We start from the raw sequence: 227867 nt of genomic DNA on the forward strand, positions 1-227867 counted from the left end.
ACGTCACCATCGATCCGACCATCCCGGGCGCGCTCGGCAGCTTCGGCTTCGACGACGAGGGCTCCCCCGCGGTGAAGCGGGACGCCGTTCGCGAGGGTCGCTGGGTGGGCGTACTCGCCGGCCGGGACTCGGCCGCCGTCGCGGGCCTGGACTACGGCGGGAGCGTACGGTCCGACGGCTGGGCCCGGCTGCCGATGGTGCGGATGACGAACGTCGGACTCGAACCCGGCCCACACACCTTGGAAGAGATCATCGCGGCCACCGACCACGGGGTGCTGATGGACATCAACCGGTCCTGGTCGATCGACGACAAGCGGCTCAACTTCCAGTTCGGCTGCGAGGTCGGCTGGGAGGTGAAGCGGGGCCGGCGCGGCCGGATGCTGCGCAACCCGACCTACACCGGCATCGGCCCGCTCTTCTGGCGGTCGATGGACATGCTCTCCTCGGAGACCGTCGCCTGGGGTACGCCGAACTGCGGCAAGGGCCAGCCGGGCCAGACCGGGCACACCGGGCATCCGGCCGCGCCGGCCCGGTTCCGCAACGTCCGCGTGGGGGTACGGGCATGACCGAGTTGGAACTCGCCGGCCAGGTCGTCGAACTGGTCCGCCGCGCCGGTGGTCCGGACGCGCAGGCCGAGGCGGTGGTCACCCGCGCCGATCTGGCGTTGACCAGGTTTGCCAACTCCTTCATCCACCAGAACGTCGCCGAGTCGGGTGTCGGCGTCCGACTGCGGGTGCACGTCGACGGGCGTACCGCCGCGGGCAGCGGCAGCGAGGTGAGCCTGGAGGGGCTTCGCGCGCTGGTCGAGCGGACCCTGGCCGCCGCCCGGCTCTGTCCGCCCGACCCGGCCTGGCCCGGACTCACCCCACCCACTCCGACAGCAGCGAGCGGGCCGGTCGACGAGGCCACCGCGTACGCCGACCCGGACGCGCGGGCCGAGCGGGTCCGCGCCTTCGTCGAGGCGGCCGGCGGACTGGAGGCGGCCGGCTACTGCCGTACCACCCACCGGTCGTCGGGATTCGCGAACAGCGCGGGGCAGTCGGCGTACGGCCACGCGGTCGAGGCGGCCATGGACGGCATCGCCCGGGCCGGAGGCGCGGACGGGGTCGCTCGGCTCTGCGCCGACCGGCTCGCCGACATCGACGGCGCCGCGCTGGGCGCGCGGGCGGCGGCCAAGGCTCGCGCGGCCGTCGCTCCCGTCGAGTTGCCGCCGGGACGCTACGAGGTGGTGTTCGAGCCGGCGGCGGTGGCGGACCTGCTCCAGAACCTGTCCTGGTACGGCTTCAACGGCAAGCGGCACGCCGAGCGGCAGTCCTTCGCCGACCCGGGCACCGCGCAGTTCGACCCCGCCGTCACCGTGGTCGACGATCCGCTCGCCGCGGTCGACCTGCCGTTCGACGTCGAGGGCACGCCCCGCCGGCGGTTGGCGCTGGTCGAGGCCGGCACCACCGCCGCCGTCGTACACGACCGGCGGACGGCCGCGGACGCGGGGACGCAGTCCACTGGGCACGGGATCACGGGCGGCGCGAGCTTCGGACCGATCCCGCGTAACCTGCGGCTGCTCGGCAGCGACGGGACGGGCGGGGACACGGACGGCATCCCGGGGGATCCGGCCGCGGGCGCGGTCGCCGACCGGGACACCGCCGCCCTGGTCGCACAGGTCGCGCGCGGATTGCTGGTCAGCGACCTGTGGTACACCCGGGTGCTCGACCCGAAGAGCCTGGTGGTGACCGGGTTGACGCGGAACGGGGTCTGGCTGATCGAGGACGGGGAGGTCACCTCGCCGGTCCGTGACTTCCGGTTCACCGAGTCCTACCCCCGCGCCTTGGGGCCCGGTCGGGTGCTCGGCCTCGGCCGGCGTCCGGTCCGCCAACCGGACCGGCTGGACGGTGTCTGGTGGGAGGCCCCACCCCTGCGGCTGGCCGAGTGGAACTTCACCGGTGGCGCCTCCGGCTGACCCGACGGCGGCACTCGCCCGGGAGGTCCTGGTGCTGCTCGGCCACCCCGGCGTCACGACGGGACAGCGACCTACTTAACATCGTCACATCGATCATCGTTCCGGGGCTCCTGGGCCGGCCGGACACACGGGACGCCGTCTTGGACGGACGGCAAGCGAAGATCGGCGTAACGTGTGTCACTTAGCTGCGCCGGCGCGCCGGCGTGGTCGTTGGTGTGCGCATGACGTGGCAAGCGGGTGCGGTTTCAACGGTCCGCGTGCCGACCGGAGGAAGTTCCGCCCGCGCGGGTGCGGGCCCCGTCGAGGAGACGACTCGAATGACATCAACGGCAACGAGGCCGCGGGGAGCGCGGGCGCGCGCCGCCATCGCGGCGAAGACGTTGCGCACCGACCGCTGGTGGTTCGCCCCACTGATCACCGTCGTCGGGCTCACCGCCTGGGTCGCGTACGCGACGGTCCGGGTCTACTTGCACAACTGGTACTGGGTCGAGGACTTCCACTACCTGACCCCGTTCTACTCCCCGTGCATCACGGACCGGTGCGTCGAGGGCGCCGCGCACTTCGGACGGATCCTCCCCGACTGGTGGATCATCCCCGAGGCCGCGTTCACCCTGCCCTTCCTGCTGCTGTTCCGGCTGACCTGCTACTACTACCGCAAGGCGTACTACCGGTCGTTCTGGCTCTCGCCGCCGGCCTGCGCGGTCCCGGACGGGCACCAGACCTACAGCGGTGAGACCCGCTTCCCGCTGCTGGGGCAGAACCTGCACCGCTACTTCTTCTACGCCGCCGTGATCATCTCGCTGATCAACTCCTGGGACGCGGTCCTCGCCTTCCACTCGCCGAAGGGCTTCGGATTCGGGCTGGGCAACCTCATCCTGATCGGCAACGTGGTGATGCTCTGGGCGTACACCATCTCCTGCCACTCCTGCCGGCACATCATCGGCGGCCGGCTCAAGCACTTCTCCAAGCACCCGCTGCGCTACCGGGCCTGGACGTTCGTGTCCTGGCTCAACGTCAGGCACATGCAGCTCGCCTGGATCACGCTCGGCACCCTGGCGCTGACCGACTTCTACGTCATGGCGGTCGCGGCCGACTGGATCCCCGACCTGCGGTTCATCAACTAGAGGGCCTGGACATGACGACTACCACTCGCATCGAACGACACCACTACGACGTCGTCGTGATCGGCGCCGGCGGCGCCGGCCTGCGCGCGGCGATCGAGGCCCGGCTGGCCGGCAAGAAGACCGCGATCATCTCGAAGTCGCTCTTCGGCAAGGCGCACACGGTGATGGCCGAGGGCGGCGCCGCGGCCGCCATGGGCAACGTGAACCCACGCGACAGCTGGCAGGTGCACTTCCGCGACACCATGCGCGGCGGCAAGTTCCTGAACAATTTCCGGATGGCCGAGCTGCACGCGAAGGAGTCGCCGCAGCGGATCTGGGAGCTGGAGACGTACGGTGCGCTCTTCGACCGCACCAAGAACGGCAAGATCTCGCAGCGGAACTTCGGCGGCCACGAGTACCCGAGACTGGCGCATGTCGGCGACCGCACCGGCCTGGAGCTGATCCGCACCCTCCAGCAGAAGATCGTCTCGCTGCAGCAGGAGGACAAGCGCGAGTTCGGCTCGTACGACGCCCGGATCCGGGTCTTCGCCGAGACCACCATCACCGAGCTGCTGCTCGACGGCGACCGGGTGGCCGGGGCGTTCGGTTACTACCGGGAGTCCGGCGAGTTCATCCTCTTCGAGGCCCCCGCCGTGGTGCTGGCCACCGGTGGCGTCGGCCGGTCCTACAAGGTCACCTCGAACTCCTGGGAGTACACCGGGGACGGTCACGCGCTCGCGCTGCGTGCCGGGGCGAACCTGATCAACATGGAGTTCCTCCAGTTCCACCCGACCGGAATGGTCTGGCCGCCGTCGGTCAAGGGCATCCTGGTCACCGAGTCGGTCCGCGGCGACGGCGGCGTGCTGCGGAACTCCGACGGCAAGCGGTTCATGTTCGACTACGTGCCCGACGTCTTCCGCAAGCAGTACGCGGAGACCGAGGAGGAGGCGGACCGCTGGTACACCGACCCGGACAACAACCGCCGCCCGCCGGAGCTGCTCCCTCGTGACGAGGTGGCGCGGGCCATCAACAGCGAGGTCAAGGCCGGCCGGGGTACGCCGGCCGGCGGGGTCTACCTCGACATCGCGAGCCGCAAGTCGGCCGACGAGATCCGCCGCCGGCTGCCGTCGATGTACCACCAGTTCAAGGAGCTGGCCGACGTCGACATCACCAAGGAGCCGATGGAGGTCGGCCCGACCTGCCACTACGTGATGGGCGGCGTCGAGGTGGAGCCCGACAGCGGGGCGGCGGTCGGCCACGTACGCGGCCTCTTCGCCGCCGGCGAGGTCTCCGGCGGGATGCACGGCTCCAACCGGCTCGGCGGCAACTCGCTGTCCGACCTGCTCGTCTTCGGCAAGCGGGCGGGCGGTCACGCCGCCTCGTACGCCGACGGTCTGGTCGAGCGGCCGAAGGTGGCGGTACAGGCGGTCGAGGCCGCGGTGGAGACGGCGCTGGCGCCGTTGCAGCGGGACACGGGCGAGAGCCCGTACACCCTCCAGCAGGACCTCCAGGCGGTGATGGGGGACCTGGTCGGCATCATCCGGCGCGAGGGGGAGTTGGCCGACGCCCTGGTCCGCCTCGCCGAGCTGCGCGAGCGGGTGGCGAAGGTGAGCGCGGCCGGCGGGCGGCGCTACAACCCCGGCTGGCACCTGGCGCTCGACCTGCGCAACATGCTCGTGGTCTCGGAGTGCACCGCGAAGGCGGCGCTGGAGCGACAGGAGTCGCGCGGCGGGCACACCCGGGAGGACTACCCGTCGATGGACCCGAAGTGGCGGCGGCTCAACCTGGTCTGCTCGTTGGACGGGGACGCCGTCCGGCTGACCCACAAGCCGCTGCCGAAGATGCGGCCGGAGCTGATCGGGCTGTTCGACCGGGCCGAGCTGGCCAAGTACCTGACCGACGAGGAACTCGCCGAGTTCGACGCCCTCACCGAGGAGGCGAACAACTGATGGGAAGCAAGCGGCAGTTCCGCATCTGGCGGGGCGACGAGACCGGTGGCGACCTGAAGGACTACACGGTCGAGGTCAACGAGGGCGAGGTCGTCCTCGACATCATTCACCGGCTCCAGGCCACCGAGGCGCCGGACCTGGCGTGCCGGTGGAACTGCAAGGCCGGCAAGTGCGGCTCCTGCTCCATGGAGATCAACGGCAAGCCGCGGCTGGGCTGCATGACCCGGATGTCGACGTTCGAGGAGTCCGAGACCGTCACGGTCACCCCGCTGCGCACCTTCCCGGTGATCCGGGACCTGGTCACCGATGTCTCGTTCAACTACGAGAAGGCTCGGGAGACCCCCGCGTTCGCGCCGCCGGCGGACGTGGCGCCCGGCGACTACCGGATGCAGCAGGTCGACGTGGAGCGCTCGCAGGAGTTCCGCAAGTGCATCGAGTGCTTCCTCTGCCAGAACGTGTGCCATGTGATCCGCGATCACGAGGAGAACAAGCCGGCCTTCTCCGGGCCGCGCTTCTTCATCCGCGCCGCGGAACTGGACATGCATCCGCTCGACACCCGGACCGACCGCAAGGAGTACGCGCAGGCGGAGATGGGCCTGGGGTACTGCAACATCACCAAGTGCTGCACCGAGGTCTGCCCCGAGCACATCAAGATCACTGACAACGGGATCATCCCCATGAAGGAACGCGCGGTCGACCGCAGGTACGATCCCCTTGTGAGGCTTGGTAGCAAGATCTTCCGTCGGGGTGAGACGCCCCAGAACAGCGTGACCAGCGCGCGCGCGGCCGGCCCGGCGACGCCCAGCACCAGCGCGGGCTTTCACTCGCACGCCGGTGGCTCGCACGACTCGCGGGCCGAGGCCCAGGCGCAGAGCGGGGTGAACTGGCACCGCGAGGTGCCCCACCCGACCGCGCCGGCGGTGGACGAGCGGGGCAAGCTGCCGCTCACGGAGCTCACCTTCGATCGGGCAGCCGCGCCGTCGCCCTTCGGCGACGACGTGAGCTTCCCGCTCCCTCCGGAGCACCTCAACTTCGCCCACCCGGAGCAGGACAAGCACTGAGCACGTCGACGACAACGATGACGGGGGCCGCGGCACTTGCCGCCGGCCCCCGCTTCTATTCTGCCCAGATGTGCGCTTCGTCATCAGAACGGCCCGTTCGGGCCGGTCACGACGGTTACCGGAGGACCGGTCCCGCAGGCCCGGCCGGCGGGACGGCGACAGGTCAGCCGGCGGCGAGAATGGGACGTAGGGCGGCCACGATGGGAGCATCGGCGGGTAGCCAGGTCACCGAGTCCAGCTCGGCAGCGGAGAGCCAGCGCAGCCCCGAGTGCTCAAGTGGCTGGGGCTCGGCGTCACCGAGCAGGCGCGCGGCGTACACCTTGAGCACCGAGCGTCCGTGGGCCATCTTGACGTCGCGGCCGACTCGGTCGCCGATCTCCACGCGTACGGCCAGCTCCTCGACGCACTCCCGGGCCAGCGCCTCAGGCTCGGACTCCCCCGGCTCGACCTTGCCACCCGGGAACTCCCACATGCCGGCCACCTCCGGCGGTGCGGAACGGGCGCACGCGAGCACCCGCCCGTCCCGGATGATTGCCGCGCCCACGATCACCTTGAGGTCCCGCCGCGCGGCCTGCCCGCCGCCACTCGCCCGTTCGGTCTGCACGGCCGTCCAGCGTGCCAGATCAATCGGCGGTTTGGGTACCGGAACCGGCCGCTAAGTCAGGAAGACCCGGAAGTGTGGGCGTGGACACACGAACGGCAGGGCGAAAGACTAGAAGCCACCGACAAGACACGGGATGGCGACGATTTGGCCACAAGCCGGCAACGGCGCCTGGGAGGTGCGGTGATGCGTGCGCTGTTCAACGGCCGAGCGAAGCAGGACTACCTCTCCGACGCACTCACCCTGCTCCCCGGCTGGACCCGCGAGGGCGAGCAGATCCAGCGCACCCTCGTGATCGACGACAGCCAGCACGCCGCCCTCACGGAACGGGTGAAGGTGGTGGCGGACGCGCTGCACCTGCGGCCGGAGATCAGCCGCCGGGCGGACCACACCCAGATCCGGGTGGGGCACGGAAACGTCCCGCTCAGCGAGGGCGAGGTGCTGCTCGCCGCCCGGATCGAGGACGCCTACCGCACGGTCACCGAATCCTGACCGCCCGGCGTACGCTTCCCGCTCATGACGCAACGGGCGGTCGTCTTCGACATCGGCGGCGTCCTGGAGATCACCCCCTCGATCGGCACCATCGCCCGGTGGGAGCCCAAGTTCGGGCTGCGGCCGGGCGAGATGGCGGAGCGCGCCGGAGACATCTGGGCGGATGGCGCAGTCGGTGCGATCACGCTGGACCAGGTGCACCGACTCCTCGCCGACCGGCTGACCGCCGACGCGGCGCAGGTCGCCGCCTTCCTGAACGACGTCTGGGTGGAGTACCTCGGCACACCCAACACCGAACTGATCGACTACCTCCGGTCGCTGCGCTCCCGCTGCCGGACGGGCATCATCAGCAACAGCTTCGTCGGCGCACGGGAACGTGAGCAGGAGCGATACGGCTTCGCCGACCTCACCGACTGCCTCGTCTACTCGCACGAGGTGGGCATGTCTAAGCCGGATCCCCGTATCTACCTGCTCGCCTGCGAGCGGCTCGGCGTACCGCCGAAGCGGACGCTCTTCCTCGACGACGTACCGGCCGCGGTCGAGGGCGCCCGCGCGGTCGGCATCCACGGGGTCCGCTTCGAGTCGAACACGCAGGCGATCGCCGCGATCGAGGACTGGCTGGGGGCGTGAAAACCTCGTCGTCACCGGAAACCGGCAGTCTTCGGAGGTTGGCGCGCGCTTCCTAACGTGAGGCGCATGGCCAATGCGACGTACGACCGCAAGGAGCAGTTCCAGCAGATCCAGAGTGGGTTGCTCGACGGAGAGCAGATCATCGCCGTCTACGACGCCGTCGGCACCGGCACCGGATTCATCGGCCTCACCGACCGGCGGGTGATCATCCAGGACCGCTCGTTCATCGGCAAGCGGTACGCGATCACCAGCATCCCGTACTCGAAGATCACCAGCGTGAGCGTGGTCAGCAACAAGTCCTGGGGCGGCTCGTTCTTCTCGACGGGCGCGATCGCGATCCACGTCGGCACGCACACCTACGAGGTGGAATTCCGTGGCACGCAGAAGAGCCACCACGTTCACAATGTGATCCTGCACTACATCTCCTGATCGTGAACCACGCGGCGACAAGCGGCGAGTGAGGGGCGGCGACGTGGCGAACGGGGAGTCGGCGCGGTGAGGCACGCGGAGTTCGAAGACCCTCGCCTGGTGCAGGTGTACGACGCGGAATGCCCCTGGGGCCCCGACGACGACTTCTTCCTCGCCGTGGTCGACGAGACGCCCGCTGCCCGGGTGCTCGACCTCGGCTGCGGCACCGGACGGCTGACCATCGCGATGGCGGCGGCCGGTCACACGGTCACCGGCGTCGACCCGGCGCACGCCTCTCTCGCCGCAGCCCGGCGGAAACCCGGTGCCGACCGGGTCACCTGGGTCGAGGGCACGTCGGCCGAATTGCCGACCGACGCGTACGACGTGGCAGTGATGACCAGCCACGTGGCCCAGATCTTCGCCACCCGCGCCCAGTGGGCGGCCACCCTCGCCGATCTGCGCCGGGCGTTGGTGCCCGGTGGCCGGCTGGTCTTCGACTCAAGTGACCCGGCGGACCGGCGCTGGGAGCGGTGGAACCCGGTCGACTCGCGGCGCCGGATCGTCCTGCCGGACGGCCGGAAGGTCGAGGCGTGGACCGAGGTGACGGCGATCGCCGCAGGCGACGTCGGCTTCGAGCACCACTACGTCTTTCCCGACGGCGAGGAACTGCGCAGCTCGGCCACACTGCGCTTCCGCACCGAACGGGACCTGCGCGACTCGCTGCGGGTGGCTGGGTTCTACGTCGAGCACGTCTTCGGTGGCTGGGGGCGCGAGCCGGTCGGTGCGGGCGACGGCGAACTCGTGGTCATCGCCCGCCGCGCGGCGACGCCGGAATAACCGTCGACGGAACGGGAAGAAAAGCCGACCGCTCCGCCGGCCCGGCGCGGACACCGAAGAGCGCGGCAGGTTGTGCGCCGCGCCGGAGCTCAGGTTTCGGGAGAGATGACGATGACCGACCAGCCGGACAGCTACCAGCGGGCGCTCGACACGGCGGAACGGCTCCTGGGTGCCCCGCTCACCCTTCCGCTCGCTCCCGGTGAGCCGGAGGTCGGGCAGGACTTCCGCCGCCTCGCCACCCTGCAGACGTTCGGCGAGTCGTGGCCGCGCCCCGGACTGGACCTCCGGAGCCGGGCCCTCGTCTCCGTCGCCATCGCGGCCGCGCTCGGCACGCATGAGCCGCTGCGTGGGCAGTTGCGGATCGCGCTGCACTCCGGTGTCAGCAAGGAGGAGATCGTCGAGCTCTTCATTCACCTCGCCGCGTACGCCGGCGCGGCCCGTGCCTTCGACTGCTACCAGGTGGCGCTCGCGGTCTTCGGCGAGGGCTGACACACGCCGCGGCGGCACCTAAGATCCGCTGTCGGGGCGGTTCCACCGCGCCGAGCTGATCCGCGCGAGCGCACAGGGGTGTCAGATGCAGGTGACCGTACGGGCGGCGACGGCAGACGACGCGCTGGACCTGGGCGGCCTCCGGTGGCGGCGCCTGACCGAGGAGCGCGGCTACACCGGCACGGACCGTGACGCGTTCCTGCGGCTCTTCTCCACCTGGGTCGCCGATCACCTGTCGAGCCACCTGCCCTTCCTCGCCGAGGTCGACGGCGCGGTGGTCGGGATGGCGTGGCTGATGGTCGCCGACCGGGTGCCGACGCCCGCCGACCGCGCCCGGCGCAGCGGCGACGTCCAGTCGGTGTACGTGGTACCCGAGCTGCGCGACAGCGGGATCGGCGCCGAACTGCTGGAGGCCGTGCTCGCCGAGGCGGGCAAGCTCGACCTGGAGCACGTGACCGTGCACTCCAGCGAGCGCGCGGTGCGGTTCTACCAGCGGGTCGGCTTCCAGCACGACCAGCGCTGGCTCCGCTGGCAGCCGGCCTGACGACCGGTCAGTCCCGCAGAGCGCCGGCGACGTGGAGGAACCGTTCGCCGATCTCGACGACGTCTTCGGCGCTCCATTCGAGGCCGGGCCCGGCGACGGTGACCTCGGCTCTCGACACGCCCGGCACCTCGGTCTCCTGCCAGCCGCCGACGAACCACACCTTTTCCTTCTCGGCGAGCGCCAGCGCCGCGTCGTTGAGCGTCTTTGCCGGATGGGGTAGCCAGAGCCGGAACTGGTGCGTGTGCGGCGGGTCCGGATACACCCGCGCCCCCGGCAGCGTGGCGAGGGCCGCGGCGACCGTCCGGGCGTGTCGGACGTACTCGGGGACGCGCGGCAGCACCCTGTCGAGTCCGGCGAGGGCGCTGAGGGCAGCCGGCCACTGCTGGAACAGCTGACCGCCGTATCGGTGCCGCCAGACCCGCGCGTACGCGGCCAGTTCCGTGGTGCCGGCGAGCACCGCGCCGCTGATGCCGCCGAGCGTCTTGTAGAACGAGACGTAGGTGCTGTCGGCGAGGCCGGCGATCTCGCTGAGGGTGTGCGCCAGGTACGGGGTGGACTCCCAGATCCGTGCGCCGTCGAAGTGCACGCGCGCCCCGATCGCACGCGCCGCGGCGCACGCGGCCACGAGTTCGTCCCAGCTAGGGAGCACGAAACCCGCGTCGCGCAGCGGGAGTTCGAAGACGACGGTGCTCACCGGTTCGGCCAGCGCGCTTATCTCGTCAGCGGTGGGGTTGCGGGGCATGGTCGTCGGCCACGTGCTGCGCAGGCCACCCAGGTGGGCGAGGGCGTGCCGCTCGTGCACCTCCTGGTGCCCGAGCGGGTGCAGGGCGGCCGTGCGACGCCCGCTGCGGTCCGCGCCGTAGCGCAGTGCCACCTGCTGCGCCATCGTGCCCGTGGGGAAGAAGACGGCGGCCTCGGCGCCGAGGAGTTCCGCGACCCGCTCCTCCACCGTGGCGACCGGTCCGTCGCCGTAGAAGTCGGGCTGGCCGTCCAGGTCCCCGCCGGCGGCCAGCGCGGCGAGGTGGTCCCGCATGGTGGCCGGCCGGGCCCCGGAGAGGATTCGGTCGGAGGCCGCCTGAGCGGCCAGCCGGCGCTGCCTTGTGTCGTGCATTCGCAGATCGTCGCAGACGACCCACCCACCGGCGGCAGGTCACTCCCCCGACACCGGTGGTGGACGTGTGGACGCCGCTCCCTGTCGAGCTGCCCCGGATATGGGGCGTCCCATTTCCGGGGCGGCTCGACAGGATCTCAGCGCGGGTCGCGGGCGGCCGCCGACACGCGTCCGGCCCCGCGACCGGCCGCCGGCCTCACCGTGCGCCTGGCTCGGATCGCTGCTGCGGAGACCGGCCGGATTCAGACGTTGAAGCGGAACTCCACGACGTCGCCGTCCTGCATGACGTACTCCTTGCCCTCGATCCGGACCTTGCCGGCCGCCTTGGCGGCGGCCATGCTCCCGGCCGCGACCAGGTCGTCGTAGGAGACCACCTCGGCCTTGATGAAGCCGCGCTGGAAGTCGGAGTGGATCACACCGGCGGCCTCCGGCGCGGTCGCGCCGATCGGGACGGTCCAGGCCCGCGCCTCCTTGGGACCGGCCGTGAGGTACGTCTGGAGCCCGAGCGTGCGGAACCCGACCCGGACCAGCTGGTCCAGGCCCGGCTCGTTCTGCCCGATCGACTCGAGCAGCTCGCGGGCCTCGTCCTCCGGCAGGTCCACCAGCTCCGACTCGATCTTGGCGTCCATGAAGATCGCCTCCGCCGGGGCGACGAGCGCACGCAGCTCGTCGAGGAACTCGCCGTTGCCGAGCTCGGCCTCGTCGACGTTGAAGACGTAGAGGAACGGCTTCGTGGTGAGCAGGTGCAGCTCCCGCAGGTGTTCCAGCTCGATGCCCGCGTCCTTGGCGCCCGCGTACAGGGTGACGCCGGTGTCCAGCAGCTCGACGGCCTTCTTCGCGGCGGTCAGCGCGGCGGCGCGGTCCTTGCGGAGCTTGGCCTCCTTCTCCAGCCGCGGCACCGCCTTCTCCAGCGTCTGGATGTCGGCCAGGATCAGCTCGGTGTTGATCGTCTCGATGTCGTCGGCTGGGGACACCTTGCCGTCGACGTGCACCACGTTCGGGTCGGAGAAGGCGCGGACCACCTGGCAGATCGCCGAGGCGTCCCGGATGTTCGCGAGGAACGCGTTGCCTCGGCCCTGCCCCTTCGAGGCGCCGCGCACCAGGCCGGCGATGTCGACGAACGACACCGGCGCGGGCAGCACCTTCTGCGAGCTGAAGATCTCGGCGAGCTTGTGCAGCCGCTCGTCGGGCAACCCGACAACGCCGACGTTGGGCTCGATCGTGGCGAACGGGTAGTTCGCCGCGAGCACGTCGTTCTTGGTCAGCGCATTGAACAGGGTGCTCTTGCCGACGTTGGGCAGGCCGACGATGCCGATGGTGAGACTCACGACGAGCCAGCTTACGCCGACGACCTCCGCCCCCGGGAACGCGGTGCGGTGTTCGCGCGGCGGGTCGTCGGACCGGGTCGTCCTTGCCGGACGGGGACGCCGGAACTGCCACGCCCCGGTCGGTCAGGCCTCGAGCAGGCGCGGGGTGATGACGGTCTCCGATACGGTGCCGTTCGCGGCCCGGCTCACCTCGTACGCCGAGACGCCCTCCCGGTCCGCGACCGCCTCGACCAGCTTGTCGCGCCGGTAGACGAGACCGACGCCGTCGTCGGTGCAGTGCGAGACGGGCAGCGTGCCGTCGCCGACCAGCCGGTGGATCAGGGGGCGGCGCTGCTCCTCGCTGTCGTAGTGCACGCCGTTGCCGTACGGCAGCCAGCCGAGCCCGTCGGTGTACGCCCGCAGCTGCGGCCCGAAGCTGTCGGTGGCACCGCCCTTGTGCCAGCAGATCGAGCCGGCGGAGACCCCGCCCAGGACCACCCCGGCCTGCCAGCACTCGTGCAGGATCTCGTCGAGGCCGTGCACCCGCCAGACCGCGAGCAGGTTGGCCACGCTGCCGCCGCCGACCCAGATGACGTCCTGGGCGAGCAGGTGGGCGCGGATGTCGTCGACGTTCGGCATCGGGAAGAGCGCCAGGTGCGACATGCGGAACCGGGTGCCCGCGAAGGCACCGTAGAGCGCGGTGAACGTGGTGGGCTGGTCGCCGACCGCCTGCCCCAGGTAGCAGATGCGCGGTTCCGGTCCGGCCTGGGCCAGTTCCGCGGCGAGCTCGAAGATCGGCCCCGGCCGCAGGTCGTACGGCCCGCGGCGGCGGCTGAAGAAGCCCATGCTGGTGGCGAGGATGGTCGGTTCGCTGGCGGGCACGGTCGTCCTTCCGTCGAGTCCGCCACCCATCCTGCCCCAGCCCGCGCCACCGGCCGGGAGGCGGGTCGGGGTCCGCGCCGGGCTCAGCGCCCGCCGTCGGCGGCGCCGGCGAGCAGGGTACGGAGCAGGTCGGCGAGGCGCTCCTGGTCCTCCGGCGGCAGGGTGTCCAGCACCCGGCGCTGGACGGCCAGCCCGGCCTCGGCGGCCTCCTCGATCACCCGTCGGCCGTTCTCGGTGAGGGTGACCTGAAGGCCGCGCCGGTCGGTCGGGTCGGGTGAACGGCGGACCAACCCGGCCCGCTCCAGCCGGTCCAACCGGCCGGTCATGCCGCCGGAGGTGAGCATCAGCGACGCGGTGAGCGCCTTCGGTGCCAGGGTGTACGGCTCACCGGAGCGGCGCAGCGCGGCGAGCACGTCGAACTCGCCCCGGCCGATCCCCCAGCGGGCGTAGACGCGCTCCTGCTCGTCGCCGACCAGCCGGGCCAGCCGGTAGATCCGGCCGAACACGGCCATCGGCTCGGGACGCATGCCGGGGCGCTCCCGCCGCCACTGCTCGACGATGCCGTCCACGTCGTCCCGGGTCACCCGCTTCGCCACATCCGGATTCTGCCGCACTCCGCACTTCCGATCTCTCTTAGCTATAAGTATCTTAGCAGTAAGCTTCTTAGTCGTGAGGAGTTGCCATGGAGCGCCGCTGGGCCGACGTGCTGCTGACCGCTGCCGCCCCCACCGCCTGGGGCACGACCTACCTGGTGACCAGTGAACTACTGCCGCCCGGCCACCCGATCTGGTCCGGCGCGCTGCGGGCTCTCCCGGCCGGGCTGCTGCTGCTCGCGCTGACTCGACGCCTCCCCCATGGCCGCTGGTGGTGGCGCTCCGCCGCGCTCGGGGCGCTCAACATCGGCGCGTTCTTCCCGCTGCTGTTCCTCGCCGCGTACCGGCTGCCCGGCGGCACCGCCGCGGTACTCGGCGCCGTACAGCCGCTGATGGTCGCCGGACTGACCATGCTGGTGCTCCGCGAGCGCCCCCGCGCCCTGGCCGCCGCCGTCGTCGCGCCGCTGGGCGTGACCCTGGTGGTGCTGCGCCCCGACGCCGGCCTGGACCCGGTGGGCGTCACGGCCGGACTCGCCGGCGCCGCCGCGATGGCGGCCGGCCTGGTGCTGACCCGCCGCTGGGGACGCCCCGACGGGGTGGGCACGCTTACCGTCACCGGCTGGCAGCTCACCGCCGGCGGGCTGATGGTGGTGCCGCTCGCCCTCCTCGCGGAGGGCTGGCCGCCGGCGCCCGACCTGCCGGCCCTCGCCGGGTACGCGTGGCTCACGCTGGCCGGCACCGCGCTCGCGTACGCGGTGTGGTTCCGGGGAGCCGCCCGCTTGCCAGTCACCCAGGTGTCGCTGCTCGGCGCGCTCAGCCCGCTGACCGCCGCAGTGCTCGGCTGGGTGGTGCTCGACCAGTCGTTCACAGGCTTGCAGCTCGCCGGGTTCGCCCTCGCAGTCGGCGCCACCGCGCTGGGCCAGCGCCCGTCCCGGGACGACGGCCGGCTCCGGCCGGCCGCGCCGCGCCGTCTTCGCCTCAGCCGCGCCGGAGCTGGCGCGGCACGATCGCCCCGAACGGCCGGACCGACCCGGTGGACGCGAGCGGCTCCTCGCTCGGCAGGCCCTGGAACAATTCAGGTGGACGGTCATCCGGAGGCAGCTCGCGGAACGCGGCGAGCGGCAACGTGAACCGGTCCTCCGCCGCCGGCCCGGCCGCCTGGGACTCACGGAGCATCCAGCGCACCTCGTCGGCGGTCCAGCCCAGCCCGGAGCGGCCGGCGATGTTCCGGACGAGACGCAGGCCGGGCCGGGTGTCGTCGTCGTAGAAGCGCATGCACCAGTGGTGTGCCCACATGCCGAGCGCCCGGAGCCCGTCGGCGTCGAGCGAACGGACCAGCCGACCGCAGGCGGTGTCAGCGAAGGAGCGGGTGGGGTCGTCGGCACGGTCCCGCTCGATCGCACCCACGGCAGCCGGCGCCACGGCGCGCATCCGGCGGTAGAAGCCCTGGAGCACGGCCCGGTCCAGCGGAGGATGGTCGCTCCGCGTCGTTCCCGGACCCGCCACGCTCGCCATCGCCGTACCCCTTCTTGAGTTGGTGGCCGGACGGTACCTCCCACTACCGACACTTTCGACGGCGAGGGCGGAACCACCCAGACGGACCCGGACGTCGCACGGCCGGGGCTACCGGCGGCAACGCCCGGTCGAGCTTCAGTCGCTCGCACCCTTTCCCGCGTCCGCCCGGGCCTGCGGGGCGCGTAGCCGCCGGTGGCTCCAGTCGATCAGCGGCTGGAGCAGCGACATCAACTCCTGGCCGTCGGCGCTGGGGGCGTAGCGGATCTGGACCGGGGAGGACGGAATCACCGTCCGCTCGACCAGGCCGTCGGACTCGAGTTCCTTGAGTCGCTGGGCGAGGAGCCGGTCGGAGATGCCGGTCACGGCGGCCCGGTACTCCCCGAACCGGCGTGCGCCACGCATCCCGGCCAGCAGGATCGCCCCGGTCCACCGCCGGCCGACCAGCTCGAGGGAGTCCTGGAAGACCCGGCAACCGGCGTCGTCGATGTTCTGGTAGCGCCGCAGGGCGGCAACCTCCGCACTCATCACTTACCAAAGGTTAGTAACTAACCTAGGGTTTGCCCACCCTGTGGTCGGTCCCCACGCTTGGTTCCATGACCGACTACCGCCAAGCGATCACCTTCGGCCTGAGCCTCGACCCGTCAAGCGAGAAACTTCCCGAAACGCGACATCTGGCCCGCGCCGCCGCGGCGAGCGGCTTGGCGTACCTGGCCGTACAGGACCACGCCTACCAGCCTGGACACCTCGACACCTGGACACTGATCAGCCACCTCGCCGCCGAGACCGATCGGATCTCGTTCCTCACCGACGTGGCCGACCTGCAACTGCGCCCACCGACCATGCTCGCCAAGGCCGGCGCGTCGCTGAGCGTGCTCACCGGCGGCCGAGTCGTCCTCGGCATCGGCGGCGGCCCCAGCTCGGACGCCGTCGCGGCAATGGGCGGCCCCCGGCGCAGCGGCGCGGAGACGATCACGTACATCGCGGAAGGGCTGCAGATCATGCGCCGGGCGTTGGCCGGGGACGCCGTCCAGTACCTCGGCGAGCAGCACACGGTCGAGGGGTACCGGGCCGGACCGGTGCCACCCACGCCCGTGCCGCTCTGGCTCGGCGGTCAGCGGCCCCGCATGCTGAAGGTCGCCGGCCGGTACGCCGATGGCTGGATCTCGCCGCTCAACATCTACGTGCCGCCCGCCGAAGTGCCGGCCCGGCAGCAGATCATCGATGACGCCGCCCGCGCCGCCGGCCGCGCCCCGACCGAGATCCGCCGCATCTACAACGTCATCGGCGCGATCGGCCCGAACGGCGGCGGCACCGGCCTCGTCGGCGACGCCCAACTCTGGGTCGACACCCTGACCCGGTGGGCGGTCGACCTCGGCTTCGACACGTTCATCTTCTGGCCGACCACGTCGCCGCGCTCGCAACTGCGTGCGTTCGCCGACCGGGTGGTCCCGGCCGTCCGTGAGCAGGTACGCGAGATCAGGGAGCAGCGATGATTGCCCTTCCCGAGTCACTGAGCGGCAGGCTCGTCACACCCGGCGACCGCCGGTACGCGACGTTGCGCTCGACGTACACCACCCGGCACTCCCCGGCCGAGGTGCTGCTGCCGCAGACCGCACGGCAGGTGGTCGACGCCGTCCGGTACGCCCGGGAACGGGGACTGGCCGTCGCGGTACGCAGCGGCGGACACGGCCTCGCCGGCACCTCGTTCAACGACGGCGGCTTGGTGATCGACCTCTCCGCCCTGAACCGGGTCGACGTGCTCGACGAACGGTCCCGGCTGGTCCGGGTCGAGGCGGGCGCGCGCTGGGCGGTGGTGGCGAAGACACTGGCCCCGTACGGCCTGGCGATCAGCTCTGGCGACCACGGCAACGTGGGCGTGGGCGGGCTCGCCACCGGCGGCGGCGTCGGCTGGCTGGTCCGCCGGTTCGGGCTGACCATCGACCGGGTCAGGGCGGTGGAGGTGGTGCTCGCGGACGGGACGCTGATCCGCGCGGACGCCGAGCACGAGCCCGAACTGTTCTGGGTCGTTCGCGGCGCCGGGGCGGGCGTCGGGGTCGTGGTGGCGTTCGAGATCGAGGCCGAGGAGATCCGTAACGTCGGGCTGGCGCAGCTCGCCGTCGAGGCCACCCCGGACGGCGCCCCGGTACGGCAGTGGGCGGAGCACCTGGCGCAGGCTCCCCGGGAGTTGAGCAGTGCCGCCGTGCTCTTCCCGTACGGCCGTTCCATCGTCATGCAGATCACCGCGGTGGTGGCCGCCGAGAGCATGCGCCGGGCGCGCCCGCTCATCGAACCGCTGCTCGCCATCGGCCGACTGCTGGAGCAACGCACCGATCTCGTGCCCTACCCGGCCCTGGTGCCGACCAGTCACCTGCATGCGAACGTCGGACAACAGCCGAGCCTGACCACCAACAGCCTGCTCACCATGGACGACACCGCCGCCCGGGCGATCATGCGGGCGGCGGCCGGCCCGGAGCGGACGCTGGTGCAGTTGCGATCGGTGGGCGGCGCGGTCAACGATGTCGCCCCGACGGCGACGGCGTACCCACACCGGCACCAGGACACCCTGGCCGTCGGCTCGGTCTTCCCGCCGCTGGACGGACCCGCTCTGGACGCCGCCTGGCGTGGAGTCGCGGCGCGCTCCGACGGCGCGTACGTCAACTTCGAGAGCCGGCCGGACCGGGCGGCGTTCGACCGGATCTACCCCGGCGAGACCGGCCGGCGGGTGGCGGAACTGTGGCAGCGGTACGACCCGGACGCCGTGTTCCGCCCCGCACTGTTGGACGCTCGGCGGGACCGTACGGGCGACCGCAGGCGCTGACGACGGACCCGGGCGGCACGGTGGCTGATCGGGCGGTACGGCCACGTCCGATTCCCGCCAGCCGACGCCGCGCCGGTGGGGGCATCATCGGTGCGTGGAGTTGGACTTCGAGCGGTGCTACCGGGCGGTCGACAGCCGTGACCAGCGGTTCGACGGCTGGTTCTACACCGGCGTGACGTCGACCGGGATTTACTGCCGGCCGTCCTGCCCGGCCACCACGCCGAAGCGGCAGAACGTCCGGTTCTTCCCGTCCGCGGCGGCGGCGCAGGGTGCGGGACTGCGCGCCTGCCGCCGCTGCCGGCCCGACGCCGCGCCCGGCTCACCCCAGTGGGACGTCCGCGCCGACGTGGTCGGCCGGGCCATGCGGCTGATCGCGGACGGCGTGGTCGACCGGGAGGGTGTGCCGGGGCTGGCCACGCGGCTCGGTTACACCGAACGGCACCTGCACCGGATGCTGCACGCCGAGGTCGGGGCGGGGCCGCTCGCGCTGGCCCGGGCGCAGCGGGCGCAGACCGCCCGGATCCTGATCGAGACGACCGGGCTCGGCATGGCCGAGGTCGCGTTCGCGGCGGGGTTCGGCAGCGTACGGCAGTTCAACGACACCGTCCGGGAGGTCTACGGCGTAGCACCGACGGAGCTGCGCCGGTCCCGCGGCCAGCGGCGCGTCGCGGGCGGCGCGGGGACGATCGCGCTCCGGCTCGCGTACCGCCCGCCGCTGCACGCCACCGCGTTGCTGGACTTCCTCGCGCTGCGTGCGCTGCCGGGGGTCGAAGAGGTCCGGGACGGGACGTACCACCGGGGGCTGCGGTTGCCGCACGGCTCGGGCGAGGTGGCGCTGACGCCGGCGGACGGTTACGTGTCGGCGGTGCTACGCCTGACCGACATGCGTGACCTGTCCCCGGCGGTGGCCCGCTGCCGCCGCCTGCTCGACCTGGACGCGGACCCGGAGGCCGTGGACGGCACGCTCGGCGCGGACCCCGCGTTCGCCGCCGCCGTCGCGGCCGAGCCGGGCATCCGGCTGCCCCGCTCGGTGGACGGCTTCGAGATGGCGGTACGCGCGATCGTCGGTCAGCAGGTCTCGGTGTCCGCCGCCCGTACGACCCTGGCCCGCCTCCTGGCCCACGCCGCCGCCGAGGCCAACCCCGTTGATCATGAGGTTGACGGCCTTGTGGATCTCCGTAACGCCCGCCAACCTCATGATCACGGCGCGCTCGGCGACCTGGAGCGGGGGTTGCGGGGGTTTCCGGGCGCGGAGCAGATCGCGGGGTTGCCGGACTCGGCGTTCCGGATGCCGGCGGGGCGGCGGGAGACGATCCGGGGGCTGGCCCGGGCGGTGGCCGAGGGCGAGCTCGAACTCGCGCCCGGCGGGGACCGGGAGGAGACCGTCCGGCGGCTGATGGCGCTGCCCGGAGTCGGCCCCTGGACCGCCGGATACGTCGCGATGCGCGCGCTCGGCGACCCCGACGTCCTGCTCCCCACCGACCTGGCCGTTCGGCGCGGCGCGGCCGCGCGCGGCCTGCCCGACGACCCGAAGACCCTGGCCGCGTACGCGGACCGCTGGCGACCCTGGCGGTCCTACGCGGTGATCAGACTCTGGAGAACCGTATGAACACTGTAGACAGTGCCGTGCTGGCCACCCCGGCCGGCCCGCTGAGCATCCTGGCCGGCACCGACGGGGCGGTTCGGGCGGCCGGTTTCACCGACGCCCCCGAGGCCCTGCTGCCACTCGTCCACCCGGCGCTACGGGCACCGCTCCGGCACCGGACCGACCTCGGCCCGGTGACCACGGCCGTCCGTTCCTATCTCGACGGTGACCTGACCGCTATCGACGCGGTACCCGTCGAGCAGCGCACCGGCGGCGAGTTCCTGACGCACGCCTGGCAGGTGCTGCGTGACGTGAAGCCGGGCGAGCCGGTGACGTACACCGGATTCGCCGGGCTCGCCGGACGACCGCTGGCCGTACGGGCCGCCGCGGCGGCCTGCGCCCGCAACGCGGCCGCGCTGTTCGTGCCCTGCCACCGGGTGCTGCGTACCGACGGGACCCTCGGCGGCTACCGCTGGGGGCTCGACGTGAAGAAGTGGCTTCTCGGTCATGAGCGGCGGTTGACGGCAAGCTGACACCGGCGCGGAGCGCGGTTGACGCTACCGTCGGGTAGTGCCTGCGGAGAGCGACGGCGACCCGTCCGCCCGGGTCGCCGCGGGCCCCCACCCGGTGCACAACCTCTGGCGGCTGCGCCGCTACCTGCGCCCGTACGCGACCGAGTTCGCCTGGGTGCTGCCCGCGGCGTTGGCCGCAACCGGGGCGGGCATCGCCGTACCGCTCGTGGTGCAGCGGGTCGTGGACGGGCCGGTGGCCCGGCGGGACCCGGTCGGTCTGCTCCAGCTCGGCGCTCTCGCGCTGCTGCTGGGACTGGCCGAGGCGGCGCTCATCTTCATCCGCCGCTGGGTGCAGTCCTCCTCCGCCGTCGGCATGGAGGCGGCGCTGCGGGCCGACCTCTACGCCCACCTGCAACGGCTGCCGGCGAGCTTCCACGACCGGTGGCAGTCCGGCCAGTTGCTCTCCCGGATCACCAGCGACCTGTCGGTGATCCGGCGGTTCCTCTCCTTCGGCCTGCTGTTCCTCGTGCTCAACGTGTTGACCTACGCGGTCGTGGTGGTGCTGCTGATCCGCCTGCACCCGGCGTTGGGGCTGCTGGTGGCCGCCAGCGCGGTGCCGCTGTTCCTGATCACCCGCCGGTTCGCCCGGCAGTACCATGCCGCGTCCCGGCGCATGCAGGACCAGCAGGGCGACGTGGCCACCCTGGTCGAGGAGACCGCGCAGGGTCTGCGCACCATGCGGGCGTACGGGCGGGGTCCGCAACTGGCCGCCCGCTTCGGCGTCGCCGCCCGCACCCTGCACGACACCGGGGTCGGCAAGGGTCGGCTGCTGGCCCGCACCTCGGCCCTGCTCGACCTGGTGCCGAACCTGACCCTGGGCGTGGTGCTGGCCGCCGGGGCGGCCGCCGCCGCCCGAGGCGTACTGACGATCGGCGAGCTGGTCGCGTTCGTGAGCCTCCAGCTCATGCTCATCTGGCCGGTGCAGTCACTGGGCTGGATCATCGCGAACGGTCAGGAGGCGGCGACCGCCGCGGACCGGGTCCAGGAGGTGCTCGACACTCCCCCACGGATCGTCGACTCGCCCGGCGCCATCGCGCTGCCCCGCTCGGCCGTACGCGGTCGGCTGAGCTTCGAGCACGTGTCGTTCGCCTACCCGGGCGCGTCGGCGCCGCTGCTGCGGGACGTCGACCTGACCGTCGAGCCGGGCGAGACGCTCGCCCTGGTCGGTGCGACCGGCTGCGGCAAGAGCACACTGCTCTCGCTGGTGCCGCGGCTGCACGACGTGACCGGCGGCCGGATCACCCTGGACGGGCACGACCTGCGGGAGTTGCGGCTCGACTCGCTGCGCCGGCTCGTCGGGGTGGCGTTCGAGGAGCCCATCCTCTTCTCCATGTCGGTCCGGGAGAACCTCACCCTGGGCCGCCCCGACGCCGGTGAGGAGGAGATCCGGGCGGCGCTCGCGCTCGCCCAGGCCGACTTCGCGGACGACCTGCCGTGGGGGCTCGGCACCCGGATCGGGGAGCAGGGGTTCTCCCTCTCCGGCGGGCAGCGGCAGCGGCTGGCGCTGGCCCGCGCGGTGCTGGGCCACCCCGCACTGCTCGTCCTCGACGACCCGCTCTCGGCACTCGACGTACAGACCGAGGCGCTGGTGGAGGCGGCCTTGAAACGGGTGCTGCGCGACTGCACCGCGCTGCTCGTCGTACACCGGCCGTCGACCATCGCGCTGGCCGACCGGGTGGCGCTCATCGAGGACGGCCGCGTCACCGCGGTCGGCCGGCACTCGGAACTGCTCGCCACCGTCCCGGCATACCGCACCCTGCTCTCCGCCGAACCCCCGGACACCGCGCAGCCCGCCGGAACTGTGGCGGACGCCGGGAAACCGCCGACCGCGGACGCACCACCCGGGAGGAACGCGCCATTCTCCGGTGGTACGCCCGACGGGAGCGGGTTGGTGCGGTCGTGACGATCAAAGTGGCCGGCCGGGGTGGCCGGTGGCGGCTGCGGGCCCGCCGTCCGCCCGCGCCGGCGGCCCCGCCACCCGGTACGCGGGACTCCCCAGCGCCCGGCGCTGACGCGCCAACCGAGGCGGCGGGGGCGGCACCGGCCGGCAGCGATGACACCGAACTGTCCCGGTGGCGCGGGCAGGCCACTGATCCGGACGCCGACCGCAGCCGCGCCGAGGAGAACACGCCGGAGGCGCTCGCCCGGCTACGCGTACAAAGTCGTGTGCTCCTGGCGGACCTGCTACGCCCGCACCGGGGCCGCCTCGCCGCGGCGGTGGCGCTGCTGCTCGCCCAGAACGGCGCCGCGATGGCCGGGCCGTACCTCGTCATGCTCGGTATCGACCAGGGCATCGCGCCCCTGCGGGCGGGCGACCCCCGGCCGCTGGTCGCCGTGGCCGGCGCGTTCGGGGCGGCGGCGCTGACCGAGTACGCGGCCCGCCGCGGCTTCCTCACCCTCTCGGCGCGGATCGGCCAGGCCGTCCTGCTCGACCTCCGCCAACGGGTGTACGCGCACTTCCTGCGCCTGTCGGTGGCCTTCCACGAGCGGTACACGTCCGGCCGGATGGTCTCCCGGCTCACCAGCGACCTGGACTCGATCGCCGAGCTGGCCGACGGTGGCATCGACAGCCTCGTGCTCGCCGTGCTCTCCATCGTCTCCGTGGCCGCCATCCTGCTCTGGCTCGACCTTCCGCTGGCCGCCGTGACCCTGCTCGCCTTCCCGTTCCTGTTCTGGCTGTCCCGCTGGTTCGCGCGGGCCTCGGCCGGGGCGTACCGGCGGACCCGCGAGGCGGTGGCCCTCGTCATCGTCCACTTCATCGAGTCGATGCACGGCATCCGTGCCGTCCAGGCGTACCGGCGCGAGCCGCGCAACCAGCGCATCTTCGTCGCGCTCAGTGACGAGTACCGCCGGTCGAGCCTGCGCACCTTCCGGCTGATCGCCACGTACTCACCGGCCATCAAGGTGATCGGCAACGTGACCGTGGCCGCGGTGCTCTGCTACGGCGGCTGGCGGGTGCTCGGCGGGCGGACCGAGATCGGGGTGCTCGCCGCGTTCCTGCTCTACCTCCGGCGTTTCTTCGAGCCGATGCAGGAACTCAGCCAGTTCTACAACTCGTTGCAGTCCGCCACCGCGGCGTTGGAGAAGCTCGCCGGCGTGCTCGACGAGCGGCCGACCGTCGCCGAACCGGCCACGCCGGTCCCGCTGCCGCACGGCCCCGGCCACGGCGAGCTGAGGTTCCGTACGGTCTGCTTCGGCTACCGCACCGGCGCGGCCATCCTCACCGACCTGGAGCTGACCGTGCCGGCCGGGCAGACCGTCGCCCTGATCGGACCGACCGGCGCCGGCAAGTCGACGATCGCCAAGCTGGTCGCCCGGTTCTACGACCCGGTCACCGGCACGGTCAGCCTGGACGGCGTCGACCTCCGCGACGTGGCCGACGCCGACCTGCGCCGGGCCGTGGTCCTGGTGACCCAGGAGAACCACCTGTTCACCGGCACCGTCGAGGAGAACATCAGGTTCGGCCGCCCGGACGCCGACGACGACGCCGTGCGGACGGCCGCGCGCGCGGTCGGGGCGCACGACTTCATCGCCGCCCTGCCCGACGGGTACGCCACCCAGGTGCACCGGCGCGGCGGGCGGCTCTCCGCCGGGCAGCGGCAGCTGGTCGCGTTCGCCCGGGCCTTCCTGGCCGATCCGGCCGTACTGGTGCTCGACGAGGCGACCTCGTCACTGGACGTGCCGACGGAACGGCTCGTACAGCGGGCTCTCGGCACGATCCTGCGAGACCGGACGGCGCTGGTCATCGCGCACCGGCTCTCCACCGTGGAGATCGCCGACCGGGTGCTCGTGCTCGACGGCGGACGGATCGTCGAGGACGGCCCGCCCGATCAGCTCGCCGAGGCGGGCGGCCGGTACGCCGCCCTGCGCCGGCAGTGGCAGGACTCTCTCCGCTGACCGGGAGGGTTCACCAGCGGTCGACGTGCAGTACCTCGTCCAGCGGCTGCCGGATCGCCGGGCGGAAACCTTCACCGGTGTACCAGGCGGTCGGGACCAGCGCCGCCTGGCGTACCTCCTCGGGAAGGCCGAGCAGCTCGGCCACCTCCGCCTCGTACACCAGATGCAGGGTGGTCCAGGCGGTGCCGAGGCCGCGCGCCCGCGCCGCGAGCATGTAGCTCCACACCGCCGGCAGCAACGATCCCCACAGTCCGGCCTGGTTGCCGGCGGCGAACTCACCGCCGCCGGGCAACCGCAGGCACGGCACCAGCAGCACCGGCACCTGCCCCATGCGGTCGCCGAGCCAGGCCAGGCTCTCGGTCACCCGGCGCTGCACCGCCGCCCGGGCCGGGTCGTCCGCGAAGAGGCGGTCCGCCGAGGACTCCGAGTCGAGGTACGCCCGCACCGCCCGCTGGTAGAGCAGGCCGATCTCGGCCCGCAGCATCGGATCGGTGACCAGCACGAAGTGCCACCCCTGCCGGTTGGAGCCGCTGGGCGCCTGCAACGCGATCTCCAGGCACTCACGAACCAGCTCCATGGGCACCGGGCGGGTCAGGTCCAGCCGGCGACGGACCGTACGGGTGGTGGTGAGCAACTCGTCGGGGCTCAGCGGAAGCGTCGGCACGAATTGCATCGTGTCACGCGTCAACCGCGTGGTCCGGCCGTTGGCGGCTGCCTACGATCGCAGGATGACTGATACGGCGAGTAGGGCGCGCACCGGCGTCCCCGAGCGTCCGACCCTGGACGGCATCGAGGAGACGTGGGCGCGTCGCTGGCAGGAGGAGGGCACGTACGCGTTCGACCGGGCGAAGCAGCGGTCCGACGTGTACTCCATCGACACGCCACCGCCCACCGTATCGGGCGAGCTGCACATGGGGCACGTCTTCTCGTACACGCACACGGACACTGTTGCCCGGTTCCAGCGGATGCGCGGCAAGGCCGTGTTCTACCCGATGGGCTGGGACGACAACGGCCTGCCCACCGAGCGCCGGGTGCAGAACGTCTACGGCGTGTGGTGCGATCCCGAGCTGCCGTACGACCCGGCCTGGCGTCCGCCGGCCACCCCGGTGACCGACGAGGCCCGCAAGAACCCGACCCCGATATCCCGGCGTAACTTCATCGAGCTCTGCGAACGGCTCACCGTCGCCGACGAGCAAATCTTCGAGGCGCTGTGGCGGCGGCTCGGCCTGTCGGTGGACTGGTCGTACACGTACACCACGATCGGTCGGATTGCGCGGGCCACCAGCCAGCGGGCGTTCCTGCGCAACCTGGCGCGGGGCGAGGCGTACCAGGCGGAGGCGCCGACGCTCTGGGACGTCGGCTTCGCCACGGCGGTGGCACAGGCCGAGCTGGAGGACCGGGAGCGGCCGGGCGCGTTCCACCGGCTGCGGTTCACCGGCCCGGGCGGGCGCGAGGTGCTGATCGACACGACCCGGCCGGAGTTGCTGCCGGCCTGCGTGGCCCTGGTCTGCCACCCCGACGACGAGCGGTACGCCGACCTGGTGGGCGCGACCGTGCGCAGCCCGCTGTTCGGGGTGGAGGTGCCGGTGCACGCGCACCCGCTCGCCGACCCGGCCAAGGGCACCGGCATGGTGATGGTCTGCACGTTCGGCGACCTCAACGACGTGACCTGGTGGCGCGAGCTGCGACTCGACACCCGGGTCGTGATCGGGCGGGACGGCCGGCTGCTGCCGGAAACCCCGGCCGGCGTGCCGGCACAGCCGTACGCGGCGCTGGCCGGGCAGACCGTCAACGGCGCCCGCCGCGAGATCGTCGGGATGCTGGCCGACGCGGGTGACCTGATCGGCGAGCCACGTGCCATCACCCACCCGGTGAAGTTCTACGAGCGCGGCGACCGGCCGCTGGAGATCGTCTCCACCCGGCAGTGGTACCTGCGCAACGGCGGACGAGACGCGCAACTGCGCGAGGAACTGCTCGCCCGGGGCCGGGAGCTGCACTGGGTGCCGGAGCACATGCGGCACCGTTACGACCACTGGGTGGGCGGGCTGACCGGCGACTGGCTGGTCAGCCGGCAGCGCTTCTTCGGGGTGCCGGTGCCGGTGTGGTACCGGCTCGACGACGCTGGCGAGCCGGACCGGTCCCAGCCTCTCACGCCGGACGAGTCCGCGCTGCCTGTTGACCCTTCCAGTGACGCGCCGGCCGGATACGACGAGTCCCAGCGCGGCCGGCCCGGCGGTTTCGTCGGTGACCCGGACGTGCTGGACACCTGGGCCACCTCGTCCCTCAGCCCGCAGATCATCGGCGGCTGGGAGACCGACCCGGACCTGTTCGACCGGGTCTTCCCGATGGACCTGCGGCCGCAGGGGCACGACATCATCCGCACCTGGCTCTTCTCCACCATCGTCCGCTCACATCTGGAGCACGGTGTGCTCCCGTGGCGGGACGCGGAGCTGTCCGGCTGGATCCTCGACCCGGACCGGAAGAAGATGTCGAAGTCCAAGGGGAACGTGGTGACCCCGATGGCGCTGCTGGAACAGAGCGGCTCCGACGCGGTGCGGTACTGGGCGGCCAGCGGTAAGCCCGGCATGGACCTGGCGTTCGACCCGGCCCAGATCAAGATCGGCCGACGGCTGGCGACCAAGGTGCTCAACGCGTCGAAGTTCGCCCTCGGACTGGGTGCCGGCGACGCGCTGCGCGCCGCCGCCACCGAGCCGCTGGACCGCGCCATGCTCGCCGAACTCTCCGGAGTGGTCACGGCGGCGACGACCGCCCTCGAGGCGTACGACCACACCGCCGCGCTGCTGGCCACCGAGTCGTTCTTCTGGCGCTTCTGCGACGACTACATCGAACTGGTCAAGGAGCGCGCCTACGGCTCCGGGCCGGCGGCCGACTCGGCCCGGGCGGCACTGGCCACCGCCCTCTCGGTGCAGTTGCGGCTCTTCGCCCCGGTGTTGCCGTTCGTCACCGAGGAGGTCTGGTCGTGGTGGCGGTACGGCTCGGTGCACCGGGCGCCGTGGCCGACGATGTACGAGGTGGGCCGGGCGATCGAGGGTGAGGGGGATCCGGAGCTGCTGCGGATCGCCGGGGAGGCGCTCAGCCAGGTGCGCCGGGCCAAGTCCGAGCGGAAGCTCTCGATGCGGGCCGAGGTGCCGATCGCCGAGGCGCTCGGTCCGGCCGCTCTGCTGGAGAAACTCACCCTGGTCGCCGACGACCTACGGGCGGCCGGCCGCATCGCCAAGCTGGACCTCCTCCCCGACCGCACGACGGAGCTGGTGATCGCCTCCGCCTTCTGACGACCCCTCCCCGCACTTTGACGGAGAGAGTGGCCTTTCGCGCGCGGAAGGCCACTCTCTCCGTCAAAGAGGCGCCTTCCCCGAGGAGGGGGTGGGGGGTGGGGGTTACCAGGTGCGGAGGAAGCGGAGGCCCAGGAGGAAGGCGACTGCGGCCGGGCCGACCAGCAGGGTGATCGCCTGGAGCCGGTACGGCATCCGGTGCCGGGTCAACTCGGCCGCGTTGCCGAGCACGATCACCCCGGCCAGCATCAGGAACGCGCCCCACCAGCCGGCGTCGCCGAAGTCCACGAGGTGGACGCGGAGCAGCTGGAAGGTCGCGCCGAGCAGGGCCCCGGTCAGCGCGAGCAACGCCACGGCTCGGTGCAGACCCCGGGCCAGTGGATGCGCCGGTCGCCACACGTAGGTGCCGGCGACCGCCAGGCACGGCACCATGATCATTGCAGGCCAGCCGCGTCCCATGACGCCGAACATGAGCAGCGCGCCGGTGGCGAAGACCAGCGCGCCGGCACAGCAGACCACGTAACCGGCGAACGCCCGCCCGCCGCCCCGGGCCAGCAGCGGCCCGCCGCACGCCGCGATGAGCGCGCCGGGGATCAGCACGAAAACCGCCCACCAGTTGAAGCTCCCGCTGCTGCGGGCCAGCGTGGTGGTCGCCGCCGCAGCCAGCCCGGCGACCGCGAGGCTCACCAGCCAGTGCCGCCCGGTCTCCGTGCCCGGCCGCCCCGCCATGACCTGTCCCACTTCTGCGCTCACCGGTCAAGCCTCGCCGACCGGTCGGGCCTGGTCCATCCAGCCAGCCCTACCTTCGTCAGACCGGCAAGCAGGGGCCCCTGCCGTACGCGAAGCGCCGACAGGGGCCCCTACTTGCCGAGCCGTGGGTGTCAGCTGGTTTCGCCCGCCACGCTGAACGAGCGCAGCCGGTCGATCGCCAGGACGGTGAAGCCGACGCTCACCAGCGCGGTCATCACCGCCGCCACCGGCACCGAGACACTGGTCTCCAGCAGGCTGGTCGGCGCCAGCCGGTCGGCGAGGGCGATCACGTACTGCTGGATCGACAGCACCTTCGTGCCGCTCACGAAGTTGCCGAGCAGCCCCTCCCAGATCAGTACGTAGACCAGGCCGAGCAGCACCGGCCGCCGGGTGAGCAGGCTGAGCGCCAGGAACAGTGCCGAGTACGCCAACGCCCCGAGGCAGCCGGCCAGGGCGAGCGCCAGACCGAGGCGTACCGAATGGGCCAGCACGCCCGCGACGTAGAGCGGCACGGCGACGGTGACCGCGGTGACCCCGGTCGCCACCGCGAGCTTCGGCAGCACGATCTGCCAGCGCGGAAGGGGCTTCGTGAGGATGTGCACGACGGTCCCGTCGTCGATCTCCGCGCCGAGAACACCGGTGCCGACGATCAACGCGACCACCGGCAGCACCACGGCCAGCCCGAGGCCGACCAGCACCGGCGGTCCCCACTGGCCCGGGTCCACCCCGAGCGAGCGGGAGAGCACGGCGAGCAGCACCAGGACGACGGGGAGCGGGAAGAGCATCAGGAACCGGCGGCGGCCGAAGAGACCCCGAGCGGTGATCCAGGAAACTGTCGACATCTCAGGCCTCCACCAGGTAGGAGAACACGCTCTCCAGGGATTCGTCCTCGGGCACCAGCTGCCGGACCCGGATGCCCTTGGCCAGGGCGATCCGGGGCAGCGCCCGGGTGAAGGCGCCGTAGTCGCCGGCCCGCACGGTCAGGCCGGTGCGGCCCAGCTCGACCCCGGTGACGGAGGGCTCGGCCATCAGCGCGACGGCCAACGCCCGGTCGTCGGTGGAGTGCACCGCGAAGACGTGCGGCCGGTTGGTCATCAACCGGCGGATCGTGCGGAAGTCGCCGGAGGCGGCGAGGCGGCCGGCGACCATCACCTGGACGGTGCCGGAGACCTGCTCGACCTCTTCCAGGATGTGCGAGCTGAACAGGATGGTCCGGCCGTCGTCACCGAGGCGGTGCAGCAGCTCCATCATGTGCAGCCGCTGCCGCGGGTCCATCCCGTTGAACGGTTCGTCGAGCAGCAGCACCTGCGGGTCGTGGACCAGCGCCGCGGCCACCCGGGTCCGCTGCCGCATGCCCTTCGAGTACGTGCCGATCCGGCGGTCCTGCGCGTCCTCCATCTCGACCAGCGCGATGGCCCGGCGGGCCGCCTCCTCCGGATCCGGCAGCCGGTGCAGCTTCGCGCTGGCCAGCACGAACTCGTGCGCGGTGAGGAACGCGTGCACCGCCTCCCGCTCACTGACCAGACCGAGCCGGCGGTAGACAGCGGGGTTACGCCAGGTCGGCTCGTTGTCGAGGGTGACCGTGCCGCGTGACGGGGCCAGGAAGCCGGCCATCATGTGCAGCAGGGTGGTCTTGCCCGCGCCGTTCGGGCCGAGCAGCCCGGTGACGCCGGGGCCGAGGCGCATGGAGACGTCGTTGACGGCGACCACGTTGCCGTACCACCGGGAGACGCCGTCCAGGTTGAGGGTGGAGGCGGGGGTGGCCGGGGCGGCCGGCTCCGCGCTGATCGTGGTCATCGGGCGGCCACCTTCCGGTATCGCGCGAACAGCAGGGCGACGCAGGCGGCCACCAGCAGCACGGCAACGGCCACGTAGAGCGGCCCGAAGCCGCCGAGCTGATTTCCGGTCTGCCCGCCGGGTACCAGCAGGTCACCGAGGGTGTATTGGCCGACGGCATGGACCAGGGCGGTGGGCGAGCCGAGCATCGCCAGCTCGTTGACCGTGCGGGACGGCATGATCGACAGGATGCCGACGATCGGGGCGGTCATCAGGAACACGGCCACGACGCCGCCGGCCGCGAAGGCCCGCTTGCCCGTGAGCGAGGCGATGAGCAGCCCGACCGAGGCGAAGACCACCGCCCAGAGCGCGGCGTAGAGCAGACCGGGCAGCAGGTCGAGCAACTCGTCCCAGACACCGCTCATCCCGTCCTTGGTGGTGAACGCGGCGCCCAGGAACATCACCAGCTGCGGTGCTCCGAGCAGCAGCCAGAGCGCGCTGCCCAGCGCGGCCAGCTTGGCCAGGGCGTAGTCGCCGCGGGGCAGCGGGCGGGAGAAGTAGAGCGGCAGCACACCGCTGTGCAGATCGCGGGAGACCAGCTCGGGGGCGACCACCGCGACGAAGAAGATGACCAGCCAGCTCATGTTGTCGGCGAACTGGGCGTACGTCATCACCACCTCGCCGAGCTGGCTGCGCACCGCGGTGACGCCGGCGGCGACCAGGGTGACGATGCCGATCACCAGCCAAGGGAAGATCTTGGCCTTGGCGCTGCGGCCCAGCCCGAACGCGGTGCGCAGGCCGTGCAGGTAGAGCGCGCCGAAGACGTGCCGCCGGCCCAGCCGTGGACCGGTGTAGCGCTGGTAGCCGATGTCGTGGATGACGCCGGTCGGCTCAGACATGGCTGGGCTCCCTCGTGGCGAACAGCTCGGCCACCCGGTGCCGGCGCTGGTCGAGCCGGTGCAGCGGCAGGTCCAGCTCGGCGACCGCGCCGAGGATCAGGTCGTAGGTGGCGTCGTCGGCGAGCGGCACGAGCAGCAGCCGCCCGTCCCGGGTCACCGGCAGCTGGAGCGCGGTCAGCCGCGCGGCGAGATCTTCGGTGCCCTCGCTGACCTCCACGGCGAGCACGTCGGTGCTCGTCGTCATGGCCGAGATGTGGTCGGCCCGTAGCAACCGTCCGCCGTCGATGGCGACCAGCGTGTCGCAGATCCGTTCCACCTCGCCGAGCAGGTGCGAGCAGACCAGTACGGAGATGCCGAACTCGGTGCCGATCCGGTGCACCAGGGCCAGCATCGCGTCCCGTCCGGCCGGGTCGAGGCCGTTGGTCGGCTCGTCGAGCAGCAGCAGGTCGGGATCGTGCACCAGCGCCTGGGCGAGCTTTACCCGCTGCTTCATGCCGGTCGAGTAGCCGCCGACCGGGCGGTAGCGCTCCTCGTAGAGCCCGACGTGCCGCAGTGCCTCGGAGGCCCGCTCGCGGGCGACCGTACGCGGCAGACCGCTGATCCGCCCGAGATGAGTGACCAGTTCGGCGGCGGTGAGGTCGGGCGGGAGGGAGTCGTGTTCCGGCATGTATCCGACCCGCGCACGGACGGCTGCCGAATCGGTGGTCGGGTCCAGGCCGAGCACCCGGACCCGTCCGCTGGTCGGGGCCAGCAGGCCGAGCAGGATCTTGATCAGGGTCGACTTGCCCGCGCCGTTCGCGCCGACCAACCCGATGATCCCCGGCTCGACCGCGACGGTGAGGTCGGCCAGCGCCGTGACCGTACCCCCGTACCTCTTGGTCAGCGACTCGGTCGCGATCAGTGTCACGCCGTCCAGCGTAGGCAGGACCGGGTCGTCGTGGGGCCTGCCGCGCCCCGGGTCCGCCCCTGATCCTCGCGGGCGTGCCCCCTAAGGAGACCGGAGTTGCGGGAACCTTGAGCGTCGCGGAATCGTCCCATGCACGGTTCCGTCGCCTCCGCTGGCATCGATACGGATCCGGCCGGAACGAACGTGGGAGAGAGATGATCGACGACACGAGCGCGTCTCTGAAGGTCAGCGTCGTAGTGCCCGCGTACAACAGCGGCACTCACATCGAGCGACTCGTCGACTCGTTGGTCCGGCAGTCGATGCCGCCGACGCAGTTCGAGGCGATCTTCGTCGACGACGGATCGACCGACGACACGCCTGCCCGGCTGGACGCGCTGGCCGCCGCCCATCCGCACTTCCGGGTCCTGCACATCGACAACTCGGGATGGCCGTCGCGGCCCCGCAACGTCGGGGTCGCGCACGCTCGGGGCGAGTACGTGGTGTTCGTCGACGACGACGACTGGCTCGGCGACGAGGCCCTCGATCGGATGTACGGCATCGGCGCCACGCACGGCGCCGATGTGGTGATCGGACGGATGACGGGGCACGGTGGGCGGGGGGTGCCCCGCGAGCTGTTCCGCAAGAACCGGTTCGACGCGACCGTGGCGAACGCGCCATTGATCGACAGCCTGACCTGCCACAAGATGTTCCGTCGCGCGTTCCTCGACGAGCACGAGCTGCGCTTCCCCGAGGGGTGGCCACGGCGGCTTGAGGACCACCGCATGGTCGTCCGGGCGTACCTGCTGTCGAAGCGGACGTGCGTCCTGTCGGACTACACCTGCTACCACCACAGCCGCCGGGACGACGGTGGAAACGTGACGGCCGACCAGTTGGATCCCGGGGAGTACTACGCCGCCCTGCGGGAGGCCCTGGACATCGTCGACGCGCACGTGGAGCCCGGCCCGCTGCGGGACCGGCTGCACCGCCGCTGGCTGCGCCATCAGATGCTCGACCGCCTGCGCGGCCGACGGCTGCTGGAGGCGCCGCAGGCGTGGGTGGGACAGGTGGCCGCGGAGGTCCGGGACATCATCCGCGAGCGGTTCGGGCCGGGAGTGGCCGCGGGGCTGCCGCCGATGTACCGCGTCCTCGCCCACCTGGCCGAGCAGGACCGGTTGGCGGACGTGCGCCGGCTCGCCGAGTGGGAGCAGGCGCTTCGCGCCGCGGCCCTTGTCGAGCGCCACGCTCTCGCCGGTACGACCCTGACCCTCACCGTCGCAGCCTGGCTGGAGTCCGACGGGCGACCGGTCGCCGCCGGCCGCACCGGCGACCGGGACCTGCTCGTGCTGCCGGTGGAGAACGTCCCCGCCGAGCTGCGTGACGTGACGGAGGCCCTCGTTCAGGGCCGGGTGGACGTCGTGGCCCGCCGCCAGGGAACCGGCGACGAGGTCTTCCTGCCGGTGACGTCGACGGTCGAGCGGGTGGTCGGACCGGACGGGACCGCGCACGCCGTCCACCGGGCGACGGTGACTGTCGACTACCGCACGGTCAACGCCGGCCGCACGGCCGGCATGTGGCGGCTCAAGGCCCGGGTGACCAGCTTGGCCCGGACGCAGGACGTCCGTCTGCCGCTGCTGGTGCGGTGCGCCACCGACGGCGCCCCGCCGCGGGTCGTGGACGAGACCGCGTTCCTCACCCGGCTGCGCCAGGCCGTACGCCGCCGCGTACGGGCCGGACTCCGTGCGCTGCCCGCGCTGCGGGGCCGACGCGGTTGACCGGTGCTTCCTCGCGGCGCCGATCGACCGGTCGGCCGTCGAGGTTCCCTCGTGGAGTGGCACCCTCGACCGATCGCGGGTCTGCTGCGAAACTGTGTGCCGATCAGCGAGTGGGGGTGTGATGAGCAACGGGTGGGTGCTGCCCGACGAGGTGCTCCGCGACGCGCCGGCGTACACGCCGCGCCCGGGGGAGCTGGCCGACCTTGAGCTGCTGTTGACCGGGGCCTACGCCCCCCTCACCGGCTTCATGACGCGCGCCGACCTGGTCTCCGTAAGCCGGCGTGCCCGGCTCGCCGACGACACCCCGTGGCAGGTCCCGGTGACCCTCCAGGTGCCGGCGGCGCTCGCCCAGGGGCTCGATCCACGTGACCCGGCGCGCCGGGCACTGGTGCTCACCGACGGCGAGGGCGCCCCGGTGGCGGCGCTGGACGTGGCCGACACGTGGCCGGTCCGCGACGGGGTCGCCGGCGTCGGCGGCCCGCTGCGCCGCCTGGGCGACGGCGGTCACGGGCCGTTCCAGCGGCTGCGCCGCACCCCGGAGGAGGTACGCGCGCTGCTGCCTCCCGGCCGGGTGCTCGGGGTGATCGCCGACCGGCCACTGCACCGCCCGCAGCTCGCCCAGATCGCGCATGCCGCCCGCACCCTCGGCGCGCACCTGCTCGTCCTGATCCCGGTCGGCGAGGACGGGGTCGGCGGGCTGCCGCCCGAGTCGCTGGTGCGCGCCGTGTTCGCCGCCCGCGACCGGATGCCGCCGGCCACCCTCGTCGCCGTACCGCTCTCCCGCCGCCGCGACGAGATCAGCGACGCCCTGCTGCGGGCCCGGGTCTCGGCCGCGTACGGGGTGACCCACCTGCTCTCCACCGGCGACATGCTCTCCGGGGCCGGGCTGCGGGTGCTGGTGCCACGTGAACTGGCCTACGACAGCCGGGACGGGCAGTGGCGCTGGCGGGAGGACATCCCGCCACGCAACCGGCGGCTGGCGCTGGCCCAGGAGGAGATCGACGATCTGCTGGACCGGGGCTTCCCGCTGCCCGAGTGGCACACCCCGCCAGCGGTCGCCAGGGAGCTGGCGCGGGCCCGTCCGCCGCGCCGGTACCGCGGGCTGGTGGTCTTCCTGACCGGGCTCTCCGGCTCGGGCAAGTCGACCATCGCCCGGGGCCTCTCGGACGCGCTACGTGAGGGCGGTGAGCGGACGGTCACCCTGCTCGACGGTGATGTGGTGCGCCGGGAACTCTCGGCCGGGCTCGGGTTCAGCAAGGCCGACCGGGACCTGAACGTGCGCCGGATCGGCTGGGTCGCCGCCGAGATCGCCCGGCACCGGGGGGTCGCGATCTGCTGCCCGATCGCCCCGTACGCGGCGGCCCGGGCGACCGCCCGGGAGATGGCGCTGGCCGCTGGGGCGGGGTTCGTGCTGGTGCACGTCGCCACCCCGCTCGAGGTCTGCGAGCAGCGTGACCGCAAGGGTTTGTACGCGCGGGCGCGCGCCGGCCTGGTCACCGGCATGACCGGCGTCGACGACCCGTACGAGGAGCCGACCGACGCCGACCTGGTGCTGGACACCAGCGATCTGACCGTGGACGAGGCGGTCGAGGCGGTGCTGCACCACCTCACCGAGACCGGCTGGGTCGAACCCAAGCATCCGCCGCTCTGAACGCCGGGGATTCGTCGCGGTACGCACCGGACGCGCCGGCCCGGTCGGGGTGAGTGTCCGACCGCGCGGGCAGGTGCCCGACCCGGCTGAGCCGGCGCGGCCCTGATCGTGTGCGCACGGCCGACGGCGGGTCCCTCCGGTCACCGCCGGGCCCACCCCGCTCCTTTCACCGGCTCCGGCAACGCGCTAATGTTCATTCTTGTTGGAACACGTTTGACCACGTGAGAGTACGTGAGCGGCCGGGAGGTGCGGCGGATGCTGGCGCAGCAGCGGCAGGCGACGATTCTGGAGCGGGTCCGCGCGGCGGGCGGCGTACGCGTCAGCGAGCTGGCCGCCGAGTTCGGCGTCTCGGACATGACGATCCGACGTGACCTGGAGACTCTGCACGAGCGCGGCCTGCTGGCCAAGGTGCACGGCGGGGCCACGGTGGCCGGGTCGGGGTCGACCGACGAACCCGGCTTCCGGGCGAAGTCGGTCCGGCAGCCGGCCGAGAAGGCGGCCATCGCCGGCCGGGCGGCACAACTGGTCCGGCCGGGCGCGGCGATCGCGCTCTCCGCCGGCACCACCACCGCCGAGCTTGCCCGTCGCCTGGTGGACGTGCCCGGGCTGACGGTGGTGACCAACTCGCTCCCGGTGGCCGAGATCATGCACGCGGGTGGGCGGCCGGACCAGACGGTGGTGCTCACCGGCGGGGTGCGGACGCCGTCCGACGCCCTGGTCGGGCCGCTGGCCGTCGGGGCGATCCGATCGCTCCACCTGGACCTGCTCTTCCTCGGCGTCCACGGGATCAGCGAGCGGGCCGGGTTCACCACGCCCAACCTCATGGAGGCGGAGACCGACCGCGCCCTGGTCACGGCGGCCGACCGGCTGGTGGTGCTCGCCGACCACTCCAAGTGGGGCACCGTCGGCATCTCCTCGATCGTCGAACTGTCGGCCGCGCACGTGCTGATCAGCGACGACGGGCTGCCGAGCGAGGCACGACGGGTCCTCGGCGAACGCGTGGGCGAACTGGTGACGGTGTCGCCGACGGGCGCGCCGACGAATGGAGGGGCGGCGGAGTGAAGCGCACCGAGGTCCGGCTGGCCGACGGCCGGGAACTGATCTACTTCGACGAGCGGGACGACGCCGTCCGTGACCAGCCGGACCGGCGAGAGCTGCCGCCTCCGCCGCACGCGTCGCAGTTGCGCTACGACCCGCTGACCGACGAGTGGGTGGCGGTCGCCGTGCACCGGCAGACCCGCACCTTCCTGCCGCCGGCCGACGAGTGCCCCCTCGACCCGTCGGTGGGTGACCGGCTCACCGAGATCCCGGCGTCGGACTACGACGTGGTGGTCTTCGAGAACCGGTTCCCTTCCCTGAGCAGCCGGGTCGCCGAAGCGCCCGGGGAGATCACCCCGTTCACCCCGTTCCGGCCGGGGCTCGGTCGCTGCGAGGTCGTCTGCTTCACCTCCGACCACAACGCCTCGTTCGCGAGCCTCTCCCCCACCCGGGTCCGTACGGTGATCGACGCGCTCGCCGACCGCACCGTGGCACTGGGCGAGCTGCCCGGGGTGGAGCAGGTGTTCTGCTTCGAGAACCGGGGGGTGGAGATCGGCGTGACGCTGCACCACCCGCACGGCCAGATCTACGCGTACCCCTTCGTCACGCCGCGGACCCGGACGATGCTCGCCGCCGCGCGTCGGCACGCCGAGCGCACCGGCGGCGGCAACCTCTACGCCGACGTGCTCGCCGCCGAGCGGGCCGCCGGCGAGCGGGTGGTCCTGGCCAACGAGCACTGGACCGCGTACGTCCCGGCCGCTGCCCGCTGGCCGTTCGAGGTGCACGTGGCCCCGCACCGCCCGGTGCCGGACATCCCGGCGCTGGACGACGCCGAGCGGGACGCCTTCGGGCCGCTCTACCTGGACCTGCTGCGCCGCTTCGACGGGCTCTTCGACATGCCCATGCCGTACATCGCGGCGTGGCACCAGGCGCCGGTACGGATCGACCGGGAGCTGGGCCACCTGCACCTGCAGCTGTTCAGCATCCGGCGAGCCAAGGACAAGCTGAAGTACCTGGCCGGCTCGGAGTCGGGCATGGGTGCCTTCATCAACGACATCGCCCCCGAGCGGGCCGCGGAACTGCTCCGGGCCGCGTGAGGCGAGGTCCCGGGCCCGCCCGGACGGTCGGTCGGTCGGTCGGTCGAGAGCGAGTACGCCGACGGTGGTTACTCGCCCAGGGGTCGCCATTCAGGTGCAAGGATCGCCCAGATCTGCTTGTCGTAGCGCACGCCCTCGTACGGCCATGCCTCGCGGCGCACACCCTCCAGCGTCATGCCGAGCCGCTTGGCCACCGCCGAGCTGCGGTCGTTGTCGGCCCGGCAGTGCCATTCGGCCCGGTGCAGCCCCCGGGACGTGAACGCCCAGTCCAACAACGCACCGCACGCTCGGGTGACCAGGCCGCGACCCTCGGCGGACGGCTCCAGCCAGCACCCGACCTCACACGAACCGAAAGCGGTGTTGAAGTCGGTGAACATCACGCCGCCGACCAGCACGCCGTCCCGCCAGATGCCGTACAGGCGGGCGCCGTCGCCGGCCTGGCGTTCGGCATACCGCCTGAGGGTGGCCCGCGCCCCGTCCAGGTCGCCGGTGACGAACCCGGACCCGACCCACGGGCGGATGTGCTCACGCGCCCGGTCGAGGTGGTCGGCGAACTCTTCGGCGTGCCAGACCTCCAACGGGCCGAGACGGGCATCGTCGCGCAGCGGCAGCGAGAACATGAGGGGCCTCCCATTCACATAACAAGCGTTGTGGGAATGTACCGTGATGGCATGCCACGCTCCAAGGGAGATCACGAGGCCCGCCGGCGCGACGTCTCCGAAGCGGTCTGGCAGGTCCTGGCCGCACGCGGGTTCACCAGCCTGACCCTGCGCGCCGTCGCCGCCGAACTCGGCGCGACCACCGGCCTGCTCACGCACTACTTCCCCACCAAACGCGCCCTGATTGAGTACGCCCTTGACCTGCTCGAACAGCGCACCGTCTCCCGCCCTCGCCGCCATTCGGGCGAAGGGCTGGCGGCCTTCAGGGACGCGCTGCTGGACATCCTGCCGCTGACTCCCGTGGCCGCCGACAGCAACCGGATCTGGGTCTCCTCCTGGGACGCCGCGCTCTCCGACGCCGACCTGAGCACCGACTACGCCCGCAAGTACGCCGCAGGTCGCGACCGGCTGACCGAGCGGGTGGCCGCGGCCCAGGAACTCGGCGAACTGCCCAGCGGCAACCCGGCACATGTCGCGGCCGGCGCCCAGGCCTTCGTTCTCGGCCTGGTGGTCCAGGCCCTGTTCGACCCGGCGGCGTTCCCGCCACAGCGGCAGGTCGAACTCCTGGACGACTATCTGGCGAGGCTGACCGCCCCGCACTGACCCGAGGCCGCCGAGAAAAGAGGCGCCAACAGGGCGCGGGGGGCCCGGGACAGGGCCCCCCGCAGGGAAGGGACGGCTGGCTGTGCACGACAGCCGGGAAGGCTGGCTGATTGGCACTCATGCCGCGCGTTCACCGCGGCCAACCCTCCTGGACGCGACTTGCATCTTGTCCACCCTGGTCAACGAGGCGCGCCGAGTCGAGTGACGGAAAAAATAATCCGTCCGGTACGACGAAGCCCGCCGGCGCGATGCCGGCGGGCTTCCTCGTTGCTCGTGGAGATCAGGCAGCCAGCTTGCGGGCCAGGTTCTCGTCGAGCGCGTTCATGAACTCGTCGGTGGTCAGCCACGGGGCGTCGCGCGAGATGAGCAGCGCGAGGTCCTTGGTCATCTGGCCGCCCTCGACGGTCTCGACGATGACCTGCTCCAGGGTGTTGGCGAACTCGGTGACCGCCGGGGTGCCGTCCAGCTTGCCCCGGTGGGCCAGGCCCCGGGTCCAGGCGTAGATCGAGGCGATCGGGTTGGTCGAGGTCTTCTCGCCCTTCTGCCACTGCCGGTAGTGCCGGGTGACCGTGCCGTGCGCGGCCTCGGCCTCGACGGTGCGGCCGTCCGGGGAGAGCAGGACGGAGGTCATCAGACCCAGCGAGCCGAAGCCCTGCGCGACGGTGTCGGACTGCACGTCACCGTCGTAGTTCTTGCAGGCCCAGACGTAGCCGCCCTCCCACTTCAGCGCGGCGGCGACCATGTCGTCGATCAGCCGGTGCTCGTAGGTGAGGCCGGCGGCGTCGAACTCCGCCTTGAACTCGTTCTCGAACACCTCGGCGAAGATGTCCTTGAACCGACCGTCGTACGCCTTCAGGATGGTGTTCTTGGTCGACAGGTAGACCGGGTAGCCGCGGTCCAGGCCGTACCGGAACGAGGCCCGGGCGAAGTCCCGGATCGACTCGTCGAAGTTGTACATGCCCATGGCGATGCCGCCGCCGGAGAAGTTGGCGACCTCCATCTCCATCGGCGCGGAGCCGTCGGCCGGGGTGTAGGTGACGGTCACCTTGCCGGGGCCGGGCACCACGAAGTCGGTGGCCTTGTACTGGTCACCGTGCGCGTGCCGGCCGATGATGATCGGCTTGGTCCAGCCGGGAACCAGCCGCGGCACGTTGGACATGATGATCGGCTCACGGAAGACGACGCCACCGAGGATGTTGCGGATGGTGCCGTTCGGCGACCGCCACATCTTCTTGAGGCCGAACTCCTCCACCCGGGCCTCGTCCGGGGTGATCGTCGCGCACTTGACGCCGACGCCGTGCTCCTTGATGGCGTTGGCGGCGTCGACGGTGACCTGGTCGTCGGTCTCGTCGCGGTGCTGGATCGACAGGTCGTAGTAGTGCAGGTCGACGTCGAGGTAGGGCAGGATCAGCTGCTCACGGATCTGCTTCCAGATGATCCGCGTCATCTCGTCGCCGTCGAGCTCCACGACCGGGTTGTTTACCTTGATCTTCGCCATCGGCCGGCGCTCCTCTCGGGGGACACGTGCTCAAGCAGTACGAGCGTACTGGAAACTTGCCGGCAGTCCCCAGGCGGCCCGGGGTGGACCGCCGGAAAGCGGGCTGCGCCGCAACGCGACCCCCTGGCATCATCGGCCGATGCCACTGAGCCGCACGCTCGGGTCTATCACGGTCACCGCGCTCTCCGACGGCGAGGGGCCCTTCTTCCAGCCCCGCGGCGAGGCGTTTCCCGCCGCCACCGAGGCGCACTGGCGGGCGGCCGACCGGCTCGACCCGGGCGCCGCGACCGGCGACGGCCGGTGGTGGCTGCGGTTCCGCGCCTTCGCCGTGCGGGTCGGCGACGGCCCGGTCACCCTTGTCGACGCCGGCATCGGCCCGGCCGACTCACCCGCCGCGAGCTGGGCGCCGGTCCCGGGCCGGCTGCCCGAGGAGCTGGCCGCCGCCGGGATCGACCCGGCCGACGTGGGCACCGTGGTCCTCACCCACCTGCACACCGACCACGTCGGCTGGGCCGGCCCGCTCTTCCCGAACGCCGACCACGTGATCCAGCGCGCCGAGGTGGACGCGCTGGAGCTGTTCCATCCCGAGCTGCCGGCCCGGCTGCTGACGCCGTTGCGCGCCACCGGCCGGCTGCGGGTGGTCGACGGCGAGACATCCCTCACCCCGGGGGTACGACTGCTGCACACGCCCGGGCACACGCCGGGCCACCAGTCGGTGCTCATCGAGGCGGACGACGACCGCCTCCTGGTCACCGGCGACCTGCTGGTGCACGCCGTGCAACTGGTCGACCCGGACCTGGCCTACGCCCACGAGGAGAACCCGGACGCGGCCCGCCGCTCCCGCGCGGACCTGCTGGCAACCCTCTCCCCCGCCATCCTGGCCCCCCCCCACCTGACCGCCCCCTTCACCCCCCACCCCTTCCCCGCTTGATCGTGAGGTTGAACGGGGAAGGGGCGGCCGGCGGAAGCCGGCCGCCCCTTCGGCGGTGGTGCTCAGGTCACATGTTGGCGACGTCGGCCTGCTTGGAGCGGACGGCCTCGGCGGCCTCCTTGAGGCTGTTGAGCTCGTCGGCGTCGAGGTCGGTCTCGACGACCCGCTTCACGCCCTCGGCGCCGATCTGGGCCTCGACGCCCAGGTAGACACCCGAGATGCCGTACTCGCCGTCGACCCAGGCGCAGACCGGCATGACCTCGCCCGAGTCCTCGGCGACGGCCTTCGCCATCTTGGCGGCGGCGGCGGACGGGGCGTAGTACGCGGAACCGGTCTTCAGCAGCGCGACGACCTCGGCGCCACCGTTCCGCGTCTTGACCACGAGCTCCTCGATCTGCCCGTCGGGCATGACCTCGCGCAGCGGCTTGCCGTTGACGGTGCTCTTCGAGGGCACCGGCACCATGGTGTCGCCGTGCGAGCCGAGGGTGAGGGTCTTGACCGACTTCACCGGTACGTTCAGCGCCTCGGCCACGAAGTTGCTGAACCGGGCGGTGTCGAGCATGCCGGCCTGGCCGAGCACCCGGTTCTTCGGGAACTGGGTGGCGAGCTGGGCCAGGGCGGTCATCTCGTCGAGCGGGTTGGAGACGACGATGACGACGGCGTTCGGGGCGTACTTGGCGACGTTCTCGGAGACCTGACGGACGATCTTGGCGTTCGTCTCCAGCAGGTCCATCCGGCTCATGCCCGGCTTGCGGGGCAGACCCGCGGTGATGACGACGACGTCGGAGCCCTCGATGGCCTCGTAGCCCTCGCCGTTCGGGCCGGTGGTGACGCCGACGACCTTGGTCTCGAAGCCCTCGATCGGGCGCGACTGGTTGAGGTCCAGCGCGAGGCCCGCCGGCTTGCCCTCCACGATGTCGGTGATCACGACGGTGTCGAAGACGTCGTACTCGGCCAGGCGCTGTGCGGTGGTGGAGCCGTAGAAGCCGGCCCCGACGACAGTGACCTTCTTACCCATGGTCGTCCCACTCCCTGATACCAGTCGGTTTTCCGGACCGTATCAGTCATCCTGGCACCGATCCGGCCAGGGGCGGACGGTTATGACGCCGTTGGACTGGAGGGGGCCCCTATCCGGAATCCGTCGGCGGAGCGGGTCAGCCCTGCTCGGCGCGCTCGACCACGTTGGTGAGCAGCATGGCCCGCGTCATCGGCCCGACCCCGCCGGGCATCGGCACCAGAGCGCCGGCCACCTCCACCACTGCCGAATCCACGTCACCGGTGTAGCGGCCCTTGCCGTCCGGACCGACCACCCGGGTGATGCCCACGTCGACCACCACCGCGCCCGGCGTGACCATGTCGGCGGTGAGCAAGCCGGGAACGCCGGCCGCCACGATGACGATGTCGGCGGCCCGGGTGTGCGAGGCCAGGTCCAGCGTGCCGGTGTGGCACAGCGTCACCGTCGCGTTCTCGCTGCGGCGCGTGAGCAGCAGCCCGAGCGGGCGACCGACGGTGTTACCGCGACCGACCACCACGACCTTGGCGCCGCTGAGCGCGACGTCGTGCCGGCGGAGCAGCTCGACGATGCCGCGCGGGGTGCAGGGCAGCGGGCCCGGGTAGCCGAGCACCAGCCGGCCGAGGTTGACCGGGTGCAGGCCGTCGGCGTCCTTCGCCGGCTCGATCAGCTCCAGCACGCGCTGGGTGTCGAGGTGGCCGGGAAGCGGCAGCTGGACGATGTAGCCGTGGCAGGCCGGATCGGCGTTCAGTTCGGCGAGCACCTGCTCGACCTGAGCCTGGGTGGCGTCGGCCGGTAGCTCCCGCCGGATCGAGGCGATGCCCACCTCGGCGCAGTCGCGGTGCTTGCCGTTGACGTACGCCTGCGATCCGGGATCGGACCCGACGAGGACCGTCCCCAGCCCCGGGGTGATACCGCGTTCAGCCAGAGCCTTGACCCTCGTCCGCAGCTCATCCTTGATTTCCGCCGCGGTCGCCTTGCCGTCCAGAAGCGTCGCCGTCACGTGCAGATCGTCTCACGGCCGACGCCCTCCGGTTACGACGACCCAGCGACCGCCGCCACCGGCGGGCTGCCTCCGCTTAGCCCATTGGTAACCGTGCGTGACATGAATTGCGTCACTCTTCGTATTCTCTGTGTTCTGCGTCACGCTGCGTCGGGACGGTTAGGTGGCTTAGGCAACAATCTGGGCACCGAGTTCGCGATTCGCCCATTCGATCTGCAAACCGGACATCGCCCGTGCCCGGCCAGCCTCAAAAGCGCTCGTCAGAGCCAAATTGACCGAGGTGCGCATAGCAGCAGGGGCACCCCCGTGCGGATCCCGTCCGATCACCCCGTTACCAGGTTGTGATCAAGTCGTTGCCGAAGTCCCGTGGACGGCCTACCGTTGCCGCTCGTTGCGCAGCGTCACCCAGCGTCGGGCTCGACTGCGCAGTGTGAGGAGATGAGGAGGCTTCATGCGAGTTCGTAGGCTCGCTGCCTGGACCGCCCTCCCGCTCGCTGTGACGCTGGGCCTCGCGGCCTGCGGCAGCGGCGGCGACGGTGGCTCCGGCGGCAGTGGCTCCGACACGGTCAGCATTCAGATCGCCGAGCCGCAGCACCTGGTCCCGACCAACACCACCGAGACTGCCGGCAACCAGGTGATCTCCGGTCTGTTCAGCCCGCTCGTGGACTACGACGCGCAGAACAAGCCCGTCGAGGTCGCCGCCGAGTCGGTCACGTCGACCGACAACAAGGTCTGGACGATCAAGCTCAAGGACGGCTTCACCTTCCACAACGGCGAGAAGGTCAAGTCCGACAACTACATCAACGCCTGGAACTACGGCGCCTACGCGCCGAACGGCCAGGGCGGCAGCTACTTCTTCGAGAAGATCGCCGGCTACGAGGACCTCCAGGGCAAGCAGCCGAAGGCCAAGACCCTGTCCGGTCTGAAGAAGCTGGACGACCTGACCTTCCAGGTGACCCTGGGCGCGCCGTACATCGACTTCAAGACGATGCTCGGTTACAACGCGTTCTACCCGCTGCCGGACGCCGCGTTCTCCGCGCCCGGCGTGCTGAAGGCCGACTACGAGCAGGCGCCGATCGGCCAGGGCCCGTTCAAGATGAAGGGCACCTGGCAGCACGACAGCAAGATCGACATCGAGCGCTACGACGCGTACCCGCTCGACAAGCCGAAGTCGAAGAACATCGAGTTCCGGATCTACCAGCAGCTCACCGCCGCGTACGCGGACCTGCTGGCGGACAACCTGGACGTGCTCCCGACGATCCCGACGGAGAACCTGAGCACCGCGCAGACCGACCTCGGCGACCGGTACCAGACCAGCCCGATGTCGTCGTTCCAGTTCCTGGCGTTCCCGACGTTCGACAAGGACTTCGCGAACCCGGACGTGCGCAAGGCGATCTCGATGGCGATCGACCGGGACGAGATCACGAAGTCGATCTTCAAGAACTCGCAGGCGCCCGCCCGTTCGTTCGTCTCGCCGGTGCTCCCGGGCTACCGGGAGAACACCGCGGGTGCGGCCGGTGAGTTCAACCCGACCGAGGCCAAGAAGCTCTACCAGGCCGCCGGCGGCCCCGCGAAGATCGTCATCTCCTACAACGGCGACGGCGGTCACAAGGACTGGGTCGACGCCACGGCCAACCAGCTCAAGGCCAACCTGGGCGTCGAGGTCGTCGGCTCCGCCGAGCCGAAGTTCGCGGACCTGCTGAACAAGGTCGAGAAGAAGCAGCCGGTGGGCATGTTCCGGCTGGGTTGGGTCATGGACTACCCGTCCATGGAGGACTACCTCGGCCCGCTGTACACCACCAACGGCTCGTCGAACTACTACGGCTACAGCAACCCGGACTTCGACCGGCTGGTCAAGGAGGGCTCTGCGGCGGCCACCCAGGACGAGGCGATCAAGAAGTACCAGCAGGCCGAGGACATCCTGGCCAAGGACATGCCGGTGATCCCGCTCCGCTTCGGCGAGAACGTGTTCGGGCACTCGTCCAAGGTCAAGAACGTCGAGATGGACCTGTTCCAGCGCGTCAACCTGGTAAAGGTCGAGGCGGCCAGCTGAGCTGACCGCGGCGCGGGCCACCCGGGGAAGCCCGGGTGGCCCGGGCACATCCGAACCGGCCCGGTCGCTCGGCGTCCGGGCCGGTTCCGGCGCCGGTCCCGATCGGGGCCGAGGACCGGGTCGCAGTTGTTTCCGGTTCGACCAGAGATGTCGTCTCGCGACCCTTTCGCATTTTTCCGGAGAGACTGGAAAGTATGTTCCGCTACATCCTGCGGCGCCTCCTACAGATGGTCCTGGCCTTCCTCGGGACCACGCTGATCGTCTACGCGCTGATGTTCGCCGGCCAGGGCGACCCGATCCAGGCACTCGCCGGTGAACGACCGGTGACGGAAGCTCAGCGGGCATACCTGACGGAGAAGTACCACCTCGACGCGACCGGTATCGGCGGCTTCTTCTACCGCTACTTCGACTACGTCAGAAGTCTGCTCCAGGGCGACCTGGGCCAGTCGCTGACCGGCCGGCAGATCGGTGACATCCTCCAGCAGGCCTGGCCGGTCACCGTGAAGCTCGCTCTCATCGCGCTCGCGGTCGCCGTGATCTTCGGCGTCACCGCCGGCGTGATCGCCGGCATCCGCCGCGCCGGCATCTTCGACAACTCCACGCTGGTGCTGACACTGCTGGTGCTCGGCATCCCGACCATCGTGCTGGCCCCCCTCGCCCAGTACTTCCTGGGTGTCAAGTGGCAGCTCTTCCCGCCCACGGCCGGCGCGGAGCCCAACTTCTACGCGCTGCTGCTGCCCGGCATCGTGCTCGGCTCGCTCTCCCTGGCCACCGCGCTGCGGCTCACCCGCACGTCGGTGGCGGAGAACCTGCGAGCCGACTACGTCCGCACCGCACGGTCGAAGGGCCTGGTGAAGCGGCGCATCGTCAGCGTCCACGTGCTGCGCAACTCGCTCATCCCGGTGGTCACCTTCCTCGGTGTCGAGCTGGGCAACCTGATGAGCGGCGCGATCATCACCGAGGGCGTCTTCAACATCCCCGGTGTGGGCTTCAACCTCTTCCGCGGCATCCGCACGGAGGACGGCCCCCTGGTGGTGGGCATCGTCAGCGTGCTCGTCGTGGTCTACCTGGTCTCGAACCTGCTGGTGGACGTCCTGTACGCCGTACTCGACCCGAGGATCCGCTATGAGTGAGCGCAGCGAACGAGTCATCAGCGCAGTGTTCCGCGGCTCCGCGCGCCCTGGTGCGCAGCGAGGGGATGCGCCGACAGCGCGCAGCGGACGAATGATCAACGCAGCGTGCATGGGCGCTCCTGCCGGCACGGAGCGGAGCGAGGTACGGGCATGAGTGATTTCGAAACGGTGGCGGCCAGCGAGAACCAGGCCGCTCGGCGTGGACCCTCGGGCGAGCCCGGCACGCCGAACCAGGTCGGTCAGCAGAAGGTACGCAGTCTCGCCGGCGACGCCTGGCGTGACCTGCGCCGCAACCCGATCTTCTGGCTGTCGCTCCTGCTGGTCACGATCATCAGCCTGATGGCGATCGTTCCGGGTCTCTTCACCCCGAACGACCCGCAGGACTGCTTGTTGTCCCGGCAGAACGCCGGCCCGTCCGGTAGCGCGATCTTCGGATACGACTTCCAGGGCTGCGACACGTTCTCCCGGGCGGTCTACGGCTCGCGGGCCTCGCTGCTGGTGGGGGCGCTCTCCGCGCTGCTCACCGGCGTGATCGCCCTGGTCATCGGGTTGCTCTCCGGCTACTTCGGCCGCTGGGTCGACGCGGTGCTGTCCCGGCTGATCGACATCGTGCTCGGCATCCCGCTGCTGCTGGCCGCGATCGTGCTGCTCAAGCGGGTCGGCAGTGACAACTCGAACGCGCGGATCTTCGCCGTCGTCTTCGTGCTGGCCATCCTCGGCTGGACCACCGCGGCCCGCGTGGTCCGCTCCTCGGTGATCACCGCGAAGGAGCAGGACTACGTCGCCGCGGCCCGGATGCTCGGCGCCGGCCACGGTCGGATCATGTTGCGGCACATCCTGCCGAACTCGCTGGCGCCGGCCATCGTGGTGCTGACCATCGCGCTCGGCTCGTTCATCGCCGCCGAGGCCACGCTCTCGTTCCTGGGCATCGGCCTCAAGGCACCGACCATCTCGTGGGGCCAGGACATCGACACCGGCCGCATCCACATGCGGGAGTCGGCGACTCCGCTGCTCGTCCCGTCGACCTTCCTCGCGCTGACCGTGCTGGCCTTCATCATGCTCGGCGACGCGATCCGTGACGCCTTCGACCCGAAGCTGCGGTGAGGTCATGCGAGCGCGAGAAGTGAGCGAAGTGAGCCCCGCAGTCGCGAGCGGAAAGGCAGACCAGTCATGACCGACGCCGTCATCCAACCCACGCCCGCCTCCGCGACACCAGAGGGTGGCCACCTGCTCGAGGTCCGGGACCTGCACGTCGAGTTCCGCACCCACGAGGGCGTGGCCAAGGTGATCAACGGGGTGTCGTACCACCTCGACGCCGGGGAGACGCTCGCCGTGCTCGGCGAGTCCGGCTCCGGCAAGTCGGTGACCGCACAGGCGATCATGGGCATCCTGGACAGCCCGCCCGCGCACATCCGCTCCGGCCAGATCCTCTACCAGGGGCGTGACCTGCTCACCCAGTCGGAGGAGCAGCGTCGGCAGGTGCGCGGCAAGGAGATCGCCATGATCTTCCAGGACGCGCTCTCCGCGCTGAACCCGGTGTTCCCGGTCGGCTGGCAGATCGGCGAGACGCTGCGTACCCGCGAAGGGATGTCCCGGGCGGACGCCCGCCGCCGGGCCATCGAGCTGATGGACCTGGTGAAGATCCCGGCCGCCGAGCGGCGGATCGGCGACTACCCGCACCAGTTCTCCGGTGGTATGCGGCAGCGCGTCATGATCGCGATGGCGCTGGCGCTCAACCCGAAGGTGCTGATCGCCGACGAGCCGACGACCGCGCTGGACGTGACGGTGCAGGCCCAGATCATGGACCTCCTCGCCGACCTGCGCCAGGAACTCGGCATGGCGATGATCCTGATCACCCACGACCTCGGTGTGGTCGCCGGCGTGGCCGACCGGATCGCGGTCATGTATGCCGGCCGCATCGTCGAGCACGCCGACGTCCGCTCGCTCTACCGGGCGCCGGCGCACCCGTACACCAAGGGGCTGCTGGAGTCGATCCCGCGCCTGGACGTCAAGGGCCAGGAGCTCGCGACGATCAAGGGACTGCCGCCGAACCTGATGCGGATCCCGTCCGGCTGCCCGTTCCACCCGCGGTGCCCGTACGTGCAGCAGGTCTGCGTGGACGTGGTGCCGCACAGCCTGGTCCTCGGCGACGGCCGGACCAGCGAATGCCACTTCGCGCAGGAGGTGCTCGATGACAGCGCCCGCTAGCCCCACCAAGGTCCGCGGCGAGACCATCCTCTCCGTCGACAACGTGATGAAGCACTTCCCGATCACGCAGGGCGTGCTGTTCAAGAAGCACGTCGGCGCGGTCAAGGCCGTGGACGGGGTCAGTTTCGAGCTGCGCCGGGGCGAGACCCTCGGCATCGTGGGCGAGTCCGGCTGCGGCAAGTCCACGCTCGCCCGGATGCTGATGCGCCTGGAGACGCCGACCTCGGGCACGGCCACCCTGGAGGGGCAGGACCTGTTCAAGGCCTCCGGCAGCGAGCTGCGCCGGCTCCGGCGCAACATGCAGATGGTCATGCAGGACCCGTACACCTCGCTCAACCCGCGGATGACGGTCGGCGACATCATCGGCGAGCCGTTCGAGATCCACTCGGACGCGGCGCCGAAGGGCAGCCGTCGCAAGCGGGTCCAGGAGCTGCTGGACCTGGTCGGGCTCAACCCGGAGCACATCAACCGGTACCCACACCAGTTCTCCGGCGGTCAGCGGCAGCGCATCGGCATCGCCCGCGCGCTCGCCCTGCACCCGGAGATCATCGTCTGCGACGAGCCGGTGTCGGCGCTGGACGTCTCCATCCAGGCCCAGGTGATCAACCTGCTGGAGCAGCTCCAGGACGAGTTGGGACTCTCGTACATCTTCATCGCGCACGACCTGTCGGTGGTCCGGCACATCGCGGACCGGGTCGCCGTCATGTACCTCGGCAAGATCGTGGAGATCGGGACCGAGGACGAGATCTACGAGCGAGCCACCCACCCGTACACCCAGGCGCTGCTCTCCGCGGTTCCGGTGCCGGACCCGGAGGTGCGCCACGAGCGGAACATCATCCGCCTGACCGGTGACGTGCCCTCGCCGGCCGACCCGCCGTCGGGCTGCCGGTTCCGTACCCGGTGCTGGAAGGCGCAGGACATCTGCGCCCGGGAGGAGCCGCTCACGGTCTCGCGTGCCGCGGACCCGCACCCCTCGGCCTGCCACTTCGCCGAGCTGCGCCCGACGGTCGCCTGACCCGCGTACGTCAGCGCCCCGCGCTCCACGAGCCCTGCCACGGCAGGTCTGGAGCGCGGGGCGCTTCCGTCTTCGCTGAGGCGCGAACCCGCTCTTCCCCGCGTCGCCGCGGCTACGCGATCGCTGGGGAAACGCGGGCGGTCCGTCGACCGGCGTTGCGGTGACCGTCAGCCGCAGCCTCGGTGGGCCGACCCCGCCGCACTGCGTGCGGACGTCAACGGTCACCGCAACGACGACCGGGCCGGACTGCCAAGCAGCCGGCCCGGTCGGTCGGGGAATCAGTGGAAGAAGTGACGGGTGCCGGTCAGGTACATGGTCACGCCGGCCTCCTTGGCGGCGGCGATGACCTCCTCGTCGCGGATCGAGCCGCCCGGCTGAACGATGGCCCGTACGCCGGCCTCGATGAGGATCTTCGGGCCGTCGGCGAACGGGAAGAACGCGTCCGACGCGCAGACCGAACCACTGGCCCGGTCGGCACCGGCCCGCCGGACCGCGAGCTGCGCCGAGTCGACCCGGTTCACCTGGCCCATGCCGACACCGACGGTCGCACCGTCCTTCGCCAGCAGGATCGCGTTGCTCTTCACGGCCCGGACCGCCCGCCACGCGAAGACGAGATCGCGCAGCGTCTCCTCGTCGGCCGGGTCGCCGGCCGCGAGCTGCCAGGTGGCCGGGTCGTCGCCTGCCGCGTCGATACGGTCCGCCATCTGCACCAGCACGCCACCGCTGACCTGCCGCCACTCCGCCGCCGGCGGGTTCCAGGCCGGGGCGCGCAGCAGACGGATGTTCTTCTTCGCCTGGAGGATCTCGACCGCACCGGCGTCGAACTCCGGCGCCACCACCACCTCGGTGAAGATGTCGGCCACCTGCCGGGCCAGCTCGACCGAGACCGGCCGGTTCACCGCGATCACCCCGCCGTACGCGGAGACGGGGTCACAGGCGTGCGCCTTGCGGTGCGCCTCGGCCACGTCCACGCCGATCGCGATGCCGCACGGGTTGGCGTGCTTGATGATCGCGACCGCCGGCTGGTCGGTGAAGTCGTTCGCGGCCCGCCACGCGGCGTCCGCGTCGACGTAGTTGTTGTAGGACATCTCCTTGCCGTGCAGCTGCTCGGCCTGGGCCAGCCCCGCCGGTGCGTCCGGGTCCGTGTAGAGCGCCGCCGCCTGGTGCGGGTTCTCGCCGTAGCGCAGTGCCCGGTCCGCCCGCAGCGCCAGCCCGGCGAAGCCCGGCCACTCCGGCTCGCCGCTCAGCTGCACCGCGCACCAGTTCGCCACGGCCACGTCGTACTCGGCGATGTCGGCGAACGCCCGTGCGGCCAGGGCCCGGCGCTGCGTCAGGGTGAAGCCGCCGGCCTCGAGCGCGGCGAGCAGTACGGGGTACGCCGACGGGTCGGTCACCACCGCGACCGAGGCGTGGTTCTTCGCCGCGGCACGGACCATCGCCGGGCCGCCGATGTCGATCTGCTCCACGCACTCGTCGAGGCCGGCGCCGGAGGCGACGGTCGCCTGGAACGGGTAGAGGTTGCTCACCAGCAGGTCGAACGCGGCCACGCCCAGCTCGTCGAGCTGGTCGACGTGCGACTGCTTGCGCAGGTCGGCCAGGAGGCCGGCGTGCACCTTCGGGTGCAGCGTCTTGACCCGCCCGTCGAGGACCTCGGGGAACCCGGTGACGGTCTCCACCGCGGTGACCGGCACCCCGGCGCCCGCGATGGTGGCCGCGGTGCTTCCGGTCGACACGATCTCCACGCCGGCCGCGTGCAGCGCCTGGGCCAGCTCGACCAGGCCGGTCTTGTCGTAGACGCTGACCAGCGCGCGCCTGATCGGGCGGCGCTCGTCCTCAGTGGAGCTCACGGGATCGTGACCTTTCTTCCGATGATCGTCCAGCCGTTCCGGACGAGGCGGCCGACCTGCTCGACGAGCTGGTGCCGCTCGGCCGATTTGATGCGCTCGGTGAGCGTCTCCTCGTCGTCATCGTCGAGCACCGGCACGGCGACCTGCGCGACGATCGGGCCGGTGTCGGTTCCGGCGTCGACGAAGAAGAGCGTGGCACCGGTGATCTTCACGCCGTAGGCGAGGGCGTCGCGCGGGCCGTGGATGCCCGGGAACGCGGGCAGCAGGGTGTTGTGCGTGTTCAGGTAGCGGTCACCGAAGGCGGCGAGGAAGTGCGGCCCGACCAGCTTGAGAAACCCGGCGGAGATGACGAGGTCGGGGCGGTGCCCGGCGACCTGCGCGGTGAGCGCCCGGTCCCAGTCCTCCCGGGTGTCGTACGCCTTCAGCGGCACCACGAAGGTCGGCACCCCGGCCGCGGCGGCCCGGTCCAGCCCGCCGATACCGTCCCGGTCCGCGCCGACCGCGACCACAACCGCGCCGTACGCCGGATCGGTGGTCGCGTCGAGCAGCGCCTGGAGGTTGCTTCCGGAACCGGAGACGAGGACGACGATACGGGCGGCGGACACGGGCTCGGGCACGCGGCAACCTTATCGGGCAGGCCAGAGTGATCAGCGTCTGGGCGGCGTGCCGCCGACCGGGACGGCGCGGAGGCGGTACGCTGCCGCTCGCCCCGGGTCGGCGCGTCTCCAGCCGCGCACCGCGCGTGACCGATCCGCCGTGTCGACGACAGGAGGCCGCCCACCGCCGTGAGCATTCCCGGAGTCGGCGGACACCGGCCGTGCGACCGCTCGCCGACAGTCGGCCGTCCCCACGTCGAGTCGACCTGCAGGCAGGGCGACCCTGGCCGCACGCCCGGGCACCGATCAGCGCCCAGGTGAACCCGGATCATCGGCATCACGTGTTGCGGGTGGTGCGTGGCCGGGCTCTCGGCGCGATCATGAGTAGCGACACCGACACGAACCGACGTACACAGCCAAGGAGCCTCGTCGAATGCAGCCCGGTTACCCCGGTCAGGACCCCTACGGACAACAGCCCAACCAGGATCCGACCCAGCCGCACGACCCGTACGCCCCGCCGCCGCCCGCTCCCTACGGGCAGCAGCCCACCTCCGGGCAGCCCTACGGCCAGCCGCAGCCTCCGCAGCCCCCGTACGGTCAGCAGCCCACCTCGGGACAGCCGTACGGCCAGCAGCCCACCTCGGGACAGCCGTACGGCCAGCAGCCCACCTCGGGACAGCCGTACGGCCAGCAGCCCACCTCAGGGCAGCCGTACGGTCAGCCGCAGCCTCCGTACGGACAGCAGCCCACCTCGGGGCAGCCGTACGGCCAGCCCTACCAGGACCCGTACGGGCAGCAGCCGCAGCAGCCGTACGGCGCGGCGCCGACGTACCCGAACGCCGGCTACCCGCAGACCGGCGGGCAGAACAACACGCTCGGCCTGGTGGCGATGATCCTCGGCATCGCGTCGATCCCGCTGGCCTGCTGCCCTTACCTGGGCGTCCCGGTCGGCATCGCCGGCATCATCACCGGATACCTGGGCAGGCAGAAGGCCGAGCGGGGACAGGCCAGCAACGCCGGGCAGGCCAAGGCCGGTCTGATCTGCGGCATCGTCGGCGTGGTCCTGGGCATCCTGGTCATCATCCTCAGCGTCGTCGCGAACGTGAGCCTGCCGACGGAGCCCTGATCGTCGGTTGACCCAAGGGGGCGTTCCGCGGCTCGCGGAACGCCCCCTTGGCGTTCAAGCCGGAGCGCACACCGCCTGCGGTCCCGCGCGACGCTCCCGGTCAGCGGGCGGCGCTGCGGGTGAAGGTGCGCGTCGCGGCGGCACCGAGCAGCGCGCCGGCCGCGACCACCGCGGCGGTCACCGCCCCCACCTGCCAGGCGACCGGGCCCATCTCGGCGAGCCGGCCGCCGCCGAGCGGCCCGCCGGACAGGGCCGCGGCCATGCCGAGCAACACGCCGGCCACGAGGCCGCCGATCGCGGCCGAACCGAGCAGCTGCCGCCAGGCCGGTGGCGTGCGGGTATCTGCCGCGAGCCGCACCAACCGGCGGGCCAGCAACCAGCCGGCGGCCATCCCGGCCAGTACCGGCACCGCGAGCAGGGCGGCACCGAGCCCGTCCATCGGTCCGCGTGGCAGGCCGGCGAGCAGCGGTACGGCCGGCAGTGCGCCCACGGAGACCTCGCTGGTCCGTACGGCGGTGTCGGTGCCGACGGCGAACCCGGGACCGAGCAGGTAACTGGTCGACCAGACCATGGCGTTCGGGGCGTACGCCAGACTGATCAGGATGATCCCGGCCTGCCCGGCGACGCCGGTCCGGTACGCCCCGATCATGTCGGCCGCGTCGCCTCCACCGGTCGCCACGGCCAGCCCGGCCGCGCCCGCCCCCGCTGCGAGCAGCAGCAGCCCGGCGACCAGGCCCGCGCGGACCCCGTTGCGCAGCACCGCCGGCGCGCGCTCGGCGAAGAGCGCCGCGACTCCGGTGATCCGTACGGACCCGATCAGTGCGGCGAGTGCGCCGAGCAGGGCGAAGGTCGCCCCCGCGCGGACCGGCGAGGCGGCCGGGCCGCCCGTGCCGGCCAGCAACGCGGCGAGGACGCCGAGCGGCGCGTAGCCGGCGGCGACCGCACCGGCGGCGACGAGTGCCGCACGGGGCGAGCGTCCGCCGCGGGCGCCGATCGCCCGGCTGACGTGCACGCCGGCCCGCGCCAACCGCCAGATCACCAGCGCGGTGAGCGCCAGCGGGGCGAGCCCGATCGGCCCGGCATCGGTCCGTAGCGGCACGCCGTGCCCGAGCAGCCAGCCGGCCAGCCCGGCTCGCAGGGCACCGGTGAACGAACCGGTGTCCTCGGTGAGCTGACCCAGGCCGAGCACGAGCGTGACCGGCAGGTAAGAGGTGAGTGCGGCCCCGATCGCGGCCACCGCGGCGGCCACCGCCAGCGGGGCGCGAGCGCGGGACGACCCGTCGGAGCGCGCTGCCGCCACCCGCGTGCCGACGGCGGCGCGGCCGGCAGGCCGTTCGTCGGCGGCGACCGCACCGGAACGGCGGGTTTGCTCAGGGGTGTCGGAGGACATCGTGGTCTACTCTGGCACGTCACGCCCGCGACGGCAGTCCGATACCGCCCCGGCGCGGCCGCGAGTTCCCCGATCGCCACACCCGCCGGCGCCGCTCACGCCCGGAAGAGGCACGGCGGCGGGGCGCGGCCGGTTCATGGCGACGCGGGTGCGGATCGACGGCGTACGTCCGGAACGGCTGAGGGGGCCGACCGGTCCGGTCGACCCCCTCATCAGGCATGCCGCTCAGCTGGCGGACATGATCTCCCGCATCAGGCGGGCGGTCTCGGTCGGCGTCTTGCCAACCTTGACGCCGACCGCCTCCAGGGCCGCCTTCTTCGCGTCGGCGGTGCCGGCGGAGCCGGAGATGATCGCGCCGGCGTGGCCCATGGTCTTGCCGGGCGGCGCGGTGAAGCCGGCGATGTAACCGACCACCGGCTTGGTCACGTTGGCCTTGATGAACTCGGCGGCCCGCTCCTCGGCGTCGCCACCGATCTCACCGATCATCACGATCGCGTCGGTGTCCGGGTCGGCCTCGAACGCGGCGAGAGCGTCGATGTGGGTGGTGCCGATGATCGGGTCACCGCCGATGCCGACGCAGGTCGAGAAGCCGATGTCGCGCAGCTCGTACATCATCTGGTAGGTCAGCGTGCCGCTCTTGCTGACCAGGCCGATCCGTCCGGAGCCGGTGATGTCGGCCGGGATGATGCCGGCGTTGGACGCGCCCGGGGACGCGATGCCCGGGCAGTTCGGCCCGATGATCCGGGTCCGCTCGCCCTTGGCCACGTTGTACGCCCAGAACGCGGCGGTGTCGTGCACCGGCACGCCCTCGGTGATCACCACGGCGAGCTCGATCCCGGCGTCGATCGCCTCGATGACCGCACCCTTGGTGAACTGCGGCGGGACGAAGATCACCGTGACGTCCGCCCCGGTCTCCTTCATCGCGTCCGCGACGGAGGCGAAGACCGGCAGCGCGGTGCCGTCGAAGTCGACGGACTGACCCGCCTTGCGCGGGTTCACACCGCCGACGACGTTGGTGCCGGCGGCGAGCATCCGCCGCGTGTGCTTGGAACCCTCGGAGCCGGTCATCCCCTGCACGATGACCTTCGAGTCCTTGGTCAGCCAGATTGCCATGATCAGACCCCCGCAGCGGCCAGCTCGGCGGCCCGCTCGGCCGCGCCATCCATGGTGTCGACCCGCTCGATCAGCGGGTTGTTTGCGCCGTCGAGGATCGCCCGTCCGGCCTCGGCCTTGTTGCCGTCGAGCCGCACGACGAGCGGCTTGGTGACCTTCTCACCACGCTGCTCCAGCAGGGCGAGTGCCTGCACGATGCCGTTGGCGACCTCGTCGCAGGCGGTGATGCCGCCGAAGACGTTGACGAAGACGCTCCGCACCGACGGGTCGGTGAGGACGATCTCCAGTCCGTTGGCCATGACCGCGGCGCTCGCGCCACCGCCGATGTCGAGGAAGTTGGCCGGCTTGACGTTGCCGTGCCGCTCCCCGGCGTACGCGACCACGTCGAGGGTCGACATGACCAGACCCGCGCCGTTGCCGATGATGCCGACCTCGCCGTCGAGCTTGACGTAGTTGAGGTCCTTCTCCTTGGCGGCCTGCTCCAGCGGGTCCACCGCGGCCTGGTCGACCAGGCCCTCGTGGTCCGGGTGCCGGAACGCGGCGTTCTCGTCCAGGCTCACCTTCGCGTCGAGCAGCAGCAGCTTGCCGTCGCGGGTCTTGGCCAGCGGGTTCACCTCGACCAGGGTGGCGTCCTCGGCGACGAACGCCTGCCACAGCCCGACCGCGACCTCGACGACCTGGTCGGCGACCTCGGCCGGGAAGCCGGCGGCGGTGACGATCTCGCGCGCCTTCGCCTCGTCCACGCCCTTGACCGCGTCGATCGGGGCCTTGACGACCTTTTCCGGGGTCTCGGCGGCCACCTGCTCGATGTCCATGCCGCCGGCCACGCTGGCGATGCAGAGGAAGGTGCGGTTCGCCCGGTCGAGCAGGTAGGAGAAGTAGTACTCCTCGGCCACGTCCGCGGTCACGGTGATCATGACCTTGTGGACGGTGTGCCCCTTGATGTCCATGCCGAGGATGTCGGTGGCGCGGGCCACCGTCTCCTCCGCGCCCTCGGCCAGCTTCACGCCGCCGGCCTTACCCCGGCCGCCGACCTTCACCTGCGCCTTGACGACCACCCGGCCGCCGAGGCGCTCGGCGATCGCGCGGGCCTCCTCCGGGGTGGTGGCGACGCCGCCGGCGAGCACGGGCAATCCGTGCCGCTCGAACAGGTCCCGCCCCTGGTACTCGTACAGGTCCACGATTGCGCGTCCCGTCCCGTCTCCGCGGCGCGCCGTCGCGCCGCCACCAGCGTTCAGAAAACAGTTTGACGCCTGTCATCACTTGAAACAGGCCATTGGCCGCAGCCTAGCGAGGTGGGTACCGGCGGCAACCGAGCGGGTGCGCGGTGTGCGGTAATACACAACCGCGCAGTGAGGACGGTCTCCACCGCCGCGCATTCCACCGTCCGGGCGATGTTGCCGGAAGTGCGTAACCCCTCCGTCGGGGCGTCGTTGAGTCAGATGTCGGAGCGCTGATCAGCGCGATGACGGGAGACGGCCGATGCCCTGTCGGTCGAGGGGTGGCGGCGGGGCATCGTGCATAGAGGGGCCGGACGTGTGAGGGGTGCGTCCGGCCCCTCCCCCCGTGTCCGGAGCCTGCCGGCCCGCGTGCCCGAGGTTCCCGCCGTCGTTGTCAGCTGACGGGCTGAGCCACGTTCTGCCGCACCCAGTCCACGATCGAAGCCGTCGTGGCACCCGGCGTGAAGATCTTCGCGACACCCAGCCGCTCGAGCTCGGGAATGTCGCCGTCGGGGATGATCCCGCCACCGAAGACCACGATGTCCCCCGCCTCGCGCTCGGCGAGCAGTTCGAGCACCCGACGGAAGAGCGTCATGTGGGCGCCGGAGAGCACGGAGAGGCCTACCGCGTCGGCGTCCTCCTGGATGGCCGTCTCCACGATCTGCTCGGGAGTCTGGTGCAGGCCGGTGTAGATGACCTCCATACCCGCGTCCCGCAGCGCGCGGGCCACCACCTTCGCTCCTCGGTCGTGGCCGTCCAGGCCTGGCTTGGCGACGACGACCCGAATACGAGAGCTCATCAGCGCACACCTTTCACCGGCTCCACGGCCATTCACCTGAACGAACGGTAACCCGGGCGGCGGTGCCCGGGAAATCCGGGCCGGAATCCTCGGCCCACCCGGCCGGACGGTCGACTCCGGCCACGGGGCGCGGGCGCGGCACCGCCGGCCCGGACGGGGCGAGCCGGGGCGGTCGGGCCTGCCTGCGGCACGGGAACCGCCGCGGACCAGCCGACCGGGCGACACCGCCCACACCGGCGACCAGCATCGCGAAAGCCGGACAAGTGCCCGACGTCAAGCCGGACGACTCCGCCGTACCGGTCACGCTCCGCGACGAACGGGCAGTAAGTGGCACGCCGATCGGTGGCGCAAGGCGTTGCAATACGGGACGCAAACGGACAGATTGCGGCGCCAATTCGGCGCTTTGGCTTGTGACTCGTGTGGCGGTTGGCTAACGTGGCCACGGTTGTCATCGAGTCCATGGACGGGTGACGACGCAGCCAGCAGAGGTTCACCCAGATGTCACCGAACGTCCGACGGCTGCTTCGGAACCCCGACAACGGAGGGTGTGCGTGCGCCAGCGCCTGTCGTCTGAGCCCGATAGATATCGTGGTCGCCGCCGCGTACCCACTCCACCGCGGAGCCGCTACGCCGCAGTCGTCACCACCGCCTTCGTCGGTGCGGGCATCGTCGCACTCGGTGCAGGCGCCATGCCGGACGCCAAGAGCGTCAGCCCGGCGGCCCTCGACGAGATCCAAAAAGCCTCCGTCGCCAGCCAGGACGCGGCCGCCCGTGCCGACTCCGCCGACCGCGCCTCCCGGGACAGCGCCCGGGGCGAGGAGGCCTCCGAGGCCGACGTCTGGCTACTCCCCCTGCAGGGCTACGACCTGAAGTCGTCCTACGGGGAGCGTTGGGGCAAGCTGCACACCGGCGTCGACATGGTCGCCCCCGAGGGCACCCCGTACGTCGCGATCCACGACGGCACCGTCACCAAGGCCGGCTGGTTCGGCGGCTACGGCTACGCGGTGATCGTCCGGCACGCGGACGGCAGCGAGGCGATCTACGGTCACTCCTCCGCCCTGAGCGTGCAGGAGGGTCAGCAGGTCAAGGCCGGCGACCAGCTCGGGCTGATCGGCATGACGGGCCACGCCTACGGGTCGCACCTGCATCTCGAGCTCCATGTCAAGGGCGAGCCGATCGACCCGAAGCCGTTCCTCAAGGAACGCGGAGTGGACATCGAGCTACAAGTCGAGGCTTACTACAACGAGGTAGCCGCGTCCTGACGCTGCGTATCGACCGTTGACCGCCCGGATCACTCGATCCGGGCGGTTTTTCGTGCCGGGAAGTGACCTGGCCCACCGTTCCGAATGTGACAGGCGCCATGGACGGCCATGATCGTCTAGCCGTTCGGAACGGTCGGTGAGGGCGGATCCGGACAGCCTGCGGCACGGCGGCGACGTGGCGGCCCCGCCCCCTCGGCCTTCGCCGAGCCGGCGCTCACCATGATCGGTCGGGTCCCCAACCCTCGACGCGAAGGTCCACCCGTGCAGGAAGACAGCACCACGCAGAACGAGCAGCCCGCCGACGCGGAGGTCGTCCGGCACCGGCCGTCGCCCGGCCGGGTCCGGCTCCTCGTGGTCGGCGCGGCCGCCCTGGTCGGCATCGGCGTCGCCGGCGCCGCGATCGTCACGACCGGGGACGACCCCGACCCGGCCCCGGTGTCGCTCGACGCCCAGGCCCGCACCGAGGCCGCCGCCCGCGCCGACCGTTCCGCGCGGGAGTCGACCGCGCCGGTCACTCCTTCGGCCAGCCCGACGAGCGTCAGCCCCTCCCCACTGGTCAAGCCCGCCACCCCGAAGCCGAAGCCGAAGCCGAAGAGGACGGCGAAGCCGAAGCCGGCCTGGGTCATCCCGATGAAGGGCGCGACGATCACCTCGTGCTTCGGTGCCCGCTGGGGCACCCAGCACCAGGGCATCGACTTCGCCATGCCCGCCGGCACTCCCATCCACGCCGCCTTCGGCGGCAAGGTGGTCAAGGCGGGGGACGCCGGTGACGGGTACGGCAACTCGGTCTTCATCGACCACGGCAACGGTTACCTGACCCACTACGCGCACCAGAGCCGACTCGTCGTCAGCGTCGGTGCCAAGGTCGCCGCCGGCCAGGTCATCGGCTACGAGGGCGCGACCGGCGACGCCACCGGCCCCCACCTGCACTTCGAGGTGCACAAGGGTCAGATGTGGAACCAGATCGACCCGGCGCCGTTCCTCCGCGCCCACGGCATCGACGTGGCCTGCTGACGCGACGAAAGGCGAAGCCCGGTCCGGCGACGCGCCGGGCCGGGCTTCGCCTTCGATCAGCCGGCCTGGCCGGTCAGAGCTTGTCGATCGGGGCGTGCCGCAGCACCAGCCAGAGCGTCTGGTCGCCGAAGTCGATCTGCGCGCGGGCGGAGGGGCCCTGGCCCTCGACGACGAGCACCCGACCCAGTCCGTAGCGCTGGTGATTGACCCGGTCGCCCGCAGCCACCTTGGGCACCTGCCGCAGCTCGCTCGCCGTGCTCAACCGGCTGGCGTCCACGCCGAGCCGCCGCGCCAGCTCAGCCGCCTTCGGGGTACCACCGGTGAAGCCGCCACGCCCGCCGGGCGCACGGTCCGCGCGGCCGCCGACACCGCCTCCCCCGCCGGCCCACGAGGTGTACGACCCCTCGGTGCGCTCCCAGCGCACCAGCTCCGACGGTAGCTCCTCGAGGAAACGCGACGGCGGGTTGTAGGCCGGCTGCCCCCACGCCGAACGGGTCACCGCCCGGGACAGGTAGAGGCGCTGCCGGGCCCGGGTGATCCCCACGTACGCCAGCCGCCGTTCCTCCTCCAGCTCGCGGGTGTCACCGAGCGAGCGCAGATGCGGGAAGACGCCGTCCTCCAGGCCGGTCAGGAAGACCACCGGGAACTCCAGCCCCTTCGCGGTGTGCAGCGTCATCAGGGTGACGACACCCTGGTGCTCCGGGTCGTCCGTGGGCACCTGGTCCGCGTCGGCGACGAGCGCGACCTGCTCGAGGAAGCCCGCCAGCGTCGCCCGCTCCCCCTCCTCGCCGGTCGCCTCGATCCGCTCGGTGTACTCCCGGGCCACGCTCACCAGTTCCTGGAGGTTGTCGACCCGGCCGGCGTCCTGCGGGTCGACGCTCTCCTCCAGCTCGCTCAGGTAGCCCGAGCGGGTCAGCAGCGCCTCCAGCACCTCCTCCGGAGTGCCGGTCTCCGCCAGCTCACGGGCGCCGTCGAGCAGGGCGACGAAGTCGGCGATGCTGTTCGCGGCGCGGGTGGAGATGCCCGGCGCCTCCTTGGCCCGGCGCAGCGCCGCGCCGAAGGAGATCCGCTCCCGGCTGGAGAGCGCCTCCACGCACGCCTCGGCCCGGTCGCCGATCCCGCGACGCGGAGTGTTCAGGACCCGGCGCAGGCTGACCGTGTCGTCGTCGTTGACCACGGCGCGCAGGTAGGCCAGCGCGTCCCGGACCTCCTTGCGCTCGTAGAAGCGCACCCCGCCGACCACCTTGTACGGCAGGCCGACCCGGATGAACACCTCCTCGAAGACACGGGACTGGGCGTTGGTGCGGTAGAAGACCGCCACGTCCCCCGGGCGGGCCTCATCGTCGTCGACGAGCCGGTCGATCTCCCGGGCCACCCAGTCCGCCTCCGCGTGCTCGGTGTCCGCGACGTAACCGACGATCTGCTCACCGGGGCCGGCGTCGCTCCACAGCCGCTTGGGCTTACGGGAGGTGTTCCGGTCGATGACCGCGTTGGCGGCGTTCAGGATGGTCTGGGTGGAGCGGTAGTTCTGCTCCAGCAGGATCGTCCGGGCGTCGGGGTAGTCCCGCTCGAACTCCAGGATGTTGCGGATGGTCGCGCCCCGGAACGCGTAGATCGACTGGTCGGCGTCACCGACCACGCAGAGCTCGGCCGGCGGCAGCCCCTCGGTGCCCGAGACCAGCTCCTTGATCAGTACGTACTGGGCGTGGTTGGTGTCCTGGTACTCGTCGACCAGCACGTGCCGGAAGCGCCGGCGGTAGGTCTCCGCGACGTGCGGGTGCGACTGGAGCAGGTGCACCGTCGTCATGATCAGGTCGTCGAAGTCGAGCGCGTGGGCCTCGCGCAGCCGGCGCTGGTAGAGCGTGTACGCCTCGGCCAACGCCCGCTCGTTGGGGCCCTTCGCCCGGTTCGCGAACTCCTCCGGGTCGACCAGTTCGTTCTTCAGGTTGGAGACCTGGGCGGCCAGTCCGCGCGCCGGGTAGCGCTTCGGGTCGAGATCGAGCTCCCGGGCGACCAGCTGCATCAGCCGGCGGGAGTCGTCCGCGTCGTAGATCGAGAAGGTGGACTTGAGCCCGGCGTGCTCGTGCTCGGCACGCAGGATCCGTACACATGCGGAGTGGAAGGTCGACACCCACATGAGCCGGGCCCGCGGGCCGACCAGGGCGGCGACCCGATCCTTCATCTCGCCGGCGGCCTTGTTGGTGAAGGTGATCGCGATGATCTCCCCCGGGTGCACGTCCCGCGCCGCGAGCAGGTGGGCGATCCGGTGGGTGAGCACCCGGGTCTTGCCGGAGCCCGCGCCCGCCACGATCAGCAGGGGCGAGCCTGCATGGGTTACTGCGTCGCGCTGCGGTCCGTTCAGCCCGACGAGCAGTTCCTGGGGGTCGAGACGGTGGCCAGCGGGCCCGGACCGGTGCGGGCGGGCCGGCTCCGGCGCGGGCGGGGACGCGGGAATGTCGAAGAGAGGATGCATCGCACGGCGAGTCTATGCCGCCGGCCGGACACTCCCCGACCGCGCACGCCCGTCCCCTTCGGCACGGGTGGGCACCTTCCTGGCGCCTTCGGTGCTGATCGGGCCCTGTTCACCGCCGGCCCCGGCCTCGGCAACCCGGTTGGTGGGAATTCTTGCGCCCGCACCGCCGACGTGGGCATACTCGACGACGTGTTCGGTCAGCGCTACTACTTTTACTACGGCACCGGGAGTCCGGCAGCCGTAGGTCGCGCCTGATCGACAGACCTGCGAAAGCCCCGGGCTCCTGAGCCCGGGGCTTTCTCGTTCCCGGGTTCCGGCCACCGGGGCACGACGTCCGAGGGATACGGCGAAGATGACAGACGTGGTGCAGCAGAACGGCGGACCGGCCCGGAGCAACGATGGGGAGCCCGACGGACCGGCGGGCGTGACGCCGGCCTCCTCCGGTGACCCGGGCAGCGCGGGGCCGGGGCGGGTGATGGACGCCGGCACGAAGGAACCTGAGACGGCGGCCCGGATCCGGCAGATCCGCACCCGGATCGACCAGATCGACCAGGCGATCATCGATCTCTGGCAGGAACGGGCGAGCCTCTCCCAGGAGGTCGGTGCGATGCGGCGGGCCTCCGGGGGCACCCGGCTGGTGCTCGCTCGGGAGCGGGAGATCCTGGAGCACTTCCGAGCGGCGCTCGGCCCGGACGGCACCCAACTCGCGCTGCTGCTGCTACGCGCCGGCCGCGGCCCCCTCTGACCCCTCGGCTGGGCTGCGAGGCGGGCTATCGATCATGAAGTTGTTGCCTGCCGTATCGGCGTGTCCGGGTAATACCTTCATGATCAACGGGGCGTCTGGTGGGGAGAGACGGAACCGCCTGCCGGTGTCGTGGACACCGGCAGGCGGTTCAGAGGGGGTACGTCAGGCGGCCTCGTGGGTCGCCACGATCTCCCGCTTCTCGGCGAAGTGGCAGGCGCTCGGGTGGTCCGAGCCCGACCGGATCTGCAGCAGCGGCACCTCCTGGGCGCACACCTCCTGCGCCTTCCAGCACCGGGTACGGAACCGGCAGCCCGACGGCGGGTCGGCCGGCGAGGGCACGTCACCGGTCAGGCGGATGATCGCCTTGTGCTCGCGGACGGTCGGGTCCGGCACCGGCACCGCGGAGAGCAGCGCCTGGGTGTACGGATGGGTCGGCCGCTCGTAGATCTCGTCCTCGGTGCCGATCTCCACGACCTTGCCGAGGTACATGACCGCGACCCGGTCGCTGAGGTGCCGCACCACCGACAGGTCGTGCGCGATGAAGATGTACGCCAGACCGAACTCGGCCTGGAGCTTCTCCAGCAGGTTCATCACCTGCGCCTGGATCGACACGTCCAGCGCCGACACCGGCTCGTCACAGACGATGATCTCCGGACGCAGGGCGAGCGCGCGGGCGATGCCGATACGCTGCCGCTGACCGCCGGAGAACTGGTGCGGGTACCGGTTGATGTGCTCCGGGTTGAGGCCCACCAGGTCGAGCAGTTCCTTGACCTTGCCCCGCCGGCTCCCCTTCGGCGCCACCTCGGGGTGGATCTCGAACGGCTCGCCGATCAGGTCACCGACCGTCATCCGCGGGTTCAGCGAGGTGTACGGGTCCTGCATCACCAGCTGGATCTGCCGGCGCAGGCGACGCAGCGCTCCACCGGAGAGCTTGGAGATGTCCTGCCCCTTGTAGTGCACGCTGCCGGCGGTCGGCTTCTCCAGGTTCATCAACACCCGGGCGAGCGTCGACTTGCCACAGCCGGACTCACCCACCACGCCCAGGGTCTCGCCCTGACGCAGGTCGAAGGAGACGCCGTCGACCGCCTTGACGTGACCGACGGTCTTCCTGAACACCACGCCACGTGTGACCGGGTAGTGCTTGACCAGGTCACGGACCTCGAGAATGTTCTCAGTCACGGTTCACCAACTCCTCGGCGAAGTGGCAGGCGCTGGCACGGCCGGCGCCGATCTGCAGCAGCGGCGGCACCTTCTCCCGGCAGACCGGCTGCGCCATGGGGCAGCGCGGGTTGAACGGGCAGCCCGGCGGGATGTTCATCAGGTTCGGCGGCAGGCCCTTGATGGTGCGGAGCTCCTGCCCCTTCTCGTCCAACCGAGGGATCGAGTTCAGCAGCCCGAGGGTGTACGGGTGCGCCGGCTTCGCGTACAGGTCGTACACGTCGGCTTCCTCGACGATCCGGCCGGCGTACATGACCGCGATCCGGTCCGCGACGTCGGCGACCACGCCGAGGTCGTGGGTGATCAGGATCATGCCCATCTGCCGCTCGCGCTGAAGCTCGGCCAGCAGATCCATGATCTGGGCCTGCACTGTCACGTCGAGCGCGGTGGTCGGCTCGTCCGCGATCAGCACCTCCGGGTCGAGCGCGAGCGACATGGCGATCATCGCTCGCTGCCGCATACCACCCGAGAACTGGTGCGGGTAGTTGTTGAACCGCCCCTTGGCGTTCGGGATCTTGACCTGGTCGAGCATCTCGATCGCGCGCTTCTTGGCGTCCGCACGGCTCATGCCGCGTCGGACGCGGTACTGCTCGGCGATCTGGAACCCGACAGTGAAGACCGGGTTCAGCGCGGAGAGCGCGTCCTGGAAGATCATCGCGATCCCCTCGCCGCGGATGCGGCGACGCTCCTCGAAGGACATCGCGAGCATGTCCTTGCCGTGGTAGCGCACCTGCCCGCCGGTGACGTGACCGGGCGGGGTGTCGAGGATGCCCATGATGGTCTGTGCGGTGACGCTCTTGCCGGAGCCGGACTCGCCGAGCACGGCGAGGGTCTCCCCCGCGTCGACGTGGTACGTGACCCCGTTGATGACCTTGGCGACGCCGTCGCGGGTACGGAACTCAACCCGGAGGTCGTCGACTTCGAGCAGGCGGCCGGCCGGACGCCCGGAGGCACCTGCTGCGGACTGCTCGGACACGAGAATGTCGGACAACTGGATCTCCCCTAGCGGAGTTTCGGGTCGAGCGCCTCGCGGACCGCCTCGCCGAGCATCACGAAGCTCAGCACGGCGGCGACGAGGAACGCGGCGGGGAAGAAGAGCAGGTGCGGGGCGACCCGGATCAGGCTCTGCGCCTCGTTGATGATGATGCCCCACGAGACCACCGGCGACTTCAGCCCGACGCCCAGGAAGGAGAGCGTCGCCTCGGCGCCGATGAACGAGCCGACCATGATCGTGCCGTACACCAGGATCGGGGCCAGGGTGTTCGGCAGCAGGTGCTTGAGGATGATCCGGCCGGTGCCGGCACCCAGCGCCCGGGCCGCCACGATGTAGTCGGCCTCCTTCGTGGCCAGCACCGAGGAGCGCATGAGCCGCATCACGACCGGCCAGCTGAGCACGACCAGCGACGCGATGACGAGGCCCTTGACCTCCCACTCGCTGTTGTTCGTCCCGGTGCCGTTGAACGTGGTCAGGATGACGATCGCGCCGAGCACGAACGGCAGACCGAAGAACACGTCGGCGATCCGGGAGAGCAGCGCGTCCAACCAGCCACCGCGGAAGCCGGCGATCATACCCATCGCGCCGCCGATCAGCAGCGTACCCAGGACCGAGAGCAGGGCCACCACGATGGAGGCGTTGGCGCCGTAGATGGTCCGGGCGAAGACGTCCCGGCCCTGGATGTCGTAGCCGAACCAGGCGTGCCCGGACGGCTTCTCGAGGCTGCGGCTCAGCTCGCCGGCCGTCGGATCGGCCGAGGTGAAGAGCGACGGGAACGCGGCCATCACGATGAAGAGCAGGATGAAGGCCGCGGAGATCCAGAAGAGCGGCTTACGCCGCAGGTCCCGCCAGGCGTCGCCGAGCAGGCCGCGGGGCTTCTCCTGGCGTCCGTTCGCCGGCAGGCCGGCGTCGGTCGGACCGCCCGTCTCGGTGGGCTGGTGCGCCGGTGGCGCACCGACGATCGAAGCAGCAGTCGGGTCGCTCATGCCGGCACCTCGCTCCGCTCGGTGCAGCCCTGGGCCGCTCGGCACACCGCGTTGATGATTGGTTCGCTTCGCTCACTCATAGCGGATCCTCGGGTCCAGGGCGGCGTAGAGCAGGTCCACCAGCAGGTTCATCAAGAGATAGACGAGCACCAGGATCACCACGATGGAGACCACCGTCGCGCTCTCCTTGGTGGTGATCGACCGGTAGACGGTCCCGCCGATGCCCTTGATGTTGAAGATGCCCTCGGTGACGATGGCGCCGCCCATCAGCGCACCGAGGTCGGTGCCGAGCAGGGTGACCACCGGGATCAGCGAGTTGCGCAGCAGGTGCACGCCGACCACCCGGCGCATCGGCAGGCCCTTGGCGATCGCCGTGCGGACGTAGTCGGAGCGGCGGTTCTCCGAGATGCTGGTGCGGGCCACCCGGGCGATGTAAGCCATCGAGATACTTCCGAGCACGAAGCCCGGCATGATCAGCTCGGAGAGCCGCATCTCGTTCGAGACGGTGGGCTCGACGATGTGCCACTGCACACCGAGCAGCCACTGGAGCAGGAAGCCGATGACGAAGATCGGCAGCGCGATGAGGAAGAGCGTGGAGACCAGGACCAGGTTGTCCAGGAAGCCGTTACGCCGCAGGCCGCTCAGCACGCCCGCCGTCAGGCCGATGATCGCCTCGATCGCCAGGGCCACCAGGGCCAGCTTCAGCGTGTTGGGGTACGCCGAGGCGATGATGTCGTTGATCGATCGGCCGCTGAACGTCGTGCCGAAGTCCCCCTGGAAGAGGTTCTGCATGTAGTGGGCGTACTGCACGTACCAGGGCTGATCCAGGTGGAACTTCTCGGTCATCATCGCGACGAATCCGGGCGGGCAGGGCCGCTCACCGCACTTGCCGGCAAACGGGTCGCCGGGCACCATCACCCAGACGAGCACGTAGATCAGCAAGGTCGTTCCGATGAAGACCGGGACGAGTTGGAGCAGCCGTCTCAACAGATAACGGCCCATGGGGTGGTCCTCCAGACAGGGGGCGGGTCGGCGACCGACACGCTTGTTGATGTCGAGGGGTCTTGTGCTTCCCTCGTGGAACGGCCCCAGGTCGGGCTCACCTGGTGTGGTGAGCCCGACCTGGGTCAGACCGTACGGGTCAGAGCTCGACGGAGGTGATGTCGATCTCGCCGACGTTGGTCAGTTCGACCTTCTTGATCTTGTCCGAGTGGCCGGACTGCTGGCCCTGGAAGTAGACCGGGATCGACGGGACGTCCGCGTCAATGATCTTGACTGCCTCGGCGAACTTGGCGTGCGCCTCGTCGAGGTTGGCGGCGCCGCTCGCCTCCTTGGCCAGCGCGTCGACCTGCGGGTTGCTGTACAGGCCGTCGTTCGACGAACCACCCTTGACGTAGAGCGGGTTGACCCAGTTCTCCACGTCCGGGTAGTCCTGCTGCCAACCGGCACGGTACGGGCCGGTCATCTTGTGGGCGTTGATCTGCTCACGGAAGACCGCGAAGGTCGGGATGCCCTCGGCCCGGGCGTTGATGCCCAGCACGTTCTTCACGCTCTGCGCGACGGCCTCCATCCACTCCTTGTGGCTGGCGTCCGCGTTGTAGTAGAAGACCATGTCGCCCTGGTAGCCGCTGGACTCGGCGAAGAGCCGCTTGGCCTCGTCCGGGTTGTACTGGCAGGCGGTGCAGTTGCCGGCCACGGCGCCCGGGGTGAGCGGGTTGGCCCAGCTGTCGGCCGGAGTGCGGTTGCCGAAGAAGATCTTCTCGGTGATCTCCTGCCGGTTGACGGCCAGCGAGATGGCCTTACGCAGCTTCTGGTCCTTGAACTTGGGGTCGTACATCGGGAAGGCGATGATGCCCGTCGACGGCGTGGTCGACTGGATCGCCCGCTCGCCCAGGTCGTTCTTCCACTTGTCACCGGCGAGTGCGGAGACCGGGACCTGCTGCTGGAAGTCGAGGTTGCCAGCGAGGAGGTCGTTGTAGGCCGCCGTGTCCTCCTGGTAGAGCTTGACCTCGACGTCCTTGATCTTCATCTTGTCGCGCAGCGTGTAGTCGTCGAAGCGCGTCAGCTTGATCGAGACGTCGTCTTCCCACGACACGAACTTCACCGGGCCGTTGCCGACCGGCTTCTTGCCGAACTCGTCCGGCGTCTGGGTGAAGAACACGTCCGGCAGCGGCACGAAGGCGCTGTAGCCGAGCTTGGTCGGGAACACCGCGGTCGGCGCGCCGAGGGTGACCTCGAAGGTGTAGTCGTCGACGACCTTCAGGCCGGACATCTCCTTGGCCTTCGGCTCCGGCGCCTTCTGCGGTCCCTCGCCGTCCGGGTCCTCGGACTGCACGTCGGCGAAACCCTGGATGTCGGCGAAGAAGCTGGAGTTCTGCGCGCCGTTCGGCGAGTAGGCCGCCCAGTTCCAGGCCTTGGTGAAGTTCGCGGCCTTCACCTCGGTGCCGTCGTGGAACTTCAGGCCCTTCTTGATCTTGATCGTGTAGACCTTGGAGTCGGTCGTCTCGATCGACTCCGCGACCGCGTTCTGCGGCGCGCCACCGTTGTTCGGGTACTCGACCAGCCCGGTCCACAGGTAGTCGATGATCGCGCCACCACCGGTCTCGGTGGTGTTCGCCGGAACCAGGGGGACCTCCGGCTGGGTGCCGTCGATGACGATGGCGCCGTCTGCACTGTTGCCGGCGTCGCCGCCGTCGTCGCTGCTCGAGCACCCGGACGCGATGAGCGCGACTGCCGCGCCCAGCGCGACCGCGCTGCTCGTCCGCTTCGAGACTCTCATTCCGAGGGGCCTCCTCTTTCTAACCTGGTTCCGTCGTGGGTATCACGCACGTCTGGGGGGTGACGCCAACGGCGGCCCCGGTAGCGCAGACCGCCGAACACCACTGGGAAGTCGGGACACCCCTGGTGCACCGATCCGCCGGGCCACCCCACCCGCTCGGGATCGACACCGGGCACGCGTCGCCCCCACGGCACCGCGGTTGTCAGCGACGAGCGTGGGGGTCAGATCGTGCGGGGTGCCTCACACCGGGGGCGAGGTGCTGCCACTGTGACACCAACCGGCCTCTTCCGTGAAGGTGCCGTTATCAAGACGTTAGTTGGCCGCCACGTCGCCGATACTTGAGAAAAGATCATGAAACGTGCAGCTCATGCCGCTCTGAGCAGGTAAGACCTTGTCCCACCGACACGTCCCCCGCCCGCATGCTCTCGGGCCTTGTGAGCTTTCCCGCGTCCGCTCCGATACTCGCTGACGCCCATCGCGCGCTAGCGATTTTCGCCCATCCGGACGATGTCGACTTTGCCTGCGCGGGCACGATCTGCGGCTGGAAGGACGACGGTGTGGTGAGGCCACCACCTGCGCCATCTACCCCGACGCGCGCAACCGGTTCGCCTACCCCGAACTGACCGCCGAGGGGCTGGAGCCGTGGGTCGTCCGGAGGTCTGGTACACCGGCGGGCCTGCGCCGGACCACGCGGTCGACATCACCGAGCGGTTCGGCCGCAAGCGCGCGGCGATGCGCGCCCACCGCTCGCAGACCGGGCACTTCGATGTGGAGGGTTGGACCCGGGACCGGCTCGCCACCGCTGCGGACAACGCGGGCCTGCCTCCCGGTCGGCTGGTCGAGGCGTTCACCGTGCTCCGCACGGAGTAGAGATCCACGCCGCGACCGCCCCGATCACACCAGCCGGCGGTCGGCGGCCCACCGGGACAGCTCGTACCGGTTGGACATCTGCAGCTTGCGCAGCACGTTGGAGACGTGGGTCTCGACCGTCTTGATCGAGATGAACAGCTCCTTGGCGATCTCCTTGTACGCGTACCCCCGGGCGAGCAGCCGGAGCACCTCGCGCTCCCGATTGGTGAGCTGATCCAGCTCGGGATCGGCGACCGGGGCGTCCGGTCGGGCCGCGAAGGCGTCGAGCACGAACCCGGCCAGCCGAGGGCTGAACACGGCGTCCCCGTCGGCCACCCGGCGAATCGCCGCGGTCAGCTCGTCCGGGGAGATGGTCTTGGTGACGTAGCCGCGCGCCCCGGCCCGGATGAGCCCGATGACGTCCTCAGCGGCGTCCGAGACGCTCAGCGCCAGGAACTTGATCTGCGGGTGCGTACGCCGCATCGCCTCCAGCACCGCGCGCCCGCCACCGTCGGGCATGTGCACGTCGAGCAGGACCACGTCCGGCACGGTCGCGGCGATCCGGTTGACCGCCTCGGCCACCGTGCTCGCCTCGCCCACCACCTCGACGTGCGCACCGAGTTCGGCGCGTACGCCCGCGCGGAACATGGCGTGGTCGTCCACGAGGAACACCCGCAGCCGTTCGGCGCGGGCACCCGCTCCCTCGACCGCTTCCATCGGCTGGTCGGCCATCGTCATCTGTCCCTTTCCGGTGTGGACGAGTCCCGGGAGATCGGCAGGATCAACCGGATCTCGGTGCCCTCCCCCGGCGCGGACCGGATCTCGGCCCGACCGCCGTGACGCTTCATCCGCCCGACGATCGAACCACGTACCCCGTGCCGGTGGTCCTCCACCGTATCCGGGTCGAAGCCCTTCCCCCGGTCGCGGACGAAGACACTGACCTGTTCCGGCTCCACCTCGGCGTAGAGCGAGACGGTCTGCACCCCGGCGTGCCGGGCGGCGTTCACCAGCGCCTCCCGGGCGGCGGCGACCAGCGCGCCGACCCGCTCGTCGGTCTCCCGGTCGCCGACCACCACCGCCTCGACCGTGATCGCGAAGGTGTCCTCGACCTCGGCGGCGGCCTGCTCCAGCGCGGCCGCGAACCGCTCCGTCGGCGACCCCGTCGGCTTGTAGAGCCAGTTGCGCAGCGACCGCTCCTGCCCCCGAGCCAGCCGCTGCACGGTCTTGACGTCGCTGGCGTTGCGCTGGATCAGGGCCAGGGTGTGCAGCACCTGGTCGTGCACCATCGCGGCGAGTTCGGCCCGCTCCTGCTCGCGGATGCGCCCCTCACGCTCCGAGCGGAGCTGGTTGTACGTCCGCCACAGCACCGGCGCCGCGACCACACCCACCCCGGCGAGACCGACCAGCGCGAAGATGACGCCGTTGATCACCGCGTCCAGGTTCTGGGCCGGAGAGTAGACGGCCGCGACACCGATGATGCCGACCGCCACGAGCACCCCGCCGCCGATGAAGCGGAGCACGAACGCCCGCCGATCGCTCTCCTCGACCACGGCGCCGAGCCACGGCACCGGCAGGGACTCCCCCCACCGCCGGCGACGCTCGGGCTCCGACTGGTGCCAGATCACCCCCGCGCCCACCGCGATGATCGCCACCAGCCAGCCGGCGGTGCCCGCCGCGCCGATCGAGTCGAAGACCATCACCTGGACCAGCAGGACACCGAGCCCGATCGCCACGAACGGCAGCAGCTGGGCCACGTCGCGACGCGGCGGGACACCGGTGTCACCGGGCCGCAGCGGCACCACCGCCCAGAAGGCCGCGTAGAGCAGCAGGCCGAGCCCGCTCAGCCCGAGCAGGATCATGAAGGCCACCCGTACCCGCAGCACCGAGATGCCCAGATGTTCGGCGATCCCGGCCGCCACCCCCGCGGCCATCCGGTGCTCCGGGGCGCGGTAGAGGCGCGGCGGCGAGCTGACGCTGCTGATCGGAAGCTCCCTCGTCGAGGCGGTGGCGCCGGGTCCGCACGGGGTGCGACCGGCGCTGACGGCGGTACGAGTTCGATCGTCACACGCTGCGACGGGTACCGGCCACGGGGACGCCCCGGACATTCCAGCACCGGGATCTCAGGGTGCCATCAGGGTCGGCTCCTGAGGTCACTCGGGCGGGTGAAGCAGCAGGATCGAGAGCATGACCGAGGAAGCTGCCCAGCCGCCCCGAGCAGGGGCGGCACCACCGGGCGGAGCAACGCCGCCACCCTCCGCGTCCACCGGCTGGACCGGGTCCACCCCGTTCGACCCGGCGTCCGCGGCCGGCCCGTACCCGCCGGGAGCACAGGTACCCGGCCCGGCGGCGGCCACCGGAGCGCACATCGGCTCAGGCCCGGCCGGGTACGGTCCCGGGCCGGGACAGGGGGCGCCCTTCGGAGGTGGCGAGTCCACGCCGGGCTTCGGCCCGGGCGGCACCGGTCCGGCCTTCGGCTCGACCGGGGCCGGCGGCGCCGGGGGTACGCCGCCACCACCGCCCGGCGGCCCCGCCGGCGCGGCCGGTTTCACCACCCGGTACGGGCTGGTCCGCCCGCGCGAGGGGCGCTACCTGGCCGGCGTCTGCGCCGCCATCGGCCGCGCCACCAACACCGACCCGGTGCTCTGGCGAGTACTCCTCGCGGTGCTCGGCTTCTTCGGCGGGATCGGCATCCTGGTCTACATCACCGCGTGGCTGATCATTCCCGGGGAGGGCGACACCGCCTCACCCATCGAGTCGATGCTCGGTCGCGGCCGGTCCAGCATGTCGCCGGTCACCGTGATCGTGCTCGGCATCGTCGCGGCGGTCGGCTTCGGCTACATCGTCACCGATGCGTTCCGGGCGGTGCTGCTCGGCGCGGCCATCCTGATCGGCGGCGCGCTGCTGCTGAACCGGGAACGCCGCCGCACCCAACCGGTTCCGGCCGGTCCACCGCCCGCGGCACCGCCCGGCCCGGTGCCCCCGGTCAGTTACCCGGCACCGGCTCCGTACGCCGCGCCGCCCGCCGCCGACCCGACCACCATGCCGGGCGCACCCATGCCCGGGGTCGGTCCGGCAACCGGACCACAGCCGTTCTCCGGCGGGGAGCCGACGAGCCAGGAGGTGAGCGCTCCGCACGGGGGGAGCGGTCCCCACGCCCAGGCGCCGGCTGCCCCGGCGGCCTCCGGGCAGCCCGCCGACCGCACGGCCGAGCTGCCCACCTGGCCGCCGGCCGAGCCGCCCGCGCCCCATTGGCCGGCTCCGGCGACGAGAGGCGGCTGGCAGGCCACGCCGACGGGGGCCGGCTGGCGACCCACTGCGGCGGGCAGCAGTGGGTACCCACCCACCGCGCCGATGTCCACGAGCGGCTACCGTCCGCCGTTCGCCCCGCGCGGCCCGTACGCCACCCAGTCCCCGCCCGCCCCGCCGCCGAAGCCACCGAAGCCACCGAAGCGGCCGAAGGAGCGGTCCGCGCTCGGCCCGGTGACCTTCTCACTGATCTTCCTGGCCCTTGGCCTGGTCGCCGTCCTCGACCTGCTCGACGTCTTCGACGTGGGCGCGTCGGCGTACTTCGCCGCGGCGCTGGCCACCATCGGCCTCGGGCTGCTGGTGGGCACCTGGTTCGGTCGGGCCCGCTGGCTGATCGCGCTCGGGCTGGTGACCGCGTCCGCGCTCGCCGTGGCCACGGTGGCCGAGTCGTACGACCGGTTCCGGGGCGTCGACGGTGCCGTGACCTGGGCTCCGGCCAGCTACCAGGACCTCGCCACGCGCTACGAGAACAGCTTCGGCGACGCGGTGCTGGACCTGCGCTCGGTCGATTTCGCCGGACGCAACACGGAGATCACCGTCTCGGTCAACTTCGGCAAGGGCACGGTCGTGGTGCCGCCGAACGTCGACGTGACCGCGGTGGCCGACGTCAACGCCGGCGACGCGACAGTCTTCGGGCAGCACCAGCCCGGACCTGCCGGGGGGGCTCGGGAGTTCACCGACCTCGGCCCGGACGGTGCCGGTGGCGGCACGCTCCGTCTCTTCGTCCACGTCAATGCCGGAAGTTTGGTGGTGACCCGATGAAGGCGCACCGTACCGATCTCGTCTCGTTCGCCTTCGGGCTGCTCTTCCTGGCGCTCACCGCCTGGTGGCTCTCGGCCAAGATCCTCGGACTAGCCGTACCCCCGGCCGGCTGGTTCCTGGCCGGCGCGCTGATCCTGATCGGGGTGTTCGGTCTGGTGGGTGCCCTCCGCTCAGGGCGGCACGCCGACCGCGAGGCGGCCACGGACGACACCGCACCGGTCGGCGACGCGCCGGCGGCCCAGGGCACGGACCTTCCGGCCGACGGCATGCCGATCGCCGACGCGGGGCTGAACGCCGACCGCCCGGTCTCCGGAGTCGGCCACGCCGGCTGGTACCCGGACCAACCCACGTCCGGCGGGATCCTCCCCGGCTGGGAGCCGGACCCGCCGGCCGCCGGCCGGATCCACCCGGCCTGGCAGGTGGACCGCACGACGGAGGAGATCCGGGCGGACGGAATCGACGCCGGAGGCGGTGCGGACACGACAGCCACCCTCGATCGGGTGGACGCCACGACGACCAGGGTCGAGCGGACGGACGCCGGCGCCGGCCCCGACGGCGGCGACGAGCGGCCGACCGAGGCGGTCACCGGCGCGCCGGGCGGCGTGGTCGAGGACCGCCCCGAAGGCGGCTCGGGCGGCGTTGCCGGTTCCTCGTCCGCTCGTCCGGGTCAACGGGACGACCCGCTGGGTTGACCGGGCCCGGCGGTGGGTGCCCGGTCGGGCTCACGGCGGCGGTGCGATCGGCGCGCGTGGACGCCTATGCTGGCCGATGGAGTTCCGCCTCCGTGGGTCGATCCCGCCCCGCCGCGGCGGCCCGTCGCGCTTGCCGTGTCTACCCCGTCAGGAGCCCTTCCGACATGACCCAGTCCCCCGCCGTGCGTACCCCCGGCCGGCCCGGTCCGGTCCGCATCGGCGAGCGAGCCGCCCGTACCCTCGTCACCGAGCTCGCCCGGCTCAACGACTCGAAGGCCGCGCTGCTCGTCGGCGTGAACCCGCAGTCCGCGGTGCTGGCCGCGGCGATCGAGGCGTTGCTGCCCGGTGACCAGCTCACCGTGGTGCCCGCCGAGGGCGGATCGGCCACCGCGCTGCGCGAGCACATCACCGCCCAGGGCCGGTGGGTCGCCGACCGGGTCCGGGTGGTCGACTCCCTCGCCGAGGCCGACCCCGCCGAGGTGGTGATCGCGGGTGAGCCGCTCCTCGGCACGGCCGAGGAGACTCGCATGACGATCGAGATGCTCGGCAAGCAGCTCGGCGACGGGGCGGTGCTCAGCGTCGCGACTGCCGCCGGGCCGGGCCGGACCGCGGGTGCGGCGGCGGAGTTGCAGCGGCAGAGCGCGCTCCACGGTGTCGGCACCGACCTGGTGCTGCGCAACACGCCGCCGGTACGTCTGCACCGGCTCCGGTTCACCCCGGCGAGCCCGGCCACCGCGGCGCGGCTCGCTCCCGCCCACCGGCCGTCGAGCGTGCCGCTGAGCCGGTCCATGCACATCGACTCCAACGGGGTCGCTGCGGCCGGCATCAGCCTCGGTCTGGCCGCGCTGGCCCGGCTGACCAGGCCGAAGTCGAAGCTCTGGCTGCTGCCGGCCCTCGCCGCCGCACCTGTCGCCGCGTTCTTCCGCGACCCGGAGCGGGATGTGCCCGAGGACCCGTCGGCGGTGGTCGCCGCCGCGGACGGGCAGGTCCTGTCGGTGCAGCGCCTGCACGACGAGCGCTTCGGCGACGGGGAGTGGCTGCGGATCGCGGTGTTCCTGTCGGTGCTGGACGTGCACGTCAACCGTTCGCCGGTGGCCGGCAAGGTGGTCGACTACTTCGTGGCCGACGGTGGGTTCGTCAACGCCATGAAGCCGGACGCCGAGCACAACGTGGCCGCGTACACGGTGCTGGACACTGTGCACGGCACGGTGGTGGTCGCCCAGCGCACCGGCCTGATCGCCCGCCGGATCGTGCAGCGGGTGCCCATCGGCTCCCTGCTGGCCAAGGGCGAGCGCTTCGGGCTGATCCGGTTCGGCTCGCGTACCGACGTCTACCTGCCGGCCGCCGCGGCGGAGCCGCTCGTCGGCCCCGGCGACAAGGTGGTCGGCGGGGCGACGGTGATCGCCCGCTGGCGTTGAGGCCGCAAACGTGAGGAGGGGGCGCCGCGGGTCGCGGCGCCCCCTCCTGCTGTCCCGGGTCGGGCGGATCTTTCCGCTCGGTCAGGCGGCTCGCCGCTGGCGCAGCCAGAGCACCGGCCCGCTGACCAGGTAGCCCACGACGATCAGCGCGAAGGTGAGCCGGATGTCGACCAGCGCACCGACCACCGGGGCGAGCCACAGCCACGGCGGGAGCTTCACCAGCCGGGCGAGCTTGGCGTACGGGAAGCTCGACACCATCGCGAAGGCCAGCAGCGCGACCCCGGCCAGGAGCACCGGCCCGGGTACCGGCAGCCCGATGGCGACCGTCACCGCGAGCACGGCTGCGGCCATGGTGGTGGGCACGCCGCAGAAGAACCGGCCGTCCTTGGGCGAGACGTTGAACCGGGCGAGCCGGATCGCGGCGCAGGCCGCGACGAGCGCGCAGGCGACAGCCGCCGCCGCGGTCGAGACGGAGCCGGCGAGCGAGGCGTAGACGACCACCGGCGCGGCCATGCCGAAGGAGCACATGTCGGCCAACGAGTCCATCTGCGCGCCGAACGGACTGGCCACCCCGAGCTTGCGGGCCAGCGCGCCGTCCAGACCGTCGAACGCGACGCAGGCGATGAGGGCGAACGCGGCGATGCGTACCTGCCCCTGCATGGCCAGGAAGATGGCGAGCACGCCGAGTGTCAGGCTGCTCAGTGTGCACGCGTTGACCAGGGCGAACTTCACCCGGCGGGTGATCGTGCGTTCGCCGGGGAGCAGCGGGATCGACCGGGCCGCGGCGTCGTCGGGCTCGCTGACCGGCGGCAGGGCCGGGCTCACCGGCGGCAGCGCCGGGCTGACCGGCATGACGGCCTCGACCTCGGCCCGCCCGAACCGGTTCAGGCTGTAGCGGCGACGGCGGTCGACGTAGCGGGGCTCGACCAGGGCCGTGTCGGCGCCCCCGGTCAGTTCACCGTCGCGACGGCCCACCCGGACCAGCAGCACCTGCCGGGCGAATGCGCCGCCACGGCGGAGCGGGCCCGCCCAGCGACGCCCTGCGGGGCGCGGACTGTCAGTCGTACGACGCCGGCGCCATGGGGCTCTCGGCACGCTTCCTCCATCACCGGATCGGCTTCGCCGCCTCGAGGACGGACATCCGGCTGTCTCGTACCGAGCCTCTCGCGGCCCGGCAGCCGTTGTGCGGAGTACACCATTGCACAGGGAACGGCGCTTGGCGATAGCTGTCCGAGGGCTTTATATCTCCATATTCCGCTCAGACGGCTCTGTCATTCGCAACCAGGGCCTCATCGCCCGTTATCCATCATTCCCTACCTCGACTGTAGCCCAGCCGGCCCGAGGCGGCTCGGGCGGCGGGGCTCATCTTCTCCGTCGTCCGGTTGCCCAGGCAGCGACGTCGGTCAACGGCAGGCCGTCGAGCCGATCGGGTGTGAACCAGTCGGCGCTGGCGGTCGAGCCTCCGGCCGCCTCGGTGACCCGGGCCTCGGTGGGCGCGTCGACCACCACCCGGTAGATCACCCGCACCCCGTGCCAGTCCAGCGGACGCCCCTCGGGCCCGAGCGCGGCCGGATTGTGCAGGTTGTCCACGCCCATCAGCTCTGTCACCCGGCCGAGTTGGCCGGCCTCCTCGACCAGTTCACGCAGGAGCGCGGGCACGGGCTGTTCGCCGTGGTCGGTACCGCCCCCGGGCAGATGCCAGAGCCCGGCGCCGGGATACCCCTCGGCGATCATCGTGAGCAGCACCCGGCCGTGCGGGTCGGTGACCAGCCCGTACGCCGCGAAGCGCAGCCGGCGGTCGCCGAGCGGCGGGAACGACGACGGGTCGGCCCGCCCGGCGGGCAGCGGCTCGACCGGCAGGCCGAGCAGTTCGGCGGTGAACGGCATCAGCGGCACCGCCGCCGCCTCCTGCGGCGTGAACCAGCGGGTCGAATCGGTCGTCCCGGCCCGCCCGTCGTGCGGCGCGCCCCCGGTCACGGCCAGGTCGAAGACCAGCCGGTCGGTGTGCAGTGACACGTCGGCCTCGGGAAACGGGATCACGTCGGCGACCACCGCGCGCAGTCCGGCCACCTCGACGGTCAGCCCGGTCTGCGCGGTGACCTCGCGAAGCACGGCGTGCGCGGGGTGTTCGGCGTGCTCCACGACGCCTCCGGGCAGGTGCCAGACGCCCGGGAACTGGGCGCCGGCCGAGCCGCGTACGAGCAGCACCCGATCGTCGTCCCGGTAGAGCCCGTACGCGCCCACCTGCCGCCGCTGCTGCATGCCGTGGCCCCCGCCCCGCGTCCCGTTCGGTCGATCATGAAGTTATCGCCGTCCATCCCGGCGTGTCCCGACAATAACTTCATGATCACCGGGGTGCCCCTCAGGGGGAGAGGGAGGGGGTTGGGGGTGGGGTCAGGTCAGGTGGGCGGCCTGGACGGCTTCGGCGGTGACCTCGGTGAGACGCTCGGCGGGGAGGGCGCCCAGTTCGGCGGGAGCGAACCAGCGGGCCTCGCAGGTGGAACCGCCCACGTCGGTCACGGTGGGCGGCGCCGGCCGGTCGACGACCACCCGGTAGAAGGCACGTACGCCGTGCCAGTCGATCGGGTAGCCCTCCGGGCCGAGCGAGGCGGCGTCCCGATGACTGGCCACCCCGAGCAGCTCGACGAGTCGCCCGTCCTGCCCGGTCTCCTCCACCAGTTCGCGGATGAGCGCCGCGCCGGGCTGCTCGCCGTAGTCGGTGCCGCCGCCGGGCAGGTGCCAGCAACCGGCGCCGGGATAGCCGTCGGCGACACGGGTGAGCAGTACCCGGCCCTCCGGGTCGGTGCAGACCGCGTACGCGGCGAAGCGCTGCGCCCGGTGCAGCCCGTCCGGGCCGGGCACCGCGTAGAACGAGGGGAACTCCGGCGGCTCCTCCGGAACCACGTCGCCCGAGGAGGCGGGCAGGTCGAGAGCGCGCGCGGTGAACGAACGCAGCGGCAGCTCGGCAGCCTCCTCGCGGGTGAACCACCGGGCCAGGTCGGTCGGCCGGTCGACCCGGTCGACGAGCGTCCCGCCGCGCACCGACACCCGGTAGATGAGCCGGTCGGTGTGGATCGTGATCCCCCGCTCGGGCAGGGCCCGCATGTCCGCCAGCACGTCGTGCAGCCCGGTCACGGTTACCGACAACCCCGTCTCGGCCGCCGTCTCGCGGACGACCGTGTGGTTGGGGTCCTCGCCGTGGTCGACCGCCCCACCGGGCAGCGACCAGGTGCCGGGTGTGCCGGAGCGCTGTGATGCGCGGACCAGCAGAACCCGGTCGGCCGAATCAGCACAAACTGCGTATGCCGCGATCCTGCGGAGCGGCGTCAGCGCGGTGGTCACGGGGAAAAATTCTCCCCCGGGCGGGTTACCGGCATCGAAAAGAGTCAGATTGCTGACACAGGACTCGCGACTCAGGGGGCGGTCAGGGTAGGGATCCGGGCGCTCACCGAGGTCATCCGAACGTCGGGCGCGGAGGGTGGAGGCATGACGACCAACACCCCTCCGCAGACCCCGTACAAGCAACTCCGGCGACCCACCACCGACCGCATGGTGGCCGGTGTCGCGAGCGGCCTCGGCCGCTACCTCGACGTCGACCCCACGCTGATCCGGGTGACCTTCGCGGTCACCGGGCTGCTCACCGGCGGGCTGGCGCTGCTGGCGTACCCGATCATGTGGTTCCTGATGCCCGAGGAGCCGCCCGGCGCTCCCGCCTGGCCGCATCCCGGGGGTGCCGCGCCGCAGCGACCGCCGGCCGCCGCGCAGGCGGCCCCGCCGGGGTACGCCCCGACGCCGCCCTACCCGCCGGCCACGGTTCCGGTCCCGCCGAGCGGGCCCGTACCGCCGGCCGCAGCCTGAACCGGGATCACTCCCACTCGATGGTGCCCGGCGGCTTGCTGGTCACGTCCAGCACCACGCGGTTGACCTCGGCCACCTCGTTGGTGATCCGGGTGGAGATCTTCGCGATCACGTCGTAGGGCAGCCGGGACCAGTCCGCCGTCATCGCGTCCTCGCTGGAGACCGGGCGCAGCACCACGGGATGCCCGTAGCTGCGCCCGTCACCCTGCACCCCGACGCTGCGTACGTCGGCCAGGAGCACCACCGGGAACTGCCAGACGTCCCGGTCCAGGCCGGCGGCGGTCAGCTCCTGCCGGGCGATCAGGTCCGCCTTGCGGAGCAGGGCGAGCCGCTCCTCGTCGACCGCACCGATGATCCGGATGGCCAGACCCGGACCCGGGAACGGGTGACGCCAGACCATCGCCTCGGGCAGCCCCAACTGCAGGCCGAGCGCGCGGACCTCGTCCTTGAAGAGCGCCCGCAGCGGCTCGACCAGCGCGAACTTGAGGTCCTCCGGCAGCCCGCCGACGTTGTGGTGGCTCTTGATGTTGGCGGTGCCGGTGCCGCCGCCGGACTCGACGACGTCCGGGTAGAGGGTCCCCTGCACCAGGAACTCGACGCCGCCGTGCGCGGCGACCTCCCGCGCGGCGGCCTCGAAGACCCGGATGAACTCGCGACCAATGATCTTGCGCTTCTGCTCCGGGTCGGTCACTCCGGCGAGCGCACCCAGGAACCGTTCCCGCGCGTCGACCACCTTGAGCTTGATGCCGGTGGCCGCCACGTAGTCCTTCTCGACCTGCTCGGCCTCGCCGGCCCGGAGCAGACCATGGTCGACGAAGACGCAGGTCAGCTGGTCACCGACGGCCTTGTGCACGAGCGCGGCCGCGACCGCCGAGTCGACGCCGCCACTGAGGGCGCAGAGGACCTCCTTCTCGCCGACCTGCTCGCGGATCCGGGCCACCTGCTCGTCGATGATGTTCTCCGGCGTCCAGGTGGGCTCGATGCCGGCGATCTCGTAGAGGAACCGGGTGAGCATCTCCTGGCCGTGGGCGGTGTGCCCGACCTCCGGGTGGAACTGCACGCCGGCCCGCCGCCCGGCCAGGTCCTCGAACGCGGCGACCGGCGCCCCGGCGGACTCGGCGGTCACCGTGAAGCCGGCCGGCGCCTCGGTGACGCAGTCGCCGTGGCTCATCCAGACCGGCAGGTCGGCGGGGAGGTCCTTGAGCAGCACGCCGCCGTCCGGACGGGCCTGCAACGGGGTGCCGCCGTACTCGCGGTTGCCGGTGTGCGCCACCGTGCCGCCGAGCGCCCGGGCCATCGCCTGGAAGCCGTAGCAGATGCCGAAGACCGGCACCCCGGCGGTGAACATGCCGGCGTCGACCTGCGGGGCACCCGGCGCGTAGACGCTGGCCGGGCCGCCGGAGAGGATGATCGCGGCCGGGTTCTTCGCCAGCATCTCGGCGACCGGCATCGTGTGCGGGACGATCTCGGAGTAGACCTTCGCCTCACGTACCCGGCGCGCGATCAGCTGGGCGTACTGGGCTCCGAAGTCCACCACGAGGACGGGGCGAGGCGTGCTCATGTGGCCAAAGCCTACCCACTGTCACGGCCGCCCCTGGCCGCGCCCCGCGCTGTCCGCGCGGCGCGCCTGGTACCGCTGTCACGGGACTCACCCCTGCCCCACGGAACCACCCCATATCGACTCGGGTTCGGTGGATGCCGGGCTGTCCGGGCCGTGCGGACACCCCGGCTCCAGGGAACCCGAGTCGACCACGAAAAGCGTGTCCGCCCCCGCCGCTACGGTCGCAGCGCCGCGGGAGCGTGCGCCGGCACCGCCGGTCGCCGAGGTGCGACCGGCTCGACCCGCCGGTACGGCTCGCCGAGCGGTGGCCGGGGGTCCTCGTCGCCCTTGTTCGGCCAGAGGGACATGGCCCGCTCGGCCTGAGCGGTGATGGTCAGCGACGGGTTCGCCCCGAGATTCGCCGAGACGGCCGCCCCGTCCACCACGTGCAGCCCCGGATGACCGAAGATCCGGTGGTACGGGTCGATCACCCCGTCGGCCGGGGTGGCGCCGATCACCGCCCCACCGAGGATGTGCGCCGTCAGGGGGATGTCGAACGGCTCGGTCAGCGCGCCGCCCGGCGTACCGCCGATCTCCTCGGCGAGCAACCGGGCCGCCGCGTGGCCGGCCGGAATCCAGGTCGGGTTCGGGGTGCCGTGCCCGGGGCCGCTGACCAGCCGACCGCGCCGGAACCGGAGGGTGAGCGAGTTGTCGATCGACTGCATGACCAGGGCGATCACGGTCCGCTCGGACCAGCGCCGCACGGAGATCAACTGGGCGGCGGTGCCGGGCTGGCGCAGCAGCGTGCCGAACCAGCGCCGGACGCGGTGCGGCCCGCCCTCGACCAGCAGCGACTGCAGCAGTCCCATCGCGTTGGAGCCCCGCCCGTAGCGGACCGGCTCGATGTGGGTCTGCGCGTCGGGGTGGAACGAGCTGGTGATGGCCACGCCCTCGGTGAAGTCGAGCCCCGCGGCCCGGGCCTGCCGGCCGGGCACCGACGCCCCCAGGATCGCCTCGGAGTTGGTGCGGGTCAGCTCGCCGAGCCGGGCCGAGAGCGCGGGCAGCGCGCCGGTGCCCTTCATCTCGTGCAGCAGCCGTTGCGTACCGAGCGCCCCGGCGGCGAAGACGACCTGTTCGGCCCGGATCACCTGCCGCCGCCGGCGCAGCCAGGCACCGGTCCGGACGGTGTGCACCTCGTACCCGCCCTCCGGATGGGGGCGTACGGCGGTCACCGTGGTGAGCGGGTGTACCCGCGCGCCGCGCCGCTCGGCCAGCCACAGGTAGTTCTTGACAAGCGTGTTCTTCGCCCCGACCCGGCAGCCGGTCATGCAGGAGCCGCAGTGGGTGCAGCCGGTGCGCTCCGGGCCGACGCCACCGAAGTACGGGTCGGCGACCCGCTCGCCAGGACGCCCGATGTGCACTCCGACCGGGGTGGCGTGGAAGGTCCGCCCCACCCCCATCCGCTCGGCCACCGCCCGCATCGCCCGGTCCGCGCCGGTGTCCCTCGGGTACGCGGTGACGCCGAGCATCCGTTTCGCCTGGTCGTAGTGGCGGGCCAGCTCGTCGCGCCAGTCGGTGATGTCCCGCCACTGTGGATCGGTGTAGAACGCGGGCAGCGGCTCGTAGAGGGTGTTCGCGTAGACCAGGGAGCCGCCGCCCACGCCGGCGCCGGAGAGCACCAGCACCCCACCGCCGGCCCGCCGGTCGGCGGCCCGCAGCAGCGTGATCCGCTGAATGCCGTAGCAGCCGAGTCCCGGCGCCCACAGGAACCGTCGCGCCCGCCACGACGTACGGGGGAAGTCGTCGTCGGCGAAGCGCCGCCCGGCCTCCACGACGCCGACGGAGTATCCCTTCTCGGTCAGCCGCAGCGCGGTGACGCTGCCGCCGAAGCCCGACCCGATGACGAGCACGTCATACCGCATTCCGGCATCATTACCCGCCGGTAGCCGTGGCGCCAGAGCCGAGGACGCGCGACCATGCTCTGCACCCGCCACATCGGCGCCCCGGCCGCAACCCGCGGCACCCGTCGGAGCGTTGTTCCAGTACGGGTGGAAGGAGGCCCAGATGAGCCTCGGATCAGGTACGGGCCGTCGTGGTCGCCTGCTGATCGGACTGCTGCTCGCCGCAGTGGTGCTCGTGACGGTGGGCGGTGTGGTGATCAGCCGCCTGGTCGGCGGGCCGAGCCCGGAGCGCGCAGCCGCGCCGGCGCCGACCTCAGCCACGAACACGCCCGCCGCCACGCCCAGCTCGCCGCCACCCCCGCCGGGCGCAGACATCACCGGCCCGCTCAACCTCCTGCTGGTCGGTGTGGACACCCGGGTCAGCGTCCCCGGCTGGGAGCCGCACGCCGACGCGGTGCTGGTCCTGCACGTGCCGCGCGGACTGGGCCGGGCGTACCTCTTCTCCCTCCCCCGCGACCTGCTGGTCGACATCCCGGCGTTCCCCAAGGCCGGCTACCGCGGCGGGCGGACCAAGCTGACCCACGCGATGAGCTACGGCAGCCGGGCGCCCGGCCGCGCCAAGCAACCGAGCGCCGCGCAGGGGTACGAGCTGCTGCGCAGCACCGTGAGCGGCTACACCGGTTTGCGCATCGACGCCGGTGCGGTGGTCACCTTCGCCGGGTTCGACCGGCTGGTGGACAGCCTCGGCGGGGTGGACCTCTACATCGACCAGCGGGTCGCCTCCCGGCACCGGCAGCCCGACGGCCGGCACCGGGAGAGCGCGCCGGGCGGCTACACCGGCCCGCAGATGGTGTACGAGAAGGGAAACCGCCACCTCACCGGGTGGCAGGCGCTGGACTACGCCCGGCAGCGCTACATCTCCGGCGGCGACTACAGCCGGCAGCGCCACCAGCAGCAACTGATCCGGGCGCTCGTCGGCAAGATCCTCGACCAGGGGCTCGCCCGGGACCCGGACCGGGTGCAGCAGGTCGTCGACGCGCTCAGCGACACGCTGATCTACGTCGGCGGGCGCAAGCTGATCGACGTCGCGTACGCCCTGGGCGGTCTTCCCGCCGACCGGTTCGCGCTGGTCGGCCTACCCGGCAGGTCGGTCGGCTCGGGTGGCGGCTACCGGGGCGAACAGCTCACCTCGGTCGGCCGCCGCTTCCTCACCGAGCTGCGCGCCGGCCGCGCCGACGCCTACCTGGCCAAAAACCCCAGCCTCCGCATCAAACCCTGACCCCCCCGCCCCGCCGGACCCCCCCTCCCCGCCGGACCCCCCTCCCCGCCGGACCCCCCTCCCCGCCCCGCTGGACCCCGTTGATCAAGAGGTTTGCGGCGGATTTGATCTCTATCGCTGCCCCAAACCTCTTGATCACCGGCGCAGCGCGGCGCTGCGCTGCGCGGCGCGGCGCGGCGCGGCGCGGCGCGGCGCAGCGCGGGGCGGCGCAGCGCGGGGCGGCGCAGCGGGTGGGCGGTCAGAGGGGTTTGGGTTCGGCGGGCCGTTCGGTGCCGTAGAGCCAGGCGTCGAAGAGCTTGCCGAGCTTCTTGCCGGAGACGCGTTCGGCGAGCGCGATGAACTCGTCGGTGCTGCCGTTGCCGTTGCGCTTCTCCGCCGACCAGGTCCGCAGGATCTCGAAGAACGCGTCGTCGCCGACGGCCACCCGCAGCGCGTGCACGGTCATCCCGCCCCGCTGGTAGACCGAATTGCTGAACAGGTTCTCCACCCCCGGTTTGCCGGGCGGCGTACGCCAGACCTGCCCCGACGAACCGTGGTAGCCGGAGGCGAACGACTCCTCGACCTTCCGGCCGCCGCCGTGCTCGGTCCAGAGCCACTCGGCGTACGTGGCGAGCCCCTCGTTGAGCCAGATGTCCTGCCAACGGGTCAACGCCACGCTGTCGCCGTACCACTGGTGGGCCAGTTCGTGCGCGACGACCTCGGTGTTGACCCCCTGCCGGAAGAAGTCGGCGGAGTAGACCGGCCGGGACTGCGTCTCCAACGCGTACCGGATCCGCGGGTCGGAGATCACCACGCCGCCGTACGCCTCGAACGGGTACGGCCCGAACACGGTCTCCAGGTAATCGGCGACCTTGACGGTCTCCGCGATCGAGTCGTCCGCGGCCCCCTTCGGCAGGCCGGTCTGGAGGGCGCTGTAGACCGGCCGTCCCTTGTGCTTCCCGGTCGTCACCCGCAACTTGCCGATCACCACGAAGCTCAGGTAGCTGGCCATCGGGGCGCGCTCGGCCCACTTCCAGGTGGTCCAGCCGGCGCTGCTGTCCTTCCCGCCCGGCACCCCGTTGCTGACCGCCGTGAGCCCGTCCGGCACGGTGATCTCGAAGTCGTACGTGGCCTTGTCGGACGGGTGGTCGTTGACCGGGAACCAGGTGCTCGCCGACTCCGGCTGGCCGAGCGCGATCGCACCGTCCTCGGTGTGGATGAAGCCGCCACCACCGAGCAGTTCGTTCTCCAGCTGCTCCGGCTCGCCGTCGTACCGGACCTCCGCCACGAAACCGTTGCCCGCGATCAGGCCCTTCGCCGGGGTCACCGATAGCTCGTCGCCCTTACGGGAATACCTGGCCGCGGCGCCGTCCACAGTCACCGAACGCACGGTCAGTCCGGCCAGATCGAGGTTGAACGCGGACAGGTCACTGGTCGCCGATGCGTGCACGGTGGTGGTGCCGGTGAGCCGGTCCTTCGCCGGGTCGTACCGGACCTTGACCGTGTACCGCCCGACGTCGTAGCCGCCGTTGCCGTACGTCGGGAAGTACGGGTCGCCCGCGCCCGCCGCACCAGGCTTGAAGTTCCGTTCGGCCGGCTGCGACGGCGTGACCACCGACTCGGGCGCCTCCGGCGTCGAGCCGCACCCGGCCAGCAACGCCCCGGTCAGCAGCAGACCGACATGCACCCGCAGAGACCGCCGTGGCTGCCTCATCGCATCGTCCTTTCGATGTGCCGGCGAGCACTCCGCCCGACCGCCGGCGAGCCGACACCGCGAGGCCCGTACCGTCGGCGCTCTCGCCCGGTCCGCTCGCGGCAGCCTACCGAGGATCGATCACGTCGTCGTCATGCGGCCGGGCTCGGGCCCACCCCGCGCCGCACCGGCGACTCGGGTCCGAGTCGAAGCCCTCGGCTCGACCGGAGCTTCCGACCCACGCGTCCTAAGGCAGGGCGGGTGCGCTGCCGCCGGTCAGCCAGGCGTCCATGAGCGAGCGCAACTGCCGGCCGGAGATCCGCTCGGCGAGAGCGACCAGGTCGGCCGTCGTGCCGTTGCGGTCCCGTCGCTCGGTCGTCCACTGTCGCAGGATGCGGAAGAACGCGTCGTCGCCGACCGTGCGACGTAGTGCGTGCACGGCCAGCGCACCGCGCAGGTAGACCGCACTGCCGAACATCGCCTCCCGGCCGGGGTCCACCGAGGGCCGCGTCCAGTCGGTGGTCGCGTACCGGGCCTCGAACGCCCGCTGCACGCTCTGACCACCGTCGTGCTCCTCCCAGAGCCACTCGGCGTACGTGGCGAAGCCCTCGTTCAGCCAGATGTCGCTCCAACGGCTCAACGAGACGCTGTCGCCGAACCACTGGTGCGCCAGCTCGTGCGCCACCACATTCAGGTTCGGGCGGCCGTCGGCGAAGAAGCCGGGCCCGTACACCGGCCGGGACTGGGTCTCCAACGCGTACCCGATGCGGTCGTCGGCGACCGCGACTCCGCCGTACGCCTCGAACGGGTACGGCCCGAACCGGCCGGCCAGGAAGTCGACGATCTCGCCGGTGCGGGCCAGCGACGTGGCGGCCGGGCCGTTCGGCGGCTCACCCGACGGAACAGCGGTGACGATGGGCCGGCCCTCGTGCGTGCCGGTGGTGACCCGGTAGTCGCCGATCACCAGCGTGGTGAGGTAACTCGCCATCGGCGAGCGCTCGCTCCAGCGCCACGTGGTCCACCCGCCGTCGCTGCGCTTCGGGCCGGGAACCCCGTTGCTGAGCGCGGCGAGCCCGTCCGGAACGCTCACCGCGATGTCGTAGGTGGCCTTGTCGGACGGGTGGTCGTTGACCGGGAACCAGGTCGCCGCCGAGTCGGGCTGGCCGAGCGCGATCGCGCCGTCGTCGGTGTGCAGGAAACCCCCGGAGCCGAGCGGACCGTCGGTGACCGGGGCGGGCACCCCGGCGTACGCGACCTCGACGGTGAACCGGGCGCCGCGAGGCACCCCACGGGCCGGCTCGACCACCAGCTCGTTCCCCGTCCGCCGGTGCTTGGCGGTGGCACCGTCGACGGTCACCCGGTCGATGTCCAGTCCGGCGAGGTCCAGGTTGAACCGGGACAGCCCCTGGGTGGCGGTCGCGGTCAGCACCGCCCGCCCGGTGAGCCGGTCGGTCGCCGGGTCGTACCGCACGTCCAGGGCGTAGTGCGCCACGTCGTACCCGCCGTTGCCGTACCCGGGAACGTACGGGTCGCCGACGTCCGCGCTGCCCGGCCGGAACGCATCATCCTCATCGGACGGGGTGCAGCCGCTCGCCGCGAGCAGCACCGCCAGCGCGGCGGCGACCACGATCCGGGGACAGATACGTCGCACCGGCCGAGCCTAACGGCGCGGCCGGTGCGACACGACGTGTTCGCGCGGGTCAGCGGTCGAGGACCAGTCCGACCTTCTGGAACTCCTTGAGGTCGCGGTAGCCACACTTGGCCATCGCCCGGCGCAGCCCGCCGAAGAGGTTCAGCTGACCGTCGGGCTCGTCGGCCGGGCCGAAGAGGACCTGTTCCATCGAGCCGATCGGTTCGCTGGCCACCTCGAACGCGCCGCGCGGCAGCGACGGGTGGCTGGCGGCCGAGTGCCACCAGGCGCCACCGGCCGGCGCCTCCTCACAGCGGGAGAGCGGCTCGCCGAGCATCACCGCGTCCGCGCCGCAGCCGAGGGCCTTGGCGATGTCGCCCGAGGTCTGCATGTCCCCGTCGGCGATCAGGTGCACGTACCGGCCGCCGGTCTCGTCCAGGTAGTCGCGGCGGGCCGCCGCCGCGTCGGCGATCGCGGTGGCCATCGGCACCCGGATGCCGAGCACCGACTCGGTGGTCGACCAGTCGTCCCCACCGATGCCGACGATGACGCCGGCCGCGCCGGTACGCATCAGGTGCAGCGCGGTCTTGTAGTCGGTGCAGCCGCCCACGATCACCGGCAGGTCGAGGTCCGCGATGAACTCCTTGAGGTTCAGCGGCTCGTCGGTGGTCGAGACGTGCTCGGCGGAGACGATCGTGCCCTGGATGACCAGGATGTCCACGCCGGCGTCCAGGATCACCGGGGCCAGCGCCAGGGTGTGCTGCGGGGACACCCGCACCGCCACCGTGCCACCCCCGGCACGCAGCTCGCGTACGCGCTCCGCGATGAGGTCGGGACGGATCGGTTCGGCGTACACCTCCTGGAGCCGCTTGGTCGCCCGCGCGTCCTCGTCCAGCCCGGCCAGCTCCTCGAGCACCTTGGTCGGGTTCTCGTAGCGGGTCCAGAGCCCTTCGACGTTGAGCACACCGAGACCGCCGAGCGCGCCGAGGCGGACGGCGGAGCTCGGGCTCATCGTGGCATCGGAGGGGTGCCCGACGCAGGGGATGCCGAACTGGTAGGCGTCGAGCTGCCAGGCGGTGGAGACGTCGTCGACGTCCCGCGTCCGGCGGCTCGGGACGATGGCGATGTCGTCCAGGTGGTAACCGCGTTGCGCGGTCTTGCCCAACCCGATCTCGACCACGTCACGCATGGCTCACTCCAGTTGTTGTCGGGGGTGGTGGTGGGGGTCAGCGGGTGTGGTAGTTGGGCGCCTCGACGGTCATCTGGACATCGTGCGGGTGGCTCTCCTTGAGCCCGGCCGCGGTGATCCGGATCAGCTGGCCCCGCCGGTGCAGCTCGGGGATGGTCGCCGCCCCGCTGTAGAACATGCCCTGGCGCACGCCACCGACGAGCTGGTGGACCACCTGCGCGAGCGTGCCGCGGTAGGGGACCTGCCCCTCGATCCCCTCCGGGATCAGCTTCTCGTCGGAGCTGACGTCGCCCTGGAAGTAGCGGTCCTTGGAGTAGGACTTGTGCCCGCCACGGGTCTGCATCGCTCCGAGCGAGCCCATGCCGCGGTACGACTTGTACTGCTTGCCGTTGATGAAGATGAGCTCACCGGGGCTCTCCTCGCAGCCGGCCAGCAGGCTGCCGAGCATCACCGAGTCCGCGCCGGCGACCAACGCCTTGGCGATGTCCCCGGAGTACTGGATGCCGCCGTCGCCGATCACGGGCACGCCCAGCGGCCGGCACGCCCGGGCCGCTTCCATGATCGCGGTGATCTGCGGCACGCCCACCCCGGCCACCACCCGGGTGGTGCAGATCGAACCGGGGCCCACCCCCACCTTGACCGCGTCGGCGCCGGCCTCGGCGAGGGCCCTGGCTCCGGCGTACGTCGCCGAGTTGCCGCCGATGACCTGGACGTCGGTCTCCCGCTTGAGCCGGCTGATCATCTCGACGATGGCCCGGCTGTGGCCGTGGGCGACGTCGCAGACGATCACGTCGACCCCGGCGTCGATCAGGGTCCGGGCCCGCTTGTACGCCTCGTCACCGAAGCCGACCGCGGCGGCGACCCGGAGCCGGCCCGCCTCGTCCTTGGTGGCGTGCGGGTACTGCTCGCTCTTGGTGAAGTCCTTCACCGTGATCAGCCCGCGCAGCCGGCCGGAGCCGTCGACGATCGGGAGCTTCTCCACCTTGTGCTGGCGCAGCAGGGCCAGCGCCTCGTCCTTGCTCACCCCGACCGACGCGGTGATCAGCGGGGTCCGGGTCATGATCTCGCGGACCGGCGTGCCGGGGTCGGAGACGAAGCGCATGTCGCGGTTGGTCACGATGCCGACGAGCTGACCGTCGCCGTCGACGACCGGCACCCCGGAGATCCGGTAGCGGCCGCAGAGCGCGTCGACGTCACGCAGGGTGTCGTCCGGGCTGGCGGTGACCGGGTTGGTGATCATGCCGGACTCGGAGCGCTTCACCAGGTCCACCTGGAGCGCCTGGTCCTCGACCGAGAGGTTGCGGTGCAGCACACCGATGCCGCCCTGCCGGGCCATCGCGATCGCCATCCGCGCCTCGGTCACCGTGTCCATCGCGCTCGAGAGCAGCGGAAGGGCGATGTCGATCTCGCGGGTCAGCCGGGTGCGGGTGTCGACGTCGTTGGGTGCGATGTCGGATTCGGCGGGCTGGAGCAGCACGTCGTCGAAGGTGAGGCCGAGGGGTACCACCCGGGCGGAGCCTGCCGGCAGCTCCGGCAGGTGGCCGCCCAGCTCGCCGTAGTCGGCGCCGGCCGGAAGATCGGTGCTGGGCGAAGTTTCCACGATTGCTCCCCTGAGCTGGTCGAACGGGCTTCAGCGAGGTGGCGCGGCGGGCACCGGAGGAGCGCCGCACGCGGCGCGTCGCTCCATCGTACCCATGCGGCTGAGCTGGCCCTCGTCGCGCCGGGCCGGTCGGCGCGCGTCCGGGGGCGGGCGTCGCTGCGGCGTTGGGTCTACGGTGAGGGGGTGCACGACGAGCCCATCGACCCGTTCAACGGCGACCCGGCCGATCCGGCCTCCGGCCTGCACGATCCGGGCGACGACGCACCGCTGGACGCGCTGACCGACGTCGAGCGGCAGGACGTGCTGGAGGATCTCGCCGACCTGGAGATCTACCAGGCCCTGCTGGCCCCGGTCGGGGTTCGCGGCCTGGTGATCGAGTGTGAGGACTGCCGCGAGCCGCACTACTTCGACTGGGACCTGCTCCGGGGCAACCTGCGCCATCTGCTCAGCTCGGGCCGGCCCCGGGTGCACGAGCCGGCCTACGACCCCGACCCGGACCACTACGTCACCTGGGAGTACGCCCGGGGCTACGCCGACGGCGTGCACGACACGCTCACCGACGGCAACGACGACGCACCCGGACCCGAGGAGCCCGGCGGCGAGGAGCCCAGAAACGAGGAGACCGGCCGCGAGGAGCCCGGGCGGCGCTGAACAGGACAGGGCTGGCGCGGCCCACCGCCCCACCGGTTCCACCGGCCTCCGGGCCGGGCTCCCCGGAAACCCCGGCCCCCACGGCCCCCACCGCCTGTCTCTGGCGTGAACGGTGCGAGCGCGAGAGGCAGGCGGCAGCACCGGGGCGAGACATCCACTCGGGCACGCTTTGGAGCTGAATCGCCTGCGACATCACCGGCAGTGCTCCCAACACGATTACCGACGCGCGCGCCGCGATTCACTGGGCGACCACCGACGATGCCACCAGCAGTCCGCAGGCGGGAGCTGCCGGCTCAGCACCTCCGGCCACCGTCTGGCAGAGCATCCAGCGCGGCCGTCGGCGAGTCGTCTACGACATCAGCTCTAAAGCGTCCCCGCAGTGGTCGCCCTTGGCGTCTCGGACCTCGGGGCGCCCCCAAGCTTCGCCGGACCTCAGGACACCCGCAGGCTTCGCCGGACCTCAAGGCACCAGCAGGCTTCGCCGGACCTCAAGGCACCAGCCGGCCGCGAGGTTGCTCGACCGAGCCTCAGGCGACCAGCCCGGCGCGGAAGCCCGCGGCCACGGCGTGCGCCCGGTCCCGGGCGCCCAGCTTGCGGAAGAGCCGGCGCGCGTGCGTCTTGACGGTGTCCTCCGAGACGAACAGCTCCCGCCCGATCTCGGCGTTGCTCTTGCCCTCCGCCATTCCGAGCAGCACCTGGAGTTCGCGCTCGGTCAGCCCGACGGACGCGCGCGCGGCCCGGGCGTTCGGCGCCGGCCGCTTTCCGTCCGGCGGCGTGCCCTCGGGCTCACCACCGTTGCCCTCCGGCCCGTCGTCGCCGCGTTGCACCGGCACCACGGTCGGTGCGCCGTTCGGCCCCTCCACCGGCCCGGCCGACCAGCCGGGGCCCGGGTCAGCGCCGGGTCGGCCGGCGGGCGCGGAGCGGTTCTTCCCGCCGACCGCCGCAGTGTCCCGCACCGGGTCGGTGACCCGGTGGCGGGCGGCCCGGCCGGGCGCGGAGAGCAGCAGCAGCGCCTTGGCCACCGCGCTGGTGAGATCGTGGTCGGCGCCCTGGATCAGCCCGCGGGCACCGGCGCTGATGGTCGCGGCGGCGGCCTCGGACTCCTCGGCGCCGAACAGCAGCACGGCGGCCTGCGGGGCGCGGGCCAGCACCCGGCGGACGAAGCCGGCGCTGTCCGGGCGGGTGAGCGCCGTGTCGGCGAGTACCACGTCCGGTTGCCGTTCGGCGAGCCGGAGCATCACCTCAGGATCGGAGACGGCGGTACGAACGACCGCTGACAGCCCGAGGCGGGCCGCCGCGGAAGTGAGATGTTGCGCCGCAAGTGGTGTCCGGACGCAGACAAGAACCGTACGCACTGTGGGGTCTCCTCTCCGCCAACGAGCAGACCACGAGCGGGTCGGTCCGGGAGGAGGTTCCCGGCAATCCTCCGAACTTTTCCGACAGATGGGTCAAATGCGGCAAAGCGTCGAAGGTTTCGGATCACACGTGTGTGAATCGTGGGGCTCCCGGGTAACGGGAGACCCAGGCCGGGATCGGTGTGCCTGTGCGGCCCGCCGCCCGATGGCCCGGCCATGAGGATCTCGCGGTGCCGCGCGGGAGGAGGGGTGCTGATGTCGAACGTACGTAGACTGCCCGGACCCATCGTCGATCTCTGGGACTGGCAGCGGCTCGGCGCCTGCCGGGGGCGGGACAGCGCCCAGTTCTTCCACCCGGACGGTGAACGGGGCTCGTCCCGGTTGCGTCGGGAGTCCGGCGCGAAGGCGGTCTGCCGTACCTGCCCGGTGCGGGCCGAATGCGCCGCGCACGCCCTGTCCGTACGCGAGCCCTACGGCGTCTGGGGTGGCTTCAGCGAGTCCGAGCGGCTGCGGCTGCTCGCCGTCGGCTGGGAGGACTTGGCCGACCGCCGGTGCACCCGGGTCGACGTCGCCCGGCTGGAGGCCCGGCTGGGCCGACCGCACAAGTCGGCCGAGCACATCGCCGCCAACCCCACCCCCAGCGCTCCCGCCCCCACCCAACGCAAGGTCGCCTGACCCGCAACCCCCACCCCTCCCCCCGCCCCGCCGACCTATGACCAGCGAGGCTGGGGTGGGGTGGGGTCAGCGGACGGTGACGCGGATGGTGTGCCAGCCGGTGGCGCCGTCCGGGACGACGTCCTGCCTGCGGTCGGTCTGCGTCTCACCGGTGGCGTCCGTGGCCCGCACCTGGAGCCGGTGCGTCCCCGGCGTGGCCTCCCAGCGCCACGACCACTGCACCCAGGTGTCCACGGAGACCGTGGGGGCCAGCTCCGCCTCCTGCCACGGGTCGTCGTCGACGCGTACCTCGACCCGGCGGATCCCCCGGTGCTGCGCCCAGGCCACCCCGGCCACCATGACCGGGCCGGCGGTCAGCCGGTTGCGCGGCCGAGGCGTGTCGATCCGCGACTGGGTCTTGATCGGCCCCTGCGGCGACCAGCCCCGCGGCACCCAGTACGCGTCGAAGTCCGCGAAGCTGGTCAGCTCCAACTCGGTCACCCACTTGCAGGCCGACACGTAGCCGTACAGGCCCGGCACGACCATCCGGACCGGGAACCCATGCTCGACGGGCAGCGGCTCACCGTTCATCCCCACCGCCAGCAGCGCGTCCCGCCCGTCGCGCAGGGCCGCCGTCGGGGTGCCGCAGGTCCAGCCGTCGACCGAGCGCCCGACCACCTGGTCGGCGCCCTCCTCCGGCTCGACCTCGTCGAGCAGGTCCCGGATCGGTACGCCGAGCCAGCGGGCGTTGCCGATCAGATCCCCGCCGACCTCGTTCGAAACGCAGGCGAGCGTGACGTACCGCTCCACCATCGGCCGGGCGAGCAGATCCGCGAAGCTGAGCGTGATCGGGTTGCGTACCCGGCCGTGGATGCGCAACCGCCAGGACTCCGGGTCGACCTGGGGCACCACCAGCGCGGTGTCGATCCGGTAGAAGCCGAAGTTCGAGCTGACGTAGGGGTCGAGCTGGGGTAGCGACAGGTCTGCCCCGGCGGGCACCGCGGGGGCCGGGGCGGCCGGGGCGGGCAGGACCACCGCCTCGCGGGCCGCCGACACTCCGCGCCGGCCGGCCAGCCAGCGCCCGCCGAAGCCGGCCACGGCGGCGGTGCCGAGCAGCACCCCGGTCCCGGTCAGGAACCGACGCCGGGACTCGGGGTCGGTCCTCTCAAGGGGCGCCGGCGCGGGTACGGCCGACGGCTCGGCGGGAGGGGTGCGCGACGCGCCACCGGGACCGCCCGGGGATGTCGACGGGAGTTGACCGCTGGGCGGGCTCCACGGCCACGGATCGAGTTCCAGCGGGCCGGCGATGAAGGCCCAGAGCACCAGCGCGCCGAACCCGGCGCCGACCAGCGACGGCAGCGCGTCGGCGGCGTCCGCGCCGGCCCTGGTCACGGCGGCGGCCACACCGAGCGCCCCGAAGGCCGCGACGCCCGCGAGACCGACCGCGAGCCGGCGTACGGAGAGGACGCCGAGCAACCCGGCGATGGCGGCCAGCAGCACCGCCGTCCCGATCAGCAGGGCGATCTTGTCGTACGTGCCGAACACGTCGATGGCGAACTGTTTGAGCGGTTCCGGCACCGTGTCGACGACCACTCCGCCGACCGCGACCAGCGGCGCCGACCGGGGGCCGGTCAGCACGGCCACCGCTTCGGCCACGCCGATCGCCACGGCGGCGGAGGTGATCCCGGCCAGTGCGCCGTACCGGGGAGTGGTGGTGCTCATCGGCCCAGTGTTTCCGATCAACCGGGCCGGTCGGTAGTGACGTCAGCGTCTCGTAAGAGCCACCACGAACGCGTCGGGGCACACCGCCGGATGACGGTGTGCCCCGACCGGGCGTACGACGTGCGTCAGAAGCCCGGGCCGTGCTGGTGGCCGTGGCCGTGCGAGTGGCCGTGCCCACCGCCGGCAGCGGCCGGCTCCGGCTCGGCCGGCTTCTCCACCACGAGGCTCTCCGTGGTGAGCAGCAGGCCGGCGATGGAGGCGGCGTTGGCGACCGCGTTGCGGGTGACCTTGACCGGGTCCAGGATGCCGGCCTTGGCCAGGTCGACGTACTCGCCGGTGGCGGCGTTCAGGCCGTGGCCCCACTCGGCGGCGGCGACCTTCTGCGCCACCACGTAGCCGTCGTGGCCGGCGTTCTCGGCGATCCAGCGCAGCGGCTCGACGAGCGCCTTGCGGACGATAGAGACACCGACCTTCTCGTCACCGGTGTAGCCGAGGTCGTCGGCGAGCGCCGGCAGGACCTGCGCCAGGGCGGCGCCACCGCCGGGCACCGTACCCTCCTCGACCGCGGCCTTGGTCGCGGCGATGGCGTCCTCGATGCGGTGCTTGCGCTCCTTCATCTCGACCTCGGTCGCGCCGCCCGCCTTGATGACCGCGATGCCGCCCGACAGCTTCGCCAGCCGCTCGGCGAGCTTCTCCCGGTCCCACTCGGAGTCCGAAGCCTCGATCTCCTTGCGGATCTGGGCCACCCGGTCGGCGACGTCGGCGGCCTGGCCGCCACCGTCGACGATCGTGGTGTTGTCCTTGTCGACCACGACGCGCCGGGCGGAGCCCAGCACCTCCAGGCCGACCTGGTCGAGCTTGTAGCCCAGCTCCGGGGCGACGAGCTCGGCGCCGGTCAGGATCGCCATGTCCTGGAGCATCGCCTTGCGGCGGTCACCGAAGCCGGGCGCCTTGACCGCGCAGACCTTCAGGGTCTTGCGGATGGAGTTGACCACCAGGGTCGAGAGCGCCTGGCCCTCGACGTCCTCGGCGATGATCAGCAGCGGCTTGCTGTTCTGCAGGACCTTCTCCAGCAGCGGCAGCAGCTCCTCGATCGCCGAGATCTTCTGCGTGGTGATCAGGACGTACGCGTCCTCGAGGACCGCCTCCTGCGACTCCGCGTCGGTGACGAAGTGCGGGGAGACGAAACCCTTGTCGAACTGGAGACCCTCGGTCACGTCCAGCTCGGTGGCGAGGGTCGAGCCCTCCTCGACGGTGATGACACCGTCACGGCCGACCCGCTCCATCGCCTCGGCGATCATGTCGCCGATCGTGGAGTCCTGCGCGGAGACCGTCGCGACGTGCGCGATCGCCTCCTTGCCGGCCACCTCGACGGCGCGGGCCAGCAGGGCCTCGGAGACCTTGGCGCTCGCCGCGTCGATGCCACGCTTCAGGCCGGTCGGGTTGGCCCCGGCCGCCACGTTGCGCAGGCCCTCGCGCACCATCGCCTGGGCCAGCACGGTCGCGGTCGTGGTCCCGTCGCCGGCGACGTCGTTGGTCTTGGTCGCCACCTCCTTGACCAGCTGCGCGCCGAGGTTCTCGTACGGGTTGGTGAGCTCGATCTCCTTGGCGATGGTCACACCATCGTTGGTGATCGTGGGCGCACCAAACTTCTTGTCCAGGACGACGTTGCGCCCGCGCGGGCCGAGGGTGACCTTGACCGCGTCCGCGAGGGCGTTGACACCGTGCTCCAGCAGGTGTCGGGCGTCGTCCGAGAAGCTCAGGATCTTCGCCATGAATGTCCCTTCAAGCGGCGTTGCCCCGGCCCGGCGAACCGGACCGGGGCAACGACACTGATCGGTTGCTTACTTCTCGATGACCGCGAGGACGTCGCGGGCGGAGAGCACCAGGTACTCCTCGCCGGCGTACTTGACCTCGGTGCCGCCGTACTTCGAGTAGAGGACGGTGTCGCCGACCTTGACGTCGATCGGCACGCGGTTGCCCTTGTCGTCGATCCGGCCGGGGCCCACAGCGAGGACGGTGCCCTCCTGCGGCTTCTCCTTGGCGGTGTCGGGGATCACGATGCCCGACGCCGTGGTGGTCTCAGCCTCGTTCGCCTGGACCACGATGCGGTCCTCAAGCGGCTTGATCGCAACCTTGGTCGCGGTAGTCACGGGCATACCCTCCTGGGGTACTGGTTTCTGTACCGGCCGGCGGGGCCGACCAGCGTCAATCTGCCACATGCCACCGGGCGGGGCCGTCGTCGCGGGTGCCGGTCCGCCTGGCGTTCAGCACTCGGGTCGGAGCGACCCGGGAGCTGGCACCCTCAGGTTGAGAGTGCTAATCGCAGGTTATTCCGTGGCTAGCACTCCGTCAAGGAGAGTGCCAACCCGCCGGGCGGCGAGTCGAGGTCGGCCACCACAATGACCGGGTGGATCTCGATCAGCTGGCCGCCCTGCGTACCGCCGAGGGCGCCGCCGCGCTGGACGCGGCGGCCCGGGTGACCGGCGGCGACCCGCTGGCCGCCGCGTCCGCCCTCCGCGCTGCCGGGGTGCCGGCCGGGCTCGCGACGGCCGCGCTGACCCAGGCCGAGTTGCGGCGGCGGGCAACTGCGAAGTTCGGGCCGACCGCCACCGGAATGTTCCTCACCCGCGCCGGCCTCGAGCAGGCCACCCGGGGCGTAGTCGCGGCGCGGCGCGCCGCGCGGCTGCGGGCCGCCGGGGTGCGCACCCTGGCCGACCTCGGCTGCGGACTGGGCGCGGACGCGCTCGCCGCCGCCCGGGCCGGCATCCGGGTGTACGGGGTGGAGGCCGACCCGCTGACCGCCGCGATGGCCGCCGCCAACGCCGAGGCCGCCGGGCTGGCCGACCTCTTCACCGTGGAGTGCGGCGACGCGACCGCGTTCGACGTGAGCCGGGTCGAGGCGGTCTTCTGCGATCCGGCCCGCCGTGCCAGCGGCACCGGCCGGCGGATCTTCGACCCGAACGCGTACTCGCCTCCCTGGGACTTCGTGACGCGGCTCGCCGAACGGACGCCGCGGACCGTGGTGAAGGTCGCCCCCGGGATCGACCACGCACTGATCCCGGCCGGCGCCGAGGCGGAATGGGTGAGCGTCGACGGCGACCTGGTCGAGGCGGCGCTCTGGTGCGGCGAACTCGCCGAGGTCCCCCGCCGCGCCACCCTGCTGAGCGAGAAGGAGGGGACCCGTGTCGGCCGGGGCGCCGCCAACCAGCTGACGGGCGCCGGTGACCGGGAGGCGAACGTCGGCCCGGTACGCCGGTTCCTGCACGACCCCGACCCGGCGGTCGTGCGGGCGCACCTGGTCGCCGAGCTGGCCGACGAGCTGGACGCGACTCTCGCCGACCCGGCCATCGCCTACCTGTACGCGGACACCCCGACGCCGGGCCCGTACGCCCGCTGCTTGGAGATCACCGACGTGTTGCCGTTCTCGTTGAAGCGGCTGCGCGCGCTCCTGCGGGAGCGGGGCGTGGGCCGGGTGGAGATCCTCAAACGCGGCTCGGCGCTGACCCCCGAGCAGCTCCGGCGGGACCTGCGACTGGCCGGCGACGCGGCGGCGAGCCTCGTGCTCACCCGGATCGCCGGCGCGCCGACCGTGCTGGTCTGCCGGCCGGTGCCGGACTAGATTCCCGATCGTGGCGGGACAGGGCACACCGGCGACGGCACTGCTGACGAAGCGGAAGGTCGCGCACAGCACCCACCCGTACGACGTGAGCCCGGACGCGCCCAACTACGGCACACTGGTCGCGGCCGCGCTCGGCGTACCTCCGGAGCGGGTGTTCAAGACCCTGGTCACCGTGGTCGACGGAGCGCTCGCCGTGGCGGTGGTGCCGGTCACCGGGGAACTGGACCTGAAGGCCCTCGCCGCGGCGGTCGGCGGCAAGCGGGCCACGCTCGCCGATCGGGCGGCCGCCGAGCGGGCCACCGGCTACGTCCGGGGCGGCATCAGTCCGCTCGGCCAACGCAAGCGGCTGCCCACCGTGCTCGATTCCTCCGCGCTGGACTTTCCCACGATCTACGTCTCGGCGGGCCGTCGCGGGCTTCAGCTCCAGCTCACCCCGGCCGATCTGCTGGCACTGACCGAGGCACGCACCGCGCCACTCGCCGCCGGTTGACCGACCGACGGGCTGCGCGCACCCCCGAGCGGTTGAAGCGCTCCCAGCCCTGGTGACCTGAGGGCAGGTGGGCGTTGCCGAATTGTTACTGCCCGCAACAAAATCAGTCCATCGACTCTCTTGTGTCGGGCCTCACACGCGCCATACGTTGCCGGGCACAACAAAACAACACCTTCCCCCACCCCGAAAGGACCCTGCACATGCGTAAAGGGCTCCTCACCTTCGCCACCGTGGGTCTGCTGGCGACGGGCAGCTTGGCCGCCTGCGGCGACAACTCCGGCGGGGACGACCAGGCCGGCTCCGGCCAGACCCCGAAGATCGGCGTGATCCTGCCCGACAGCAAGTCCTCCGCCCGCTGGGAGGGCGCCGACCGCAAGTTCCTGGAGGAGGCCTTCAAGGCCGCCAACGTCGAGTACGACATCCAGAACGCCCAGGGCGACAAGACCCAGTTCCAGACCATCGCGGATCAGATGATCACCAGTGGCGTGACCGTACTGATGATCGTCAACCTCGACTCCGGCACCGGCAAGGCAGTGCTCGACAAGGCGAAGTCCCAGGGTGTGGCCACCATCGACTACGACCGGCTCACCCTCGGCGGCTCGGCCGAGTACTACGTCAGCTTCGACAACGTCGCCGTGGGCAAGCTCCAGGGCGAGGGCCTGGTCAAGTGCCTCACCGACAAGGGCGTCAAGAACCCCTCGATCGCCTACCTCAACGGCTCGCCGACCGACAACAACGCGACGCTGTTCAAGAGCGGGTACGACTCGGTGCTCAAGCCGAAGTTCGACTCGAAGGAGTACACGAAGGCCGCCGACGACTCCGTGCCGGACTGGGACAACGCCCAGGCCGCCACGATCTTCGAGCAGCAGCTCACCAAGACCGGCGGCAAGATCGACGGAGTGCTCGCCGCGAACGACGGGCTGGGCAACGCGGCCATCTCCATCCTGAAGAAGAACGGGCTCAACGGACGGGTCCCGGTCACCGGCCAGGACGCCACCCCGGAGGGCCTGCAGAACATCCTCGCCGGCGACCAGTGCATGACCGTCTACAAGGCGGTGAAGCAGGAGGCGAAGGCCGCCTCCGACCTGGCCATCGGGCTCGCCAAGGGCGAGCGGAAGGAGACCGGTCAGACGGTGAAGGACCCGGAGGGTGGCCGGGACGTCCCGTCCGTGCTGCTGAACCCGAAGGCGATCTCCAAGGAGAACGTCAAGGACGTCATCGACGACGGCTACGTGACCAAGGACGAGGTCTGCACCGAGGCGTACGCCAAGTTCTGCACCGAGGCCGGTATCAGCTGACCTGACGCCGTACCCGCCGAGGCGCAACCGCCGCCCGGCACGGGAGTCACCTCCCGTGCCGGGCGGCACCCGCCGGACGGGCTGAGGAGAACCGTCGTCCATCCAAAGGAGACACCCCCGTGCCCGCTACTCCCCTGCTGGAGCTACGTGGGATCGACAAGAGCTTCGGTCCCGTCCAGGTTCTGCGCGACGTCGCCTTCGCCGCCCACGCCGGCGAGGTGACAGCCCTCGTCGGTGACAACGGCGCCGGCAAGTCGACCCTGGTCAAGTGCATCAGCGGCATCCACCCGACCGACGCCGGCGAGTTCGTCTTCGACGGCCGGCCGGCGACGATCCACAGCCCTCGGGACGCCGCCGCCCTCGGCATCGAGGTCGTCTACCAGGACCTTGCGCTCTGCGACAACCTCGACATCGTGCAGAACATGTTCCTCGGCCGGGAGAAGCTCAACGGCATCGTCCTCGACGAGCCGACCATGGAGCAGATGGCGGCCGAGACGCTGGCCGGTCTCTCCGTACGCACGGTGAAGTCGTTGCGGCAGCACGTCTCCAGCCTCTCCGGCGGGCAGCGCCAGACGGTGGCGATCGCCAAGGCGGTGCTCTGGAACAGCCGTCTCGTCGTCCTGGACGAGCCGACCGCCGCGCTCGGCGTGGCGCAGACCGCGCAGGTCCTCGAACTGGTCCGCCGGCTCGCCGACAACGGTCTGGCGGTCGTGCTCATCTCGCACAACATGAACGACGTCTTCGCCGTCTCCGACCGGATCGCGGCCCTCTACCTCGGTCAGATGGTCGCCCAGGTGAAGACCACCGACATCACCCACGCCCAGGTGGTCGAGCTGATCACCGCCGGCCGCTCCGGCGGACTCGGTCTCACCGCCGAGCCGGGCCAGGGCCGCAACGGCACCGACGGGCAGCCGGCCGGCAAGACCGCAGGAGGCGACCGATGACCACCACAGCCGTACAGCAGCAGGGTCCGGCGGCAGTCACGCCGGCGCCGACCATCGCGGGTCACGCGCGCAACTACTGGAGCCGGGTACGCGGCGGTGACATCGGCGGGCTGCCCGCGGTCCTCGGGCTGATCGTGCTCTGCACGATCTTCTCGATCGCCCGCCCGTCGTTCCTCACCGCCGGCAACTTCGCCAACCTGCTCACCCAGGGCGCGGCGACCACGCTGATCGCGATGGGCCTGATCTTCGTCCTGCTGCTGGGCGAGATCGACCTCTCCGCCGGCTTCGCCAGCGGCGTCTGCGCGGCCGTGCTGGCCAACGTGGTGACGGTGCTCGGCTTTCCCTGGTACGTCGCGGTGCTCGCCGCGGTCGTCACCGGCGTGGTCATCGGCACCGTGCTCGGCTTCCTGGTCGCCAAGATCGGCATTCCGTCCTTCGTGGTCACCCTCGCCGGGTTCCTCGCCTTCCAGGGCATCGCGTTGATGCTCATGGAGGAGGGCAAGAACATCGCCGTCCGAGACGAGGTGCTGGTGGCCATCGCCAACCGCAACCTGACCCCGCTGCTCGGCTGGCTGCTCGCACTCGTGGCGGTCGTCGGGTACGGGGTCACGCAGCTGCTCCGGCAGCGCAACCGGGCCGCCCGCGGGCTGGTCACCGACCCGATCGCGGTGGTCCTCGCCCGGATCGGTGGCCTGGCGCTGATCCTCGGCGTGGCGGTGTTCATCCTCAACCTGGAGCGCAGCCGCAACGTACTGATCACCTCACTCAAGGGCGTGCCGATCGTGGTGCCGATCGTCGCGGTGCTACTGGTGATCTGGACCTTCGTGCTCCAGCGCACCCGCTACGGCCGGCACGTCTACGCGGTCGGCGGCAACCGGGAGGCCGCCCGGCGGGCCGGCATCGACGTCGACCGGATCCGCATCTCGGTCTTCGTGATCTGCTCCTCGATGGCGGCCGTCGGCGGCATCGTGGCGGCCAGCCGGGCGAACTCGGTGGATCCGAACACCGGCGGCAGCAGCGTCCTGCTCTACGCCGTGGGTGCGGCGGTGATCGGCGGCACCAGCCTCTTCGGTGGCAAGGGCCGGATGCTCGACGCGGTGCTCGGCGGCGCGGTGATCGCCGTCATCGACAACGGCATGGGCCTCATGGGGTACAGCTCGGGCGTCAAGTACGTGCTCACCGGCGTGGTGCTGCTGCTCGCCGCGAGCGTGGACGCCTTCTCCCGCCGCCGCTCCGCCGCGACCGGCACCCGCTGACCCCGCACCACCGGAGCGCCACATGCCCCCAGGACCGAGCCAGGACGAGATCCGCCGGCAGAACCTCGGTGCCCTGCTGCGTCACGTCCACGTCCACGGGGCGACCTCACGCGCCGAGCTGACCACGGCGCTCGGGTTGAACCGCAGCACCATCGGCGCGTTGACCGCCGACCTCGCCGGAGCGGGGCTGGTCAGCGAGGGCGCACCGAAGGAGACCGGCCGGGCCGGGCGACCGTCGCCGGTCGTCCGGCCCGAGTCGAACCGGATCCACGCGTACGCGTACAGCATCGAGGTGGACCGGCTGCGGGCCGCCCGCGTCGGTCTCGGTGGCGTGGTGCTCGACCGCCGGGAGCTGGACCGGCCCCGGGGCCTGCTCGTCGCGGAGGCCGCGCCGCTGCTCGCCGGAGCGGTCAAGGAGATGCAGCAGCACGTGCCCGCCGACGCGGTCTGCGTCGGTACCGGCGTGGCGGTCTGCGGCATGGTCCGTCGCGACGACGGTCTGGTCCGGCTCGCCCCCACCACGGGCTGGGTGGACGAGCCGATCGGCGCGGCGCTCAGCGCCGAACTGGGCATCGACGCGCCGATCACGGTCGGCAACGTGGCCGACGTGGCCGCCTTCGCGGAGCACGCACGGGGCGTCGCCGCCGGCTGCGACAACGTCGTCTACCTCTACGGCGACGTCGGCGTCGGCGCCGGCATCATCGCCGGCGGCCGGCGGGTGACCGGACACGGCGGGTACAGCGGAGAGGTCGGGCACATGAAGCTGGTCCGCGACGGCGAGCGCTGCGAGTGCGGCTCCCGGGGCTGCTGGGAGACCCAGATCGGCGAGAACGGCCTGCTGCGCAACGCCGGTCGCCCCGGCGCGCAGGGCCGGGAGGCGCTGCTGGCCGTCTTCGACGCCGCCGACCGCGGCGACGCCCGCGCCGGCGCGGCGGTACGGCAGGCCGGCGACTGGCTCGGCTTCGGCGTGGCGAACCTGGTCAACATCTTCAACCCGGAGATGGTCATCTTCGGCGGGACCATGCGGGACCTCTACCTCGCCGCGGCCGCCCAGATCCGCAGCCGCCTCAACGCCAACGCGCTGACGGCCTGCCTCGAGCACGTGCGGCTACGTACCCCGAAACTCGGCGACGACGCCGCTCTGGTCGGCGCCGCCGAGCTGGCCTTCGAACGGCTGCTCGCCGACCCCCTCGACATCGGCTGACGCCTCCCCGGCCCCTCTCCCCTCCCGGGGTTACGGGGTGCCGTGCCAGGAGTGCCAGAGGGCGGCGTAGGAGCCGTTGGCGGCGACCAGTTCGTCGTGCGAGCCGAGCTCGGTGATCCGCCCGTCCTCGACCACGGCTACCCGGTCCGCGTCGTGCGCAGAGAAGAGCCGGTGCGCGATGGCGATCACCGTCCGTCCCGCCAGCACGGCGGCGAGAGACCGTTCCAACTCCCGGGCGGCCCGCGGATCGATCAACGAGGTCGCCTCGTCCAGCACCAGCGTGTGCGGGTCGGCGAGCACGAGCCGGGCCAGCGCCAGCTGCTGCGCCTGCGCCGGGGAGAGCGGATGCCCGCCCGAGCCGACCAGCGTGTCCAGCCCGTCCGGCAGCGCCTGCGCCCAGTCCAACGCGGCGACCGCCGACAACGCCGCCCGTACGTCCGCGTCGGTGGCCGCCGGCCGCACCATCGCCACGTTCTCGCGGAGCGTACCGATGAAGACGTGATGCTCCTGGGTGACCAGCGCGACGTGCGAGCGCAGCTCGGTGAGCGGCAGCGTGTCCAGCGGTCGGCCGGCCACGGTGACCGTGCCGCCGTGCGGGGTGTGCACCCCGGCCAGCAGCCGGCCGAGGGTCGACTTGCCGGCACCGGACGGTCCCACGACGGCCAACTTCTCCCCCGGTTCGGGCACCAGGGTCACGCCGTGCAGCACGTCCCGCCCCGTGCGGTACGCGTACCGCACGTTCCGGGCGACCAGCCGCCGGTTCCCGTCGGCGGTCTCCGCCGGGCCTGCCACCCCGCTTGCCACGGCGCCCAACCGGGCCGAAGAAGCCCCGGTCGAGGCGGCAGCGGCAGACGCGTGCCCGGCGGCCTGCTCGCCTCGCCGCGCGGCCGCTGCCGCCGGTCCGGTGGTGGGCTCCGCCGGCTCGGCCACGCCCAGCAGCCGGGCCATCGAAGCGCCACCCACCTGCAACTCGTCGAGCCAGGACAGCAGCCGGTCCACCGGATCGACCAGCTGTTGCACGTAGAGCGTGGCGGCGGTGACCTGGCCGAGGCTCACCCAGCCCTTCAGGTAGAACCAACCACCGATGACGAGGGTCGCCACCACCGGCACCACGTAACCGATCTCGGCCACCGGAAAGAAGACGGTCCGCAGGAACAGGGTGTAGCGCTCGGCGGCGTACGACCGCGCGATGTCGGCGTTGGTGCGAGCCCGGCGCCGGGCCTGCTGGCGCAACGCCTCCGTGGTCCGCGAGCCCTCGACCGTCTCGCTGATCCCGTCGGTGATGTCCGAGTAGGCGGCGTTCTCCCGCAGGTAGCCGGCCGGTGCCCGGCGCAGGTACCAGCGGGTGCCAGCCCAGAGCACCGGGACAGCGATCAGGCAGGGCAGCGCGAGCAGCGGGCTGACCAGCAGCAGCGCACCGATGATGAAGGCGGCCGTGACGACCGCGATGAGCGTCTCGGGCACCGCGAGACGGACCGTCCGGGACAGCGCGGAGACGTCCCGCGAGGTACGGGTCAGCAGGTCACCGGTACCCGCCCGTTCCACGGTGGACAGCGGCAGCGCAAGTACCCGGTCGACGAACTCCTCACGTAGCCGGGCCAGCACCTGTTCGCCGAGCCGCGCCGACGCCAGGTGGGCGAAGCGGACCAGCACCGCCTGCACCACGACGAACCCGGCGATCAGCAGGGCGATCCGGTCCACCGTCACCCGGGAGGTGCCACGGGAGATGCCCTCGACGAGGTCACCGAGCAACCTCGGGGCGACCAGACCGGCCGCGGCGGCAACCGCGTGCAGGCCGAGCGCCGTGGCGAGTGCCCGCGGATGCCGGCGGACCAACGTACGCGCGTAACGGCGTACCTGCGTCGCGTCGGCGACGGGCAGCGCAGCGGCCATCAGCTCTCCACCCGGCTGACCGTGGCCCGGTAGCGCGGCTCGCTGTCGTACAGGTGGGCGTGGCTGCCCTCGGCGACGACCTTGCCGTCCTCGACGAAGATCACGTTGTCGGCGTGGCCGAGCAGCAGCGGACTGGTGGTGCAGACCAGGGTGGTCCGGCCGGCCCGGGCGGCGCCGAGCCCGGCGGCTATCCGCGCCTCGGTGTGCGCGTCGACGGCACTGGTCGGTTCGACCAGCAGCAGGGTCTCCGGGGCGGCGACCAGCGCGCGGGCGAGCCGCAGCCGCTGCTGCTGCCCGCCGGAGAACTCCCGGCCCCGCTCGGCGACCCGGCTGTCCAGCCCGTCGGGCAGCGCCTCGACGATGTCGGTGGCGCTCGCCGCCCGGAGCGCCGCGTCGAGCGCCGCCCGGTCGCCCCGGTCGTGCGGGTCGAGTTCCGCCAGGAGCGGGCCGGTGAAGAGCTGTGCGTCGTTGTCGGCCACCAGGATCCGCTCCCGCACGGTCGCCAGCGGCAGCTCCCGCAGCGGTACCCCGTGCAGCGTGGCGTCCGAGTCGACGTACCGGCCGAGCCGGTCGACGATCGCGACCGCGTCCTCGGGCACCGTGGCCGCGATCGCGGTGAACCGGCCCGGCGGCAAGCGCACCCCGGACTCGACGTCGACCAGTTCCCCCGGGCCGTCGGGCACCGTCGCGGGTCGGGGCGGGTCGACCAGTTCCGGCGTGAGCTGGAGCAGCCGGACCACCCGGCGGGCCGCCACGTGTCCCCGGGTCAGCTTGTCCACGGCCTCGGTGAGCTGCCGCAGCGGGCTGACCAGGAACGCCGTGTAGCCGTAGAAGGCGACGAGCTGACCGGGGCTGATCCGGCCGTCCAGGGCGAACCGCGCCGCGAGCCAGGTCACCAGCACCAGGAAGGCACCGGGGAGCAGCACCTGCGCCGCCTCCAGCAGCGACTCGACCCGGGCCACCCGTACGCCGTGCGCCCGGAGCGCCTGCGACTCCGCCTGGTAGCGGGCCGAGAGCACGGGCTCGCCGCCGACGCCGCGCAGCACCCGAAGCCCGGAGACGATGTCGCCGGCCCGGGTGGTCAACTTCCCCTCGGCGTCCCGGTACGCGTGCTGCTGCCGGTGCAGCGGCCGGATCAGCAGGCCGACCACCGCCATCAGCACCGGCACGCCGAGCACCACGACCAGCCCGAGCGGCACCGACGCGTCGAGCAGGATCACCGCCACGGTCACGATCGCCACCAGGGCGCCGGTTCCCCGCGCAGTGATGTCGACGGCGTGCCCGATCTGGTTGATGTCGGAGGTGCCGATGCTCACCACCTCGCCGGTGGCCACCCGGCGGGGCAGGGCCGCACCGAGCCGGTTCGCGGCCGTCACGGTCAGCTGCACCGTCCGGTAGGCGGCGGCCAGCCAGTTGCGTACCGCGCACTGGTGGCGCAGTACGCCGGCGACGGCCTGGAGTACGCCGAGCCCGAGCAGCACCGAAGCCCAGGTGAGCAGCGCGCTGTCGTCTCGGCGGCTCAACCCGTCGACGGCCCGGCCCACGGCGGCCGGCATCAGGGCCTGGGCGACCATCCAGGTCACGCCGAGCAGGATGCCCGCGCCGAACATCAACTTCTGCCGACCGGCCAACCAGATCAGGTAGCGGGTCGCCGACCGGTCATCGGGTACGCCGGGATCGCCGGCCGGTGAGAAACGCATGGCCCGTCGACGCTAGGCGTCCGACGGTTGCCCACGCGAACCAATTACCAGCTGGCGGACGAGGTCTTCGTCACCTGCTGATCAGCGATCGACCTGCGTGAAGTCCCACGAGTGCGGCGCCCGGGCGACCAGCATCGGCGGTGGGTCGGGTAGCGCTCTCGGGTCGCTGCGCCACTTCGAGATCACCACCAGACGGTGGTCGGTGGAGGAGAAGACCTCACTGGAGAGGTGACGCGGGTCGTGCTCGAACTCCGGCAGGGCCGTGTCGCAGACCCAGGTGATCAGGTCGGCGAGGCCGTACGGCTCCGCACGCGCCTCCCACATCCGGACGATCACTCCGCGCCCCCGGGAACGCTGACGACGGTCAGCGGCATGGCCGAGTCGGCGGGCAGGTCGAGCCGGCTGGGTGCCACCCCGGAGGCGACCAGGTGCGAGCCGAGCGCGGCGACCATCGCCCCGTTGTCGGTGCAGAGCCGGGGCCGGGGCACCCGGACCCGGATGCCGTACTTCTCGGCCCGGTGCTCGGCCATCGCCCGCAGCCGCGAGTTCGCCGCGACTCCCCCGCCGATCACCAGCGTGTCGATGCCGTTGGCGCGGCAGGCGTCCAGCGCCTTCGCCGTGAGGACGTCGCAGACCGCCTCCTGGAAGGAAGCCGCCACGTCGGCGACCGGCACCGGCTCGCCGGCCCGCTGACGGGCCTCCACCCAGCGCGCCACGGCGGTCTTCAAACCCGAGAAGGAGAAGTCGTAGCGGTGGGCGGCGAGGTCCTTGGCGGCGGTGAGCCCGCGCGGGAAACCGATCGACTCCGGGTCGCCGGCACGGGCTTCCCGGTCGATCGGCGGGCCACCGGGGAAGGGCAGCCCGAGCAGCCGCGCCACCTTGTCGAACGCCTCGCCGGCCGCGTCGTCGATGGTGGCGCCGAGCGGGGTGACCCCGCGGGCCAGGTCGTCGACGAGCAGCAGCGAGGAGTGCCCGCCGGAGACCAGCAGCGCGACCGCCGGCTCGGGCAGCGGTCCGTGCTCCAAGGTGTCGACGGCCACGTGCGCGGCGAGGTGGTTCACCCCGTAGACCGGCTTCTCGGCGGCGAGCGCGTACCCCTTGGCGGCGGCCACGCCGACCAGTAGCGCGCCGGCCAGCCCCGGACCGGAGGTGACGGCGATCGCGTCGATGTCGGCGATGGTCACGCCGGCCTCGGCCAGCGCCCGATCCATCGTCGGCACGATCGCCTCCAGGTGGGCCCGGCTCGCCACCTCGGGCACCACACCGCCGAACCGGGCGTGCTCCTCGACGCTGGAAGCGAGCGCGTCCGCGAGCAGGGTGTGCCCGCGGACGATCCCGACCCCGGTCTCGTCGCAGGAGGTCTCGATGCCGAGGATGAGGGGTTCGTCAGCCATGGGTCAGTCCTCGTTCCGCTGCATGACCAGCGCGTCCGTGTTACTCGATTGGTAGTAGCCGCGCCGGATGCCGACCGGCTCGAAGCCGTACATCGCGTAGAGCCGCTGGGCCGGGGCGTTGTCCGCCGCGACCTCGAGCAGGGTGCGTCGGGCACCGAGCCGGGCCGCCTCGGCGAGCAGGTCCTCGAGGAGGAGCCGGCCGATCCCCCGGCGCTGGACGTCCCGCCGTACCGCGATGTTCTGCACCCACGCCTCGTCGGGCGGTACCACGGTGAGCCCGGCGTAGCCGAGCAGATCACCGCCGTCGTCGGTGGCAACCCGGTAGTAGTGCCCGTTGGCCAGCTCGTTCCAGAACATCGCCGCCGACCACTGCTCGGCGCCGAACAGGTCCGCCTCGATCGGTAGCGCCCCGTCGATGTGCCACCAGCGGAACCGGCCGAGCCGGACCGTGCTCATGGCAGGACCGGCTTGCGGGCGACCGACGCCACGGCGTCCGGGCGGCGCAGGTAGAGCGGGGTGAGCCGTTCGCCGGGTGCGCCGGCGCGGATCCGTTCGCCGGCCAGCCGGGCCAGCGCGACCGGGTCCGGGTAGCGGGGCTCGGCGCGGACGGGCAGCCCCAGGACATCGCCGTACCGGTGCGCACCGTCACCCACCGCGACGGTGACCGCCAGATCACGGGCCCGCTCGGCGGCCACTGCGGGAGCGTCGACCTCCGGCCCCACGATCCGCTGGCCCGCGCCGTCGTAGATCGCCCAGTAGACCTCCTTGCGGCGCGCGTCGCTCACCGCCAGGACCGGCTCGCCTGCGGCCGCCGGGTGCCCAATGCCGTCCAGCGAGCAGACGCCGTACGTGGGGACGCCGAGCACCTGGCCCATGGTGGCGGCCGTGACCAGACCCACCCGCAGTCCGGTGAACGGCCCCGGGCCGAGCCCGGCGACGATCGCCGTGAGGTCGGCGGGGCGGGCGTCCGCCTCGGCGAGGACGGCGTCCACCTCAGGGGCGAGCAGTTCACCGTGCGCCCGGGCATCGACAGTGCACCGGTGCGCCCGCAACGCGACGCCGTCAGCCGAGACCTCGACGAGCGCCGCGGTCACCGCAGGGGTCGAGCTGTCCACCACGAGTACGAGCACGGTATGCAAGCCTAGCCGCCCGCCTCGTCACGCCAGGTGACGCCCCGCCCCGCCGGACACTGCCGGAAACGCGCCGTCGCTGGCCGCCTCGCGACCCACTGCCGGTCCCCCACAACCGCGCAGCCCGCTGCCGATGTCCCCCGGCGCCGCGCCGCCCGCTGCCGCATCCCCAGTGGCGGAACCGGGCGAGGCTTCGTGTCGTGGGGCCCTAGCCGCTACCGCGCTGCCCGCTTCCACATGCCCCATCCATTTGTCCTTGCCACCGCCCGGATCGTCGGCATTTCGCCACCGAGTCGTGGTCGTCGAGGGGGCACTACTCATGAGCCTGATACCTCAGAGGCATATTTATACCTCTGAGGTATCAGGCTCACTTGCAACACATGCTGCTGGGCGAGTGCAGCGGGCAGTCGGCTCGGGCCACGATCGGCGACGGCCAGTCGGCTCGCGCCGCGATCGGCGGCGGGGCCGGCGGAGAGCCGGTTGAGCCGGTTGAGGCGGTTGAGCCGGTTGAGCCGGTTGAGGCGCTCGAGCGGGTCGAGTCGGGTAGCTGCCTTTGCGGTACCGCTGCGGCGACGTCGTGCCTCACGATTTCCGCCATGTCGACCCGCCTGGTGAGGATCCTCGGCCGTACCGTGCGGCAGCAACGCGAGTCGCGCGCACTGACCCAGCGGCAGCTGGCCGACCTGGCCGGGGTCAGCCAGGCGTCCGTGGCACGTATCGAACGTGGCGACCGCACGCCGGGCCTGCCCCTGCTGGAGAGCCTGCTCGCCGCGATGAACGTGCAGCTCACGGTCGCGGTCGAGCCGCTCGACGCGCACCTCGACGCCGAACTGGCCCAGCTCGCCACCCGACCGGTGGCCGAGCTGATCGACCGCCTGAACCTGGACCGGCTGCTCGACCGGCTCGGCGACCTGCCCAACGTCGTCACCGGGGCGACCGCCGCGCTGCTGCAGGGGGCACCGCTACCGGTCGAGGCCCCGGAACTGGCGATCCGCTGGCGGGACTCCGCCCGCCTCACTCGCTGGCTGGAGTCTGCGTACGGGCAGCGGTGGAACGCCCGGTGGAGCGAGTTCGGCGGACTGCACCTGGAGCCCGAGGAACCCGGCGAGCATCGCTGGCGAACCCGGTACGGCGAGATCCGGGCCGTCATGTGCGACGAGTTGCCCGCCACCGTCGAGGTCCGGCACGGCGGACGGAGCTACCGAGTGGTGCCGCTGGTCGAGCTGGACGTGACCGATCCGCGCACGGCGACGTTGCTGCGCCGCTACCGCGAAAGGCACCCCAGCCGGACCTGACGACCGCCACCAGCGGCACCGTCCACCGATCGGGACGAATCGTCAGCCGGCGGACCGCTCCCAGTCGATGGTGGGGCGGCCGGCGTCGGCGAGAGCCTTGTTGGCCGCGCTGAACGGTCGGCTGCCGAGGAAGCCGCGCGGGTTCATCGGGCTGGGGTGGCCGGCCTCCAACACCACGTGTTGAGGGTTGCCGACCAGGGCTGCCTTCTTGCGCGCGTAGCCGCCCCAGAGCAGGAAGACCACCCGCTCGGGGAGCGCGTCGAGCGCCCGGATGGTGGCGTCGGTGAACTCCTCCCAGCCCTGGTTGGCGTGCGAGCCGGGGGTGGCCTGCCGGACGGTCAGCACACTGTTGAGCAGCAGCACACCCTGGGCCGCCCAGCCGGCGAGGTTGCCGCTGCGCGGCTTCGGCACACCGAGATCCTCACCGAACTCCTTGAAGACGTTGCGCAGCGACGGCGGGACGGTCACCCCCTCGCGGACGCTGAAGCTGAGCCCGTGGGCCTGTCCGGCCCGGTGGTACGGGTCCTGCCCGAGGATCAGCACCCGACACGCGTCCGGCGGGCAGAGCCGGTAGGCGGAGAAGAGGTCCTCCAGCGGCGGGAAGACGGTCTGGGTGGCGTACTCCCTGGCGACGAACTCGGCGAGCGCCGCGGTGCGGGCCGGGTCGAGGTGAGGGGTGAGCACGGCACGCCACTCCTCCGGCAGCAGCGCCAGCAGGTCGAGGGTGGGAACGTCAGCCATCGGCAACCTTTCGCAGTCGGTCGCAGTCTTCCTACCAGCCGCCCCCGACAGCGCCACACCCCTCCCGCCGATGTCTGCGGTGACGCTCGCAGATTCGGCTCCCCGGTCAGCCGAGACCGTCGAGGCGCTGCGCCCAGTCGCCGCCCACCGGCTCGAGTTCGACGATCCGGGTGTCGTCGTCACGACGGTCGATACGTACGCGCAGGTGCGCGTCGGTGAGCTGCTCGACCATGCCCTCGCCCCACTCGACCACGGTCACCGACTCGTCGACCGAGGCGTCCAGGTCCAGGTCGTCGATCTCGGCGCGCGGGTCCGCGGCGTCGCCCAGCCGGTACGCGTCGGCGTGCACCAGCGCCACCCGCCCGCCCCGGGCCGGATCCGGCTGGTGCACGCGGGCGATCACGAAAGTCGGCGAGGTGATCTCGCCTCGTACCCCGAGACCGGCGCCGATGCCCTGGGTAAGCGCCGTCTTACCGGCGCCCAGCGGACCGGTCAGCAGCACCAGGTCACCGGCGCGCAGCACCTCGGCCAACCGGCGGCCGAACTCCTGGGTGTCGGCGACGGTGGGCAGCTTCACGACTACCTTGTTCAACACTCCTCCAGGAACCTCGCCAACGCGGCGTTGACCTCGCCCGCGTGCTCCAGCATCACCACGTGCCCACTATCGGGGATCTTGACGAACTCGGCGTGCGGCAGCCGACGGACGATCTCCTCCGAGTGGGTCACCGGCGTGATCATGTCCTTGTCACCGACGACCACCAGCACCGGCGTGTCGGCCAGCGCGGCCAACGCCGGGTACCGGGAATGCGTGGCCAGCGTACGCAAATACCGGGTGACCGTGTCCGCCGAGGTACGCGAGTTCATCGTCTCCACGTACGACACGAGGGCCGGGCTGGGGTCGCGGCCACCGAAGCCGTACTTGCGGGTGAGCAACCACGCCACGTTCGAGGTCGACTTGCGGGCCTTGTCGATGACCGTGCCGCCGTAGCGGGTGGCGTTGCTCATCATGTAGAGCACCGGCCCGCCGACCCGGCCGAGCAGCGCCGGCGCCACCAGTTTGGTCTCGGCGAGCAGGCCGCCGGACGTGGCCATCAGCACGGTACCCACGACCCGGTCACCGAACATCTCCGGGAACAGTTCGGCGAAGGCCATGATGGTCATCCCGCCCATCGAGTGACCGACAAGCACCAGCGGCCCCTCCGGGGCGGTCCTGTCGATCACCCGGCGGAGGGTGCGGCCGAGCACGGCGAGGTCGTACTCGCCGGTCTCCAGCCTGCCGGAGCGGCCATGTCCGGGCTGGTCGTACGCGACCACCCGGTGCTCGCCCCGCTCGGTGAGCATCTTGCGCTGGAAGTAGAACGTCCCCATGTCCAGGCAGAAGCCGTGCACCAGGATCACCGTCGGACGGCGCGGCCTCGGCCGGGTCGGCTCGACGACCTCGACGTGGATGTCGGTGCCGTCCGGCAGCTCCAACTGAAACGCCTCGTCGTACGGTTGCTGGCCAAACGGCTCGTCGGCGTACGGGTCGGTCGAGCGGGACTTGAGCCGGCGGACCAGGACACGTTCGGTGGCGACGCCGGCCGCCAGGCCGGCGGCGGCGACACCCACCGCGGCACCGACCACCCCGGCGACCCGGCCCGCCGCGCTACGTGGCCGAGGAATGCGGTACGGACTCACGGTTTCACCCTGGTTCGCGACTGCGGGGCTCGCAGGACCGGCTCACTCCTCGCGCTCACGGTTTCACCCTGGTTCGCGACCGCGGGGCTCGCAGGACCGGCTCACTCCTCGCGCTCACGGCCGCTCGCCGTCGTAGACGCGCGGTACCCGGCTGCTACCGAACCGGGTGACGATCTCGTAGTTGATGGTGTCCACGGCCTCGGCCCAGTCGTCGGCGGTCGGTTCACCGTCGGCGCCGCTGCCGAACAGGGTCACCACGTCGCCGGCCGCCACCTCGTCGTCGCCGCAGTCGAGCACGAACTGGTCCATGCAGACCCGGCCCGAGATGGTTCTCCGCGTGCCGGCGAGGTGCACCGGACCGCAGTTGGAGGCGTGTCGGGGCACCCCGTCGGCGTAGCCGAGCGGCACCACTGCCAGGTTCGTCTCCCGGTCCGTGGTGTACGTGTGCCCGTACGAGACACCGGTGCCGGCCGGCACCCGCTTGGCGAGGATCACCCGGGCGCGGGCGGTCATCGCCGGGCGGAGGCCGAAGGTCTCCCCCGCCACCGGGGAGAGACCGTAGACGGCCAGCCCGGGCCGGACCAGGTCGAAGTGGGTGTCGGGCCGGGTCAGGGCGGCCGCCGAGTTGGCCAGGTGCCGGTAGCGGGGGCGCAGCCCCGCCTGCTCGGCCATGGCCAGCCCCTCGTGGAAGACGGCCAACTGCCGGTCGGTGGTCGGGTGGCCCGGCATGTCGGCGTAGACGAAGTGGCTCCACACCCCGACCACCTCGACCAACCCGTCGCTCTGCGCCTTGGCGGCGGCCTCGAGCAGGGCCGGCCAGTCCGCGACGGTCGCGCCGCCCCGGGACAGCCCGGTGTCGATCTTCAGGTGCAGCTGGGCCGGACGGTCGGCGCGTCGGCTCGCCTCGATCATCTCGTCGAGCTGCGGAAGGCTGGCGACGGCCAGGTCGACCCCGGCACCGATCCCCTCCTCCAGCGGCAGCCCGGGTGCCAGCAGCCAGGCCAGCACGGGCGCGGTGATCCCGGCCCGCCGCAGCGCGAGCGCCTCGTCGAGCGTGCAGACGCCGAGCCAGGAGGCTCCGCCGTCCAGCGACGCTCGGGCGGCCGGAACCATGCCGTGCCCGTACCCGTCGGCCTTCACCACCGCCATCACCTCGGCGGTGGTGCCGGACCGGAGCCGGCTCACGTTCTCACGGATCGCGTCAAGATCGACACGTACCTCGGCCTGCCACATGCGCCCAGCGTACTTTCCGCAGTGATCACGGCGCGGGCCGACGCTCACGTGCGTGACCAGTAACGTGTCGGCTGCTCAGGCATCCGCGCCGACGAAGGGCCGAGCCGGACGAGTCCACTCGGCGGGGGACGATCAGCTCAGCCGGGCGACCACCGGGCGGAGCGCGGCGGCCACGTCGGGCGCGGTCACCGGGCCGCCCCGGGCCGCCTCCCGGCCGGCCAGCCCGTGCAGGTACGCCGCCGCGGCCGCCGCCCGCTCCGCCGGCAGGCCACCGGCGAGCAGCGAGCCGAGCAGCCCCGCCAGCACGTCACCGGTGCCGCCGGTGGCCAGCACCGGCGTTCCGGTCGGGTTGACGTACGCCCGACCGTCGGGGGTGCCGATCACCGTCCGGTCCCCCTTGAGCAGCACCACGGCGTTCATCCAGGCGGCGAGCCGCAGCGTGGCCCCGACCCGGTCGGCACCCGGCGCCTCTCCGCAGAGCCGGGCGAACTCCCGGTCGTGCGGGGTGACCACGGTCGGGGCGTCCCGTTTGCGCAGGCTCTCGGCGAGGGAACCGTCGACGAGCAGGGTGAGCGCATCCGCGTCGAGCACCACCGGCACCGGCGCGGCGAGCACGGCGCGCAACTCGGCGGCGGCGTCCTCGCCGGTGCCCAGCCCGGAGCCGCACACCCACGCCTGCACCCGACCGGCGTCGGCGACCTTCCCGGTGGCGATCACGGACGGGTGCTGGTGCAGCACCTCGGCCCGGGCGCCGCCGGCGTAGCGCACCATGCCGGTCGGCCCGGCCAGCGCCCCGCCGACGGAGAGCACCGCCGCGCCCGGGTACGTCGACGAGCCGGTGGCCACCCCGACCACGCCCCGGGTGTACTTCTCCGAGGCCGCGCCGAGCGTCGGCCACCACCGCACCATGTCCGACCACTCGGTCACCCGCAACGACGGCGTGCCCCGCAGCCAGGGCGCAAGCCCGATGTCGACCAGCTCGACCTCACCGGCGAGCGGGGCGGCCGGGCCCACCACCAGCGCGGTCTTCAGCGCACCGAAGGTCACCGTCACGTCGGCGCGGACCGCGTTCGGCCGACCGGAGGCGGTCAGCGGCACGTCACCCGTGTCGACGGCGACCCCGCTGGGCACGTCGACGGCCACCACGGTGGCTCGTACCCCGTCGCGCCCGCAGCAGCCGGCCAGGCTGGCGGCCAACTGCTCGGCGGTCTCCCGAAGGCCGCCGGTGCCGCCGATGCCGACTATGCCGTCCAGTACCAGGTCGAGCACGGCCGGCGGCCGGTCGACGATCCGCCCGCCCGCCGCGCGCAGCGCGGCGAGCCCTTCGGCGTGCGCCCGGCCAGGAGTGAGCAGCAGGGCCGACACGGCCGCGCCGCGGCGGGCCAGGTGGGCGCCGGCGAAGAGCGCGTCGCCGCCGTTGTCCCCCGAACCGACCAGCAGCAACACCCGGGCGCCGTAGACACCGCCCCGGTCGGTGAGGATCAGCGCGCACCGCCGGGCCAGCCCGGCGGCCGCGCGCTGCATGAGCGTTCCGGGCGGAAGCGTGGCCATCAGGCCGGCCTCCGCCGCGCGTACGTCCGCCACCCGCCACACCGGTCTCATGGCACCGCTCCCGTCCCACGTCCCGGGCCGCCCCGCGGCCCGGCCGATCTCAGCGTTCCGCGACCACCATCGCCGACGCGATCCCGCCGTCGTGGGACAGCGAGAGGTGCCAGCGACTGATTCCGCGCTCGACCGCCGCCGCGGCCACCGTGCCGGAGACGGTCAGCCAGGGTCGGCCGTCCGGATCCGGCACGATCTCGCAGTCGTGCCAGCTCAGGCCGGCCGGTGCGCCGAGCGCCTTGGCCACCGCCTCCTTCGCCGCGAACCGCGCGGCGAGGGACTCGGGCAAGCGCGGACCACCCGAGCGGGTGTACCGCTCGGCCTCGGTGAAGAGCCGCTCGGCGAGCAGCGGCGTCCGCTCCAGCGCCCGGGCGAACCGGTCGACCAGCACGACGTCGATGCCGACAGCGACGATCACCAGTTCACCCTACCGGCGCGGGGGCCGCGCACATTAGCCGCTGACCACCCGTCGGGCAACGCCTGTGGACGACCCGGGCGTACGCCCACCGCACGCCGTCCACAGGCCACCCGGCGAACGCTTCAGGCGCCTAGCGTCGTGCTGTCGATGTCGATCCATGCAGGGGGGGTGCGGGGATGGCCGATGAGCCGTTCACGGTCCGGCCGGAGGTGCTGCGCGAGACGGCCCGGGCACTGGCGGACAACGCGTACCGGCTGGCGCACGGGCTGGCCGGCACGCCAGGGCTGACCGTGACTGCTCCTGGCTGGTCGACGGCCGCCGCGCTGGGCGCGCTGGAGACGGCGGTGCACGGCTGGTTCGGTCGGCTCGGCGGCCGGGTGGCCGAGACGGCCGGATCGGTCCGAGCCTCCGTCGACGCCTACCACGCCGTCGATGACCGGGCGGCCCGCCGGCTCGCCACGGTGCCTCGATGACCACCGTCGGATACGCCCAGTTGTGGAGAGCCGACCCGGGCGCGTGGCGTGCCGCCGGTGCGGGGTGGGCCGGGCTGACGGCGCTGGTCGATCGCCGTGCGGCGGAGCTGGGTGGGCGGGGCACGGCGATGGCTGCGGGGTGGTCCGGCGCGGCGGCGACGGCAGCCAACGCCCGGATGAGCGGGATCGGCACCGACCTGGCCTCGGTACGGCCCGCTCTGGTCGAGGCCGACCAGGCGCTCGCCGAGTTCGCGGCACGGATCTCAGCCGCCAAGGGGCAGTTGGCCGCTGCGGTGGCCCTGGCGGACGCCGCCGGGCTGGCCGTCGATCGGGACGGGCGGGTGGGCGCGGATCCGGCCCGGTCGCGGCCGAGCGAGCGGGACGGCCCGGCCGCAGCCCGGGTGGCAGCGGCGCTGCGGACGGCGCTCGACGTGGCCGGGGCCGCCGACCGGGCGACCGCGGCGAAGCTGGCCGAGCTCGCGGCGGCCGCCTCGGCGGGCTGGCAGGAGCCGCCCCCACCAGGGCGGCCCGGGCCGTACGCCGACCCGGCTCTCGTACGCGCGTGGTGGGCGGAGCTGACGCCGGCCCAACGGCGCTGGCTGGTGGCGCATGAGGCGGCGCTGGTCGGCCGGCTGGACGGGGTGCCGGTGACCGCCCGTGACCAGGCCAACCGGCTGCTCCTCGGCGTTCATCGCGCGGAGCTGCTCGCGCAGCGGGAGCAGCTGCTGGCCCGGATGCCACCGGCCCCGGTCGAGGCGGTCCGGTCGCACTGGCTCGCCGGTCGGCTGGCCGGCCTGGATTCGCTCACCGACCGGCTGACCGGGGCGGCGGGGCCACGCGCGTACCTGCTCGGGCTGGATCCGGCCGGTGAAGGGCGGGTGGTCGTCGCGCTCGGCGACCCGGACCATTCCGACCGGGTGCTGACGTACGTGCCGGGGATGACCGCCGGTCTCGACGACGCACCCGGCGAGCTCGGCCGGGCGGGGCGGGTGCTGGGCCGCTGCGCCGAGCTGGCCCCGGGCGAGCGGAGCGCGGCCGTGCTCTGGTTGGACTACGACGCCCCGGATTTCCTGCACGAGGCGGTCACGGCCGGCCAGGCCCGGGACGCCGGCCCGGCGTTGCACCGTTTCCAGGAGGGGCTGCGGACCACCCACGAGGGCCCACCTGCCCGGCAGACCGTGCTCGGGCACAGCTATGGGTCCCTCGTGGTGGGCACGGCCGCCCGGGAGCATGGTCTGGCCGCCGACGCTCTCGTCTTCGTCGGCTCACCGGGAGTGGGCGTGGAGCATGCCGCCGAGCTGCGCGTACCGCCCGATGAGGTCTGGGCGAGCAGCGCCTCGGACGACGTGATCCGGCTGGCCCGCTCGCCGGACGAACTGGCCCGGCGCACCCTTTTCAACGCGTCGCCGTTGGCCGCTGCACTCGGGTGGCCGGCGCACAGCGGGCACGAGCTGTGGTTCGGCCGGGACCCGGCCACGCCCGGCTTCGGTGGGCGGGTCTTCCCCAGCGGTCGGCACGGCCACACCGGCTACTGGGACGCGGACAATCCGGCGCTGGACGGCATGGCCCGCATCGTGCTCGGCCGCTGACGGCCGGGCCCGGGGCCGGACGGGCGGGCGCTGGGCGCGGACCGGCCGGACACGGGCCCGCAGGGCCGGTGTGGACATGGAGGCGCGGGGCCGGGCGGGGACGCGACCCCCTGCCAGGACGGCCGGAGCGGGCCACGGCTGGCCAGAACGGCCGGGGCTGGGCCGCGGTCGGATGCCGTGGCCCAGGCCGCCGGAGAAGACCGAGCCCCGGTCGCCGGTCGTGGCGGCCGGGGCCGGACGGGTCGTCGGGGCTACTCGACGGTGACCGACTTCGCGAGGTTGCGCGGCTGGTCGACGTCGTGTCCACGGGCGGCGGCGATCTCGGCCGCGAGCACCTGCAGTGGCACGGTGGTGACCAGCGGAGAGAGCAGGGTGGGCGTACGCGGCACGTAGATCAGGTGATCTGCGTAGCGGACGACCGCCTCGTCCCCCTCCTCCGCGATCACGATGGTCCGGGCGCCTCGGGCGCGTACCTCCTGGATGTTGGAGACGACCTTGTCGTGCAGCACACCCCGGCCGGCCGGTGACGGCACCACGCAGACCACCGGGGTGCCCTTGTCGATGAGCGAGATCGGTCCGTGCTTCAGCTCACCGGCGGCGAAGCCCTCGGCGTGCATGTAAGCCAGCTCCTTGAGCTTGAGCGCACCCTCCAGGGCGACCGGGTAGCCGACGTGGCGGCCGATGAAGAGGATGGTCGGCTCGGACTTCAGGTCGCGGGCCAGCTCGCGCACCGGCTCGATGCGTTCGAGCAGCTCACGCAGCTTGGCCGGGACGTCCTGGAGCTGGGCGACCACCGCTGCGACCTCGTCGGCGAACTTGATGCCGCGCACCTGGGCCAGGTGCAGGCCGATCAGGTAGCAGGCGACGACCTGGGTGAGGAACGCCTTGGTGGAGGCGACGGCGATCTCCGGCCCGCCGTGGGTGTAGAGCACCGCGTCGGACTCGCGCGGAATGGTCGAACCGTTGGTGTTGCAGATCGCCAGCACGCGGGCCTTCTGCTCCTTGGCGTGGCGCAGCGCCATCAGCGTGTCCATCGTCTCGCCCGACTGCGAGATCACGACGATCAGCGTGGACCGGTCGAGCACCGGGTCGCGGTAGCGGAACTCGCTGGCCAGCTCCACCTCGCAGGGGATCCGGGTCCAGTGCTCGATGGCGTACTTGGCGACCAGGCCGGCGTGGTACGAGGTGCCGCAGGCCACGATGAAGATCTTGTCGACGTCCCGCAGATCCTGGTCGCTGAGGCGGACCTCGTCCAGCGCGATCTCGCCGGACTCGGTGAGCCGGCCGAGCAGGGTGTCGGCGACCGCCTGGGGCTGCTCCTCGATCTCCTTGAGCATGAACCAGTCGTAGCCACCCTTCTCGGCGGCCGACGAGTCCCAGTCGATGTGGAAGTCCTTGCCGGCCGCGGGCTGGCCGTCGAAGTCGGTGATCTCGATCGTGTCGCCCGTGATCAGGACGATCTGGTCCTGACCCAGTTCAACCGCGTCACGGGTGTGCTCGATGAACGCGGCGACGTCGGAGGCGAGGTAGTTCTCCCCCTGGCCCCGGCCCACCACCAGCGGGGAGTTGCGCCGCGCCCCGACCACGGCGCCGGGTACGCCCGCGTCGACGGCGAGCAGGGTGAACGCGCCCTCCAGCCGCTGGCAGACCACCCGCATGGCGGCGGCGAGCAGCTGCGGACCGTTCGCGTGACCGGCCGCGCGGAGATCGGCCAGGGCGGCGGCGAGCAGGTGGGCCGCACACTCGGTGTCGGTGTCGCTGTGGAACTGGACGCCGTCGGCCTCCAGCTCGGCGCGGAGCTTCGCGAAGTTCTCGATGATGCCGTTGTGGATCACGGCGACCCGGCCGTCCGGAGCTACGTGCGGGTGCGCGTTGCGGTCGGTGGGACCGCCGTGGGTGGCCCAGCGGGTGTGCCCGATGGCGGTGGTGCCGTCACCGATGCCGATCGGGCTGGCCGCGCAGGACGTGGGATCTTCGGCGGCGCGCTCGGAGAGCACCTTCTCCAGGTTGGCCAGCTTGCCGGCCTTCTTCTCCGTCAGCAGCTCCCCGTCGCACACGACGGCGACGCCTGCCGAGTCGTAGCCGCGGTACTCCAGCCGCCGCAGCCCGTCGAGCACGATGCCGAGCGCCGGCCGCGCGCCGGCGTAACCCACGATTCCACACATGGTCCGCAGCCTAACCCAGTTTCGCTCATCGCGCGTGCGCGAAAGCCCGGTTATCGAACACTGAACTTGAGCGAACAGTCGAGCCGAGACGACGACCGGGCTGACTGGCTGCCCGGACGTGCCGCGACACGAACGTTCACCGCCCCCGCCTACCCGTACATCGAGGGCCGCAACCGGCGGACGGGCCACTACCTGACCGGGCAGCGGCCCTTCGTGCGCGGCCCGCGCCGCATCCGTGCCCGGAGCGGACCGGATGTCCGCGGTGTCTCCTCCCGACCTCGCCAGGCCGGGCACGGACGCTGGGACGGGTAGACACGGACACCTCGCAAACCCCGCCCGCCCGGAACCGAACGGCCGGATCGCCCGTAGGCTGGCGGGCCCGACCGACGGCTGGTCACCGACGCGAACTGGAGAAGCCATGTCCGACGGGCCACCGCCCTCCGATCCGTCGCCACGCGTTCCGCAACCGGACCCCGGACCCTGGGCGCCACTCGATCCACCGCCGGCCCGGCAACCCGCCGCGCCGGCGGACCTCTGGCTTCCGACCGCTCCGGCCCATCCGCCGTTCCCGGCGGCCGACGCCACGTCGGCGCCGACCCCCGAGGTCCACGCCGGCCACGCGGACCCGACCACCGGCGACGGGCGGCGGCCCGACCGTGCGGCCGGCGGCCGGCGGACCCGGCGGATGGTCGGCGCGATCCTCGTCACGGCGCTCCTCCTCGGTGGCGGGGTCACCCTCGGCTCGCGCCTGCTCGACCACCCCGGCGACCAGGTTGAGGCTGGCCCGATCGCCGACGACCTGTCGCAGGACGGCGGGGACGACGGCTGGGACGAAGACGGCGGTGACGACGGCGGGGGCGAAGACGGCCAGGCCGCCGAGGCCACCTCGGCGCCGACGCCCAGTCCCGCCACCACCCCGTCCAATGGGCCCGGTCGGATCTCCGTGGTCTACGAGGTGACTGGCAAAGGGCGGGCCGACATCCTGTACAACGACGCGAACGGTATGCACGTCTGGCTGGACAGGGTGCCGTTGCCATGGAAGAGAAGCATCCGCGCCGATCGCCGTGACCAGGTGATGCTGCAGGCCAACAAGACGGCCGGCAGCGGGGATACGCTCAGATGCTCGGTGCGCGTCGACGGTGGCGCCCCGGTGACGGAGAAGATCGGCGCCACGGGCTGGCGGGCGAGCTGCTCCGGCTGAGCGGCCGGTTGTACCGGCGGCGGCGGGTCGTAGGCTGACGGGTGTGACGACGACCGCCGATGTCGATCCGCTGGTGGCCCGGATGCGGCAGTTCGGCACCACCATCTTCGCCGAGATGTCCGCACTCGCCGTCCGCACCGGCGCGGTGAACCTGGGCCAGGGTTTCCCGGACACCGACGGCCCGCCCGAGATGTTGGCCGCCGCCGCCGAGGCGCTGCGCTCCGGGCAGAACCAGTACCCGCCGGGTCCGGGCATCCCCGCCCTGCGCGCGGCAGTGGCGGCGCACCAGCGCCGGTTCTGGGGATTGGAGTACGACCCGGACGGCGAGGTCGTGGTGACGGCAGGCGCCACCGAGGCGGTCGCCGCCGCGATCCTCGCCCTCTGCGAGCCGGGCGACGAGGTGGTGTGCTTCGAGCCGTACTACGACTCGTACGCCGCCGCCATCGCCCTGGCCGGCGCGGTCCGCCGCCCGGTCACGTTGCGTCCGGCCAGCGGTGGCCGGTACGCCTTCGACCCGGACGCGCTGCGTGCGGCGTTCGGGCCGCGTACCCGCCTGGTGCTGCTGAACTCGCCGCACAACCCGACCGGCAAGGTCTTCACCCCGGCCGAGTTGGCCCTGATCGCCGAGCTGTGCCAGGGGCACGACGCGTACGCGGTGACCGACGAGGTGTACGAGCACCTGGTCTTCACCGACGCGTCCGCCCCGCACGTCCCCCTCGCCACGCTGCCCGGCATGCGCGAACGCACCCTGCGCATCTCCTCGGCCGGCAAGACGTTCTCCTGCACCGGCTGGAAGGTTGGTTGGGCGAGCGGGCCGGCGCGGCTGGTGTCCGCGCTGCTCCGGGTGAAGCAGTTCCTCACCTTCGTCAACGCGGCGCCGCTGCAACCGGCGGTGGCGGTGGCGCTCGGCCTGCCCGACGAGTACTTCGCCGGCTTCCGGGCCGGGTTGCAGGCTCGGCGGGACCAACTGGTCGAGGGCCTGAACGACGCCGGGTTCGACGTGCTCGCCACGGAGGGCACGTACTTCGTCACCGCCGACGTCACGCCCCTCGGCGGCGGCGACGGGGTCGAGTTCTGCCGTTCGCTACCGCAGCGCTGCGGCGTGGTCGCGGTGCCTACCCAGGTCTTCTACGACGACGCCGAGGCGGGGCGGCGACTGGTCCGCTTCGCCTTCTGCAAGCGGCCCGAGGTGTTGAGCGAGGCGGTCACCCGCCTGCGTCGACTCGCCGCGAGCTGACCTCCGGGCGCCCCGTTCGCCCGGGCCGCGCATCCGCCGGACGCCCGGCAAGGCGCAAGAGTCCGGGTTTCCGCCGGGCGGGTCGGGCCCAGGCCGCCGGAGCAGGATCTCCGCCCGCGCCGGCGGCTCACCCGGCGATCCGGGTCGGGCCCGACCCCTCCTCGGACGGCTTCGCCGGACGGGCCGCGGCCATCGTGGCGAGCGCCGAACCGCCGTCTGCGAGCAGCACCGACTCCGCGTCGTCGATGAACGCGAGATCCGCCTCCACGTGCCGGCAGGCGGCGGCGAGCAGCAACCCGACCACCGGGTCGTCGGCCTTTCGCCGCAGGCCGTCGAGGTTGCGCAGCTCCCGCAGCAGGTGCGCGCGCTGGTTGCCGAGGACCGTCCGTACGGTTTGCGTGGCCCCCGAGCGGGCGGCGGCGGTCACCTTCAGGAAGAAGTCGTCCCGGAAGCCGCCGCTGCGCGGGCTCGGCTCGCCGAGCCAGCGGTCCAGTTCGGCGCGCCCGTCGTCGGTGATCTCGTAGACCACGCGGTCCGGTTTGGTGGGCTGTTCCTCGCGGTGCGCCACCACCAGCCCGTCCCGAGACAGCCGGTCGAGGATCTGGTAGAGGTGCCCGATGTTCAGCGGGCCCCACTGTGGACCGACCGAGCTCTCGAACTCTCCCTTCAGCTCGTAGCCGTAGCCGGGCCCGTCGGCCAGCATCGCCAGGACCGCGTGCTGGATCGCCATCGTCCCCTCCAATTCCGGTCTTGCATTGTGACAATGTAACGCGCAGAGTGATGGACAGCACAACGGGGAGGCGCGAAATGCTCAGGCTCATCTGGAGGCAGCTTCGTGGCCGTGCGGGACGGTCGGTGGCGCTGCTGGTCGGCGTGCTGGTGGCGACCACCGGGTTCGTGGTCCTGACCGGCGCCACCACCACCTCCCGCCTGGATGTGATCGGCACGGTGGAACGCGACACCAAGGCCGCCTACGACATCCTGGTCCGCCCGAAGGGCACCCGCACGCCGCTGGAGGCCGAGCGCGGGCTGGTCCGCCCCAACTACCTGTCCGGCCACTTCGGAGGCATCACCACAGAGCAGTACGAGCAGGTCAAGGCGGTGGCCGGCATCGATGTGGCCGCACCCATCGCGATGCTCGGCTACTCGACCACCCCGCTCTTGACGCCGCTCGACCTCACCGACGCCGTCGACCGTTCGTTGGACCGCCAGGTCATCCGGGTCGAGCCAGCCTTCGCGGCCGAACGCGGCCTCTCCTCCGCACCCGGCAAGCCCCGGTACGTCTACGTGACCAAACACCCGCTCATCTACCCGCGGCAGGACGTGCCGACCACCTCCGATTCGGTGCGGTACTCCGACGGTCACTCGTACCCCGTACCGCCGGAGTGTCGCGGCCCCGCCGCACGGGAGGTGCTGCCCGGCGGGCGCACCGTTGCCATCTGCAACCCCGGAGAAGGAGTGTTGGGGGCGGTGGGCACCTACTCGGAGCGCGACCACTGGTCGGTGGACGCCATCCGCCTGCTGCCGGACGGCCGGTTCGAAGGCCTGACCGCGCTGGTGACCGACTCGAACAACTACCCCGACCCCTCGACCGCCGACCGGCTCGTCGTGGCGTACCAGCTGACGGTGCCGCTCCTGCTCGCGGCGGTGGACCCGGCGGCCGAGCATCGGCTCATCGGCCTCGCCGACGCGGTGGTGGCAGGACGCGCCCTCCATCCCGGGGACACGGTCAAGGTGACCCCCGACCCCAAGGTTCCCGGGTACGAGGTCCCGGTGCTCGTGACCAGCCGCCCGTTCATCGACGAGTCGCTGACCGCCCGGTTCACCCGGCTCGCGGGGGTCAGCCCGGCCGGCGTACCGGGAGCCGACCTGGAGAAGACGCTGGGCCGGGTCGGCGGGACGCCGGCCGGAGCCGGCCGGTACGACGTAGCCACCGGATATCGAGCCCTGCTCGACAAGGGGATCGCCCAGTTCGGATGCTGTATCGGGCAGTTGCAGCGGATCGTGCAGTCGGCCGACGTGCAGTACGACCGGCTGCCCGACGGGACCTTGCGGGCACGCCCGCAACCGGCCGGCGCGCCCGAGGTGTACGGCGGGACGGGCGCCTTCAACCCGTGGCCCCGCCCCTGGCTCGCCGACGATGTCGGATTCCGGGACGTGCGGCCGCTGCCGTTGGTCGAGGGCTACGACCGTCCGTGGCGCACCTGGCGAGCCGTCGGTGTCTTCGACCCGGGCAGGCTGACCGGGTTCAGCGACCTCGGCCAGGTGCCGCTGGAGACGTACGAGCCGCCGGTGGCGGTGGGCGCCGACGACCGGAGCCGGGCCGCGCTGGGCGGGCAGCCGCTGGAGCCGAGCGGCAACCCGGCCGGGTACCTGTCGGCGCCCCCGCTGCTGCTCACCACCCTCGACAGCGTGCCGAAGCTCCTGGAGCGCGGCGGCGCACCGCAGATCAAGACGCCGATCAGCGCCATCCGCATACGGGTCGCCGACGTTGACGGCTACAGCGATCGCTCGGCCGAGCGCGTCCGGCTGGTCGCCGAGCAGATCGCCGCCCGTACCGGGCTGGACGTCGACATCACGCTCGGCTCGTCGCCGGCGCCCCAGACCGTGGAACTGCCCGCCGGCTCCTTCGGGCGGCCCGCCCTGCGGCTGACCGAGCACTGGTCGGCGCTCGGCGTGGCGTCGATCATCACGCAGGCGGTGGACCGTAAGAGCGTGGTGCTCTTCTTCCTCGTACTGGTGGTCTGTGCGTTGTTCCTCGGCAACGCGGTGAGCGCCGCCGTCCGGGACCGCAGACCGGAACTCGCGGTGCTCGCCTGCCTCGGCTGGCCGGTACGCCGGATCGGGGCGCTGATCCTCGGCGAGGTCGCCGTGCTCGGGCTCGCGGCGGGCGTACTCTCGCTGGCCCTCGCGGTGCCGGTCGGCATGGCGCTCGGCATCGACGTGGACTGGCGGCGGGCCATGCTGGCCGTACCGGTGGCCCTGCTGCTCGCGCTGGCGGCGGGCGCGGTGCCGGCGCTGCGGGCCGCACGCGCCCACCCGGGCGGCGCACTGCGCCCGGTGGTGGCCGGCGTCCGCTGGGTACGCCGCCCGCGGACCCTGGTCGGCCTCGCCGTGACCAACCTGCTCCGCACCCCGGGACGCACGCTCCTCGGCGTCGGTGCCCTGGCGATCGGGGTGGCCGCGCTGACGCTGGTCGGCGCCGCCGCGACCGCCTTCCGGGGCACCATCGTCGGCAGCCTGCTCGGCGACGTGGTGTCGCTGCGGGTGCGCGACGCGGACATGGCCGCAGCCGCTGCGACCGTGCTGCTCGGGGCCGCCGCGGTGGCGGACGTGCTCTACCTCAACATCCGCGACCGGGCCGCCGAACTGGCCACGCTACGTGCGGTCGGTTGGACCGACGCCGCGCTCGCCCGGCTGGTCGGCTACGAGGGGCTGGCGCTGGGCGTCACGGGCGCGGTGACCGGGGCGGCCGTGGGGCTGGGCGGGGCGGCCTGGATGATCGGCACCCTGCCCGCCGAGCTGGTCCTGGTCGCGACGCTTGTCGCGATGGCCGGAGTACTGGTGACGACCGTCGCCGCCCTGGTGCCCACCATCCTGTTGCGTCGCCTGCGGACGGCGCGGCTACTGGCAGAGGAGTAGACGATGAGCGAGCACACCGGCAGCACGGTCTCGGTGGAGCACCTGTCGCGGCGGTTCGGCAGCGGGGCGGAGCAGATCACCGCGGTCGACGACGTCTCGTTGACGATCGCGGCGGGTTCGGTGGTGGCACTGACCGGGCCCAGCGGGTCGGGCAAGTCGACGCTGCTGCATCTGGTCGGCGCGATCGAGCAGCCCGACGAGGGGACCATCACCGTCGACGGGGTGGAGATCAGCGGTCTGCGCCGAGCGGGCCTGGCGCGTTACCGGCAGCGGGTGGGCTTCGTCTTCCAGCGCTACCACCTGCTGCCCGCGCTCACCGTCCTGGACAACGTGCTCGCCCCCGTGCTGCCCCGCCGCGCTCGCACCGACCACCTGACCCAGGCCCGGGAGCTGATCGAGGCCGTCGGCCTGGCCGGACGGGAACGGGCCCTGCCGGCACAGCTCTCCGGCGGCCAGCAGCAGCGGGTCGCCATCGCCCGCGCGCTGATGGGCGGTCCCGGCCTGCTCCTCGCCGACGAACCCACCGGCAACCTCGACTCGACCACCGGCGCACAGATCCTCGACCTGCTGCTCGGCCTGCGCGACCGGCACGGCATGACGATCGTGCTCGCCACCCACGAGCGGGCCATCGCCGCCCGCTGCGACCGGCTGGTACGGCTCGGCGACGGCAGCGTGGTCGAGGACCTCGACCTCACCGAGGGCGAGGACCCGGCGGACACCTTCGACCGAGCCGCCAGGCTGCGGCTCTGAGACGGCGGTCAGGGCAGGACGACTGTCTGTCCGTCCAGGGACGCGGTCAGGAGACCACCGGGCTGGCGGTGCGGACCTGGTCGGCGATCCGCTCGGCGACTGCGCGGGCGGCCGTCTCGGTGGCGGCCTCGACCATCACCCGGACCAGCGGCTCGGTGCCGGAGGGGCGCAGGAGCACCCGCCCGGTGCCGCCCAGCTCGTTCTCGGCCCGCTCGACCTCGGCACGTACGGCCGGCGCGGCGGCGCCGACGGTACGGTCGCCGACCGGCACGTTGATCAGCACCTGCGGGAGTTTGGTCACCACAGCGGCCAGCTCGGCCAGCGAACGCCCGGTGGCCGCCATCCGCGACATCAGGTGCAGGCCCGTCAACACGCCGTCGCCGGTGGTCGCGTACGCGGGCATGACGATGTGCCCGCTCTGCTCACCGCCGAGGGCCAGCCCGGACGCGCGCAGCTCCTCCAGCACGTACCGGTCGCCGACCTTGGTCTCCACCAGCCGGATGCCTTCGGCGGACATCGCCAGCCGCAGTCCGAGGTTGCTCATCACTGTCGCGACGAGCGTGTCGTCGGTGAGCATCCCGGCCTCCCGCATGGCGAGCGCGAGGATCGCCATGACCTGGTCGCCGTCTACCTCGTCACCGTCGGCGGTCACCGCCACGCAACGGTCGGCGTCGCCGTCGTGCGCGATACCCAGGTGCGCGCCGTGCTCGACCACCGCGGCGCGCAACGCCTCGAGGTGGTTGGAGCCGCACCCGTCGTTGATGTTGAGCCCGTTCGGCTCGGCGTGGATGGCGATCACCTCGGCGCCGGCCTCCCGGTACGCGACCGGGGCGACCTCGGCGGCCGCGCCGTTCGCGCAGTCGACCACGACCTTGATCCCGTCGAGGCGGTGTGGCACCGTGCCGACCAGGTGCTGCACGTAGTGGTCGGCGCCGTCGAGCAGGTCGTGTACCCGCCCCACGCCGGCCCCCACCGGGCGGTCCCAGGCCGAGGTGGCGTTCGCCTCGATCGCGGCCTCGATCTTCATCTCGATCTCGTCGGGGAGCTTGTGCCCCCCGGCCGCGAACAGCTTGATCCCGTTGTCCGGCATCGGGTTGTGCGACGCGGAGAGCATCACGCCCAGGTCGGCCTTGGCCTCGGCGGTCAGGAACGCCACCGCCGGAGTGGGCAGCACTCCGACCCGGATCACCGTGGCACCGGCGCTGGTCAGGCCCGCGACAACGGCGGCCTCCAGCATCTCGCCGCTCGCCCGGGTGTCCCGGCCGACCACCGCGACCGGCGGATGACTCCGGTCGGTCTCGGCGAGCGTGTGCGCGGCGGCGACGGCCACCGCGAGCGCCAGCTCGGGTGTGAGATCCACGTTCGCCCGTCCGCGGACGCCGTCCGTACCGAACAACCGACCCATACCCGCCAAACCTCCGATGAAGCGGTCGACAGAGAAGAAGCGAAACGGCCGGCCCACCTCCCGTCGAAAAGGAGGCGGACCGGCCGTCCGTCAGGCGTACAACGCGCGACTGCTGGTCAGCGCTTCGAGTACTGGGGAGCCTTGCGGGCCTTCTTGAGGCCGTACTTCTTGCTTTCCTTGACCCGGGCGTCCCGGGTCAGGAAGCCGGCCTTCTTCAGGGCCGGGCGGTCGTCCGGCTCGTTGACGATCAGCGCCCGGGCGATGGCCAGCCGCAGCGCACCGGCCTGGCCGGTGATGCCGCCGCCACGCAGGTTGGCGATGACGTCGAAGGCCTCCGGCTTCTCGGCGGTCACCAGCGGATCCTTGATCAGCTGCTGGTGCACCTTGCTCGGGAAGTAGGCCTCGAGGTCGCGGCCGTTGCAGGTGATCTTGCCAGTGCCCGGCACGATGCGGACCCGGACGATGGCCTCCTTGCGGCGGCCCACGGTCTGGATCGGGCGGTCTCCACGAGGCGCGCGGGCGACGGGCGCCGGCGCCTCGGTGGCCTCGGGGGCGACCTCGGTGGCGGTGATGTCGGTCATGCTGATTCCTTCGCCCGCGCTCACTGCGCGATCTGCTTGATCTCGAACGGCACCGGCTGCTGGGCGCCGTGCGGGTGCTCGGCACCGGCGTAGACCTTCAGCTTCTTGATGAGCTTACGGCCGAGCTTGTTGTGCGGCAGCATCCCCTTGACAGCCAGCTCGATGGCCCGCTCCGGACGCTTGGTCAGCAGCTCGTCGTAGCCGACCTGCTTCAGACCACCCGGGTAACCGGAGTGGCGGTAGGCGATCTTCTGCTGACGCTTGTTGCCGGTCAGCGCAACCTTGCCCGCGTTCACGATGACGACGAAGTCGCCCGTGTCGACGTGCGGCGCGAAGGTCGGCTTGTGCTTGCCACGCAGCAACGTGGCGGCGTGGGTGGCCAGGCGGCCCAGCACGACATCAGAAGCGTCGATGACGTGCCACTGACGCTCGATCTCACCCGGCTTCGGGCTGTACGTACGCACAGGTCTACCTTGTCTCGTCGTCGGTCTGGGGTCCGCGCGCCGGGTCACCAGGCGCGCACGAACGACCAAGCGTACCTGATGCGGCACGCCTCTGGATGTCGTACAACAGCAGGCAACGATACCCGGCGCCCGGTGGGCTGGTCAAAGCGGGGTCCCGCCCTACGTGCCCGGCGGGAGTCACGGCCCGACCGGAGTCATGACCGGGGACACGCCCGCGGCCGGTTCGCACGGCAGCCTACCCCGCCGGCCGACGGGGTGGGTTCAGAGCTGTTGCAGGATGCGCAGCGCCCGGCCGACCCGGCGCATCGTGTCGATGTCGGCGACGTCCACGCACTCGGTGAACCACTTCTTCATGGGCGAGGAGAGGCGGTCGGGCATCACCACGTAGCCGCCCATGGACACGGCGAGCGGCGAGTCGCGCAGCAGCGCCTGCTCGACCACCTCGGCCACGATCACGATGGGCACCTCGGTGGAGTTGTAGACGTCCGAGCTGATCACCAGTCCGAGTCGTTCCCGGGCGCCCTCGATGCGCCAGACCTCTCCCCTACGCAGCACGCGGTCGCCCGCGGAAGAGCAGGTCGTCGACCATGCCCACCTCACGCGCGTCGGCGAGGGCGGCCGACTCGAAATCCATCCCGGCACGGCCGACGGCCGCGGCGTGCTCGGTGAAGACCTCCCGCAGCGCCTTCTCCCGGGCGGCCTGGTCGATCCACGCGGAGAGCGACATGCCCTCGCGCTTGGCGAACCGGCGCGCCTCCTCGATCGTCTCGTCGGAGAACGACAGCGTCACCTTGGCGGTCATGCCGCTGAGATTACCCACCGGTATGACCATCAGTCATCCGCGCTGGCACAGGTCGGCGAACCGGGCATCGCCGCCCGGGCGGCGATGCCGGGAACGGACCGGTCGAACCGGGCGCCATCGCCGGCCCGCCGGACGACTCGGGCCCGGCCCGACGCGGCAGCGTCGGGCCGGGCGGTCGTACGCCGGAGGCACCCCGCCGCCTCACCCGACCAATGTGAGGAAGCCGCCTCACCCGACCGGTGTGGGGAAGCCCCGGCCCTGCTCGGCCTGGAGCCGCAGCATGGCGTGCTCGGTGACGGTGACCAGGACGTGCTTCACCGAGTCACGCCGCCGGGCATCCGTCATGATCAGCGGCACCTGGGGCGAGATCGCCAGCGCCTCGCGGACCTCCTCCAACTCGTACCGGGGGGCGCCGTCGAAGCAGTTCAGCGCGACCACGTACGGCAGGTTGCGGTTCTCGAAGTAGTCCAGCGGGGCGAAGGCGTCGGTGATCCGGCGGGTGTCGACCAGCACCGCGGCACCCACCGCACCCCGGATGATCTCGTCCCACATGAACCAGAAGCGGGTCTGACCCGGCGTACCGAAGAGGTACAGGATCAGATCCTGGGCCATGGTGATCCGGCCGAAGTCCATGGCGACCGTGGTGGTCTCCTTGCCCGGCACCTTGGACGGATCGTCGATCCCGACGCCGGCCGCGGTCATCACCGCCTCGGTCCGCAGCGGGGTGATCTCCGAGATCGAGCCGACCAGTGTGGTCTTGCCGACCCCGAACCCGCCCGCGATGACGATCTTGGCGGAGACGATCCCGCGGCTCTGCTGACCCCCGGCGGGGTCATAGCCTGCGAAGTCCACTTAGCACCCTTCCAAGCAGTTCCATCCGCTCCTCGAATCCCTCGGCGGGAGCAGCAGTGTTTAGCGTCAGCAGGCCCTCGGCCACCATGTCGGCGACGAGCACCCGGGCGACGCCGAGCGGCATCCGGGTGTACGCGGCGATCTCCGCCATCGACTGCGCCCGGCCCTCGCAGACGGTGGCGATGCGGTGCTTGTCGTGGCCGGCGAACCGGGACTCGGCGGCCTGGGTGGGCGTGGCCATCAGGACCGCCTCCAGGGCGATCTCCTGCCGAGGCTCCGTACGGCCGCGGGTGACCGCGTACGGTCGCACCAGCGCACCGCGCGGGTCACGCCGGGGTTCCATCCGCGATCACCTCCTCTCCGTACCGGCGCCTGGCGGCCCCGGTCCCTTTCCTGTCACGTCGTCTGCGCGCGGCCGTCGCGCCCCAGGGTTGTGAACGCACCGCGCCTGCGGCTACGAGCGCACCGCGTCACGCGGCAGCGGCACCAGCGCGGCTCCGACCCGTTCGACGAGCAGAGCCATCTCGTAGCCGACCTGGCCCACGTCACAGCTGCGGGCGGCCAGCACCGCCATCGACGACCCGTCGCTGATCGACATCAGGAACAGGTAGCCGCTGTCCATCTCGATGACGGTCTGCAGCACGCCGCCGGCACTGAACATCCGGGCGGCGCCCTCGGTCAGACTCACCACGCCAGAGGTGATCGCGGCGAGCTGGTCCGCCCGGTCCGCGGGCAGGTCCCGGGAAGAGGCGAGCAGCAACCCGTCGGCGGACACCGCCACCACGTGGGCGATACCCGCCACGCTGTCGGCGAAGTTGGTGAGCAACCAACCCATGTCCTGAATGGCCGCTGGCCTGTTCATCGGGTCTCCTTGTCGGAAGTGTGGTTCTGGTCCGTGCCGGCCGACCGGCCGCGCTGCACACCGCGGTGGTAGGCCGACAACAGTCCGCGTACGTCGTCCGGGCTGCGCCGGGTGCGTTCCCGGCCGCCGCGGGAGGGTTCGATGCCACCCGGCACGAGCTGTGCCTGCGGCACCCGCTTGGGCAACCCGGAACGGGTGGTCCCGCCGTCCGTCGGCTCGGCCGCCCGGCTGGCGCGCGACCAGCCCTCGTCGGCCGCCGTCCGCCAGGCGTCCGGGGCGGGCGCGGTGGGTGCGGCGGGCGCCGCCTGCGCGGCCGGTCCGGCAGGCGCGGTCGGCGCGGCCGCCGCCGGCGGCGTGTACGAGGGGGGCGGCGGCTGCGACGGAACGGCCGTGTTGCCGACGCCGGGGGTACGGGTGGGCAGCGACGCGGTCGGGGTGGTCACCGCGGACGCCGGCTCGGCCGACGCCCGGGCACCGGACGCGGCGGCCGGCGGTTCGTCGAACTTGGGACGGGCGAAGATGGCCGTGGTGTCGTTGCCGTGTGACCGGAACCAGACCGCCTCCATCTCCCGGAAGATCGGGGCCTCCGCCGTCGGCTCGGGGGAAGCCGCGATCGGTGCCGGGGGCGGCCCGGCCGGTGCGGCCGCGGACGGCATGGCGGGTGGCACCGGCGGGGCCGCCGGCGCGGCGAACGACCCGATCGGCGCCTGCGGGGCGGGCAGGTCGGTGGCCTCGGCTCCCGGCGCACGTCGGGGCAACGGCGTGAGCGTCGGGTGGGCGGCGGTCGGGTTGTCGGCGGCGAGACCGCCCCCGGTGTACGCCGGCCGGGCCGGTGGCGTGGTCATTCCACCGGCGTTGACGATCGGCGCGCTCTCCCTGGCGTCCAGCGGCGACTGCCACGGCGCCGGGGCGGGCGTGCTGGTGCGCCACTGATCGGGCAGCGTGGCCGCCGAGGTGAGGGCCGCGGGCGGTTCGGCGAGCGCGACCGGCGTGTGCGGTGCCCGCTCGACCGCCATCGGCTGACGCGGGCGCGGCGGGGTGAGTGCCTGGTCCCTACCACGCAGGCTGGGCAGCACAACGGTGGAGTTCGGCAGCGTCACCTGCGCGACGGTGCCGCCCTCGACGTTGCGGCGCAACTCGACGCGGATTCCGTAGCGCGACGCCAGGCGGCTCACCACCGCCAGACCCATCAGCCGGAACGCCGCGACGTCGACGGTCGGCGGTGCGGCGAGCCGGCGGTTCAGCGAGTCCAGCTGCTCGTCGGTCAGCCCGAGTCCACGGTCCTCGATCTGGATCAGCACGTAGTCGCGGATCCGGCGGCCGTCGGCGACCACGATGGTGGTCGGCGGCGAGAACCGGGTGGCGTTGTCGAGCAGCTCCGCGACCAGGCGGACGACGTCGTTGACGGCGTGTGCGGCGACCGAGATGTCGGTGTCGACCGTGCCGAACTCGATGCGGTTGTAGAGCTCGACCTCGGACTGGGCGGCGCGGAGCACGTCCACCAGCAGCGCGTCGTCGCGACGCGGCACGGCCGAGTCGGCACCGGCCAGGACCAGCAGGTTCTCGTCGTTGCGGCGCATCCGGGTGGCCAGGTGGTCCAGCTCGAAGAGCTGCGCCAACCGCTTCGGATCCTCTTCGCCACGCTCGATCGCGTCCAGCTCGCCGATCATGCGGTCGACCAGGGTCTGACTGCGGCGGGCCAGGTTGAGGAACATGGCCGAGACGCTGGTACGCAGCGCGGCCTGCTCGGCGGCGACCCGAACCGCTTCCCGGTGCACCACGTTGAAGGCGGACGCCACCTGCCCGACCTCGTCGCGGTTGGACAGGTTGATGGGGTCCCGGACCTGCTGGACGATCTCGTCGACACCGCCCTCGCCCACGCTGCCCATGTTCTGCAGACGCGCCACGGCGTCGGGCAGGTCGTGGTTGGCCACCGAGAGGGCGCCCTCGCGGAGCCTGCGCAGCGATCCGTTGAGCGACCGGGCCAGCACCACGGCGAGCGTGATCGCGATGACCAGGGTCAGCAGGACCAGCACCGACTCGAGCACGGCCTGCCGGATGACGTCCGAACGCAGTTGCTCGGTCTGCGCGACGAGCGAGTTCTCCAACTGCATCTCGGCCCAGCGCATCAGGTCGTTGACCGCACCGATGGCGGAGGTGGCGTCCTGTGCGGTGACCAGCGGACGCTGGCCCACCGAGCGGCTGATGTCGGCCGCCACCCGGTCGGCGAGGCCGACCGCGTCACCGGAGACGGTGCTGTTCACCAGCGCCCGCTTCTCGGGGTCGGCGGCCAGCGAGAAGGCGAGCAGCGCCTCCTGCTGGCTGGTCAGGGTGGCCACGAACGAGGAGAACTGTTCCTCGTCGAGCTGCCCGGCGCTGAGCGCCGAGAAGGCGACCGCCTCCTCCTCGGCCACCGAGGCCTTCGCGCGGGCGAACGCGGCGACGGCGCGGCGGCTGTCGGAGATGCGCTCGCCGCCGGGAAGCTGGGCGAGCCCGTCCCCGTACGCGACCAGGTCGTCGAGGATCACGCCGTAGCGGAGCATCGCCTCGGCGACCGCCATCTGCCGGCGGTCCGCTACCTCCTGGCGGGTGCTGTCCAGCGTGTCCAGGTGGGCGTCGATGGCGACCAGCCGGTCCCGTACCGCCGCCGGCACGTCGCCGATCCGCTTGCGCTCCGCGCGGTACGCCTCGACCCGCTGCTGCGTCTGGCGTACGCGCAGGTTGTACGTGTCCGCCTGCCGCTGCGGGGCGGCCAGGTAGGCCGCCGCGGCCATCCGTTCGAGGTGCAGGTCCTGGGTGAGGGCGGAGACGTCGACGCCGAGCCGGGTCAGTTCCCGGGCCTGGGTGGCCTCGTACGCGCCCTGACCGACCGAGACGAGCCGGACGGCGGCCAGCGCGACCACCGCGGCGACAGGCACCACCAGGATCAGCGCGAGCTTCGACCGGATCCGGACGTCACGCAGTCGGGGCATTCGCCGACGGGCCGGCCGAGCTTTCGCACGGTTTCCGGGCAGGGTCGTCGGTCCGGTGCTCACGACATCGCCTCCGTCGTTTCTTCCACGCCTGAAAGCCCGAACCGTGCCGGGCGCGATGCGCGGCGGCACGCGCGGCACGGCCGCGATTTCATCAGAGACGCTCCTGTTTGGGAAGCCGCAGGCGGGCAGATATGGGTCGCACCGCGCGGAACCCGTGTTCCGGTCAACTGATACCTTCAATTCCGCAAGCCCGTGAACTGGGCATGTAACTCCAGTGTGGTCACACGTGTATGGAACGTGACCGTTTCCAAACGTCGCTTGGCCCCACGATGTGGGACGGCCGTCCCGAAAACGGCGGCCGATGCCCGCGCTTGACCACAGCGCTCGCCGTTGGCAAGGTTTTGCAGGCCTCGTGCACACCGTACGGCACACTCTTCCCGTTTCTCCACTGAGGACGGACTAGCTGCGGCGACCGGGCAGCCCCCGCGCCCGCACCTGGAGGACGACTTGAGCCCCACCCGCTCCACGACCATTGCGGCTCTCGCATCCGTCGTACTGGCCGGCACACTCACGGGTTGCCAGTTCGGCACGGAGAACGCGGCGGCGAGTCCGATCGTGATCGCCGCCGACCTCGAACTCTCCGGCGCCGCCGCTCCCGTCGGGAAGGCGTACCAACGCGCCCTGGAACTGAAGGTCGAACAGCTGAACTCTTCGGGCGCCCTGAACGGCCGGCAAATCAAACTGAAGGTGAAGGACAACCGCTCCGACGCGAGCGAATCGCTGCGCAACATCGGTGACTTCAGCGGCGATTCCCAGGTCAGCGCGATCATCATGGGTGGCTGCAACGAATGCGCGATCGGCGCGGTGCGGACCATCAACGAGAAGAAGATCCCCACCATCGCCCTCGCCACCTCCAGCGCGGTGGCCAACCCGGTGGCGGACCGACGGTACGTGTTCAAGCTCGGCCCGAACGCCGCCGACAGCGCCTCCGCCCTCGCCGGTGAGCTGAGCCGCAAGGGCGTCCGCAAGGTCGCGTTGCTGTACAGCGCGGACGACTACGGCCGCGAGGGGCTCGCCGCCCTGCAACGGGAGCTGGACAAGGCGTCGATCAAGTTGCCGAACAAGGCGGCGGTCAAGGTCACCGACACCGATGTGAGCCAGCAGGTCCAGTCGCTCGCCTCCCGCAAGCCCGACGCGCTGGTCATCTGGACCCCGCCGGAGCAGGCCGCGCTCGCCGCCACGGCATCGAAGCAGGCCCACTTCACCGGCTCGCTCTACTTCGACGCCGGTACCGCCGGAGACCTCTTCCTCGGCGAGTCCGCCCAGGCCACCGAGCGGGCGACCCTGATATTCACCCAGACCATGGCGATCGACGACGTGATCGCCACGACGCCGGCCAAGGCGTCTCGCCGCCAGTGGTTCCAGGACTACACCGCCCGGTTCGGTGGCTACAACGGCGCTTCGTCGTTCGCGGCGGACGCGGTGCAGCTCATCGCGGACGCGCAGATGCGCGCCGGCGGCCCGGCCGACAAGGTGAACCGGGACGGCATCCGGGACGTGCTGGAAACCTCACAGTTGGACGGCCTCTCCGGCCCGATCCGGATGACTCCGGACAACCACTCCGGGCTCATGCCGCAGGCGCTCACCACCCTGGTGGCGCGCAACGGACGGTGGCGCCTCGCCGGGTGAGACGGCGCGGTGTGGTCCGCCGTACCCGGCTCGGGGCGGTCGGGCTCGAACCTCCGCCGGGTACGGCGGACCACACCATGGTGCAGATCCAGGTGGTCGACGATCGATGTAGCGGTCAGCGGCTGCTCGTGGTCTCGCGGACCCAGGGAAGGGCGACGCGCTCGATCACCACAAGAGCGCTGTAGAGCAGGATGCTGGCCAGCGCGACCAGCATGATCGCCGCCCACGCGGTGGCGGTGTCCCCGACACCCGCGTACTGCTGGATGGCGTAGCCCAGGCCACCCTCGCCCGCCTGGAACTCGCCGATCACCGCGCCGATCGCGGCCAGCGGCATGCCGACCTTGAGACCTACGAAGATCTGCGGCAGCGCGGCGGGGAACCGCACCTTGCGGAACGCCTGCCAGCGCGAGGCGTTCCAGGAACGGACCAGCTCGGCGAGGTCGGCCGGCGTGGTGGTCAGGCCGGTCGCGGTGGAGAGCACGATCGGGAAGAAGCAGAGCAGGAAGACCATCGTGAGGATGGGCTTCTGCCCCCAACCGAGGGCGACCACCAGCAGCGGCCCGAGTGTGATCTTGGGCACCGCGTTCACCGCGACGAGCAGCGGGGTGAACATCCGCTCCACCAGCCGGGACGAGGCGAGCGCCAGCCCGAGCAGGATGCCGGCCGCCACGGAGAGCGCGAACCCAATCAGGATCTCCAGCGTGGTGTCGCCGGTGTACTCCAACATCTGGGCCGGCTTGTCGACGAACGCGGTAAGCACGTCCCCCGGAGGCGGCAACGCCGCCGGGTGGACCAGCTCCAGCCGGGCGGCGAGCCACCACACGGCGAGGGCGATCAGCAGACCGACCGCAGGCAGCAGTGCCGCCCCCGCCCCCGCGGCCCGTACCCCGGCCGTCAGGCGTCGACCGGCAATCGGTGCGGTCTCCGCGGTCTTGGGTTCGGTCACCGGCTCGGCCGACCGGACCTCGGTCATGGTCTCCTCCTTCGGGTCGTCCGGCACCGGGCCGGAACGCGAGTCGGGGTGCGCCCCGCCGGAATCCGGCGAGACGCACCCCAGGCCGCTGCGCTGATCAGGCCTTCGGCGTCAGGCTGAAGTCGATGATCTGCTCGGGCGTGATGTTCTGCTTGAGGGTGCCGGCGCCCTGGAGGATCGCGATGCTCTTCGCCACCCGGCCGCTGTCCAGCGTGCCCAGCGCGGTGCCGGAGTTGCTCGACCGCACGTAGCCGGCCATCAACTGCAGCTCGGCGGCCGCCGAGTCGACGTTGGTGGCGGGCACGTTCTTCTGCAGGATCTTCGCCGCCTCCTGCGGGTTGGCCAGGCTGTACTCCAGGCCCTTCATCAACGCGGCGGTGAACTTCTTGACCATCTCCGGCTTCTCCTTGGCGATCTTCGCCGAGGTGATCAGCACGTTGCCGTAGAGGTCCTGCATCACGTTGCTGTACGGCAGCAGGACGGCCTTCTTCTTCGCCACGCCCTCGATGGTGGGCTGACCGACGACGAACTGGCCGATGCCGTCGACCTGGCCGGTCGCCAGCGTCTGGATCAGGGTCTGCGCGTCACCGTTGACCCACTGCACCTTGGCCGGGTCCACGCCGGCCATCTTCGCGTACGTCGGGAAGAGGTTGCGGACGACGGAGCCGGGGGTGTCCGCGAGCTTCTTGCCCTCCAGGTCCTTCGGAGAGGCGATGGCCTTGCCGTCGAGCGTGGCGATGGCGGCCATGGTGCGCTGCTGGATCGCGGCCACCGCGACGAAGTCCTTGGCCTGACCGTTGCCGAGCTGCAGCAGGCCACCGGTCAGGTCGATCGGGCCGAAGTCGGCCTGGCCGCCGACGATGGTCTGGATCACCGCGCCGGTGCCCTGACCGGGCTTGATGTCGACGTCGAAGCCGGCCTCGGAGAAGAAGCCCTTCTCCTTCGCGACCCAGGCGTAGGCGTCACGGCCGAAGTTGCCGAACGAGGTGAGGTAGGTCACCTTCTCCCGGGCTCCACCGCTGCCGCCCTTGGCGTCGTCGGACGAGTCCGAACCGCCAGAGCAGCCGGCGAGCAGGGCGAGGGTGGTGGCCAGCGCGGCCGCGGCGACCGTACGGGTCAGCCTTCTCATCAGTGCACCATGTCCTTTCCGACCGGGGCCGGCCGGCCGCCGGAGGGGTTGTCGCGGGACGCCGACGAACGGGGGGCAGGCCGGCATCACCGTCTAGAGGGGACTCTTTCGCGGGCACAGCGTACGAGAACCCCACCTTCGCGCCGCCAGGCGTGCCGCGTTGCGGTACGGAAACAAACTGGTGTCCACCCCGGACGGTGTGCACGTCACGACGACGGGCTAGCCTGTGGCGGATTTCTGACCGTCCACTCAGGGAGGCGTGCGGGAGATGATCCGACTGTCCGGGGTGTCCCGCACCTTCGACGGCCGCTCCGGCCGGGTCGAGGCACTGCGGGGCATCGACCTCGAGGTGGCCGAGGGCGAGTTCGTGGCGATTGTCGGCCGCTCCGGCTGCGGCAAGTCCACCATGCTGCGGCTGATCGCCGGCCTGCTACCGGTCAGCGCCGGAGAGATCACCGTCGCGGACACGCCGGTCAGCAAGCCCCGGCAGGACATCGCGATGCTGTTCCAGAAGCCGGCCCTTCTGCCCTGGCGTACGGTGCTCGACAACGTGCTGCTGCCGGTCGAGATCTTCGGCTGGAGCCGGGCGAAGTACCGGGAGCGGGCCCGGCAGCTGCTCGACCTGGCCGGGCTCGCCGGCTTCGAGAAGCGCCTGCCGCACGAGCTCTCCGGCGGCATGCAGCAGCGGGTCTCGCTCTGCCGGTCGCTGATCGGCGATCCCCGCGTGATGCTCATGGACGAGCCGTTCTCCGCGCTGGACGCGCTCACCCGCGAGGAGCTCTCCGGTGAACTCCAGCGCGTGCACATGGAGAACGCCTCGACGATCGTCTTCGTCACCCACTCGATCGACGAGGCGGTGCTGCTCGCCGACCGGGTGGTGGTGCTGAGTCCCCGCCCCGGCCGGATCCGCAAGGTCGTCGACGTGGACATCCCCCGGCCGCGCACCCTGGGCCGCAACGCGCACCTCGCCGACGTCGCCCGGGTCAGCGCCGACCTGCACGAACTGTTGATGGAGCGGGAACATTCGATGACCGCCGACGCGAGCGGACAATGACCATGCGGGTGACCGTTTTCACCGAGCCCCACCGGGGCGCCAGCTACGACGACCAGCTCCGCTTCGCGCAGACCGTCGAGGCCTGCGGCTTCGAGGGCTACTTCCGCGCCGACCACTACCAGTCCATGGGCACCGACCCGGGGCTGCCCGGCCCGACCGACGCCTGGCTGACCCTGGCGGCCCTCGCCCGGGAGACCAGCCGGATCCGGTTGGGCACGCTGGTCACCTCGGCCACCTTCCGGTTGCCCGGGCCGCTCGCGGTGATGGTCGCCCAGGTCGACCAGATGAGCGGCGGCCGGGTCGAGCTGGGCATCGGCGCCGGCTGGTACGAGCGGGAGCACATCTCGTACGGCATCCCGTTCCCGCCCGTCGGCGAGCGCTTCGACCGGCTGGCCGAGCAGCTCGAGGTGATCACCGGGCTCTGGCGGACCCCGGTCGGCGACTCGTACAGCTTCACCGGCGACCACTACCGTTTGGTCGACGCTCCGGCCCTGCCCAAGCCGGTGCAGGTGCCCGGGCCCCCGGTCATCCTCGGCGGCCGCGGCCCGAAGCGGACCCCTGAGCTGGCCGCCCGCTACGCCGACGAGTTCAACATGCCGTTCAAGTCCGTCGGGGAGACCGCCCAGGCGTACGACCGGGTGCGCGAGGCCAGCGACCGGGTCGGCCGGACGGAGTCGGGCCGGGCACCGCTGGTGCTCTCCGCCGGCATCGTGGTGGCGGTCGGCCGCACCGAGGCGGAGGTCGAACGGCGCGCCGCGCCGCTGCACGTGGCGAGCGCGTTGCCCCCGGAGGACGCGCTGATCGGCTCACCCGCCCAGCTGGTCGACCGGATCGGCGAGTTCGCCGCCATCGGGGCCACCCGGGTACACCTGCGACTGATCGGCCTCGCCGACCTCGACCACCTGGAGCTGATCGCGAGCGACGTGCTCCCACAGCTGAACGGAGTGGACGGATGAGCGACGGCGTCGAGCTCGGGCCGGTCGGCCAGGAGATCGTGTACGAGAACGACCGGGTCCGGGTCTGGCACATCCGGCTCGAACCGGGTGAGTCGCAGCCACTGCACCGGCACGACCACCCGTATCTGGTCGTGGCCGTCCAGGGCGCGAAGAACGTGGTGCAGACGATCGACGGCACCCGGATCGACGCGGACGAGCCGACCGGCGGGGTGGTCTACCGGGACCCGGGCGCGGTGCACATGCTGACCAACGTCGGGAACACGACTTATCTGGCTCGGCTGGTCGAACTCAAGTAGACGCGCCGGTGCGCCACGGTCACGCTGCGCGGCGTGCCGGTGGCGATCCGGCGCACCAGGTGCGTAACGTGCCCGATATGGCCTTTCGGACCTGGGGCAGACTGCTGCTCACGGCGCTCGGGGTGAGCGTGCTGGCCGGGGCGGGCCAGCTGGGCCTCGCGTACGGCCTCGGCATCGTCCAGCTCACCGGCTCCTTCACCGGCTCGACCGTCGACCAGTGGCCGGCCCAGCTCACCTGGGTCGGCTGGTTCGCCGCGAACGCCGCGGTGGCCGGCGCGGTGCTGACCGAGCGCCTCGCCCGCCGCGACACCGAACCAGCCACGACCGGCCGCGTCCTGGCCGTCGGCACCGCCGCCGCGCTGGGCGCCTTCGTCGTGGCACCACTGTGCATGCAGCCCGCCCGGGCGGCGGAACTCGTCTCCGTCGACCCGGTCTTCGCGGTCGGCATCTGCGCCGTCCTCGGCGCGGTCGTCGGTGCCGGTGCGGCGATCGCCGTGCTGCTGACACCGCCACTGGGCTGGAACATCACGGCGGTCGCCGGCGCGGTCTGGCTGCTCGCGCTCACCTCCACGCTGCCGTCGCTCGGCGCGACCGGGCCGCTGCGCACCGCACGGCTCGGCGTGCTCGAGCCGACCTGGCTCAGCGCGGACGAGGCACAGCGGCTTTCGCTGTTCCTGCTTCCACTCCTCGCCCTGCTCGCCGGAGCAGCGACCGCCGCGCTGGCCCGTTGGCGGGGCCAGGTACCGCTGGTGAGTGGCGCGACCGGCGTGGCCGGCCCGGTGCTGGTGGCCTTCGCCTACCTGACCGCCGGTCCGGGCGATGGGATCGACCGCTACCAGACCACGCCCTACTACGGCGCGCTGATCGCGGTCGCCGCCGGTGTCCTGGGTGCGGCCGCCGCCGCCCTGCTGCGCCGGCCCGTCAGTACGCGTGCCACAGGTGCACACGCTCTCTCGCCGACCGCCGCTCCCCGCCCCCTGCCGGCCGGCCCGACGCCACCCGCCGACGTGACCGGCAGCGCCCGGTCGGCCGGCGTCGACCTGACCGTCGGCGCTGCCGACGCCGTCCCGGGCGCGGATCCGGTCGTCGCACCGCTGACGGTCGCGTCGACGCTCGGCCGCCCGGCCGAGCCGAGCGAGCCACCCGCCGCGAGCGAGGAGCCCGCCGCCGAACCCGCTGCCGCCGCGGCGGCTGTCCCGACGGAGGCGCCCGCCGCCGGGGGACCCGACCGTCCCGCCGGTGCCGGTCCGAACGTCGATCCCGCGAAGGTGACGCGGCAGCGTACCGGTGCCGAGCCGGGCCCGGAAGCGGTCATCGACGTCGGCCCGCCGATGCCGGCCGAGGCGGAACCCGCCACGACCGAGCCCGCCGGCCAACCGGCCACCACAGCGCCCGCACAGCCGAAGTCCGCCGACGAACCGGCCGTCCCCGCCGAGTCGACGCGAGCGCCGAAGCCTCGACGTACCCGCAAGGCCCGGTCGGCCTCGGTCACGACGGCGAACGCGGCAACCGACCAGGGCGGTGCCCCGGAACCGCGGGCCACCGCGGCGACTGACGCGGGCCCGGTCCTGGACCTGCCCGAACCGGTCGTGACAGACGTCGACGGAAACGGCGTCGACCCGGCGGCCGCCGACCCCGTCGGCTCACCGTCGGGGGACGAGACGGCGCCGGCCACGACCGGCGGCGACGGCGCCACCCGTACAACGCCGCCGGACGCGGCCCACCCCCCGGCCGTGCACGGCCCGACGACCACCCTCGGAGAACCGTCGACGGCCGGTACCACGGACCCGGCCCCGTCCGGCGGTGACAGCCCGGCGCAGGACGATTCCCGTACCTCGCCGGTCGAGGCAGCCTGGCCGATCCCGCGGCGCACCGGGCCGGACGGCACCGAGTCGACTCACCCACCGGTACCGGCGCAGTCGTCCGACCCGATGCCCCGGGCGCGGCACCGGGCCCCGCTGCCCGACCTCAACCGGGCAGCGAGCTGGGAGGCGCTGGCCGGCGCCCGGCGCGCCGGACCGGTGTCGACCGACCCGCCCGGCGCCACAGCGAACCCGGCGTCAGCCGACGCGGAGCCGGCCACCGAGGATGCCATCGCGGCGTCCGACGCGACCATCGACCATCCCGCTGGAGCACCTGACGTTCCCGGGCAGTCCGCCGGGCGTGCCCGGAGCCCGCTCGGACTGTTCCGGCGCAACCGGCCCCGCGCCGACACGGAGAGCACGGCCGAGGAGCCGTTGCCGGCACAGGAAGAGGAGTACGTCGACTGGGTGACCGGCCTGAGTCGGCCCCTCCGCGACAACGAGCCCGAGCAGGAGAGCGGCCGCCGCTCGCTGCGCTCGTCCGGCCGCCATCACCGGAACTGAACCCACCCCCTGGTGCGGTCGTCGCCGTGAACGACGACGACCGCACCAGGGCGGGACGTACGGCCGGGACGCCGAAGGTGCGCCCCGGGCGGCTCAGGCCAGCGGCAGGTACACCCGCCCACCGCCGGAGACGAACTCCTGCGACTTGTCCCTCATGCCGCGGGCCGCGTACTCCTTGAGCTCCTGGGTGATCTTCATGGAGCAGAACTTCGGGCCGCACATCGAGCAGAAGTGCGCGGTCTTCGCCGGCTCGGCCGGCAGCGTCGCGTCGTGGTACGAGCGCGCCATCTCCGGGTCCAGCGCCAGGTTGAACTGGTCCTCCCAGCGGAACTCGAACCGCGCCTTGGAGAGCGCGTCGTCCCACGCCTGGGCGCCGGGGTGCCCCTTGGCCAGGTCGGCCGCGTGCGCCGCGATCTTGTACGCGATGACGCCGGCCTTCACGTCGTCCCGGTCGGGCAGCCCGAGGTGCTCCTTCGGGGTGACGTAGCAGAGCATCGCGGTGCCGAACATGCCGATCATCGCGGCGCCGATGGCCGAGGTGATGTGGTCGTACGCCGGTGCGATGTCGGTGGTCAGCGGCCCGAGCGTGTAGAACGGGGCTTCGTGGCACCACTCCTGCTGGAGGTCCACATTCTCCTTGATCTTGTGCATGGGCACGTGACCCGGGCCCTCGATCATCACCTGGACGTCGTACCGCCACGCGACCTTCGTCAGCTCGCCGAGGGTCTTCAGCTCGGCGAACTGCGCCTCGTCGTTGGCGTCCGCGATCGAGCCGGGGCGCAGACCGTCACCGAGGGAGAAGGTCACGTCGTAGCGCGCGAGGATCTCGCACAGCTCCTCGAAGTTCGTGTAGAGGAAGTTCTCCTCGTGGTGCGCGAGGCACCAGGCCGCCATGATCGACCCACCCCGGGACACGATGCCGGTCACGCGGTCGACGGCCATCGGCACGTACGGCAACAGCACTCCGGCGTGCACGGTCATGTAGTCCACGCCCTGCTCGGCCTGCTCGACGACGGTTTCCCGGAACACCTCCCAGCTCAGCTTCACCGGGTCGCCGCCGACCTTCTCCAACGCCTGGTAGATCGGCACCGTGCCGATCGGCACCGGCGAGTTCCGCACGATCGCCTCGCGGGTCTCGTGGATCCGCTTGCCCGTGGAGAGGTCCATCACCGTGTCCGCGCCCCACCGGGTGGCCCAGGTCAGCTTCTCCACCTCCTCGGCGACCGACGAGCTGACCGCCGAGGTGCCGATGTTCGCGTTCACCTTGACCAGGAACGCCTTGCCGATGATCGCCGGTTCGCACTCCGGGTGGTTCACGTTGAGCGGCAGCACCGCCCGGCCGGCCGCGATCTCGTCGCGGACGAACTCGGGCGCCACGCCCTCCCGGATCGCCACGAACTCCATCTCCGGCGTCACCACACCCGCCCGGGCGTACGCGAGCTGCGTCGGACGGCGGCCGTCCACACCGGCGAGCGGGGTGCCGGCTCCCCGCACCGGAGCGACGTCTCCCCGCTCGGCGATCCACGGACCGCGCAGCGGCGCGAGCCCGACCTCGGGGTCGGATCCCGGCCCAGAGGTGTCGTAGAGACGGACCGGAGGGTTGTCCCCGGTCAGCGTCACCTCGGCGAACGGCACCCGGATCTCGGGCCGGGACCCCTCCACGTACACCTTGCGTCGTGCCTGCATGACACCCTCCCTGGTGCTCAAGCGGACCATCCGAAGTGGTCCAGCGGGCCACGTCCCGCACCCAACTCCCAGTGCCGCGCGCCGGTCAGCGCGCGGCTCACGTACTCCTTGGCGACGGCGACCGCGGTCGGCACCGGGTCGCCCAGCGCGAGGCGGACGGCGATGGCCGCCGAGAACGAACAGCCGGTGCCGTGCGTGTGCCGGGTATCGACCCGCGGGCCGCGCAGCAGGGTGGTCACCCCGTTGCCGTGCAGCACGTCGACCGCCTCGCCGCCGTCGAGGTCGCCGCCGGTGACCACCACGTGCGCCGGGCCGCCGGCGGCCAGCGCCACTGCGGCGGTCACCATCTCCTCGACCGTGGTCACCGGGCGTCCGGTGACGGCTGCGGCCTCCGCGCAGTTCGGCGTCGCCACCTCGGCGTACGGCAGCAGCCGCTCCACCGCGGCGACCACACCGAGCGGGTGTCCGCTGGTGGCGACCAGCACCGGGTCGACGACGAGGTGCGGCAGACGGCCGGCCCGGGCCGCTGCGGCGACCGCGTCGGCGACGGCGGGCGTGCCGAGCATGCCGGTCTTGACCGCGCCCACGGTGAAGTCGGTCAGCACGCTCTCGATCTGACCGGTCACGGCGGCCGGCGGCAGGGGCAGGACGGCGTCGACGCCCCGCGTGTTCTGCGCGGTCACGGCGGTGAGGACACTCGTGCCGTACGCGCCGAGCGCCGCGAAGACCTTGAGGTCGGCCTGGATGCCGGCTCCGCCGCCGGAGTCGGATCCGGCGATCGTGAGGACTGTTCTCGGCGTCACTCGCCCGCTCCCGGGGGCGCTGTCGTGGTCGCTGTTGAGGGCTGCGGCCGACCGTGCCCACTCCGGGCGGTCAGGCTTGATCCCTGCGTGGGCACGGTCGGCCGCAGCCCCGTCGTGGGCACGTCCGTCGTCGCCTGCCGGCTTCTCGGCACCGGGGTGGCTGCCTCTTCGAAGGCGCTGGTCGACGGGGTGACCGGCTGTTGTCGAGTCGCCTCGTCGGAGGCCGCGGGCGGGGGAAGCGCCTGTCGGGTCGCCTTGGCGGCGGCGTTGGTCAGCGTGGCGGCTGCCTGGTGGGGGTTGTCGGCGCGCATGATCGCGCCGAGGACGGCGACGCCGGTAGCGCCGGCCCGGATGCAGGCGGTGACGTGCTCGGGGGTCTCGACGCCGCCGAGGGCGAGCGCCGGGACCGGGCTTCGTCCGATGAGCGAGGCGAGCCGATGCGGATACAGCGGTGGGCCGTAGCCGGGTTTGCTGCGCGTCGGGTAGACGGGCGAGACGGTCACGTAGTCCTCGGTGGTGAGCCGGCGCAGCTCCGCCTCGTCGTGGCAGGAGCGACCGACCAGCCCGACGCGCGGCGGCGGGTACGGGCCGGCGGCGGGCAGGTGCACGGCGCCGCCGTCGAGCGGGTCGGGTCCGGCGACGATCAGCGTGCCGCCGGCCTCGGCGAGGATCGCCCGCAGCTCGACCGCGAGCGCGGCTCGCTCGGCGCGGGGCAGATCCTTCTCCCGCAGCACCACCCAGCGCACTCCCCCGGCGACCGCCGCCGCGACCACCGCGGCGAGCGGTCGGCGCGCCGCCCTCCGATCGGTGAGCACCACGACGCCGGAGGGCAGATCCGACGAGAGCCTGGAACGTGACCGCCCGCTGAGGGACCGTTCCGCACCAAGGTCCACCTGCTGTGCCGGGCCCGGGGCCGGCACACGGTCGGACGCGGCGACCGGCGACGGCCCGCTCACAGGTCCGGCCGTCCCTCGCCCGGGGTGGAGGCGAGGGCGTGGTGGCGGCGCGGGATCCGGCCGGCCCCGGCGGCGAGCCGGCCGGCCTGTACCGCGTACCGCATCGCGGTGGCCATCGCCACCGGGTCGGCGGCCCGGGTCACCGCGCTGGCCAGCAACACGGCGTCGCAGCCGAGCTCCATCGCCAGCGCCGCCTCCGAGGCGGTGCCGATGCCGGCGTCCAGGATCACCGGCACGTCCACGGCCTGCCGGATCAGCCGGATGTGGTGCGGGTTGCTGATGCCCAGCCCGGACCCGATCGGCGCGCCCGCCGGCATCACCGCGGCGCAGCCCACGTCCGCGAGCCGCCGGGCGAGCACCGGGTCGTCACTCGTGTACGGCAGCACGGTGAACCCGTCGGCGACCAGTTCCTCGGCGGCGCGCAGCAGCTCCACCCCGTCCGGGAGCAGCGTGCGCTCGTCGCCGATCACCTCCAGCTTGATCCAGTCGGTGTCGAACGCGTCCCGGGAAAGCCGGGCAACCTTCACCGCCTCGACCGCCGTGTAGCAGCCCGCCGTGTTCGGCAGCAGCCGCACGCCGCACCGGTCCAGCAGATCCAGCAGCCCCCCACCCATGCCGGGGGCGGTGTCCACGCGACGCAGGGCGAGCGTGACCAGCTCGGTCCCGGACGCGCGGATGGCCTCCTCCAGCACGTGCAGGTTCGCCGCGCCGCCGGTGCCGAGGATGAGCCGCGAGGTGAACTCCACCCCGTCGAGTCGGAACGTCACGGCGCTCACCCGCCCTGGGCGGCGCTGAGCACCTCGACCCGGTCACCGTCGCGCAGCGGGGTCTCCGGCCAGCCGGTCCGGGGCACCACCTCGCCGTTGACCGCGACCGCCACTCCGCGCTGTTGCGGAGCGACCTCGCGTACCAGGTCTGCCACAGTCAGACCGCCGGGCACCGTCCGCCCGGCGCCGTTCACCGTCAGTTCCACGGGTCCTCCTCACTCGTCCGGGCAGGTTCGCCCCGGTCTGCGGCCACCGAGCCGGACGGGCCGGTGAACCGGTCCGGCCGGAAGGGGGCGAGCAACGGATCGGGCACCCCGGTGGTCACGAGGTCGGCGATCAGGTCGGCGGTCACCGGGGTGAGCACGATGCCGTGCCGGTGGTGGCCGGTGGCCGCCAGCACGTCCGGTCGGCCCGGCAACGGGCCGAGGATCGGCGCGTTGTCCGGGGTGCCGGGGCGCAGCCCGGCGGCCGTCTCGATCAGGTCGTACTCGGCCAGCTCCGGCAGCAGATCCACGGCGGCCCGGAGCAGGCGGAGCACCGCCCCGGCGGAGACGTCGGTGTCGCGGCGCTCCTCGACGGTGGCGCCCACCACCACCTCGCCACCGGCCCGGGGCACCAGGTAGACCTGCTCGCCGTCGGCGTACCCGCGGATGACGTGCCGGAAGCCCGGTGTGCCGCCACCGGGCGCGCGGAGCCGGAGCACCTGCCCCTTGACGGGGCGGACCGGCAACCCGGTGAGCGCGGCGGCACCGCAGCCGGCCGCCACCACGGTGACGGTGGCGTCCAGATCGGACAACGCGCGGACCGGTCCGCGCACGAGCACGACCCCGGCCCGCTCGGCGGCGGTGCGCAGCGCGGGCACCAGCAGCCGTGGATCCACCTGGTGGTCGGTCGCGGCGAACGCACCGCCGCGCACCCGGGGGGCGAGCGCCGGCTCGCGGTCGCGCAGCTCCGAGGGGCGCAGCGGGGTCACCGGCAGGTCGAGTTCCTGCTGGTACGCCCAGAGCCGCCGCGCCTCGGCCAGGTCGTCGGCGGTCAACCCGACCAGCAGGGTGCCGTCGGTGCGGTAGCCGAGGCCGACACCGGTCGCCTCGGTCAGCTCGGCCGCGAACGCCGGCCAGCGGCCGGCCGACTCCACCAGCAGCCCGGTCAGGTCCCGTTCGCCGAAGTACGCCTCCGAGACCGGGGCGAGCATGCCGGCGGCGACCGCCGAGGCCCCCGAGCCGGGGGCGGGATCGTGCACGGTCACGCGTAGCCCACGGGCGGCGCAGCGCCAGGCGACGGCGAGACCGATCGGTCCCGCACCCACCACCGCCACGTCCGCCCGGGCCACGTCGCCGGCAGGGGTCGACGTGGACCGGGCGCTCAGCACGTCAGCGCCTCGATCAGCTCGGTCGTGGCGCGGGCCGGGTCGGCCGCCCCGGAGAGCGCGCCGACGACAGCCACCCCGTACGCCCCGGCTGCCCGTAGCTCCGGTACGGCGGATGCGGTCACACCGCCGATCGCGATCACCGGGACGTCGACCGCCCCGGCCACCGCGCGTACGCCTGCCATGCCGATCGGTGGGGGCAGTCCCTCCTTGGTGCGGGTGGGCCGGCAGGGGCCGACCCCGAGGTAGCTGGCACCGGCGGTGACCGCCGCGGCGGCGGTGCCCGGTTCACGCGCGGTGGCGCCGAGCACGGCGGCCGGGCCGAGCACGTGCCGGGCCGCCGCGACGGGCAGGTCGTCCGCGCCGACGTGCCCGCCGGCCGCGCCGACCGCCAGCGCCACGTGGAGCCGGTCGTTGACCAGGCAGGTCGCCCCGTACGGCGCGCAGAGCGCGACGACCCGGCGGGCCAGGTCGTACGTCTCGCGGTCGGTGGCGGAGTCCTCGACCCGGACCTGCACGACCAGGTCCGCGCGGGCCGCGGTCAGGGCGGCCCGGACCACGGTGAGCGGATCGCGCCCGGGTCGGGTGTCGGTGATGAGATGCAGTCGTCCCAGGGACGGCACGGCAACACTCCTCCCTGCGCCGGCATTACCCGGATCAGGTTCGACGGTCGGGGGCTGACAGCCCCCCTCTCAGCCCGGTCCACCGGGCTCCCGTGGGTCACTTGCTCCGCCACCGTACGACAGACCGGCGGCGCTGCCAAGGGTGAGACCGGCGACAGCGGTGGCGGGGTTCCGCCGGGGGCGCTTCATGCGGTCCTGTTCGGAATGTCGCCTGCCGTTGCCAAACCGTTACCGTCTGGCATCTTGCCCGACACGCATCCACCGGAATTAATTTGTTCAGCGATTCGACAAAAATGTTGGTGCGGACGCCATGGCCCGGTGCCCGCACCACCCCACCCCGGGACGGTCTTCGGCGAGCCGGCCCCCGCGATCCCCTGTCCACCGCGACATAGGAGGCGGCGTGTCCCGCACTCGTCGTGCCCGCTCACCCATCACAGCCATCCTGCTCTCCCTCGCCCTCACCTCGACGGCCCTGTTCGGCACGTCGGCCGCACAGGCCGCACCGACCGCCGGCGCGACCACCGCGCGAGCCGCTCAGGCCGCCGCGGCCGCGCCGGCGAGCCAGGCGCTGCCCAAGGCCGCCGCCGACGAGTCCTTCTCCGTGCTGGTCTTCTCGAAGACGGCCGGGTTCCGGCACGATTCCATCCCCACCGGCATCGCCGCCATCCAGCAGCTCGGCGCGGAGCACGGCTTCACCGTGGACGCCACCGAGGACGGCGGCGCGTTCACCGACGCGAACCTCGCGAAGTACCAGGCCGTCATCTGGCTCTCCACGACCGGCGACGTCCTCGACGCCGACCAGCAGGCGGCCTTCGAGCGCTACGTGAAGGCCGGCGGTGGTTACGTCGGCATCCACGCCGCCTCGGACACCGAGTACAGCTGGGCCTGGTACGGCGACCTGGTCGGCGCGTACTTCGCCAACCACCCGCAGAACCAGCAGGCCACCGTCAAGGTGGAGGACCACGCCCACCCGTCCACCGCCGAACTGCCGGACCGCTGGTCCCGGTTCGACGAGTGGTACAACTTCCAGACCAACCCGCGGCCGGACGTGCACGTGCTGGCCAGCCTGGACGAGAAGAGCTACAACCCGGGCGCGGGCGCGATGGGCGCCGACCACCCGACCGCCTGGTGCCAGGACTTCGACGGCGGTCGGTCCTGGTACACCGGCGGCGGGCACACCCGTGAGTCGTACGCCGAGCCCGAGTTCCTCAAGCACCTGCTCGGCGGCATCCAGACGGCGGCCGGCGTGGTCGACGCCGACTGCGGCGCGTCGAAGACCGCCAGCTTCGAGAAGGTCACGCTGGACAGCAACACCAGCAACCCGATGGAGCTGGACGTCGCCCCGGACGGGCGGGTCTTCTACGTCGAGCGCGACGGCCGGGTGCAGATCGTCAAGCCGGACACCGGCAACACGGTCACCGCGGTCGACCTGGACGTCTTCACCGGCAACGAGGACGGCCTCATCGGCATCCGCCTCGACCCGGACTTCGCCACCAACAACTGGGTCTACCTGTACTACGCCCCGAACGACGGGATCGCGCGCAACCTGCTGTCCCGGTTCACGGTGACCGGCGACACCATCGACCCGGCCAGCGAGAAGCAGGTGCTCCGGGTCGACACCCAGCGCAACACCTGCTGCCACGCCGGCGGCAGCATGACCTTCGACAATGCCGGCAACCTCTACCTGGCCACCGGCGACAACACCAACCCGTTCGAGTCGAACGCCTACACGCCGATCGACGAGCGGCCGGGGCGGCAGGACTACGACGCGCAGCGCACCGCGGGCAACACCAACGACCTGCGCGGCAAGGTGCTCCGGATCCACCCGGAGGACGACGGGACGTACACCGTCCCGGCCGGCAACCTCTTCCCGCCGGGCACCGAGAAGACCCGTCCCGAGATCTACGCGATGGGCTTCCGCAACCCGTTCCGGATCGGCACCGACCCGAAGACCGGCACCCTCTACGTCGGCGACTACGGACCGGACGCGAACGCCGACAACCCGAACCGGGGCCCCCGCGGCCTGGTCGAGTGGAACATCGTCAGCCCCGGCAACTACGGCTGGCCGTACTGCACGGGGACGAACGAGGCGTACAACGACTACACCTTCCCGTCCGGCCCGAGCGGGGCGAAGTTCGACTGCTCCGCACCGGTGAACGACTCGCCCAACAACACCGGTCTCACCAACCTCCCGCCGGTCGTGCCGGCCACCGTCGACTACGGGTACGCCGGTGACGCGCGTTATCCGGAGATCGGCGGCGGCGGTGCCCCCATGGGCGGCCCGGTCTACCGGTACGACGCCGAGCTGAACTCGGCGCGCAAGTGGCCGGCCTACTACGACGGCAAGGCGCTGCTCGGCGAGTGGAACCAGTCGAAGATGTACACGATGCAGCTGACCGCCGACGGCAAGTCGCTGGTCGACATCAACCAGCTGCTCACCGGCATGAGCCTGATCCGGCCGATGGACTTCGAGTTCGGCCCCGACGGCGCGCTCTACCTGATCGAGTGGGGCAGCGGCTTCGGCGGTAACAACGACAACTCCGGCGTCTACCGGATCGACTACATCGCCGGTGACCGGGCCCCGATCGCGGTGGCCAGCGGCGCACCGACCTCCGGGCCGGCACCGCTGACCGTGGCCTTCTCCAGCGCCGGTTCCCGCGACCCGGACGGCGGCACGCTCACCTACGCCTGGACGTTCGGCGACGGGCAGACCTCCACCGAGGCCAACCCGACGCACACGTACGCCACGGCCGGCAACTTCACCGCCCAGCTCACCGTCACCAACCCGAAGGGCCGTACGGCGGTCGCGAACGTGCCGGTGACCGTGGGCAACACCGCCCCGACCGTGCAGATCGAGTTCCCGCCGGACGGCGGCTTCTTCGACTGGGGTGACCAAGTCCGCTACACGATCAAGGTGACCGACCCGGAGGACGGCGAGATCGACTGCGACCGGGTCCAGCTCCAGGTGCTGCTCGGCCACGACGAGCACGCCCACCCGCTGGAGCAGCACACCGGCTGCACCGGCACGGTCCAGACGTCGCTGGCCTCCGGGCACGGCGCCGAGGCGAACGTCTTCAGCGTCTTCGAGGCGACGTACACCGACGACGGCGGCACCGGCGGTGCCGGCGCGCTCACCGGCCGGGCGATCGAACAGCTCCAGCCGAAGCGCAAGCAGGCCGAGTACTTCACGGCCACCGGACGGGCGCCGGGCAGCACCGGCGGCGGTGACCCGGGCGTGCAGCGGGAGACCACCGGCGACACCGCGGGCGGCGGGCAGAACATCGGATTCATCGAGGACGGCGACTGGTGGTCGGTGGCCCCGGCGAACCTGACGAACATCAGCGACATCCGGTTCCGCGCGGCCTCGGCCACCACCGGCGGCCGGATCGACGTCCGCGCCGGAGCGGTCGACGGGCCACTGGTCGCGCAGGCCACCGTGCCCGGCACCGGTGACTGGCAGACGTACACGGACGTGACGGCACCGGTCACCGGCGCCGCCAGCGGAACGCTGTACTTCATCGCCAAGGACCCGAACGGCGGCGCCGGCTCGCTGCTGAACGTCAACTGGATGGACTTCCTCGGTCGGGGGGTCACCGAGAACGCACCACCGGTGGTCACCGCCACCGCGACCCCGACCACCGGCACCGCGCCGCTCGCCGTCGCCTTCGACGGCACGGCCACCGACGCCGAGGGGAACACCCCGCTGACGTACGCCTGGGAATTCGGTGACGGCGGCACCGCAGCCACGTTGGACGCCACCCACACGTACACCAGCCCGGGTACCTTCACCGCCACCCTGACGGTGACGGACAGCAAGGGCGCGAAGTCGTACGCCACCGTTGCGGTGCGGGTGGACGCGCCGAACACGTCCTGCTTCGGGGCGCGGTCGGACGACTTCAACGGCGACAGCCTCGACAAGAGCCGGTGGAGCACCATAGTCCGGGAGAACCAGCTCTACTCGGTCTCCGGCGGTGTCCTGCGGCTGCCCACCTCGGTGGGTGACCTCTACGGTGCCCGTAACGACGCCACCAACCTGGTGCTCCAGCCGGCACCGGCCGGGGCTTGGCAGGCGACCACCCGGGTCACCCTGCCGGTGACGGCCAACTACCAGCAGGCCGGTCTGCTGATCTACGGCGACGACGAGAACTACGCCAAGCTGGACCTGCTGTACAACGGCAGCCGCCGGGTGGAGTTCATCCGGGAGACGGCCGGCACGCCACGCAACGAGGGTGCCGACAGCGCCGCCGCACCGACGGGTGACACCGTGCACCTGCGACTGATCAGTGACGGGACGAACCTGACCGCGGCCGTCTCGGCCGACGGGCAGACCTTCACCCCGGTCGGCCGGTCGGCCGCGCTCGCCGGGATCACCAACCCGCGGATCGGGGTCTTCGCCCTCAACGGCGGCACGGACGCGCCGGTCGTCGACGCGGCCTTCGACTGGTTCCAGGTCTCGCCGGACGAGCCGGCCGGGTCGGTCGAGCCGTCCGACGAGTTCACCGGGACCACGCTCGACAAGTGCCGGTGGGACGCGATCCTGCGGGAGAATGCAGCCGGTTACCGGGTCAGCGACGGTGCGTTGCGGATCGACGTGCCCAACGGCGACATCTACGGCACCGACAACACCGGGCCGGCGAACTTCATCCTCCAGACCGCGCCGTCCGGCGACTGGACCCTGGAGACGAAGGTCGACGGCAGCCAGCTGAACGAGCAGTACCAGCAGGCCGGTCTGATCGTGCACGCCGACGACGACAACTACCTGAAGTTCGACTACATCGTGGACAACCAGCCCGGCCAGCCGGTGACGCGGCGGATCGAGTTCCGCAGCGAGATCGGCGGGACGGTGCAGAACCCGCAGCCGGAGGCGGCGAACCTGACCGGCTCGGTGTGGTACCTGCGGCTGGCCCGCAGCGGTGACACCTTCACCGCGTCGTACTCGGCGGACGGGACGACCTGGACGTCGTTGACGGCGCTGACCAACAGCGCGGTCGGGGCCACCCCGAAGGTGGGTCTGTTCACCCTCGGGGCCAACCAGACCGCCTCGAAGACCGCCGTGTTCGACTACTTCCGCCTCAGCACGGAGGTCGCCGACGAGACGGCTCCGGTGACCACGGCCACCGTCACGGGCACCCCGGTCGAGGGTTGGCACACCGGGCCGGTGACGGTCACCCTGGCCGCCACCGACGAGGACGGCGGCAGCGGCCTGGCCGGCACCGAGTACCAGCTGGACGGGGCGCAGAACTGGACGGCGTACACCGGGCCGGTCCCGGTGAGCGGGGACGGCGAGCACGAACTGCGGTTCCGCTCGACCGACCAGGCGGGCAACGTGGAGTCGACGAAGACCGTCGCCGTGAAGATCGACGCCACGGCGCCGGTGACCTCGGCGACGTTCGCTCCGGCCAACGACGAGGGTTGGCACGACGGGACCATCCCGGTCGTGCTGACCTCGACCGACGCCGGTTCCGGTGTGAAGTCGGTTGAATGGTCGCTGGACGGTGGCGCGTGGACGCCGTACTCGGAGCCGGTCGAGGTGACCGGTGACGGGCAGCACGAGCTGCTGTTCCGGTCGACCGACAAGGCGGGCAACGCCGAGACGTTGAAGTCGGCGGTGGTGCGCATCGACGGCACCAAGCCGACGCTGCTGGTCTCCGGGCTCGCCGACGGCCAGCTCTACGGCGACAGCCAGGACGTCCGGGTGTCCTGGCAGGCGGTCGACCCGACCTCGGGCATCGCGAGCGTGACCGGCGAGCTGGACGGCCGGCCGTACGCGAGCGGCACGCTGCAGGCCATGTACGAGCTGCCGCTCGGCCTGCACGAGCTGACCGTCACCGCGACCGACAAGGCGGGGAACGAGACCACCTCCGCGGTCCGGTTCTTCGTCACCACCTCGTTCCGGGACATGCAGAACCTGCTGGACCGGTTCAAGGCGACCGGTCGGCTCTCGGCCAAGGCGCACAAGCAGCTGACGGCGAAGCTCGACGCTGCCCGCAAGGCCGAGGCAGCCGGCAACGACGACAAGGCGATCAAGCAACTGACCGCCTTCCGCGAGCTCGCCGCCGACGCCACGCTGGTGGCCGAAGGTGAGATCCGGGACGTGCTGGTCCGGGACGCCGACGCCATGATCGTCCGACTGGGCGGCACGGCCAGCAAGGCCGGGGTGAAGGCCAACGACGGCGAACCCGTCGCCGGGGCCGGCCGGTTGGGCGGCGACGTCACCCGGCTCGCTCCGGGCCGTCGGCTCTGATCCGATGGCGGCCCCTTTCCGGCGCACCCGCGCCGGGGAGGGGCCGCCCCCCGTATCCGCAGTGAGGAGACGTCCGTGACGCGTACCTGGAAGGCGCTCGCCGCCCTGCTCGCCGGACTGGCCCTGATCCTCCTGACCGCGGCGCCGGCCGCTGCCCATACCGGGAAGCTGAAACTGACCGTGGCCGGTGACGGGGCCGACGGGGTCACCGTGCAGGCCGTGTACGCCGACGGCCACCGGCTGGACCAGCTGGTGCGACTTACGCTGACCGCAGTCGGGCCGGACGGGCAGCGCGTCGGGCCGCTGCAACTGGAACCGGCGCCCGAGGGCCAGGGCTTCTACACCAGCGGTCCGCTCCTCTCCCCCGGCCGCTGGCGGGTGACGGTCGCTGCCCCGGCCCCGAACAGGAGCGAGGCCAGCGCGCAGGTGCAGGCCCGCCCCGCCCAGTCGCCCGCGCCGGCGGTGCCGGCTGCGGCCACCGCACCGGCGGCCGACGCCCGGGCCACCTCGGGTGCCGGGAGTGCCTGGTGGTGGCCGATCGGGCTGTCGGTCCTCGTGCTCGCCGCCCTGGCGGTGGCGCTGCCGATGCTGCTCACCCGCCGCCGCACGGACGGATGAGCCGCTCGGACGGGTGAGCCGCACGGACGGGTGAGCCGCACGGCGCGAGGTCGCCGGGGTTGCTCCGGCGACCCGCGCAAACCGCGGTGAGCCTGATACCTCAGCGGCATCAATATGCCGCTGAGGTATCAGGCCTCTCCGGAACACAGTCGACCGGGACAAAGTCGACCGGAACAGAGTCGAGCCGCACTCGTGCGCCTCCGGCCGAGCCGGTCGCCAGCGCCAGCGCCAGCGCCAGCGGCAACGCCAGCGGCAACGGCAACGGCAACGGCAACGGCAGCAACAGCAGCTGCGGCTGCGGCTGCGGCTGCGGCTGCGGCTGCGGCTGCGGCTGCGGCTGCGGCTGCGGCTGCGGCTGCGGCTGCGGTCAGAGGATCTCGCGCAGGGCGTCCAGGTCCTCGTCGGTCGGCTGCCACACCCCGGCGGCCGCGTTGGCGAGCACCTGTTCGGGGGTGGTCGCCCCGGCGATCACCGAGGTCACTGCCGGCTGGGCGGCGAGCCCACCGATGGCCACCTGGAGCATGGTGAGGCCGCGCTCGTCCGCGTACCGGCCGATCGCCTCGATGCGGTCCCAATCAGCCGCGGCGAGCCGGGCGGCGTACCGGCCACCACCGGCGAGCCGGCTGCCGGCGGGCGGCGCCTCGCCCCGCTTGTACTTGCCGGTGAGCAGCCCGTTGGCCAGCGGGAAGAACGGCAGCAGCCCCAGCCCGAAACGCTCACACGCCGGGACCACCTCGGTCTCGACGGAGCGCTCCACCAGGCTGTACTGGTTCTGCGCGCTGATGAACCGGGACCGGCCGTTGGACGAGGCCACCCAGTCGGCGTCCGCGATCTGCCAGCCGGAGAAGTTGGAGTTGCCCAGGTAGCGCACCTTCCCGGCGCGGACCAGGTCGTCCAGGGCGGCGAGGGTCTCGTCGATCGGGGTGGCCGGATCGGGCTCGTGCATCTGGTACAGGTCGATGTAATCGGTGCCGAGCCGGCGCAGCGACGCCTCGACGGCCCGGGCGATGTAACGCCGGGCGCCCCGGGCACCGAAGTCCGGGCCGTTCAGGCCGTTCATGTCCATGCCGAACTTGGTGGCCACCACCACGTCGTCGCGGCGGCCCTTGAGCGCCTGCCCGAGCAGCTCCTCGGAACTGCCCTGCGGCTCGCCGTAGATGTCCGCGGTGTCGAAGAAGTTGATCCCGGCGTCCAGCGCGGCGTCCACCACGGCGCGAGTGCCGTCGAAGTCGAGCTTGCGGCCGAAGTTGTTGCAGCCGATGCCGACGACGGACACCACGAGCCCGGAGTCGCCCAGCCGGCGGTAGGTCATGTCAGTCACGAGATCGACTCTATGCCTGCTGGCCGGTGCGCGGGCGGGCGGCCGGCAGCCCGATGCCGGTCACTTCACGTCCCACACCGGCTCGGGTGTCTCCACCACCTCGCCGTCACCCCGGAAGAGCACGAACCGGTCGAAGGTACGGGTGAACCAGCGGTCGTGGGTCACCGCGACCACCGTCCCCTCGAACGCGGTCAGACCGGCCTCCAGCGCCTCGGCGCTGGCCAGGTCGAGGTTGTCGGTCGGCTCGTCGAGCAGCAGCAGGGTCGCCCCGGACAGCTCCAGCAGCAGCACCAGGAAACGCGCCTGCTGGCCGCCGGAGAGCGTGCCGAACCGCTGGTCCCCCTGCCCGGCCAGCTCGTAGCGGGACAGCGCCGCCATCGCCGGGTGCCGGTCCATCCCGGCCCGGTGCTCGTCACCCCGCCACAGGATCTCGACGAGGGTCTTCGCCATCAGCTCCGGCCGGTCGTGCGTCTGGGAGAAGTGCCCCGGCCGGACGCGCGCGCCGAGCCGGGCCACACCGTCGTGCGCCACCGGCGCGAGCGTGAGCCCGGCGTCCACCGGGCCGTTCGCCGGGTCCGGGTCGGTGCCGCCGCGGGCCAGCAACCGCAAAAAGTGCGACTTGCCGGTGCCATTCGCGCCGAGCACCGCGACCCGGTCGCCGTACCAGATCTCCAGGTCGAACGGGTAGGTGAGGCCGTCCAGCTCCAGCTGCTCGCAGACGATCGCGCGCTTGCCGGTCCGCCCGCCGGTCAGCCGCATCCGGATGTCCTGGTCCTTCGGCGGTACGGGCGGCGGACCGGCCTCCTCGAACTTCCGCAGCCGGGTCTGCGCCGCCTGGTAGCGCGAGGCCAACCCGTCGTTGTACGCGGCTTTCTGCTTGTACATCAGCATCAGCTCGCGCAGTTTCTGGTGCTCCTCGTCCCAGCGCCGGCGCAGCTCGTCCAGGCGGGCGTGCCGGGCCACCCGTGCCTCGTGCCAGCTGGCGAAGCCGCCCGGGTGTACCCAGGCGCTGCCTCCCTCGACGGCGACCACCCGGTCGGCCGTACGGGCGAGCAACTCGCGGTCGTGCGACACGTAGAGCACCGACTTCGCCGACTCGCGCAGCCGCCCCTCCAGCCATCGCTTGCCTGGCACGTCGAGGAAGTTGTCCGGCTCGTCCAGGAGCAGCACCTCGTCCGGGCCGCGTAGCAGCAGTTCCAGGGCGAAGCGTTTCTGCTGCCCCCCGGAGAGGGTCCGGACTGGACGGTCCCGGGCCGCCTCCCACGGCAGGTCGAGCACGATGGTGGCGACGGTGTCGAAGAGCACCTCGGCGTCGTACCCGCCGACCTCGCCCCAGGCGGCGAGCGCGTCCGCGTACGCCAGCTGCGCCTTGCCCGCGGCGGTGCTGTACTTGCCGCGGACCTCGGCCTCCCGCATGGCCGCCTCGGTGTCCGCGAGCCGGCGGCCGGCCGCGCGCAGTGCGGGCGGGGCGAGCGAGAGCGCCAGGTCGGCGAGCGTGGAATCGTCCCCGATCATGCCGATGAACTGCCGCATCACGCCGAGACCGCCGGTACGCGCGATCGCGCCGGTCTTCACCGGCAAGTCACCTGCAACCATCCGCAGCAGCGTCGTCTTGCCCGCGCCGTTCGGCCCGACGAGCGCCACCTTCGCGCCCTCACCGACCCGGAAGGACACCTCGTTGAAGAGCTCCCGACCGTCCGGCAGGATGTGCCCGACCGCCGCCACGTCCACGTAACCCACGCCGGGATCCTGCCCTAGCCTCCCTGCCCGGGTACATCCAATTACCGGCCGACGCGCAGCACCCGGAAACCCTTCTGGCTGGCGTACCGCTCGACCTGCCAACCCTGGTCGACGAGCCAGCGGTGCAGCGAGTCGCCACCGAGATGGCGGGCGACGACCAGCCAGGCGACGCCGTCCGGGGCGAGCCGGGGCAGCCAGCGCCGGAGCAGCTCGTGCAGTTCGTCCTTGCCGATCCGAATCGGCGGATTGGACCAGAGCTGGGTGAAGCGGACCTCGGCCGGTACGTCGTCGGGGGCGAGCACCCGCACCCGGTCCGCGGCACCGATCCGCTCGGCGTTGGCGGTGGCCAGGGCCCGCGCCCGTTCGTTCACGTCGACGGCCCACACGGTCGCCGCCGGGGCGCTGTCGGCCAGTACGCAGCTGATCGGGCCGAATCCGCAGCCGAGGTCGAGCAGGTCACCTGTGCTGTCGACCTCGGGCAGCTCGGCCTTGCGGAGCAGCACCGCGGTACCGGGATCCAGCCGGTCCGCGGAGAAGACCCCGGCCGCCGACACGAGTGAGTAGTCACGGCCGGCGACGTTGAACTCGACCTCACGCGGGCGTGCGGCGGTCGTCGGTTCAGCGGTGAAGTAGTGGTCGCCGGTCACGCCGGCAATTCTCGCACCGGCCCTGCTCCGGCCCGGCGACGCCCCGAGGGCTGCTCCGCCAGGGCGGGTCTCGATCCGTTACGAACCGTGTCGTCGCGGCGTTGTGCAGATGACCCGACACCAGTCCGCCACAGTTTTGCGTAATTACCACCTAAAGGGACGATAGCTCCTACTCTTGGCGACATGGTGTATCGGTACGAGTTCGATGAGGACGCTTTCGTGGACGACCCGGAGCGCGGGTCCGACTCCATGCTCGGCGCCGGTCCGCCACCTCCGGCCGGACCATCTCCGTCCCGCTTCCCCACCCCGGCGCTGCCCCGCGCGACACGAATGGCCCCGCCCGCGCCCGCGCCCGAACCGCAGCCGGCGCCGACCGAGCCGCCCGCGCCGGCGGAGACCCCCACCGCGCCACCGGTACGGGCGGAGGTCCCCGCCCCGCCGCCCTCGTCCCAGGTCTACGTCTCGGCCGACCCGACGCCGGAGCCGTCCGCGACCACGCCCGTCCCCCGGGCCGGCGGCGGCCGGCTCTGGCAGGTACTCGTCGGTGGCGCGGCCGTCCTGGTGCTACTCGCGCTCTGCGGGCTCGGCGCCGCCGCCCTGCTCGCCGACCGGACGCCGACGCCGCAGCTGACGCCGAACTACCAGGCCGGTGCCGATCCGTCCGCCGACCCGGCCGAGGAGGAGAACCTCGACTCGCGGGACGTCGACCAGGCGCCGCTGACCACGAAGGAGCTCTTCGCCGGCAAGGAACTCGTCATCGCTGACGGCCAGCCGGCGTACAAGGTGCTGAAGACGCAGGCCAGCGCCAGCTGCCCGGTCGCCGCCACCGACGAGATCGCCGACCTGCTGGTCCGGCTCGGCTGCAACCAGGTCGTGCGGGGCACACTTCGTACCCCGGACGGCGATCACCTCGTCACCACTGGCCTGTTCAACCTCACCGACCGGGCCAGCGCCGAACGGGTCCGCGACCGGATCCGCCAGTTGCTCGACGAGCGGCAGGGACGGTTCCGCGGCATGGCGGCCGGTGCGGACACCGAGGCGATCGCGAGCGCACCGGCCCGCGTCGGCTGGCAGGTCCGCGGCCACTACCTGGCGTACGCCGTGGTCACGCGCAGCGACGGCGAGGCGATCAAGTCCGGCGACGAGAAGGCGCGCGAGGTCCTGTTCGACATGATCGAGCTGCACCTCAACCGGAGCGTGCTCCAGCGGCGAGCCGACGGTGGCAGCGCGACGCAGCCCACGGCCGGCCCGTCCGCGACCACCGGCGTGCAGGACGGCGTGGACGACTCGCCGACGGACGACGGATCGCCGGACGACGACGAGTCAGCAGACAACTGAGCTAGGCCTCCGCGGGCACCCGCAGACGGCGGGTGACCTCCGCGCGCCGGGCGTACCCGGCGGGATCGTCCGGGTAGCCGACGGCCACCAGGGTCAGCCCGTGCGCGGGCGCGACAGTCACGTGGCTGGAGCGCTCACGGTGGGAGAGCAGGCTCGCCGGCCACTCCACCGGCCGCCGGCCGTCCCCGGCGACGAGCATCGCGCCGACCAGGCTGCGGACCATCGCCTGGCAGAACGCGTCGGCCTGCACGGTGGCGACCAGCAGGCCGTCCGGCTCCCGCCGCCAGTCCAGCCGGGTCACCTCACGCAGCGTGGTGGCGTTCTCCTTGCGTCGGCAGTACGCAGCGAAGTCGTGTTCCCCCACCAGACCGGCCGCGGCGGCGTTCAGCGCATCCAGGTCGAGCGGTCGCGGCCAGGCCAGGGTCAGGTGACGGTGGAGCGGCTCGGCGCCGTACGGGGCATCGGTCACCCGGTACTCGTAGCGCCGGAAGGTGGCCGAGAAACGGGCGTCGAACTCTGCCGGCACCTCGGTGACCGCCCGAACCCGGACGTCGACGGGGAGCAGCCGGGCCAGTCGGCGCAGCAGTGTGGACTTCCGCTCCTGCCAGACGTCGCCGGGCAGGTCCACATGGCACACCTGACCGGTCGCGTGCACGCCGGCGTCGGTGCGCCCGGCGACGGTCAGCCCGGTCGCGGTGCCCGCGCCGAGCAGGAGGTCGAGCGCCTCACCGAGTACGCCCGCGACCGTACGCCGGTCCGGCTGCACGGCCCAGCCGGAGAAGTCGGTCCCGTCGTACGACACGTCCAGCCGTAGCCGGGTGCGCCCGTCCACCCTCATACCTCCTGTGACGATTCGGGCCCGGCACCCACCAGGGGTGCCGGGCCCGACCAAAGCCTTCGATCAGGCCTTGTTCTCGTTGTTCTCCTCGATGGCGAGGTCGCTGTCCTCGCGCGCCTCGGCGGTGTCGCCGGACGCGGAGACCGGCGCCTCGGCGTCCTGGTCGACCGGCTCGGACCGCGGGGTCTCCTCCTCGGGGGCGAGCGCCTCGACCTTGTCCTGCTGAGCAGCCTTGCGGGCAGCGGTCTTCTTGTTCGCCTTCGGCTCGGCGACCTGCAGCTCCTCGACCAGCTCGATGATCGCCATCGGCGCGGCGTCACCCTTGCGCGGCCCGGTCTTCACGATCCGGGTGTAGCCACCGTTGCGGTTGGCGTACCGAGGCGCGATCTGGTCGAACAGGGCGTAGACCACGTCCTTGTCCTTGACGACGGCGAGCACCCGACGCCGGGAGGCCAGATCACCGCGCTTGGCCTTGGTGATCAGCTGCTCCGCGAGCGGGCGCAGCCGCCGGGCCTTGGTCTCGGTGGTCTGGATCTTGCCGTGCTGGAACAGCGACGTGGCCAGGTTGGCCAGCATCAACCGCTCGTGCGCGGGGCTGCCGCCGAGGCGGGGACCCTTGGTGGGCGTGGGCATTCTCGGTGCTCCTCAGATGTGGCGGCAGCGCGATCTAGAGCTGCTCGGTCTCGCGGTAGTCGTCGGTGTCGTAGTCGGCCTCGCCGAAGGTGTCCACGACGTGCGCCGGGTCGAAGTTCGGAGCCGAGTCCTTCAGCCCCAGACCCATCCCGGCGAGCTTCATCTTGACCTCGTCGATCGACTTCTGGCCGAAGTTACGGATGTCGAGGAGGTCGGCCTCGGTACGCCCGATGAGCTCACCAACGGTGTTGATGCCCTCGCGCTTGAGGCAGTTGTAGGAGCGGACGGTGAGGTCCAGCTCCTCGATCGGCAGGGCCAGGTCCGCCGCCAGCTGGGCGTCCTGCGGCGACGGGCCGATGTCGATGCCCTCGGCGGTCTCGTCCAGCTCCCGGGCCAGCCCGAACAGCTCCACCAGCGTGGACCCGGCGGAGGCCAGCGCGGTGCGCGGGCCCATCGACGGCTTGGTCTCGACGTCGATGATCAGCCGGTCGAAGTCGGTCCGCTGCTCGACACGGGTCGCCTCGACGCGGTAGGTGACCTTCAGGACCGGCGAGTAGATCGAGTCGACCGGGATCCGGCCGATCTCGGCGCCCGCCTGCTTGTTCTGCGCCGCCGTGACGTAGCCCCGACCCCGCTCGACGGTCAGCTCCATGTCGAGCCGGCCCTTGCCGTTCAGGGTGGCGAGCTTCAGGTCCGGGTTGTGCACCGAGACGCCGGCCGGCGGCTGGATGTCCCCCGCCGTCACGTCGCCCGGGCCCTGCTTACGCAGGTACATGCTGACCGGCTCGTCGTGCTCGGAGCTCACGCAGAGCTCCTTGATGTTCATGACGAGCTCGACCACGTCCTCCTTGACACCGGGGATCGTGGTGAACTCGTGCAGCACACCGTCGATCTTGATCGAGGTCACGGCCGCGCCGGGGATCGACGACAGCAGCGTACGCCGCAGGGAGTTGCCCAGGGTGTAGCCGAAGCCCGGCTCCAGCGGCTCGATGGTGAACCGGGACCGGGTCTCGTTGATCGACTCCTCGGAGAGGGTCGGTCGCTGGCTGATGAGCATGTCTTCTCTTCTCTTCCGGGGCGCCCGCTATTTGACGCCCACGACACAAACTGTTCCGGTGGTCCGCCCCCGCAGGGGCGGACCACCGCAACGAGCCCTTACTTGGAGTAGAGCTCGACGATCAGCTGCTCCTGCACCTGGGTGTCGATCACCTGGCGGCTCGGGAGCGAGTGCACGAGGATCTTCATCTGGCTGGGGATCGCCTCCAGCCACGCCGGCACCGACTTCGAGCCGGCCTCGGCCTGCGCCACGATGAACGGGGTGAGCTCCTTGCTCTTGCCCCGGACCTCGATGATGTCGTGCTCCTTGACGCGGGCCGACGGGATGTCGACCTTCTTGCCGTTCACGGTGAAGTGGCCGTGCTTGACCAGCTGGCGGGCCATGTCGCGAGACTTGGCGTAGCCGGCCCGGTAGACCACGTTGTCCAGCCGCGACTCGAGGATCTGCAGGAGGACCTCACCGGTCTTGGCCTGCTTGCCGACGGCTTCCTCGTAGTAACCGCGGAACTGCTTCTCCAGCACGCCGTAGACGCGGCGGGCCTTCTGCTTCTCGCGGAGCTGGAGCAGGTACTCCGTCTCCTTGGTGCGGCCGCGGCCGTGCTGCCCGGGCGGGAACGGCCGGGACTCGAACGGGCACTTCGGGCCATCGCACTTGCTGCCCTTGAGGAACAGCTTCATCTTCTCCCGCCGGCAACGGCGGCAGTCAGCACCGGTGTAACGAGCCATCTCTCTCTACCTCTCAGACCCGACGACGCTTCGGCGGACGGCACCCGTTGTGCGGCTGCGGGGTGACGTCGGAGATCTGCCCGACCTCCAGCCCGACGGCCTGCAGCGAACGGATGGCGGTCTCCCGGCCGGAGCCGGGGCCCTTTACGAACACGTCGACCTTGCGCATGCCGTGGTCCATCGCACGACGCGCGGCGGCCTCGGCGGCCAGCTGCGCGGCGAACGGGGTCGACTTGCGGGAGCCCTTGAAGCCAACCTGGCCGGCGGAGGCCCAGGAGATGACCGCACCAGTCGGGTCCGTGATGGAGACGATGGTGTTGTTGAAGGTGCTCTTGATGTGCGCCTGCCCGTGGGCGACGTTCTTGCGTTCCTTGCGCCGGACCTTCTTGACTGCGGCTCCGGCACGAGCCTTCGGTGGCATAAGTCTGTGCGCTCCTGAATGGGTTCTGGCTTGTCGCCCCGTTGATTACGTAGACACCGGTTCCGGTTGGAGCCCGGCCTACCTCGGCGGAGAACGACCAGAATTCCGGTTAAAGAATTACTTCTTGCCGGGCTTCTTCTTGCCGGCGACAGTCCGCTTCGGGCCCTTCCGGGTCCGCGCGTTGGTCTTGGTCCGCTGGCCACGCACGGGCAGGCCCCGGCGGTGCCGGATACCCGCGTACGAGCCGATCTCGACCTTGCGGCGGATGTCAGCGGCGACCTCGCGGCGCAGGTCGCCTTCAACCTTGTAGTTGCCCTCGATGTGGTTGCGGAGCTGGACCAGCTCCTCATCCGTGAGGTCCCGGGCGCGCTTGTCCGGCGAGATGCCGGTGGCGGCGAGCGTCTCCAGAGCGCGGGTACGGCCCACGCCGAAGATGTAGGTGAGCGCGATCTCCATCCGCTTCTCGCGGGGGAGGTCGACGCCGACTAGACGTGCCATGTGCGGGCGTGCTCCTCGTGATGTTGTGACGGAGGTCTGCACCCGTCCCGTCCCGCTCACGACTGGCTCCTGCCTCCGACGCGCTGTGCGCCGGCGACCGGGAGTCGGTCGCTGCCCGAGCGGGCCCCGGCCTCCGACCGGGGGTCGGCCACGAAGGAGTACGCCTGACGCGTACCGCTCGCGGCTGGGACGAGCATTTGCTGTGTGTTCGGGACCTGCCGCCCGGGCCGTCCTCACCGGTCGACGTGACCGGCGGAGGGGCTCAGCCCTGGCGCTGCTTGTGGCGCGGGTCGCTGCAGATGACCATGACCCGGCCGTGCCGACGGATCACCCGGCACTTGTTGCAGATCCTCTTGACGCTCGGGTTGACCTTCACGGTTGCCTTACTTCCCATCAGGCCCGGTGACGCGCCACGCGCGACCACGGACGTCGAAGACGGACAGGGAACAACCCGGCCGTCGTCAGGACTACTTGTAGCGGTAGACGATGCGCCCGCGGGTCAGGTCGTACGGCGAGAGTTCGACGACGACCCGATCCTCCGGCAGGATGCGGATGTAGTGCTGCCGCATCTTGCCGCTGATGTGAGCCAGCACCTTGTGGCCGTTCGCGAGCTCTACGCGGAACATGGCGTTCGGCAGGGGCTCGATGACCCGACCTTCGATCTCGATGGCTCCGTCTTTTTTCGGCATGTCCTCCGCTGTCCTGACGTCGGTTGCTCCGGACGGCTCACAACGCCTTACACGGGTGACTGATCAAGATCAGGCAGCCCGCGCCAGCCGCGGCTCCAGCACCCATCGAAGCGCTGATGGGCATGCCGGAGTGGACGCTGTGCGCCGATCAAACAGTGTACGCCCGTCTACGTCCGGCCGCCAAACCGACCACCAGCGGATTCCGCGTACGGATGAAAGCCGGCGCCCGGCTGCCTGGCCCGGGTCGCCCGACTACCGTCTCCGGTCCCGCTTCGCCCGCTTGCGCTGGCGCCGCCGCTCCCGCTTCCCGGTCCACCGCTGCGGCTCTGCACCTGCGAGACCACCGATCGTGCGGACCAGCAGGAGCGCTCCCCACGGACCGGCCACCCAGCCGGGCCAGAAGTAGAGCAGTTCGCCGGCGGACGCGGACGCGATCGCCCACACCGCCAGCACGATCGGCACCACCTGGAGGTACGGCAGCCAGACCCGGAGCAGCCAGCGGGCGGTCGCCGGGCGGTCAGCCGGCAGCGCCCCGGGCACCACCGGCCGCCCCTCGGGCACCGCCGGTCGCGCGGCCGCCGGGGGCGTGACACCGGGAAGGTCGGTAAGCAGCGCGTCGAGCTCCCCGTACGTCCGGGCGGCGTAGGCCCGCCGCAGGCGCTCGTCGTACTCGTGCAGATCCAGCCGGCCCTCGTCCAGCGCCACCCGCAGCTGCTCGGCCACCGCCTGACGGTCGGCGTCCGCGGCCCGCATCTCGTTCCGCCGCTCCACGCCCGCGAGCATGCCACTTGCGCGCCAGCCGCACGAGGCCCGAAAGCCCCGCGCCCGCCGATCAGCGGGTTCGGGCAGAAGGATGCATCCGAAACGCCCAACCTGTCACATACGCCCGTCCGGTAACCGCATCAGACAGCCGGCCGGTGCGGTGACCCCGCACCCGGGGCAGGTCGGTTCAGGCGGTGGGGGCAGGCTGCCGGGCCGTGACGAGGTCGCCCAGGCGGGCGCGGCCGCCGTCCTCGGCGGTCAGCACCCACACCCCGTCGGGCAGCAGCGCCATCGTGTGCTCGACGTGCGCGGCAATCGATCCGTCGCGGGTCACGACGGTCCAGCCGTCCGACAGTTCCGCGGTACGGGGCGAGCCCATGGTGATCATCGGTTCGATCGCCAGCGCCATCCCGGTCACCAGCCGTGGGCCCTTGCCCGGCCGCCCGTGGTTGAGCACGTGCGGGTCCTGGTGCATCTCGGTGCCGATCCCGTGGCCGCCGTAGCCGTCGACGATGCCGTACCGGCCACCCCGGCGGACCGCGTCCTCCACCGCGTGCGAGATGTCGGTGAGTCGCCCCCGACCACTGGCCGCGCCGCGGGCGGCAGCGGCGATCCCGGCCCACATCGCGTCCTCGGCCACTGCGGCCATCTTGAGCAGCGCCGGGTCCACGTCCCCGACCCCGACGGTGATCGCTGAGTCGCCGTGCCAGCCGTCGAGCACGGCACCGCAGTCGATGGAGATGAGATCGCCGTCGCGGAGCACCTGGGCGGGCGCCGGGATGGCGTGCACCACCTGCTCGTTGACGGAGGAGCAGATCGAGGCCGGATAGCCGTGGTAGCCCTTGAACGACGGGACGGCCCCCGCCCCGCGGATCGTCGACTCGGCGATGGCATCCAGGTCGGCCGTGCTGACCCCGGGAGCCACCGCCTCCCGCATCCGACGCAGCGCTTCGGCGACCACCAGTCCGGCGGCCCGCATCTTCTCGATCTGCTCGGGGGTCTTCAGCTGGATGTCCAGCTGGGGACGGCGCATGGAGCAATTACCTTTCGTTGCCGAAACAGCGGGGCACGCCGGACGTACCCCGCTGTTCGCACTCTATCCACCGGCGATCCGGCGGAACCTCAGCCGCCGTACGACCGCAACGCGTCGATGGCACGGACGGTGACGTCTTCCACCGGTCCCGTGGCGTCGATTCCGACCAGCTTGCCCTGGGCGCCGTAGTAGTCGACCAGCGGCGCGGTCTTCTCGGCGTACTCCCGGAGCCGGGTGGCGATGGTCTCCGGCTTGTCGTCGTCGCGCTGGAAGAGCTCGCCGCCGCACCTGTCGCAGATGCCCTCGCGAGTGGTGGCGTCGAACTCGACGTGCCAGATCTTGCCGCAGCCCCGGCAGGTCCGGCGGCCGGAGAGCCGCCGGATCACCTCGTCGTCGTCGACGACCAGTTCGAGCACCACGTCCAGGGCGGTGCCCAGGTCCGCGAGGAGCTTGTCCAGCGCGGCGGCCTGCGGGGTCGTACGGGGAAAGCCGTCGAGCAGGAAGCCCTCGCTCGCGTCCGGTTCGGCCAGCCGGTCCCGGACCATGTTGATGGTCACCTCGTCCGGCACCAGCTCGCCGGCGTCCATGTACCGCTTCGCCTCGATGCCCAACGGGGTGCCCTGGGACACGTTCGACCGGAAGATGTCGCCCGTCGAGATCTTCGGCACCGCGAGATGGGCGGCGATGAACTCGGCCTGTGTGCCCTTACCCGCTCCCGGCGGGCCAACCAAGACGAGTCTCATCTACCGCAGGAACCCTTCGTAGTTCCGCTGCATCAGTTGGCTCTCGATCTGCTTCACGGTCTCCAGGCCGACGCCGACCATGATCAGCACAGCGGTACCACCGAACGGGAAGTTCTGGTACTGCTGGTTGTCGAGCCAGATGAAGAAGAAGTTCGGCAGGATCGAGACGATGCCCAGGTACAGCGCGCCCGGAAGGGTGATCCGGCTGAGGATGAAGTCGAGGTAGTCGGCCGTCGGCTTGCCGGGGCGGATGCCCGGTACGAACCCGCCGTACTTCTTCATGTTGTCCGCGACCTCGGTCGGGTTGAACGTGATCGAGACGTAGAAGTACGTGAAGAAGATGATCAGCAGGAAGTAGACCGAGATGTAGATCGGGCTGTCCGGCGCCACCAGGTTGTTCTGGATCCACGCCTGGGTCTTGCCCGGGTTCGTCTGGTCGAAGAACTGCAGCGCCAGCTGCGGCAGGTAGAGCAGCGACGAACCGAAGATGACGGGGATGACACCAGCCTGGTTGACCTTCAGCGGGATGTAGGTCGAGGTGCCGCCGTACATCCGCCGGCCGATCATCCGCTTGGCGTACTGCACCGGGATCCGGCGCTGCGCCTGCTCGATGAAGGTGACCGCGGTGATGACGACCAGGACCAGAGCGATGACGAGGAAGAACTTCCACCAGCCCTGGGAGGTCTTGATCTGCCAACCCTCGCTGGGGAGGCGAGCCGCGATCGAGGTGAAGATCAGGACGGACATGCCGTTGCCGACGCCGCGGTCGGTGATCAGCTCACCGAGCCACATGACCACACCGGTGCCGGCGGTCATCGTCATGACCAGGACGCTCAGCGTCAGCCAGTCGGGGATGCCGACACCGTCGGGGATGATCGGGAACTGGTCGCAGCGGTTCTGGAAGAGCTGACCGGACCGGGCCAGCGCCACGAACGCCGAGGCCTGCAGGACACCGAGGCCGAGGGTCAGGTAGCGGGTGTACTGGGTGATCTTCGCCTGGCCGGCCTGGCCCTCCTTACGGAGCTGCTCCAGCCGCGGGATCACCACGGTCAGCAGTTGCAGGATGATGGACGCCGTGATGTAGGGCATGATGCCCAGCGCGAAGACTGACAGCTGCAGCAGCGCCCCGCCCGAGAACAGGTTGAGCAGGTTCAGCACGCCGGTGGTGTCACCCTGGATGGAGTCGAGGCACTTCTGCACGTTGCCGTACGAAACGCCTGGGCTGGGCAGGGTGGCGCCGAGCCGGTAGATCGCGATGATGCCGACTGTGAACAGCAGCTTCTTGCGCAGGTCAGGCGTTCGGAACGCACTGAGAAAGGCGGACAGCAACTTCTTCCTCCTGCGCGAGGCGGGCCGCCGGTTGTCCCTGGCGGTTCGGGGTGGGTGCCGGGCGAGTGCCCGATATCCATGGCTGGGAAGGGACTCTAACAGCCCGATCCCGGTCCGGGCAGACGTGCCCGGCTACATAAACCGAATCCGATATTACTTGGCGTGAACGTCCCAGGTAGACCATGGCGCCCGCCAGTTGGTCACAACTGGACGGGCGCCATGGGTCATACGCCTTACAGCTCGGTGACCGAGCCACCGGCGGCGGTGATCTTCTCCTTGGCCGACGCGCTGAACGCGTGCGCCGACACCTGGAGGTTCACCCCACCGAGTTCTCCGGTACCGAGGACCTTCACCGGCTGGCCCTTGCGGACCGCACCGGCGTCGACCATCTCCTGCGGGCCGACCTGGCCGCCGTTCGGGAAGAGCTCGGCGAGCCGGTCCAGGTTGACCACCTGGAACGTCACCTTGAACTTGTTCTTGAAGCCCTTCAGCTTCGGCAGGCGCATGTGGATGGGCATCTGCCCACCCTCGAACGCCGCCGAGATGTTCTTCCGGGCCTTGGAACCCTTGGTACCGCGGCCAGCGGTCTTGCCCTTGGAACCCTCACCGCGACCCACCCGGGTCTTCGCGGTCTTGGACCCCGGCGCCGGGCGCAGGTGGTGGACCTTGATCGTCATTACTCGACCTCCTCGACCTTCACGAGGTGGTTCACAGTGAAGATCATGCCGCGGATCTCGGGCCGGTCCTCCTTGACCACCACGTCGTTGATCCGCTTGAGACCGAGCGAACGCAGCGAATCACGCTGGTTCTGCTTGGTCCCGATCTCGGACCGGACCTGGGTGACCTTCAGACGCGCCATCAGGAAGCCACCCCCGCCCGCGTCGCCAGCATGGCGGCCGGCGCGACGTCCTCGACCGGCAGACCACGACGGGCGGCCACGGCCTCCGGCGACTCCAGCGACTTCAGAGCCGCCACGGTGGCGTGCACGATGTTGATCGGGTTCGACGAACCGAGGCTCTTGGAGAGCACATCGTGGATACCCGCGCACTCCAGCACGGCACGCACCGGTCCACCGGCGATGACACCCGTACCGGCCGAGGCCGGCTTGAGCAGCACGACGCCTGCGGCGTCCTCGCCCTGAACCGGGTGCGGGATCGACTGGCCGATCCGCGGCACCTTGAAGAAGTGCTTCTTGGCCTCCTCGACGCCCTTGGCGATCGCCGCGGGCACCTCCTTGGCCTTTCCGTAGCCCACGCCGACCGTGCCGTCGCCGTCGCCCACGATCACCAGGGCGGTGAAGCTGAAGCGACGACCACCCTTCACGACCTTGGCGACGCGGTTGATCGCGACGACCCGCTCAAGGTGCGGGGTCTTCTCGACGGGCGCGTTTCCGCGGCCGCCCTCACGGCGGTTGTCGCGGCGACCACCCTCGTTGCCACCGGACCCGCCGCCACGGCGCTGTTGACCTGGCATCAGCAGCCTTCCTTCTCTCTCGTGACGGGGTTACTAGAACTCGAGCCCGGCTTCGCGGGCGGCATCGGCAAGCGCGGCGACCCGCCCCGCGTACCGGTTGCCACCACGGTCGAAGACGACCTTGGAGACGCCGGCGGCCTTGGCCCGCTCGGCGAGCAGGGCGCCCACCTTGCCGGCGAGGGCGCTCTTGTCGCCCTCGGCACCGCGCAGCGAGGCGTCCATGGTCGACGCCGACGCCACGGTGTGACCCTTGGTGTCGTCGACGACCTGGGCGACGATGTGCCGCAGCGAACGGGTGACGACCAGGCGCGGACGCTCGGCGGTGCCACTGACGTTCTTGCGGACCCGGAAGTGCCGACGCGCACGCCCGACGGCGCGCTTGGCGGCGACGCCGCGGCGGCGCTTGAGCAGCGTGGCGCTCACTTCTTACCTGCCTTTCCGGCCTTGCGGCGGATGACCTCGCCCTGGTACTTGATGCCCTTGCCCTTGTAGGGCTCCGGCGGGCGGATCTTCCGGATGTTGGCGGCGATCTCGCCGACCTGCTGCTTGTCGATGCCGGCGATGTGGAACAGCGTCGGGCGCTCCACCGTGAAGGTGATGCCCTCCGGCGCGGCCACAGTGACCGGGTGCGAGAAGCCGAGCGCGAACTCCAGGTCCTTGCCCTTGGCGGTGACCCGGTAACCGGTGCCCGCGATCTCCAGGCTCTTCCGGTAGCCCTCGGTGACGCCGACGATCATGTTGGCGACCAGGGTCCGGCTGAGGCCGTGCAGTTCCTTCGACTTGCGCTCATCGTCCGGGCGGTTGACGGACAGCTGGCCGTCCTCGCTCCGCTCGATGCTGATCGGCTCGGCCAGGGTGTGCGACAGCTCGCCCTTAGGGCCCTTGACCTTGACGGTCCGGCCGTCGATCGTGATGTCGACGCCGGATGGCACCGGGATCGACTTACGTCCAATACGCGACATTTCTACCTGTCTCCCGTTACCAGACGAAGGCGAGGACTTCCCCGCCAACGCTCCGCTTGCGGGCCTGCCGGTCGGTGAGCAGCCCCTGGGACGTCGAAATGATCGCCACGCCCAGCCCACCGAGCACCCGGGGGAGCCCGTCCGACTTGGCGTACACCCGGAGACCGGGCTTGGACACGCGCTTGACGCCGGCCAGGCTCCGCTCCCGGTTCTGGCCGTACTTCAGCTCGACGACCAGTCGCTTGCCGACGGCGCCCTCCTCGGGCTCCTCGACCGACCAGGTGGCGATGTAACCCTCGGCCTTCAAGACCTCGGCGATGTTCGCCTTGATCTTGGAGTAGGGCATCGTCACCCGGTCGTGGTACGCCTGGTTGGCGTTACGCAGACGCGTGAGCATGTCTGCGATCGGGTCGGTCATCGTCATGGATTTCGTCAACCTTTCTCGCCGGGGTTCCCGCGTTCGCCCGCAGGCCTACGGCGAAGAGACAGTGCAGCTGACGCGCGGAGCGCGCCGGGCTATTACCAGGAAGCCTTGGACACGCCGGGCAGCTCACCGCGGTGGGCCATCTCCCGGATGCACACCCGGCAGAGACCGAACTTGCGGTAGACCGCCTTCGGACGCCCGCACCGCTGGCAGCGCGTGTACGCGCGAACCGAGAACTTCGGCTTCGCGGCCGCCTTCAGGATCAGCGCCTTCTTGGCCATCTCAGTTCTCCTTGAACGGGAAGCCCAGGAGCTTGAGCAGCGCCCGGCCCTCGTCGTCGGTCGTGGCGGTGGTAACCACCGTGATGTCCATGCCCCGCTGGCGATCGATCTTGTCCTGGTCGATCTCGTGGAACACCGACTGCTCGGTCAGGCCGAACGTGTAGTTGCCGTGCCCGTCGAGCTTGCGGCCGTCGAGACCGCGGAAGTCGCGGATACGCGGCAGCGCGATGGACAGCAGCCGGTCCAGGAACTCCCACATCCGGTCGCCGCGCAGGGTCACCTTCGCGCCGATCGGCATGCCCTCACGGAGCTTGAACTGGGCGATGGACTTGGTCGCCCGCCGCACCTGCGGCTTCTGGCCGGTGATCGTGGCCAGGTCGCGGACGGCGCCGTCGATCAGCTTGGCGTCACGGGCGGCCTCGCCGACACCCATGTTGACGACGATCTTGACCAACCGCGGCACCTGCATCGCGTTGCCGTAGTCGTACTGCTCGCGCAGCTTGGCCACGATCTCGTTGCGGTACCGCTCCTTGAGGCGCGGCGTGGTCTTGGTTTCGGTAGCCGTGGTCATCACAGGTCCTTACCGGTGCTACGCGCGATGCGGACCTTCTGGCCGTTGTCGTCGATCCGGTAACCGACACGGGTCGGCTTGCCGTCGGAGTCCAGGACCATCACATTCGAGATGTGGATCGGGGCCTCCTGAGTGACGATGCCACCGGTCTTGGCGCCGCGCTGGGTGGTGCTGATGCGGGTGTGCTTCTTGACCCGGTTCACGCCCTCGACCAGGACCTTGTCCTGCCGCGGGTAGGCCGCGATGACCTTGCCCTTGGCACCCTTGTCCTTGCCGGCGATGACGACGACCGTGTCGCCCTTCTTGACCTTCACGGTCACAACACCTCCGGCGCGAGGGAAATAATCTTCATGAACCGCTTGTCCCGCAGCTCCCGACCGACCGGGCCGAAGATACGGGTACCGCGCGGGTCGCCACCGTCCTTGATGATGACGGCGGCGTTCTCGTCGAAGCGGATGTACGACCCGTCCGGACGCCGCTTCTCCTTGGCGGTGCGAACGACGACGGCCTTGACGACGTCGCCCTTCTTCACACCGGCACCCGGGATCGCGTCCTTGACGGTGGCCACGATGACGTCGCCGATGCTCGCGTAGCGCCGACCGGAGCCACCGAGAACCCGGATGCACAGGATCTCCCGGGCACCCGTGTTGTCGGCGACGCGCAGTCGCGACTCCTGCTGAATCACGTCTATCTCCTATGTCTGCCGGTTCTCCGGCCGCCGTAGCGGCCGGAGCCTGGCGGAACCTGCGCCCGACTCGACGCCGGGCGAGCTCGAAGCCTTCGCTACTTGGCCTTTTCCAGGATCTCCACGAGCCGCCAGCGCTTGGTGGCGGAGAGCGGCCGGGTCTCCATGATCAGGACCCGGTCGCCGATGCCGGCGCTGTTCTGCTCGTCGTGCACCTTGAGCTTGCTGGTACGGCGCATGATCTTGCCGTACAGCGCGTGCTTGACCCGGTCCTCGACCTCGACGACGACGGTCTTGTCCATCTTGTCGCTGACCACCAGGCCCTCGCGGACCTTGCGGCGGCCACGCGTGGTGGTGGCGGTCGTGGTGTTCTCGCTCATCCTGCAGTCACCTCAGTCGGCGCGGCCGAGAGCCCCAGCTCGCGCTCGCGCATGATCGTGTAGATCCGGGCGATCTCCCGACGGATGACCTGCAGCCGCCGGTTGTTGTCCAGCTGACCGGTTGCGGCCTGCACGCGGAGGTTGAACAGCTCCGCCTTGGCCTCCCGCAGCTTCGTGACCAGCTCCTCCTCGGAGAGCTCACGCAGCTCGGAGGCCTTAACGCCCGCTGCCATCAGGACTCACCCACTTCGCGCGTCACAATGCGGCACTTCATCGGGAGCTTGTGGATCGCGCGACGCATCGCCTCTCGCGCGATCTGCTCGTTCGGGAAGGACATCTCGAAGAGAATCCGCCCCGGCTTGACGTTGGAGACCCACCACTCGGGCGAGCCCTTACCGGAACCCATTCGGGTTTCCGCCGGCTTCTTGGTGAGGGCCTGGTCCGGGAAGATCGTGATCCAGACCTTGCCGCCACGCTTGATGTGACGGGTCATCGCGATACGCGCCGACTCGATCTGCCGGTTGGTCACGTACGCCGGCTCGAGAGCCTGGATCCCGAACTCGCCGAACACCACCCGGTTGCCGCCCTTGGACGCGCCGTGGCGGTCCGGGTGGTGCGGCTTGCGGAAGCCCTTCGGGGGCTTGCGCGGCATCAGCATCTGTCAGCCCTCCTGCTGCGTTTCTGCCGCGGCGGCGACGGCGGCGGGATCCACCGCGTCACCACTCGGCGTCTCGGCCTGCTGCGCGAGCGTGGTCGCGGCAGCCCGGCCGGCCTCGGTACCGCCGGCGGTCGTGCCGGACGAACCCGACCGACCACGGCGCGGCCGCTCGGGCCGGTCGCCACGGTCACGGCGCGGGCGGGACGGACCGGTCTCGGCCGGAGCCTCCCGGCCCGGGACCGCGTCGCCCTTGTAGATCCAGACCTTCACACCGATCCGGCCGAAGGTGGTACGGGCCTCGAAGAAGCCGTACTCGATGTTGGCCCGCAGCGTGTGCAGCGGAACCCGGCCCTCGCGGTAGAACTCCGTCCGGCTCATCTCGGCGCCGCCGAGGCGACCCGAGACCTGAACCCGAATGCCCTTGCAGACCGGGTTCTTCATGGCCGACTGCATCGCCTTGCGCATCGCCCGGCGGAAGCTGACCCGGCTGGACAGCTGCTCGGCCACGCCCTGCGCGACGAGCTGCGCGTCCGACTCGGGGTTCTTCACCTCGATGATGTTGAGCTGGACCTGCTTGCCGGTCAGCTTCTCGAGCCGGCCGCGGATCTTGTCGGCCTCCGCACCCTTACGGCCGATGACGATGCCCGGCCGGGCGGTGTGGATGTCGACGCGGACCCGGTCCCGGGTGCGCTCGATGTCGACCTTGGAGATCCCGGCGCGCTCGAGGCCCTGGGACATCATCCGGCGGATCTTGACGTCCTCGCCGATGTAGTCCTTGTAGAGCTTGTCCGCGAACCAGCGGGACTTCCAGTCGGTCGAGATACCGAGCCGGAACCCGTGCGGGTGAACCTTCTGACCCATTACTCCGCGCCCTCCGTGTTGCTCTGCGCCTCGGCCGGCGCGGCCTTCTTCGCCGGAGCCGTCTTCTTCGCGGCCTTACGCGGTGCGGCCGGCGCGACGGCCTCGACCGCCACCGTGATGTGGCAGGTGCGCTTGCGGATCCGGTACGCCCGGCCCTGCGCCCGCGGCTGGAACCGCTTCATGGTCGGGCCCTCGTCCACGAACGCCTCGCTGACGAGCAGCGCGTCGGGGTCCAGCCGCTCGTTGTTCTCCGCGTTGGCGATCGCGCTCGCGAGCACCTTGTACACCTGCTCGCTCGCAGCCTGCGGCGCGAACTGCAGCACCGTGAGCGCCTCCTTCGCGGGCAGGCCGCGGACGAGGTTGACCACCCGGCGCGCCTTCATCGGCGAGATGCGCACGTGCCGCGCAACCGCCCGCGCGCCCGGAAGCACCGGAGCGTCGCCCTTTCCTGGCATCGCTGTAACCCCTTGATCCTCTATCCGTATGCCCGCGGCGTCAGCGCCGACGGCTCTTCCGGTCGTCCTTCTCGTGACCCTTGAACGTACGGGTCAAAGCGAACTCGCCGAGCTTGTGCCCGACCATCGCCTCGGTTACGAACACCGGGACGTGCTTGCGCCCGTCGTGCACGGCGATCGTGTGCCCGAGCATCTCCGGGATGATCATCGAGCGCCGCGACCAGGTCTTGATGACGTTCTTGGTGCCCTTGTCGTTCTGCGTCTCCACCTTCTTCATCAGGTGGTCGTCTACGAACGGGCCCTTCTTCAGGCTGCGAGGCATAAGTCAGCTCTCCTGTTAGCCGCGCTTGCGGGTGGCGTAGCGACGGCGGACGATCAGCCGGTCACTCGGCTGGCCCTTACGGCGGGTGCGGCCCTCGGGCTTACCCTGCGGGTTGACCGGGTGGCGACCACCGGAGGTCTTACCCTCACCACCACCATGCGGGTGGTCGACGGGGTTCATGGCGACACCACGGACGGTCGGGCGCTTGCCCTTCCACCGCATACGGCCGGCCTTACCCCAGTTGATGTTCGACTGGTCGGCGTTGCCGATCTCGCCCACGCTCGCGCGGCAGCGCACGTCGACCCGCCGGATCTCACCGGACGGCATGCGCAGGGTCGCGTACGCGCCCTCCCGGCCGAGCAGCTGGATGCCGACGCCGGCCGAGCGGGCCAGCTTGGCGCCGCCACCCGGACGCAGCTCCACGTTGTGCACGGTCGTACCGACCGGGATGTTGCGCAGCGGCAGGTTGTTGCCCGGCTTGATGTCGGCGCTCGGACCCGACTCCACGGTGTCGCCCTGCTTCAGGTCCTTCGGCGCGATGATGTAGCGCTTCTCGCCGTCGGCGTAGTGCAGCAGCGCGATACGCGCGGTGCGGTTCGGGTCGTACTCGATGTGGGCGACCTTCGCCGGCACGCCGTCCTTGTCGACCCGCTTGAAGTCGATCAGACGGTACTGGCGCTTGTGCCCGCCACCGTGGTGCCGCGTGGTGATCCGGCCGTGGGCGTTGCGTCCGCCCTTCTTCGGCAGCGGAGCCAGCAGCGACTTCTCGGGCGTCGATCGGGTGATCTCGGCGAAGTCGGCGACGCTGGAGCCACGCCGGCCCGGCGTCGTCGGCTTGTACTTACGGATAGCCATTGTCTACACCCCTCAGCTGACCGGGCCGCCGAAGGCCTCGATACGGTCACCGTCAGCCAGCTTCACCATCGCCCGCTTGGTGTCCTTGCGCTTACCGAACCCGGTACGGGTGCGCTTGCGCTTGCCCTCGCGGTTGAGCGTGTTGACCGTCAGGACACGGACGTTGAAGATCTGCTGGATAGCGATCTTGATCTCGGTCTTGTTCGCGTCCGGGTGCACCAGGAAGGTGTACCAGTTGCGGTTCAGCTCGCTGTAGCTCTTCTCCGAGACGACCGGCGCCACGATGATGTCGCGCGGGTCGGCGATCGTGCTCACTTGCCACCCTCCTCGGTGGTCTCGGCGGGAACGCCCAGGAACTCGTCCAGCGCGTCCTTGGTGAAGACCACGTCGTCGGCCACCAACACGTCGTACGTGTTCAGCTGGCCGGCCTCGATCAGGTGCACCCGCGGCTCGTTGCGCAGCGACACCCAGTTCAGCTCGTCGGTGCTGCTCAGCACGACCAGGACCCGACGGGCCTCGGTCAGCTTCGCCAGGGTGGCCAGGGCCGCCTTGGTCGACGGCTTCTCGCCCGAGACGAACGCCTCGACGACGTGCACCTGCCCGGCGCGCGCCCGGTCGGAGAGGGCGCCACGCAGCGCGGCGGCCTTCATCTTCTTCGGGGTCCGCTGGCTGTAGTCGCGCGGCACGGGGCCGTGCACGACGCCACCGCCGGCGAACTGCGGCGCGCGGATCGAGCCCTGGCGGGCGCGACCGGTGCCCTTCTGCTTGTAGGGCTTCTTGCCGCCACCGGCGACCTCGCCGCGGGTCTTGGCCTTGTGCGTGCCCTGCCGGGCCGCCGCCAGCTGCGCCACCACGACCTGGTGCATCAGCGCGACGTTGGCCTGCACGTCGAAGATGTCGGCCGGCAGCTCGACCGAGCCGCTCTTCGCCCCTTCGACGTTGAGGACGTCAACGGTGCTCACTTGGCCACACCGCCCTTCTTCGCCTTGGTCTTGGCCGCCGTGCGGACCAGAACCACCGCGCCCTTGGGACCGGGGATGGCGCCACGGACGAGCAGCAGGTTGTTCTCGGTGTCGACCGCCTGGACGGTCAGGTTCTGGACGGTGTAGCGCACGCCACCCATCCGGCCCGCCATCCGGGTGCCCTTGAAGACACGACCCGGGGTGGCGCAGGCGCCGATCGAGCCGGGCGAGCGGTGCTTGCGCTCGACACCGTGGCTGGCGCGCAGACCGTGGAAGCCGTGCCGCTTCATCGGGCCGGCGTAACCCTTGCCCTTGGTCCGGCCGGTCACGTCGATCGACATGCCCGCCGGGAACTCCTCGACCGTGACCTCCTGGCCGAGCGAGTAGTCGGCGGCGTCGCTGGTGCGCAGCTCCACGATGTGCCGGCGCGGCGCGATGTCCGCCTTGGCGTAGTGCCCGCTGATCGGCTTCTTCACCTTGCGCGGGTCGATCGTGCCGTAAGCCAGCTGGACCGCCGAGTAACCGTCCTTGCCGGCGTCACGAATCTGGCTGATGACGCACGGGCCGGCCTCGACCACGGTCACGGGCACAACGCGGTTGTTGTCCCAGACCTGGGTCATGCCGAGCTTTGCGCCCAGGATCCCCTTAACTTGCCTGTCCATTTGTCCGGTCCCTACAGCTTGATCTCGATGTCGACGCCAGCCGGCAGGTCGAGGCGCATGAGCGAGTCGACCGTCTTGGGGGTCGGGTCGATGATGTCGATCAGCCGCTTGTGCGTACGCATCTCGAAGTGCTCGCGCGAGTCCTTGTACTTGTGCGGCGAGCGGATGACGCAGAAACGGTTGATCTCCGTGGGCAGCGGCACCGGGCCAGCGACCTGCGCCCCGGTACGCGTCACCGTCTCGACGATCTTCCGAGCCGAGGAGTCGACGACCTCGTGGTCATAGGCCTTGAGCCGGATGCGGATCTTCTGTCCCGCCATGGTGGCTTCTGTTCCTTCTCTCGATGCCGCTGTGTTGCGGGCACCTGTACCGGCTGGTACAGGTCCACTTCGCCGACCCCCGCGGTCGGGCGTGTCGCGCCCTCGGGCCAGGCTCCGCCCCGGGCTCCGGGGCGTTCCGACCACGCGGTGGGTCAAGGCGCCGATCGCGATATCGCGACCTGAACGCCGTGCGAGGGTGGCTGGCGGCGGACCGCCAACCACCCCGCGCTCGACTGTCTCGCCGTCCGGAGGTTCAGTTCAGCTGAACACGGACGGCCAACTGCCGTTACGCAACCTGACTAGTATGCCGCACGACCAGCGGGCGGTCTAATCGGGGTTACCTAGTTCACTTGATGATCTTGGTGACGAACCCGGCGCCGACGGTGCGGCCACCCTCGCGGATCGCGAACTTGAGGTTCTCCTCCATGGCGATGGGCTGGATCAGCTTCACCGCCATGGTGGTGTTGTCACCCGGCATGACCATCTCGGTGCCCTCGGGGAGCGTGACGACACCGGTGACGTCCGTGGTCCGGAAGTAGAACTGCGGACGGTAGTTCTGGAAGAACGGGGTGTGCCGGCCACCCTCCTCCTTGGAGAGGATGTAGACGGTCGCCTCGAACTCCGTGTGCGGGGTCGTCGTGCCCGGCTTGACGACCACCATGCCGCGCTCGACGTCCTCGCGCTTGATGCCACGCAGCAGCAGACCGACGTTCTCACCCGCGCGGGCCTCGTCGAGCAGCTTGCGGAACATCTCGATACCGGTGCAGACCGTCCGCTGCGACTTCTCGCGGATACCGACGATCTCCACCTCCTCGTTCGGCTTGAGCACGCCGCGCTCCGCGCGACCGGTGACGACGGTGCCACGACCGGTGATCGTGAAGACGTCCTCGATCGGCATCAGGAACGGCTTGTCGGTCTCGCGCTCCGGCTGCGGGATCGCGGTGTCGACCGCGGTCATCAGGTCCAGGAGCTTCTGGGTCCACTCGGGGTCGCCCTCGAGGGCCTTCAGCGCCGAGACCCGGACGACCGGCAGGTCGTCACCCGGGTACTCCTGCGAGGAGAGCAGCTCACGAACCTCGAGCTCGACGAGCTCCAGGAGCTCCTCGTCGTCGACCATGTCGCTCTTGTTGAGCGCCACGACGATGTACGGCACGCCGACCTGGCGGGCCAGCAGCACGTGCTCGCGGGTCTGCGGCATCGGGCCGTCGGTCGCCGCGACCACCAGGATCGCGCCGTCCATCTGCGCGGCACCGGTGATCATGTTCTTGATGTAGTCGGCGTGACCGGGGCAGTCGACGTGCGCGTAGTGACGCGCCTCGGTCTGGTACTCGACGTGCGCGATCGAGATCGTGATGCCGCGGGCCTTCTCCTCCGGCGCCTTGTCGATCTCGTCGAACGGCGTGTACGGGTTCAGGTCCGGGTACTGGTCGTGCAGGACCTTGGTGATGGCCGCCGTCAGCGTCGTCTTACCGTGGTCGATGTGACCAATGGTGCCGATGTTGACGTGCGGCTTAGTCCGCTCGAACTTCGCCTTCGCCACTGGTGTCCTCCTGTGGACTGTTTGGTTCGTACGCCCGGCGCGCCGTTCGGCGCTTAGGACTCTGTCGACAGCCTTTCCGGCCTTTCGGCCGGAGAGCTTTTCGTGGGTTCTGCGGCGATGAAGCCTACAGGCCCGGTCTCACGCAGCCCTACCGTGGTGGTCGCGGGCGGGGAGAACCCTCCCGCGACCACACACGGTCATCAGCTCAGGTGAGCGTCACTCACCCGTCGCCTTGGCGATGATCTCCTTGGCCACGTTGGTCGGAACCTCGGCGTAGGAGTCGAACTGCATGCTGTAGCTAGCCCGGCCCTGGGTCTTCGACCGCAGGTCGCCGACGTAGCCGAACATCTCCGACAACGGCACCAGGGCGCGGACGACGCGGGCACCGCCGCGCTCCTCCATCGCCTGGATGATGCCGCGGCGGGAGTTGAGGTCGCCGATGACGTCACCCATGTTCTCCTCAGGAGTGGTGACTTCAACGGCCATCATCGGCTCGAGCAGCGCCGGGTCGGCCTTGCGAGCCGCCTCCTTGAGCGCCATCGAACCAGCGATCTTGAACGCCATCTCGGACGAGTCGACCTCGTGGTACTGACCGTCCACCAGCGTCAGCTTGACACCCACCAGCGGGAAGCCGGCGAGGATGCCGTACTGCATCGCGTCCTGCGCACCCGCGTCCACCGAGGGGATGAACTCCCGGGGGATGCGGCCACCGGTGACGGCGTTCGCGAACTCGTAGGTCGGCGAGTCGTTGTCCAGCGGCAGCGGCTCCAGGCTGATGATGACCCGGGCGTACTGGCCGGAACCACCGGTCTGCTTCTTGTGGGTGTACTCGACCTTCTCCACCGTGCGGCGGATGGTCTCGCGGTACGCCACCTGCGGCTTACCGATGTTCGCCTCGACGTTGAACTCGCGGCGCATCCGGTCGACCAGGATGTCCAGGTGCAGCTCACCCATGCCGGAGATGACCGTCTGACCGGTCTCCTCGTCCAGCTTGACGCGGAAGGTCGGGTCCTCCTCGGCCAGCCGCTGGATGGCGGTGCTGAGCTTCTCCTGGTCGGCCTTGGTCTTCGGCTCGATGGCGACCTCGATGACCGGCTCCGGGAAGGTCATCGACTCGAGGATGACCGGGTTCGCCGGGTCGCAGAGGGTGTCACCAGTGGTGGTCTGCTTCAGACCCTGGACCGCGATGATGTCGCCAGCCTTGGCGGAGCTGCGCTCCTCCCGCTTGTTGGCGTGCATCTGGTAGATCTTGCCGATCCGCTCCTTGCGGTCCTTCGTGGAGTTGACCACCTGAGCGCCGGACTCGACCACACCGGAGTAGACCCGGACGTAGGTCAGCTTGCCGAGGTGCTTGTCGGTCTGGATCTTGAACGCCAGCGCGGAGAACGGCTCCGAGGTGGAGGGCTTCCGCTGCATCGGGGTCTCACCGTCGGTCGCGGTGCCCTCGATCGCCGGAACGTCCAGCGGCGACGGCAGGTAGTCGACCACGGCGTCCAGCATCGGCTGGATGCCCTTGTTCTTGAACGCCGAGCCGCAGAGCACCGGGTTGGCCTTGCCGGCGATGGTGGCCCGCCGGATGGCGGCCTTGATCTCCTCGACGGAGATCTCCTCGCCCTCCAGGTACCGCTCCATCACCGCGTCGTCGACGTCGGCCAGGGTCTCCATCAGCTTCTCGCGCCACTCGGCAGCGGCGTCCGCCAGCTCGGCCGGGATCTCCTCGACCGCGTAGTCCTCGCCCTTCTTGGTCTCCCCGCGCCAGGTGAGGGCGCGCATGCCGATCAGGTCGACGACGCCGATGTGCTCGGCCTCGGTCCCGATCGGGATCTGGAGCACCAGCGGGGTGGCGTTCAGCCGGTCGATCATCATCTGCACGCAGCGGAAGAAGTCGGCACCGGTCCGGTCGAGCTTGTTGACGAAGCACATCCGCGGGACGTTGTACTTGTCCGCCTGACGCCAGACGTTCTCGGTCTGCGGCTCCACGCCGGCGACGCCGTCGTACACGGCGACCGCACCGTCCAGCACCCGCAGCGACCGCTCCACCTCGACCGTGAAGTCGACGTGGCCGGGCGTGTCGATGATCTGGATCGTGTGGCCCTTCCACTCCGCCTTGGTGGCGGCGGAAGTGATGGTGATACCGCGCTCCTGCTCCTGCTCCATCCAGTCCATGACGGCAGCGCCCTCGTGGACCTCACCGATCTTGTACGTGATACCGGTGTAGAACAGGATTCGCTCGGTGGTAGTGGTCTTACCGGCATCGATGTGCGCCATGATGCCGATGTTGCGTACGTTGGCGAGCGCGTCTGCGGCGGCCACTTCAATCCCTACTTATCGTCGTCTCGACTCAACTGGTGGCGGTTCCGGCGCCCGGTGGGCGCCGGAACCAGGGTGTTACCAGCGGTAGTGCGCGAAGGCCTTGTTGGACTCGGCCATCTTGTGCGTGTCCTCGCGCCGCTTGACGGCGGCACCGAGGCCGTTGCTCGCGTCCAGCAGCTCGTTCATCAGCCGCTCGACCATGGTCTTCTCACGGCGGGCGCGCGAGTAGGTCACCAGCCAGCGCAGACCGAGGGTGGTCGCACGGGCGGGCCGGACCTCGACCGGAACCTGGTAGGTCGCGCCACCGACACGGCGGCTGCGGACCTCGAGGGTCGGCTTCACGTTGTCCATCGCCCGCTTGAGCGTCACGACGGGGTCGGTGCCGGACTTCTCGCGGCAGCCCTCCAGGGCCGCGTACACGATGCTCTCGGCGAGCTGACGCTTGCCGCGCAGCAGAATCTTGTTCACCAGCTGGGTGACCAGCGGCGAGTTGTACACCGGGTCAGCGACCAGCGGCCGCCGCGGAGCGGGTCCCTTACGCGGCATGTCAGCTCTTCTCCTTCTTCGCGCCGTAACGGCTACGCGCCTGCTTACGGTTACGAACGCCCTGGGTGTCCAGCGAGCCGCGGACGATCTTGTAACGCACGCCGGGGAGGTCCTTCACACGACCGCCACGGACGAGCACGATCGAGTGCTCCTGGAGGTTGTGCCCGACGCCCGGGATGTAGGCGGTCACCTCGATCTGGCTGCTGAGCTTGACACGAGCGACCTTGCGCAGCGCCGAGTTCGGCTTCTTCGGGGTGGTGGTGTACACGCGGGTGCACACGCCGCGCCGCTGGGGGGACCCCTTCAGCGCAGGGGTCTTCGTCTTGGTCGTCTTGGCCTGGCGGCCCTTTCGGACCAACTGCTGAATGGTGGGCACCGGGTTTCTCCGCTCCCTTCGGCCGCTGCGAGGCGACCGCGCCGTCTGCTCGTTAGCCGGCCTGATGGACGGCTCTCCTACCTTCCAACCGGGGCCACCTGGCGGGGTCCCAGCACCCGCGGTCGGGCGTGTCGCCCGGGTCGCGGTCCCGGCGTCCGGCGCTCGCGCGCTACCGGGTCTGTCACCGGCACGCGGGTCGCCCCGAGCCGGCTCTTTGGCTTGTTCCGTGCCACCGCTCGATCTCCGGAACACCGGCTCCAGCGCACGCACGAGTTGCCCGGGCTAGCCCGGGCACAAGAGGAAAGGGTACCTACCACAGCCGCCCAGGTCAAAACGGAGTGGTCCGTCGAACCACGCCACCGCGGCCGTCGGGGTCCGTCCCGCCTGTGCACCCCTGATGGGCACCTAACGCACACAAGTGTACCGGCTTCCCAGGCGTACGGCCCGCCAGCCCCGTGAGCCCACCATCACCCCACCGTCACCGGTCATCCCGATCCGGACAGCCGTGCCGGTCGCGGCACGGCCAGCACATCCGGTCGGCTTCCCCCGCCGCTCACCCCCGCGTCTGTGCACCGCCGTCCGGCTCGACCCGGTCCAAGCGGTGACACGGGTCACCCGCAGTGCGGAACGAATCCGCCTCGGGTGGGCTCCCGGTCCGCCGCCGTTCCCGGCCCTGGCGAAGAGCCAGGTTCTCCCCAGCGTCAGCTCAGCGAGAACAGCAGCGCCAGCCCCAGCCCGATCAGAGAGAGCACCAGTCCCGCCCCGCCACAACTGGCCCCGGAGACGGCCAGCCCCCGGCCGGTGAACCGTACGGCCGGCGGCGGTAGCGGCCGGCGGATCTGCCGCAGCGCGAGCATCCCGGCAGCGATCGCACCGGCCCCGGTGAGCACGCCGAGCAGGGCGAACGCACCGGCCGCCCAGACGCCCGTCCAGCTGCCCCCGGTCACCCCGAAGCAGATGACCAGGACCGACACCAGGATCGAGGCGATGCCCGCCACCAGCGCACCGACCGCCAGCCCGGAGGTGACCGGCGGTACCCCCAGGTGCACCACCCCGAACGGGGTGCCGGCCACCGGCTCCACCCGCTTCGGGGCCAGCGGCTGGGCATCGGTGGGCGGTGGCACGCGCGGAACCGGCGGAGCACCCCAGCTCGGCGCTCCTGGCGCGGCCCCGCTCGGCCCTCCCGGCGCACCCCACGGGCCGGGCCCGGCATGTGTCGGCGCACCCCAGGCGGCGGGACCGGGCGGGACGCCCGGGCCGGGCGAAACCGGCGCACCCCACGGGGGCAGCCCTCGACCGGGCGCACCCGCAGAACCCCAACCGGGCGCAGGCGCACCCCAACCGGGGGGCCCGGACGCACCACCCTGACATGGCGAGACGGGTGCACCCCAGCCCGGTTGCGCGGGCTGACCCTGCGACGGGGGCGCACCCCAACCGGGCTGCGCGGCCGGCGGACCCGAAGCCCAGGGGGACGCGGCGGGAGTCTGCGGCGAGTCGGCCGATGGTGCCACGGATCCGGCGTGCCCGGACGCATCGGCATCGTCCGGGCGGTCGGACGGCTGCGGATGGTCATCCGACGGGGGCCGCGCCGGTTCCGTCACGAGTGCCTCCTCCTTCGCTTCGGCCGTCACCGACGCGACGGACAGGAGCCAGGCTACCGCCGGGGCTGGCACCGACCGCCCCCGAGCGCGGACCCCTCCCCCGGATCAGTCGACGTTCGACGGGTAGTCGTGCCCGATCGGCGAGTGGGCCAGCCGGACCACCGCGATCACCACCAGTGCCACCAGGGCGACCGCCGCGAGCAGCAGCCCGGTCCAGGCCAACCGCTCCCCCCGCCGCAGCCACGTGGCGCCGGTGAGGAACCCACCCGAGGCGTACGCCTCACGGCGCGCCTGCCGGGAGAGTTGCAGCGCCACGGTGGCCGGCACGATCCCGCCGATGAAGAGGCCGGTCAGCGCGGCGATCAGTCCGAGCGCGAACACCGCCCGGGTCTTCGTGGCGCGGACCGGCTCAGGGTCGAGCGGATGGCGCGGCCCCTGTTGGGCGACGGGCACCTGCCCCGGCGCGGTGGTCATGGTCCCCATCATGCCCCGGTCGGCACGGCACCGTGACCCCAGCCGCCGGCCCGGCAGTTCCGGCCGGCCCTGCACATCGGAGGGTGTGGTGCGCTGCAGCAGGGTGAGCAGGGCGATTGGCGACGAGATCTTGGTAGGCGGTGACGAACTCGGTCAGTTCCGCCGCAGTGAGCTGGAAGAGGTGCGCCGGCCGGTGCCCGCCGCATACCCCTGGGGTGGGTAGGTGGGGGCGGACCAACCACGCCGGGTCGGCCGCCAGGGCCGGGCCCGCCCGCGTCCCCCACCGGCGTCCTCCATGAAGCCGTAGCGGGCGAGCCGGCGGAGGTGGAAGGAACAGGCCGTCGCGCTCTCCCCGATCAGCTCGCCGGCTTGGGTGGCTGTCAGGGGGGCACCACCAGAAAACGACGAGGCCCCCGGCGGATGCCGGGGGCCTCGTCGTGCGTGCTGTTTAGCGGTACGACCCGAAGTCGAAGTCGTCCAGCGGCACGGCCTGCCCGCTGGCCGGCCCGAATCCGTAGTCGGTCTCCGGGTAGCCGGTCATCGAGTAGACCTTGGCCTTCGCCTCCTCGGTCGGCTCGACCCGGACGTTGCGGTACTTGCTGATGCCCGTACCGGCCGGGATGAGCTTACCGATGATCACGTTCTCCTTGAGGCCGATCAGCGAGTCGCTGCGGGCGTGGATCGCCGCGTCCGTCAGCACCCGGGTGGTCTCCTGGAAGGAGGCCGCCGACAGCCAGGAGTCAGTGGCCAGCGAGGCCTTGGTGATACCCATCAGCACCGGGCGACCGGCGGCGGGCTCGCCACCCTCGCCGACGAGCCGGCGGTTCTCCGACTCGAAGAGCGCCCGGTCGACCAGCACACCCGGCAGGAACTCGGTCGAGCCTGAGTCGATGACCGTCACCCGCTTGAGCATCTGGCGGATGATGATCTCGATGTGCTTGTCGTGGATGAGCACACCCTGCGAGCGGTAGACCTCCTGGACCTCCTGGGTCAGGTGGACCTGGACCGCGCGCGGGCCGAGGATGCGCAGCAGCTCGTGCGGGTCGATGGTGCCCTCGGTGAGCTTCTCGCCGACCTCGACGTGGTCGCCGTCGTGGGCCCGCAGCTTGACCCGCTTCGAGATCTTGTCGTACACGATCTCGTCGCTGCCGTCGTCCGGGATCACGATGATCTTCCGCGACCGCTCGCCGTCCTCGATCCGGATCCGGCCCGGGGTGTCGGCGATGGGCGCCTTACCCTTCGGGACCCGAGCCTCGAAGATCTCCTGGACACGGGGCAGACCCTGGGTGATGTCCTCACCCGCGACACCACCGGTGTGGAAGGTACGCATCGTCAGCTGCGTACCCGGCTCACCGATGGACTGGGCGGCGATGATGCCGACGGCCTCACCGATGTCGACCGACTTACCGGTCGGCAGCGAGCGGCCGTAGCAGGCCGCGCAGACGCCCAGCTTCGACTCGCAGGTGAGCACGCTGCGCACCCGCACCGTCTCCACCCCGGCCGCGACGATCTTGTCGACGCCGATCGAGTTGATGTCCTGACCCCGCTCGGCGACGACGGTGCCGTCCGGCCCCTTGATGTCGTCGGCGAGGGTACGGGCGTGCACGCTGGTCTCGGCGTGCGTGTGCACGACCAGCTTGCCGTCGATCCGCTCGCCGATCTGCATCGGGATGGCCCGGTCGGTGCCGCAGTCCTCCTCGCGGATGATGACGTCCTGCGACACGTCCACCAGACGACGGGTCAGGTAACCCGAGTCGGCGGTACGCAGCGCGGTGTCGGCGAGACCCTTACGGGCACCGTGCGTGGAGATGAAGTACTCCAGCACGGAGAGACCCTCCCGGTACGACGCCTTGATGGGTCGCGGGATGATCTCACCCTTCGGGTTGGCCACCAGACCACGGATCGCCGCGATCTGCCGGAGCTGGAGCAGGTTACCGCGAGCACCCGAGTTGATCATCTTCCACAGCGGGTTCTCCTGCGGCAGCGCGGTGTCCATCTCCTTGGCGACCTCGTTGGTCGCCTTGGTCCAGATCTCGATGAGCTCGCCGCGACGCTCCTCGGCGGTCATCAGACCACGCTGGTACTGCTTGTCGATCCGGTCGGCTTCCTTCTCGTACCGCTCCAGGATCTCCGCCTTGCGCGGCGGAGCGATGACGTCCTCCATGCCGATCGTCACGCCGGACCAGGTGGCCCAGTGGAAACCGGCCTCCTTGAGCCCGTCGAGGGTGGCCGCGAGGGCCACCTTCGGGAAGCGCTCGGCGAGGTCGTTGACGATCGCGGAGAGCTGGCCCTTGCGGATCTCGTAGTTCACGAAGCGGTAGCCCGGGGGCAGCGTCTCGTTGAACAGGACCCGGCCGAGCGTGGTCTCCACGGTCACGGTCTCGCCCTCGGACCAGCCCTCGGGCGCGACCCACGGCTCGGCGCCGGCGCCGTTGTCGACCCCGACGATGCCCCGCAGCCGGATCTTCACCGGAGCCTGCAGGTGCAGCTCGCCGTTGTCGTACGCCATCCGCGCCTCGGCGTCCGAGCTGAATGCCCGGCCCGCACCCTTCTCATCGGTGGTGAGGTGGGTGAGGTGGTAGAGACCGATGACCATGTCCTGGGTGGGCATGGTGACCGGCTTGCCGTCGGCCGGCTTGAGGATGTTGTTCGACGACAGCATGAGGATCCGCGCCTCGGCCTGGGCCTCGGCGGACAGCGGCACGTGGACCGCCATCTGGTCACCGTCGAAGTCGGCGTTGAACGCGGTGCAGACCAGCGGGTGGATCTGGATGGCCTTACCCTCGACCAGCTGCGGCTCGAAGGCCTGGATGCCCAGCCGGTGCAGGGTGGGCGCCCGGTTGAGCAGCACCGGGTGCTCGCCGATGACCTCTTCCAGCACGTCCCACACGACCGGGCGCTGCCGCTCGACCATCCGCTTGGCGGACTTGATGTTCTGCGCGTGGTTGAGGTCCACCAGCCGCTTCATCACGAACGGCTTGAACAGCTCCAGGGCCATCTGCTTGGGCAGACCGCACTGGTGCAACTTGAGCTTCGGGCCGACCACGATGACCGAACGGCCGGAGTAGTCGACGCGCTTGCCCAGCAGGTTCTGGCGGAACCGGCCCTGCTTGCCCTTGAGCATGTCGGACAGCGACTTCAGCGGGCGGTTACCCGGGCCGGTGACCGGCCGGCCGCGGCGGCCGTTGTCGAACAGCGCGTCGACGGCCTCCTGCAGCATCCGCTTCTCGTTGTTGACGATGATCTCGGGCGCGCCGAGGTCGATCAGCCGCTTGAGGCGGTTGTTCCGGTTGATCACCCGGCGGTACAGGTCGTTCAGGTCGGAGGTCGCGAAGCGGCCACCGTCCAGCTGCACCATCGGACGCAGGTCCGGCGGGATGACCGGCACGCAGTCCAGCACCATGCCGAGCGGCGAGTTGCGGGTGTTCAGGAACGCCGAAACGACCTTGAGTCGCTTGAGCGCCCGGATCTTCCGCTGGCCCTTGCCGGTACGGATGGTCTCGCGGAGGTTCTCCGCCTCGGCGTCGAGGTCCATGTTCTGCACCAGGGCCTTGATCGCCTCGGCGCCCATGGCACCCGTGAAGTACTCGCCGAACCGGTCCCGCAGCTCGCGGTAGAGCAGCTCGTCGGTGACCAGCTGCTTCGGCTCGAGCTTGCGGAAGGTGTCCAGCACCTCGTCGAGGCGGTCGATCTCGCGCTGGGCCCGGTCGCGGATCTGGCGCATCTCGCGCTCTCCGCCCTCCTTGACCTTGCGCCGGACGTCCGCCTTGGCACCCTCGGCCTCCAGCTCGGCCAGGTCGGCCTCGAGCTTGGCGGCCCGCTTCTCGATCTCCGAGTCACGGCTGTTCTCGGACTGCCGCTTCTCGGCCAGGATCTCGTTCTCGATCGTCGAGAGGTCACGGTGACGCGCCTCGGTGTCCACGCTCGTCACGACGTACGAGGCGAAGTAGATGATCTTCTCGAGATCCTTGGGGGCGAGGTCCAGCAGGTAGCCCAGCCGGCTCGGCACGCCCTTGAAGTACCAGATGTGAGTGACCGGAGCGGCCAGCTCGATGTGGCCCATCCGCTCACGGCGAACCTTGGACCGGGTCACCTCGACGCCGCAGCGCTCGCAGATGATGCCCTTGAACCGGACCCGCTTGTACTTACCGCAGTAGCACTCCCAGTCCCGCTGCGGACCGAAGATCTTCTCGCAGAAGAGCCCGTCCTTCTCCGGCTTCAGGGTGCGGTAGTTGATCGTCTCCGGCTTCTTGACCTCGCCGTGCGACCACTGACGGATGTCGTCGGCAGTCGCCAGCCCAATTCGCAACTCGTCGAAAAAGTTGACGTCGAGCACGTTATATATCCCTCACACGTCGCTTGTTGCGCCAGCAGCTCACCGGGGTCGGGTCCCGGGGGCGGTCGCCCGCCCCCGGGACCTCGACGTCACACTTCCTCGACGGAACTCGGCTCGCGCCGGGACAGGTCGATGCCCAGCTCCTCAGCGGCCCGGAACACCTCGTCGTCGGTCTCGCGCATCTCCAGGGCCACGCCGTCGCTGGAGAGCACCTCGACATTGAGGCAGAGCGACTGCAGCTCCTTGAGCAGCACCTTGAACGACTCCGGGATGCCCGGCTCCGGGATGTTCTCGCCCTTGACGATGGCCTCGTAGACCTTCACCCGGCCGAGAACGTCGTCGGACTTGATCGTCAGCAGCTCCTGCAGGGCGTACGCGGCACCGTAGGCCTGCATCGCCCAGCACTCCATCTCACCGAAGCGCTGGCCACCGAACTGCGCCTTACCACCCAGCGGCTGCTGCGTGATCATCGAGTACGGACCGGTCGACCGAGCGTGGATCTTGTCGTCGACCAGGTGGTTGAGCTTCAGGATGTAGACGTAGCCGACCGCGATCGCGTCCGGGATCGGCTCGCCGGAACGACCGTCGAAGAGCCGCGCCTTGCCGCTGCGGCCGATCAGCTGCTTGCCGTCCCGGTTGGGCAGGGTCGACTCGAGCAGACCGGAGATCTCCTCCTCGCGGGCACCGTCGAAGACCGGGGTGGCCACGTTGGTGTCCGGCTCGGACTCGTCAGCGCCGATCGCCTTGAGCTGGCGCTTCCACTCCTCGTCCTCGCCCTCGACCTTCCAGCCGGTCTTGGCCACCCAGCCGAGGTGCGTCTCCAGCACCTGGCCGATGTTCATCCGGCTCGGCACACCGAGCGGGTTGAGCACGATGTCGACCGGGGTGCCGTCCTCGAGGAACGGCATGTCCTCGATCGGGAGGATCTTGGAGATGACGCCCTTGTTGCCGTGACGGCCGGCGAGCTTGTCGCCGTCCTGGATCTTCCGCTTCTGGGCGACGTAGACCCGGACCAGCTCGTTGACGCCCGGGGGCAGCTCGTCGCCGTCCTCCCGGGAGAAGGTACGCACGCCGATGACCGTGCCGGTCTCACCGTGCGGCACCTTCAGCGAGGTGTCCCGAACCTCACGCGCCTTCTCACCGAAGATCGCGCGGAGCAGCCGCTCCTCCGGGGTCAGCTCGGTCTCACCCTTCGGAGTGACCTTGCCGACCAGGATGTCGCCGGGGACGACCTCGGCGCCGATCCGGATGATGCCGCGCTCGTCGAGGTCGGCGAGCATCTCCTCGCTGACGTTCGGGATGTCGCGGGTGATCTCCTCCGGGCCGAGCTTGGTGTCCCGGGCGTCGACCTCGTGCTCCTCGATGTGGATCGAGGTGAGCACGTCCTGCTGCACGAGACGCTGCGACAGGATGATCGCGTCCTCGTAGTTGTGGCCCTCCCAGGTCATGAACGCCACGAGCAGGTTGCGCCCGAGCGCCATCTCGCCCTCGTCGGTGCACGGACCGTCGGCGATGACCTGGCCGGCCTCGACGCGGTCGCCCTCGAAGACCACCGGCTTCTGGTTCACGCAGGAGCCGGCGTTGGAGCGGCGGAACTTGTGCAGCAGGTACGTCCGGCGGTGGCCGTCGTCCTGGTGGACGGTGATGTAGTCGGCGCAGAGGTCCTCGATCACGCCACCGACCTCGGCGACCACCACGTCACCGGCGTCGACGGCGGCCCGGTACTCCATGCCCGTACCGACCAGCGGCGACTCGGCCTTGACCAGCGGCACCGCCTGGCGCTGCATGTTCGCGCCCATGAGCGCGCGGTTGGCGTCGTCGTGCTCGAGGAACGGGATCATCGCCGTCGCGACCGAGACCATCTGCCGCGGCGAGACGTCCATGTAGTCCACGGCGCCCGGCGCGACGTCCTCGGTCTCGCCGCCCTTACGGCGAACCAGGACGCGGTCCTCGGCGAAGGAACCGTCGGCCTTCAGCGGCGCGTTGGCCTGCGCCTTGACGTACCGGTCCTCCTCGTCCGCGGTCAGGTAGTCGACCTGGTCGGTGACCCGACCGTCGACGACCTTCCGGTACGGCGTCTCGATGAAGCCGAACGGGTTGACCCGGGCGAAGGTGGAGAGCGCGCCGATCAGACCGATGTTCGGGCCTTCCGGCGTCTCGATCGGGCACATCCGGCCGTAGTGGGACGGGTGCACGTCACGGACCTCGAAGCCGGCCCGCTCCCGGGACAGACCACCCGGGCCGAGCGCGCTCAGCCGGCGCCGGTGGGTCAGGCCCGCCAGCGGGTTGGTCTGGTCCATGAACTGGGACAGCTGCGACGTACCGAAGAACTCCTTGATCGCCGCCACGACCGGGCGGATGTTGATCAGGGTCTGCGGCGTGATCGCCTCGACGTCCTGGGTGGTCATCCGCTCGCGGACGACCCGCTCCATGCGGGACAGGCCGACCCGAACCTGGTTCTGGATCAGCTCGCCGACCGTACGCAGACGCCGGTTGCCGAAGTGGTCGATGTCGTCGGCCTCGTAGCTGTCCTCACCGGCGTGCAGCCGGCAGAGGTACTCCACGGTGGCGACGATGTCGTCCTCGGTCAGCGTGCCGGTGGTGATCGGCACGTCGATCTCGAGCTTCTTGTTGAACTTGTACCGCCCGACCTTGGCCAGGTCGTACCGCTTCGGGTTGAAGAAGAGGTTGTCGAGCAGCGTCTGCGCGTTCTCACGCGTCGGCGGCTCGCCAGGGCGGAGCTTGCGGTAGATGTCGAGCAGCGCCTCGTCCTGGCTGGCGATGTGGTCCTTCTCGAGCGTGGTCATCATCAGCTCGGACCAGCCGAACCGCTCACGGATCTGCTCGTTCGACCATCCGATGGCCTTGAGCAGGACCGTGACGGCCTGCCGGCGCTTACGGTCGATACGGACGCCGACCGTGTCGCGCTTGTCGATGTCGAACTCCAGCCAGGCACCCCGGCTCGGGATGACCTTGACGCTGGAGAGGTCGCGGTCGGAGGTCTTGTCCGGCTGCTTGTCGAAGTACACGCCCGGGGACCGGACGAGCTGGCTCACCACGACACGCTCGGTGCCGTTGATGATGAAGGTGCCCTTCGGCGTCATCATCGGGAAGTCACCCATGAACACCGTCTGGCTCTTGATCTCGCCAGTGGTGTTGTTGGTGAACTCCGCCGTCACGAAGAGCGGGGCGCAGTAGGTGAGGTCCTTCTCCTTGCACTCCTCGATCGAGGCCTTGACCTCGTCGAAGCGCGGAGCGGAGAAGGAGAGCGACATGGTGCCGGAGAAGTCCTCAATGGGACTGATCTCGTCGAGGATCTCCGCGAGACCCGAGCGTGCGTGCGGGTCGTCCGACGACCGGCCCTGCCAAGCCTCGTTGCCGACCAGCCAGTCGAAGGACTCGGTCTGGATGGCGAGGAGGTTGGGGACCTCGAGGTGTTCGGTGATCCTGCCGAACGAAACTCGGCGGGGAGCGAATGCGCTCGACGTACGACTGGTCTTCGCAGGGCGGGAAGCTGCCAAGATGCGTCCTTCCGAGGACCGGTGCTGCAGAACGGCTGATACGCGTGCACTCCAATGACCCCACCAGAAATATCCGCAAACGGACATTTCCGAGCAGGGGTCAAGTCGGAAGGCAGCGCAAACTAGCAGTGTAGCCGAGAGGCTAACCGCTGTCCAGCCCACTCCGGCAGGTCATTGCGGAACGTGCTCCGGGACCCCCGGAAACCGGGTGAACCGGGCCGCTCGGAACGCAATGTCCCTGCCGGGCCGCTCGGGTGCCGCGGCCGATGATGCTGCCGCTTCGTTACCCGACTGGTGGCCGTCGCAAGCGCGGAAGGTCTTGCTGGTGTCAGCGTGCCTGGCGGCCCGGGGCCGCGTCAAGGGGCCGCCCTCCGGCTCGCCGTGTCTTTCCCGCCGGCCCGCCGGAGCAGCCCGCCACCACCGCGCCACACCGTACGGACGGACGCCCTGCTCAACCCGCTGGTGGCGGGGCGACCAACGCGACGGGCGGCGACCCGATGTCGGATCGCCGCCCGCCGCTGCGCGATATGTGCCCCGGCTCACGTGAACCGGACGCGCGAGGTGGTGCTCAGGTCACTTGAGGGTGACCTTGGCGCCCTCACCCTCGAGCTTGGCCTTGGCCTTCTCGGCGGTCTCCTTGTTGACCTTCTCCAGGACCGGCTTCGGCGCGCCCTCGACCAGGTCCTTGGCCTCCTTGAGGCCCAGGCCGGTCAGCTCACGCACGACCTTGATGACCTGGATCTTCTTGCCACCGTCGGCGTCGAGGATGACGTCGAACTCGTCCTTCTCCGGCTCGGCCTCGGCGGCGGCGCCGCCCTGGGCCGGCACACCAGCGGCCATCGCGACCGGAGCGGCGGCGGTGACCTCGAAGGTCTCCTCGAACTGCTTCACGAACTCGGAGAGCTCGATCAGCGTCATCTCCTTGAACGCGTCGAGCAGCTCGTCGGTGCTGAGCTTCGCCATGTCTGGCGTCCTTTCCTGAAAGTTTTATCTGAAGACGTGGTGCGCCGGGAGGCCTCAGGCCGCCTCGGCGCCTTCCTTCTCGCGCTTGTCCTGCAGGGCGGCCGCCAGACGCGCAGTCTGGGCGAGCGGGGCCTGGAACAGGGCCGCGGCCTTGCTCAGGTTGCCCTTCATCGCGCCAGCCAGCTTCGCCAGCAGCACCTCACGGGACTCCAGGTCGGCGAGCTTCGTGACCTCGGCCGCGGAAATGGCCTTGCCCTCGAAGACGCCGCCCTTGATGACGAGCTTCGGGTTGGCCTTCGCGAAATCGCGAAGCCCCTTCGCCGCCTCGACGACGTCGCCCGAAACGAAAGTCAGCGCGGTAGGACCGGTGAACAGCTCGTCGAGCCCGGAGATACCCGCGTCGGCCGCGGCACGCTTGGCCAGCGTGTTCTTCGCGACCGTGTAGCTGGTCTCCTTGCCGAGCGAGCGCCGCAGCTGGGTGAGCTGGGAAACCGTCAGACCGCGGTACTCGGTCAGCACCGTGGCACCCGCGTTGCGGAAGCTCTCGGTCAGCTCGGCGACGGCCGTGGCCTTGTCGGCCCGGATCGGCTTGTCCGCCATGTCCCTCCTCTCTCGTTGCTCGAGGCTGGTCGCCGTCGGGAGCAGGTGCTCGCGACGGCGGCTCAGGAAACGCGACAACGAGAAAAGCCCCGGCGCAGGGCGCACGGGGCGAGGGCCGGCGAACGCGGGCACGGTCGGCGGGCCGTGCTGCACTGCCGTCTTTCGCTTGCCGCCCTACGCGGGTCGCCCGTCATCGCGGGACCTTCGACCGTGCCGAGGCACGGTGACCAGCGGTCTCTGGGTGGAACTTCGTCGCAAGGTTACGCGACACGCGGCGCGAGCAGCAAATCACCCGGCACATGTGTGCCAGGTCACGTCCTCGCCCGGTGGAAACCCGATCGCGCCGGTACCGTCCCTGCCGGCGCCGGCGCACAGCCACCGTTCAGGCCCGCGACCGGCGCCACCACAGGTAGCCGGCCAGGGCGACGGCGCTCCAAACCACCGCCCAGCAGGTGAGCAGCGTAATCGTCGGCGCCGCGACCGCTCCGGTCGTGGCCCGGGCGGTGGCCATGATCGGCGGCATCAGCCAGGGCACCGCCGAGCCGCTCAGGCCGAGCACGATCGTGCCGACCCCGCCGAGGACCAGCACGGCGACGCCGTACCCGGCGCTGCCCGTACAGGCCCGGCTGGCGAGCGCACCGAGCAGCACCGCCGGGGGTACGGCCAGCAGGTGCGCCCAGAGCCCCAGGGCGACGCCGAGACCCACGGACGGCCCACCCGGCTCGACCACCGTGGTGACCCCGCCGACCAGCCACGGGAAGGCCAGGGCGACGACGACCGTGCCGAGCCCCGCCACGACGGCGGCGAGCAACCCGGCCAACCGCTCCCGCGGCACCCCGACCACCACCTGCGCGAGGCGGCGCTGCCCGTCCGGCTCCACGTCCAGCAACAGTTTGGTCTGCCATGCCAGCAGCGGGAAGAGGACCACCGCCGAGACGCCGTACGCCTCCGCCGGCTGGGCCCGGCCGCCGCCGTAGAGGATGCCGAGGGCCACGAGACCGGCGAGCAGCGGCGCCACCGCCCGCCCGGTACGCAGGAAGCCGGCCAGCCGGAGCCGGACCAGCGCGGTCATCGGGCGACCTGCCCGTCCGGGTCGGCCGACCCGACCGGGGCGGCGATCGGCTCCGGCTCGGCGGCGTCCGGCTGCTCCGGGCCCGACGACGACACTCCGCCGGCGATCCCGAACCGATCGGACGCCCCGGGCGGGTGCTCGGAGCCGGAACGGACCTCGGAGCGTACGGCGCGCACCTGATGGCCCTCGGCCCGCAGCCGGGCGACGGTGCCGGCGACCCGCGCGGCGGGCACCGCGATCTCGACCACCGCGTACGCCTGGCTCTCTGTCGGCGTCTCCTCGCTCACCACCCCGTCGGCGACCACCCATCGGCGCGCGCCGGGCAGCCGGACGGTCTCCCCGCGGTGGTCGCTGACCAGCACCGATCCCCCACCGGTAAGCACCTCGTCGATCACCTCGGGGACCAGTTCGCGGGAGGCGGCGTCCAGCCCCTCCCAGGGCTCGTCGAGCACGAGCAGCCCCGGCCGGCGGAGCATGGCCTGGGCCAGGCCGACCTTCTGGGCCGTCCCCTTCGACAGCTCAGGCAGCCGGACCTGGCGGAACCGGGTGAGACCGAGACGCTCGGTCCAGTCGTCCACCGCGCGCCTCGCCTCGGCCTTCGTCAGGCCGGCCATCGTGCCCATCGCGGCCAGGTAGTGCTCGACGTTGAACGGCTGGTCGGCGGGGAAGCGTTCCGGAACCCAGCCCACTCGGGTCGGACGCTCGACGACCCGCCCCCGCCCCGGACGCAGCACGCCGGCCGCCACCTGGAGGAGGGTCGACTTGCCGACCCCGTTGCGGCCCTGCACGACCGCCGCCTCCCCCGCGTCGACGGCCACGTCGGCGCCCCGCAACACCCATGGCCCCCGCCGGTGGTACCGGAGCCAGACGTTCTCCAGTCGCATGTCGACGAGCCTGCCACATCGGAAACGCGAAGGGGCGCCGCCACATTCGTGGCGACGCCCCTTACGGTCGGTGGACTCAGGCCTCGGCCGAGCCCTCCTGGAGGTTCTTCACCACGTTCGGGTCGACCGGGACACCCGGACCCATCGTGGTGGTGAGGACGACCTTCTTGAGGTACTTGCCCTTGGCCGCGGACGGCTTGGCCCGCAGCACCTCGTCCAGCACCGCCGCGTAGTTGTCGACCAGCTGCGCCTCGCTGAACGAGGCCTTGCCGATGATCAGGTGCAGGTTCGAGTGCTTGTCCACCCGGAACGTGATCTTGCCGCCCTTGATGTCCTGGACCGCCTTGGTGACGTCCATCGTCACCGTGCCGGTCTTCGGGTTCGGCATGAGGCCGCGCGGGCCCAGGATCCGCGCGATCCGACCGATCTTGGCCATCTGGTCCGGCGTGGCGATCGCCGCGTCGAAGTCGAGCCAGCCCTCCTGAATCCGGGCGACCAGCTCGTCGGTGCCCACCTCGTCGGCACCCGCCGCGGCGGCCTCCTCGGCCTTCGCGCCGGCAGCGAAGACGATCACGCGGGCGGTCTTACCGGTGCCGTGCGGCAGGTTGACCGTGCCACGGACCATCTGGTCCGCCTTGCGGGGGTCGACGCCGAGGCGCATCGCGACCTCGACCGTGGCGTCGAACTTGACGTTGGTGGTGTCCTTGGCCAGCTTCACGGCCTCGGCGGGGGTGTAGAGCTTGGACCGGTCGATGACCTCGGCGGCCTTGCGGTAGCTCTTGCTGCGCTGCATGTTCTGGTTACTCCTGTGGTCTCTGGCGGGCCGCTTCCGCGCGCCCTCCCACGATCCGTACGGGTCGGTGCTGGCGAGATCAGTCGCTGACGGTGATGCCCATGGAGCGGGCGGTACCGGCGATGATCCGCTCGGCGTGGTCGAGGTCGTTCGCGTTGAGGTCGGCCATCTTCCGCTCGGCGATCTCGCGCACCTGGGCGCGGCTGACCGAGCCGACCTTCTGCGTGTGCGGGACGCCCGAGCCCTTCTGCACACCGGCGGCCTTGATCAGCAGCCGGGCGGCGGGCGGGGTCTTCAGCACGAAGGTGAAGGACCGGTCCTCGTACACGCTGATCTCGGCGGGGACGATGTCGCCCCGCTGCGACTCGGTCTGCGCGTTGTAGGACTTGCAGAACTCCATGATGTTCACGCCGTGCTGGCCGAGCGCGGGGCCGACCGGCGGCGCCGGGGTGGCCTGGCCCGCCGGCAGCTGAAGCGTGAACGTCTTGACGAGCTTCTTCTTCGGAGGCATGTCTCTTCCTGGGGCTTGACTGGGATTGGTGCTCATCGGCACCGCCCTGCGGGCGCGCACGGTCAGCGCGGCGCGAGGCAGCGACATTCAAGGGTAGCGCAGCCCCTGCTCCAGCCGTACGGCGAGGTCGAGCAGGAACGGCCACGCCGGCGGCGGGACGCTTCCCACCGCCGGCAACCGGAATCAGATCTTGGCGACCTGGTTGAAGTTCAGCTCGACCGGCGTCTCCCGGCCGAAGATCGACACCAGCACCTTGAGCTTCTGCTGGTCGGCGTTGATCTCACTGATCGTCGCCGGCAGCGACGCGAAGGCGCCGTCGGTGACGGTGACGGAGTCGCCGACCTCGAAGTCGAGAACCTTGATCTCGGGCTTCGCCTTCTTCTGCTCGGTCTCGACCGCCGGAGCCAGCCACTTGAGCACCTCGTCGAGGGAGAGCGGCGCCGGCCGGTCGGCCCGGTCGGTGGCACCGACGAAACCGGTCACCCCGGGCGTGTTGCGCACGCACGAGTACGACTCGGCGGTCAGCTCCATCCGAACCAGGATGTAGCCCGGGAAGACCTTCGCCTGAACCTGGGACCGCTTGCCGTTCTTGACCTCGACCTCTTCCCGGGTCGGCACCTCGACCTGGTAGATGAAGTCCTCCATGTCGAGGCTGGTGATCCGGGTCTCGAGGTTGGTCTTGACCTTGTTCTCGTAGCCGGCGTAGGAGTGCACCACGTACCAGTCGCCCGGCGCGTAGCGCAGCTTCTGGCGCAGCTCGGCGACCGGGTCGAACTCCTCGTCCGACGGCGCCTCGGTGGTCGGGATTTCCGGCTCGCTGGCGGCCTCGACCGACTCGTCGTTCGCCGCCGTCGCCACCGTGGACTGCTCGTCCGCGGGACCGGCGGTCTCGTCGTACTCAGGCACGCTCGCTCACTTCCGTCACTATCGGCTGGTACAGCCGGTCAGCTGGGGTTGCCGAAGACCCACAGCACGCCCTTGGCGAAGCCGTAGTCCAGGACACCCACGATCGTCAACATCACCGCGACGAAGGTGACAACGACGGCCGTGTAGGTCAGCAACTCCTTGCGGGTCGGCCAGATGACCTTACGCAGTTCGGCCACGACCTCGCGGAAGAACCGGGCGATGCGGCCGAACAGGCCCACCCGGTCGGTCTCGGTCCGGGTCTTCGGCCGGCTGTCGGCCGACTCGGCCTTCGCGCGGGACCGCGTCGCGGTGCCGCCGCGGGAAACCGGCTCGTCCGCGTCGGTGGCGTCGTCGCCGGCAACGTCGTCGACGGTCTCGTCGTTCAGACGATCGTCGCCGGCATCCTCGCCGCGCCGCTTGCTCTCGGCCACTTCGCCCTCCGCGGGATCTCGGGTTCGCACGCCGGGCGGCGTGCGCGGCGCTGGTCACGCCGGCTGGGCCCAACCGTCCCGCGACGGGCCGCGGCCGGCGGATCGACCGGTGGCCCGATGCCTCCGAACCACCCCGCCGATGCCACCACCACGGGCCGGACGCCGCCTTCACACGGCGGCGCGACCCACGGGAACGGTCAGGCCTGAGGCGCAGGGGTGACAGGACTTGAACCTGCAGCCTGCGGTTTTGGAGACCGCTGCTCTGCCAATTGAGCTACACCCCTGTGCGGCAACGCTCACCCCACTCGGCCCAGGACGGGTCGAGCAGGGGTCACTTGCCCCACGGCGGACCAGTGTACGGGTAGGTGGCCGACTTTCCCAACCGGTCCACCCATCGCGCGTCCGCGCCCCAGGTCGGCGCCCTGTGAACGCCGGGTCAGCGGGACGTCCGGACGGTCGCCCGGGCCTGGGAGAGAACCTTGTCGCCGAGACAGGTGGCCGTGATGTCCAGCCGGGTAAGCCCGTCCTCGGTGACCTCGCGTACCACGGCCGTCACCTCGATCTCGGTGCCCTCGTCGTCGTCGGGCACCACGACGGGCCGGGTGAACCGGACCCCGTAGTCGACCACCGCGTCCGCCGCACCGGCCCACTCCGCCACGGCCCGGCCGACCAGGGCCATGGTGAACATGCCGTGCGCGATGACGCCGGGCAGCCCGACCTTGGTGGCGATCCGGTCGCTCCAGTGGATCGGGTTGAAGTCGCCCGAGGCGCCGGCGTAGCGGACCAGGTCCGCGCGGGTCACCCGGAACGTCCTGGCTGGCAGCTCCATGTCAGGCCTCCCCACGTACGACGAGCTTGGACCAGACCGCGACGACCGGCTCGCCGGCGACGGTGGTGATGTCGGTGCGGGTGGTCAGAAAGCCGTGCCCGCCGCGGTTGGTGATGTCCTCGATGGTGCTCACACAGATCAGCTCGTCTCCGGCCACCACCGGCCGGGTGTACGCGAACCTCTGATCGCCGTGCACGACGCGGCTGTAGTCGACGCCCACCGCAGGGTCCTCGACGATCTGCTGGGTGGCGGCCATCGTCACAACGAAGGGAAAGGTGGGCGGGGCCACCACGTCGGGGTGGCCGAGCGCACGAGCAGCCTCGGGGTCGTGATGGGCCGGGTCGGTCGCACCGATGGCCGTGGCGAACTCGCGGATCTTCTCTCGGCCCACCTGGTAGGGGGCGGTCGGCGGGTACGTACGGCCGACGTAGGACGGGTCCAGGGACATGCCGCGAACCTACACGTAAAGCCCGATCGCCGACCCGAGCGGTCAGCGACGGCAGATGCCGCGCCGGCCGGTCAGATCGGCGATCGGGTGGAGCTTCAAGCGGCCGGACGGAGCCGGCCCTAGGTCAGCGGGTCTCGCGGTGGACCGTGTGCCGACCGTCCCGGGGGCAGAACTTCTTCAGCTCGATGCGGTCCGGGTCGTTACGGCGGTTCTTGCGCGTGATGTAGTTGCGCTCCTTGCACTCCACACACGCCAAAGTGATCTTCGGCCGGACATCGGTCGCCTTCGCCACGGCGGAGTGCCTTCCTCGCTACGGTTACAACTACGACGCAACAGCGTACGCGCTGCTGACGCGGACATGCAAAGCGGGCGCCTGTGGCGCCCTTCTCACTGACCACCGGGAACACGCCCGGAGGACGAGAGTAGCGGTGGCCGGACTTGAACCGGCGACACAGCGATTATGAGCCGCTTGCTCTGCCATCTGAGCTACACCGCCGCGGTGGGTCAAGCGACCCCAGAGCCCCCTTACGGAATCGAACCGTAGACCTTCTCCTTACCATGGAGACGCTCTGCCGACTGAGCTAAGGGGGCCTGCGCGATCTCCCCGTGGGGCCGCGCAGAGGTAAGACTACACGGCCCGACCCGACACGGGAAATCGGATCCCCCCGGGCGAAGTTTCCGCAGGTCAGGGCACGGCACGCAGCCGGGGAAGCTCGCCGCTGGTGATCGTCTCCGGGTCGACCTGCGCCCCGAACCACGCCTCCAGCCGCTCGTACGGCAGCGGGCGGCTGAACAGGAAGCCCTGCCCGATCTCACACCCGATGTCCTGCAGCAGCTCCAAGGTCAACTCGCTCTCCACGCCCTCGGCCACCACCGCCAGGCCGAACTGCTGCGAGAGGGTGACCACCGCGTTGACGATCGCCAGGTCCCCCGGGTCGGTCGCCATGCCCTGCACGAACGAGCGGTCCACCTTCACCTCGTGCACCGGCAGCCGGCGCAGGTGCGCGAGGGACGAGTCGCCCGTGCCGAAGTCGTCCACCGACAGCCGGACGCCCAGATCGCGGAGCCGGCGGAGGGTCGGAATGGGGCGTTCGGTGCCGTCGAGCACCCCTGCCTCGGTGATCTCCAGGGTGAGCCGCTGCGGCGGCACCCCGTACTCGTCGAGCAGCTCCCTGACCCGGTCGGGGAAGTGCTGGTCGGTGAGCGTACGCGGGGAGATGTTGACCGCCACGGAGAGCGGCTGGTCGGCCTGGGCCCAGTTCCGGCTACGCCGCAGCCCCTCCCGGAGCACCAGCTCGGTGAGGCGGCTGAGCTGGCCGGTGTGCTCCGCGACTGCGACGAAGTCCTCCGGGGCGACCGTGCCGTGCGTCGGATGCTCCCACCGGGCCAGGCACTCGACCCCGACCAGACGCCGGTCCCGGAGGGTCACCTTGGGCTGGAAGTAGACCTCCAGCTTCCCCTCGTCCAGCGCGCGGCGCAGGTCGCCGGCGAGGCCCAGCCGGCGCAGCGACCGGGACTCCAGCGCCGGGTTGAACAGTTGGACGCTGCCCGGGACCGCCTTCGCCGCGTTGGCGGCCAGGTCGACCCGTTGCAGCAGGGTCGCCGCGTCACTGCCGTGATCCGGGTGCACGGCGACCCCGACCGCGGTGTCCACGTCCAGAGTGAGCGCATCGAAGATCATCTCGTCACGGATCTGCTCGCGCAGCTGGGCAGCGATCGCCAGCGCCGCCTCGACGCTCTCCAGCCGCATCGTCACCAGGAACTCGTCGCCCCCCCGCCCGGCCGACAAGCGCCGACGACGGCGCCGAGGCACGCAGCCGGGCGGCCACCTCGGCGAGGACCTTGTCGCCGGCCGCATGCCCGAGCGACTCGTTGACCTGGCGCAGCCCGTCGACGTCGAAGAGGAGCAGAGCCACCACCTCGCCGGGCGCCCGGATCTTGACGGACTCCGCCAGGGCGCCGTTGATCCGCCGCCGGTTGGGCAGCTTGGTCAGCGCGTCGTGGTACGCGTCGTGCCGCAGCCGGTCGACCAGCCGGGAATTCTCCAGCGCGACGGCGGCGTGCGCGGCGACCGTCTCGAAGATCGGAATGTCGCCCGGGGCGAAGTGGCCGAGGTCGCTGAGGCGGTTGACCACCTCGAGGGTGCCGATCACCGCCTGGCCCGACCGCAGCGGCACCGAGATGACGTCCTTGACCTTCGAGTCGGCCAGCGCGCGCCGGAGTTCCGGGTCACCGCGCAGCGTCCGACCCAGGGCGATCGTCTGCCCCGACTCGCGGGTGTGCTCCCGCAGCATGGCCGGGGTCTGCGCCACGTCCAGCAGCCCCCGGTCGTCGAGCCGGGCCGTGAGCAGCACCTCCGGGTGGCGGCCCTGCGCGGGCAGCCAGAGCGTGGCGTACTCGGCCTGCATGAGGGAGCGGATGCGGCCAAGGAGAGCATCCGCGAGATTGCCCTCCTGCCCGGCCTCCGTCATCGCACGGGTCAGGTCGTACATGTCGCCCAGCGTCCGGTGCTGGCGCAGGAACTGCGCGTACGACCGGTAGAGCAGGACACCGGCCACCGTCAGCGCGAGCAGGAGCAGGGTGGACCACAGCGTGGTCACCAGCGCGATGAGGATGAGCATCCCGATCGCGACGTTCAGTGCGGTCGTCAGGAAGACCTGGACGCCCATGCTCGCCGTCTCGCGGGTGCCCTGCCATCCCTGGAGAAGGCTGATCACACCTACCACGGCGACCAGACTGATGAGCGAGTTGGCCATGAGGGCGGCGAAGAGGACGCCCCAGGTGGCCGGCCCGACGCCTTCCAGCGGTGAGGCGGCGGCCACGACCAACCCGGCGACCGAGGCCCCGGCAGCCGCGTGCGCGACGTTGAACCAGAACTTCGGCGGCGCGTAGCCGCGGTGTATCTGGGTGGCCACCCCAGCCGTGGTAGCCACCAGCACCACGAGCAGTGGCGGCAGCCGGTACAGCGCCAGGACGAGTGGGATCTCCGTCAGGGTCACCACCACGGCCTGACGGCGGACCACGAAGCTGAGCGTCGGAATCGCCGCCGCGATCATGACCCCGAGCAGGACCACGGCTATCGGCCAGTGAGCAGGCCGAATGTCCACGGACAGCGCGAGGACCAGACAACCCAGCAGCGCGACCCCGGCCATCGGAGCCGTGATCAACCAGGCGTGCCCCGTGGTCCGCCGAGGGACCTGTTTCCTCAACACCGCGCCACTCCGTTACCGGAGCCGCAGCGGCGCAGACATCACCGGCCGAGGGCCGGCCGTGTTCATCTCGAAACGGGAACGCTGTGACTTGCCGGAGCGCCCCACTCGATTCCGACGGCCTGCACCTCGGTGCCGATGACGCCAAGAGCGACCGCAGCGAGGGCAGCAACTGCCAGCGACACGGCCCACAGCCGGCCAAACTTCCGACCAGACATCTGAAACTCCTGTCGGCATGGTGGTCAAGGGGGTGAAGGTTCCACGATCGTGCCATACCCTCCGCGCACAGGAAAGCGGCGAGCGGCCCCCGGGGCCGCCCGGTCGGGCCAGTAGCTCCGTTCGTACCGCCCGGCCAGAGCACGGCGCGCCAGATCAGAGCCCTGAGGCACGTCCCCAGCCGATTCGGTTGACGTCGGTTACGACCTTCAGCACATTTCGCCTCGGCGATTCAGAGCAGCCCCGACGCATCCCGCCTGGCCACTGTCCGCCATGGTGGCGCCCCCCCAAATCCCGTCCCCGCCGCCACGACGCGCCAGCCGCTCAGACATCGACCACCATACTCGGGCTGGGCAACTGCGCATCACGGAAAATTCCGTCATTCCCCAGAACCGACCACCGGCCCAGACGCTGACCTGGTCCTTACGACTATTTTCACAGCGACGCCGGTCGCCGCGGGGATTGCCGTCCGCACGACGTTCAAGGCCAGCGCCGTCCGCAGTGCCGAGATCCCCGGCATGGGCCGCGACGATCCTTCGTTGCCGTCACCGGCTACCGCATTCGTGGTACGTCATCGCCCGGTCGGATACGTACTGTTGCGGTGTGCGGCGGTGGATGGCCGAGGCCGGCGTCGTGGCGGTTGCCGGCACAGTGACGGTGTATCGGATCGCGGTGGCAGGCGTGGCGCCCGCCGACCGCGCGCCGGACGGCTGGGCGTACGGCCTCGGGCTGGCGATGGCGCTGGCCTTGCTGGCCCGACGCCGCTGGCCGGCCGCGACGCTGGCCACGGTGGGTGCCCTGTTCCTGACGTACCACATGTCCCGCTATCCCGGCGGTGCCCCAGCCGCGCCGCTGTGGGTGGCGATGTACTCGGTGGCGGTCGCGCCGCGGCGGCGGTCCGGTCTGGCGGTGGCCGCGGTGTTCCTTCTGCTGGACCTGCACGGCCGGATGATGGTGGAGGACGTGGGCCCCCTGGACGCGACCCTGGACAGCTCCACAGTGGTCTTCGGGGCGGCGCTGCTGCTCGGCGAGGCGGTCCGGAGCCGGCGGATCCGGCTGACGTTGTCGGCCGCCGAGCGGGACCGCGCGGCGGAGCAGCGGGTCATCGAGGAGCGGATCCGGATCGCCCGGGAGCTGCACGACGTCACGGCGCACACCCTGGCGGTGGTCGGTGTGCAGGCCGGGGTCGCCGCCGAGGTGCTGGAGGACGATCCGGACCAGGCACGCGCCGCGCTCGACGTGGTCCGGCAGGCGAGCCGGGAGGCGATGGTGGAGCTGCGCGCCGCCGTCGGCGCACTCCGGGACGGCCGTCGCGAACCGGCGCCCGGCGATCACCGACCGGCCGGCCTCGACGGGACGCTTGGCGACCTCCGCGACCCGGCGGGCGAGCCGAGCCCCGCACCGCCGGCGCCCGCGCTCGATCGGCTCCCCGAACTGACCGCCGCGACCGGGGCCGTGCTGCTCCACGACGGCGAGCCCCGGCCCATGCCTCGGGCGGTGGAGGCGACGGCCTACCGGATCGTCCAGGAAGCGGTGGCGAACGCGGTACGACACGCCGACGCCCACCGGATAGAGGTACGGCTCGGCTACCGTCCGGACGGGCTGACGCTGACCATCCAGGACGACGGCCGCGGCGCCGGCGGCCCACCGGGCAACGGGCTGCGCGGCATGGCGGAACGCGCCACCGGCCTGGGCGGTTGGCTGCGGGCCGGCCCGGCCGAGGGCGGCGGCTTCCAGGTGCGGGGGTGGCTACCGGGATGACGGTCCGAGTTCTGCTGGCCGATGACCAGACGCTGGTCCGGGCCGGTTTCCGGGTACTACTGGAGCGGGCGCCGGACATCGAGGTCGTCGCCGAGGCCTCCGACGGCGACGAGGCGATCGCACTGACCCGTGCCCACCGGCCGGACGTCGTACTGATGGACATCCGAATGCCCGGCACCGACGGGCTGACCGCGACCCGGCGGATCCTCACCGACGACCGGCTGCCCGGGGTGCGGGTGGTCGTGCTGACCACCTTCGAACTGGACGAGTACGTCTACGCGGCGCTGCACGCCGGCGCGAGCGGTTTCCTGCTGAAGAACCTGGAACCGGACGAGCTGCGCAGGGCCGTCCGGGTGGTCGCCGCCGGCGACGCGCTGCTGGCGCCGGAAGTCACCCGGCGGCTGATAGCGGCGTACGCCAGCGGTCCGGAGGTGCCCGGCCTGCATGCCTTGACCGTGCGGGAACGCGAGGTGGTGACACTCGTCGCGGACGGGCTCTCGAACGCGGAGATCGGCGCACGGCTCGGCATGAGCACCGCCACCGCGAAGACCCACGCCAACCGGGCGATGGCCAAGCTCGGCGCCCGGGACCGGGCCCAGCTCGTGGTCTTCGCCTACCGCGGCGGGCTGGCCGGGGTACGACGACCGCGCTAGGCCGGCACCCACGTGGAGCGGATTCCGCGCCGCCCCGCCAGCCATAGCGTCTGGTCCATGTTTCTCATCCTGGGATCAACCCTGAACCTGCTCGCCTCCTTCTTCTGGGGGCCCGACTCGCAGGGCGTGACCGCCGGTACGCTCGTCGCGCTCTCCTGCTTCTGCTGGCTCGTCGGTCTGATCGGACTGTACGACCGGCTACGCGCCACGGCGCCCCGGTACGTGGCCGTCGCACTGCCCGTCACGGTCTTCGCGACCGTCGGCGGGGTGGCGTTCGGCGTACAGAGCATCCACGAGGGCCTGTTCGACGTCTCGCATGCCCAGACGATCGACCTGCTCAACCAGTACCCCTTCGCCACGACCCTGTTCTGGATCGCCGGCCCGCTCTTCCCGCTCACCCTGTTCGCGCTGGGCGTGGCGCTCGGCTGGACCCGCACCGCGCCGCCGGCGGTCGGCGTACTGCTCTGCCTGGGCGCGATCGCCTTCCCGATGAGCCGGATCACCCGCGAGGTGTCGATCGCGCACGTCGCCGACGTACTGCTGTTGCTGCCGTTCCTCTACCTGGGTGCGCGGGGACTGTGGGGCCGGTCGCGGAAGTCCGCGTCGTCGGCTGCCGGAGACGTGCCCGCGGTGGTGGGCCGGACGCCGGGCAGCCGCGCGTCGACCGCGCCACGTGTGCCGTGACGGAGACGACGGCGGGGCTGCCCGGCGACACCAGCCACTACGTCAGACCGGTTCGATGGGCAACCACAGCTCGCAGGTCGCGGTGCTGAAGTCGTCCGCCCGTTCGAGGATCGCGACGATCGAGGGCCCCGGCCGCAGCCGCCACGGGTTGGCGGGGAACCATTCGGTCGCGGTCGCGGCCCAGACGGTCTGCAGTGCCTGCGGGTGGGGTCCGGCGGTACGGAAGACCGCCCACATGCCGGCCGGCACCTCGATGGCGTCGAGATCGTCGGGGGTCGCCGTGTCCCGGGAGACGGCGACCCCGTGCAGGTAGGTCAGTTCGCTGCCCTCGGTGCTGTCGGGGTCGACGTCGTCGGAGACCTGCAGCAGGCCACCCGGCTCGGTGTTGCTGAGGGCCTTCAACCGGACATGCGCCTCCTGCGGCAGTGAGGTGATGTGCTGCTGGATGTACGGGTTGATGCCGTGGTGGATCAGCGGAACCCGGGCGGCGTGTCCGACGAGCCGGAACGCGGGGCGGTCGACGATGCGGGTGTCCATGGGGATGCTCCCTTCGACGGTCAGGCGGAACCTGAGCTGCGGTTGAGTGCGAAGGGGGCCTCCGTCGCGGCGAACGTCACCGGGGCCGGCACCGTGGACCGCCCGGAACGCGCGTCCGAACGCCTCGGTCGAGCCGTACCCGTGCCGGACGGCGATGCTCAGCAGGTCGTCCTCGCCGCGGACGACGTCGGCAGCCGCGACGGTCATGCGCCGCCGGCGCACATACTCCGACAGCGGCATGCCGGCCAACGACGAGAACATCCGGCGCAGGTGGTACTCGGTCGTGCCGAGGGTCCTGGCCAGTCCGTTGACGTCGAACTCCTCGGTGAGGTGCGCTTCGATAAAATCGACGAGCCGGTTGAGTGCTGAGATCACGAGGCCTCCCTTCGACGTCAAGCCTGGCCGGGGAACCCCCGGCCGCACCCGATCGCTGCGGTCCGATCCGATCATGTACGGCCGTCCCGGCGCTGACGCACCGCCGTGTCGCACAGCACGCCCCTGGACGGCCGGGTACCGAGCGACCTCGGGGCCGTCCGCTGTCCCCGACCGGTGCCGGCCGGGCTGAGCTGGAGCGGCTCGGCCTCGGAGATGTGTCGCCGCGCCGACGTCGGGCTGATCAGTCCTGCCATTGCGAGCGGAGCTCGGCCAGCCAGGGGCCGGTGGCGTGCTGTGCGGTGACGGTGACCGTGACCTCGTCGCCGTCTCGCACGGACTGCAGTTCCGGTACGCAGAACCCTTGATCGTTCCGCTTGACCTGGCAGCTCGCGTTGGGGCCGTTGCCGGAATAGTCGTAGACCTCTCCCGTGAGCACAGCGACGCCGTTCACGGATACGCCGTAGATGCCCGGCGTCTGCGGGACAACTGTGAAGTCGTAGCCTCGGTGCCAGGGCATGGTGATGCTGACGGCCTTGTTGGGGTCTGCCCGATCGCTGTGTACGACCCTGGTACCGGGCTCGCCCGCCATGCCGTCCGGCTTCGGCGGCTCCAGTCGGGCCGGCCGGGCCGGCAGGGGGTACTGGGTGAACGGCACCTTCTCGGCCACGGCGAAGTGCACGGTGCCCTGCGTCGGGATCGTCGGGAGCCGGCGGCCGGCCCCCTTCATGTCCTGCGCGCCGGTGACCGTGTACGTCACCGTTACCGTGTCGCCGACGCTCACTCCCACGCCCGACTCCGATCCCGTCGGGTCCTGGTGCAGCTCCGAAAGACAGTTCATGGAGATGGCCGCGGGCTCGCCGTTGATCGCGATCTCGGCGTCGAGCGAGAGGTGCTTGCTGGGCAGGCCCGGGCAGTAGCTGAGGAACCGGACGTCCGTCGAGTTGACCGCCCAGGTGAGGGTCACCTTCCTGGCGCTTACCGGCGCCGTGCCGACGGCAACCACGCGATAGCTGCGGGAGTATTCGGCGAAGGGACCGATCTTGCGGCCCGCCACCGGTTTCGCGGTGGCTGATGGGCTGACGGTCGGCTCCCCGGCCGACGGGCTGACGGTCGGCTCCCCGGCCGGCAGGGTCGCCGATCCAGGAGCGAACTGAGCCGGCTTCCCGCTGAGGGCGACGGTCGAGGCACCCACCACTGCCAGCGTCGCCACCATGGCCGCAGCTCCGGCCATGGTGCGCCGACGCCGCCGTACCGCGATTGCCCGTTGGACCTTCTCCAGACGTCCACCGACCGGCACCCCGTGAGCCGACCGCTCATCCATGAGCTCCCTGAGATCGATCATCGGTACGCCGCCTCCAACGTCAGCGACTCGTCCAGTCGCAGCTTCTCCAATGCCTTCTTGGCCTGACTCTTGACCGTGCCCACCGAGATGCTCATCGCGTCCGCGATCTGCGCCTCGGTCATGTCTTCGAAGTAGCGCAGCACCAACACCGCCCGCTGCCGTCGGGGCAGCCTGCCCAGCGCCTGCCACACCTCGTCCCGCCGGTCGACGCGGGAGATGTGGTCGACCGTGGGAGGCTCCGGCAGCTGCGACATCGGCTGCTCGACGTGACGCCACCTGCGCCGCCACCACGAGGCGTAGACGTTCACCAGAACCTTGCGCACGTACGGCTCGGGGTCCCCGTCGATCCGCCCCCACGCGCCCCAGGCGCGCACCAGAGCCATCTGCAGCAGATCCTCGGCCTGCGCCCAGTCATGGGTGAGCAGATAGGCGGTGCGTTGCAGACGGGGTGATCGTGTCGCCACGAACTCGGCGAACGTATCGCTCGATGCCACCGGCTCTCCTTAGAAGACGAGTCACCGGCTACTACCCGACCGACGCCGCCGAAGGTTGCCCGACAAGCGAACCCGCGACAGATGCACGCTCGGCCAGTAGATCTTCACCCGGCCAGGACCGCAGGCACCAGGTCGGCCCTGACCAGCATCTCTGCTGGTCAGGGCCGCTGGTGCACCTGGTGGCGGGTAGCGGATCCGAACCTCTGCAGCTTTCGTGACGGATTTAGAGCGCCACTCTCAAGCCCCGAACCCCGCACGACTCCGGAGAGCCGGCACGGTCTGCTCGGGAGTCGGCAGGGCTCTCGTGTTCTGGTCGTGCAGGAGTAGCCACCGGCCCCGCTGCCACACGAACGTCAGGCCGACGACACTGGTCCCGCGCAAGCTGGAACCGTCCGGCAGCGAGTAGATGAATGTGAATTGATAGACGACCGTACCCGCCCGGTCCCCGAGCCCCCGGGACATCTCGGTCGCCTCCAGCCGCCACGTCCGGTCGGCGAAGAACTCCCGATTGACCTCGACAACCGCATCCTTTCCGGAGACCACGCTCGCGTCCGGGAGCACGAGTTGCACCTGTGGCGCGAGCGTCGCTGCGTACCCGGGAGGGTCCCGCTGCACGATGGCACGCAGGTGTGCGGCCACCGCCGCCTCGAAGGACTGCCGCCTCGGCGCGTGACTGCTCGCGTCGCGGGTGGGTTGAGCGGACTGGGCGGGCTGGGCGGCGGCTGGCAGGCCGGCCGCCAGTGCTGCACTGAGCACAGTGACGACTACCGTTCGACGCATGAGGTTCCTCCTAGACACTTGACGGGGAATCCCCGCTCGCCCACCTCACCGCTTCTCGTCCTCGAGACGACAGCGATTCGAGGACGATCGAAACGGCGCGTACCGTGACCACGTCGTGACCGCACGCTGCCAGCATGGACCTCATGTTCCGCCTTGGCCTGGGCGATCACGCCATCCGCAACCTGCGGTTCTGGTACTCGCCGCTGACCGAGGCGCTGGCGAGCCTCCGCTTTCTCGGCGAGGCCGCCGGGCTGCCCGGTCAGCGTCACTGGCAGCGCTTCGCGCTGGCGGAGCTGCACGGCCGGCCGGCTGACGCCCAACTGCTGCGCTTCCTCGTCCCGCCGACGGGGGCTACCCCGGCCTTTCTCGATCCGCCGCCGATCGACGGGGTCGAGGCACACTTCGCGGACGAGCTGGATCGGATGATCGAGTGCGCGGTGGGCCGTGCTGCCGGCGACGTCGCCCTGGTGATCGAGGGCAACCCGGCCGTCGGCATGCCGGGCCGACGAGTCCCACCTTCGGTCCGGGCGCTACTCGATCGCGGCGAGGACGTCCTGGTGCAGGCCACCGCGGCGGCGTTGCACAGGTACTGGCAGGCTGCCGTACGCCCGGTATGGCGCACGGTCCGCGACGGACTGGAACGCGACCTGGACCAACGCGCCCGGCGCACCGTGCGACATGGATCAGACGACATGCTCGCCACCCTGCACCACACGGTCGCCTTCGACGGGTGGACGATGCTGATCGACAAGCCGTACCACGAGGATTTTCCGACGGTCGATGGTCTCCTTCTCACGCCGTCGGTGTTCGGTACGGCACGCACCGGCCTGACCCGACACGGCGAACGGGGACTGCGGCTGACCTACCCCGCCGGCGACACCGCACGACTGTGGCGGCCGGTGGAGCGTCCCATCCACGCCCTCGCCGACCTGCTGGGCGCCACCCGCGCCGCACTCCTGGCCGATCTGGCCGTGCCGGCAACCACGTCCGCGCTCGCGCAACGCCACCACCTCAGCCCCGCCACTGTCTCGCATCATCTCGGCGTCCTGCTGCGATCCGGGCTACTCAGCCGGCACCGGCAGGGACGCGATGTCTACTACGTACGAACCAGCTGGGCCAGCCGCCTGATCCGGGCTCAACCAAGTTGATGAGGGTCGGCCGAGACCGTCGACGACCTCGAAGCCGAACTGTCCGCGCTGCCCGCGCGAATCGGCGTGCCGACCCTGGCCGTGTGAAACGCCGAGAAGGACCTGCTCGACCTGCTCGCTCTGGCCCGCATCGCCGGTCTACGCGAAGTGCGTCTACAGGCACGAGGAAGCCGCCCGCCGCCGGATCGAGGCCGTGCTGGCCAGGAGCGCAGAGTCTCATCAGTTGCGGCGACCCGAGAAGATCACTGAATGACAGAGGTCGACAAGGCGGTCGAACGGATCCGGGTGACTGGGGCGTATCGGCTGCTGGTCATCGGATACCGCTGCCTGCCGCTCGGGGCGGTAGTGATGGGTGTGGCCATCGGCGTAGTCGCCCTTTGGGCCCTGAAGCCGCCGCTGGTCTTCGTCCCGTTCGTCATCGCGCTCGGGACCGTGTTTATCGGGGTGGCCAGCGTGTGGGCTGGGCTGCTAGCCCTGTACACCCGTCGACTCATGCCACGTGGTGGCACCAATCGACACAAAGCTCTGATGCGGGCTCTGCGACAGGACGTGACAGCGCCGGTACGACGGCGCAGGTAGGGCGCCAGTGGCCGACGCCGGTCCGCGTCTTGTCCGCGAGAGGCCGCCGGGCGGCAGGGAACTGGTGGCGGGTAGAGGGTTCGAACCTCTGTAGCTTCCGCCACGGATTGACAGGGCGTCCGCGATCTTGCTCCAGCAATGCGCCCTGACCTGCCTTTTCTCCGTCGCCGGACGCCCGCCCGCGCCCGACTGCCCACCATATGCCCACGCCCCACGCGCTCGGCGGACCCAGCAGCATCGACAACTGAGAGTTCAGTTCGCCTAACGCCGAGCAATGTCGTCTAGTTCGAGCACCACTCGCGGCTCACGCACCAGGGCCTCGCCCCAGTCACCGGTCAGCGCCCACATCGCGTCACCCGAACTCACCTGCTGGAAGGCATCGATATGGCCGTAGTCGAGCTCGCCGGCAGCATCCGTGGCTGGCGGCAGCGACGAGCGACGGACGAGTACCGCAGACTCGCTCTCGATCCGAAGTGTGCCCCTTGCGAAGCAACAAGCCTGACCTCTGGCAAATGCGATGTAGGCAGAGTGAGCCGGGGTGAGGGCCAGGTCCAGGACAAAGCTCAGCTCGGTTAGTGACGCATCGAGGCTCAGGACCCAAGAGTCCTCCAACGAGACAGCTGCCAAGCTCGCGAAGACCTCGTCATAAGTACGAACGCCGCCGCCTGCCGTGTGCATCGGACCAGCGTGCCACAGGCATCGGCAGAGACAGCTCGGCTTAATCGGCCGGCCGTGGCGCAGTCGGCGGACGAATATCTCGGAGACAAGGCCGGCCTGGCGGCGGACCATGTAGCGATGGTCAGCAAGGACGCACTCGCCCGCCTCCAGGACGCCGCCATCCTTTGGAGCGTCGGATCGGGTACAGCGGCCGACGTAATCGACGCTGCCTGCGACTGTCTCGTAGCAGATGCAGACAGTCCGACCCTCCGGATCCTCGCCGGCATCTCGCCGGTGAAGGGCAGCGAAAGTGACGAGCTGCGGCGTTGGCTTGAAGGCGCGCTCGCAGAACTCTCGCTGGCCTACTACCCGGAAGGCAGCCGAGAGGGCGAAGAGGAAGCGCTCCGGATCATGGCCCGCCGACTGCTCGCGGGGACCATCACGCCTCGCGACCTCACGTCCTGGGCATTCCGGTTCATCACCTGGGATGGCACTCCCATGGCAGCCGAGCTGATCGGCCTTGACAACACCTACGAATACGTAGATGCAGTTCACGACGGGCACCCCCACACCAGCACCGCGACCGAGGACCTCGACGCCGATGTCATCGCCGAAGCTCGGCGCCTGGTCGGCGACACCACAGCCATGAGCAGCTGAACGAAGGAGGCTCGGCAACGTCGCCCACGCCATGGCGACGCTACGCAACCTCGCCATCGCCCTGATCCGGCTTGCCAGACACCCCAGGATCAAGCAGGCCATTGCATCTCACCACGCCGACGAGATGCTCGTCCCCGCCCTGCTCAACGCATCCCGGCTATGATCAACTGACTTTGCTCTGGCTCTGGGCCAGGACGAGCCACTGACGTCACTGCTCAAGCCTGCCTCGATCTTGCCAACGCTCAATGCAACGGAGCCGTACGACATCATCCGAAGCCGGGTCGAACACATCCTGGCCGGGATGAAGAACCGAAAATCCTGCGCGAGTGCGCCGCCCACGCAACAGCGACGAAGGCTCCCTCTCGCTACGTGAGGCCAGGCCCGATGGAGGAAAGGGCTACTCCGTCAGGTACTCGGCGTCGGACACGATGAACTCGCCATACTCGAACTGCTCACCGAGCGCGACGAGGCGCTCGTATTGGCTCCGTTCCAGCGGCCAGCCACGCTGCCGTGCGATGCGCAGGGACCAACGGAAGGCCAGGTCCGGGGACACCTGGACGCATCGAAGGAGGGCGTCGGCCACCGCGTGGCCGGGGTCGAGCCGCTCGGGTACGGCCGCCGTCATGGTTCGGATCTCGGCGGCGACCGTGTCAGCTAGTTCCCGTGCCGGTTCGGGCTCCGGCTCCGGCGCGCCATAGGTCCGGAGCCACTGATCACATCGTTCGACGACAACTTCGAGCCAGCTCGGCCCAGACGGCCACAGGCCGTCCGGGCCGAACCAGAACGTGCCTCCGGTGCCCGCACCCCACAGTGTCTCGATCTTCTCGCCGGTCAGGCCCCGCCGCATCAAGAGCGCATCAGATCGAAGTGCCTCCACCTCACGCGGATCGGTATCCGGACCAAGCAGACTGGCGAGAAGGTTCACAGCCGAACCGTCGTGCCGCCAGTCCTGGTGAAAGCGCTCGGCAAAGCCGGTCAATCCAAAGTCGAAGCTCGATGCAGGGCGCAACGTGCTCCTTCACATAGCTATACGGGAAGAGGGTAGGCAGTTTATACGTAATAGCCCCCCCCAGGCTCGCTCTTGTCGCGTCTGAGGATTATCCCGATCTTGTTGCTGCCGCTTGGGGACTACACGACCAGAAGACCTCAACACCTCGCCGGACACCACAAGGGCTACCAGCCTCCCCGGACGGGCCTAACGTCGTTTCGTCCGGCAGGGCGCTCCACCTTGTCCCCCTGCGGGAAGGCTGGACGGCCTGGTGACTGCCCGACGAGGAGATCTGCTCCGTTCCAGGACGACGCAACAACTACGAAAAGTAGTTCACCAAGAAGCCAATAGGTACCGGGATCAGGGCACCCGAGGCGAAGAACATGAACTGTTCGCGCCGCCCCTTGCGGCGGACGAGATCGAGCTCTTCCTGCAACGCCCCCAGCTTGTCCCGCAGCACCTGCTGCTCCTCCAGGAAGAGCTTCTGCAGCTCGGCGTGAGCGGCAGCAATCGTGCTGTCGATCAACGCTCGCACGGCTGCTGCCTCCTCTGTGCGCAGCGACGCCAGCCGACGGCTCTCCTCCTCCTCTGCCCGAAGCCGATCGACGGCCGCCTTCCGTGTCTGCAGCTCCGCCTGGAGCTCCTGTACCAGATGGTCGGACTCTCTGAGCGAGGCGACTAGTCGATCAACCCGCGAATCGATGGCCTGCGGCTCGTAGGTGAGGTGGACGTCACCGTGGACAACGCAGCTACGGCGTTCAGGGACACTTCGTACGACTTAGCCGCACTCAGCGCCGATTCGGCTTCATCCGACGCGCGGCGCCCTGACCTGAAGGACCAGTAGCTCAGCGCAGTACCGAGGACGGCGCCCACGAGCGCCACAACCTCGCCCCCGCTTACAAACGCCATGGCATCCTCCGTGCCCGTTGCGTGCCCGATCGGGCGGTAGACGAGGGCCAACGGTGGCAATGATCGCCACGGAACGAGGAAGGCCCCTGCCTTGCGTTTCCGCAGTTCAGGGGCCTTGCCGTTGCCTGGTGGCGGGTAGAGGATTCGAACCTCTGTAGCTTTCGCGACGGATTTACAGTCCGCTCCCATTGGCCGCTCGGGCAACCCGCCAGGGCGCGTCACCACGTCAGGACGCGGCGACGGAAGCAAGGATAGCGGCTCCCCCGGGCACCGGCGCAACCGGGTACCGTCAGAGGGTCGTACCGCTGGTCAGCGGTACGACCGCCAGTGGACCGCCGGACAGCAGGAGCAGAAGCATGGCAGCGAACCCGTCGTTCGACATCGTGAGCAAGGTCGACCGCCAGGAGGTCGACAACGCCCTCCGCCAGGCGGAGAAGGAGCTTGCGACCCGGTTCGACTTCCGGGGGACGGGTGCCGAGATCTCCTGGTCGGGCGAGGAGGCGATCTCCCTGCAGGCCGAGACCGAGGAGCGGGTTCGGGCCGCGCTGGAGGTCTTCAGGGAGAAGCTGGTCAAGCGGAACATCTCGTTGAAGTCGCTGGACGCCGGCGACCCGCGCCCGTCGGGCAAGGTGTTCAAGATCGACGGCAAGATCATCCAGGGCATCGACTCGGAGAAGGCCAAGGCGATCAGCAAGAAGATCCGCGACGAGGGCCCGAAGGGCGTCCAGGCGCAGATTCAGGGCGACCAGCTCCGGGTCACCGGCAAGAAGAAGGACGATCTCCAGGCCATCATCGCGATGCTCAAGGGCGAGGACTTCGGCGTGGCGCTCCAGTTCACCAACTACAGGTGAGCGGGCCTCGGAGGGCCCGGCCACTCGGTCGGGCTACGCCGGGCTACCTGCGCGGACATCGTCACCGGTAGTCGTCGTCGGTGGCTCACGATGGGCTGCCGACGGCCCGGCAGGCTGCCCGCCGGATCCGCGCCGCCCGGCGTTGGTAGCGGCATTCAGCGCCACTGGTGATCACGTTCCCCAGCCGTCCGGGTGGCCTCGATCCACGAGAGGCGCCGTGATCGGCCGGAGACGTTGCGGAAATATGATCAGGCCCATGCCTTTGACGGTGGATGACATCGACCGATTCGAGCGATCGAGGCCCCGTCTGGCTGCCATCGCCTACCGTCTCCTCGGTTCCGCGGACGAGGCGGAGGACGTCGTGCAGGAGACGTTCTTGCGCTGGCAGGCCGCCGACGTCGACCGCGTCGAGGTCCCCGAGGCTTGGCTGACGAAGGTACTCACCAACCTGTGCCTCAACCAGCTCACCTCCGCGCGGGCACGCCGCGAGACCTACGTGGGCCGGTGGCTCCCCGAGCCGCTGCTCGCGGGGGACCCGATGCTCGGCCCGGCCGATACCGTTGAGCAGCGCGAATCTGTCTCGTACGCGGTCCTCGTCCTGATGGAGCGCCTCTCCCCCAACGAGCGGGCCGTGTACGTGCTGCGGGAGGCCTTCGACTACCCGCACCGGGAGATCGCCGAGATCCTCGACATCACCGAGGCCGCCAGCCAGCAGGTCTTTCACCGCGCCAGGAAGCATGTCGCGTGCGGCAGGGCCCGCAGCGAGATCGACCGGGCCGCAGCCAAGCGGATCGTCGAGGAGTTCCTCGCGGCCGCCACCAGTGGCCGGACCGATGGGCTCGTCCGCCTGCTCACCGAGGACGCCATCTCCATCGGCGACGGCGGAGGGAAGGTTCCGGCACGCACCAGGGCGTTCGAGGGAGCCGTCGCGGTCGCGAAGTTCGTGTGGGGCATGTTCAAGCCCGCCGAGGCCAAGCGCGCCATCGTCGGCGGCACACCCGAGTTGTACGCCTGGACCGCCAACGGCGAGCCCGCCGTTGTCGCCGTCGTGGACGGCCGGGTCGTCGCCATCATGTGTCTGGAGGTCACCGCCGAGGGCATCAGCGCCTGCCGCACCCAGGCGAACCCCGACAAGCTCGTACGCGCGACCGAGCAATGGGCGGCAGCCGACCACGGGGAGCCACTGCTCGTGATGTGACGCCGCTCACCCTCGGCCCTTGTCAGGAAACGGCGGGCTGCCCGGTTCAAAAGGTGAATCCGAACCGGACAGCAAGGGAGCCGACGATGAGGGTGCTGGTGGCAGGGGCGACCGGAGCGATGGGCAAGGAACTCGTGCCACGTCTGGTCGAGGCGGGACACGAGGTGTTCGCCATGATCCGCGGCGAGTCCAGCAGGGCCAGGGCAGAACAGCTGGGCGCGGTACCGGTCATCGCCGATGCGCTGGATCGCGCCCAGGTCGAGGCGGCCGTACGCGAGGCCGCCCCGGAGGTGATCGTTCACCAGCTGACCGCCATCGGTCACGTCGACACTCGCCACTTCGAACGCAGCTTCGCCGCCACCGACCGGCTGCGGATCGAGGGCACCGACAACCTGCTCGCGGCCGCACGCGCCATCGGAGTACGCCGGTTCGTCGCCCAGAGCAACGGAGCGTTCACCTACGCGCGGACCGGCGGGCCGGTCAAGAATGAACAGGACCCTCTGGATCGCTCACCCGTCGGCCAGATGGCCTCGATGATCGCCGCGGTCGAGCACTTGGAGCAGGCCGTGCTCGGCGCCGCCTGGACCGAAGGGATCGTGCTGCGTTACGGCGCGTTCTACGGTCCCGGCACCTCCATGGCGCCCGGTTCGAAGCAGCTCGAGATGATCCGTGAGCGCAAGTTCCCGATCGTCGGCGACGGCGGCGGGGTGTGGTCGTTCGTCCACATCAGCGACGCCGCCGAGGCCACGGTCGCGGCGGTGGCGAACGGCCGCCGCGGTGTCTACAACATCGTCGATGACGATCCCGCCCCGGTCGCCGAGTGGCTACCGGAACTGGCGGCGCTGCTGGGCGCCAAGAAGCCGATGCGCGTGCCGCGGTTCGTCGGGCGGCTGGCTGCGGGAGAGGCCGGCGTCGTGCTCATGACCGAACTGCGCGGCGCATCCAACGCGAAGGCCAAGCGCGAACTGGGCTGGCACCCGGCACACCCCACCTGGCGCCAAGGCTTCCGCGTTGCGCCGTGACCTGCTGAGCGTCGCTCTCTCCGCCTCGGCCACACCCCAGTCCGACGGCGAACTTCGAGGCGTTGAGCACCTTGGTGCCAAGGTCGACGGCCTACCCGGGCACCCCGGGCCGGCCGCCGGACCTCGGGCGTGACGCAGCAGTACGACAGCCGGAAGGGCCACGGGTGCAGCCCGTCGATCGCCGTCGGTATCCGGAACGTGAAGGTGTTGGGGCACGCCGTCCGGCCCCGCCGTTGGTCTGACCTGGTTGATCAGACCAACGGCGGAGCCGGTTCAGGCGGGAACCGGCTGCTCGACGCGTACCGAATCGATCTCCGCACGGCGGATCGGCCCGGCGGGCAGGGCCGCGACCCCGGCCCCGACGGCGACCGCGGCCCCCGCGAACAGGAACGCCCAGGGCACCCCACCGGCGTGGTCGACGATCAGTCCGGCCACCGCGCCACCGGCCGCGCTCGCCGCGACCGACATGGTGACCACCCAGGTGTACGCCTCGTTCAGCATGCCCGCCGGGGCGATCCGGCCGACCAGGGTGTTCTCCAGGGTCAGCGCGGGCGCGATGGTGGCTCCGCCGACGACCAGGGCGATGCCCAGGGCCAGCGGAGTGGGCATCAGCGCGAAGATCACGAAACTGCCGGCCAGCGCGCCGAGCAGGCCGGCGAACTGGCGGGTCATGTTCAACGCCGGTTTGCGTACCCCGAACCAGAATCCGCCGATGGCGCTGCCGATGCCCCACACAGCGAGCAGTACGCCGGCCAGGCTCTCCGCGTCGCCGGCGCTGTAGTTGCCGGCGAAGGCCGGCACGATCACCCCGGCGGCGCCGAACGCGATGCCGAGGCTGGCCACGCAGACCAGCAGGGCCGGGAAGCCGGCGACCCGCAGCGGGCCGAGCCCGCGGGCGTGGTGCTCCTGCGGGTGTGGTTGCCAGCCACGCATCACCCGGCCGAGGGCCACCGCGGTGGTGCCGACGAGGGTGACCACCGCGGCACCGACCAGCGCGGCCGTCGCGTCGGCGACCAGGACGAAGCCGGCCACCAGCAGTGGGCCGAGCACGAAGACGATCTCGAACAGCGATGTCTCCGCGGCCAGCGCCGTGTTGCGGAGGTGGTACCGCCCGGAGGTGGGCGAGGTGAGGTCGTTCCAGGCGCCGCGAATGGCTGCGGTCAGCGGCGGGTACGTGGCGCCGGCCACCCCGGCGGCCACGTAGATCGCGACGAGCCCGTCGGCCCCGGACCGGCTCGCCACCAGCAGGCCGATGAGGGCCAGCGGATGTGCGACGGCGGTGGCGATCAGCACCGGGCTGGGCCCGATCCGGTCGGCGATCCGGCCGGCGACGGGGCTCAACGCGGCACCTGCCACGGCGTAGATCCCGCCGGCGACGGCCGCCAGCGAGTACCGGCCGGTCACCTGCTCGACGACCAGCAGCAGCGCCAGCGGTGTCATGCCGATCCCGAGCCGGCCGATGATGCCGGTGATCAGCAGCATCGGCGCGCCGGGGATCCGCCAGACGCCCAGATACTGGCGCAGAGCAGCCACGCGAACCTCCAGGGATGTAATGGGTGGGAAACCTTCCGACCCTAACGCCGCGGGTCGACCGGATGAAGCGGATATCCCGCGCACGCAGCATCGCGCCCGCACCGGCGGTTGCCGAGTGCGGGCGCGGTGCGGGTGCTACGGGTCAGCGCACGTACTGCACCGGGCCGGCGCTGCGGGCCATCTGCTCCAGCCGTGCGACGCGCTCCTCCATCTTGGGGTGGGTGGAGAAGAGCGCCGCGATGCCGCCGCCGCGGAACGGGTTGGCGATCATCAGGTGGGCGGCGCTGGTCAGGTTGCCCTGAGCCGGCAGCGGCCGCTGCCGGGCCACTGCGTCGATCTTGCGCAGCGCGTTGGCGAGGGCCAGCGGGTCGTTGGTCAGCCGGGCGCCGGAGGCGTCCGCCTGGAACTCGCGGCTTCGGCTGATCGCCAACTGGATGATCGTCGCGGCGATCGGGCCCAGGATGATGGTGAGCAGCAGTACGGCCGGGTTCGGCGCGTCGTCGTCGTCACCGCTGGTCAGCGGGATGAACCAGGCGATGTTCGCCAGCGTGGTGATGATGCCGGCCAGACCGGCGGCCACGCTGGAGATCAGAATGTCCCGGTTGTAGACGTGGGACAACTCGTGCCCGATCACACCGCGCAGCTCACGGTAGTCGAGGACCTCGGTGATGCCCTGGGTCACGCAGACCGCGGCGTGCTGCGGGTTACGTCCGGTGGCGAAGGCGTTGGGCTGTGCCGTGGGGCTGACGTACAGGCGGGGCATCGGCTGTTGTGCCGCGGTGGCCAGCTCACGCACCATCCGATACAGCTCGGGGAATTGGGCCTCGCTGACCGGTTGCGCCCCCATCGCCCGCAGGGCGAGCTTGTCGGAGTAGAAGTAGCTGATGCCGTTCATCAGCAGCGAGATGATGACGGCGATGACCAGACCACCACTGCCGCCGAACCAGTAACCCACCCCAAGGATCAGCGCGGTGAGCAGGCCGAGCAGCGCGGCGGTCTTGAGACGGTTGTGGTGCACAGTCACTCCTTCGGTGTACGGATCGCCGGGACCCGTCGACCGGTTCAACACTGCGATACCCGTCAACCATCCGCGATATGGCTGTGAGTTGGCTGGGAGCGCGGTTTCCCGGCGCGGCCCGGCGTCAGCGCGCCGCGAGGTCGAGCACGAACTGCGGGGCGAACCCCACCACCACGGCGGCCACCGTCGCCACCGCCAGCACCACGGCCACCGCCCGGGCCGCGCCGGCGGCGGGCGCCGGAGTCCCCGGGGCGGGGACGGTGTAGAGGCTCGCGGCCAGCCGCAGGTAGTAGGCCAGGCCGATCACCGCGTTCACCGCCACGACGAGCGCGAGCCACCCGCTGCCTCCGCCCAGCAGCGAGCGGACCACTGTCACCTTGGCGAAGAGACCGGCCAGGCCCGGTGGCAGCCCGGCGAGGCCGATCAGGGCCAGCCCGAGACCCGCGCCGAGCCAGGGGTGGCGGCGGGCGGCGCCGCGCAGTTCGGCCAGGGTGCCGCCGTCGGCGTCCGCCGGGCGCAGGGCGGTCACCCCGGCGAACGCCGCGAGCTCCAGCAGCACGAAGAAGACGGCGTACGCGAGGGCGGCGGCGTACGCGCCGGCCCGTGCCTCGCCGGTGCGTCCGGCCGCCAGCGCCAACGCGCCGAGCGGGGCCAGGATGTAGCCGGCCTGGGCCACCGACGACCAGGCGAGCAGCCGGACCGTGCGCCGCTGGCGCAGCGCCACCAGGTTGCCGACGGTCATCGTGAGCACCGCGAGCAGGGCGAGCACCGGGCCGGTCAGGTCGGCCGGGAGCGCCGCGGACACCACCGCGAGCAGCGCCACCACGCCGCCGAGCTTCGACGCCGTCGAGAGGTACGCGGCCACCGGCAGCGGCGCGCCGTCGTACGTGGCCGGCGCCCAGGCGTGGAACGGCACGGCGGCGACCTTGAACGCCAGTCCGAGCAGCAGCAGCGCGCCCGCCGCAGCGGTCAACGGCAGGTCGTGGAGTTCCTGCCGCTGGGCGAGCAGCGTGCCGAGCCGTCCCAGGTGCAACTCGCCGGTCACCGCGTACAGCAGCGCGGCGCCGAGCAGGCTCAGCGTGGTGGCCACCACGCTGACCACGAAGAAGGTGACCGCCGCCTCGGCGCTGGCGAGGCTGCCCCGGCGCAGGCCGACCAGCACGTAGAGCGGCAGGGTGAGCGTCTCCAGCGCCACGATCAGGGTGATCAGGTCGCCCGCCGCACCGAGCACCACCCCACCGGTCATCGAGCAGGCGAGCAGGAAGCAGTACTCCCCCACCGGTGCCCGACCGGCCCGCAGGTGCCCGCCGGAGAGCCCGAGCACCCCGAGGGTCAGCAGGGCGAAGAGCGCCCCGACCAGGGCCGCCCGACCGCCGAAGACGTACGAGCAGTCGGCGGCGGCGCAGAAAGTACGTCGCTCGTCGCCCGCGCCGACCACTGCCGCGCCGACAGCGGTGGCGAGCGCGCCCAGCGCCGCCACGGCGAGGGTGGCCCGCGAACGGGCCAGCACCAGCTCGGTGACCAGCACCAGCACGGCGGTGCCGGCGGCCAGGTACGCCGGCAGCAGCGCCACGTGGTCGACGCTCTGCACCACGTTCTGGTTCACCGGCTTCTCCTCGCGCTCATGGGAGGACCTCCACCAGGGCGTTCACGGGGGCCTCGGCGATGCCGAGCACCAGCGCCGGGGCCAGCCCGATGGCCAGCGCGAGCAGCACCAGCGGCGCCCAGGCGGTCAGCTCCCCGCCGGCCAGCGTCGGGGCGAGCCGGCCCACCGCCGGGCTCGGCCGGCCGTGGGTGACCTGACGCAGCAGACGCAGGAAGTACGCGGCGGTGAGCGCCCCGCCGACCGCGGCCAGCACCCCGACGGTGGTCCAGAGCGGCCCACCCACCTCGATCGCGGCGATCACGGCGAACGCCTCGCCCCAGAACCCGGCCAGCCCGGGCAGGCCGAGCGAGGCGATCGCGGCGAAGCCGAGCAGGCCGGCGAGCCGGGGCGCGGTCTCCCGCAGCCCGGACAGTTCGGCGAGCGCCCCGGTGTGGGTACGGTCCTTGACCGCCCCGGCGAGGAAGAACAGCAGGCCGGTGATCACCCCGTGGGCGACGTTGCCGATCAGCGCCGCCTGGATGCCGGTGCTGGTGAGCGTGGCGACGCCGAGCAGCACGAAGCCCATGTGTCCGACGCTGGAGTACGCGATCAGCCGCTTCAGCTCGGTCTGGGCCAGGCAGACCAGCGCGCCGACGAGGATCGCCGCGACGGCGAGTACGCCGAGCACCGGCGCGGCCCAGCGGGCTCCCTCCGGGGCCACCCCGACCGCTACCCGGATCAGCCCGTACGTGCCCATCTTCAGCAGCACCCCGGCGAGCACCACGCTGCCCACCGTGGGCGCCTGGGTGTGTGCGTCCGGCAGCCAGGAGTGCAGCGGCCAGAGCGGGCTCTTCACCGCGAAGGCGAGGGCGAGCAGGGTGAACGCGAAGAGTTGGGTGCCCCGGGAGAGTCCGCCGCCACCGGTGAGCGCCACGATGTCGGCGGTGCCGGCGGCGGACACCACCACGTACACGCCGACCAGCAGGAGCACCGAGCCGAAGAGCGTGTAGAGGACGAACTTGCGGGCCGCCCGACGCCGGTCGTCGCCGCCCCAGCCGGCGATGACCGCGTACATGGGGAGCAGGACGACCTCGAAGAAGAGGAAGAACAGGACCAGGTCCAGGGCGAGGAACGTGCCGAGGATGCCGACCTCGATCACCAGCAGCAGGGCGACCAGCGTCCGGCCGCTGCCGCCGGCCGGCACCTGGTGCAGGCTGTAGAGGCAGCAGAGCAGGGTGAGCAGCGCGGTCAGCACCACCAGCGGGTAGGAGATGCCGTCCACGCCGAGGTGGAAGCGCAGTTCGAGCCCGGGCACCCAGGGCAGGTCGAGTTGGTGCCACGGGCGTACGGCGGGTGCGGTCGCCGACCAGGCGAACCAGCCCCGGTCGCCGGCGGCGAGCGGCAGCGCGGCGAGCAGCGTGAGCCCCGCGGCCACCGTGCCGACCAGCCGGGCCGCCCGGTCCGCCGGGGTGGCCGCCACCGCGACCGCGCCGAGCGCCGGCACCGCCAGGACGGCGACCAGCAGGAACTGCCCGAAGGTCATGCGTTCGCTCCGATCAGCGCGGCGGCCAGCCCGATCAGCAGCGCGCCGGCCAGCACCCCGGCGGCGGCCCGGGGCAGCGCGGCGCGGTGCAGCGCGGCCAGCCCGGCACCGAGGCTGGAGGCGGCCCGGCCGCTGCCCTCCACCGCGCCGTCCACCACCCGCTCGTCACCGGCACGCACCATCCGGGCGAGCGCCCGGTAGGGACGTACCACTAGGGCGTGCTGGACGTCGTCGAGCCGGAACGCCGCCGCGAAGACCGGCCGCAGTGGGCCCAACGCGGCCGCCGGATCGGCGGCCGGGTCGCGGCGCCAGCGGGCCCAGGCCAGGCCGGCGCCGAGCAGCAGCAGCGCCAGCGGCAGCAGTACGGACGGCGCGAGGTGCACCAGCGGCTCCGGCGGCAGGAGATCCGACGGGCGTTCCGCGGTGGCCGGCGCGGACGGCTGGAGGCGGTCGGCGAACGGGCCGGCGAACCCGGCGAACCCGAGCAGCGCCGCCGGTACGGCGAGCAGCAGCACCGGCCAGCGCAGCGTGCCGGGCGGGTCGTGCGGGTGGGCGAGCGGGGCCCGGGTCTCGCCGAGGAAGGCGCGCAGCAACAGCCGGGTGGCGTACCAGGCGGTGATCGCGACGCCGGCCAGCCCCGAGAGCCA

General features: G+C 71.3%; 212 protein-coding genes, 4 tRNA genes, 4 pseudogenes and 1 riboswitch (2 of these 221 cut by a window edge). Of the genes and pseudogenes, 72 read left to right on the top strand and 148 right to left on the bottom strand.

The features are described from left to right. From BXA10_RS00260 to BXA10_RS00280, 5 genes are all read left to right on the top strand, one after another. Positions 1–566: the 3' portion of a TldD/PmbA family protein gene (locus tag BXA10_RS00260; protein ID WP_076466524.1), read on the top strand. 871 nt of this gene lie to the left of the window's left edge; only the last 566 of its 1437 coding nucleotides appear in the window; the start codon falls outside the window, past its left edge; the stop codon is at positions 564–566. Beyond that, positions 563–1957, top strand: a complete 1395-nt coding sequence (locus BXA10_RS00265) for a TldD/PmbA family protein (RefSeq protein ID WP_076466525.1) — start codon at positions 563–565, stop codon at positions 1955–1957. Before BXA10_RS00260 ends, BXA10_RS00265 begins: the two co-directional genes overlap by 4 nt. A 317-nt stretch (positions 1958–2274) precedes the next feature. Then, positions 2275–3081 carry a hypothetical protein gene (locus BXA10_RS00270; RefSeq protein WP_076466526.1) on the top strand — a complete coding sequence of 269 codons (807 nt, stop codon included), beginning with the start codon at positions 2275–2277 and terminating at the stop codon, positions 3079–3081. An 11-nt stretch (positions 3082–3092) separates the two neighbouring features. Continuing rightward, complete coding sequence (locus BXA10_RS00275; protein ID WP_076466527.1) at positions 3093–5009, top strand: fumarate reductase/succinate dehydrogenase flavoprotein subunit; 1917 nt, start codon at positions 3093–3095, stop codon at positions 5007–5009. Continuing rightward, positions 5009–6070: a succinate dehydrogenase/fumarate reductase iron-sulfur subunit gene (locus BXA10_RS00280; RefSeq protein ID WP_076466528.1), complete on the top strand. Its 1062-nt coding sequence runs from the start codon at positions 5009–5011 to the stop codon at positions 6068–6070. The genes BXA10_RS00275 and BXA10_RS00280 overlap by 1 nt, the downstream gene beginning before the upstream one ends. Before the next feature lie 163 nt (positions 6071–6233). On the opposite strand, the gene BXA10_RS00285 is transcribed toward BXA10_RS00280, so the two are convergent. After that, complete coding sequence (locus BXA10_RS00285) at positions 6234–6674, bottom strand: (deoxy)nucleoside triphosphate pyrophosphohydrolase (RefSeq protein WP_076466529.1); 441 nt, start codon at positions 6672–6674, stop codon at positions 6234–6236. A gap of 183 nt (positions 6675–6857) precedes the next feature. Between BXA10_RS00285 and BXA10_RS00290 the strand changes: the two genes are divergently transcribed. The 6 genes from BXA10_RS00290 to BXA10_RS00315 all read left to right on the top strand — a co-directional run bounded on the left by BXA10_RS00290 (position 6858) and on the right by BXA10_RS00315 (position 10071). Further along, positions 6858–7163, top strand: coding sequence for a 4a-hydroxytetrahydrobiopterin dehydratase (locus BXA10_RS00290; RefSeq protein WP_076466530.1), 306 nt, complete (start codon positions 6858–6860; stop codon positions 7161–7163). 24 nt (positions 7164–7187) lie between these two features. Beyond that, positions 7188–7793 carry an HAD family hydrolase gene (locus BXA10_RS00295; RefSeq protein WP_076466531.1) on the top strand — a complete coding sequence of 202 codons (606 nt, stop codon included), beginning with the start codon at positions 7188–7190 and terminating at the stop codon, positions 7791–7793. A gap of 66 nt (positions 7794–7859) precedes the next feature. After that, entirely contained in the window at positions 7860–8222 is a 363-nt protein-coding gene (locus BXA10_RS00300) for a PH domain-containing protein (RefSeq protein ID WP_076466532.1), read from the top strand. Positions 8223–8288: 66 nt separating this feature from the next. Then, complete coding sequence (locus BXA10_RS00305) at positions 8289–9038, top strand: class I SAM-dependent methyltransferase (protein WP_076466533.1); 750 nt, start codon at positions 8289–8291, stop codon at positions 9036–9038. A 105-nt stretch (positions 9039–9143) separates the two neighbouring features. Continuing rightward, positions 9144–9527, top strand: coding sequence for a carboxymuconolactone decarboxylase family protein (locus BXA10_RS00310; protein ID WP_245828072.1), 384 nt, complete (start codon positions 9144–9146; stop codon positions 9525–9527). An 85-nt stretch (positions 9528–9612) separates the two neighbouring features. Next, positions 9613–10071 (top strand): GNAT family N-acetyltransferase, encoded by a 459-nt coding sequence (locus BXA10_RS00315; RefSeq protein WP_076466534.1) that lies wholly within the window; start codon positions 9613–9615, stop codon positions 10069–10071. A gap of 7 nt (positions 10072–10078) precedes the next feature. On the opposite strand, the gene BXA10_RS00320 is transcribed toward BXA10_RS00315, so the two are convergent. The 4 genes from BXA10_RS00320 to BXA10_RS00335 form a co-directional block, all read right to left on the bottom strand. Further along, on the bottom strand, positions 10079–11182 hold the full coding sequence (locus BXA10_RS00320) for a threonine aldolase family protein (RefSeq protein WP_076466535.1): 1104 nt from the start codon (positions 11180–11182) through the stop codon (positions 10079–10081). 242 nt (positions 11183–11424) lie between these two features. Then, positions 11425–12510, bottom strand: a complete 1086-nt coding sequence (gene ychF, locus BXA10_RS00325) for a redox-regulated ATPase YchF (RefSeq protein WP_076466536.1) — start codon at positions 12508–12510, stop codon at positions 11425–11427. A 123-nt stretch (positions 12511–12633) separates the two neighbouring features. After that, positions 12634–13401 (bottom strand): Type 1 glutamine amidotransferase-like domain-containing protein, encoded by a 768-nt coding sequence (locus BXA10_RS00330; RefSeq protein WP_175649071.1) that lies wholly within the window; start codon positions 13399–13401, stop codon positions 12634–12636. Positions 13402–13454: 53 nt separating this feature from the next. Then, a complete protein-coding gene (locus BXA10_RS00335; protein ID WP_245828074.1) occupies positions 13455–13967 on the bottom strand; it encodes a MarR family winged helix-turn-helix transcriptional regulator in 513 nt (170 codons plus the stop codon). Positions 13968–14053: 86 nt separating this feature from the next. Here BXA10_RS00335 and BXA10_RS00340 point away from each other — a divergent pair. Continuing rightward, positions 14054–14821, top strand: a pseudogene (locus tag BXA10_RS00340) (EamA family transporter); the annotation flags it as partial. Positions 14822–14942: 121 nt separating this feature from the next. Here BXA10_RS00340 and BXA10_RS30275 read toward each other — a convergent pair. Together BXA10_RS30275 and BXA10_RS00345 are read right to left on the bottom strand one after the other, a co-directional pair. Further along, positions 14943–15479 carry a hypothetical protein gene (locus tag BXA10_RS30275; RefSeq protein WP_245828076.1) on the bottom strand — a complete coding sequence of 179 codons (537 nt, stop codon included), beginning with the start codon at positions 15477–15479 and terminating at the stop codon, positions 14943–14945. A 135-nt stretch (positions 15480–15614) separates the two neighbouring features. After that, positions 15615–16004, bottom strand: coding sequence for a winged helix-turn-helix transcriptional regulator (locus tag BXA10_RS00345; protein WP_076466538.1), 390 nt, complete (start codon positions 16002–16004; stop codon positions 15615–15617). 68 nt (positions 16005–16072) lie between these two features. Between BXA10_RS00345 and BXA10_RS00350 the strand changes: the two genes are divergently transcribed. The 6 genes from BXA10_RS00350 (at position 16073) to BXA10_RS00375 (ending at position 24351) form a co-directional block, all read left to right on the top strand. After that, positions 16073–16972: an LLM class flavin-dependent oxidoreductase gene (locus tag BXA10_RS00350; protein WP_076466539.1), complete on the top strand. Its 900-nt coding sequence runs from the start codon at positions 16073–16075 to the stop codon at positions 16970–16972. Further along, entirely contained in the window at positions 16969–18297 is a 1329-nt protein-coding gene (locus BXA10_RS00355) for an FAD-binding oxidoreductase (RefSeq protein ID WP_076466540.1), read from the top strand. The genes BXA10_RS00350 and BXA10_RS00355 overlap by 4 nt, the downstream gene beginning before the upstream one ends. Before the next feature lie 94 nt (positions 18298–18391). Then, the gene (locus BXA10_RS00360) at positions 18392–19906 is read left to right on the top strand and encodes a DNA-3-methyladenine glycosylase 2 family protein (protein WP_076466541.1); all 1515 of its coding nucleotides are present in this window, start codon (positions 18392–18394) and stop codon (positions 19904–19906) included. Beyond that, entirely contained in the window at positions 19903–20415 is a 513-nt protein-coding gene (locus BXA10_RS00365) for a methylated-DNA--[protein]-cysteine S-methyltransferase (RefSeq protein WP_076466542.1), read from the top strand. Before BXA10_RS00360 ends, BXA10_RS00365 begins: the two co-directional genes overlap by 4 nt. Before the next feature lie 37 nt (positions 20416–20452). Then, positions 20453–22357 (top strand): ABC transporter ATP-binding protein, encoded by a 1905-nt coding sequence (locus BXA10_RS00370; protein ID WP_076466543.1) that lies wholly within the window; start codon positions 20453–20455, stop codon positions 22355–22357. Between the two features lie 161 nt (positions 22358–22518). Further along, positions 22519–24351 (top strand): ABC transporter ATP-binding protein, encoded by a 1833-nt coding sequence (locus BXA10_RS00375; RefSeq protein ID WP_076467272.1) that lies wholly within the window; start codon positions 22519–22521, stop codon positions 24349–24351. A 10-nt stretch (positions 24352–24361) separates the two neighbouring features. On the opposite strand, the gene BXA10_RS00380 is transcribed toward BXA10_RS00375, so the two are convergent. Then, positions 24362–25024 carry a nitroreductase family protein gene (locus BXA10_RS00380; RefSeq protein ID WP_076466544.1) on the bottom strand — a complete coding sequence of 221 codons (663 nt, stop codon included), beginning with the start codon at positions 25022–25024 and terminating at the stop codon, positions 24362–24364. Positions 25025–25079: 55 nt separating this feature from the next. Between BXA10_RS00380 and valS the strand changes: the two genes are divergently transcribed. Beyond that, positions 25080–27644, top strand: a complete 2565-nt coding sequence (valS, locus tag BXA10_RS00385; protein ID WP_076467274.1) for a valine--tRNA ligase — start codon at positions 25080–25082, stop codon at positions 27642–27644. Positions 27645–27749: 105 nt separating this feature from the next. Here valS and BXA10_RS00390 read toward each other — a convergent pair whose 3' ends face one another. The 5 genes from BXA10_RS00390 to BXA10_RS00410 all read right to left on the bottom strand — a co-directional run bounded on the left by BXA10_RS00390 (position 27750) and on the right by BXA10_RS00410 (position 31976). Then, positions 27750–28397: a hypothetical protein gene (locus tag BXA10_RS00390; protein ID WP_245828078.1), complete on the bottom strand. Its 648-nt coding sequence runs from the start codon at positions 28395–28397 to the stop codon at positions 27750–27752. Between the two features lie 128 nt (positions 28398–28525). Further along, positions 28526–29236, bottom strand: a complete 711-nt coding sequence (locus BXA10_RS00395; protein WP_076466546.1) for an ABC transporter permease — start codon at positions 29234–29236, stop codon at positions 28526–28528. Position 29237: 1 nt separating this feature from the next. Further along, positions 29238–30191: an ABC transporter ATP-binding protein gene (locus BXA10_RS00400; RefSeq protein WP_076466547.1), complete on the bottom strand. Its 954-nt coding sequence runs from the start codon at positions 30189–30191 to the stop codon at positions 29238–29240. Then, complete coding sequence (locus BXA10_RS00405; RefSeq protein WP_076466548.1) at positions 30188–31069, bottom strand: ABC transporter permease; 882 nt, start codon at positions 31067–31069, stop codon at positions 30188–30190. The genes BXA10_RS00400 and BXA10_RS00405 overlap by 4 nt, the downstream gene beginning before the upstream one ends. Then, positions 31062–31976, bottom strand: coding sequence for an ABC transporter ATP-binding protein (locus tag BXA10_RS00410; protein WP_076466549.1), 915 nt, complete (start codon positions 31974–31976; stop codon positions 31062–31064). Before BXA10_RS00410 ends, BXA10_RS00405 begins: the two co-directional genes overlap by 8 nt. A gap of 194 nt (positions 31977–32170) precedes the next feature. On the opposite strand from BXA10_RS00410, the gene BXA10_RS00415 reads away from it, so the two are divergent. The 4 genes from BXA10_RS00415 to galT all read left to right on the top strand — a co-directional run bounded on the left by BXA10_RS00415 (position 32171) and on the right by galT (position 37513). Next, positions 32171–33727: a glycosyltransferase family 2 protein gene (locus BXA10_RS00415; protein WP_076466550.1), complete on the top strand. Its 1557-nt coding sequence runs from the start codon at positions 32171–32173 to the stop codon at positions 33725–33727. A gap of 121 nt (positions 33728–33848) precedes the next feature. Then, positions 33849–35378: an adenylyl-sulfate kinase gene (cysC, locus tag BXA10_RS00420; protein WP_076466551.1), complete on the top strand. Its 1530-nt coding sequence runs from the start codon at positions 33849–33851 to the stop codon at positions 35376–35378. 255 nt (positions 35379–35633) lie between these two features. Then, the gene (locus BXA10_RS00425; protein WP_076467275.1) at positions 35634–36440 is read left to right on the top strand and encodes a DeoR/GlpR family DNA-binding transcription regulator; all 807 of its coding nucleotides are present in this window, start codon (positions 35634–35636) and stop codon (positions 36438–36440) included. Next, entirely contained in the window at positions 36437–37513 is a 1077-nt protein-coding gene (gene galT / locus BXA10_RS00430; protein ID WP_076466552.1) for a galactose-1-phosphate uridylyltransferase, read from the top strand. Before BXA10_RS00425 ends, galT begins: the two co-directional genes overlap by 4 nt. 68 nt (positions 37514–37581) lie before the next feature. Here galT and BXA10_RS00435 read toward each other — a convergent pair whose 3' ends face one another. Continuing rightward, complete coding sequence (locus BXA10_RS00435; RefSeq protein ID WP_076466553.1) at positions 37582–38133, bottom strand: GNAT family N-acetyltransferase; 552 nt, start codon at positions 38131–38133, stop codon at positions 37582–37584. 51 nt (positions 38134–38184) lie between these two features. Between BXA10_RS00435 and BXA10_RS00440 the strand changes: the two genes are divergently transcribed. Further along, positions 38185–38775: a TetR/AcrR family transcriptional regulator gene (locus tag BXA10_RS00440; protein ID WP_175649072.1), complete on the top strand. Its 591-nt coding sequence runs from the start codon at positions 38185–38187 to the stop codon at positions 38773–38775. Positions 38776–39055: 280 nt separating this feature from the next. Here the strand turns inward: BXA10_RS00440 and BXA10_RS00445 are convergent, their stop codons facing one another. Then, positions 39056–40273: an NADP-dependent isocitrate dehydrogenase gene (locus BXA10_RS00445; RefSeq protein ID WP_076466555.1), complete on the bottom strand. Its 1218-nt coding sequence runs from the start codon at positions 40271–40273 to the stop codon at positions 39056–39058. Positions 40274–40412: 139 nt separating this feature from the next. Here BXA10_RS00445 and BXA10_RS00450 point away from each other — a divergent pair, with 139 nt between their 5' ends. Then, positions 40413–41204, top strand: coding sequence for an MBL fold metallo-hydrolase (locus BXA10_RS00450; protein WP_076466556.1), 792 nt, complete (start codon positions 40413–40415; stop codon positions 41202–41204). 67 nt (positions 41205–41271) lie between these two features. Here BXA10_RS00450 and mdh read toward each other — a convergent pair whose 3' ends face one another. Further along, entirely contained in the window at positions 41272–42222 is a 951-nt protein-coding gene (gene mdh / locus BXA10_RS00455) for a malate dehydrogenase (protein WP_076466557.1), read from the bottom strand. 136 nt (positions 42223–42358) lie between these two features. After that, positions 42359–43219, bottom strand: coding sequence for a bifunctional methylenetetrahydrofolate dehydrogenase/methenyltetrahydrofolate cyclohydrolase (locus tag BXA10_RS00460; protein WP_076466558.1), 861 nt, complete (start codon positions 43217–43219; stop codon positions 42359–42361). Between the two features lie 451 nt (positions 43220–43670). Here BXA10_RS00460 and BXA10_RS00465 point away from each other — a divergent pair, with 451 nt between their 5' ends. The 5 genes from BXA10_RS00465 to BXA10_RS00485 all read left to right on the top strand — a co-directional run bounded on the left by BXA10_RS00465 (position 43671) and on the right by BXA10_RS00485 (position 49628). Next, positions 43671–45272 carry a peptide ABC transporter substrate-binding protein gene (locus tag BXA10_RS00465; protein ID WP_076466559.1) on the top strand — a complete coding sequence of 534 codons (1602 nt, stop codon included), beginning with the start codon at positions 43671–43673 and terminating at the stop codon, positions 45270–45272. Between the two features lie 194 nt (positions 45273–45466). Next, on the top strand, positions 45467–46405 hold the full coding sequence (locus BXA10_RS00470; RefSeq protein WP_076466560.1) for an ABC transporter permease: 939 nt from the start codon (positions 45467–45469) through the stop codon (positions 46403–46405). A gap of 150 nt (positions 46406–46555) precedes the next feature. Next, a complete protein-coding gene (locus tag BXA10_RS00475) occupies positions 46556–47509 on the top strand; it encodes an ABC transporter permease (protein ID WP_076466561.1) in 954 nt (317 codons plus the stop codon). 66 nt (positions 47510–47575) lie between these two features. Next, a complete protein-coding gene (locus tag BXA10_RS00480) occupies positions 47576–48613 on the top strand; it encodes an ABC transporter ATP-binding protein (protein ID WP_076466562.1) in 1038 nt (345 codons plus the stop codon). Further along, entirely contained in the window at positions 48597–49628 is a 1032-nt protein-coding gene (locus tag BXA10_RS00485; RefSeq protein ID WP_076466563.1) for an ABC transporter ATP-binding protein, read from the top strand. Before BXA10_RS00480 ends, BXA10_RS00485 begins: the two co-directional genes overlap by 17 nt. A 278-nt stretch (positions 49629–49906) precedes the next feature. On the opposite strand, the gene purH is transcribed toward BXA10_RS00485, so the two are convergent. Together purH and purN are read right to left on the bottom strand one after the other, a co-directional pair. Continuing rightward, a complete protein-coding gene (gene purH, locus BXA10_RS00490) occupies positions 49907–51475 on the bottom strand; it encodes a bifunctional phosphoribosylaminoimidazolecarboxamide formyltransferase/IMP cyclohydrolase (protein ID WP_076466564.1) in 1569 nt (522 codons plus the stop codon). Beyond that, entirely contained in the window at positions 51472–52092 is a 621-nt protein-coding gene (purN, locus tag BXA10_RS00495) for a phosphoribosylglycinamide formyltransferase (protein ID WP_076466565.1), read from the bottom strand. The genes purH and purN overlap by 4 nt, the downstream gene beginning before the upstream one ends. Before the next feature lie 412 nt (positions 52093–52504). Between purN and BXA10_RS00500 the strand changes: the two genes are divergently transcribed. Continuing rightward, complete coding sequence (locus BXA10_RS00500; RefSeq protein WP_076466566.1) at positions 52505–53197, top strand: DUF4190 domain-containing protein; 693 nt, start codon at positions 52505–52507, stop codon at positions 53195–53197. 100 nt (positions 53198–53297) lie between these two features. On the opposite strand, the gene BXA10_RS00505 is transcribed toward BXA10_RS00500, so the two are convergent. From BXA10_RS00505 to icmB, 4 genes are all read right to left on the bottom strand, one after another. Continuing rightward, positions 53298–54587 carry a cell division protein PerM gene (locus BXA10_RS00505; RefSeq protein WP_076466567.1) on the bottom strand — a complete coding sequence of 430 codons (1290 nt, stop codon included), beginning with the start codon at positions 54585–54587 and terminating at the stop codon, positions 53298–53300. A gap of 225 nt (positions 54588–54812) precedes the next feature. Further along, positions 54813–55700, bottom strand: coding sequence for a succinate--CoA ligase subunit alpha (sucD, locus tag BXA10_RS00510; protein WP_076466568.1), 888 nt, complete (start codon positions 55698–55700; stop codon positions 54813–54815). Positions 55701–55702: 2 nt separating this feature from the next. Continuing rightward, the gene (sucC, locus tag BXA10_RS00515; protein WP_076466569.1) at positions 55703–56881 is read right to left on the bottom strand and encodes an ADP-forming succinate--CoA ligase subunit beta; all 1179 of its coding nucleotides are present in this window, start codon (positions 56879–56881) and stop codon (positions 55703–55705) included. 433 nt (positions 56882–57314) lie between these two features. Further along, positions 57315–57719, bottom strand: a complete 405-nt coding sequence (icmB, locus tag BXA10_RS00520) for a coenzyme B12-dependent isobutyryl CoA mutase small subunit (protein ID WP_076466570.1) — start codon at positions 57717–57719, stop codon at positions 57315–57317. 551 nt (positions 57720–58270) lie between these two features. Between icmB and BXA10_RS00525 the strand changes: the two genes are divergently transcribed. Both BXA10_RS00525 and BXA10_RS00530 read left to right on the top strand, forming a co-directional pair. Continuing rightward, positions 58271–58981 (top strand): M23 family metallopeptidase, encoded by a 711-nt coding sequence (locus BXA10_RS00525; RefSeq protein ID WP_076466571.1) that lies wholly within the window; start codon positions 58271–58273, stop codon positions 58979–58981. Between the two features lie 261 nt (positions 58982–59242). Next, positions 59243–59995 carry a M23 family metallopeptidase gene (locus tag BXA10_RS00530; protein WP_245828080.1) on the top strand — a complete coding sequence of 251 codons (753 nt, stop codon included), beginning with the start codon at positions 59243–59245 and terminating at the stop codon, positions 59993–59995. A gap of 73 nt (positions 59996–60068) precedes the next feature. On the opposite strand, the gene pcrA is transcribed toward BXA10_RS00530, so the two are convergent. Further along, positions 60069–62468 carry a DNA helicase PcrA gene (pcrA, locus tag BXA10_RS00535; RefSeq protein WP_076466573.1) on the bottom strand — a complete coding sequence of 800 codons (2400 nt, stop codon included), beginning with the start codon at positions 62466–62468 and terminating at the stop codon, positions 60069–60071. A 352-nt stretch (positions 62469–62820) separates the two neighbouring features. On the opposite strand from pcrA, the gene BXA10_RS00540 reads away from it, so the two are divergent. Beyond that, positions 62821–63213, top strand: a complete 393-nt coding sequence (locus BXA10_RS00540; RefSeq protein ID WP_084752054.1) for a chorismate mutase — start codon at positions 62821–62823, stop codon at positions 63211–63213. 162 nt (positions 63214–63375) lie between these two features. Here BXA10_RS00540 and BXA10_RS00545 read toward each other — a convergent pair whose 3' ends face one another. The 5 genes from BXA10_RS00545 to BXA10_RS00565 form a co-directional block, all read right to left on the bottom strand. Further along, complete coding sequence (locus BXA10_RS00545) at positions 63376–64392, bottom strand: ABC transporter ATP-binding protein (protein ID WP_076466574.1); 1017 nt, start codon at positions 64390–64392, stop codon at positions 63376–63378. Then, positions 64385–65407, bottom strand: a complete 1023-nt coding sequence (locus tag BXA10_RS00550; RefSeq protein WP_076466575.1) for an ABC transporter ATP-binding protein — start codon at positions 65405–65407, stop codon at positions 64385–64387. Before BXA10_RS00550 ends, BXA10_RS00545 begins: the two co-directional genes overlap by 8 nt. A 26-nt stretch (positions 65408–65433) precedes the next feature. Further along, the gene (locus tag BXA10_RS00555; protein ID WP_076466576.1) at positions 65434–66411 is read right to left on the bottom strand and encodes an ABC transporter permease; all 978 of its coding nucleotides are present in this window, start codon (positions 66409–66411) and stop codon (positions 65434–65436) included. Positions 66412–66483: 72 nt separating this feature from the next. Continuing rightward, complete coding sequence (locus BXA10_RS00560; RefSeq protein ID WP_076466577.1) at positions 66484–67413, bottom strand: ABC transporter permease; 930 nt, start codon at positions 67411–67413, stop codon at positions 66484–66486. A gap of 139 nt (positions 67414–67552) precedes the next feature. After that, positions 67553–69190: a peptide ABC transporter substrate-binding protein gene (locus BXA10_RS00565; RefSeq protein WP_076466578.1), complete on the bottom strand. Its 1638-nt coding sequence runs from the start codon at positions 69188–69190 to the stop codon at positions 67553–67555. 642 nt (positions 69191–69832) lie between these two features. Here BXA10_RS00565 and BXA10_RS00570 point away from each other — a divergent pair. Next, positions 69833–70060: a PIG-L deacetylase family protein gene (locus tag BXA10_RS00570; RefSeq protein WP_076466579.1), complete on the top strand. Its 228-nt coding sequence runs from the start codon at positions 69833–69835 to the stop codon at positions 70058–70060. A gap of 24 nt (positions 70061–70084) precedes the next feature. On the opposite strand, the gene BXA10_RS00575 is transcribed toward BXA10_RS00570, so the two are convergent. Together BXA10_RS00575 and BXA10_RS00580 are read right to left on the bottom strand one after the other, a co-directional pair. Continuing rightward, positions 70085–70771 carry a response regulator gene (locus BXA10_RS00575; RefSeq protein WP_076466580.1) on the bottom strand — a complete coding sequence of 229 codons (687 nt, stop codon included), beginning with the start codon at positions 70769–70771 and terminating at the stop codon, positions 70085–70087. A gap of 2 nt (positions 70772–70773) precedes the next feature. Next, positions 70774–72021: an ATP-binding protein gene (locus BXA10_RS00580; protein ID WP_076467278.1), complete on the bottom strand. Its 1248-nt coding sequence runs from the start codon at positions 72019–72021 to the stop codon at positions 70774–70776. Between the two features lie 202 nt (positions 72022–72223). Here BXA10_RS00580 and BXA10_RS00585 point away from each other — a divergent pair, with 202 nt between their 5' ends. The 3 genes and pseudogenes from BXA10_RS00585 to BXA10_RS00595 all read left to right on the top strand — a co-directional run bounded on the left by BXA10_RS00585 (position 72224) and on the right by BXA10_RS00595 (position 76217). Continuing rightward, on the top strand, positions 72224–74107 hold the full coding sequence (locus BXA10_RS00585; protein ID WP_245828083.1) for a PspC domain-containing protein: 1884 nt from the start codon (positions 72224–72226) through the stop codon (positions 74105–74107). Continuing rightward, positions 74104–74370: pseudogene (locus BXA10_RS00590) on the top strand (hypothetical protein); the annotation flags it as partial. The gene BXA10_RS00585 and the pseudogene BXA10_RS00590, both read left to right, overlap by 4 nt. Positions 74371–74963: 593 nt before the next feature. Next, positions 74964–76217, top strand: coding sequence for a phosphatidylserine decarboxylase (locus BXA10_RS00595; protein ID WP_076466581.1), 1254 nt, complete (start codon positions 74964–74966; stop codon positions 76215–76217). 81 nt (positions 76218–76298) lie between these two features. Here the strand turns inward: BXA10_RS00595 and BXA10_RS00600 are convergent, their stop codons facing one another. From BXA10_RS00600 to BXA10_RS00610, 3 genes are all read right to left on the bottom strand, one after another. Further along, positions 76299–77207, bottom strand: a complete 909-nt coding sequence (locus tag BXA10_RS00600) for a CDP-alcohol phosphatidyltransferase family protein (RefSeq protein ID WP_076466582.1) — start codon at positions 77205–77207, stop codon at positions 76299–76301. A 372-nt stretch (positions 77208–77579) separates the two neighbouring features. Next, entirely contained in the window at positions 77580–78479 is a 900-nt protein-coding gene (locus BXA10_RS00605; RefSeq protein WP_076466583.1) for an NUDIX hydrolase, read from the bottom strand. A gap of 132 nt (positions 78480–78611) precedes the next feature. Beyond that, entirely contained in the window at positions 78612–79559 is a 948-nt protein-coding gene (locus tag BXA10_RS00610; RefSeq protein ID WP_076466584.1) for an NUDIX domain-containing protein, read from the bottom strand. 144 nt (positions 79560–79703) lie between these two features. Here BXA10_RS00610 and BXA10_RS00615 point away from each other — a divergent pair, with 144 nt between their 5' ends. After that, positions 79704–80075, top strand: a complete 372-nt coding sequence (locus BXA10_RS00615) for a PspC domain-containing protein (RefSeq protein WP_076466585.1) — start codon at positions 79704–79706, stop codon at positions 80073–80075. 7 nt (positions 80076–80082) lie between these two features. On the opposite strand, the gene guaA is transcribed toward BXA10_RS00615, so the two are convergent. After that, positions 80083–81636 carry a glutamine-hydrolyzing GMP synthase gene (gene guaA, locus BXA10_RS00620; protein WP_076466586.1) on the bottom strand — a complete coding sequence of 518 codons (1554 nt, stop codon included), beginning with the start codon at positions 81634–81636 and terminating at the stop codon, positions 80083–80085. 215 nt (positions 81637–81851) lie between these two features. Continuing rightward, positions 81852–83537, bottom strand: coding sequence for an FAD-dependent oxidoreductase (locus BXA10_RS00625; protein WP_076466587.1), 1686 nt, complete (start codon positions 83535–83537; stop codon positions 81852–81854). A 142-nt stretch (positions 83538–83679) separates the two neighbouring features. Between BXA10_RS00625 and BXA10_RS00630 the strand changes: the two genes are divergently transcribed. Beyond that, a complete protein-coding gene (locus tag BXA10_RS00630; protein WP_076466588.1) occupies positions 83680–84795 on the top strand; it encodes an LCP family protein in 1116 nt (371 codons plus the stop codon). A gap of 238 nt (positions 84796–85033) precedes the next feature. Here the strand turns inward: BXA10_RS00630 and BXA10_RS00635 are convergent, their stop codons facing one another. From BXA10_RS00635 to guaB, 4 genes are all read right to left on the bottom strand, one after another. Then, on the bottom strand, positions 85034–86488 hold the full coding sequence (locus BXA10_RS00635) for a M1 family metallopeptidase (protein WP_076466589.1): 1455 nt from the start codon (positions 86486–86488) through the stop codon (positions 85034–85036). Positions 86489–86714: 226 nt separating this feature from the next. Further along, complete coding sequence (locus BXA10_RS00640; RefSeq protein ID WP_084752154.1) at positions 86715–88079, bottom strand: M1 family metallopeptidase; 1365 nt, start codon at positions 88077–88079, stop codon at positions 86715–86717. An 88-nt stretch (positions 88080–88167) separates the two neighbouring features. Further along, entirely contained in the window at positions 88168–89286 is a 1119-nt protein-coding gene (locus tag BXA10_RS00645; RefSeq protein WP_076466591.1) for a GuaB3 family IMP dehydrogenase-related protein, read from the bottom strand. A gap of 37 nt (positions 89287–89323) precedes the next feature. Then, entirely contained in the window at positions 89324–90886 is a 1563-nt protein-coding gene (gene guaB / locus BXA10_RS00650) for an IMP dehydrogenase (protein WP_076466592.1), read from the bottom strand. 183 nt (positions 90887–91069) lie between these two features. Here guaB and BXA10_RS00655 point away from each other — a divergent pair, with 183 nt between their 5' ends. Then, on the top strand, positions 91070–91537 hold the full coding sequence (locus BXA10_RS00655) for a DUF5319 domain-containing protein (RefSeq protein ID WP_245828084.1): 468 nt from the start codon (positions 91070–91072) through the stop codon (positions 91535–91537). Positions 91538–92064: 527 nt separating this feature from the next. Here BXA10_RS00655 and BXA10_RS00660 read toward each other — a convergent pair. Further along, positions 92065–92892, bottom strand: coding sequence for a response regulator transcription factor (locus BXA10_RS00660; protein WP_076466593.1), 828 nt, complete (start codon positions 92890–92892; stop codon positions 92065–92067). 255 nt (positions 92893–93147) lie between these two features. Here BXA10_RS00660 and BXA10_RS31955 point away from each other — a divergent pair, with 255 nt between their 5' ends. After that, complete coding sequence (locus BXA10_RS31955) at positions 93148–93567, top strand: WhiB family transcriptional regulator (protein WP_245828085.1); 420 nt, start codon at positions 93148–93150, stop codon at positions 93565–93567. A gap of 66 nt (positions 93568–93633) precedes the next feature. Here the strand turns inward: BXA10_RS31955 and BXA10_RS00670 are convergent, their stop codons facing one another. From BXA10_RS00670 to groES, 3 genes are all read right to left on the bottom strand, one after another. Further along, positions 93634–95268, bottom strand: coding sequence for a molybdopterin-dependent oxidoreductase (locus BXA10_RS00670; protein WP_076466594.1), 1635 nt, complete (start codon positions 95266–95268; stop codon positions 93634–93636). 125 nt (positions 95269–95393) lie between these two features. Continuing rightward, positions 95394–97043: a chaperonin GroEL gene (groL, locus tag BXA10_RS00675; protein ID WP_076466595.1), complete on the bottom strand. Its 1650-nt coding sequence runs from the start codon at positions 97041–97043 to the stop codon at positions 95394–95396. A gap of 69 nt (positions 97044–97112) precedes the next feature. Further along, complete coding sequence (gene groES / locus BXA10_RS00680) at positions 97113–97427, bottom strand: co-chaperone GroES (RefSeq protein WP_018222648.1); 315 nt, start codon at positions 97425–97427, stop codon at positions 97113–97115. 251 nt (positions 97428–97678) lie between these two features. On the opposite strand from groES, the gene BXA10_RS00685 reads away from it, so the two are divergent. The 6 genes from BXA10_RS00685 to BXA10_RS00710 all read left to right on the top strand — a co-directional run bounded on the left by BXA10_RS00685 (position 97679) and on the right by BXA10_RS00710 (position 104082). Continuing rightward, positions 97679–98890, top strand: a complete 1212-nt coding sequence (locus BXA10_RS00685; RefSeq protein WP_076466596.1) for a THUMP-like domain-containing protein — start codon at positions 97679–97681, stop codon at positions 98888–98890. 10 nt (positions 98891–98900) lie between these two features. Further along, complete coding sequence (gene ybaK / locus BXA10_RS00690) at positions 98901–99380, top strand: Cys-tRNA(Pro) deacylase (protein ID WP_076466597.1); 480 nt, start codon at positions 98901–98903, stop codon at positions 99378–99380. 200 nt (positions 99381–99580) lie between these two features. Then, a complete protein-coding gene (locus tag BXA10_RS00695) occupies positions 99581–100678 on the top strand; it encodes a sugar ABC transporter substrate-binding protein (protein ID WP_076466598.1) in 1098 nt (365 codons plus the stop codon). 119 nt (positions 100679–100797) lie between these two features. Next, the gene (locus BXA10_RS00700) at positions 100798–101622 is read left to right on the top strand and encodes an ATP-binding cassette domain-containing protein (RefSeq protein WP_076466599.1); all 825 of its coding nucleotides are present in this window, start codon (positions 100798–100800) and stop codon (positions 101620–101622) included. Further along, entirely contained in the window at positions 101619–102878 is a 1260-nt protein-coding gene (locus BXA10_RS00705; RefSeq protein WP_076466600.1) for a sugar ABC transporter permease, read from the top strand. Before BXA10_RS00700 ends, BXA10_RS00705 begins: the two co-directional genes overlap by 4 nt. A 22-nt stretch (positions 102879–102900) precedes the next feature. Beyond that, complete coding sequence (locus BXA10_RS00710; RefSeq protein WP_076466601.1) at positions 102901–104082, top strand: ROK family protein; 1182 nt, start codon at positions 102901–102903, stop codon at positions 104080–104082. 30 nt (positions 104083–104112) lie between these two features. Here BXA10_RS00710 and BXA10_RS00715 read toward each other — a convergent pair whose 3' ends face one another. The 6 genes from BXA10_RS00715 to tsaB all read right to left on the bottom strand — a co-directional run bounded on the left by BXA10_RS00715 (position 104113) and on the right by tsaB (position 110199). Continuing rightward, positions 104113–105975: an ABC transporter ATP-binding protein gene (locus BXA10_RS00715; RefSeq protein WP_076466602.1), complete on the bottom strand. Its 1863-nt coding sequence runs from the start codon at positions 105973–105975 to the stop codon at positions 104113–104115. Continuing rightward, positions 105975–107675, bottom strand: coding sequence for an ABC transporter transmembrane domain-containing protein (locus BXA10_RS00720; protein ID WP_076466603.1), 1701 nt, complete (start codon positions 107673–107675; stop codon positions 105975–105977). The genes BXA10_RS00715 and BXA10_RS00720 overlap by 1 nt, the downstream gene beginning before the upstream one ends. 81 nt (positions 107676–107756) lie before the next feature. Beyond that, positions 107757–108011, bottom strand: a complete 255-nt coding sequence (locus BXA10_RS00725) for a hypothetical protein (protein WP_076466604.1) — start codon at positions 108009–108011, stop codon at positions 107757–107759. After that, the gene (gene tsaD / locus BXA10_RS00730) at positions 108008–109069 is read right to left on the bottom strand and encodes a tRNA (adenosine(37)-N6)-threonylcarbamoyltransferase complex transferase subunit TsaD (protein WP_076466605.1); all 1062 of its coding nucleotides are present in this window, start codon (positions 109067–109069) and stop codon (positions 108008–108010) included. Before tsaD ends, BXA10_RS00725 begins: the two co-directional genes overlap by 4 nt. Before the next feature lie 3 nt (positions 109070–109072). Continuing rightward, on the bottom strand, positions 109073–109525 hold the full coding sequence (gene rimI / locus BXA10_RS00735; protein WP_076466606.1) for a ribosomal protein S18-alanine N-acetyltransferase: 453 nt from the start codon (positions 109523–109525) through the stop codon (positions 109073–109075). Beyond that, a complete protein-coding gene (gene tsaB, locus BXA10_RS00740; RefSeq protein WP_076466607.1) occupies positions 109522–110199 on the bottom strand; it encodes a tRNA (adenosine(37)-N6)-threonylcarbamoyltransferase complex dimerization subunit type 1 TsaB in 678 nt (225 codons plus the stop codon). Before tsaB ends, rimI begins: the two co-directional genes overlap by 4 nt. 596 nt (positions 110200–110795) lie before the next feature. Between tsaB and BXA10_RS00745 the strand changes: the two genes are divergently transcribed. After that, entirely contained in the window at positions 110796–111494 is a 699-nt protein-coding gene (locus BXA10_RS00745; RefSeq protein WP_076467280.1) for a helix-turn-helix domain-containing protein, read from the top strand. Between the two features lie 42 nt (positions 111495–111536). Here BXA10_RS00745 and ung read toward each other — a convergent pair whose 3' ends face one another. From ung to BXA10_RS00775, 6 genes are all read right to left on the bottom strand, one after another. Beyond that, positions 111537–112235 (bottom strand): uracil-DNA glycosylase, encoded by a 699-nt coding sequence (ung, locus tag BXA10_RS00750; protein WP_084752060.1) that lies wholly within the window; start codon positions 112233–112235, stop codon positions 111537–111539. A 106-nt stretch (positions 112236–112341) separates the two neighbouring features. Further along, complete coding sequence (gene tsaE, locus BXA10_RS00755; protein ID WP_076466609.1) at positions 112342–112830, bottom strand: tRNA (adenosine(37)-N6)-threonylcarbamoyltransferase complex ATPase subunit type 1 TsaE; 489 nt, start codon at positions 112828–112830, stop codon at positions 112342–112344. Continuing rightward, positions 112824–113912: an alpha/beta fold hydrolase gene (locus BXA10_RS00760; RefSeq protein ID WP_076466610.1), complete on the bottom strand. Its 1089-nt coding sequence runs from the start codon at positions 113910–113912 to the stop codon at positions 112824–112826. Before BXA10_RS00760 ends, tsaE begins: the two co-directional genes overlap by 7 nt. A 114-nt stretch (positions 113913–114026) precedes the next feature. Continuing rightward, a complete protein-coding gene (gene alr, locus BXA10_RS00765) occupies positions 114027–115145 on the bottom strand; it encodes an alanine racemase (protein WP_076466611.1) in 1119 nt (372 codons plus the stop codon). A 132-nt stretch (positions 115146–115277) separates the two neighbouring features. Then, complete coding sequence (locus tag BXA10_RS00770) at positions 115278–116747, bottom strand: NAD(P)H-hydrate dehydratase (RefSeq protein ID WP_076466612.1); 1470 nt, start codon at positions 116745–116747, stop codon at positions 115278–115280. A gap of 49 nt (positions 116748–116796) precedes the next feature. Beyond that, entirely contained in the window at positions 116797–117165 is a 369-nt protein-coding gene (locus BXA10_RS00775) for a holo-ACP synthase (RefSeq protein ID WP_076466613.1), read from the bottom strand. A gap of 176 nt (positions 117166–117341) precedes the next feature. Here BXA10_RS00775 and BXA10_RS00780 point away from each other — a divergent pair, with 176 nt between their 5' ends. Together BXA10_RS00780 and BXA10_RS00785 are read left to right on the top strand one after the other, a co-directional pair. Beyond that, complete coding sequence (locus BXA10_RS00780) at positions 117342–117638, top strand: type VII secretion target (protein ID WP_076466614.1); 297 nt, start codon at positions 117342–117344, stop codon at positions 117636–117638. Continuing rightward, the gene (locus BXA10_RS00785; RefSeq protein WP_076466615.1) at positions 117635–119227 is read left to right on the top strand and encodes an alpha/beta hydrolase; all 1593 of its coding nucleotides are present in this window, start codon (positions 117635–117637) and stop codon (positions 119225–119227) included. The genes BXA10_RS00780 and BXA10_RS00785 overlap by 4 nt, the downstream gene beginning before the upstream one ends. A gap of 251 nt (positions 119228–119478) precedes the next feature. Here BXA10_RS00785 and glmS read toward each other — a convergent pair whose 3' ends face one another. Beyond that, the gene (glmS, locus tag BXA10_RS00790; RefSeq protein ID WP_076466616.1) at positions 119479–121392 is read right to left on the bottom strand and encodes a glutamine--fructose-6-phosphate transaminase (isomerizing); all 1914 of its coding nucleotides are present in this window, start codon (positions 121390–121392) and stop codon (positions 119479–119481) included. 685 nt (positions 121393–122077) lie between these two features. On the opposite strand from glmS, the gene BXA10_RS00795 reads away from it, so the two are divergent. After that, the gene (locus BXA10_RS00795; RefSeq protein ID WP_139337856.1) at positions 122078–122593 is read left to right on the top strand and encodes an MmpS family transport accessory protein; all 516 of its coding nucleotides are present in this window, start codon (positions 122078–122080) and stop codon (positions 122591–122593) included. A gap of 43 nt (positions 122594–122636) precedes the next feature. Further along, positions 122637–123830, top strand: a complete 1194-nt coding sequence (locus tag BXA10_RS00800) for a pyridoxal phosphate-dependent aminotransferase (RefSeq protein ID WP_076466618.1) — start codon at positions 122637–122639, stop codon at positions 123828–123830. A gap of 127 nt (positions 123831–123957) precedes the next feature. Here the strand turns inward: BXA10_RS00800 and BXA10_RS00805 are convergent, their stop codons facing one another. After that, positions 123958–124560 (bottom strand): PadR family transcriptional regulator, encoded by a 603-nt coding sequence (locus BXA10_RS00805; protein ID WP_076466619.1) that lies wholly within the window; start codon positions 124558–124560, stop codon positions 123958–123960. A 77-nt stretch (positions 124561–124637) separates the two neighbouring features. Here BXA10_RS00805 and BXA10_RS00810 point away from each other — a divergent pair, with 77 nt between their 5' ends. Both BXA10_RS00810 and BXA10_RS00815 read left to right on the top strand, forming a co-directional pair. Next, the gene (locus BXA10_RS00810; RefSeq protein WP_076466620.1) at positions 124638–127472 is read left to right on the top strand and encodes an FtsX-like permease family protein; all 2835 of its coding nucleotides are present in this window, start codon (positions 124638–124640) and stop codon (positions 127470–127472) included. Positions 127473–127475: 3 nt separating this feature from the next. Further along, positions 127476–128222: an ABC transporter ATP-binding protein gene (locus BXA10_RS00815; RefSeq protein WP_076466621.1), complete on the top strand. Its 747-nt coding sequence runs from the start codon at positions 127476–127478 to the stop codon at positions 128220–128222. Between the two features lie 46 nt (positions 128223–128268). On the opposite strand, the gene glmM is transcribed toward BXA10_RS00815, so the two are convergent. The 9 genes from glmM to BXA10_RS00860 all read right to left on the bottom strand — a co-directional run bounded on the left by glmM (position 128269) and on the right by BXA10_RS00860 (position 136223). Beyond that, positions 128269–129627, bottom strand: coding sequence for a phosphoglucosamine mutase (glmM, locus tag BXA10_RS00820; protein WP_076466622.1), 1359 nt, complete (start codon positions 129625–129627; stop codon positions 128269–128271). Positions 129628–129743: 116 nt separating this feature from the next. Then, positions 129744–130208 carry a 30S ribosomal protein S9 gene (rpsI, locus tag BXA10_RS00825; protein WP_076466623.1) on the bottom strand — a complete coding sequence of 155 codons (465 nt, stop codon included), beginning with the start codon at positions 130206–130208 and terminating at the stop codon, positions 129744–129746. Between the two features lie 20 nt (positions 130209–130228). After that, on the bottom strand, positions 130229–130672 hold the full coding sequence (gene rplM, locus BXA10_RS00830; protein ID WP_018720634.1) for a 50S ribosomal protein L13: 444 nt from the start codon (positions 130670–130672) through the stop codon (positions 130229–130231). 261 nt (positions 130673–130933) lie between these two features. Further along, on the bottom strand, positions 130934–131227 hold the full coding sequence (locus tag BXA10_RS00835) for a hypothetical protein (protein WP_076466624.1): 294 nt from the start codon (positions 131225–131227) through the stop codon (positions 130934–130936). Further along, a complete protein-coding gene (locus BXA10_RS00840) occupies positions 131217–131504 on the bottom strand; it encodes a DUF6364 family protein (protein ID WP_076466625.1) in 288 nt (95 codons plus the stop codon). The genes BXA10_RS00835 and BXA10_RS00840 overlap by 11 nt, the downstream gene beginning before the upstream one ends. Before the next feature lie 198 nt (positions 131505–131702). Next, a complete protein-coding gene (locus BXA10_RS00845; RefSeq protein WP_076466626.1) occupies positions 131703–132326 on the bottom strand; it encodes a GTP-binding protein in 624 nt (207 codons plus the stop codon). Next, positions 132307–132669: a DUF742 domain-containing protein gene (locus BXA10_RS00850; RefSeq protein ID WP_076466627.1), complete on the bottom strand. Its 363-nt coding sequence runs from the start codon at positions 132667–132669 to the stop codon at positions 132307–132309. Before BXA10_RS00850 ends, BXA10_RS00845 begins: the two co-directional genes overlap by 20 nt. Positions 132670–132780: 111 nt before the next feature. After that, positions 132781–133188, bottom strand: coding sequence for a roadblock/LC7 domain-containing protein (locus BXA10_RS00855; protein WP_076466628.1), 408 nt, complete (start codon positions 133186–133188; stop codon positions 132781–132783). After that, on the bottom strand, positions 133185–136223 hold the full coding sequence (locus BXA10_RS00860) for a sensor histidine kinase (RefSeq protein WP_076466629.1): 3039 nt from the start codon (positions 136221–136223) through the stop codon (positions 133185–133187). The genes BXA10_RS00855 and BXA10_RS00860 overlap by 4 nt, the downstream gene beginning before the upstream one ends. A gap of 447 nt (positions 136224–136670) precedes the next feature. Between BXA10_RS00860 and BXA10_RS00865 the strand changes: the two genes are divergently transcribed. Further along, entirely contained in the window at positions 136671–137852 is a 1182-nt protein-coding gene (locus BXA10_RS00865) for an ABC transporter substrate-binding protein (RefSeq protein WP_076466630.1), read from the top strand. A gap of 115 nt (positions 137853–137967) precedes the next feature. On the opposite strand, the gene BXA10_RS00870 is transcribed toward BXA10_RS00865, so the two are convergent. Both BXA10_RS00870 and BXA10_RS00875 read right to left on the bottom strand, forming a co-directional pair. Continuing rightward, the gene (locus tag BXA10_RS00870; RefSeq protein ID WP_076467283.1) at positions 137968–138825 is read right to left on the bottom strand and encodes an ABC transporter permease; all 858 of its coding nucleotides are present in this window, start codon (positions 138823–138825) and stop codon (positions 137968–137970) included. A 97-nt stretch (positions 138826–138922) separates the two neighbouring features. Next, positions 138923–139954 carry an ABC transporter substrate-binding protein gene (locus BXA10_RS00875; protein ID WP_076466631.1) on the bottom strand — a complete coding sequence of 344 codons (1032 nt, stop codon included), beginning with the start codon at positions 139952–139954 and terminating at the stop codon, positions 138923–138925. A 268-nt stretch (positions 139955–140222) separates the two neighbouring features. On the opposite strand from BXA10_RS00875, the gene BXA10_RS00880 reads away from it, so the two are divergent. From BXA10_RS00880 to BXA10_RS00895, 4 genes are all read left to right on the top strand, one after another. After that, positions 140223–141008, top strand: coding sequence for an ABC transporter ATP-binding protein (locus BXA10_RS00880; RefSeq protein WP_076467285.1), 786 nt, complete (start codon positions 140223–140225; stop codon positions 141006–141008). Positions 141009–141010: 2 nt separating this feature from the next. After that, positions 141011–141964 (top strand): LLM class F420-dependent oxidoreductase, encoded by a 954-nt coding sequence (locus BXA10_RS00885; protein WP_076466632.1) that lies wholly within the window; start codon positions 141011–141013, stop codon positions 141962–141964. After that, positions 141961–142260, top strand: coding sequence for a cupin domain-containing protein (locus BXA10_RS00890; protein ID WP_076466633.1), 300 nt, complete (start codon positions 141961–141963; stop codon positions 142258–142260). Before BXA10_RS00885 ends, BXA10_RS00890 begins: the two co-directional genes overlap by 4 nt. Before the next feature lie 77 nt (positions 142261–142337). Next, positions 142338–144626 carry a hypothetical protein gene (locus BXA10_RS00895; protein WP_076466634.1) on the top strand — a complete coding sequence of 763 codons (2289 nt, stop codon included), beginning with the start codon at positions 142338–142340 and terminating at the stop codon, positions 144624–144626. A 93-nt stretch (positions 144627–144719) separates the two neighbouring features. On the opposite strand, the gene thiC is transcribed toward BXA10_RS00895, so the two are convergent. From thiC to thiE, 7 genes and pseudogenes are all read right to left on the bottom strand, one after another. Further along, complete coding sequence (gene thiC / locus BXA10_RS00900) at positions 144720–146312, bottom strand: phosphomethylpyrimidine synthase ThiC (RefSeq protein WP_076467287.1); 1593 nt, start codon at positions 146310–146312, stop codon at positions 144720–144722. 17 nt (positions 146313–146329) lie between these two features. Beyond that, the gene (gene thiD / locus BXA10_RS00905) at positions 146330–147115 is read right to left on the bottom strand and encodes a bifunctional hydroxymethylpyrimidine kinase/phosphomethylpyrimidine kinase (RefSeq protein ID WP_076466635.1); all 786 of its coding nucleotides are present in this window, start codon (positions 147113–147115) and stop codon (positions 146330–146332) included. A gap of 263 nt (positions 147116–147378) precedes the next feature. Further along, positions 147379–147948 (bottom strand): annotated as a pseudogene (locus BXA10_RS00910) (thiamine phosphate synthase); the annotation flags it as partial. 119 nt (positions 147949–148067) lie between these two features. Next, positions 148068–148847 (bottom strand): thiazole synthase, encoded by a 780-nt coding sequence (locus tag BXA10_RS00915; protein WP_076466636.1) that lies wholly within the window; start codon positions 148845–148847, stop codon positions 148068–148070. Next, positions 148844–149044: a sulfur carrier protein ThiS gene (gene thiS / locus BXA10_RS00920; protein ID WP_076466637.1), complete on the bottom strand. Its 201-nt coding sequence runs from the start codon at positions 149042–149044 to the stop codon at positions 148844–148846. Before thiS ends, BXA10_RS00915 begins: the two co-directional genes overlap by 4 nt. Next, positions 149035–150207: a glycine oxidase ThiO gene (gene thiO, locus BXA10_RS00925; protein ID WP_076467290.1), complete on the bottom strand. Its 1173-nt coding sequence runs from the start codon at positions 150205–150207 to the stop codon at positions 149035–149037. Before thiO ends, thiS begins: the two co-directional genes overlap by 10 nt. Beyond that, complete coding sequence (thiE, locus tag BXA10_RS00930) at positions 150204–150830, bottom strand: thiamine phosphate synthase (protein WP_076466638.1); 627 nt, start codon at positions 150828–150830, stop codon at positions 150204–150206. Before thiE ends, thiO begins: the two co-directional genes overlap by 4 nt. Continuing rightward, positions 150825–150933: riboswitch (TPP riboswitch) on the bottom strand. Its footprint overlaps the gene before it by 6 nt. Before the next feature lie 297 nt (positions 150934–151230). Here thiE and BXA10_RS00935 point away from each other — a divergent pair. Next, the gene (locus BXA10_RS00935) at positions 151231–157074 is read left to right on the top strand and encodes a ThuA domain-containing protein (RefSeq protein WP_076466639.1); all 5844 of its coding nucleotides are present in this window, start codon (positions 151231–151233) and stop codon (positions 157072–157074) included. A 75-nt stretch (positions 157075–157149) separates the two neighbouring features. Beyond that, the gene (locus BXA10_RS00940) at positions 157150–157692 is read left to right on the top strand and encodes a hypothetical protein (protein ID WP_076466640.1); all 543 of its coding nucleotides are present in this window, start codon (positions 157150–157152) and stop codon (positions 157690–157692) included. A gap of 367 nt (positions 157693–158059) precedes the next feature. Here BXA10_RS00940 and BXA10_RS00945 read toward each other — a convergent pair whose 3' ends face one another. From BXA10_RS00945 to BXA10_RS00955, 3 genes are all read right to left on the bottom strand, one after another. Then, the gene (locus tag BXA10_RS00945; RefSeq protein ID WP_076466641.1) at positions 158060–159004 is read right to left on the bottom strand and encodes an aldo/keto reductase; all 945 of its coding nucleotides are present in this window, start codon (positions 159002–159004) and stop codon (positions 158060–158062) included. Between the two features lie 69 nt (positions 159005–159073). Beyond that, positions 159074–160753, bottom strand: a complete 1680-nt coding sequence (locus BXA10_RS00950; RefSeq protein WP_076466642.1) for an ABC-F family ATP-binding cassette domain-containing protein — start codon at positions 160751–160753, stop codon at positions 159074–159076. A 41-nt stretch (positions 160754–160794) separates the two neighbouring features. After that, the gene (locus BXA10_RS00955; protein WP_076466643.1) at positions 160795–161400 is read right to left on the bottom strand and encodes a class I SAM-dependent methyltransferase; all 606 of its coding nucleotides are present in this window, start codon (positions 161398–161400) and stop codon (positions 160795–160797) included. A gap of 183 nt (positions 161401–161583) precedes the next feature. Between BXA10_RS00955 and BXA10_RS00960 the strand changes: the two genes are divergently transcribed. Beyond that, positions 161584–162738 (top strand): hypothetical protein, encoded by a 1155-nt coding sequence (locus BXA10_RS00960; protein WP_076466644.1) that lies wholly within the window; start codon positions 161584–161586, stop codon positions 162736–162738. Position 162739: 1 nt separating this feature from the next. Here BXA10_RS00960 and truA read toward each other — a convergent pair whose 3' ends face one another. The 56 genes and pseudogenes from truA to BXA10_RS01240 form a co-directional block, all read right to left on the bottom strand. Then, positions 162740–163570 (bottom strand): tRNA pseudouridine(38-40) synthase TruA, encoded by an 831-nt coding sequence (truA, locus tag BXA10_RS00965; protein ID WP_139337857.1) that lies wholly within the window; start codon positions 163568–163570, stop codon positions 162740–162742. A gap of 69 nt (positions 163571–163639) precedes the next feature. Continuing rightward, the gene (gene rplQ, locus BXA10_RS00970; RefSeq protein WP_076466646.1) at positions 163640–164209 is read right to left on the bottom strand and encodes a 50S ribosomal protein L17; all 570 of its coding nucleotides are present in this window, start codon (positions 164207–164209) and stop codon (positions 163640–163642) included. A gap of 34 nt (positions 164210–164243) precedes the next feature. Further along, on the bottom strand, positions 164244–165266 hold the full coding sequence (locus BXA10_RS00975) for a DNA-directed RNA polymerase subunit alpha (protein WP_076466647.1): 1023 nt from the start codon (positions 165264–165266) through the stop codon (positions 164244–164246). 98 nt (positions 165267–165364) lie between these two features. Continuing rightward, a complete protein-coding gene (gene rpsD, locus BXA10_RS00980) occupies positions 165365–165991 on the bottom strand; it encodes a 30S ribosomal protein S4 (protein ID WP_076466648.1) in 627 nt (208 codons plus the stop codon). Between the two features lie 13 nt (positions 165992–166004). Continuing rightward, the gene (rpsK, locus tag BXA10_RS00985) at positions 166005–166412 is read right to left on the bottom strand and encodes a 30S ribosomal protein S11 (RefSeq protein WP_076466649.1); all 408 of its coding nucleotides are present in this window, start codon (positions 166410–166412) and stop codon (positions 166005–166007) included. Between the two features lie 117 nt (positions 166413–166529). Further along, positions 166530–166910, bottom strand: a complete 381-nt coding sequence (gene rpsM / locus BXA10_RS00990; RefSeq protein ID WP_076466650.1) for a 30S ribosomal protein S13 — start codon at positions 166908–166910, stop codon at positions 166530–166532. Positions 166911–167172: 262 nt separating this feature from the next. Next, positions 167173–167286 carry a 50S ribosomal protein L36 gene (gene rpmJ, locus BXA10_RS00995; RefSeq protein ID WP_076466651.1) on the bottom strand — a complete coding sequence of 38 codons (114 nt, stop codon included), beginning with the start codon at positions 167284–167286 and terminating at the stop codon, positions 167173–167175. Positions 167287–167377: 91 nt separating this feature from the next. Beyond that, the gene (gene infA, locus BXA10_RS01000) at positions 167378–167599 is read right to left on the bottom strand and encodes a translation initiation factor IF-1 (RefSeq protein ID WP_007073013.1); all 222 of its coding nucleotides are present in this window, start codon (positions 167597–167599) and stop codon (positions 167378–167380) included. A gap of 252 nt (positions 167600–167851) precedes the next feature. Next, positions 167852–168352 carry a DUF1707 SHOCT-like domain-containing protein gene (locus BXA10_RS01005; RefSeq protein WP_076467292.1) on the bottom strand — a complete coding sequence of 167 codons (501 nt, stop codon included), beginning with the start codon at positions 168350–168352 and terminating at the stop codon, positions 167852–167854. 196 nt (positions 168353–168548) lie between these two features. Beyond that, on the bottom strand, positions 168549–169394 hold the full coding sequence (gene map / locus BXA10_RS01010) for a type I methionyl aminopeptidase (protein ID WP_076466652.1): 846 nt from the start codon (positions 169392–169394) through the stop codon (positions 168549–168551). 89 nt (positions 169395–169483) lie between these two features. Then, positions 169484–170137 (bottom strand): adenylate kinase, encoded by a 654-nt coding sequence (locus BXA10_RS01015; protein WP_076466653.1) that lies wholly within the window; start codon positions 170135–170137, stop codon positions 169484–169486. Beyond that, the gene (gene secY / locus BXA10_RS01020) at positions 170138–171466 is read right to left on the bottom strand and encodes a preprotein translocase subunit SecY (RefSeq protein WP_076466654.1); all 1329 of its coding nucleotides are present in this window, start codon (positions 171464–171466) and stop codon (positions 170138–170140) included. A gap of 233 nt (positions 171467–171699) precedes the next feature. After that, positions 171700–172143 (bottom strand): 50S ribosomal protein L15, encoded by a 444-nt coding sequence (rplO, locus tag BXA10_RS01025; protein ID WP_076466655.1) that lies wholly within the window; start codon positions 172141–172143, stop codon positions 171700–171702. Beyond that, positions 172143–172325 carry a 50S ribosomal protein L30 gene (rpmD, locus tag BXA10_RS01030; RefSeq protein ID WP_012015110.1) on the bottom strand — a complete coding sequence of 61 codons (183 nt, stop codon included), beginning with the start codon at positions 172323–172325 and terminating at the stop codon, positions 172143–172145. Before rpmD ends, rplO begins: the two co-directional genes overlap by 1 nt. Next, complete coding sequence (gene rpsE, locus BXA10_RS01035; protein WP_076466656.1) at positions 172325–172939, bottom strand: 30S ribosomal protein S5; 615 nt, start codon at positions 172937–172939, stop codon at positions 172325–172327. Before rpsE ends, rpmD begins: the two co-directional genes overlap by 1 nt. A 33-nt stretch (positions 172940–172972) precedes the next feature. Beyond that, complete coding sequence (gene rplR, locus BXA10_RS01040) at positions 172973–173362, bottom strand: 50S ribosomal protein L18 (RefSeq protein WP_076466657.1); 390 nt, start codon at positions 173360–173362, stop codon at positions 172973–172975. Further along, positions 173359–173901: a 50S ribosomal protein L6 gene (gene rplF / locus BXA10_RS01045; protein ID WP_076466658.1), complete on the bottom strand. Its 543-nt coding sequence runs from the start codon at positions 173899–173901 to the stop codon at positions 173359–173361. Before rplF ends, rplR begins: the two co-directional genes overlap by 4 nt. Positions 173902–173917: 16 nt before the next feature. Continuing rightward, a complete protein-coding gene (gene rpsH, locus BXA10_RS01050; RefSeq protein ID WP_076466659.1) occupies positions 173918–174325 on the bottom strand; it encodes a 30S ribosomal protein S8 in 408 nt (135 codons plus the stop codon). Positions 174326–174420: 95 nt separating this feature from the next. Further along, complete coding sequence (locus BXA10_RS01055) at positions 174421–174606, bottom strand: type Z 30S ribosomal protein S14 (protein WP_007073023.1); 186 nt, start codon at positions 174604–174606, stop codon at positions 174421–174423. Between the two features lies 1 nt (position 174607). Then, positions 174608–175177: a 50S ribosomal protein L5 gene (rplE, locus tag BXA10_RS01060; RefSeq protein ID WP_076466660.1), complete on the bottom strand. Its 570-nt coding sequence runs from the start codon at positions 175175–175177 to the stop codon at positions 174608–174610. After that, complete coding sequence (gene rplX, locus BXA10_RS01065) at positions 175177–175497, bottom strand: 50S ribosomal protein L24 (RefSeq protein WP_175649074.1); 321 nt, start codon at positions 175495–175497, stop codon at positions 175177–175179. Before rplX ends, rplE begins: the two co-directional genes overlap by 1 nt. Further along, on the bottom strand, positions 175494–175862 hold the full coding sequence (gene rplN / locus BXA10_RS01070) for a 50S ribosomal protein L14 (RefSeq protein WP_007073026.1): 369 nt from the start codon (positions 175860–175862) through the stop codon (positions 175494–175496). The genes rplX and rplN overlap by 4 nt, the downstream gene beginning before the upstream one ends. 98 nt (positions 175863–175960) lie before the next feature. Next, positions 175961–176242, bottom strand: coding sequence for a 30S ribosomal protein S17 (gene rpsQ, locus BXA10_RS01075; protein WP_076466661.1), 282 nt, complete (start codon positions 176240–176242; stop codon positions 175961–175963). Further along, positions 176239–176475: a 50S ribosomal protein L29 gene (gene rpmC, locus BXA10_RS01080; protein WP_076466662.1), complete on the bottom strand. Its 237-nt coding sequence runs from the start codon at positions 176473–176475 to the stop codon at positions 176239–176241. The genes rpsQ and rpmC overlap by 4 nt, the downstream gene beginning before the upstream one ends. Next, positions 176475–176900, bottom strand: coding sequence for a 50S ribosomal protein L16 (rplP, locus tag BXA10_RS01085; RefSeq protein ID WP_076466663.1), 426 nt, complete (start codon positions 176898–176900; stop codon positions 176475–176477). The genes rpmC and rplP overlap by 1 nt, the downstream gene beginning before the upstream one ends. A 3-nt stretch (positions 176901–176903) precedes the next feature. Beyond that, positions 176904–177761 (bottom strand): 30S ribosomal protein S3, encoded by an 858-nt coding sequence (gene rpsC, locus BXA10_RS01090; RefSeq protein ID WP_076466664.1) that lies wholly within the window; start codon positions 177759–177761, stop codon positions 176904–176906. Then, positions 177761–178216 carry a 50S ribosomal protein L22 gene (gene rplV / locus BXA10_RS01095; RefSeq protein WP_076466665.1) on the bottom strand — a complete coding sequence of 152 codons (456 nt, stop codon included), beginning with the start codon at positions 178214–178216 and terminating at the stop codon, positions 177761–177763. Before rplV ends, rpsC begins: the two co-directional genes overlap by 1 nt. Before the next feature lie 40 nt (positions 178217–178256). Then, the gene (rpsS, locus tag BXA10_RS01100) at positions 178257–178538 is read right to left on the bottom strand and encodes a 30S ribosomal protein S19 (RefSeq protein WP_076466666.1); all 282 of its coding nucleotides are present in this window, start codon (positions 178536–178538) and stop codon (positions 178257–178259) included. Positions 178539–178553: 15 nt separating this feature from the next. Further along, positions 178554–179393: a 50S ribosomal protein L2 gene (rplB, locus tag BXA10_RS01105; RefSeq protein WP_076466667.1), complete on the bottom strand. Its 840-nt coding sequence runs from the start codon at positions 179391–179393 to the stop codon at positions 178554–178556. A 12-nt stretch (positions 179394–179405) separates the two neighbouring features. Next, a complete protein-coding gene (gene rplW / locus BXA10_RS01110) occupies positions 179406–179708 on the bottom strand; it encodes a 50S ribosomal protein L23 (RefSeq protein ID WP_076466668.1) in 303 nt (100 codons plus the stop codon). Continuing rightward, the gene (gene rplD, locus BXA10_RS01115) at positions 179705–180355 is read right to left on the bottom strand and encodes a 50S ribosomal protein L4 (protein ID WP_076466669.1); all 651 of its coding nucleotides are present in this window, start codon (positions 180353–180355) and stop codon (positions 179705–179707) included. Before rplD ends, rplW begins: the two co-directional genes overlap by 4 nt. Further along, positions 180352–181017 carry a 50S ribosomal protein L3 gene (gene rplC, locus BXA10_RS01120; protein WP_076466670.1) on the bottom strand — a complete coding sequence of 222 codons (666 nt, stop codon included), beginning with the start codon at positions 181015–181017 and terminating at the stop codon, positions 180352–180354. Before rplC ends, rplD begins: the two co-directional genes overlap by 4 nt. A gap of 11 nt (positions 181018–181028) precedes the next feature. Then, positions 181029–181337 (bottom strand): 30S ribosomal protein S10, encoded by a 309-nt coding sequence (gene rpsJ / locus BXA10_RS01125; protein WP_007073037.1) that lies wholly within the window; start codon positions 181335–181337, stop codon positions 181029–181031. A gap of 346 nt (positions 181338–181683) precedes the next feature. Next, on the bottom strand, positions 181684–182877 hold the full coding sequence (tuf, locus tag BXA10_RS01130) for an elongation factor Tu (RefSeq protein ID WP_076466671.1): 1194 nt from the start codon (positions 182875–182877) through the stop codon (positions 181684–181686). Positions 182878–183093: 216 nt separating this feature from the next. Continuing rightward, positions 183094–185190 (bottom strand): elongation factor G, encoded by a 2097-nt coding sequence (fusA, locus tag BXA10_RS01135; RefSeq protein ID WP_076466672.1) that lies wholly within the window; start codon positions 185188–185190, stop codon positions 183094–183096. A 75-nt stretch (positions 185191–185265) separates the two neighbouring features. Further along, entirely contained in the window at positions 185266–185736 is a 471-nt protein-coding gene (rpsG, locus tag BXA10_RS01140) for a 30S ribosomal protein S7 (RefSeq protein WP_076466673.1), read from the bottom strand. Position 185737: 1 nt separating this feature from the next. Beyond that, on the bottom strand, positions 185738–186112 hold the full coding sequence (gene rpsL / locus BXA10_RS01145; RefSeq protein ID WP_007465318.1) for a 30S ribosomal protein S12: 375 nt from the start codon (positions 186110–186112) through the stop codon (positions 185738–185740). Positions 186113–186813: 701 nt separating this feature from the next. Then, positions 186814–187194 carry a hypothetical protein gene (locus BXA10_RS01150; RefSeq protein ID WP_076467296.1) on the bottom strand — a complete coding sequence of 127 codons (381 nt, stop codon included), beginning with the start codon at positions 187192–187194 and terminating at the stop codon, positions 186814–186816. 624 nt (positions 187195–187818) lie between these two features. Further along, positions 187819–188187 carry a hypothetical protein gene (locus BXA10_RS01155; RefSeq protein WP_076466674.1) on the bottom strand — a complete coding sequence of 123 codons (369 nt, stop codon included), beginning with the start codon at positions 188185–188187 and terminating at the stop codon, positions 187819–187821. Between the two features lie 448 nt (positions 188188–188635). Further along, positions 188636–192523, bottom strand: coding sequence for a DNA-directed RNA polymerase subunit beta' (locus tag BXA10_RS01160; RefSeq protein WP_076466675.1), 3888 nt, complete (start codon positions 192521–192523; stop codon positions 188636–188638). 89 nt (positions 192524–192612) lie between these two features. After that, the gene (gene rpoB / locus BXA10_RS01165) at positions 192613–196044 is read right to left on the bottom strand and encodes a DNA-directed RNA polymerase subunit beta (protein WP_076466676.1); all 3432 of its coding nucleotides are present in this window, start codon (positions 196042–196044) and stop codon (positions 192613–192615) included. A 573-nt stretch (positions 196045–196617) separates the two neighbouring features. Beyond that, entirely contained in the window at positions 196618–197007 is a 390-nt protein-coding gene (rplL, locus tag BXA10_RS01170) for a 50S ribosomal protein L7/L12 (protein ID WP_076466677.1), read from the bottom strand. 54 nt (positions 197008–197061) lie between these two features. Next, positions 197062–197607 carry a 50S ribosomal protein L10 gene (gene rplJ, locus BXA10_RS01175; RefSeq protein WP_076466678.1) on the bottom strand — a complete coding sequence of 182 codons (546 nt, stop codon included), beginning with the start codon at positions 197605–197607 and terminating at the stop codon, positions 197062–197064. Between the two features lie 382 nt (positions 197608–197989). Then, on the bottom strand, positions 197990–198679 hold the full coding sequence (locus BXA10_RS01180) for a hypothetical protein (RefSeq protein WP_076466679.1): 690 nt from the start codon (positions 198677–198679) through the stop codon (positions 197990–197992). After that, the gene (locus tag BXA10_RS01185) at positions 198676–199563 is read right to left on the bottom strand and encodes an ABC transporter ATP-binding protein (RefSeq protein ID WP_084752070.1); all 888 of its coding nucleotides are present in this window, start codon (positions 199561–199563) and stop codon (positions 198676–198678) included. The genes BXA10_RS01180 and BXA10_RS01185 overlap by 4 nt, the downstream gene beginning before the upstream one ends. Positions 199564–199639: 76 nt before the next feature. Continuing rightward, positions 199640–200356 carry a 50S ribosomal protein L1 gene (gene rplA, locus BXA10_RS01190; protein WP_076466680.1) on the bottom strand — a complete coding sequence of 239 codons (717 nt, stop codon included), beginning with the start codon at positions 200354–200356 and terminating at the stop codon, positions 199640–199642. A 79-nt stretch (positions 200357–200435) separates the two neighbouring features. Next, positions 200436–200867, bottom strand: a complete 432-nt coding sequence (gene rplK, locus BXA10_RS01195; protein ID WP_076466681.1) for a 50S ribosomal protein L11 — start codon at positions 200865–200867, stop codon at positions 200436–200438. Between the two features lie 183 nt (positions 200868–201050). Further along, entirely contained in the window at positions 201051–201773 is a 723-nt protein-coding gene (gene nusG / locus BXA10_RS01200; RefSeq protein ID WP_076466682.1) for a transcription termination/antitermination protein NusG, read from the bottom strand. A 38-nt stretch (positions 201774–201811) separates the two neighbouring features. Next, positions 201812–202204, bottom strand: a complete 393-nt coding sequence (gene secE / locus BXA10_RS01205) for a preprotein translocase subunit SecE (RefSeq protein ID WP_076466683.1) — start codon at positions 202202–202204, stop codon at positions 201812–201814. A gap of 211 nt (positions 202205–202415) precedes the next feature. Beyond that, positions 202416–202488: transfer RNA gene (locus tag BXA10_RS01210), tRNA-Trp, on the bottom strand. 152 nt (positions 202489–202640) lie between these two features. After that, positions 202641–203033 carry a MaoC/PaaZ C-terminal domain-containing protein gene (locus BXA10_RS01215; RefSeq protein ID WP_076466684.1) on the bottom strand — a complete coding sequence of 131 codons (393 nt, stop codon included), beginning with the start codon at positions 203031–203033 and terminating at the stop codon, positions 202641–202643. A gap of 1 nt (position 203034) precedes the next feature. Next, positions 203035–203481: a MaoC family dehydratase N-terminal domain-containing protein gene (locus BXA10_RS01220; protein WP_076466685.1), complete on the bottom strand. Its 447-nt coding sequence runs from the start codon at positions 203479–203481 to the stop codon at positions 203035–203037. A gap of 124 nt (positions 203482–203605) precedes the next feature. After that, on the bottom strand, positions 203606–203773 hold the full coding sequence (gene rpmG / locus BXA10_RS01225; protein ID WP_007073056.1) for a 50S ribosomal protein L33: 168 nt from the start codon (positions 203771–203773) through the stop codon (positions 203606–203608). A gap of 131 nt (positions 203774–203904) precedes the next feature. Then, positions 203905–203977 (bottom strand) — tRNA-Met (locus BXA10_RS01230). Between the two features lie 22 nt (positions 203978–203999). After that, a tRNA-Thr gene (locus BXA10_RS01235) sits at positions 204000–204072 on the bottom strand. A 94-nt stretch (positions 204073–204166) separates the two neighbouring features. Beyond that, positions 204167–206633: pseudogene (locus BXA10_RS01240) on the bottom strand (putative bifunctional diguanylate cyclase/phosphodiesterase). Between the two features lie 876 nt (positions 206634–207509). Here BXA10_RS01240 and BXA10_RS01245 point away from each other — a divergent pair. The 3 genes from BXA10_RS01245 to BXA10_RS01255 are packed head-to-tail and all read left to right on the top strand — an operon-like array spanning position 207510 to position 210004. Continuing rightward, positions 207510–208667, top strand: coding sequence for a sensor histidine kinase (locus BXA10_RS01245; RefSeq protein ID WP_084752075.1), 1158 nt, complete (start codon positions 207510–207512; stop codon positions 208665–208667). Then, complete coding sequence (locus tag BXA10_RS01250; RefSeq protein ID WP_076466686.1) at positions 208664–209320, top strand: response regulator transcription factor; 657 nt, start codon at positions 208664–208666, stop codon at positions 209318–209320. Before BXA10_RS01245 ends, BXA10_RS01250 begins: the two co-directional genes overlap by 4 nt. A gap of 57 nt (positions 209321–209377) precedes the next feature. Continuing rightward, the gene (locus BXA10_RS01255) at positions 209378–210004 is read left to right on the top strand and encodes a hypothetical protein (RefSeq protein WP_076466687.1); all 627 of its coding nucleotides are present in this window, start codon (positions 209378–209380) and stop codon (positions 210002–210004) included. Positions 210005–210046: 42 nt separating this feature from the next. Here the strand turns inward: BXA10_RS01255 and BXA10_RS01260 are convergent, their stop codons facing one another. From BXA10_RS01260 to BXA10_RS01275, 4 genes are all read right to left on the bottom strand, one after another. After that, positions 210047–210916 (bottom strand): AraC family transcriptional regulator, encoded by an 870-nt coding sequence (locus BXA10_RS01260; RefSeq protein ID WP_076466688.1) that lies wholly within the window; start codon positions 210914–210916, stop codon positions 210047–210049. A 241-nt stretch (positions 210917–211157) separates the two neighbouring features. Then, positions 211158–212237, bottom strand: coding sequence for a hypothetical protein (locus tag BXA10_RS01265; protein ID WP_139337858.1), 1080 nt, complete (start codon positions 212235–212237; stop codon positions 211158–211160). Positions 212238–212254: 17 nt separating this feature from the next. Beyond that, positions 212255–212752 carry a SigE family RNA polymerase sigma factor gene (locus BXA10_RS01270; protein ID WP_076466690.1) on the bottom strand — a complete coding sequence of 166 codons (498 nt, stop codon included), beginning with the start codon at positions 212750–212752 and terminating at the stop codon, positions 212255–212257. Between the two features lie 237 nt (positions 212753–212989). After that, positions 212990–213532, bottom strand: a complete 543-nt coding sequence (locus tag BXA10_RS01275; RefSeq protein WP_084752076.1) for a YybH family protein — start codon at positions 213530–213532, stop codon at positions 212990–212992. A gap of 134 nt (positions 213533–213666) precedes the next feature. Here BXA10_RS01275 and BXA10_RS01280 point away from each other — a divergent pair, with 134 nt between their 5' ends. Together BXA10_RS01280 and BXA10_RS01285 are read left to right on the top strand one after the other, a co-directional pair. Beyond that, on the top strand, positions 213667–214680 hold the full coding sequence (locus BXA10_RS01280; protein ID WP_139337859.1) for an ArsR/SmtB family transcription factor: 1014 nt from the start codon (positions 213667–213669) through the stop codon (positions 214678–214680). 249 nt (positions 214681–214929) lie between these two features. After that, positions 214930–215259, top strand: a complete 330-nt coding sequence (locus BXA10_RS01285; RefSeq protein ID WP_076466693.1) for a hypothetical protein — start codon at positions 214930–214932, stop codon at positions 215257–215259. A gap of 261 nt (positions 215260–215520) precedes the next feature. On the opposite strand, the gene BXA10_RS01290 is transcribed toward BXA10_RS01285, so the two are convergent. Continuing rightward, on the bottom strand, positions 215521–215937 hold the full coding sequence (locus BXA10_RS01290) for a hypothetical protein (protein ID WP_076466694.1): 417 nt from the start codon (positions 215935–215937) through the stop codon (positions 215521–215523). 117 nt (positions 215938–216054) lie between these two features. Here BXA10_RS01290 and BXA10_RS01295 point away from each other — a divergent pair, with 117 nt between their 5' ends. Beyond that, on the top strand, positions 216055–216573 hold the full coding sequence (locus BXA10_RS01295) for a hypothetical protein (protein ID WP_076467301.1): 519 nt from the start codon (positions 216055–216057) through the stop codon (positions 216571–216573). 397 nt (positions 216574–216970) lie between these two features. Here the strand turns inward: BXA10_RS01295 and BXA10_RS01300 are convergent, their stop codons facing one another. The 3 genes from BXA10_RS01300 to BXA10_RS01315 all read right to left on the bottom strand — a co-directional run bounded on the left by BXA10_RS01300 (position 216971) and on the right by BXA10_RS01315 (position 218680). Next, positions 216971–217582, bottom strand: a complete 612-nt coding sequence (locus BXA10_RS01300; RefSeq protein ID WP_076466695.1) for a hypothetical protein — start codon at positions 217580–217582, stop codon at positions 216971–216973. 298 nt (positions 217583–217880) lie between these two features. After that, the gene (locus BXA10_RS01305) at positions 217881–218096 is read right to left on the bottom strand and encodes a hypothetical protein (RefSeq protein ID WP_076466696.1); all 216 of its coding nucleotides are present in this window, start codon (positions 218094–218096) and stop codon (positions 217881–217883) included. 500 nt (positions 218097–218596) lie between these two features. After that, positions 218597–218680, bottom strand: a tRNA-Tyr gene (locus BXA10_RS01315). 146 nt (positions 218681–218826) lie between these two features. Between BXA10_RS01315 and BXA10_RS01320 the strand changes: the two genes are divergently transcribed. The 3 genes from BXA10_RS01320 (at position 218827) to BXA10_RS01330 (ending at position 221541) form a co-directional block, all read left to right on the top strand. Then, positions 218827–219321 (top strand): YajQ family cyclic di-GMP-binding protein, encoded by a 495-nt coding sequence (locus tag BXA10_RS01320; RefSeq protein ID WP_076466698.1) that lies wholly within the window; start codon positions 218827–218829, stop codon positions 219319–219321. 256 nt (positions 219322–219577) lie between these two features. Then, positions 219578–220519: an RNA polymerase sigma-70 factor gene (locus tag BXA10_RS01325; RefSeq protein WP_076466699.1), complete on the top strand. Its 942-nt coding sequence runs from the start codon at positions 219578–219580 to the stop codon at positions 220517–220519. After that, positions 220477–221541, top strand: coding sequence for an NAD-dependent epimerase/dehydratase family protein (locus BXA10_RS01330; RefSeq protein WP_245828086.1), 1065 nt, complete (start codon positions 220477–220479; stop codon positions 221539–221541). Before BXA10_RS01325 ends, BXA10_RS01330 begins: the two co-directional genes overlap by 43 nt. 273 nt (positions 221542–221814) lie before the next feature. Here the strand turns inward: BXA10_RS01330 and BXA10_RS01335 are convergent, their stop codons facing one another. From BXA10_RS01335 to BXA10_RS01355, 5 genes are all read right to left on the bottom strand, one after another. Continuing rightward, entirely contained in the window at positions 221815–223074 is a 1260-nt protein-coding gene (locus tag BXA10_RS01335; RefSeq protein ID WP_076466701.1) for an MFS transporter, read from the bottom strand. A gap of 142 nt (positions 223075–223216) precedes the next feature. Next, positions 223217–224092: a zinc metalloprotease HtpX gene (gene htpX, locus BXA10_RS01340; protein ID WP_076466702.1), complete on the bottom strand. Its 876-nt coding sequence runs from the start codon at positions 224090–224092 to the stop codon at positions 223217–223219. Between the two features lie 124 nt (positions 224093–224216). Further along, a complete protein-coding gene (locus BXA10_RS01345) occupies positions 224217–225698 on the bottom strand; it encodes an NADH-quinone oxidoreductase subunit N (RefSeq protein ID WP_076466703.1) in 1482 nt (493 codons plus the stop codon). 16 nt (positions 225699–225714) lie between these two features. Beyond that, entirely contained in the window at positions 225715–227220 is a 1506-nt protein-coding gene (locus tag BXA10_RS01350) for a complex I subunit 4 family protein (RefSeq protein ID WP_076466704.1), read from the bottom strand. After that, a protein-coding gene (locus BXA10_RS01355; RefSeq protein ID WP_076466705.1) for an NADH-quinone oxidoreductase subunit 5 family protein crosses the window boundary here: on the bottom strand, positions 227217–227867 show its final stretch. 1323 nt of this gene lie beyond the right edge of the window; only the last 651 of its 1974 coding nucleotides appear in the window; its start codon lies beyond the right edge, outside the window — the gene reads right to left on this strand; its stop codon occupies positions 227217–227219. The genes BXA10_RS01350 and BXA10_RS01355 overlap by 4 nt, the downstream gene beginning before the upstream one ends.

It is taken from the genome of Micromonospora avicenniae (genome assembly GCF_900156065.1).
Lineage (GTDB): Bacteria > Actinomycetota > Actinomycetes > Mycobacteriales > Micromonosporaceae > Micromonospora > Micromonospora avicenniae.

Excerpts from the sequence above, each read along its gene's own strand:
- BXA10_RS01015 (WP_076466653.1), bottom strand. The coding sequence starts at position 170,137 with ATGAGACTCGTCTTGGTTGGCCCGCCGGGAGCGGGTAAGGGCACACAG.
- rplP (WP_076466663.1), bottom strand. The coding sequence starts at position 176,900 with ATGCTGATGCCGCGCAAGCCCCCGAAGGGCTTCCGCAAGCCGCACCAC.
- BXA10_RS00315 (WP_076466534.1), top strand. The coding sequence starts at position 9,613 with ATGCAGGTGACCGTACGGGCGGCGACGGCAGACGACGCGCTGGACCTG.
- rpsI (WP_076466623.1), bottom strand. The coding sequence starts at position 130,208 with ATGACCGACATCACCGCCACCGAGGTCGCCCCCGAGGCCACCGAGGCG.
- rpmD (WP_012015110.1), bottom strand. The coding sequence starts at position 172,325 with ATGGCGCGTCTGAAGGTCACCCAGGTCCGGTCCGAGATCGGGACCAAG.
- BXA10_RS01055 (WP_007073023.1), bottom strand. The coding sequence starts at position 174,606 with ATGGCCAAGAAGGCGCTGATCCTGAAGGCGGCCGCGAAGCCGAAGTTC.
- BXA10_RS30275 (WP_245828076.1), bottom strand. The coding sequence starts at position 15,479 with ATGGCGAGCGTGGCGGGTCCGGGAACGACGCGGAGCGACCATCCTCCG.
- BXA10_RS00440 (WP_175649072.1), top strand. The coding sequence starts at position 38,185 with ATGCCACGCTCCAAGGGAGATCACGAGGCCCGCCGGCGCGACGTCTCC.
- BXA10_RS01185 (WP_084752070.1), bottom strand. The coding sequence starts at position 199,563 with ATGCGACTGGAGAACGTCTGGCTCCGGTACCACCGGCGGGGGCCATGG.
- BXA10_RS00380 (WP_076466544.1), bottom strand. The coding sequence starts at position 25,024 with ATGCAATTCGTGCCGACGCTTCCGCTGAGCCCCGACGAGTTGCTCACC.
- map (WP_076466652.1), bottom strand. The coding sequence starts at position 169,394 with ATGCGCCGTCCCCAGCTGGACATCCAGCTGAAGACCCCCGAGCAGATC.
- BXA10_RS01220 (WP_076466685.1), bottom strand. The coding sequence starts at position 203,481 with ATGTCCCTGGACCCGTCCTACGTCGGCCGTACGTACCCGCCGACCGCC.
- BXA10_RS00795 (WP_139337856.1), top strand. The coding sequence starts at position 122,078 with ATGGTCGGCGCGATCCTCGTCACGGCGCTCCTCCTCGGTGGCGGGGTC.
- BXA10_RS00585 (WP_245828083.1), top strand. The coding sequence starts at position 72,224 with ATGACCGAGGAAGCTGCCCAGCCGCCCCGAGCAGGGGCGGCACCACCG.
- BXA10_RS00945 (WP_076466641.1), bottom strand. The coding sequence starts at position 159,004 with ATGACCTACCGCCGGCTGGGCGACTCCGGGCTCGTGGTGTCCGTCGTC.
- BXA10_RS00815 (WP_076466621.1), top strand. The coding sequence starts at position 127,476 with ATGAGCGAGCACACCGGCAGCACGGTCTCGGTGGAGCACCTGTCGCGG.
- BXA10_RS00425 (WP_076467275.1), top strand. The coding sequence starts at position 35,634 with ATGCTGGCGCAGCAGCGGCAGGCGACGATTCTGGAGCGGGTCCGCGCG.
- BXA10_RS00365 (WP_076466542.1), top strand. The coding sequence starts at position 19,903 with ATGAACACTGTAGACAGTGCCGTGCTGGCCACCCCGGCCGGCCCGCTG.
- BXA10_RS00885 (WP_076466632.1), top strand. The coding sequence starts at position 141,011 with ATGCGGGTGACCGTTTTCACCGAGCCCCACCGGGGCGCCAGCTACGAC.
- BXA10_RS00560 (WP_076466577.1), bottom strand. The coding sequence starts at position 67,413 with ATGGGCCGTTATCTGTTGAGACGGCTGCTCCAACTCGTCCCGGTCTTC.
- rpsD (WP_076466648.1), bottom strand. The coding sequence starts at position 165,991 with ATGGCTCGTTACACCGGTGCTGACTGCCGCCGTTGCCGGCGGGAGAAG.
- BXA10_RS01295 (WP_076467301.1), top strand. The coding sequence starts at position 216,055 with ATGGTCAGCAAGGACGCACTCGCCCGCCTCCAGGACGCCGCCATCCTT.
- rplL (WP_076466677.1), bottom strand. The coding sequence starts at position 197,007 with ATGGCGAAGCTCAGCACCGACGAGCTGCTCGACGCGTTCAAGGAGATG.
- BXA10_RS00880 (WP_076467285.1), top strand. The coding sequence starts at position 140,223 with ATGATCCGACTGTCCGGGGTGTCCCGCACCTTCGACGGCCGCTCCGGC.
- groES (WP_018222648.1), bottom strand. The coding sequence starts at position 97,427 with ATGCCCGTGACTACCGCGACCAAGGTTGCGATCAAGCCGCTTGAGGAC.
- BXA10_RS01275 (WP_084752076.1), bottom strand. The coding sequence starts at position 213,532 with ATGCGTCGAACGGTAGTCGTCACTGTGCTCAGTGCAGCACTGGCGGCC.
- BXA10_RS01155 (WP_076466674.1), bottom strand. The coding sequence starts at position 188,187 with ATGACCACCGCGCCGGGGCAGGTGCCCGTCGCCCAACAGGGGCCGCGC.
- alr (WP_076466611.1), bottom strand. The coding sequence starts at position 115,145 with ATGTGGCAGGCCGAGGTACGTGTCGATCTTGACGCGATCCGTGAGAAC.
- BXA10_RS00500 (WP_076466566.1), top strand. The coding sequence starts at position 52,505 with ATGCAGCCCGGTTACCCCGGTCAGGACCCCTACGGACAACAGCCCAAC.
- BXA10_RS00715 (WP_076466602.1), bottom strand. The coding sequence starts at position 105,975 with ATGGCCGCTGCGCTGCCCGTCGCCGACGCGACGCAGGTACGCCGTTAC.
- BXA10_RS00475 (WP_076466561.1), top strand. The coding sequence starts at position 46,556 with ATGAGTGATTTCGAAACGGTGGCGGCCAGCGAGAACCAGGCCGCTCGG.
- BXA10_RS00785 (WP_076466615.1), top strand. The coding sequence starts at position 117,635 with ATGACCACCGTCGGATACGCCCAGTTGTGGAGAGCCGACCCGGGCGCG.
- BXA10_RS00320 (WP_076466535.1), bottom strand. The coding sequence starts at position 11,182 with ATGCACGACACAAGGCAGCGCCGGCTGGCCGCTCAGGCGGCCTCCGAC.
- BXA10_RS00395 (WP_076466546.1), bottom strand. The coding sequence starts at position 29,236 with ATGTCGACAGTTTCCTGGATCACCGCTCGGGGTCTCTTCGGCCGCCGC.
- rpsS (WP_076466666.1), bottom strand. The coding sequence starts at position 178,538 with ATGCCTCGCAGCCTGAAGAAGGGCCCGTTCGTAGACGACCACCTGATG.
- ung (WP_084752060.1), bottom strand. The coding sequence starts at position 112,235 with ATGGCTGACGTTCCCACCCTCGACCTGCTGGCGCTGCTGCCGGAGGAG.
- BXA10_RS00855 (WP_076466628.1), bottom strand. The coding sequence starts at position 133,188 with ATGAACAGGCCAGCGGCCATTCAGGACATGGGTTGGTTGCTCACCAAC.
- icmB (WP_076466570.1), bottom strand. The coding sequence starts at position 57,719 with ATGAGCTCTCGTATTCGGGTCGTCGTCGCCAAGCCAGGCCTGGACGGC.
- rpsK (WP_076466649.1), bottom strand. The coding sequence starts at position 166,412 with ATGCCACCGAAGGCTCGTGCCGGAGCCGCAGTCAAGAAGGTCCGGCGC.
- BXA10_RS01215 (WP_076466684.1), bottom strand. The coding sequence starts at position 203,033 with ATGGAGCTGCCAGCCAGGACGTTCCGGGTGACCCGCGCGGACCTGGTC.
- groL (WP_076466595.1), bottom strand. The coding sequence starts at position 97,043 with ATGGCGAAGATCCTGAGCTTCTCGGACGACGCCCGACACCTGCTGGAG.
- BXA10_RS01285 (WP_076466693.1), top strand. The coding sequence starts at position 214,930 with ATGACAGAGGTCGACAAGGCGGTCGAACGGATCCGGGTGACTGGGGCG.
- BXA10_RS00540 (WP_084752054.1), top strand. The coding sequence starts at position 62,821 with ATGACAGACGTGGTGCAGCAGAACGGCGGACCGGCCCGGAGCAACGAT.
- BXA10_RS00265 (WP_076466525.1), top strand. The coding sequence starts at position 563 with ATGACCGAGTTGGAACTCGCCGGCCAGGTCGTCGAACTGGTCCGCCGC.
- rplE (WP_076466660.1), bottom strand. The coding sequence starts at position 175,177 with ATGACCACGGCTACCGAAACCAAGACCACGCCGCGCCTCAAGGAGCGG.
- BXA10_RS00295 (WP_076466531.1), top strand. The coding sequence starts at position 7,188 with ATGACGCAACGGGCGGTCGTCTTCGACATCGGCGGCGTCCTGGAGATC.
- rpsE (WP_076466656.1), bottom strand. The coding sequence starts at position 172,939 with ATGCCAGGTCAACAGCGCCGTGGCGGCGGGTCCGGTGGCAACGAGGGT.
- BXA10_RS00350 (WP_076466539.1), top strand. The coding sequence starts at position 16,073 with ATGACCGACTACCGCCAAGCGATCACCTTCGGCCTGAGCCTCGACCCG.
- BXA10_RS00565 (WP_076466578.1), bottom strand. The coding sequence starts at position 69,190 with ATGAGAGTCTCGAAGCGGACGAGCAGCGCGGTCGCGCTGGGCGCGGCA.
- BXA10_RS01265 (WP_139337858.1), bottom strand. The coding sequence starts at position 212,237 with ATGGATGAGCGGTCGGCTCACGGGGTGCCGGTCGGTGGACGTCTGGAG.
- BXA10_RS00345 (WP_076466538.1), bottom strand. The coding sequence starts at position 16,004 with ATGAGTGCGGAGGTTGCCGCCCTGCGGCGCTACCAGAACATCGACGAC.
- valS (WP_076467274.1), top strand. The coding sequence starts at position 25,080 with ATGACTGATACGGCGAGTAGGGCGCGCACCGGCGTCCCCGAGCGTCCG.
- rplF (WP_076466658.1), bottom strand. The coding sequence starts at position 173,901 with ATGTCGCGTATTGGACGTAAGTCGATCCCGGTGCCATCCGGCGTCGAC.
- BXA10_RS00705 (WP_076466600.1), top strand. The coding sequence starts at position 101,619 with ATGACCACCACAGCCGTACAGCAGCAGGGTCCGGCGGCAGTCACGCCG.
- BXA10_RS00310 (WP_245828072.1), top strand. The coding sequence starts at position 9,144 with ATGACGATGACCGACCAGCCGGACAGCTACCAGCGGGCGCTCGACACG.
- BXA10_RS00330 (WP_175649071.1), bottom strand. The coding sequence starts at position 13,401 with ATGGGTGGCGGACTCGACGGAAGGACGACCGTGCCCGCCAGCGAACCG.
- BXA10_RS00670 (WP_076466594.1), bottom strand. The coding sequence starts at position 95,268 with ATGAGCACCACCACTCCCCGGTACGGCGCACTGGCCGGGATCACCTCC.
- BXA10_RS00615 (WP_076466585.1), top strand. The coding sequence starts at position 79,704 with ATGACGACCAACACCCCTCCGCAGACCCCGTACAAGCAACTCCGGCGA.
- BXA10_RS00450 (WP_076466556.1), top strand. The coding sequence starts at position 40,413 with ATGCCACTGAGCCGCACGCTCGGGTCTATCACGGTCACCGCGCTCTCC.
- BXA10_RS00465 (WP_076466559.1), top strand. The coding sequence starts at position 43,671 with ATGCGAGTTCGTAGGCTCGCTGCCTGGACCGCCCTCCCGCTCGCTGTG.
- rplA (WP_076466680.1), bottom strand. The coding sequence starts at position 200,356 with ATGCAGCGCAGCAAGAGCTACCGCAAGGCCGCCGAGGTCATCGACCGG.
- BXA10_RS01180 (WP_076466679.1), bottom strand. The coding sequence starts at position 198,679 with ATGACCGCGCTGGTCCGGCTCCGGCTGGCCGGCTTCCTGCGTACCGGG.
- BXA10_RS01290 (WP_076466694.1), bottom strand. The coding sequence starts at position 215,937 with ATGCACACGGCAGGCGGCGGCGTTCGTACTTATGACGAGGTCTTCGCG.
- tsaD (WP_076466605.1), bottom strand. The coding sequence starts at position 109,069 with ATGGCTGACGAACCCCTCATCCTCGGCATCGAGACCTCCTGCGACGAG.
- BXA10_RS00630 (WP_076466588.1), top strand. The coding sequence starts at position 83,680 with ATGAGCCTCGGATCAGGTACGGGCCGTCGTGGTCGCCTGCTGATCGGA.
- rplQ (WP_076466646.1), bottom strand. The coding sequence starts at position 164,209 with ATGCCCACGCCCACCAAGGGTCCCCGCCTCGGCGGCAGCCCCGCGCAC.
- BXA10_RS00850 (WP_076466627.1), bottom strand. The coding sequence starts at position 132,669 with ATGGAACCCCGGCGTGACCCGCGCGGTGCGCTGGTGCGACCGTACGCG.
- BXA10_RS01005 (WP_076467292.1), bottom strand. The coding sequence starts at position 168,352 with ATGCGGGCCGCGGACGCCGACCGTCAGGCGGTGGCCGAGCAGCTGCGG.
- BXA10_RS00625 (WP_076466587.1), bottom strand. The coding sequence starts at position 83,537 with ATGCGGTATGACGTGCTCGTCATCGGGTCGGGCTTCGGCGGCAGCGTC.
- BXA10_RS01280 (WP_139337859.1), top strand. The coding sequence starts at position 213,667 with ATGGACCTCATGTTCCGCCTTGGCCTGGGCGATCACGCCATCCGCAAC.
- BXA10_RS00890 (WP_076466633.1), top strand. The coding sequence starts at position 141,961 with ATGAGCGACGGCGTCGAGCTCGGGCCGGTCGGCCAGGAGATCGTGTAC.
- rpsG (WP_076466673.1), bottom strand. The coding sequence starts at position 185,736 with ATGCCGCGTAAGGGACCCGCTCCGCGGCGGCCGCTGGTCGCTGACCCG.
- BXA10_RS01250 (WP_076466686.1), top strand. The coding sequence starts at position 208,664 with ATGACGGTCCGAGTTCTGCTGGCCGATGACCAGACGCTGGTCCGGGCC.
- BXA10_RS00445 (WP_076466555.1), bottom strand. The coding sequence starts at position 40,273 with ATGGCGAAGATCAAGGTAAACAACCCGGTCGTGGAGCTCGACGGCGAC.
- BXA10_RS01325 (WP_076466699.1), top strand. The coding sequence starts at position 219,578 with ATGCCTTTGACGGTGGATGACATCGACCGATTCGAGCGATCGAGGCCC.
- BXA10_RS00290 (WP_076466530.1), top strand. The coding sequence starts at position 6,858 with ATGCGTGCGCTGTTCAACGGCCGAGCGAAGCAGGACTACCTCTCCGAC.
- BXA10_RS00805 (WP_076466619.1), bottom strand. The coding sequence starts at position 124,560 with ATGGCGATCCAGCACGCGGTCCTGGCGATGCTGGCCGACGGGCCCGGC.
- BXA10_RS00595 (WP_076466581.1), top strand. The coding sequence starts at position 74,964 with ATGACCCAGTCCCCCGCCGTGCGTACCCCCGGCCGGCCCGGTCCGGTC.
- BXA10_RS00280 (WP_076466528.1), top strand. The coding sequence starts at position 5,009 with ATGGGAAGCAAGCGGCAGTTCCGCATCTGGCGGGGCGACGAGACCGGT.
- glmM (WP_076466622.1), bottom strand. The coding sequence starts at position 129,627 with ATGGGTCGGTTGTTCGGTACGGACGGCGTCCGCGGACGGGCGAACGTG.
- BXA10_RS01255 (WP_076466687.1), top strand. The coding sequence starts at position 209,378 with ATGTTTCTCATCCTGGGATCAACCCTGAACCTGCTCGCCTCCTTCTTC.
- BXA10_RS00400 (WP_076466547.1), bottom strand. The coding sequence starts at position 30,191 with ATGACCACGATCAGCGCGGAGCCGGCCGCCCCGGCCACCCCCGCCTCC.
- BXA10_RS00415 (WP_076466550.1), top strand. The coding sequence starts at position 32,171 with ATGATCGACGACACGAGCGCGTCTCTGAAGGTCAGCGTCGTAGTGCCC.
- rpsH (WP_076466659.1), bottom strand. The coding sequence starts at position 174,325 with ATGACGATGACCGACCCGATCGCAGACATGCTCACGCGTCTGCGTAAC.
- BXA10_RS01350 (WP_076466704.1), bottom strand. The coding sequence starts at position 227,220 with ATGACCTTCGGGCAGTTCCTGCTGGTCGCCGTCCTGGCGGTGCCGGCG.
- BXA10_RS00870 (WP_076467283.1), bottom strand. The coding sequence starts at position 138,825 with ATGACCGAGGTCCGGTCGGCCGAGCCGGTGACCGAACCCAAGACCGCG.
- BXA10_RS00275 (WP_076466527.1), top strand. The coding sequence starts at position 3,093 with ATGACGACTACCACTCGCATCGAACGACACCACTACGACGTCGTCGTG.
- BXA10_RS00405 (WP_076466548.1), bottom strand. The coding sequence starts at position 31,069 with ATGTCTGAGCCGACCGGCGTCATCCACGACATCGGCTACCAGCGCTAC.
- rpsQ (WP_076466661.1), bottom strand. The coding sequence starts at position 176,242 with ATGAGCGAGAACACCACGACCGCCACCACCACGCGTGGCCGCCGCAAG.
- rplC (WP_076466670.1), bottom strand. The coding sequence starts at position 181,017 with ATGGACAGGCAAGTTAAGGGGATCCTGGGCGCAAAGCTCGGCATGACC.
- cysC (WP_076466551.1), top strand. The coding sequence starts at position 33,849 with ATGAGCAACGGGTGGGTGCTGCCCGACGAGGTGCTCCGCGACGCGCCG.
- rplB (WP_076466667.1), bottom strand. The coding sequence starts at position 179,393 with ATGGCTATCCGTAAGTACAAGCCGACGACGCCGGGCCGGCGTGGCTCC.
- rplO (WP_076466655.1), bottom strand. The coding sequence starts at position 172,143 with ATGACGATCAAGGTCCACCACCTGCGCCCGGCGCCGGGGTCCAAGACC.
- rplJ (WP_076466678.1), bottom strand. The coding sequence starts at position 197,607 with ATGGCGGACAAGCCGATCCGGGCCGACAAGGCCACGGCCGTCGCCGAG.
- rplK (WP_076466681.1), bottom strand. The coding sequence starts at position 200,867 with ATGCCTCCGAAGAAGAAGCTCGTCAAGACGTTCACGCTTCAGCTGCCG.
- BXA10_RS00975 (WP_076466647.1), bottom strand. The coding sequence starts at position 165,266 with ATGCTCATCAGCCAGCGACCGACCCTCTCCGAGGAGTCGATCAACGAG.
- BXA10_RS00555 (WP_076466576.1), bottom strand. The coding sequence starts at position 66,411 with ATGAGCGACCCGACTGCTGCTTCGATCGTCGGTGCGCCACCGGCGCAC.
- BXA10_RS01320 (WP_076466698.1), top strand. The coding sequence starts at position 218,827 with ATGGCAGCGAACCCGTCGTTCGACATCGTGAGCAAGGTCGACCGCCAG.
- guaA (WP_076466586.1), bottom strand. The coding sequence starts at position 81,636 with ATGAGCACGCCTCGCCCCGTCCTCGTGGTGGACTTCGGAGCCCAGTAC.
- rpsJ (WP_007073037.1), bottom strand. The coding sequence starts at position 181,337 with ATGGCGGGACAGAAGATCCGCATCCGGCTCAAGGCCTATGACCACGAG.
- BXA10_RS00895 (WP_076466634.1), top strand. The coding sequence starts at position 142,338 with ATGGCCTTTCGGACCTGGGGCAGACTGCTGCTCACGGCGCTCGGGGTG.
- BXA10_RS00645 (WP_076466591.1), bottom strand. The coding sequence starts at position 89,286 with ATGCGTGACGTGGTCGAGATCGGGTTGGGCAAGACCGCGCAACGCGGT.
- BXA10_RS00840 (WP_076466625.1), bottom strand. The coding sequence starts at position 131,504 with ATGGTCATACCGGTGGGTAATCTCAGCGGCATGACCGCCAAGGTGACG.
- BXA10_RS00470 (WP_076466560.1), top strand. The coding sequence starts at position 45,467 with ATGTTCCGCTACATCCTGCGGCGCCTCCTACAGATGGTCCTGGCCTTC.
- BXA10_RS00710 (WP_076466601.1), top strand. The coding sequence starts at position 102,901 with ATGCCCCCAGGACCGAGCCAGGACGAGATCCGCCGGCAGAACCTCGGT.
- rpsC (WP_076466664.1), bottom strand. The coding sequence starts at position 177,761 with ATGGGTCAGAAGGTTCACCCGCACGGGTTCCGGCTCGGTATCTCGACC.
- rpmC (WP_076466662.1), bottom strand. The coding sequence starts at position 176,475 with ATGGCAGCGGGCGTTAAGGCCTCCGAGCTGCGTGAGCTCTCCGAGGAG.
- sucD (WP_076466568.1), bottom strand. The coding sequence starts at position 55,700 with ATGGCAATCTGGCTGACCAAGGACTCGAAGGTCATCGTGCAGGGGATG.
- BXA10_RS00485 (WP_076466563.1), top strand. The coding sequence starts at position 48,597 with ATGACAGCGCCCGCTAGCCCCACCAAGGTCCGCGGCGAGACCATCCTC.
- rimI (WP_076466606.1), bottom strand. The coding sequence starts at position 109,525 with ATGAGCACGGTCCGGCTCGGCCGGTTCCGCTGGTGGCACATCGACGGG.
- BXA10_RS00770 (WP_076466612.1), bottom strand. The coding sequence starts at position 116,747 with ATGAGACCGGTGTGGCGGGTGGCGGACGTACGCGCGGCGGAGGCCGGC.
- BXA10_RS00695 (WP_076466598.1), top strand. The coding sequence starts at position 99,581 with ATGCGTAAAGGGCTCCTCACCTTCGCCACCGTGGGTCTGCTGGCGACG.
- BXA10_RS00875 (WP_076466631.1), bottom strand. The coding sequence starts at position 139,954 with ATGAGAAGGCTGACCCGTACGGTCGCCGCGGCCGCGCTGGCCACCACC.
- BXA10_RS00300 (WP_076466532.1), top strand. The coding sequence starts at position 7,860 with ATGGCCAATGCGACGTACGACCGCAAGGAGCAGTTCCAGCAGATCCAG.
- infA (WP_007073013.1), bottom strand. The coding sequence starts at position 167,599 with ATGCCGAAAAAAGACGGAGCCATCGAGATCGAAGGTCGGGTCATCGAG.
- rplV (WP_076466665.1), bottom strand. The coding sequence starts at position 178,216 with ATGCCAGGAAAGGGCGACGCTCCGGTGCTTCCGGGCGCGCGGGCGGTT.
- BXA10_RS00720 (WP_076466603.1), bottom strand. The coding sequence starts at position 107,675 with ATGCGTTTCTCACCGGCCGGCGATCCCGGCGTACCCGATGACCGGTCG.
- pcrA (WP_076466573.1), bottom strand. The coding sequence starts at position 62,468 with ATGCATCCTCTCTTCGACATTCCCGCGTCCCCGCCCGCGCCGGAGCCG.
- BXA10_RS00960 (WP_076466644.1), top strand. The coding sequence starts at position 161,584 with ATGGTGTATCGGTACGAGTTCGATGAGGACGCTTTCGTGGACGACCCG.
- rpsM (WP_076466650.1), bottom strand. The coding sequence starts at position 166,910 with ATGGCACGTCTAGTCGGCGTCGACCTCCCCCGCGAGAAGCGGATGGAG.
- glmS (WP_076466616.1), bottom strand. The coding sequence starts at position 121,392 with ATGTGTGGAATCGTGGGTTACGCCGGCGCGCGGCCGGCGCTCGGCATC.
- BXA10_RS31955 (WP_245828085.1), top strand. The coding sequence starts at position 93,148 with ATGTCGAACGTACGTAGACTGCCCGGACCCATCGTCGATCTCTGGGAC.
- mdh (WP_076466557.1), bottom strand. The coding sequence starts at position 42,222 with ATGGGTAAGAAGGTCACTGTCGTCGGGGCCGGCTTCTACGGCTCCACC.
- BXA10_RS00605 (WP_076466583.1), bottom strand. The coding sequence starts at position 78,479 with ATGCAGCAGCGGCGGCAGGTGGGCGCGTACGGGCTCTACCGGGACGAC.
- BXA10_RS00635 (WP_076466589.1), bottom strand. The coding sequence starts at position 86,488 with ATGAGGCAGCCACGGCGGTCTCTGCGGGTGCATGTCGGTCTGCTGCTG.
- BXA10_RS00505 (WP_076466567.1), bottom strand. The coding sequence starts at position 54,587 with ATGTCCTCCGACACCCCTGAGCAAACCCGCCGTTCCGGTGCGGTCGCC.
- BXA10_RS00435 (WP_076466553.1), bottom strand. The coding sequence starts at position 38,133 with ATGTTCTCGCTGCCGCTGCGCGACGATGCCCGTCTCGGCCCGTTGGAG.
- BXA10_RS00270 (WP_076466526.1), top strand. The coding sequence starts at position 2,275 with ATGACATCAACGGCAACGAGGCCGCGGGGAGCGCGGGCGCGCGCCGCC.
- BXA10_RS00575 (WP_076466580.1), bottom strand. The coding sequence starts at position 70,771 with ATGGCCGACCAGCCGATGGAAGCGGTCGAGGGAGCGGGTGCCCGCGCC.
- BXA10_RS00480 (WP_076466562.1), top strand. The coding sequence starts at position 47,576 with ATGACCGACGCCGTCATCCAACCCACGCCCGCCTCCGCGACACCAGAG.
- BXA10_RS00745 (WP_076467280.1), top strand. The coding sequence starts at position 110,796 with ATGTCGACCCGCCTGGTGAGGATCCTCGGCCGTACCGTGCGGCAGCAA.
- BXA10_RS00780 (WP_076466614.1), top strand. The coding sequence starts at position 117,342 with ATGGCCGATGAGCCGTTCACGGTCCGGCCGGAGGTGCTGCGCGAGACG.
- BXA10_RS00810 (WP_076466620.1), top strand. The coding sequence starts at position 124,638 with ATGCTCAGGCTCATCTGGAGGCAGCTTCGTGGCCGTGCGGGACGGTCG.
- BXA10_RS01330 (WP_245828086.1), top strand. The coding sequence starts at position 220,477 with ATGGGCGGCAGCCGACCACGGGGAGCCACTGCTCGTGATGTGACGCCG.
- thiC (WP_076467287.1), bottom strand. The coding sequence starts at position 146,312 with ATGCAGGCACGACGCAAGGTGTACGTGGAGGGGTCCCGGCCCGAGATC.
- BXA10_RS00355 (WP_076466540.1), top strand. The coding sequence starts at position 16,969 with ATGATTGCCCTTCCCGAGTCACTGAGCGGCAGGCTCGTCACACCCGGC.